Origin of the sequence: Streptomyces sp. SLBN-8D4, from assembly GCF_049739545.1 — a bacterium.
Classification (GTDB): domain Bacteria; phylum Actinomycetota; class Actinomycetes; order Streptomycetales; family Streptomycetaceae; genus Streptomyces; species Streptomyces canus_C.
Genome location: NZ_JBMGQC010000001.1, coordinates 9515238 through 9742442, shown reverse-complemented (window position 1 = coordinate 9742442; position 227205 = coordinate 9515238). Strand labels below are relative to the sequence as shown.

General features: G+C 70.4%; 211 protein-coding genes and 11 pseudogenes (2 of these 222 running past the window's edge). 118 read left to right on the top strand and 104 right to left on the bottom strand.

Going from position 1 to position 227205, the window contains the following annotated elements:
- Positions 1-9, top strand: partial view of a tartrate dehydrogenase gene (locus RKD20_RS44275; protein ID WP_424882685.1) — the 3' portion only. 1050 nt of this gene lie to the left of the window's left edge; 9 of the gene's 1059 nt are visible here — the last part of the coding sequence; its start codon lies off the left edge, out of view; it ends in the stop codon at positions 7-9.
- 156 nt (positions 10-165) lie between these two features.
- Here RKD20_RS44275 and RKD20_RS44270 read toward each other — a convergent pair whose 3' ends face one another.
- Entirely contained in the window at positions 166-1788 is a 1623-nt protein-coding gene (locus tag RKD20_RS44270; protein ID WP_424882684.1) for a PucR family transcriptional regulator, read from the bottom strand.
- Positions 1789-2064: 276 nt separating this feature from the next.
- On the opposite strand from RKD20_RS44270, the gene solA reads away from it, so the two are divergent.
- The 8 genes from solA to RKD20_RS44230 all read left to right on the top strand — a co-directional run bounded on the left by solA (position 2065) and on the right by RKD20_RS44230 (position 10802).
- Positions 2065-3201, top strand: coding sequence for an N-methyl-L-tryptophan oxidase (solA, locus tag RKD20_RS44265; RefSeq protein ID WP_424882683.1), 1137 nt, complete (start codon positions 2065-2067; stop codon positions 3199-3201).
- A 117-nt stretch (positions 3202-3318) separates the two neighbouring features.
- Positions 3319-3999 (top strand): haloacid dehalogenase type II, encoded by a 681-nt coding sequence (locus tag RKD20_RS44260; RefSeq protein ID WP_424882682.1) that lies wholly within the window; start codon positions 3319-3321, stop codon positions 3997-3999.
- Between the two features lie 107 nt (positions 4000-4106).
- Positions 4107-5126 (top strand): ABC transporter substrate-binding protein, encoded by a 1020-nt coding sequence (locus RKD20_RS44255; RefSeq protein WP_424882681.1) that lies wholly within the window; start codon positions 4107-4109, stop codon positions 5124-5126.
- A 46-nt stretch (positions 5127-5172) separates the two neighbouring features.
- On the top strand, positions 5173-6090 hold the full coding sequence (locus RKD20_RS44250) for an amino acid ABC transporter permease (protein WP_424882680.1): 918 nt from the start codon (positions 5173-5175) through the stop codon (positions 6088-6090).
- On the top strand, positions 6087-6854 hold the full coding sequence (locus RKD20_RS44245) for an amino acid ABC transporter ATP-binding protein (RefSeq protein WP_424882679.1): 768 nt from the start codon (positions 6087-6089) through the stop codon (positions 6852-6854). The genes RKD20_RS44250 and RKD20_RS44245 overlap by 4 nt, the downstream gene beginning before the upstream one ends.
- 189 nt (positions 6855-7043) lie before the next feature.
- Complete coding sequence (locus RKD20_RS44240) at positions 7044-8324, top strand: NAD(P)/FAD-dependent oxidoreductase (protein ID WP_424882678.1); 1281 nt, start codon at positions 7044-7046, stop codon at positions 8322-8324.
- Positions 8325-8365: 41 nt separating this feature from the next.
- Positions 8366-9817 (top strand): NAD-dependent succinate-semialdehyde dehydrogenase, encoded by a 1452-nt coding sequence (locus RKD20_RS44235; protein ID WP_424882677.1) that lies wholly within the window; start codon positions 8366-8368, stop codon positions 9815-9817.
- Position 9818: 1 nt separating this feature from the next.
- A complete protein-coding gene (locus RKD20_RS44230) occupies positions 9819-10802 on the top strand; it encodes a D-2-hydroxyacid dehydrogenase (protein ID WP_424882676.1) in 984 nt (327 codons plus the stop codon).
- Between the two features lie 88 nt (positions 10803-10890).
- Here RKD20_RS44230 and RKD20_RS44225 read toward each other — a convergent pair whose 3' ends face one another.
- Positions 10891-11244 (bottom strand): cupin domain-containing protein, encoded by a 354-nt coding sequence (locus RKD20_RS44225; RefSeq protein WP_424882675.1) that lies wholly within the window; start codon positions 11242-11244, stop codon positions 10891-10893.
- Between the two features lie 309 nt (positions 11245-11553).
- Between RKD20_RS44225 and RKD20_RS44220 the strand changes: the two genes are divergently transcribed.
- The 3 genes from RKD20_RS44220 (at position 11554) to ligA (ending at position 15747) form a co-directional block, all read left to right on the top strand.
- Positions 11554-12336, top strand: coding sequence for an MEDS domain-containing protein (locus RKD20_RS44220; protein ID WP_424882674.1), 783 nt, complete (start codon positions 11554-11556; stop codon positions 12334-12336).
- Positions 12333-13304, top strand: a complete 972-nt coding sequence (locus RKD20_RS44215) for an anti-sigma factor RsbA family regulatory protein (RefSeq protein ID WP_424882673.1) — start codon at positions 12333-12335, stop codon at positions 13302-13304. Before RKD20_RS44220 ends, RKD20_RS44215 begins: the two co-directional genes overlap by 4 nt.
- A 343-nt stretch (positions 13305-13647) precedes the next feature.
- Positions 13648-15747 carry an NAD-dependent DNA ligase LigA gene (gene ligA / locus RKD20_RS44210; RefSeq protein ID WP_424882672.1) on the top strand — a complete coding sequence of 700 codons (2100 nt, stop codon included), beginning with the start codon at positions 13648-13650 and terminating at the stop codon, positions 15745-15747.
- 586 nt (positions 15748-16333) lie between these two features.
- On the opposite strand, the gene RKD20_RS44205 is transcribed toward ligA, so the two are convergent.
- The 4 genes from RKD20_RS44205 to RKD20_RS44190 are packed head-to-tail and all read right to left on the bottom strand — an operon-like array spanning position 16334 to position 21054.
- Entirely contained in the window at positions 16334-17722 is a 1389-nt protein-coding gene (locus RKD20_RS44205) for an acyl-CoA reductase (RefSeq protein ID WP_424882671.1), read from the bottom strand.
- Positions 17722-19062, bottom strand: coding sequence for a hypothetical protein (locus tag RKD20_RS44200; protein ID WP_424882670.1), 1341 nt, complete (start codon positions 19060-19062; stop codon positions 17722-17724). The genes RKD20_RS44205 and RKD20_RS44200 overlap by 1 nt, the downstream gene beginning before the upstream one ends.
- A gap of 10 nt (positions 19063-19072) precedes the next feature.
- Positions 19073-19798, bottom strand: coding sequence for an ABC transporter ATP-binding protein (locus RKD20_RS44195; protein ID WP_424882669.1), 726 nt, complete (start codon positions 19796-19798; stop codon positions 19073-19075).
- Between the two features lie 11 nt (positions 19799-19809).
- Positions 19810-21054: an ABC transporter substrate-binding protein gene (locus tag RKD20_RS44190; protein WP_424882668.1), complete on the bottom strand. Its 1245-nt coding sequence runs from the start codon at positions 21052-21054 to the stop codon at positions 19810-19812.
- Between the two features lie 129 nt (positions 21055-21183).
- Between RKD20_RS44190 and RKD20_RS44185 the strand changes: the two genes are divergently transcribed.
- The gene (locus RKD20_RS44185; protein ID WP_424882667.1) at positions 21184-23880 is read left to right on the top strand and encodes an ABC transporter permease subunit; all 2697 of its coding nucleotides are present in this window, start codon (positions 21184-21186) and stop codon (positions 23878-23880) included.
- A 75-nt stretch (positions 23881-23955) separates the two neighbouring features.
- On the opposite strand, the gene RKD20_RS44180 is transcribed toward RKD20_RS44185, so the two are convergent.
- The 5 genes from RKD20_RS44180 to fabG are packed head-to-tail and all read right to left on the bottom strand — an operon-like array spanning position 23956 to position 29432.
- On the bottom strand, positions 23956-24750 hold the full coding sequence (locus RKD20_RS44180) for an SDR family NAD(P)-dependent oxidoreductase (protein ID WP_424882666.1): 795 nt from the start codon (positions 24748-24750) through the stop codon (positions 23956-23958).
- Between the two features lie 15 nt (positions 24751-24765).
- Complete coding sequence (locus tag RKD20_RS44175; protein ID WP_424882665.1) at positions 24766-25974, bottom strand: acetyl-CoA acetyltransferase; 1209 nt, start codon at positions 25972-25974, stop codon at positions 24766-24768.
- Positions 25974-27410: an OB-fold domain-containing protein gene (locus RKD20_RS44170; RefSeq protein ID WP_424882664.1), complete on the bottom strand. Its 1437-nt coding sequence runs from the start codon at positions 27408-27410 to the stop codon at positions 25974-25976. The genes RKD20_RS44175 and RKD20_RS44170 overlap by 1 nt, the downstream gene beginning before the upstream one ends.
- A gap of 1 nt (position 27411) precedes the next feature.
- Positions 27412-28662, bottom strand: a complete 1251-nt coding sequence (locus RKD20_RS44165; protein ID WP_424882663.1) for an acetyl-CoA C-acetyltransferase — start codon at positions 28660-28662, stop codon at positions 27412-27414.
- A gap of 23 nt (positions 28663-28685) precedes the next feature.
- Positions 28686-29432, bottom strand: a complete 747-nt coding sequence (fabG, locus tag RKD20_RS44160) for a 3-oxoacyl-ACP reductase FabG (RefSeq protein ID WP_424882662.1) — start codon at positions 29430-29432, stop codon at positions 28686-28688.
- A gap of 113 nt (positions 29433-29545) precedes the next feature.
- On the opposite strand from fabG, the gene RKD20_RS44155 reads away from it, so the two are divergent.
- From RKD20_RS44155 to RKD20_RS44145, 3 genes are all read left to right on the top strand, one after another.
- Positions 29546-30772: an acyl-CoA dehydrogenase family protein gene (locus tag RKD20_RS44155; protein ID WP_424882661.1), complete on the top strand. Its 1227-nt coding sequence runs from the start codon at positions 29546-29548 to the stop codon at positions 30770-30772.
- An 819-nt stretch (positions 30773-31591) separates the two neighbouring features.
- Positions 31592-31840 (top strand): hypothetical protein, encoded by a 249-nt coding sequence (locus RKD20_RS44150; protein WP_424882660.1) that lies wholly within the window; start codon positions 31592-31594, stop codon positions 31838-31840.
- A gap of 9 nt (positions 31841-31849) precedes the next feature.
- On the top strand, positions 31850-33037 hold the full coding sequence (locus tag RKD20_RS44145; protein WP_424882659.1) for a flotillin family protein: 1188 nt from the start codon (positions 31850-31852) through the stop codon (positions 33035-33037).
- 112 nt (positions 33038-33149) lie between these two features.
- On the opposite strand, the gene RKD20_RS44140 is transcribed toward RKD20_RS44145, so the two are convergent.
- Both RKD20_RS44140 and RKD20_RS44135 read right to left on the bottom strand, forming a co-directional pair.
- Positions 33150-33740 carry a DUF2889 domain-containing protein gene (locus RKD20_RS44140; protein ID WP_424882658.1) on the bottom strand — a complete coding sequence of 197 codons (591 nt, stop codon included), beginning with the start codon at positions 33738-33740 and terminating at the stop codon, positions 33150-33152.
- Positions 33737-34576, bottom strand: a complete 840-nt coding sequence (locus tag RKD20_RS44135) for an enoyl-CoA hydratase-related protein (RefSeq protein ID WP_424882657.1) — start codon at positions 34574-34576, stop codon at positions 33737-33739. The genes RKD20_RS44140 and RKD20_RS44135 overlap by 4 nt, the downstream gene beginning before the upstream one ends.
- A gap of 188 nt (positions 34577-34764) precedes the next feature.
- Between RKD20_RS44135 and RKD20_RS44130 the strand changes: the two genes are divergently transcribed.
- Together RKD20_RS44130 and RKD20_RS44125 are read left to right on the top strand one after the other, a co-directional pair.
- Positions 34765-35568 carry a FadR/GntR family transcriptional regulator gene (locus RKD20_RS44130; protein WP_424882656.1) on the top strand — a complete coding sequence of 268 codons (804 nt, stop codon included), beginning with the start codon at positions 34765-34767 and terminating at the stop codon, positions 35566-35568.
- Between the two features lie 111 nt (positions 35569-35679).
- Positions 35680-36861: an amidohydrolase family protein gene (locus tag RKD20_RS44125; protein WP_424882655.1), complete on the top strand. Its 1182-nt coding sequence runs from the start codon at positions 35680-35682 to the stop codon at positions 36859-36861.
- 79 nt (positions 36862-36940) lie between these two features.
- Here RKD20_RS44125 and RKD20_RS44120 read toward each other — a convergent pair whose 3' ends face one another.
- The 3 genes from RKD20_RS44120 to RKD20_RS44110 form a co-directional block, all read right to left on the bottom strand.
- Complete coding sequence (locus RKD20_RS44120) at positions 36941-37474, bottom strand: hypothetical protein (RefSeq protein WP_424882654.1); 534 nt, start codon at positions 37472-37474, stop codon at positions 36941-36943.
- 586 nt (positions 37475-38060) lie between these two features.
- A complete protein-coding gene (locus RKD20_RS44115; RefSeq protein ID WP_424882653.1) occupies positions 38061-38261 on the bottom strand; it encodes a hypothetical protein in 201 nt (66 codons plus the stop codon).
- Positions 38262-38296: 35 nt separating this feature from the next.
- Positions 38297-38920, bottom strand: a complete 624-nt coding sequence (locus RKD20_RS44110) for a TetR/AcrR family transcriptional regulator (RefSeq protein ID WP_424882652.1) — start codon at positions 38918-38920, stop codon at positions 38297-38299.
- Positions 38921-39123: 203 nt separating this feature from the next.
- Between RKD20_RS44110 and RKD20_RS44105 the strand changes: the two genes are divergently transcribed.
- The 7 genes and pseudogenes from RKD20_RS44105 to RKD20_RS44075 all read left to right on the top strand — a co-directional run bounded on the left by RKD20_RS44105 (position 39124) and on the right by RKD20_RS44075 (position 47294).
- A complete protein-coding gene (locus RKD20_RS44105; RefSeq protein WP_424882651.1) occupies positions 39124-39939 on the top strand; it encodes an oxidoreductase in 816 nt (271 codons plus the stop codon).
- Positions 39940-39974: 35 nt separating this feature from the next.
- Positions 39975-41693, top strand: a complete 1719-nt coding sequence (locus RKD20_RS44100) for an FAD-dependent oxidoreductase (protein WP_424882650.1) — start codon at positions 39975-39977, stop codon at positions 41691-41693.
- Positions 41690-43174 (top strand): ATP-binding protein, encoded by a 1485-nt coding sequence (locus RKD20_RS44095; RefSeq protein WP_424882649.1) that lies wholly within the window; start codon positions 41690-41692, stop codon positions 43172-43174. Before RKD20_RS44100 ends, RKD20_RS44095 begins: the two co-directional genes overlap by 4 nt.
- Positions 43171-43521, top strand: a complete 351-nt coding sequence (locus RKD20_RS44090) for a UBP-type zinc finger domain-containing protein (RefSeq protein ID WP_424882648.1) — start codon at positions 43171-43173, stop codon at positions 43519-43521. The genes RKD20_RS44095 and RKD20_RS44090 overlap by 4 nt, the downstream gene beginning before the upstream one ends.
- Positions 43522-43890: 369 nt before the next feature.
- Entirely contained in the window at positions 43891-44265 is a 375-nt protein-coding gene (locus RKD20_RS44085) for a hypothetical protein (RefSeq protein WP_424882647.1), read from the top strand.
- Between the two features lie 282 nt (positions 44266-44547).
- Positions 44548-45567 (top strand): NAD(P)/FAD-dependent oxidoreductase, encoded by a 1020-nt coding sequence (locus RKD20_RS44080; protein ID WP_424883473.1) that lies wholly within the window; start codon positions 44548-44550, stop codon positions 45565-45567.
- A gap of 94 nt (positions 45568-45661) precedes the next feature.
- Positions 45662-47294 (top strand): annotated as a pseudogene (locus tag RKD20_RS44075) (MFS transporter).
- An 88-nt stretch (positions 47295-47382) separates the two neighbouring features.
- Here the strand turns inward: RKD20_RS44075 and RKD20_RS44070 are convergent.
- The 7 genes and pseudogenes from RKD20_RS44070 to RKD20_RS44040 form a co-directional block, all read right to left on the bottom strand.
- A pseudogene (locus RKD20_RS44070) lies at positions 47383-47487 on the bottom strand (IS5/IS1182 family transposase); the annotation flags it as partial.
- Between the two features lie 81 nt (positions 47488-47568).
- Positions 47569-48696, bottom strand: a complete 1128-nt coding sequence (locus tag RKD20_RS44065) for a serine hydrolase domain-containing protein (protein ID WP_424882646.1) — start codon at positions 48694-48696, stop codon at positions 47569-47571.
- Positions 48686-50179 (bottom strand): class I adenylate-forming enzyme family protein, encoded by a 1494-nt coding sequence (locus RKD20_RS44060; protein WP_424882645.1) that lies wholly within the window; start codon positions 50177-50179, stop codon positions 48686-48688. Before RKD20_RS44060 ends, RKD20_RS44065 begins: the two co-directional genes overlap by 11 nt.
- 4 nt (positions 50180-50183) lie before the next feature.
- Entirely contained in the window at positions 50184-50606 is a 423-nt protein-coding gene (locus tag RKD20_RS44055; protein WP_424882644.1) for a MaoC/PaaZ C-terminal domain-containing protein, read from the bottom strand.
- Positions 50603-51055: an FAS1-like dehydratase domain-containing protein gene (locus RKD20_RS44050; RefSeq protein WP_424882643.1), complete on the bottom strand. Its 453-nt coding sequence runs from the start codon at positions 51053-51055 to the stop codon at positions 50603-50605. The genes RKD20_RS44055 and RKD20_RS44050 overlap by 4 nt, the downstream gene beginning before the upstream one ends.
- Before the next feature lie 23 nt (positions 51056-51078).
- Positions 51079-51939, bottom strand: coding sequence for an enoyl-CoA hydratase-related protein (locus RKD20_RS44045; RefSeq protein WP_424882642.1), 861 nt, complete (start codon positions 51937-51939; stop codon positions 51079-51081).
- A 4-nt stretch (positions 51940-51943) separates the two neighbouring features.
- Positions 51944-52435: a PaaI family thioesterase gene (locus RKD20_RS44040; protein ID WP_424882641.1), complete on the bottom strand. Its 492-nt coding sequence runs from the start codon at positions 52433-52435 to the stop codon at positions 51944-51946.
- A 145-nt stretch (positions 52436-52580) separates the two neighbouring features.
- On the opposite strand from RKD20_RS44040, the gene RKD20_RS44035 reads away from it, so the two are divergent.
- The gene (locus RKD20_RS44035) at positions 52581-53792 is read left to right on the top strand and encodes a CaiB/BaiF CoA transferase family protein (protein WP_424882640.1); all 1212 of its coding nucleotides are present in this window, start codon (positions 52581-52583) and stop codon (positions 53790-53792) included.
- A 5-nt stretch (positions 53793-53797) separates the two neighbouring features.
- On the opposite strand, the gene RKD20_RS44030 is transcribed toward RKD20_RS44035, so the two are convergent.
- From RKD20_RS44030 to RKD20_RS44015, 4 genes are read right to left on the bottom strand one after another with little or no spacing between them, the layout of a single operon-like run.
- Positions 53798-54553, bottom strand: coding sequence for an SDR family NAD(P)-dependent oxidoreductase (locus RKD20_RS44030; RefSeq protein ID WP_424882639.1), 756 nt, complete (start codon positions 54551-54553; stop codon positions 53798-53800).
- Positions 54553-55065 carry a nuclear transport factor 2 family protein gene (locus tag RKD20_RS44025; RefSeq protein ID WP_424882638.1) on the bottom strand — a complete coding sequence of 171 codons (513 nt, stop codon included), beginning with the start codon at positions 55063-55065 and terminating at the stop codon, positions 54553-54555. The genes RKD20_RS44030 and RKD20_RS44025 overlap by 1 nt, the downstream gene beginning before the upstream one ends.
- The gene (locus RKD20_RS44020; protein ID WP_424882637.1) at positions 55062-56276 is read right to left on the bottom strand and encodes an acyl-CoA dehydrogenase family protein; all 1215 of its coding nucleotides are present in this window, start codon (positions 56274-56276) and stop codon (positions 55062-55064) included. Before RKD20_RS44020 ends, RKD20_RS44025 begins: the two co-directional genes overlap by 4 nt.
- A 21-nt stretch (positions 56277-56297) precedes the next feature.
- Positions 56298-57422: an acyl-CoA dehydrogenase family protein gene (locus RKD20_RS44015; protein ID WP_424882636.1), complete on the bottom strand. Its 1125-nt coding sequence runs from the start codon at positions 57420-57422 to the stop codon at positions 56298-56300.
- Positions 57423-57531: 109 nt separating this feature from the next.
- On the opposite strand from RKD20_RS44015, the gene RKD20_RS44010 reads away from it, so the two are divergent.
- Both RKD20_RS44010 and RKD20_RS44005 read left to right on the top strand, forming a co-directional pair.
- Positions 57532-58353, top strand: coding sequence for an enoyl-CoA hydratase/isomerase family protein (locus RKD20_RS44010; protein WP_424882635.1), 822 nt, complete (start codon positions 57532-57534; stop codon positions 58351-58353).
- Between the two features lie 27 nt (positions 58354-58380).
- Positions 58381-58881 (top strand): MaoC family dehydratase, encoded by a 501-nt coding sequence (locus RKD20_RS44005; RefSeq protein ID WP_424882634.1) that lies wholly within the window; start codon positions 58381-58383, stop codon positions 58879-58881.
- Positions 58882-58935: 54 nt separating this feature from the next.
- Here RKD20_RS44005 and RKD20_RS44000 read toward each other — a convergent pair whose 3' ends face one another.
- From RKD20_RS44000 to RKD20_RS43985, 4 genes are all read right to left on the bottom strand, one after another.
- On the bottom strand, positions 58936-60351 hold the full coding sequence (locus tag RKD20_RS44000; RefSeq protein ID WP_424882633.1) for a family 1 glycosylhydrolase: 1416 nt from the start codon (positions 60349-60351) through the stop codon (positions 58936-58938).
- A gap of 114 nt (positions 60352-60465) precedes the next feature.
- Positions 60466-60909 (bottom strand): GMC oxidoreductase, encoded by a 444-nt coding sequence (locus RKD20_RS43995; protein WP_424883472.1) that lies wholly within the window; start codon positions 60907-60909, stop codon positions 60466-60468.
- A 64-nt stretch (positions 60910-60973) separates the two neighbouring features.
- Positions 60974-62191 carry an RNA-guided endonuclease InsQ/TnpB family protein gene (locus RKD20_RS43990; protein ID WP_424882632.1) on the bottom strand — a complete coding sequence of 406 codons (1218 nt, stop codon included), beginning with the start codon at positions 62189-62191 and terminating at the stop codon, positions 60974-60976.
- Positions 62192-62368: 177 nt separating this feature from the next.
- The gene (locus RKD20_RS43985; RefSeq protein ID WP_424882631.1) at positions 62369-63262 is read right to left on the bottom strand and encodes a crotonase/enoyl-CoA hydratase family protein; all 894 of its coding nucleotides are present in this window, start codon (positions 63260-63262) and stop codon (positions 62369-62371) included.
- 100 nt (positions 63263-63362) lie between these two features.
- Here RKD20_RS43985 and RKD20_RS43980 point away from each other — a divergent pair, with 100 nt between their 5' ends.
- Genes RKD20_RS43980 through RKD20_RS43970 form a run of 3 tightly spaced genes read left to right on the top strand, consistent with a single transcriptional unit; the run spans position 63363 to position 66330 of the window.
- Positions 63363-64148, top strand: a complete 786-nt coding sequence (locus RKD20_RS43980) for an enoyl-CoA hydratase/isomerase family protein (protein ID WP_424882630.1) — start codon at positions 63363-63365, stop codon at positions 64146-64148.
- 20 nt (positions 64149-64168) lie between these two features.
- Entirely contained in the window at positions 64169-65311 is a 1143-nt protein-coding gene (locus RKD20_RS43975; RefSeq protein WP_424882629.1) for an acyl-CoA dehydrogenase family protein, read from the top strand.
- Complete coding sequence (locus RKD20_RS43970; RefSeq protein WP_424882628.1) at positions 65308-66330, top strand: TIGR03617 family F420-dependent LLM class oxidoreductase; 1023 nt, start codon at positions 65308-65310, stop codon at positions 66328-66330. Before RKD20_RS43975 ends, RKD20_RS43970 begins: the two co-directional genes overlap by 4 nt.
- Before the next feature lie 7 nt (positions 66331-66337).
- Here RKD20_RS43970 and RKD20_RS43965 read toward each other — a convergent pair whose 3' ends face one another.
- The 10 genes from RKD20_RS43965 to RKD20_RS43920 form a co-directional block, all read right to left on the bottom strand.
- Positions 66338-67129: a FadR/GntR family transcriptional regulator gene (locus tag RKD20_RS43965; protein WP_424882627.1), complete on the bottom strand. Its 792-nt coding sequence runs from the start codon at positions 67127-67129 to the stop codon at positions 66338-66340.
- 85 nt (positions 67130-67214) lie between these two features.
- Entirely contained in the window at positions 67215-67811 is a 597-nt protein-coding gene (locus RKD20_RS43960; RefSeq protein WP_424882626.1) for a GTP-binding protein, read from the bottom strand.
- Complete coding sequence (locus RKD20_RS43955) at positions 67792-68160, bottom strand: DUF742 domain-containing protein (RefSeq protein WP_424883471.1); 369 nt, start codon at positions 68158-68160, stop codon at positions 67792-67794. The genes RKD20_RS43960 and RKD20_RS43955 overlap by 20 nt, the downstream gene beginning before the upstream one ends.
- Before the next feature lie 17 nt (positions 68161-68177).
- Complete coding sequence (locus tag RKD20_RS43950) at positions 68178-68606, bottom strand: roadblock/LC7 domain-containing protein (protein WP_371570538.1); 429 nt, start codon at positions 68604-68606, stop codon at positions 68178-68180.
- A gap of 8 nt (positions 68607-68614) precedes the next feature.
- A complete protein-coding gene (locus RKD20_RS43945) occupies positions 68615-70981 on the bottom strand; it encodes a nitrate- and nitrite sensing domain-containing protein (RefSeq protein WP_424882625.1) in 2367 nt (788 codons plus the stop codon).
- A 248-nt stretch (positions 70982-71229) separates the two neighbouring features.
- Positions 71230-71625 carry a Zn-ribbon domain-containing OB-fold protein gene (locus RKD20_RS43940; protein WP_424882624.1) on the bottom strand — a complete coding sequence of 132 codons (396 nt, stop codon included), beginning with the start codon at positions 71623-71625 and terminating at the stop codon, positions 71230-71232.
- Positions 71622-72773: a thiolase family protein gene (locus tag RKD20_RS43935; protein WP_424882623.1), complete on the bottom strand. Its 1152-nt coding sequence runs from the start codon at positions 72771-72773 to the stop codon at positions 71622-71624. The genes RKD20_RS43940 and RKD20_RS43935 overlap by 4 nt, the downstream gene beginning before the upstream one ends.
- Before the next feature lie 4 nt (positions 72774-72777).
- Positions 72778-74334: an AMP-binding protein gene (locus tag RKD20_RS43930; protein ID WP_424882622.1), complete on the bottom strand. Its 1557-nt coding sequence runs from the start codon at positions 74332-74334 to the stop codon at positions 72778-72780.
- Between the two features lie 69 nt (positions 74335-74403).
- The gene (locus RKD20_RS43925; RefSeq protein ID WP_424882621.1) at positions 74404-75894 is read right to left on the bottom strand and encodes an aldehyde dehydrogenase family protein; all 1491 of its coding nucleotides are present in this window, start codon (positions 75892-75894) and stop codon (positions 74404-74406) included.
- 101 nt (positions 75895-75995) lie between these two features.
- On the bottom strand, positions 75996-77138 hold the full coding sequence (locus tag RKD20_RS43920; RefSeq protein ID WP_424882620.1) for an acyl-CoA dehydrogenase family protein: 1143 nt from the start codon (positions 77136-77138) through the stop codon (positions 75996-75998).
- An 85-nt stretch (positions 77139-77223) separates the two neighbouring features.
- Here RKD20_RS43920 and RKD20_RS43915 point away from each other — a divergent pair, with 85 nt between their 5' ends.
- Genes RKD20_RS43915 through RKD20_RS43890 form a run of 6 tightly spaced genes read left to right on the top strand, consistent with a single transcriptional unit; the run spans position 77224 to position 82583 of the window.
- A complete protein-coding gene (locus tag RKD20_RS43915; protein WP_424882619.1) occupies positions 77224-77979 on the top strand; it encodes an SDR family NAD(P)-dependent oxidoreductase in 756 nt (251 codons plus the stop codon).
- 1 nt (position 77980) lies between these two features.
- Positions 77981-78760, top strand: a complete 780-nt coding sequence (locus RKD20_RS43910) for an enoyl-CoA hydratase/isomerase family protein (protein WP_424882618.1) — start codon at positions 77981-77983, stop codon at positions 78758-78760.
- Positions 78761-78778: 18 nt separating this feature from the next.
- A complete protein-coding gene (locus RKD20_RS43905) occupies positions 78779-79951 on the top strand; it encodes a CaiB/BaiF CoA transferase family protein (RefSeq protein WP_424882617.1) in 1173 nt (390 codons plus the stop codon).
- 23 nt (positions 79952-79974) lie between these two features.
- Positions 79975-80886 (top strand): SDR family NAD(P)-dependent oxidoreductase, encoded by a 912-nt coding sequence (locus RKD20_RS43900; RefSeq protein WP_424882616.1) that lies wholly within the window; start codon positions 79975-79977, stop codon positions 80884-80886.
- Positions 80883-81395, top strand: coding sequence for a DoxX family protein (locus tag RKD20_RS43895; RefSeq protein ID WP_424882615.1), 513 nt, complete (start codon positions 80883-80885; stop codon positions 81393-81395). The genes RKD20_RS43900 and RKD20_RS43895 overlap by 4 nt, the downstream gene beginning before the upstream one ends.
- Before the next feature lie 30 nt (positions 81396-81425).
- Positions 81426-82583: an acyl-CoA dehydrogenase family protein gene (locus tag RKD20_RS43890; protein ID WP_424882614.1), complete on the top strand. Its 1158-nt coding sequence runs from the start codon at positions 81426-81428 to the stop codon at positions 82581-82583.
- A gap of 56 nt (positions 82584-82639) precedes the next feature.
- Here the strand turns inward: RKD20_RS43890 and RKD20_RS43885 are convergent, their stop codons facing one another.
- From RKD20_RS43885 to RKD20_RS43855, 7 genes are read right to left on the bottom strand one after another with little or no spacing between them, the layout of a single operon-like run.
- Positions 82640-83764, bottom strand: a complete 1125-nt coding sequence (locus RKD20_RS43885; protein ID WP_424882613.1) for an acyl-CoA dehydrogenase family protein — start codon at positions 83762-83764, stop codon at positions 82640-82642.
- Positions 83761-85008 (bottom strand): acyl-CoA dehydrogenase family protein, encoded by a 1248-nt coding sequence (locus tag RKD20_RS43880; protein ID WP_424882612.1) that lies wholly within the window; start codon positions 85006-85008, stop codon positions 83761-83763. The genes RKD20_RS43885 and RKD20_RS43880 overlap by 4 nt, the downstream gene beginning before the upstream one ends.
- A 16-nt stretch (positions 85009-85024) precedes the next feature.
- Positions 85025-86173, bottom strand: coding sequence for a thiolase family protein (locus RKD20_RS43875; protein WP_424882611.1), 1149 nt, complete (start codon positions 86171-86173; stop codon positions 85025-85027).
- On the bottom strand, positions 86170-86646 hold the full coding sequence (locus tag RKD20_RS43870; protein ID WP_424882610.1) for a Zn-ribbon domain-containing OB-fold protein: 477 nt from the start codon (positions 86644-86646) through the stop codon (positions 86170-86172). Before RKD20_RS43870 ends, RKD20_RS43875 begins: the two co-directional genes overlap by 4 nt.
- A 1-nt stretch (position 86647) precedes the next feature.
- The gene (locus tag RKD20_RS43865) at positions 86648-87559 is read right to left on the bottom strand and encodes an SDR family oxidoreductase (RefSeq protein ID WP_424882609.1); all 912 of its coding nucleotides are present in this window, start codon (positions 87557-87559) and stop codon (positions 86648-86650) included.
- 23 nt (positions 87560-87582) lie between these two features.
- Complete coding sequence (locus RKD20_RS43860; RefSeq protein WP_424882608.1) at positions 87583-88293, bottom strand: hypothetical protein; 711 nt, start codon at positions 88291-88293, stop codon at positions 87583-87585.
- The gene (locus RKD20_RS43855) at positions 88293-89615 is read right to left on the bottom strand and encodes a phenylacetate--CoA ligase family protein (protein WP_424882607.1); all 1323 of its coding nucleotides are present in this window, start codon (positions 89613-89615) and stop codon (positions 88293-88295) included. Before RKD20_RS43855 ends, RKD20_RS43860 begins: the two co-directional genes overlap by 1 nt.
- A gap of 161 nt (positions 89616-89776) precedes the next feature.
- Here RKD20_RS43855 and RKD20_RS43850 point away from each other — a divergent pair, with 161 nt between their 5' ends.
- From RKD20_RS43850 to RKD20_RS43825, 6 genes are all read left to right on the top strand, one after another.
- Positions 89777-90538, top strand: a complete 762-nt coding sequence (locus RKD20_RS43850) for an electron transfer flavoprotein subunit beta/FixA family protein (RefSeq protein ID WP_424883470.1) — start codon at positions 89777-89779, stop codon at positions 90536-90538.
- A gap of 40 nt (positions 90539-90578) precedes the next feature.
- On the top strand, positions 90579-91541 hold the full coding sequence (locus RKD20_RS43845) for an electron transfer flavoprotein subunit alpha/FixB family protein (RefSeq protein ID WP_424882606.1): 963 nt from the start codon (positions 90579-90581) through the stop codon (positions 91539-91541).
- 98 nt (positions 91542-91639) lie between these two features.
- Positions 91640-92719 carry an amidohydrolase family protein gene (locus RKD20_RS43840; RefSeq protein ID WP_424882605.1) on the top strand — a complete coding sequence of 360 codons (1080 nt, stop codon included), beginning with the start codon at positions 91640-91642 and terminating at the stop codon, positions 92717-92719.
- 23 nt (positions 92720-92742) lie between these two features.
- Positions 92743-95202 (top strand): GNAT family N-acetyltransferase, encoded by a 2460-nt coding sequence (locus RKD20_RS43835; protein ID WP_424882604.1) that lies wholly within the window; start codon positions 92743-92745, stop codon positions 95200-95202.
- Positions 95199-96173, top strand: coding sequence for an LLM class flavin-dependent oxidoreductase (locus RKD20_RS43830; RefSeq protein WP_424882603.1), 975 nt, complete (start codon positions 95199-95201; stop codon positions 96171-96173). Before RKD20_RS43835 ends, RKD20_RS43830 begins: the two co-directional genes overlap by 4 nt.
- Positions 96174-96421: 248 nt before the next feature.
- Positions 96422-96769, top strand: a complete 348-nt coding sequence (locus tag RKD20_RS43825) for a PaaI family thioesterase (RefSeq protein ID WP_424882602.1) — start codon at positions 96422-96424, stop codon at positions 96767-96769.
- A 21-nt stretch (positions 96770-96790) separates the two neighbouring features.
- Here RKD20_RS43825 and RKD20_RS43820 read toward each other — a convergent pair whose 3' ends face one another.
- Both RKD20_RS43820 and RKD20_RS43815 read right to left on the bottom strand, forming a co-directional pair.
- The gene (locus tag RKD20_RS43820) at positions 96791-97942 is read right to left on the bottom strand and encodes an acyl-CoA dehydrogenase family protein (protein WP_359420419.1); all 1152 of its coding nucleotides are present in this window, start codon (positions 97940-97942) and stop codon (positions 96791-96793) included.
- A gap of 141 nt (positions 97943-98083) precedes the next feature.
- The gene (locus RKD20_RS43815; RefSeq protein WP_424882601.1) at positions 98084-98569 is read right to left on the bottom strand and encodes a MarR family transcriptional regulator; all 486 of its coding nucleotides are present in this window, start codon (positions 98567-98569) and stop codon (positions 98084-98086) included.
- A gap of 82 nt (positions 98570-98651) precedes the next feature.
- Between RKD20_RS43815 and RKD20_RS43810 the strand changes: the two genes are divergently transcribed.
- The 4 genes from RKD20_RS43810 to RKD20_RS43795 all read left to right on the top strand — a co-directional run bounded on the left by RKD20_RS43810 (position 98652) and on the right by RKD20_RS43795 (position 101990).
- On the top strand, positions 98652-99443 hold the full coding sequence (locus tag RKD20_RS43810) for an NAD(P)H-binding protein (RefSeq protein ID WP_424882600.1): 792 nt from the start codon (positions 98652-98654) through the stop codon (positions 99441-99443).
- A 29-nt stretch (positions 99444-99472) separates the two neighbouring features.
- The gene (locus RKD20_RS43805) at positions 99473-100036 is read left to right on the top strand and encodes an anthrone oxygenase family protein (RefSeq protein ID WP_424882599.1); all 564 of its coding nucleotides are present in this window, start codon (positions 99473-99475) and stop codon (positions 100034-100036) included.
- A 5-nt stretch (positions 100037-100041) separates the two neighbouring features.
- The gene (locus RKD20_RS43800) at positions 100042-100899 is read left to right on the top strand and encodes an alpha/beta fold hydrolase (RefSeq protein ID WP_424882598.1); all 858 of its coding nucleotides are present in this window, start codon (positions 100042-100044) and stop codon (positions 100897-100899) included.
- Between the two features lie 212 nt (positions 100900-101111).
- Positions 101112-101990 (top strand): GNAT family N-acetyltransferase, encoded by an 879-nt coding sequence (locus RKD20_RS43795; protein ID WP_424882597.1) that lies wholly within the window; start codon positions 101112-101114, stop codon positions 101988-101990.
- Positions 101991-102118: 128 nt separating this feature from the next.
- Here the strand turns inward: RKD20_RS43795 and RKD20_RS43790 are convergent, their stop codons facing one another.
- On the bottom strand, positions 102119-104260 hold the full coding sequence (locus RKD20_RS43790; RefSeq protein WP_424882596.1) for a discoidin domain-containing protein: 2142 nt from the start codon (positions 104258-104260) through the stop codon (positions 102119-102121).
- 291 nt (positions 104261-104551) lie between these two features.
- Here RKD20_RS43790 and RKD20_RS43785 point away from each other — a divergent pair, with 291 nt between their 5' ends.
- The gene (locus tag RKD20_RS43785; RefSeq protein WP_424882595.1) at positions 104552-105910 is read left to right on the top strand and encodes a beta-1,3-glucanase family protein; all 1359 of its coding nucleotides are present in this window, start codon (positions 104552-104554) and stop codon (positions 105908-105910) included.
- 584 nt (positions 105911-106494) lie between these two features.
- Here RKD20_RS43785 and RKD20_RS43780 read toward each other — a convergent pair.
- The 6 genes and pseudogenes from RKD20_RS43780 to RKD20_RS43755 form a co-directional block, all read right to left on the bottom strand.
- The gene (locus RKD20_RS43780; protein ID WP_424882594.1) at positions 106495-108246 is read right to left on the bottom strand and encodes a caspase family protein; all 1752 of its coding nucleotides are present in this window, start codon (positions 108244-108246) and stop codon (positions 106495-106497) included.
- Entirely contained in the window at positions 108239-108553 is a 315-nt protein-coding gene (locus tag RKD20_RS43775) for a hypothetical protein (RefSeq protein ID WP_424882593.1), read from the bottom strand. Before RKD20_RS43775 ends, RKD20_RS43780 begins: the two co-directional genes overlap by 8 nt.
- Before the next feature lie 680 nt (positions 108554-109233).
- Positions 109234-109503, bottom strand: coding sequence for an ArsR/SmtB family transcription factor (locus tag RKD20_RS43770; protein ID WP_424883469.1), 270 nt, complete (start codon positions 109501-109503; stop codon positions 109234-109236).
- A gap of 77 nt (positions 109504-109580) precedes the next feature.
- Positions 109581-110819 (bottom strand): methyltransferase, encoded by a 1239-nt coding sequence (locus RKD20_RS43765; protein ID WP_424882592.1) that lies wholly within the window; start codon positions 110817-110819, stop codon positions 109581-109583.
- A 415-nt stretch (positions 110820-111234) separates the two neighbouring features.
- Positions 111235-112238, bottom strand: a pseudogene (locus RKD20_RS43760) (IS5 family transposase).
- Positions 112239-112537: 299 nt separating this feature from the next.
- On the bottom strand, positions 112538-113428 hold the full coding sequence (locus tag RKD20_RS43755; RefSeq protein ID WP_424882591.1) for a phosphotransferase: 891 nt from the start codon (positions 113426-113428) through the stop codon (positions 112538-112540).
- 244 nt (positions 113429-113672) lie between these two features.
- Here RKD20_RS43755 and RKD20_RS43750 point away from each other — a divergent pair, with 244 nt between their 5' ends.
- From RKD20_RS43750 to RKD20_RS43735, 4 genes are all read left to right on the top strand, one after another.
- Positions 113673-114104, top strand: a complete 432-nt coding sequence (locus RKD20_RS43750; RefSeq protein ID WP_424882590.1) for an ATP-binding protein — start codon at positions 113673-113675, stop codon at positions 114102-114104.
- Positions 114105-114145: 41 nt separating this feature from the next.
- Positions 114146-114544 (top strand): hypothetical protein, encoded by a 399-nt coding sequence (locus RKD20_RS43745; RefSeq protein WP_424882589.1) that lies wholly within the window; start codon positions 114146-114148, stop codon positions 114542-114544.
- Between the two features lie 303 nt (positions 114545-114847).
- Positions 114848-115609: a class I SAM-dependent methyltransferase gene (locus RKD20_RS43740; RefSeq protein ID WP_424883468.1), complete on the top strand. Its 762-nt coding sequence runs from the start codon at positions 114848-114850 to the stop codon at positions 115607-115609.
- 612 nt (positions 115610-116221) lie between these two features.
- A complete protein-coding gene (locus RKD20_RS43735; protein ID WP_020120489.1) occupies positions 116222-116500 on the top strand; it encodes a GlsB/YeaQ/YmgE family stress response membrane protein in 279 nt (92 codons plus the stop codon).
- A 985-nt stretch (positions 116501-117485) separates the two neighbouring features.
- Here RKD20_RS43735 and RKD20_RS43730 read toward each other — a convergent pair.
- Positions 117486-118019: an AAA family ATPase gene (locus RKD20_RS43730; protein ID WP_424883467.1), complete on the bottom strand. Its 534-nt coding sequence runs from the start codon at positions 118017-118019 to the stop codon at positions 117486-117488.
- 706 nt (positions 118020-118725) lie between these two features.
- On the opposite strand from RKD20_RS43730, the gene RKD20_RS43725 reads away from it, so the two are divergent.
- The 8 genes from RKD20_RS43725 to RKD20_RS43690 all read left to right on the top strand — a co-directional run bounded on the left by RKD20_RS43725 (position 118726) and on the right by RKD20_RS43690 (position 130348).
- Positions 118726-119529 carry an alpha/beta hydrolase gene (locus RKD20_RS43725; protein ID WP_424882588.1) on the top strand — a complete coding sequence of 268 codons (804 nt, stop codon included), beginning with the start codon at positions 118726-118728 and terminating at the stop codon, positions 119527-119529.
- Between the two features lie 2 nt (positions 119530-119531).
- Positions 119532-120362 carry an SDR family NAD(P)-dependent oxidoreductase gene (locus RKD20_RS43720; protein ID WP_424882587.1) on the top strand — a complete coding sequence of 277 codons (831 nt, stop codon included), beginning with the start codon at positions 119532-119534 and terminating at the stop codon, positions 120360-120362.
- 66 nt (positions 120363-120428) lie between these two features.
- Complete coding sequence (locus RKD20_RS43715) at positions 120429-121418, top strand: alpha/beta fold hydrolase (protein ID WP_424882586.1); 990 nt, start codon at positions 120429-120431, stop codon at positions 121416-121418.
- Positions 121419-121432: 14 nt separating this feature from the next.
- Positions 121433-121912 carry a cupin domain-containing protein gene (locus RKD20_RS43710; RefSeq protein WP_424882585.1) on the top strand — a complete coding sequence of 160 codons (480 nt, stop codon included), beginning with the start codon at positions 121433-121435 and terminating at the stop codon, positions 121910-121912.
- A gap of 43 nt (positions 121913-121955) precedes the next feature.
- Positions 121956-122831, top strand: a complete 876-nt coding sequence (locus RKD20_RS43705; protein ID WP_424882584.1) for an alpha/beta fold hydrolase — start codon at positions 121956-121958, stop codon at positions 122829-122831.
- 32 nt (positions 122832-122863) lie between these two features.
- Positions 122864-123697 carry an alpha/beta fold hydrolase gene (locus tag RKD20_RS43700; protein ID WP_424882583.1) on the top strand — a complete coding sequence of 278 codons (834 nt, stop codon included), beginning with the start codon at positions 122864-122866 and terminating at the stop codon, positions 123695-123697.
- 1023 nt (positions 123698-124720) lie between these two features.
- Positions 124721-127444 carry an ATP-binding protein gene (locus tag RKD20_RS43695; RefSeq protein WP_424882582.1) on the top strand — a complete coding sequence of 908 codons (2724 nt, stop codon included), beginning with the start codon at positions 124721-124723 and terminating at the stop codon, positions 127442-127444.
- Positions 127445-127525: 81 nt separating this feature from the next.
- Positions 127526-130348, top strand: coding sequence for an ATP-binding protein (locus tag RKD20_RS43690; RefSeq protein WP_424882581.1), 2823 nt, complete (start codon positions 127526-127528; stop codon positions 130346-130348).
- 21 nt (positions 130349-130369) lie between these two features.
- Here RKD20_RS43690 and RKD20_RS43685 read toward each other — a convergent pair whose 3' ends face one another.
- Complete coding sequence (locus tag RKD20_RS43685; RefSeq protein ID WP_424882580.1) at positions 130370-131062, bottom strand: TetR/AcrR family transcriptional regulator; 693 nt, start codon at positions 131060-131062, stop codon at positions 130370-130372.
- Between the two features lie 53 nt (positions 131063-131115).
- On the opposite strand from RKD20_RS43685, the gene RKD20_RS43680 reads away from it, so the two are divergent.
- The 3 genes and pseudogenes from RKD20_RS43680 to RKD20_RS43670 all read left to right on the top strand — a co-directional run.
- Positions 131116-132240, top strand: a complete 1125-nt coding sequence (locus RKD20_RS43680; protein ID WP_424882579.1) for an FAD-dependent oxidoreductase — start codon at positions 131116-131118, stop codon at positions 132238-132240.
- Between the two features lie 28 nt (positions 132241-132268).
- Positions 132269-132688 (top strand): annotated as a pseudogene (locus tag RKD20_RS43675) (hypothetical protein); the annotation flags it as partial.
- 104 nt (positions 132689-132792) lie between these two features.
- Positions 132793-132876: pseudogene (locus tag RKD20_RS43670) on the top strand (transposase); the annotation flags it as partial.
- A gap of 66 nt (positions 132877-132942) precedes the next feature.
- Here RKD20_RS43670 and RKD20_RS43665 read toward each other — a convergent pair.
- On the bottom strand, positions 132943-133539 hold the full coding sequence (locus RKD20_RS43665; protein ID WP_424882578.1) for an NADPH-dependent F420 reductase: 597 nt from the start codon (positions 133537-133539) through the stop codon (positions 132943-132945).
- A 40-nt stretch (positions 133540-133579) separates the two neighbouring features.
- Positions 133580-134413 (bottom strand): inositol monophosphatase family protein, encoded by an 834-nt coding sequence (locus RKD20_RS43660; RefSeq protein WP_424882577.1) that lies wholly within the window; start codon positions 134411-134413, stop codon positions 133580-133582.
- A gap of 133 nt (positions 134414-134546) precedes the next feature.
- Between RKD20_RS43660 and RKD20_RS43655 the strand changes: the two genes are divergently transcribed.
- A complete protein-coding gene (locus RKD20_RS43655) occupies positions 134547-135446 on the top strand; it encodes a LysR family transcriptional regulator (protein ID WP_424882576.1) in 900 nt (299 codons plus the stop codon).
- Between the two features lie 63 nt (positions 135447-135509).
- On the opposite strand, the gene RKD20_RS43650 is transcribed toward RKD20_RS43655, so the two are convergent.
- Together RKD20_RS43650 and RKD20_RS43645 are read right to left on the bottom strand one after the other, a co-directional pair.
- Complete coding sequence (locus RKD20_RS43650; protein ID WP_424883466.1) at positions 135510-136325, bottom strand: class I SAM-dependent methyltransferase; 816 nt, start codon at positions 136323-136325, stop codon at positions 135510-135512.
- A gap of 207 nt (positions 136326-136532) precedes the next feature.
- Positions 136533-137420 carry an SDR family NAD(P)-dependent oxidoreductase gene (locus RKD20_RS43645; RefSeq protein WP_424882575.1) on the bottom strand — a complete coding sequence of 296 codons (888 nt, stop codon included), beginning with the start codon at positions 137418-137420 and terminating at the stop codon, positions 136533-136535.
- A gap of 71 nt (positions 137421-137491) precedes the next feature.
- Between RKD20_RS43645 and RKD20_RS43640 the strand changes: the two genes are divergently transcribed.
- The gene (locus RKD20_RS43640) at positions 137492-138433 is read left to right on the top strand and encodes a LysR family transcriptional regulator (RefSeq protein WP_424882574.1); all 942 of its coding nucleotides are present in this window, start codon (positions 137492-137494) and stop codon (positions 138431-138433) included.
- Positions 138434-138555: 122 nt separating this feature from the next.
- Here RKD20_RS43640 and RKD20_RS43635 read toward each other — a convergent pair whose 3' ends face one another.
- Positions 138556-138975 carry a VOC family protein gene (locus RKD20_RS43635; protein WP_424882573.1) on the bottom strand — a complete coding sequence of 140 codons (420 nt, stop codon included), beginning with the start codon at positions 138973-138975 and terminating at the stop codon, positions 138556-138558.
- 55 nt (positions 138976-139030) lie between these two features.
- Between RKD20_RS43635 and RKD20_RS43630 the strand changes: the two genes are divergently transcribed.
- Positions 139031-139639 (top strand): TetR/AcrR family transcriptional regulator, encoded by a 609-nt coding sequence (locus RKD20_RS43630; protein ID WP_424882572.1) that lies wholly within the window; start codon positions 139031-139033, stop codon positions 139637-139639.
- Between the two features lie 23 nt (positions 139640-139662).
- Here the strand turns inward: RKD20_RS43630 and RKD20_RS43625 are convergent, their stop codons facing one another.
- From RKD20_RS43625 to RKD20_RS43615, 3 genes are read right to left on the bottom strand one after another with little or no spacing between them, the layout of a single operon-like run.
- On the bottom strand, positions 139663-140685 hold the full coding sequence (locus RKD20_RS43625) for an SDR family oxidoreductase (protein WP_424882571.1): 1023 nt from the start codon (positions 140683-140685) through the stop codon (positions 139663-139665).
- A 10-nt stretch (positions 140686-140695) separates the two neighbouring features.
- Positions 140696-141406, bottom strand: a complete 711-nt coding sequence (locus tag RKD20_RS43620) for a DUF998 domain-containing protein (RefSeq protein WP_424882570.1) — start codon at positions 141404-141406, stop codon at positions 140696-140698.
- A gap of 5 nt (positions 141407-141411) precedes the next feature.
- Complete coding sequence (locus tag RKD20_RS43615; protein ID WP_424882569.1) at positions 141412-142461, bottom strand: aldo/keto reductase; 1050 nt, start codon at positions 142459-142461, stop codon at positions 141412-141414.
- A gap of 75 nt (positions 142462-142536) precedes the next feature.
- Here RKD20_RS43615 and RKD20_RS43610 point away from each other — a divergent pair, with 75 nt between their 5' ends.
- The 9 genes and pseudogenes from RKD20_RS43610 to RKD20_RS43570 all read left to right on the top strand — a co-directional run bounded on the left by RKD20_RS43610 (position 142537) and on the right by RKD20_RS43570 (position 151092).
- Positions 142537-143073, top strand: a complete 537-nt coding sequence (locus RKD20_RS43610; RefSeq protein ID WP_424882568.1) for a TetR/AcrR family transcriptional regulator — start codon at positions 142537-142539, stop codon at positions 143071-143073.
- A 594-nt stretch (positions 143074-143667) separates the two neighbouring features.
- Complete coding sequence (locus RKD20_RS43605; protein WP_424882567.1) at positions 143668-144729, top strand: YihY/virulence factor BrkB family protein; 1062 nt, start codon at positions 143668-143670, stop codon at positions 144727-144729.
- 112 nt (positions 144730-144841) lie between these two features.
- Positions 144842-145261 (top strand): phage holin family protein, encoded by a 420-nt coding sequence (locus RKD20_RS43600; RefSeq protein ID WP_359420500.1) that lies wholly within the window; start codon positions 144842-144844, stop codon positions 145259-145261.
- A complete protein-coding gene (locus RKD20_RS43595; RefSeq protein WP_424882566.1) occupies positions 145258-145728 on the top strand; it encodes a DUF3618 domain-containing protein in 471 nt (156 codons plus the stop codon). Before RKD20_RS43600 ends, RKD20_RS43595 begins: the two co-directional genes overlap by 4 nt.
- Positions 145725-146008 (top strand): annotated as a pseudogene (locus tag RKD20_RS43590) (DUF4235 domain-containing protein). The gene RKD20_RS43595 and the pseudogene RKD20_RS43590 overlap by 4 nt, the downstream one beginning before the upstream one ends.
- Before the next feature lie 53 nt (positions 146009-146061).
- Entirely contained in the window at positions 146062-146667 is a 606-nt protein-coding gene (locus RKD20_RS43585; protein WP_424882565.1) for a dihydrofolate reductase family protein, read from the top strand.
- An 84-nt stretch (positions 146668-146751) separates the two neighbouring features.
- Complete coding sequence (locus tag RKD20_RS43580; protein ID WP_424882564.1) at positions 146752-147132, top strand: YrdB family protein; 381 nt, start codon at positions 146752-146754, stop codon at positions 147130-147132.
- Positions 147133-147245: 113 nt separating this feature from the next.
- Positions 147246-149594 (top strand): alpha-L-fucosidase, encoded by a 2349-nt coding sequence (locus RKD20_RS43575; RefSeq protein WP_424882563.1) that lies wholly within the window; start codon positions 147246-147248, stop codon positions 149592-149594.
- Between the two features lie 169 nt (positions 149595-149763).
- On the top strand, positions 149764-151092 hold the full coding sequence (locus tag RKD20_RS43570) for a serine hydrolase domain-containing protein (RefSeq protein ID WP_424882562.1): 1329 nt from the start codon (positions 149764-149766) through the stop codon (positions 151090-151092).
- On the opposite strand, the gene RKD20_RS43565 is transcribed toward RKD20_RS43570, so the two are convergent.
- Complete coding sequence (locus tag RKD20_RS43565) at positions 150978-151892, bottom strand: helix-turn-helix transcriptional regulator (RefSeq protein WP_424882561.1); 915 nt, start codon at positions 151890-151892, stop codon at positions 150978-150980. The two genes, RKD20_RS43570 and RKD20_RS43565, sit on opposite strands and share 115 nt — an antisense overlap.
- A gap of 136 nt (positions 151893-152028) precedes the next feature.
- On the opposite strand from RKD20_RS43565, the gene RKD20_RS43560 reads away from it, so the two are divergent.
- Positions 152029-153276: an MFS transporter gene (locus RKD20_RS43560; protein WP_424882560.1), complete on the top strand. Its 1248-nt coding sequence runs from the start codon at positions 152029-152031 to the stop codon at positions 153274-153276.
- Between the two features lie 155 nt (positions 153277-153431).
- Positions 153432-154454: a zinc-dependent alcohol dehydrogenase family protein gene (locus tag RKD20_RS43555; RefSeq protein ID WP_424882559.1), complete on the top strand. Its 1023-nt coding sequence runs from the start codon at positions 153432-153434 to the stop codon at positions 154452-154454.
- Here the strand turns inward: RKD20_RS43555 and RKD20_RS43550 are convergent.
- On the bottom strand, positions 154444-155451 hold the full coding sequence (locus RKD20_RS43550) for a helix-turn-helix domain-containing protein (RefSeq protein WP_424882558.1): 1008 nt from the start codon (positions 155449-155451) through the stop codon (positions 154444-154446). The two genes, RKD20_RS43555 and RKD20_RS43550, sit on opposite strands and share 11 nt — an antisense overlap.
- Positions 155448-156269, bottom strand: a complete 822-nt coding sequence (locus tag RKD20_RS43545) for a peptidoglycan-binding protein (protein ID WP_424882557.1) — start codon at positions 156267-156269, stop codon at positions 155448-155450. The genes RKD20_RS43550 and RKD20_RS43545 overlap by 4 nt, the downstream gene beginning before the upstream one ends.
- A gap of 275 nt (positions 156270-156544) precedes the next feature.
- On the opposite strand from RKD20_RS43545, the gene RKD20_RS43540 reads away from it, so the two are divergent.
- Both RKD20_RS43540 and RKD20_RS43535 read left to right on the top strand, forming a co-directional pair.
- Positions 156545-156991 (top strand): peptidoglycan-binding domain-containing protein, encoded by a 447-nt coding sequence (locus RKD20_RS43540; RefSeq protein WP_424882556.1) that lies wholly within the window; start codon positions 156545-156547, stop codon positions 156989-156991.
- 155 nt (positions 156992-157146) lie between these two features.
- Complete coding sequence (locus tag RKD20_RS43535; protein WP_424882555.1) at positions 157147-158793, top strand: peptidoglycan-binding protein; 1647 nt, start codon at positions 157147-157149, stop codon at positions 158791-158793.
- A 102-nt stretch (positions 158794-158895) separates the two neighbouring features.
- Here RKD20_RS43535 and RKD20_RS43530 read toward each other — a convergent pair.
- From RKD20_RS43530 to RKD20_RS43520, 3 genes and pseudogenes are all read right to left on the bottom strand, one after another.
- Positions 158896-159250, bottom strand: a pseudogene (locus RKD20_RS43530) (alpha/beta hydrolase); the annotation flags it as partial.
- A 207-nt stretch (positions 159251-159457) separates the two neighbouring features.
- On the bottom strand, positions 159458-160129 hold the full coding sequence (locus tag RKD20_RS43525) for a class I SAM-dependent methyltransferase (RefSeq protein ID WP_424882554.1): 672 nt from the start codon (positions 160127-160129) through the stop codon (positions 159458-159460).
- 124 nt (positions 160130-160253) lie between these two features.
- Complete coding sequence (locus RKD20_RS43520; RefSeq protein WP_424882553.1) at positions 160254-161432, bottom strand: cytochrome P450 family protein; 1179 nt, start codon at positions 161430-161432, stop codon at positions 160254-160256.
- A 197-nt stretch (positions 161433-161629) separates the two neighbouring features.
- On the opposite strand from RKD20_RS43520, the gene RKD20_RS43515 reads away from it, so the two are divergent.
- Positions 161630-162238 (top strand): hypothetical protein, encoded by a 609-nt coding sequence (locus RKD20_RS43515; protein ID WP_424882552.1) that lies wholly within the window; start codon positions 161630-161632, stop codon positions 162236-162238.
- Positions 162239-162389: 151 nt separating this feature from the next.
- On the opposite strand, the pseudogene RKD20_RS43510 reads toward RKD20_RS43515, so the two are convergent.
- A pseudogene (locus RKD20_RS43510) lies at positions 162390-162832 on the bottom strand (GNAT family N-acetyltransferase); the annotation flags it as partial.
- Between the two features lie 103 nt (positions 162833-162935).
- On the opposite strand from RKD20_RS43510, the gene RKD20_RS43505 reads away from it, so the two are divergent.
- Positions 162936-163472 (top strand): hypothetical protein, encoded by a 537-nt coding sequence (locus tag RKD20_RS43505; RefSeq protein ID WP_424882551.1) that lies wholly within the window; start codon positions 162936-162938, stop codon positions 163470-163472.
- Between the two features lie 278 nt (positions 163473-163750).
- Here the strand turns inward: RKD20_RS43505 and RKD20_RS43500 are convergent, their stop codons facing one another.
- Positions 163751-164965, bottom strand: coding sequence for an amidohydrolase family protein (locus RKD20_RS43500; protein WP_424882550.1), 1215 nt, complete (start codon positions 164963-164965; stop codon positions 163751-163753).
- A 103-nt stretch (positions 164966-165068) separates the two neighbouring features.
- On the opposite strand from RKD20_RS43500, the gene RKD20_RS43495 reads away from it, so the two are divergent.
- From RKD20_RS43495 to RKD20_RS43475, 5 genes are all read left to right on the top strand, one after another.
- On the top strand, positions 165069-165536 hold the full coding sequence (locus RKD20_RS43495; RefSeq protein WP_424882549.1) for a MarR family winged helix-turn-helix transcriptional regulator: 468 nt from the start codon (positions 165069-165071) through the stop codon (positions 165534-165536).
- 449 nt (positions 165537-165985) lie between these two features.
- Positions 165986-166744: an alpha/beta fold hydrolase gene (locus tag RKD20_RS43490; RefSeq protein WP_424882548.1), complete on the top strand. Its 759-nt coding sequence runs from the start codon at positions 165986-165988 to the stop codon at positions 166742-166744.
- Positions 166745-166789: 45 nt separating this feature from the next.
- Entirely contained in the window at positions 166790-167386 is a 597-nt protein-coding gene (locus RKD20_RS43485) for a DinB family protein (protein WP_424882547.1), read from the top strand.
- Positions 167387-167546: 160 nt separating this feature from the next.
- A complete protein-coding gene (locus RKD20_RS43480; RefSeq protein WP_424882546.1) occupies positions 167547-167759 on the top strand; it encodes a hypothetical protein in 213 nt (70 codons plus the stop codon).
- Complete coding sequence (locus tag RKD20_RS43475; RefSeq protein WP_424883465.1) at positions 167747-168685, top strand: hypothetical protein; 939 nt, start codon at positions 167747-167749, stop codon at positions 168683-168685. Before RKD20_RS43480 ends, RKD20_RS43475 begins: the two co-directional genes overlap by 13 nt.
- 209 nt (positions 168686-168894) lie before the next feature.
- Here RKD20_RS43475 and RKD20_RS43470 read toward each other — a convergent pair whose 3' ends face one another.
- Together RKD20_RS43470 and RKD20_RS43465 are read right to left on the bottom strand one after the other, a co-directional pair.
- Complete coding sequence (locus tag RKD20_RS43470; protein WP_424882545.1) at positions 168895-169320, bottom strand: DUF4267 domain-containing protein; 426 nt, start codon at positions 169318-169320, stop codon at positions 168895-168897.
- A 131-nt stretch (positions 169321-169451) separates the two neighbouring features.
- On the bottom strand, positions 169452-169898 hold the full coding sequence (locus tag RKD20_RS43465; protein ID WP_424882544.1) for an anthrone oxygenase family protein: 447 nt from the start codon (positions 169896-169898) through the stop codon (positions 169452-169454).
- Between the two features lie 90 nt (positions 169899-169988).
- Between RKD20_RS43465 and RKD20_RS43460 the strand changes: the two genes are divergently transcribed.
- Positions 169989-170567, top strand: coding sequence for a TetR/AcrR family transcriptional regulator (locus RKD20_RS43460; RefSeq protein WP_424882543.1), 579 nt, complete (start codon positions 169989-169991; stop codon positions 170565-170567).
- Between the two features lie 212 nt (positions 170568-170779).
- Here the strand turns inward: RKD20_RS43460 and RKD20_RS43455 are convergent, their stop codons facing one another.
- On the bottom strand, positions 170780-171217 hold the full coding sequence (locus RKD20_RS43455; RefSeq protein WP_424882542.1) for a hypothetical protein: 438 nt from the start codon (positions 171215-171217) through the stop codon (positions 170780-170782).
- 85 nt (positions 171218-171302) lie between these two features.
- On the opposite strand from RKD20_RS43455, the gene RKD20_RS43450 reads away from it, so the two are divergent.
- Complete coding sequence (locus RKD20_RS43450) at positions 171303-171983, top strand: helix-turn-helix transcriptional regulator (protein ID WP_424883464.1); 681 nt, start codon at positions 171303-171305, stop codon at positions 171981-171983.
- A 31-nt stretch (positions 171984-172014) separates the two neighbouring features.
- On the opposite strand, the gene secD is transcribed toward RKD20_RS43450, so the two are convergent.
- The 4 genes from secD to RKD20_RS43430 form a co-directional block, all read right to left on the bottom strand.
- A complete protein-coding gene (gene secD / locus RKD20_RS43445; RefSeq protein WP_424882541.1) occupies positions 172015-174222 on the bottom strand; it encodes a protein translocase subunit SecD in 2208 nt (735 codons plus the stop codon).
- A gap of 110 nt (positions 174223-174332) precedes the next feature.
- Positions 174333-174737: a hypothetical protein gene (locus RKD20_RS43440; RefSeq protein ID WP_424882540.1), complete on the bottom strand. Its 405-nt coding sequence runs from the start codon at positions 174735-174737 to the stop codon at positions 174333-174335.
- Between the two features lie 46 nt (positions 174738-174783).
- The gene (locus RKD20_RS43435) at positions 174784-175449 is read right to left on the bottom strand and encodes a response regulator (protein ID WP_424882539.1); all 666 of its coding nucleotides are present in this window, start codon (positions 175447-175449) and stop codon (positions 174784-174786) included.
- Positions 175446-176396: a HAMP domain-containing sensor histidine kinase gene (locus RKD20_RS43430; protein WP_424883463.1), complete on the bottom strand. Its 951-nt coding sequence runs from the start codon at positions 176394-176396 to the stop codon at positions 175446-175448. The genes RKD20_RS43435 and RKD20_RS43430 overlap by 4 nt, the downstream gene beginning before the upstream one ends.
- Before the next feature lie 336 nt (positions 176397-176732).
- Between RKD20_RS43430 and RKD20_RS43425 the strand changes: the two genes are divergently transcribed.
- From RKD20_RS43425 to RKD20_RS43410, 4 genes are read left to right on the top strand one after another with little or no spacing between them, the layout of a single operon-like run.
- A complete protein-coding gene (locus RKD20_RS43425; RefSeq protein ID WP_424882538.1) occupies positions 176733-177059 on the top strand; it encodes a TraR/DksA family transcriptional regulator in 327 nt (108 codons plus the stop codon).
- A 46-nt stretch (positions 177060-177105) separates the two neighbouring features.
- Positions 177106-177480: a TraR/DksA family transcriptional regulator gene (locus tag RKD20_RS43420; RefSeq protein ID WP_424882537.1), complete on the top strand. Its 375-nt coding sequence runs from the start codon at positions 177106-177108 to the stop codon at positions 177478-177480.
- Positions 177477-178292: a hypothetical protein gene (locus RKD20_RS43415; protein WP_424882536.1), complete on the top strand. Its 816-nt coding sequence runs from the start codon at positions 177477-177479 to the stop codon at positions 178290-178292. Before RKD20_RS43420 ends, RKD20_RS43415 begins: the two co-directional genes overlap by 4 nt.
- A gap of 46 nt (positions 178293-178338) precedes the next feature.
- On the top strand, positions 178339-178959 hold the full coding sequence (locus RKD20_RS43410; protein ID WP_424882535.1) for an Rv1733c family protein: 621 nt from the start codon (positions 178339-178341) through the stop codon (positions 178957-178959).
- Positions 178960-179712: 753 nt separating this feature from the next.
- On the opposite strand, the gene RKD20_RS43405 is transcribed toward RKD20_RS43410, so the two are convergent.
- Positions 179713-180450 (bottom strand): SDR family oxidoreductase, encoded by a 738-nt coding sequence (locus RKD20_RS43405; RefSeq protein WP_424882534.1) that lies wholly within the window; start codon positions 180448-180450, stop codon positions 179713-179715.
- Between the two features lie 92 nt (positions 180451-180542).
- On the opposite strand from RKD20_RS43405, the gene RKD20_RS43400 reads away from it, so the two are divergent.
- Positions 180543-181382: a LysR family transcriptional regulator gene (locus RKD20_RS43400; protein WP_424882533.1), complete on the top strand. Its 840-nt coding sequence runs from the start codon at positions 180543-180545 to the stop codon at positions 181380-181382.
- Positions 181383-181449: 67 nt separating this feature from the next.
- Here the strand turns inward: RKD20_RS43400 and RKD20_RS43395 are convergent, their stop codons facing one another.
- Positions 181450-181887, bottom strand: coding sequence for a glutaredoxin domain-containing protein (locus tag RKD20_RS43395; RefSeq protein ID WP_424882532.1), 438 nt, complete (start codon positions 181885-181887; stop codon positions 181450-181452).
- A gap of 296 nt (positions 181888-182183) precedes the next feature.
- Here RKD20_RS43395 and rox point away from each other — a divergent pair, with 296 nt between their 5' ends.
- From rox to RKD20_RS43380, 3 genes are all read left to right on the top strand, one after another.
- A complete protein-coding gene (gene rox / locus RKD20_RS43390; protein ID WP_424882531.1) occupies positions 182184-183677 on the top strand; it encodes a rifampin monooxygenase in 1494 nt (497 codons plus the stop codon).
- Positions 183678-183892: 215 nt separating this feature from the next.
- The gene (locus RKD20_RS43385) at positions 183893-184477 is read left to right on the top strand and encodes a hypothetical protein (protein ID WP_424882530.1); all 585 of its coding nucleotides are present in this window, start codon (positions 183893-183895) and stop codon (positions 184475-184477) included.
- A 109-nt stretch (positions 184478-184586) separates the two neighbouring features.
- Entirely contained in the window at positions 184587-185216 is a 630-nt protein-coding gene (locus tag RKD20_RS43380) for a TetR/AcrR family transcriptional regulator (RefSeq protein WP_424882529.1), read from the top strand.
- 70 nt (positions 185217-185286) lie between these two features.
- Here RKD20_RS43380 and RKD20_RS43375 read toward each other — a convergent pair whose 3' ends face one another.
- Positions 185287-185526 (bottom strand): hypothetical protein, encoded by a 240-nt coding sequence (locus RKD20_RS43375; RefSeq protein ID WP_424882528.1) that lies wholly within the window; start codon positions 185524-185526, stop codon positions 185287-185289.
- A gap of 13 nt (positions 185527-185539) precedes the next feature.
- Between RKD20_RS43375 and RKD20_RS43370 the strand changes: the two genes are divergently transcribed.
- Together RKD20_RS43370 and RKD20_RS43365 are read left to right on the top strand one after the other, a co-directional pair.
- Positions 185540-185683 (top strand): hypothetical protein, encoded by a 144-nt coding sequence (locus RKD20_RS43370; RefSeq protein WP_424883462.1) that lies wholly within the window; start codon positions 185540-185542, stop codon positions 185681-185683.
- An 87-nt stretch (positions 185684-185770) separates the two neighbouring features.
- Positions 185771-186456 (top strand): annotated as a pseudogene (locus RKD20_RS43365) (SDR family NAD(P)-dependent oxidoreductase).
- 87 nt (positions 186457-186543) lie between these two features.
- Here the strand turns inward: RKD20_RS43365 and RKD20_RS43360 are convergent.
- The 3 genes from RKD20_RS43360 to RKD20_RS43350 form a co-directional block, all read right to left on the bottom strand.
- Entirely contained in the window at positions 186544-187155 is a 612-nt protein-coding gene (locus tag RKD20_RS43360; protein WP_424882527.1) for a dihydrofolate reductase family protein, read from the bottom strand.
- A gap of 73 nt (positions 187156-187228) precedes the next feature.
- A complete protein-coding gene (locus tag RKD20_RS43355; RefSeq protein ID WP_424882526.1) occupies positions 187229-188071 on the bottom strand; it encodes a helix-turn-helix domain-containing protein in 843 nt (280 codons plus the stop codon).
- Positions 188072-188141: 70 nt separating this feature from the next.
- Positions 188142-188513: a winged helix-turn-helix transcriptional regulator gene (locus tag RKD20_RS43350; RefSeq protein ID WP_424882525.1), complete on the bottom strand. Its 372-nt coding sequence runs from the start codon at positions 188511-188513 to the stop codon at positions 188142-188144.
- An 83-nt stretch (positions 188514-188596) separates the two neighbouring features.
- Here RKD20_RS43350 and RKD20_RS43345 point away from each other — a divergent pair.
- A pseudogene (locus tag RKD20_RS43345) lies at positions 188597-189506 on the top strand (NAD(P)-dependent oxidoreductase).
- A 101-nt stretch (positions 189507-189607) separates the two neighbouring features.
- Here the strand turns inward: RKD20_RS43345 and RKD20_RS43340 are convergent.
- A complete protein-coding gene (locus RKD20_RS43340) occupies positions 189608-190267 on the bottom strand; it encodes a response regulator transcription factor (protein WP_424882524.1) in 660 nt (219 codons plus the stop codon).
- Positions 190264-191466 (bottom strand): sensor histidine kinase, encoded by a 1203-nt coding sequence (locus RKD20_RS43335; protein ID WP_424882523.1) that lies wholly within the window; start codon positions 191464-191466, stop codon positions 190264-190266. Before RKD20_RS43335 ends, RKD20_RS43340 begins: the two co-directional genes overlap by 4 nt.
- A gap of 205 nt (positions 191467-191671) precedes the next feature.
- Between RKD20_RS43335 and RKD20_RS43330 the strand changes: the two genes are divergently transcribed.
- The 4 genes from RKD20_RS43330 to RKD20_RS43315 all read left to right on the top strand — a co-directional run bounded on the left by RKD20_RS43330 (position 191672) and on the right by RKD20_RS43315 (position 195365).
- Positions 191672-192271: a DUF308 domain-containing protein gene (locus RKD20_RS43330; RefSeq protein WP_424882522.1), complete on the top strand. Its 600-nt coding sequence runs from the start codon at positions 191672-191674 to the stop codon at positions 192269-192271.
- A 426-nt stretch (positions 192272-192697) separates the two neighbouring features.
- A complete protein-coding gene (locus RKD20_RS43325) occupies positions 192698-193141 on the top strand; it encodes a DUF485 domain-containing protein (RefSeq protein ID WP_424882521.1) in 444 nt (147 codons plus the stop codon).
- On the top strand, positions 193138-194769 hold the full coding sequence (locus tag RKD20_RS43320) for a cation acetate symporter (protein WP_424882520.1): 1632 nt from the start codon (positions 193138-193140) through the stop codon (positions 194767-194769). Before RKD20_RS43325 ends, RKD20_RS43320 begins: the two co-directional genes overlap by 4 nt.
- Before the next feature lie 95 nt (positions 194770-194864).
- Positions 194865-195365, top strand: a complete 501-nt coding sequence (locus tag RKD20_RS43315; RefSeq protein WP_424882519.1) for a pyridoxamine 5'-phosphate oxidase family protein — start codon at positions 194865-194867, stop codon at positions 195363-195365.
- A gap of 38 nt (positions 195366-195403) precedes the next feature.
- Here RKD20_RS43315 and RKD20_RS43310 read toward each other — a convergent pair whose 3' ends face one another.
- Positions 195404-199477, bottom strand: a complete 4074-nt coding sequence (locus RKD20_RS43310; RefSeq protein ID WP_424883461.1) for a beta-galactosidase — start codon at positions 199475-199477, stop codon at positions 195404-195406.
- A gap of 576 nt (positions 199478-200053) precedes the next feature.
- Positions 200054-201238, bottom strand: coding sequence for an ROK family protein (locus RKD20_RS43305; RefSeq protein ID WP_424882518.1), 1185 nt, complete (start codon positions 201236-201238; stop codon positions 200054-200056).
- Between the two features lie 137 nt (positions 201239-201375).
- On the opposite strand from RKD20_RS43305, the gene RKD20_RS43300 reads away from it, so the two are divergent.
- On the top strand, positions 201376-202830 hold the full coding sequence (locus RKD20_RS43300) for an APC family permease (RefSeq protein WP_424882517.1): 1455 nt from the start codon (positions 201376-201378) through the stop codon (positions 202828-202830).
- Positions 202831-202904: 74 nt separating this feature from the next.
- Here the strand turns inward: RKD20_RS43300 and RKD20_RS43295 are convergent, their stop codons facing one another.
- The 5 genes from RKD20_RS43295 to RKD20_RS43275 all read right to left on the bottom strand — a co-directional run bounded on the left by RKD20_RS43295 (position 202905) and on the right by RKD20_RS43275 (position 210114).
- The gene (locus RKD20_RS43295; protein ID WP_424882516.1) at positions 202905-204674 is read right to left on the bottom strand and encodes an RICIN domain-containing protein; all 1770 of its coding nucleotides are present in this window, start codon (positions 204672-204674) and stop codon (positions 202905-202907) included.
- 177 nt (positions 204675-204851) lie between these two features.
- Positions 204852-205673 carry a carbohydrate ABC transporter permease gene (locus RKD20_RS43290; RefSeq protein WP_424882515.1) on the bottom strand — a complete coding sequence of 274 codons (822 nt, stop codon included), beginning with the start codon at positions 205671-205673 and terminating at the stop codon, positions 204852-204854.
- Entirely contained in the window at positions 205670-206653 is a 984-nt protein-coding gene (locus RKD20_RS43285) for a carbohydrate ABC transporter permease (RefSeq protein WP_424882514.1), read from the bottom strand. Before RKD20_RS43285 ends, RKD20_RS43290 begins: the two co-directional genes overlap by 4 nt.
- A 118-nt stretch (positions 206654-206771) precedes the next feature.
- Positions 206772-208025, bottom strand: coding sequence for a sugar ABC transporter substrate-binding protein (locus tag RKD20_RS43280; RefSeq protein WP_424882513.1), 1254 nt, complete (start codon positions 208023-208025; stop codon positions 206772-206774).
- A 103-nt stretch (positions 208026-208128) separates the two neighbouring features.
- The gene (locus RKD20_RS43275) at positions 208129-210114 is read right to left on the bottom strand and encodes a glycoside hydrolase family 127 protein (RefSeq protein ID WP_424882512.1); all 1986 of its coding nucleotides are present in this window, start codon (positions 210112-210114) and stop codon (positions 208129-208131) included.
- A 262-nt stretch (positions 210115-210376) separates the two neighbouring features.
- Here RKD20_RS43275 and RKD20_RS43270 point away from each other — a divergent pair, with 262 nt between their 5' ends.
- Positions 210377-211396, top strand: coding sequence for a LacI family DNA-binding transcriptional regulator (locus RKD20_RS43270; RefSeq protein ID WP_424882511.1), 1020 nt, complete (start codon positions 210377-210379; stop codon positions 211394-211396).
- Positions 211397-211539: 143 nt separating this feature from the next.
- On the opposite strand, the gene RKD20_RS43265 is transcribed toward RKD20_RS43270, so the two are convergent.
- Positions 211540-212400: an oxygenase MpaB family protein gene (locus tag RKD20_RS43265; RefSeq protein WP_424882510.1), complete on the bottom strand. Its 861-nt coding sequence runs from the start codon at positions 212398-212400 to the stop codon at positions 211540-211542.
- A gap of 194 nt (positions 212401-212594) precedes the next feature.
- A complete protein-coding gene (locus tag RKD20_RS43260; RefSeq protein ID WP_424882509.1) occupies positions 212595-212744 on the bottom strand; it encodes a hypothetical protein in 150 nt (49 codons plus the stop codon).
- A gap of 934 nt (positions 212745-213678) precedes the next feature.
- Between RKD20_RS43260 and RKD20_RS43255 the strand changes: the two genes are divergently transcribed.
- On the top strand, positions 213679-214152 hold the full coding sequence (locus RKD20_RS43255; RefSeq protein WP_424883460.1) for a hypothetical protein: 474 nt from the start codon (positions 213679-213681) through the stop codon (positions 214150-214152).
- An 80-nt stretch (positions 214153-214232) separates the two neighbouring features.
- Here RKD20_RS43255 and RKD20_RS43250 read toward each other — a convergent pair whose 3' ends face one another.
- The gene (locus RKD20_RS43250) at positions 214233-214997 is read right to left on the bottom strand and encodes an alpha/beta fold hydrolase (RefSeq protein ID WP_424882508.1); all 765 of its coding nucleotides are present in this window, start codon (positions 214995-214997) and stop codon (positions 214233-214235) included.
- A gap of 62 nt (positions 214998-215059) precedes the next feature.
- On the opposite strand from RKD20_RS43250, the gene RKD20_RS43245 reads away from it, so the two are divergent.
- The 5 genes from RKD20_RS43245 to RKD20_RS43225 all read left to right on the top strand — a co-directional run bounded on the left by RKD20_RS43245 (position 215060) and on the right by RKD20_RS43225 (position 218205).
- Positions 215060-215479, top strand: a complete 420-nt coding sequence (locus tag RKD20_RS43245) for a MarR family winged helix-turn-helix transcriptional regulator (protein WP_424882507.1) — start codon at positions 215060-215062, stop codon at positions 215477-215479.
- A gap of 84 nt (positions 215480-215563) precedes the next feature.
- Positions 215564-216055, top strand: coding sequence for a DUF2975 domain-containing protein (locus RKD20_RS43240; protein WP_424882506.1), 492 nt, complete (start codon positions 215564-215566; stop codon positions 216053-216055).
- Entirely contained in the window at positions 216055-216321 is a 267-nt protein-coding gene (locus RKD20_RS43235) for a helix-turn-helix domain-containing protein (RefSeq protein WP_424882505.1), read from the top strand. The genes RKD20_RS43240 and RKD20_RS43235 overlap by 1 nt, the downstream gene beginning before the upstream one ends.
- A 71-nt stretch (positions 216322-216392) precedes the next feature.
- A complete protein-coding gene (add, locus tag RKD20_RS43230; protein WP_424882504.1) occupies positions 216393-217403 on the top strand; it encodes an adenosine deaminase in 1011 nt (336 codons plus the stop codon).
- 223 nt (positions 217404-217626) lie between these two features.
- Positions 217627-218205, top strand: a complete 579-nt coding sequence (locus RKD20_RS43225) for a hypothetical protein (RefSeq protein WP_424882503.1) — start codon at positions 217627-217629, stop codon at positions 218203-218205.
- A 106-nt stretch (positions 218206-218311) separates the two neighbouring features.
- Here RKD20_RS43225 and RKD20_RS43220 read toward each other — a convergent pair whose 3' ends face one another.
- Positions 218312-219082, bottom strand: a complete 771-nt coding sequence (locus tag RKD20_RS43220; RefSeq protein WP_424883459.1) for a polysaccharide deacetylase family protein — start codon at positions 219080-219082, stop codon at positions 218312-218314.
- A 323-nt stretch (positions 219083-219405) separates the two neighbouring features.
- On the opposite strand from RKD20_RS43220, the pseudogene RKD20_RS43215 reads away from it, so the two are divergent.
- The 3 genes and pseudogenes from RKD20_RS43215 (at position 219406) to RKD20_RS43205 (ending at position 221233) form a co-directional block, all read left to right on the top strand.
- Positions 219406-220075: pseudogene (locus RKD20_RS43215) on the top strand (DUF4097 family beta strand repeat-containing protein).
- Positions 220076-220086: 11 nt separating this feature from the next.
- Positions 220087-220662, top strand: a complete 576-nt coding sequence (locus RKD20_RS43210; RefSeq protein WP_424882502.1) for a hypothetical protein — start codon at positions 220087-220089, stop codon at positions 220660-220662.
- 52 nt (positions 220663-220714) lie between these two features.
- Positions 220715-221233 (top strand): GIY-YIG nuclease family protein, encoded by a 519-nt coding sequence (locus RKD20_RS43205; protein WP_424882501.1) that lies wholly within the window; start codon positions 220715-220717, stop codon positions 221231-221233.
- A gap of 33 nt (positions 221234-221266) precedes the next feature.
- Here RKD20_RS43205 and RKD20_RS43200 read toward each other — a convergent pair whose 3' ends face one another.
- A complete protein-coding gene (locus RKD20_RS43200; RefSeq protein WP_424882500.1) occupies positions 221267-221701 on the bottom strand; it encodes a VOC family protein in 435 nt (144 codons plus the stop codon).
- Positions 221702-221856: 155 nt separating this feature from the next.
- On the opposite strand from RKD20_RS43200, the gene RKD20_RS43195 reads away from it, so the two are divergent.
- Positions 221857-223257 carry an erythromycin esterase family protein gene (locus RKD20_RS43195; RefSeq protein ID WP_424882499.1) on the top strand — a complete coding sequence of 467 codons (1401 nt, stop codon included), beginning with the start codon at positions 221857-221859 and terminating at the stop codon, positions 223255-223257.
- 225 nt (positions 223258-223482) lie between these two features.
- Here RKD20_RS43195 and RKD20_RS43190 read toward each other — a convergent pair whose 3' ends face one another.
- On the bottom strand, positions 223483-224412 hold the full coding sequence (locus RKD20_RS43190) for a LysR family transcriptional regulator (protein WP_424882498.1): 930 nt from the start codon (positions 224410-224412) through the stop codon (positions 223483-223485).
- A 71-nt stretch (positions 224413-224483) separates the two neighbouring features.
- Between RKD20_RS43190 and RKD20_RS43185 the strand changes: the two genes are divergently transcribed.
- From RKD20_RS43185 to RKD20_RS43175, 3 genes are read left to right on the top strand one after another with little or no spacing between them, the layout of a single operon-like run.
- Complete coding sequence (locus RKD20_RS43185) at positions 224484-225338, top strand: alpha/beta fold hydrolase (RefSeq protein WP_424882497.1); 855 nt, start codon at positions 224484-224486, stop codon at positions 225336-225338.
- Positions 225335-226045, top strand: coding sequence for an LLM class flavin-dependent oxidoreductase (locus RKD20_RS43180; RefSeq protein ID WP_424882496.1), 711 nt, complete (start codon positions 225335-225337; stop codon positions 226043-226045). The genes RKD20_RS43185 and RKD20_RS43180 overlap by 4 nt, the downstream gene beginning before the upstream one ends.
- A 12-nt stretch (positions 226046-226057) precedes the next feature.
- Positions 226058-226828, top strand: a complete 771-nt coding sequence (locus tag RKD20_RS43175) for a class I SAM-dependent methyltransferase (protein WP_424882495.1) — start codon at positions 226058-226060, stop codon at positions 226826-226828.
- A 32-nt stretch (positions 226829-226860) separates the two neighbouring features.
- Here RKD20_RS43175 and RKD20_RS43170 read toward each other — a convergent pair whose 3' ends face one another.
- On the bottom strand, positions 226861-227205 hold the 3' portion of the coding sequence (locus tag RKD20_RS43170; RefSeq protein WP_424882494.1) for an ATP-binding protein. It continues 297 nt past the right edge of the window; only the last 345 of its 642 coding nucleotides appear in the window; its start codon lies off the right edge, out of view; its stop codon occupies positions 226861-226863.

Below are 227205 nucleotides of genomic sequence, written 5' to 3'. Positions count from 1 at the left end.
CTCCTCTGAGCCAATGTTCTTCCGCGGTGGGCGGCAGGGCCGACGCGCCGCCCACCGGTCTACTACCGCGCGCCCTCCGCCCTTGCGTGAGCCGCCCGGGTGCACGAGCCGTCTCCCCGGACACCGGTCGCCGCAGGGCGACGCGGGTTGCGGTCTGCGTTCTTTTCACACGCCGGGAACAGCTGCTTCTCCCGCATCCAGAACCAGCACCGCGACATGCAGGGACGTGCGCTCCAGACCTGATTCCAGGTCGCAGCCGAGGAGCCGCTCGATGGTGTGCAGACGCTGGTAGTACGCCTGCCGGGACATGCCGGCGCGTTTCGCCGCGACCGACTTGTTCCCGGCCGCCGCCAGATAGGCGCGCAGTGCCTGGAGCAGATCGCCGTTGTTGCGGTCGTCGTGCTCGATGAGGCGGGTCAGCTGTCGTTCCGCGTACCGCTGAAGACGGGTGTCCTCCCGAAGGACGCCCAGCAACTCCGGCAGCCTGACGTCGGCGGGGACGTAGAACCACCGCTCCGGGGAGGCCGGTGTGATGGCCTCGGCCGTCTGCTCCGCCTCCTGCCACGACCGGGCGATCCCGCCGAGGTCGGTCACCCCGGGGCCGACGGCGACGACGGCCCGCGGTCCGAGCTCTTCCCGGGTCAGGCGGCCGATCTGCTCGGCGACCGGCTGCCAGGCGCTCGCCTGTGCCAGAGCCATGAGTACGCCGATGCGGCCAGGGGCAGTCTCGCCGACCAGGGCGCGGACACCGGTGTGCGTCAGCGCCTTCGCGATGCGTTCGTCGAGGTGCTCCCCCTCGGTGCCGGTGTACGGGTGGCGGATGACCACGGCGAAGAGGCGGTGCCCAAGGGTGGGCAGTCCCAGTGCCTCGGCGCGGGCGCGGGCGTCCGCGGGGGAGCGGAAACGCCGTTCGTACAGGTCCCGCAGTACGGAGCGGTGGGCTCGGCGCTCCCACCATGCCTGCCCCGCCAGACGCGCCATGGTCAGCGCGACCGCCGCACGCTCCAGCACCAGGACATGTTCCGGGTCGGGCTCGGCACTCAGCCGGTCCTCCAGCAGGACCAGTCGCCCCCACGGGCCGTGGTGGTCCTGCACCGGCGCGATCAGCCACCCCTCCGGGCCGCTGGGCGTGAGCCTCTCCGGCGTCGGGGCGGCCCGCGAACGCCGCGACCAGGCCGACACCACCGGCTCGTACGGCCGCCCGAGCAGCTCGCACATCAGGACCCGGTGGGTGAGATCCTCCAGCACCACGGGGGCTCCGGTGAGCTCCGCGGTGGTGTGCACCAGTTCCTCGGGGTCCGCGCCCCGCAGCGTCAGGGCCGTGAAGATGTCCTGGATGTCCCGCCCGCGGCGCAGCAGGGCGCCCTGGGCATCGAGGATGAGCGCGTGCACCGTCTGCGTGACGTCGATGAACCGGACGCCACGGGCCAGCTCGACCAGCGGTACATCACGAGCACGGCACGCCGCCACCAGCTCCTGGGGCACCTTCTGGTACCGGTACCCGAGCTCCACGATCAGGCCGGCCGCGCCGACATCCGAGAGCTGGTCGACGTAGCCGCGCAGCTCGGAGGCGTCCTCTGGATGCGGCACGCCGGTCGTCAGGATCAGCTCGCCGCCCTCCAGGAAGTCCGCGGGGTTGAGGAGCTCGGTGACGTGCACCCATCGCACCGGGCTGTCCAGCCGTGCCTCGCCTGCCAGCACACGAGGCATGCCCTCGGCGAGCACGGGCAGGCCCAGTACCTCCCCAAGGGTAGGGAAGTGCCCGTTTGCATGGTGTCTGGGCGGCATAGGGGGTCTTTCATCCGAGGGAATCGGGCTCACCTTCGCACCGGCCACTCATCGTGACAAGAGGCGGGCCGTCATTTGGGCAGTCCGGTCGTCCGCAGTGACAGACCGTCTCGAGAAGGCCTTGAAGCGGAACACAGTGTGGGTTGACCTGCGGGTTCCGCGGGGCGGAAAGTGAACGCCATCCCCAGCAGGATCCGAACTGCAAAGGTCCGCGCGGTATCCGCAGCGTGCTGGGGCGACTTCCACCCAGACCACACCATCGAGCGGAGCGATCTCATGCGCATTCCGAAGCGCGTCGCCGTGATCGGTGCCGGCAGCATGGGCAGCCAGGCCATGTGGCGACTGGCCGCCCGCGGAGCCGAGGTCATCGGCTACGACCGTTACGCACCGGGTCACGACCGAGGCGCGGCCGGGGGCGAGAGCCGGATCTACCGAGCCGCCCACCTCGGCGAGCCCGCGTACATTCCGCTGCTGCGGCTGGCGGACCGGATGTGGGAGCAGCTCCAGGCGGAGACGGGCCGGTCGCTGAGACGCCGCAGCGGCAGCCTCGTGATGGGAGAGACCGCCTCTCCGTCCATATGCCTCCTCCTGTCCACCAGCGCCGCCCATGGGCTGGATCACGAGGTCCTGGACCGGAGGGAACTCGGCCGCCGCTACCCGCAGCACCGGCTCCCGGACGGACACACCGCCGTCCTCGACCGGCTGGGCGCCGTCATCAGGCCGGAGGCGTCGATCCAGGCCGCCGCCGCCCGCGCCGAACAGCTGGGCGCCCGGCTGCACCGCTACACCACGGTGCGCGAGGTCGTCCCCGCGCCGGGCGGCGGGGTGCAGATCGTCACCGACCTGGGCACGGACCACGTGGACGCCGCCGTGGTGACCGTGGGCCCCTGGATCAACACCCTGCTCCCGGACCTCCCCCGGACCGTCGACGTCCGCCGGGTGGTCTGCTCCTGGCACCTGCCCACCCGCCACGACTGGTTCGCGGGCGGTGCCCCTTCCTTCGTGCGCGCCGCACCCCACGACTGCTTCGGGATCCCGTCGCCCGACGGCATCTCCGTCAAGCTCGGTCTCTCCTTCAAATACCACGCGCCGGTGCCCGAGCCCGATCGGCTCGACCGTACCGTCCGCCCCGAAGAACTCGGTGTCTTCCGCGAGCTCATCGGTGAACTCATGCCCGACCTGAACCCCGACCCCATCAGGACGTCGGCCTACATGGAGGGCTACACGGAGTCCGGAAACCCGCTCGTCGGTCATCTCCCCGGCGAGGACGACATCATCGTCATGGCCGGGTTCTCCGGCAGCGGTTTCAAGTTCTCGCCCGCGATGGGAGAGATCGCCGCCGACCTGGCGCTCGACGGCACCACGGAGCACCCTGTCGACTTCCTTGCTCCGGCAGGAGTCGGCGCCGCCTGATCCCCGGCGGTTGCCGACGTCATCACCCCCACTTCTGACGTTTCTGTCGTAAGCATGTCCAAAAAGGGCCGCGCCGGCCCTGACCGGTTCCCCGACGCAAGAAAGTGGAGTACTTCCATGCCCATTCCCTCGTTCCAGTTCCGCCCGAAGTACGTCTCGTTCGACTGCTACGGGACGTTGATCGAGTGGCCGATGACCCCCATCACGCGTGAACTCGTCGGCGACCAGATCCCCGCCGAGCAGTGGGACCAGTTCGTCAAGGAGTTCCGCGGCTACCGCTACGACTCGGTCCTCGACAAGTACTACCCCTACGAGCAGACGCTGCAGGCCGCCTTCGAGCGGGTCTGCCGCAAGTGGGGCGTCAAGGCGGCCCCGGACGCGGGCAAGCGGCTCGCCGACGGTGTGCGCAGCTGGGGCCCGCACGCCGACGTGCCGGAGCCGCTGAAGAAGATGGGTGAGCACTACAAGCTGGTGATCCTGTCCAACGCCGACGACTCCTTCCTCGCGGAAAGCGTGCCGCGGCTGGGCGCCGACTTCCACGCCGTCTTCACCGCGGAGCAGGCCGGCTACTACAAGCCCCGCTACGCCGCGTTCGAGTACATGCTCGACCAGCTCGACGCGTCCCCCGAGGACTTCGTGCACGTCTCCTCGCACACCCGCTACGACCTGATGCCGATGCACGACATGGGCTTCCGCAACCTCGTCCTGCTGGACCGCGGCTGCGACCCGGTCACCCACGGCTACGACTACGTGACCGTCAAGTCCCTGGACGAGCTCAACCAGATGCTCGGCATCTGACGCGTGACGCGCACCCGCTGACCCGCCCCCCCCCCCCCCCGTCCGATCCGCACGTCGTCCCCGCATCACGGATTCCCCGTATCCCCGTATCCCCAGGAGGCACCGCCATGGAAACCAACCGGACAGGCCGCAGAAACGTATTCCGCACCGCAGGCGCCGTGGCCGCGTCGATGCAGGTCAACAGACACCTGAGCATCCCGATCGCCACCACCGCCCTGGCCCTCGCGCTCGCCGCGTGCGGGGCGACCGGCACGGCACAGAACGCGGCGGCGAAAGGCACGACGCAGGGCGGGGGAGCCGGCGCGTCCGCCGAGCACACCGACGACATCTCGGTGGGCGTGAAGCCGGACCAGAACGCGGTGAAACTGCTGCCCGCGGCGGTCAAGGCCAAGGGCACGCTCTCGGTGGCCATGGACCTGTCGTACCCGCCCACCACGTTCATGGCATCGGACAACAAGACCCCGATCGGTTTCAACCCGGACATGGCCCGGCTGATCGCCGCCAAGCTCGGCCTGAAACTCCAGATCAACAACGTCAAGTTCGACACCATCATCACCGGACTGCAGGCCGACCGGTACGACTTCACCGCCTCCACCATGGGTGCCACCAGCGACCGGCTGAAGGTGCTCGACATGATCGACTACGTCAACTCCGGGACCGGAGTGTCCGTCCCCTGGGGCAACCCGCAGAAGCTGGGCACCCACACGCTGTGCGGGCACCGCGTCGCCGTCCCCTCCGGCAGCACCGCGGAGCTCCAGTGGCTGCCCCAGCTGTCCAAGCAGGACTGTACGAGCAAGGGCAAGCCGGCCATCAAGTCGGTGTCCCTGCCCAGCGTGAACGATGCTCTGACCCAGCTGGTCTCCAAGCGGATCGACGCGGTGATGTACGACTTCATCTCGCTCGAGTGGGCGGCCGCGCAGCAGCCCAAGACGTTCGACGTCCTCAAGCCCCTGGTGGCCACCAAGCCCGCGACCGTCGCGCTGAAGAAGGACTCGCCGCTGACCCCCGCGGTGAAGGCTGCCATCCAGTCGATCATCGACGACCCCAAGTACACCCAGGCGCTGGGCCGCTGGGGTCTCAAGGACCTCGGGATCAAGACCGCGGCCATGGCCGTCCCGCAGGACTGAGACGCCGATGGACGTGATCGAGACCACGACGACCAGGAGCCGACCGGTGTCACCACTGCTGGCCGAAGAAAAGAAGCGGATCACGCCGAAACGACCGCGCGACTACGTCGCCTGGGCCGTCGCGATCGCGATCGTCGCCGGTCTGGTGTGGACCGCGGTGACGAACGAGAACTATCGCTGGCCGGTGGTGTTCAGCTACTTCACCACTGAGACCATCCTCAACGGCCTGCTGATCACGCTCCTCCTGACCGTGGCGAGCATGGCTCTGGGCACGCTGCTCGGGCTGGTGCTGGCGGTGATGCGCATGTCGCACCAGCGGCCCGTCTCCGGGCTCGCACAGCTCTACATCACCTTCTTCCGCGGCACCCCGGTGCTCGTGCAGCTGGTCTTCTGGTTCAACATCGCGGCGCTGTACCCGCACCTCTCGGTCGGCATCCCGTTCACCGACATCTCCACACCGGTGAACGTGAACGCGATCATGACGCCGATGACCGCGGCCGTCGTGGGGCTGACGCTCAACCAGGCCGCCTACATGTCCGAGATCATCCGCGGCGGGTTCGCCTCGGTCAGTCGCGGACAGCACGAGGCGGCGGAGTCCCTGGGCATGTCGGGGTTCACCAAGCTCCGGCATGTGATCATCCCGCAGACCATGCCGGCGGTCATCCCGGCCACCGGCAACCAGGTGATCGGCATGCTCAAGGAGACCTCGCTGGTGAGCGTGCTCGGCGTCGCCGACCTGCTGAACAGCGCACAGTCGATCTACGCCCGCAACTACCAGACGATTCCGCTGCTGATCGTGGCCAGCCTCTGGTACCTGATCATGACGCTGGTGCTGAGCGTGCCGCAGTCCATGATCGAGCGCCGTTTCTCCCGCTCGACCCGGGCGCGGCTGACCCCGGCCGCGGCCCCGGCCGAGCTGGGGGCGGGCCGGCCCGTTCCCACCACGAGGGAGTCCCTGCTGTGAACGCCGACGGAACGATCGTCGCACGCAAGCTGTGCAAGAGCTTCGGACGTCACCAGGTCCTGCGTGACATCGACCTGACCGTCGCGGCCGGGGAGATCTCCTGCATCATCGGGCCGAGCGGATCGGGCAAATCGACACTGCTGCGGTGCGTCAACGGGCTGGAGACCGTCGACCGCGGAGTCCTGAAGGTCAACGGGGAGGACTTCGGCTACGTCGAGAAGGACGACGCCTACCACGCCGTGCGCCCGAAGCGGCTGGCCGAGCAGCGCGCCCGCATCGGCATGGTCTTCCAGCAGTTCAACCTGTTCCCCAACATGACCGCCGAGAGCAATGTCATGGCCGGACCGGTGCTGGTGCAGAAGAAGAACCGCGCCTCCTGCCGGGAGCAGGCACAGGAGCTGCTGGCCAAGGTCGGCCTCAAGGGCTGTGGCCACAAGTACCCCGCCCAGCTCTCCGGCGGCCAGCAGCAACGCGTGGCCATCGCCCGCGCGCTGGCCATGGAACCCACCATCATGCTGTTCGACGAACCCACCAGCGCGCTGGACCCCGAGCGCGTGGGTGAAGTGCTCGCCGTCATGCGCGACCTCGCCGGCAACGGAATGACCATGCTGCTCGTCACCCACGAGATGGGCTTCGCCCGCGAGGTCGCCGACGAAGTGCTCTTCATGGACGAAGGCATCGCAGTCGAGCGCGGCGACGCCCGCGAAGTCCTGGCCAACCCACGCGAGAAACGAACCCAGGCCTTCCTCGAAAGGGTGCTGTAGAAGCGGCCAGGACACCTGGAAGCGGCTCCGGCAACCAGTCCGGAGAAGACGTCGGCCGACTCGTCCTCCAACTCGGCGGCCAACGGGGCGGTCAGAACGTCCTGCCCGTAGAACCCCTTACCGGCCCTTCCGCCGGCCCGGGCCGCGCCCGGCCGCCCCCACTTCGAAACTCCCCGCTAAGGACCCGACATGAAGACGATTCCCTACTGGATAGACACCGCCGGGTCGTTTCCCGACCGATCCGGCAAGCCGCTGGCCGAGGACACCGACCTGGTGGTCGTCGGCGCCGGCCTGACGGGTCTGTCCACCGCCCTGCACTCCGCCCGCAAGGGCGCCCGCGTCACCCTCGTCGAAAAGGGCCAGATCGGCTCCGGGGCCTCCGCCCGCAACGGCGGCATGGCCAACCTGGGGTTCACCATCGGTGTGGGCCAGGCCGTCCGCCGGTACGGGCTCGAAGGGGCCCGTGAGATCTACAACTCCTACGGCGAGGCCGTGGACACCGTCGAGCGGCTCGTGAACGAGGAGTCCATCGACTGCGAGTTCCGCCGCGTCGGCCGCCTGGGTGTCGCGTCCCGCCCCGCCCACTTCGAGAGCAAGAAGGCCCAACAGCGCGACCTGGCCAAGTACTTCGGACACGAGACCACTCTGATCGGCAAGGCCGAGCTGCGTTCCGAGATCGGATCCGACGCCTACCACGGAGGCCTGCTCGACCCGTTCAGCGCGGCCCTGCACGTCGGCCGCTTCGTGCGCGGTATGGCCGAGGCGTGCGAGCGCGCCGGTGTCGAGATCCACGAGCGCAACGCGGCCATCGGCATACGGCGTACCGCCGCCGGCCGGTTCGAGGTCGATACCGAGCACGGTGTGATCCGTACCGGGCAGGTCATGATGGCCACCGACGCCTACACCGACAAGAACTTCCCGTGGCTGCGCCGACAGCAGGTCTGCGTGGGCAGCTTCATCATCGTCACGGAGCCGCTCGGTGAGGAGCTCGCCCGGGACATAATCCCCAAGGCCCGCCTCATCGTCGACTCCAACAAGGTCTGTCACTACTTCCGACTCACCCCGGACAACCGGCTGCTGTTCGGCGGCCGCGCCCGATTCGCACCGTCCGACCCCACCTCCGACAAGAAGAGCGGGGCCGTCCTGTTCCGTGAGATGTGCGGGATCTTCCCCCAGCTCTCCCGGACCAGGATCGAGTACGTGTGGGGCGGCTCCGTCGGCTTCGCCATGGACCGCATCGTGCACGCCGGGCAGACCGAGGACGGCGTCCACTACTCCATGGGATACGCCGGCCACGGCGTGCAGATGGCCACCCACATGGGGCACGTCATGGCCGAGGTGATGGACGGCCACCCCGAGGTCAACCCCGTCCGCGACATCGCGCCGCCCCGCATCCCCCTCTACAACGGCACCGCCTGGTTCCTGCCCTTCGCGGGCGCCTACTACAAGACGCTCGACCGCATCCGCTGACTGGTCGGCAGACTCTCTACACCTACAAGGAGACACCCATCATGACTGTCGTCCGTGATGTTCCCAAGCAGCTGTTCATCGACGGCGATTGGCAGGACGCGGAGTCCGGCCGGACCCTGTGCGTCGACAACCCCGCCACCGGCGAGGAACTATGCCAGATCGCCGACGCCTCACCCGCCGACGGCCGTCGTGCGGTCGAGGCGGCGGTCGCCGCGCAGGCCGCCTGGGCTGCCACCCCGCCTCGCGTGCGCAGTGAGATCCTGCGCCGCGCCTACGACATCATCATCGCGCGCACCGAGGACCTCGCGCTGCTGATAACCCTGGAGATGGGCAAGCCACTGGCCGAGGCGCGTGCCGAGGTCGCCTACGGCGCGGAGTTCTTCCGCTGGTTCTCCGAGGAAGCCGTCCGCATCGACGGCGGCATGATGACCGCCCCCGACGGCAGGAACCGACTGCTGGTCACCCGTCAGCCCGTCGGCCCCTGCCTCCTCATCACTCCCTGGAACTTCCCCCTGGCCATGGGCACTCGCAAGATCGGCCCCGCCATCGCCGCCGGCTGCACCATCGTCCTCAAACCCGCCCCCCAGACCCCCCTGACCAGCCTCGCACTGGCGGAGATCCTCACCGAAGCGGGCCTGCCGGCCGGTGTGCTGAACATCGTCACCACCACCGACGCCGCCGGCGTCGTCGAACCCCTCCTGCGCGGTGGGAAGATCCGCAAGCTCTCCTTCACCGGCTCCACCCAGGTCGGGCGGATCCTGCTGGCCCAGTGCGCCGACACTGTCATCCGCACCTCCATGGAACTGGGCGGCAACGCCCCCCTCATCGTCTTCGACGACGCCGACCTCGACACCGCCGTCGAGGGCACCATGGTCGCCAAGATGCGCAACATGGGCGAGTCCTGCTGCGCGGCCAACCGCATCCTCGTCCACACGTCCGTCGCCGACGAGTTCGCCCAGCGCCTCACCGCCCGCATGGCCGCCCTCACCGTCGGGCCCGGCACCGAACCCGGCACCGACGTCGGCCCCCTCATCGACCTCGCCGGCCGCAGCAAGGCGCACGACCTGGTGCGGGACGCCGTCAAGCGCGGTGCCACCGCCCTGACCGGCGGTGAACTCCCCGAGGGACCGGGCTGCTTCTACCCGCCCACCGTCCTCACCGGCATCGCCCCCGACGCCGCGATCATCGACAACGAGATCTTCGGCCCCGTCGCCGCGATCCGTGCCTTCGAGACGGAGGACGAGGCCGTCGCCGCCGCCAACGACACCGAATTCGGTCTCGCCGCCTACCTGTTCACCCAGAACCTCGACCGCGCCCTGCGGGTCGCCGAACGCCTCGAAAGCGGCATGATCGGCATCAACACCGGACTGGTCTCCAACCCCGCCGCGCCCTTCGGCGGTGTCAAGCAGTCCGGCCTGGGCCGCGAAGGCGGACTCGTCGGCATCGACGAGTTCCTGGAGTACAAGTACATGGCCGTCCCCGTCGGAGCCTGACATGCGCGAGCGACTCGTCGTCCTCTACCGCGGCAACCGGCCCCCCGCAGCCGCACGCATCGAAAGCTTCGCGGACACCGTCTACGCCACGGAGGAGGAACTGCCCTACCTCCTCCCCGGCGCCGACGTCCTCATGGCCTGGGTGACCATCACCCCGGCCATCCGGGAGGCGTGGCCCGATGATCCGCGGAAGGCGCCCCGCTGGGTCCACGCGTCCTCCGCGGGCGTGGACTCCTTCCTGTTCCCCGCCCTGGTGGACGATCCGCACCTTGTCCTGACCAACGCCCGCGGGGTCTACGAGCAGCCGACCGCCGAGTACGTGCTGGGCCTGATCCTCGCCCTCGCCAAGGACTTCCCCGGTACGTGGGAGCACCAGCGGCGCCGCGAGTGGCGTCCGCGCCCCAGCGACGGCATCACCGGACGCACTGTGCTGGTCTGGGGGACGGGGCCGATCGGCCGGGCCATCGCCCGGATGCTGCGCGCCGTCGGGATGCGGGTGAGCGGTGCGGGACGCAAGTCCCGCACGGACGACCCGGACTTCGGCACGGTTCACGGCGCGGCGACCCTGCGCTCCGCACTGACAGAAGCGGACTATGTCGTCCTGGCCGCCCCGCTCACCCAGGGCACCCGGGGAATGGTCGACGCCCCCGTGCTTGCCGCGATGAAGCCGGGGGCGCGGCTGATCAACGTAGGCCGGGGCGGACTCGTCGACGAGGAGGCGCTGGTCGACCATCTCGCCGCCGGACGGCTCGCCGGCGCAGCCCTGGACGTGTTCGCCCAGGAGCCCCTGCCTGCCGAATCCCCTCTGTGGAACATGCCCGGCGTGATGATCTCCCCCCATACGGCGGGCGAGACCACCAGCGAACGGGAGGCGCTCATCGAGGTGTTCCTCGACAACTTCGCCCGCCGCATCGAGGGCCGGCCGCTGCGCAACGTGGTGAACAAGCGGCGCGGATACGTGGTCGACGACACGCACCCCGCATGAGGGCAGGGAGCCCGCGGCCCGGCCGGTAATTCCTACCGGCCGGGCCGCGGGCTCCCTGCCCTTCCCTCTGACCTGCGGCGAGCTGAGCCTACGAAACGGTCAGGTAGACCTTGCGCACGGTTTCAATGGTCTTCCAGACGCCGACGAAGCCCGGCTTCATGACAAAACTGTCCCCTGCCTTGTAGACCACCGGCTCGCCGCCCTCCGGTGTGATTTCTATGACGCCGGAAAGGAGGTGGCAGAACTCGAAGAGCTCGCCCTTGATCGAACGAGTCTCGCCGGGTGTGGCCTCCCAGACACCCGTTTTGATCGTTTCCCCGCGAGCGGTGTCCTGGGCCCAGGTCTTGTACGTGGGGTCGCCGGAAATAAGGCGCTCCGGCAGCGGGCCGGACTCCTGGGGTGCGAAGGACGGGTCGGGATCGATGGTCTTCAGGAGCGACATGCTGTGCCTTTCGTGGATGTGACAACGACGAATCAGGAGCGGACGTCCATCGACTATGTCCGCCCCACCCCGCACAGAGACACATGTGATCTGTCCGTTGAGAGCACGACATCCGGACGCTGTGTCAGGCAGGGGGTCAGAAGCAGAGGGGCCTTGCCCCAAGGCCCCTCTTCAGGCTGGACCTGTCCCACTCGCACGCCCCCTCGGGCCTGCGGTGCAGATGCCCGCGCGTCCCGTGCCGAGGCTGCCCGCCCCGACACTGAGAGGAGCAAGTCAGTAGGGTGAGCGCACCAAAGCGAGGGAGGATCGGTGAGAGCGGCGCGCACCCTGGCCACACTCGACGAGGCCGGCACCGGTGATCACGTCTGCCAGCTGATGGGGCCGGCGGACGACGTCATGGACCGCAGCCGGGCCTTCGTGGCGGACGGGGCCCTGTTCGGGGACAAGGTGATGATCGTCGGCCCGGCCATGGAGACGGCGGGCCGGCTCGCCCAGACTGTGCTCGACCCGGCCCGGCTGGACGGCCCCCTGATCGCCGCGGTGCGCCGCGAAGCGGAGACCGCCGGACGGGAGGGGTACCGGTCGTTGCGCGTGCTGCACCACGTGACCCCCGGCGTCTGGCCCGAGGGCCCTGAGGAGCTGCTGCGCAGTGAACTGGATCTGGAGGAGTTCGCCGCCGACAGCGGCGCCCTGGTGGTCTGCGCCTACCGCGGTGCCGAGTGGGGCGCTTCTGCACTGGAGGAAATCAGGTGTGTGCACCCCCACCACCTGGGCAGCCGTCCGGCATCGCCCGCATTCCAGGTCTACCGGACGGGAAAGGAAGGCTGGACGGTGAACGGGGTCATCGACGCCGAAGGCGCAGACGCTTTCGGTGCGGTTCTGTGCACGCTGCTCGCACAGACCGCGACCGTGCGCCTGCTCTGCCACGGCCTGGAATTCTTCGACGCGGCCGCGATGGGCACCCTGGCCGATGCCTCCCGGCATCTTCCCGATCGCAAAGTCGTCCTGGAAGGCACGAACGAAACGGTCCGGCTGGCGTGGGAGCTGTCCGGCTACGCCGTCCCTTCGATTCCGGTGGTGGTGGCGCCATGACCCTCCCTTCGCATTCCGACACTCCCCCGTCGGCGCAGGCCGGGTACCGGCACGAGCTGTATCCGTACGCGGGCCGCGACGAGTTCCTGCAGGGCACCGTCGGCTTCATCCAGGAAGCCCTTGACGACGGTGAGGCGGTCGTGGTGGCCGTCCCCGAGGCCAAGGCGTCCCTGCTGCGCTCCGAGGTGCCCGAAGACGGCACCGTCCGCTACGTCGACACCAGCGCTGTGGCGCACTACCCGGGCCGGCTGATCGGAGCCTGGCAGGACTGGATCAAGGAGCATGCCGCCGGGGGGCGCCCCGTGCGCGGGATCGGCGAGTCCCCCTGGGACGAAGTAAGCAGCCCGGCGCAGGCGGAACAGCTGCGCTATCACGAGTGGCTGCTGAACAAGGCCTTCGCGGACGGCCCCGCCTGGTGGCTGCTGTGCCCCTACGACACCGCCGGTGACAAGGCCGGTGACAAGGCCGCCCTGGAGCAGCTGAGCCGCTGCCATCCCCAGATCCGCTCGGGCGGGCGCAGCACACCGTGCCCGGGCTACGACCCGCAGGCTCCGTTCGACTTCGTTCAGCTGAGCCGCCCGTGCGACCCCTACGAGGAATTCATCTACGCCAGCGGCGACCTGCCCGCCCTGCGGGAGAAGATCTCGGCCTGCGCCGAACAGCTCGGGCTCCCCGACCGCCGACTGCGCGAGCTGCACCTGGCCGCCACCGAGATCGCCACCAACAGCATCCGCCACGGCGGCGGACACGGCACGCTGCGCACCTGGAGCGAGGACCAGCGGCTCGTGTGCGAGTTCCGCGACGCCGGCTACATCGCAGACCCCCTGGTGGGACGGCACAGGCCGACCAGCACCCAGACCGGCGGGCGGGGCCTGTGGCTCGCCCACCAACTCTGCGACCTCGTCGAAATCCGCTCCACCCCCGACACCGGCACCACGGTCCGCCTCCACACCTGTCTCACCGGCTGACCAGGACAGGTTCGTCGGCGACGCTGTGTCCGAAGCCGGCGGTGAAGTCGGTCGCGGTCTGCCCGGGGTCTGCGGCACGGCCAAGCGCGAGGCATCCCGTGCACGGACGCGCACCGACCTCACCCACGTCCTCAACCTGCTGCGCGACGGCGTACGCCGCGATCGCGTACTGTCCGACGCCGGCCGGGACGGAGTCGTGATGGCATCAACTGGAGCGGGCCGCGCTTGGTCGGCGGGCAGGTCCCGTGAGGCGCCCATGGATCGGCCACACCGCCCGGGTCCGGCTGCTCCCCCAGAGGCGTCGACGGGAGGCATTGTCAGTGGTGCCCGTCAGGATGGCGGCATGACGACACCCGCTGCGCAGATCGTGGATGCCGCTGCCTACGCCCAGGCGGTCGAGGGCGCGGTCCAGGCCGCCACCGCCTACTACGAGGGCGGCGCCTCTCCCCTGGATGACGACGCCTACGACCGGCTGGTGCGCGGCATCGCCGCATGGGAGGCCGCACATCCGGACCAGGTGCTGCCGCACTCCCCCACGGGCAAGGTCGCCGGCGGCGCGGTCGAGGGCGATGTGCCGCACACGGTGGCGATGCTGAGTCTGGACAACGTGTTCTCGCCGGAGGAGTTCACGGCCTGGACCGACTCGCTGGCCCGCAGGGTGGGCCACGACCTCACCCGGTTCAGTGTCGAGCCGAAGCTCGACGGGCTCGCCGTCGCGGCCCGATACACCCGCGGCCGGCTGACGCGGCTGATCACCCGCGGCGACGGACTCGCCGGGGAGGACGTCTCGCACGCGATCGGCACCCTCGAAGGGCTGCCGGAGAAGCTGGACCAGCCGGTCACGGTGGAGGTGCGCGGCGAAGTTCTCATGACGACGGCCCAGTTCGAGCACGCCAACGAGGTGCGCACCGCGCACGGCGGGCAGCCCTTCGCCAATCCGCGCGGCGCGTCCGCGGGCACACTGCGGGCCAAGGACCGCGCGTACACGGTGGCGATGACGTTCTTCGGCTATGGCCTGCTGCCCCTGGCCGACACCGGCGCCGAGCTCGCCGAGCGGCTGCACGGACTCGCGCACAGCGAGCTGATGGTCCTGGCCGCTCGACTGGGGGTGCACACTCCTGCCGCCACCGCGGTCCCCGGGACCGTCGCCAGGTCCGTGGAGGAGGTCTTGGAAAGGGTGCGGGAGATCGCCGCGCTACGCGCCGAGCTGCCCTTCGGGATCGACGGCATCGTCATCAAGGCCGACCTGGCCGCCGACCAGCAGGCCGCGGGATCCGGGTCGCGTGCGCCCCGCTGGGCGATCGCTTACAAGCTTCCCGCCGTGGAGAAGATCACCCGCCTGGTCGAGGTGGAGTGGAACGTGGGCCGCACCGGGATCATCGCGCCTCGCGGCGTCCTGGAGCCGGTGGAGATCGAGGGCGCCACCATCACCTACGCCACGTTGCACAACCCGGCCGACATCACCCGCCGCGACCTGCGCCTGGGCGACCATGTCATGGTCCATCGCGCCGGCGACGTCATCCCGCGCATCGAGGCACCGGTCGCCCACCTGCGCACCGGCGACGAGCGGCCGATCGTGTTCCCCGAGGTGTGCCCACGGTGCGGCTCCGCCATCGACACCACCCAGGAGCGCTGGCGGTGCGAGCAGGGACGTAACTGCCATCTGGTCGCCTCCCTGTCCTACGCCGCGGGCCGCGACCAGCTCGACATCGAGGGCCTGGGCGCCACCCGCATCGTGCAGCTCGTCGAGGCCGGCCTGGTGGCCGATCTCGCCGACCTTTTCACCCTCACCCGCGACCAACTCCTGGCGCTGGAGCGGATGGGCGCGACCAGCACCGACAACCTGCTCGCCGCGATCACCGCGGCCAAGGACCGTCCGCTGTCGCGGGTGCTGTGCGCGCTCGGAGTCCGCGGCACCGGACGTTCCATGTCCCGCCGCATCGCCCGCCATTTCGCCACCATGGACAACGTCCGCTCCGCCGACGCCGAAACCATGCAGCAGGTCGAGGGCATCGGCCCCGAGAAGGCCCCTTCGATCGTCGCCGAACTCACGGAACTCGCCCCGCTCATCGACAAACTCACGGCGGCAGGGGTGAACATGACCGAACCCGGCGCGACCCCGCCGCCGCCCGCGGCCGGCGACACCGCTGCCGCTGCCGCTGCCGCTGCCGGCGGCACGGACGTGGCGGCCGGGCCGCTGGCCGGGATGACGGTTGTGGTCACCGGCGCGATGACCGGCGCACTGGAGAAACTCAGCCGCAACCAGATGAACGAACTGATCGAACGCGCCGGCGGCCGCTCCTCCTCCAGCGTCTCCAGGAAGACCACCCTGGTCGTGGCCGGGGAGGGCGCGGGATCCAAGCGCGCCAAGGCCGAAGACCTCGGCATCCGTCTGGCCACCCCGGAGGAATTCGCCGCCCTGGTCGCCGACTTCGCGAACTGACCACTACGACGGGTGTGCCGCAGCTCACCGCGACGAGGACAGTGAGCGGGAACACCGCACCACGGTGGACCGTTCATGTGTATGTGGCTGGTGGAGGGGACAGTGTCCCCGGGCCTCACCTTCCGCCCATGGGGACGATCGTCCGGCTGAAGCCCCATGGAGCACCCCGCCGAGAGGCGACCGCCCTCCGCACGCCACCGCCCTACGGCCCCGGCTGGTCTCCCCCGTCCAGCCGGGGCCTTCACGCGCCGGCCGCCGGCCTGGGCGGCCGGCAGTCATCCCTGGTGCTGCGAGACCGACTTGACGGGACGGCGGCCGCAGGGTGCGACGAGCGACGGGCGGCAGTGGCCGATTCACAGACCCGGGGCACGACTCGCGCTGCGCCCGCACCTCGGGACGACCCCGACGAAGCTTCTTCTCGCCGAGTCCAGCGCCTTGTGCCACCCAGCATCGAGACGGCGCGCTGGGGCTCCTGGGTCAGGAGACGATGCCCTCCCGGTCCGCGCCGGTGTCCGCGGTCCTCCGGGTGGCCGGTCACTCCGTCCGGGCGTAACACGGGGAGACGAGCCCGCCGCAGGCGGAGTCGTCACTCGTCGTTCACCCACCGCATGAGCCGTTGCAGCGGGTAGAAGCCGTCGTGCGAGAGACCTGGTGGCATGCCGCCCGCCCGGCCGAGGGAGACCACGCGTTGCACGCCGGCGCAGGCGAGGGCGTCGCGCAGTTCCGCCTTGCGGGTGTCGGGGTACACGCCGACCGTCTGGGTGGCGACCCCGGCATGGGTGACCGCCTCGGACAGTGCGCCGACCGGGACGACGTTGACGATCTTCCCGTCGGGGTGGAAGTCCACAGGCTCCGGTGAGCGGATGACCAGGCCCTGGCCGTCGTAGCCGCCCCACACCCGGTACTCGGGCTCCATGGACCGCAGGACGTCGATCTCCTCGCGCAGTTCCGCGGCGACCCGTGGGCCGCCGGCCGAGCTGAACTCCCTTGCCACGCCCAGGTGTTCGCACAGCAGGGCGGCGTAGCGGTCGGCGTCGGCCCAGGAGCCCTCGACGAACTGGAAGCGGCTGGCCACGCAGGCCTGCTGATTGAAGAAGGTGGCGTCGGCGGCGCCCGCGTCGGCCGCCCGGGCCAGGCTCTCCTCGGACGCGAAGGCCTCGCGGCCGATCATCGAGATGGAGGTCTTGGGGTCGAAGGAGACGAGCTCGAAGCCCGGGCCGACGTACTTCAGCGCGCTGCGGATGGTGGACTCGCCGCCCCAGGCGACCAGCTTGTCGAAGAACTGCGGGCGGAACAGCACGCTCTCTACGGCCTCGTCTCCGCCGCGCCAGTACACGGCGGAGAACGACCGCACCACCGGGTGCCCGGGGGCGACCGCGGCCATGGTGCGCAGGATCGCGGTCGCGGTGAACAGGTCGTTCGAGGGCAGCTTCAGGAGGTTGACGCCCTTGGTGAGCGCGCCGCGCACGACGGACATCGCCGCGACCCCGGGTGCGTTGCCCGCGATGATGTGCACCAGGCGGGGCGGGAACGCGCGGGTGGCCGCGATCCGGTCGTCGGGCAGGCGTATCTCGCGCCAGCCGTCGAGGACGTCCGCACCGCCGAGTTCGTGGTCGATCTGGGCGTACAGGCCGGGGCGTCGGAAGCTGCGCCACAGCACGGCGTAGGCGCGCTCCAGCACCTCCGCGGGCAGCGGGCTGACCGGGACCATCCGCTCCAGGGCTTCGGCGAGCAGGCCTGCGCGGTCCGCCTTGAGCGCCTCGCCGGTCTCCACCAGCAGGTCGACGATCTCCGCGACCGGCACGTGGAAGGCGGGGCCGGGTTCGGTCCGGGGCCACACGAGGCGGTCCAGGTCGAGGGCCGGTGCGGTGAACCGGCCGAGGTCGACGGGCGTGCTCCGGTCGGCCTCGCCCCGGACCACGTGGACGACGGTCACGGGGGCGGCCGCGGTGCCGTCGAGTGTCGTACGGCTCATCAGTGGATCATCCCTCGCACGTAGGAGTCGAGTGTCGCGGCGCAGGTGATCTTGTCGTCGCCGCCGAGGTCGCCGTAGCGCCGGATGTCGGGCAGGACCGCCGGTCCCGGGCGGCCGCAGGCGCACGGCGAGAAGTCCACGAACACCCGGTCGCCGCTGATCAGCCCGCCCCAGCGGCCTTCGAGGGAGACGTCGAGGAAGGCGAACCGTCCCTCGACGACTCCGTGTTCGGGATTGAGGAGCTTTTCGCCGGGCTCGTCGAGCACCAGGGGGATCACCCAGGGCGGCACGTGGTAGTTGCCCTGCTCGCAGGCGAGGCAGGAGCCCTGGAGTTCGGTCATGCCGTAGCTGCGTACGCGGCGGACGCCGTCGTAGAAAGCCGTGAGTTGCTGCTGGTAGTCGTCGGGCAGGGCGCGGCCCTTGTTGCCGCCGCCGCTGAGCACCAGCGTGTCCGGGTGCAGGCTGCCGTCGGCCACGCCGCGGGCGCGCAGGGCCTGGATGAGGGTGAACTGCTGGTTGTTCATGCCGGCGACCAGCAGCGGTTCGTCGCGGTGCGCTGCGATGTCGTCGACGATCTCGGCCATGGCCGCGCCCAGTTCCCGCTCGCGGGACTCGGAGACGGTTTCGAAGGAGCTGATCTCCTGCGGGGTCGCGGCGCCCTCGGCGATCCGGCGGCGCAGCAGGGCGCTGCTCATCAGCTCGGACACCCGCATCGGGTCCTCGGTGAGCAGCCGGGTCTCGCCGGGCTGCGCGAAGACCTCGGCGTGCCAGCGGAAGCCGTCGATGGAGCGCATCGGGCCGCTCGCGGGGGCGAGCAGATAGCCGCGGCGGGTGGGTTTCGCCGGGAGGGGGTCGGGCCAGCAGGTGAGGTGCTCCAGGATGTCGTGCAGGAAACTCAGGTCACTGGCGTCGCAGTTGAGGAAGGAGACCTTCCCGGAGGTGCCGCTGGTGATGTAGGGGCGGTGGCCGGCGGCGGTGATGCGGTCGGTCCACTCGTCGATGTCGAGGACGCCGTCCATGTCGACGTCGCCGGGTTCGACCGCGGACACGGTGGTGTACCAGCGCAGGAGCCGGTCCCAGCGGCCCGCGGTGATGAGGGAGACGGGGTAGGACTTGTAGCTGGTGTGCGAGAAGAGCAGCGGCACGAGGTCGTCGAGACCGGTCACCTCCTCCACGCCGGTCTCCGCCGCCCGGGTGCGCAGCAGCGGAACCCGCTCGCGGTGGGCGGTGAAGGTCTCCCGGGCGGCCTCCAGCTGCAACTCCCTCAGTTCGTCGGCGGGTTGGTCGAAGGTGTCGCCGGAAAGGACGAGGGATCGGATCTGCTCGCGTGCGCCTGGCACTGCGTTCACCTCAATCAGTTGCGTACGTGGTCTTTTCCGCTGTGGCTTGCGCGAGGTACGACGACTCGATCGCGTCGAGGTTGCCGCGCAGTTCTGCCGGGGTGCCGGTCATGGTGACGCGGCCGCGATGCAGGACGTACACGCGGTCGGCGACGTCCAGCACCTTGCGCACGTGCTGTTCGACCAGCAGTGCGCCGAGGCCGCGGTCGGCCGCCTCGCGCACCGCGCGCAGGAGGCGGTCGACCACCAATGGAGCGAGGCCGAGGGAGAGTTCGTCCGCGAGGAGCAGCTTGGGCGCGCGGCACAGGGCGCGGGCCAGCGACAGCATCTGCTGCTCGCCGCCGGACAGCATGCCCGCGCCGGTGCCGAGGCGCTTTTCGAGCTCGGGGAAGAGTTCCAGCGCCTGTTGGGACCTCACCCGTCCGACCCGCAGGTTGTCCGCGGTGTCGAGCCGGGTGAAGACCGCCCGCTCACCGACGTACGCCAGGCCCTGGCGGGCGCGGCGGTGCAGCGGTGTCCGTCCGGGTTCGCCCAGCCATCGCACCTCGCCGCCCATCGGAGCCAGGCTTCCGGAGAGCGCCCGCAGGGTGGTGGTCTTGCCCGCGCCGTTGGGGCCGAGCAGGGCGACGACCTCGCCGGGGCGGACCTCCAGGTCGAGGTCGCGGACGACGGGCCGGCTGCCGTATCCGGCGGACAGGGAGCGTGCTTCGATCAGGGGTGCGTCGGTGTCCGGCACGGGCCTGCTCCTCAGCTGGACGGCAGGGCCGTCAGGACCTTGCGGACGTCGACGAAGGTCGATCCGGGCTTGGCCCATTCGATCTTCCCGTCGCGGATGGTCAGTTCGGTGGCGGTGGTGTTGTGGATGCGGTCGAGGCCCTTGATCGGCAGGGCCGTTGACGCCTTCCAGCTGAGCGGCGGGGTCAGTCCGCCGGTGCTGATGCCGGAGCTGGTGTCGAGCTCCTGCACGAGCGCCTTCGCGGTGATCGCGGGGAGCTTCTTGGCGGCCTCGGTGAAGACCTTGAAGGCCACCCAGGTCGTCTCGTTGGCGCCGTTGGAGGTGTCGACGTCCTTGTCGCCCTTGGTGGCCGCGAGGAAGTCCTTCCAGGCGGCGTCGGAGGTCGGCGGGAAGTAGCCGGTGATCGCGGCGCCCTCCAGCGGGCCGCCGGCTCCACCGGTGCTCTCGGCGAGCTGCGGGGTCAGGTTGCCGACGACGCTGCCGAGCTTCGTCTTGGCGCCCGACTGCACGTACGACTTCACGAACAGGCCCGAGGCGGTGCCCATGATGACGCTCACGCAGTCGCTTCCCTTGGTCGCGGCGGCGACCTGCGGGGCGAGGTCGGTGGCGGTGAGCGGCACCTTGATGTCCTTGGGTGCCGCACCTCCGGCGGAGAGTGCGCCGACGGTGAGGAACTGCGAGACGACGGCGGCGGCGGCCACGTCGTAGCGCACGCCGGAGATCTTCTTGCAGCCGTTCTGCACCAGTTGCCGGCCGTGGGCCGCGAACACCACCGGGGTGCCGCCGTTGACGGGGAACGACAGCGGGTTGGAGAACTCGGCCGCCGAGACGCCGGTGCCGCCGAGGTAAGGGATGCCGGCCTTCTGCAGGATGGGCATGTAGCGATCACCGGCGAGGCTGTAGGAGCCCACCACCGCGACCACCTTCTCGGCGACCGCCTGCTGGGCGCACTTCTCGGCCTCGTCGGGGTTGTTCTTCTCGTTGCAGGTGAGCACCTTCAGCGGGGCGCCCTTGATCCCGCCGTTGGCGTTGATCCACTTCTCGTAGGCCTGGGCGGTGAGCCGGACTCCGGGCTGGGCGCTGCCCTGGGTCTCCTCCGGCGTCCAGACCATCACCTTGACCGGTGAGCCCTTCAGGGCGGAGGTCTCCTCCTTCGAACTGCCGGCCGCCTCTCCCCCGCAGCCGGCGGCGAGCAGGGCTCCGGTCATCGCGAGGGCGCCCGCTGCGGCGGTTCTGCGTCGGCGTGAGTGGTTCATGGTTCCTCCGCTGTGCTCGTCGTCGAGATGCCGAACAGCATGGGGTGCGTTTTGTGGTTAGTGAAGTACTCTCGGCATAATTATTTAAATGAATGTGCTGTCTCGCTCCTGCCCTCGGGAGGTTCCTCGATGGACGACGTACTGCGTTTCGCCCTGCTCGGCCTCGGTCTCGGCGCCCTCTACGCGCTCACCGCGCACGGCATCGTGCTGGTCTACCGGGGCTCCGGCGTCCTGAACTTCGCGCACGGCGCGATCGGCATGGCCGGGGCCTACGTCCAGTGGGAGCTCGCCACCCAGCACGGCGTGCCGTACTGGCCCGCCACCGCGTGCGGTGTGCTCACCTCCGCGGTCCTGGGCGTGCTCACCCACCTGCTGGTGCTCCGCCCGCTGCGCAAAGCGTCCTCGCTGGCCCGCCTGGTCGGCACCCTCGCGGTCTTCATCGTGCTCACCGCGATCGCCGTCAAGCGCTACGGCGACAGCCTGGAGCTGGTGCCGGGCAAGCTGCCCACCAAGCTGCTGACGATCGCCGGGGCGACGGTCTCCGAGGACCGTGTGTGGCTGATCGGCGTCGCGGTCGTCGTGACCGTGCTCCTCCACCTCCTCTACAAGCGCACCCTGTTCGGTCTGGGCACCAGCGCGGTCGCGGAGAACGAGGGCGTGGCCGCCTCGCTCGGCTGGTCCCCGGACCTGATCGCCACCGGCAACTGGGCGCTGGGATCGGCGCTCGCGGGGCTGACGGGCATCCTGATCGTGCCGGTCATCGGCCTGTCGGTGACCGGGCTGACCACCCTCCTGCTCAGCGCCCTGGCCGCCGCCCTGGTCGGCAGGTTCTCCTCGTTCCCCGTCACACTGGCGGGCGGCCTGGTCATCGGCGTCGTGCAGTCCGAACTGACCCGCTTCGGCTCCGACGTCACCGGGCTCGCCGCCTCGGTCCCCTTCCTCTTCATCGCCCTGGTCCTGGTCGCCCGCGGCCGGGCGCTGCCGCTGCGCGGCACATTCCTGGACCGGCTGCCCGGTCTGGGCACCGGGAAGGTCCGCCCCCTGCCCTTGACGCTCGCCGTCGTGACCGGGCTGGCGCTGGTCAGCCTGGCGACACCGCTGTGGGCCGACGCGATCACCACCACCCTGGTGCTGTCGCTGATCATCCTGTCGATCGTCGTCGTCACCGGATACGCGGGACAGGTCTCCCTCGCGGCCTACGCACTGGCCGGGACCGGCGCCTTCCTCGCCGGACACGCGGCGGCCGACTGGGGATGGCCGTTCGAACTCGCCCTGCTGGCCGGGGTGTTGGGGACCGTGCCGATCGGCCTGCTGTTCGCGCTCCCCGCCGTCCGCACCCGCGGCGTCAATCTCGCGATCATCACCCTCGGCCTCGGCACCACCCTGGAGGCGATGGTCTTCCAGAACACCGACCTGTCGACGACCCCCGGCAGCGACGGCATCGCGGTGGGCAAGCAGACGCTCTTCGGGATCAGCATCTCCGGCGTCGACCATCCGCAGCGGTACGCCGCCGTGGTGCTCGTGCTGTTCGTCGCCGCCACGCTCGTCGTCGCCAACGTGCGGCGCAGCCGGACCGGCCGCCGGCTGATCGCCGTACGGGCGAACGAGCGGGCCGCCGCCGCCCTCGGCATCGACGTCCGCGCCGCCAAGCTCTACGCCTTCGGACTGTCCGCGGCCATCGCCGCGCTCGCCGGAGTGCTCACCGGCTTCCGCTCGACCTCGGTCGTCCTGTCCGACTTCGCGAGCTTCGGCTCCATCACCGCGCTCGGCCTCGCGGTCATCGGCGGGGTCGGTTTCCTCGTCGGTCCGCTGTTCGGCGCGACCTTCGCCGCGGGCACGGTGGGGGCCCGGTTCGGGGACCTCGTGCTGCCCGGGCTGAGCGCGTGGATGCCGTTGATCGGCGGGATCATCCTGGTGCTGACGCTGGTGGGCAACCAGGACGGCATCGGCAAGGGCCTCGGCACACGGGCGGCGGGGAGCCGACTCAAGCTGCCCCCGAAGCGCCCTGCGACCGTCCCCAAGGACGAGCCGCCGGCCGCCCCGACCGTGCCCCGTGCCGCCCCGCTCCCCCTCCAGGTACGGGACCTCACCGTCCGCTACGGCGGTGTCGTCGCCGTCGACGGGCTCTCCCTGGATGTCGGACCGGGCCAGGTCGTGGGGCTCATCGGTCCCAACGGCGCCGGCAAGACCTCCGCCATCGACGCGGTCACCGGCTTCACCCGGGCAGCGTCGGGCAGTGTCCGGCTCGGGGACCGGGACGCGACCCGGCTGCCGGTCCACCGGCGGGCCGCCGCCGGTCTGAGCCGGTCCTTCCAGTCCCTGGAGCTGTTCGAGGACATGACCGTCCTGGACAACCTGTACGCGGCCTGCGACCGGCCCGGCCGGTGGGCATACCTCACGGATCTCGTCCGGCCCGGCAGCCGCCCGCTGCCTGCCCATGTACTCGTCGCGGTACGGGAGTTCGGTCTCCAGGACAGCCTGGACCGGCCGGTGGACGACCTGTCGTACGGAGAGCGCCGGCTGCTGGCCATCGCCCGCGCCGTTGCGGCCTCGCCGTCCGTGCTGCTCCTCGACGAACCGGCGGCGGGCCTCTCGGACGACGAGACCGGGGAACTGGCCCATCTGGTACGGCGGCTCGCTAAGGACTGGGGCATGGGGGTGCTGCTCGTCGAGCACGACGTCGACATGGTGATGAGCGTCTGCGACCAGGTCGTGGTCCTGGACTTCGGCCGCCGGATCTGTGCCGGCACACCGGAGGAGGTCCGGCGCGATCCGGCGGTGCGGGCGGCTTACCTGGGCGACCTGGAGCCGGAGACGCTGGTCTGAGCGCCCCGTCCCGGGCAACACCGAGAACCGGAGGCGCTGATCTCAGCGCCTCCGGTGGCAGTAGCAGGAGCCGTGTCAGGCGTCGCGCAGATCCGCGACGTACGGCTGATGGGACAGCAGGCCGCCGTCCACGCGAAGAGTGTGCCCGGTGATGAAGACCGACTCGTCGGAGGCGAGGAAGACGACCGCCGACGCGACGTCCTCCGGGCGTCCCAAGCGCGGCGTGAGGTGATGGCGCAGCATCGCCTCCCGGATCGCCCCGTGCGCCGAACCGGAGCTGGCCGGTGTGACGATGAAGCCGGGCGCGATGGCGTTGCAGCGCACGCCCTGCTTGCCGTACTGGGTGGCGACATACTGCGTGAGGTTGATGAGGGCGGCCTTGGAGGCGCCGTACGCCGGGTTGCGCAGGTCGCCCGAAAGCCCGGCCCCTGACGAGGTGTTGATGATGGAACCGCCGCCCCGCGCGATCATGTGGGGGACGGCGGCCTGGACGGCGACCATGGTCCCGCGCAGGTTGATGCGCATCGTGTCGTCCCAGACCGCCGGATCGGCCTCGACTACGGCGAGGTCCTGACGGGCGGCCAGGTGGGTGGCCGCCGCGTTGTTGTGCAGGACGTCGAGACCGCCGTACGTCTCGACCGCGGCTGCCACCATGGCTCGTACGCTCTCGGTGTCGCCGAGGTCGACCGGGACGGCAGTCGCGGAGCCGCCGGCAGTGCGGATCTCCTCCGTCACCGCCTTGGCGCCGTCGAGGTTCAGGTCGGCGACCACCGTATGCGCGCCCTCGGCCGCCAGGCGGCGTGCGGTGGCCGCGCCGATGCCGGACGCGGCCCCGGTGACTACCGCGATCTTGTCCTGGAGTCGCGTCATCGCGAACCGCCCGTTCTACTCGGTGAGTTGACTGCCGACGACCGAAACGAACGAGACGCACTCGCCGGGTCCGCCGCCGAGGTTGTGGGTCAGGGCGAGCGAGCGCCCTTCGGCCACGGACTTCACCGTCCGCTCGGCCGGTGCCTCGCCGCGCAGTTGGAGCCAGGCCTCGAACATCATGCGCAGTCCTGAGGCGCCGATGGGGTGGCCGAAGGCCTTCAGGCCGCCGTCCGGGTTGACCGGCAGCGAGCCGTCCAGGTCGAACGCCCCGCTGGTGACGTCCTTCCATCCCTGACCGCGCTCGGAGAAGCCCAGGTCCTCCATCAGCACCAACTCAGTTGGCGTGAAGCAGTCGTGGACCTCGGCGAGGGCGAGCTCGGCGCGCGGGTCGGTGATGCCCGCCTGCCGGTAGGCCTCCTGTGCGGAGGCGACGACCTCGGGGAAGGTCGTGAAGTCGTACTCGGGGTCGAGGAGCCCGTCCGCCGGACCCGCGACGAAGGACAGCGCCTTCACGAAGATCGGCCTGTCGGTGTACTTGTAGGCGTCCTCGGCGCGCACCACGATCGCCGCCGCCGAACCGTCCGAGACGCCCGAGCAGTCGAACACGCCCAGCATGCCCGCGACGATCGGGGCCGACCGGATGCGCTCCAGCGGCACCTCCTTGCGGAACTGCGCGCGCGGGTTGCGGGCCCCGTTGACGTGGTTCTTCCAGGCGATGCGGGTGATGACGTCCTTCATCTCCTCCCCCGCCAGGCCGTACTTTGCGGCGTAGGCCGGGGCCAGGAGGGAGAAGTTGGCCGGGGCGGTGATCTCCCCGCGGCTGTCGTCGCCCGCGCCCGGAATGGCCGTACCGGACAGTCCGGACATGCCGGAGTCCTTGAGCTTCTCCACGCCTACGGCCATCGCCACGTCGTACGCCCCAGAAGCGACGGCATAGCAGGCGTTGCGCAGGGCCTCGGAGCCGGTCGCGCACATGTTCTCGACGCGGGTGACCGGCTTGTGGGGCAGGTGGAGCGCCCGGCTCAGGGTCAGCCCGGACACGCCGGACGCCTGGGTGCCGAACCAGTACGCGTCGATGTCGTCGAGGGTGATGCCGGCCGAGGCGACGGCCTCGCCGACGGCGTCGATCAGCAGGTCGTCCGCCGAGCGGGTCCAGTGCTCGCCGAAGGGCGTGCAGCCCATGCCGACGATCGCGACCCGGTCGCGTATTCCGTGCGAGCCCATCAGTGTGTCCCCTCGGTCTCGCCCGTGCGCACCGGCCGGGCCTTCCAGAAGTAGTTGTGGACGCCGGACGCCGTGACCGTGCGCCGGAACGTCATCTCGACCCGGGCGCCGATGGCGGCGTCGGCCTCGGTGGCGTCGGTCAGCTGGCAGCGGAACCGGCCGCCGCCGTCGTAGTCGACGACCACGACGAGCATCGGCGGACTCGGCGTGGCCGCAAGGCGGTCGACGGTGAACGTGGCGACCGTGCCGCACACGTCCGCCATCGGCTCGTCGGTCATGGCGTCGACGCTCCGGCAGGAGGTGCACACCCGGTCCGGCGGCAGATGCCGGGTGGCGCACTTCTCGCAACGGGAGGCCACGAAGCCGTACTTCCAGCCGGTGCGGCGGTGTGCGGGCGGTGCGTACGGCGGCTCCGGGTCCGGCCGGCGGGGCGGTTCGCGGTCGAGGAGGCCGCGCCAGGACAGGTAGGTGGCGTACGGCATCGGGGCGCTGCCCGCGGCGATCTGGGCGGCGACCGGGCGGGCGGCGCGGTGGGCCGGGAGCGCGTCGGTGGCGCGCAGCAGGAGGACTCCGGCGCCGTCGCCGAGCACGACGAGGGCGATGGTCTCGCCGGGCCGGGCCCGGTCGAGGACGTCGGCGAGGAGCAGTCCGGGCTGGGCGGTGCCGGCGTTGCCGATCGCCCCGGTGAGGTCCGGGGCCACCGCCTCGGGACGGACACCGGCGGTGCGCCGTACCGCCGCGCACGCGCGCGCGTGCAGACCGGCGACCACGAAGTGGTCGATCGCGCCGATGTCGACCGCCGCGTGGTCGAGTGCCGCGGTGAGGGCCTTGTCCGCGAGGGACACGTAGATCTCCTCGGCGAAGCGCTCCTCCCAGACCCGGGAGACGGGCGCGCCGGGCAGCCGCCAGCGGTCGAGGAGTTCGTCGCTGACCGTGTCGTGGGCGAGCAACTCCGCGATGACGGGGGCCCCGTTGCGGTGTCCGCCGAAGACGAACGCCGCCGCGCCGTCGCCGCCCGCGACCTCGTCGGTACCGCCGGGCAGGCCGATACGCAGGTCCGACAGGACCGCCAGGGTCGGCACCGGGGACCGGGCGGCGGTGACCAGGGCGCCGAGGCCGGAGCGCACGGAGCCGGCCATGTCGGCGGCGAGCACGTGCGGGTCGAGGCCGAGTGCGGCGTGCACAGCGGTGGCGTTGGTCTTGTCGAGGTAGGCGGGGGCGGCGGTGGCGAGGAAGAGCTGGCTGACGCGGGCCCGCAGACCGTCGCGGGCCAGGGCGCCGCGGGCCGCCTCGACGGCCATGGACGTGGTGTCCTCGTCGTAGCCCGCGACCGCGCGGGTTCCCTTGCCTCCCTTGCCTCCCAGGGCGGCTGCGACATCCGTCCTCGCGAGGCGGTGGTACGGCACGTAGGCGCCGTACGCGATCAGTCCGGCCATGTCAGCGTCCTCCATGAACGTGGGTTGCGTGGGTCGGCCGTTCGAACACCGCGGCCAGACCCTGGCCCCCGCCCAGGCACATGGTCTCCAGGCCGTAGCGGGCCTGGCGGCGGTCGAGTTCGCGCAGCAGGGTGGCGAGGATGCGGCCGCCGGTGGCACCGACGGGGTGGCCCAGCGAGATGCCGGAGCCGTTGACGTTGAACCGTTCGAAGTCGGTCTCGGTCAGGCCCCATTCACGGGTGCAGGCCAGTACCTGGGCGGCGAAGGCCTCGTTGAGTTCGATCAGGTCGATGTCGGCGAGCTTCAGTCCGGCTCGCTCCAGGGCCCGGGCGGTGGCGGGTACCGGGCCGATGCCCATCGTCTCGGGTGGTACGCCGACGACGGCCCAGGAGACCAGGCGGCCGAGCGGGCGCAGTCCGAGTTCGGCGGCGCGCTCGGGGTGGGTCACGACACAGAGCGCGGCGCCGTCGTTCTGGCCGCTGGCGTTGCCCGCGGTGACGGTGGCCTCCGGGTCCTGGCGGCCGAGCACGGGACGCAGCGTCGCGAGCTTCTCCAACGAGGAGTCGGGGCGCGGGTGTTCGTCGGTGTCGACGACCGTCACGCCCTTCCGGGACCGTACGGCGACGGGCACGATCTCGTCGGCGAACCGGCCCTCCCGCTGGGCCGCGACGGCCTTCTCGTGGGAGCGCAGGGCGAGGTGGTCCTGTTCCTCGCGCGGGATGGCGTACTCGCGCCGAAGGTTCTCGGCGGTCTCCAACATGCCCCCGGGGACGGGGTGGTTGACCCCTCCTGACGTGACGCGCCCGCGCGCCAGCCGGTCGTGCAGGGTGGTGCCGGCCCCGCGCACGCCCCAGCGCACACCGGTCGTGTAGAACTCGGCCTGGCTCATGGACTCGACGCCCCCGGCCAGCACGAGGTCGCTCGCACCGGTCTGCACCTGCATCGCCGCGGTGATGATCGCCTGCAGTCCGGAGCCGCAGCGGCGGTCGATCTGCAGTCCCGGCACCGCCACGGGCAGACCGGCGTCCAGGGCCGCCACGCGGCCGATGGCCGGGGCCTCGCCGTTGGGGTAGCACTGGCCCAGCAGCACGTCGTCCACGGCTGCGGGCGGTATGCCGGTGCGTTCCAATACGGCGCGTACGACCGTGGCGGCGAGTTCGGCCGCCGTCACGTCGCGGAGGGCGCCGCCGTAGCCGCCGACAGGGGTACGCACGGGTTCGCAGATCACCGCGTCACGCAGGAGGGCGGGCATCAGCAGTTGCCTTTCATGAGGGGTCACATGTACCGGCCGCCGGTGACCTCGACCACGGCCCCGGTGACGTAGCTCGCCAGGTCGGAGGCGAGGAACAGGACGACCTGGGCCACCTCGGCGGGCTCTCCGGCACGTCCCATCGGGATCTCCGCGAGCTTCGCGTCCCAGGCGGCCTCGGGCATCGCCTCGGTCATGGCGGTACGGATCAGGCCGGGCTGGACGGCGTTGACGCGGATGCCCGCTTTCGCGAGTTCCTTGGCGGAGGCCTTGGTGAGGCCGACGAGTCCCGCCTTGGCCGCGCTGTAGTTGGTCTGGCCGAAGTTGCCGACCTTGCCGGCGATGGAGGAGATGTTGACGATGCTGCCGCCCCGACCGTGCGCGCGCATCGCCTCCGCGGCGTACCGGGTGCCGTTCCAGGCACCGGTCAGATGCACGTCGACGACGGCGCGGAAGTCGGCGAGAGCCATCTTGCGCAGGGTCGCGTCCCGGGTGATCCCGGCGTTGTTGACCATCACGTCGACCGGTCCGAAGCTGTCGGCGCAGTGGGCGACGAGGGCGGCGACCTCGTCCTCGTCGGTGACGTCACAGCGCAGTGAGGTGGCGGCCACACCGTTCTCGGCCAGGCGTTCGGCGGCTTCCGCCGCCGCGTCCTCGTTGATGTCACCGAGGACGACGCGCGCCCCCTCGGCGCCGAGGACGCCGGCGATCTCGAAGCCGATGCCCTGTGCGCCGCCGGTGATCACCGCGTTCCGGCCGTCCAGCAGTCCCATGTCAGCCCGCCCTGGCTCGACGCTATTCCTCTTAAATAGATAACCTATTATGCTGAAACAATCAATACAGCGACCGAGCTGTGCGCACGGGACCGGACGAGGAGAGTACGCAGGTGGACATCAGCTATCCCCCCGAGACCGAGGCGTTCCGCACCGAGGTCAGGGCGTTCCTCGCCGAGACACTGCCGCCGGACTGGAACGGGATCGGCGCCCTCGACGAGGAGGCGGCCTGGGCCTTCGCCCGCAACTGGCGCCGACTGCTGGCCGAGCGCCGCTACCTCTCCCTGACCTGGCCCGAGGAGTACGGCGGCCGGGGCCTGACCAAGCTCCACCAGGTGGTGCTGATGGAGGAACTGGCGCTGGCCGGTGTGCCGTTCGGACTGCCGCAGGACACCTTCGGGGTGAAGATGCTGGCCAACACGCTGCTGCGCTGGGGCACGGACGAGCAGAAGGCCCACTTCCTCCCCCGCATCCTCAGTGGCGAGGACACCTGGTGCCAGGGGTACTCGGAGCCGGACGCGGGCTCGGACCTCGCCTCCCTGCGGACGCGTGCGGTGCGCGACGGCGAGGAGTGGGTGATCGACGGCCAGAAGGTGTGGACCTCCGGCGCCCATCACAGCGACTGGATCTTCGTCCTGGCCCGCACGAACCCGGATGCCGCCAAGCACCGCGGCATCTCCCTCCTGCTCGTCCCCCTCGACCAGCCCGGCGTCGAGGTGCGGCCGTTCCGCATGATGAGCGGGCAGCTGCATTTCAACGAGGTCTTCTTCCAGGGCGCCCGCACGCGCGCGGATCTGGTCGTCGGCGGCGTCGACAACGGCTGGACCGTCGCCCAGAGCCTGCTCGGCGTGGAGCGCGGGGAAGAGGCGGCGACCAACCCGATCCTCTTCAAGGCGGAGGTGGAACGCCTCGTCGAGCTGGCGCGGCTGTACGGCAAGGACCAGGACCCCGTGATCCGGCAGCGCATCGCCTGGTGCTGGTCCAAGGTCGAGATCATGCGCTATCTCGGCTACCGGATCCTCACCGGCTGGCTCAAGGGCGCCGAGCCCGGGCCCGAGTCGTCCATCGCGAAGCTGTACTGGAGCGAGTACCACACCAAGGTCACCGATCTGGCGATGGACATCATGGGCCTGCACGGCCAGGTGCCGGTCGGCCGCCCGCCCCTGCGCACCTACCGCACCGACGACCCCGGCGCCGCGAACTCCTCGGCGTCCTGGTCGACGACCTACCTCATCGCCCGCTCCGGCACCCTCTACGCGGGGACCTCCCAGGTGCAGCGGAACATCCTCGCGGAGAAGGTGCTGGGCCTGCCACGGGAGCCGAGGGCGGCGGCGGGTTAGCCCGCGGTCGGGGGCTGTGCCGGCTGCTGCGGCGGGCCACGTCGCGGGCGGGGCAGGCGGGCCTCGTGGGCCGCGTCGCAGGCGGGGCGGGCGAGGCCTGATGGGGCGCTTCGCGGGCGGGGTGAGCGGCGTCTGGTGGGCCAGGTCGCGGGCCGGACGAGCGGAGCCTGATGGGCCAGGTCACGGGCGGGTCGAACGGCGGCTGGTGGGCCAGGTCGCGGGCGGGACGATCGAAGCCTGATGGGGCGCATCGCAGACCGGCCGAACGGCGACTGGTGGGCCAGTGTTGCGGGCCGGACGAGCGAAGCCTGATGGGCCAGGTCACGGGCGGGACGAGCGAAGCCTCATGGACCGCGTCGCAGCCGGGACGTGCGGCGCCCGCTGGGCCAGGTCGGAGCCGGGGCATGCCACGTCCGCTGGGCTACCTCACAAGCGGGACATGTGGCGCCCGCAGGGGCACCTCACAGACGGGACATGCCCCGTCTGCTGGGCCTCCTCGCAGACGGGGCAACCGACACCCGGTCGGCCACCTCACGGACGCGACAACCGACACCCGGTCGGCCACCTCACAGACGCGACAACCGACACCCGGTCGGCCACCTCACAGACGCGACAACCGACACCCGGTCGGCCACCTCACAGACGCGACAACCGACACCCGGTCGGCCACCTCACAGACGCGACAACCGACACCCGGAGGGCCATCTCCCCGGCGGCGCAAGTGGAGTCCGGCGGGCCGGATCGTCATGCCCGTTGGGCCCCCGGCCGCAGTGGGTCTATCGTCGGGATCCTGGGGCCAGACGATGAAGGGCGGCCGGAATGCCGCAGGACGAGGCCGTGATCGGCTGCACGGGGAAGCTGCTCATCGGAACCCGCGGTTCCGCGGGCCCCGGCGAGATCCTCGTGCGGGTCAGGGGCGGCTCGGAGACCTTCCTCGCCTGGTCCGAGGATCCCCTGCCCACCGGAGCGACCGTGCTCGTGATCGAGTCGCGTGGAGGCCGCACGGTCGGCGTCATCGAGTGGGCGGATCCATTGGACGCGCTCGGCGATCCCGCCGGCGCCGGCTGAGGAGTAATGATGTTCGGATACCGCGTTCCCGCTCCCGACGAGGCGATGTTGATCTCGGGCGGACGGCGGGGACTGGGGGGCGCGCCGTTCCGAGTGGTGACAGGGCACGGCAAGTTCGTGCTCCCGATCTTCCGCAAGACCCGGTTCCTCACCCTGTCGATGTGCGAGTCCGAGGTCACCGAGACCTGTGTGACCAGGCAGGGCATCGCGCTGCACGTCCGCGCGGTCATCGCCTTCAAGGTCGGCAACGACCACGAGAGCATCATCAACGCCGGCCAGCGGTTCCTCTCCGACCAGGACCAGATGTCGGTGCTGACCGGCCGGATCTTCGCCGGTCACCTGCGGGCCATCATCGGCTCGATGACGGTCGAGGAGATCGTCACCGAGCGGCAGAAGCTCGCGGCGGAGGTCCTGGACACCTCGAAGACCGAGATGGCGAAGATCGGCCTGATCGTGGACTCGCTGCAGATCCAGTCGATCGACGACGGCGACACCGGCTACATCGACGCGATGTCCGCGCCGCACAAGGCGGCCATCCAGCGGCAGGCGCAGATCGCCCAGGCCCAGGCCACCCAGGCCTCGGTCGAGGCGGAGCAGGTGGCGGCCCGCAACCAGGCCGAGTACGCCCGTCAGACCGCCGTGGTCAAGGCGGAGTACTCGGCCGAGGTGGACCGTGCCCAGGCGCGGGCCGCGCAGGCCGGGCCGCTGGCGCAGGCCCACGCCCAGCAGGAGGTTCTCGACGCACAGACCGAACTGGCCCTGCGGCAGGCGAAACTGCGCCAGCAGCAGCTGGTGGCCGAGATCGTGAAGCCCGCCGAGGCCGAGGCCGAACGGATCAGGGTGCTCGCCGCCGCCGAGGCGCAGCGCATGAAGATCCAGGCGGAGGCGGCGGCCTCCTACGACCGGGTCGCGCTCGACCGGATGCTCATCGACCAGCTCCCGCAGATCGTGAAGGAAGCCGCGGGCGGTCTCGCAGGCGCCAACGTCAACGTCCTCAACGGCGCCGACGGGCTCGGCGAGATCGCCGCCGGTCTGGTGTCGCAGGGCCTGACGATCCTCGACTCGGTCCGGCAGAACCTGGGCGGCCCGGACTCCTCCGACGACCGCCGTCGACCGGAGAGCAGCGACAACGGTCTGCTCCAGCTGCACTCACGCAAGGACGACAAGGCGGACGACGGCCCGGTCAACGTCGACTGACGGTTCCCCTCCCGGGGTCAGGGCGATGAGGCGGGGCGTGTCGACCGGTACGCCTCATCGCCCCCACCTCCCGCTCGGACCAGGCTTCCCCGAGCGCGAACCTCGCCCGCATTCAGGCGCCGGACACCCCCGGTCCCCGTTGCTCGAAAGCCCTGAGCGGCGGCACCGGACGCGGCCCGGTCCCCGGGACCCAGCCCATGTCCAGCTTGCGCAGTCCCACGCCGTCCGGCGCCCAGATGTGGCAGCTGTTCAGCACGCCCGCCGTGGAGCGCGGGCCCTGGGACTGCTCACCGGCGTACCGCAGGCCCGCGTTCGCCGAGATGGCGGCCTGCACCACCGCGGGGCCCAGGGCGCGGGCCAGCTCGTACAGGTGCGAGCAGCCGGACACCCCGCGGAACCGCTCCTGGATGGCCCGGTTGTATCCGGCGGCGACGCTGAGCCCGACCAGCCCGTCGAACACCGGGGTGATCAACGGGCACTCGGCGTGCGGGAAGGTCCGCATGTCCGCGTCGGCGTGCACGACGACCATGTCCGCCAGGCGCACGCGCACGGCGAGCGCCATCCGGTGGACGACGCCGGCCGACGGCTCCGCCCAGGGGCGCACGTCGCTCAGTTCCGCCTCGACCGAGATCTCGTCGCGGCCCTCCGCGTACGCGGTGACGGTGATCGTGCGGCGGTGCAGCGGGAGTTCGGACCGGGTCACGACGACGCCTCCTGAGGAAGCGCCGGGGCCACGGCCGGGGTCTCCCCCAGCCCCGCGAACTCCGGCGGCCGGCGCTCGATGAAGCTGCGCACGCCCTCGCGGTAGTCCGGGGCGCGTTTCGCCGTGGCCAGCAGGGCGGCAGCGTGATCGCGGCTTTCGGTGAAGGTCCTCGCCTGGTCGTCGGCGAGCTGTCGCTTGATGAGGGACATCGCGTACGGGCTGGCCGAGCGGGCCAGTTCACTCGCGTAGGCGAGCGCCGCCGGGAGCAGGCCCTGGGGTTCCACCAGGCGGTTGACCAGGCCCATGGCCAGGGCCTCCGTCCCGTTGATCCGGCGCGAGGACAGCAGCAGGTCGGCGGCGTTGCCGTAGCCGACCAGCCGGGGCAGGATCCAGGACACGCCGTCCTCGGCCACCAGCCCGCGGGCGCTGAAGGCGGCCGCGAATTTGGCGTGCGGCACGGCGAACCGGACATCGCACATCAGTGCCTGGTTGAACCCGATGCCGGCGCAGGCGCCGTTGACGGCCGCCACCACGGGCTTCGGGAAGGACATGGGGCGGGTGCGCGCGGGCAGCCGGTCGGTCGGCCAGGGACGGGCGCCCGACGAGGCGGCGTCCAGGACACTCATGTCCATGCCCGGGCAGAAGCTGCGTCCGGCGCCGGTGAGCACCACGGCCCGCACGCGTGGATCGTGTTCCGCCCGGTCGAACAGTTCGTTGTAGAGCAGCTCCATCTCCAGCGTCCAGGCGTTGTGCCGCTCGGGCCGGTTCAAGGTCAGCAGCATGACCCCGTCGTCGGTGAGATCGGTGAGGATCTCCGGGGCCGGGTTCTCGGTCATCGAGGTCACTCCCGCGGTATCCGTCGGCTGGACCGGACTGGATCGGCTTTATAGCTAGATGAATCATCTATATACCCAAGGACCGCCGGGGCGCCAGATCAGGTCGTGCACGGAGACGATCACCGAGGGCTTGACCTGGTACCCTCGATGCACTAAGACGATTCATTTAGCTATACGAGGAGCCCACCGTGGCCGAGGCAGCCCGCACCGCAGAAACGGCGACCGTGCCGGTCCCCGCCCGCAGTCGCGTCGGACGTCAGGTGCGGGTGCCGAAGACCGCCGAGCTGGTCGCCGCCCACCTGCGTCGCCAGATCGTACGGGGCGAGCTGAAGCCCGGCGACGCGCTGCCGCCGGAGTCGGGCCTGATGGAGCAGTTCGGCATCTCGCGGCCCACGCTGCGCGAGGCGTTCCGGGTGCTGGAGTCGGAGTCCCTGATCACGGTGCGCCGCGGCGCCCACGGCGGCGCCCGGGTGAGCGCTCCGGACTCGGACGTCGCCGCTCGCTTCGCCGGCCTGATCCTCGAGTACCGCGGCGCCACGCTGGGCGACATCTACCGCGCCGCGGCCCTCATCGAGCCGCCCTGCGCCCGCCAGCTCGCCACCAAGCACACGGACGACGACATCAAGCGGCTGCGTGACGCGGTGGCGGCCGAGAAGGCCGTCCTCGACGACCCGCTCGCCCTGGTCGACGCGCAGGACGCCTTCCACGCTCTGCTGGTCGAACTCACCGGCAACCAGACCCTGATCCTGCTGTGCGGCATGCTGCGCAACATCATCGACCGGGCCAACGCCTCGTACACGGCGGGCGCGGCCGACGCCGAAGCCCAGAAGACGCAGGCCCTCAAGGGGCACCGGGCGCATGTGCGGATGGTCGGCCTGATCGAGTCCGGCAAGGCGGACGAGGCCGAGAAGCTGTGGCAGCGGCACATCTCCAGCGCGGACGACGTCGTGAACTCCGCGGGACCCAAGACGGTGCTCGAACTCCTCGACTGACCGGCTCCACCCCCGCGGCGGACCCGCCTCCGTTCACCCCTTGCGCTCTCTAATCAGTTAGATAATTATAGAAGGCGTACTGAATAGTTCCTGGGGCCCGGAGGCGACGCCATGGCCGAACAGCGCAAGCCCATCTTCGACTGCGACCAGCACATGTACGAGGAGCGGGACTCCTTCACCCGCTACCTTCCGAAGGAGTTCCTCGGTGCGGCCGTCGCCCCGGTGACCCTGCCGGACGGGCGGGAGGTGATCCTCGCCGGGGACCGCATCGTCGTATGCCTGGAACCGGAGTTCGGGCAGGTCTACCGGCCCGGTTCGCTCAAGGAGATGCTCAAGGCGATGGCCTCGGGCAATCCCGAGGAGACGTACCAGTTCGAGCCGATGCACGAGTCGTACCAGAACCGCGAGGCCCGGCTGCGGGTCATGGACGAGCAGGGTCTGGACCAGACGATCATCTACCCGGGCGGCTGGGCGCTGGTCGCCGAGGAGTACGTGAAGGGCGTGGAGCCGCTCTACGCCAACTACCACTCCTTCAACCGGTACATGAACGAGGTCTGGGGCTTCAACCACCAGGGCCGCATCTACGCCCCCGCGCTGCTGTCGCTACGCGATCTGCCCAGCGCCGTCAAGGAGTTGGAGTACGTCCTCGACCAGGGCGCCCGCTTCATCCTGCTGCCCACCGGCCCCGTGTACGGCCGCTCGCCCGGCGACCCGTACTTCGACCCGTTCTGGAAGCTGGTCAACGAGGCCAAGGCGAGCGTCTGCTACCACATCAGCGAGTTCTACTACAACTCGCAGGTGGCACCCTCCTGGGGCTACGACCCGAATCCCATCCACTTCCGGATGTCGGCCTGGCAGTGGCAGAACACCTACGGCCAGCGCCCCGTCGAGGAGACGCTGTCCGCGCTGATCTTCGACAACCTCTTCGGCCGGTTCCCCGACATCAACGTCCTGGTGTCCGAGTTCGGCTCCGAGTGGGTGCCGCACTTCGTGCGCCACATGGACAAGAGCCGTGGCATGGGCCGCAACGGCCCCTGGATCGGCGGGCAGTTGGACGAACGCCCCAGCCAGGTCTTCCGCAAGCACGTCCGCGTGGTGCCCTATCCGGAGGACGACATCGTGAACGTCGTCAAGCGCCTCGGCTACCACGAGTCCATCGTGATGGGCTCCGACTTCCCGCACGCGGAGGGCCTGGCCAATCCGGCCGACTTCCGCAAGCTCATCGCGGAACTCGACGAGTCGGCGCAGGACGACATCATGTTCAACAACGCCCAGCAGCTGATCAGCCGCTGAGCGACACGGTCAAGCAGAGAGCCCGGTACCGGAATTCGGTACCGGGCTCAGATCCGTCCAGGTTCCGCCCGGCGGATCTTCACTGATTGAGCAGGTCCTCCCGCCGGCCTTCCGCACCGGGCTCGGACTCACCCTTGGTATAGGTCGATGTGCTTGCCGCCGGGGTCCCGCACGGTGGACGACCGCGGCTTCCACGGCCTGCCGACCGGTGCTTCGATCTCCACAGCACCGGCGGCGAGCTCACGTGCGTGCGTGGCGTCGATGCCCTCGACACCCAGGCCGAATTTCGCCGGCCCCCTTGCCACGGGTGCGACTCGGGGTTGGCGTCGTCGCACACGTCGCGGTAGAACGCGATCGATTTCGGCGGGTCGTCGGCCACGATCGTGACCTGGCTGATAGCGGCTCTGCCTTGCAGGCGGTCACGGTGCTCGGCAAGCACAGCTGCGACGGTGTGTTCGCGAACCGCGCGCATGGCATCGACGGGAACCTGGAGACGCCGCAACGTCGCGTACGGACGCGCCTCATCAACCTGGTCAGGCCCGTACCGTCGGTATCCGGTGCCGGGGTCGACGTAGGCGGGTCTCAGCAGCCCGACATCGTCGTAGGGGACCATTGTGCAAGTCGCGGGTCGCCCGAGAGTCAACCAAGCAGCCACTGCACATCAACGAGTCCGGCAGACAACGCTCTCACGCGACGAGCGTGAGCGTAGCGGGCCGGCCAGGCGAGTCCTTCTGCAGGTGCCGGCGTCGCCGTCGTCGCGGGCGTCATGGAGGGTCTTGCGTTTCAGTGATGCGTGGAAACTCTCGCAGGCCGCGGTGTCGGCGCTGGTGCCAACGGCGCCCATCGACCGGGTCACCCCGAGGTGGTCGCAGAGTTCAGCGAGGGCCTTCGAGCCGTATTCGACGCCGGGTCGCGGCGCCGTCGATGCTGCCGAGGGTCGCAGCCGCCATCTGCAGTGCGTCGGCAACCAGGCTGCTGCGCATGCGGTCGGCGATGGATCAGCCGACGACCTTGCGGATGAAGCAGTCCAGTACGGTCGCGAGGTGGAGGAACTCCCCGTTCCGGTCACGACGCCGCCCGCTTCCCCAGCCTGCTATTACAGACGCACGGCGGCTGAGCCGGTCCTCCAGGGGGCGCCACGCCGGCCGGGCGCGGGTCAGGAGGACTGCCCGGCCGCGGCGATCCGCATGCCCACCGGTTCACCGCCATAGCGACTCCAGGGTGCTGCCCGACCCATTCCGGGTCGGCCGCACGCTGATCTGGACGGCACTCTCGACGATCTCCAGGTCCAGCAGGCACGGGCCGGGCGCGTACTTGCGGGTGTGGGTGACCACCCACCCCGCATACCTCCGGAAACCTACGGGCCGTGCCTCCGCGGCGTCGAAGCGGGCCGACCGCATCAGATGCCTGTACAACGAGGCCGGCCGTGCCCTTCTCAGGTGCGGCGCGGGCGAGGCAGCAAGGCGAACGCGCTCTCCGCAATCGAGGCCAGGCGCTCGGGACTGTGGCCGTACGCGCCGACGACATCGCTCCCGCGGATGATGGTCAGCAGAAGGTACGCGAGGTCGTCGGGATCCGCGTCGGCATCGATGTCGCCGTTGCGCTGCGCCGCTCGCACACACTCGGCCACCGCCGCCCGGACCACGGAGAAGCAGTCGTTGGCCAGGCGTTTCACCTCGGCGTCGGAGGCGCCGATCTCCAAGGCCATCTTGGCGGCGAAGCAGGCCGCCCCCGCCCGGTCGGAGGCGGGGGGTACGTCCGCGGCGAGTGGTACCCCGTGGACGGCGCGGAGCAAGTACTGGTGCAGTCGTTCCAGGGCGCCCTCGTCCGGTCCGGCGAGCATCTTGCGCGGACCCTGCGCCAGCCGGGCGAAGTAGCCGGCCATCGTCTCCAGCAGCACGCCGTGCTTGCCGTCGAACGCGCCGTAGAGACTGCCGCGGCCCAGGCCGGTGGCGGCGCTGATGTCGTCGACGCTCGTGCCGTTGTAGCCCGAGGTGCGGAACTGTCGCTCGGCGGCATGGAGGACGTGGTCGCGGTCGAAGCTTCGTGGTCTCGCCATACAAAGACCGTAAAGCCGACCCACCCTTCTTGACAACTCAGTACAGAACTGCCTAGGTTTCGGACTGTTCAGTAAATAACCATCCTGAGCTCGCCGGACAGCTTGGTCCGGACGTGCAGGACCGGTGCGGACAGTATCGACCTCAGCACAGGCGACCCCACACAGCGCCCGGCGAAGTCATGACCACAACCGAAGGAACCACCATGCAGACAGCTCCCCGAGTGGCCCTCGTGACGGGCGCCTCCTCCGGGATCGGGCGGGCGGCGGCGCTCGCCCTGGTGGGCGCCGGCTTCGCGGTGGTCGGCACGAGCCGCAACGCGGCGAACGCCGAGCCGCTCGCCGGGGTGACGTTCCTCGATCTCGACGTGGCAAGCGACAAGTCGGTCCGCGCCCTCGTCGGAGAGGTGATCGATCGGTTCGGTCGGATCGACGTCCTGGTCAACAACGCGGGCGTGGGCGCGGTCGGTGCCGGCGAGGAGAGCTCGATCCACCAGGCCACGGAGGTCTTCGATATCAACGTCTTCGGCCTGATGCGGATGACGAACGCAGTCCTGCCCCACATGCGTGCCCAGGGCAGTGGCCGCGTGGTCAACGTCTCCTCGGTGCTCGGTCTGATCCCGGCCCCCTTCATGGCCGTCTACGCCGCCACCAAGCATGCGGTCGAGGGCTACTCCGAGTCCGTCGATCACGAGCTTCGCGAGTACGGCGTCCGGATGCTGCTGGTCGAGCCGGCCTACACCAGCACGAGTTTCGAGGCGAGCAGCATGGCACCCGACTCGCCCCTGCCGGTCTACGCCGCACAGCGGGAGGTTTCCCGAGAGGTGCTGGCCACGGCCGTGCGCAACGCCGACGGCCCGGACGTCGTCGCGAAGGTGATCGTCGCGGCGGCAACCGATTCCAGGCCCAAGCTCCGGTACACCGCCGGCCCGATGGCCAAACGCGTGAGCGTCCTGCGCCGAATCGTGCCCTCGCGCGCCTTCGACAGACAGATCCGCAAGCTCAACCGACTGGCCGGCTGACCCCGCAGTACGGGGCGGCGCCCGAGGAGACGCACATGTCCGAACCAGAGACACCGAATCCAGCATCAGCATCTCCCGTCCGATCGCTCTTGGACGCTGCGCGGACCGTCATCCTGACCGTGGACGACGATCCCGGGGTGTCCCGGGCCGTCGCCCGTGACCTGCGGCGGCGCTACGGCGCCTCGTACCGGATCGTGCGCGCGGAGTCCGGTGAGTCCGCGCTGGAGGCGCTGCGGGAGCTGAAGCTGCGCGGTGATCTGGTCGCGGTGATCCTGGCCGACTACCGGATGCCGCAGATGAACGGCATCGAGTTTCTGGAGCAGGCCCTGGACGTGTATCCGGGCGCCCGCCGGGTGCTGCTGACGGCGTACGCGGACTCGAACGCGGCGATCGACGCGATCAACGTCGTCGATCTCGACCACTATCTGCTCAAGCCGTGGGATCCGCCGGAGGAGAAGCTCTACCCGGTGCTCGACGACCTGTTGGAGGCGTGGCGGTGCAGTGACTTCCGGCCGGTGCCGAGCATCAAGGTCGTCGGTCACCGGTGGTCGGCGCGCTCGTCGGACGTCCGGGAGTTCCTGGCCCGCAACCAGGTGCCGTACCGCTGGTACTCCACCGAGGAGCCCGAGGGGCAGCGGCTGCTCGCGGCCGCGGAGCAGGACGGGCAGCGGCTGCCGGTGGTGATCACGGCGGACGGTACGGCGCTCGTCGAGCCGGATGTGCCCGAACTGGCCGCGCATGTGGGGCTGGCGACGACACCCACGGCCGACTTCTACGACCTGGTCGTCATCGGCGGCGGCCCGGCGGGGCTGGGCGCGGCCGTGTACGGGGCCTCGGAGGGGCTGCGTACGGTGCTGGTGGAGCGGTCGGCGACCGGCGGGCAGGCGGGGCAGAGTTCGCGGATCGAGAACTATCTGGGCTTCCCGGACGGGGTGTCCGGCGGTCAGCTCACCGACCGGGCGCGACGCCAGGCCACGAAGTTCGGCGCCGAGATCCTCTCCGCGCGGGAGGTGACCGGTCTGGAGAGCAGCGGGGCGGCGCGGCTGGTGCGGTTCGCGGACGGGTCGCAGATCGCGGCGCACAGCGTGATCCTGGCGACCGGTGTGTCGTACCGGCAGCTGGAGGCGCCGGGTGCCGACGAGTTGTCGGGCCGCGGGGTGTTCTACGGGTCGGCGCTCACCGAGGCCGCAGCCTGCCAGGGGCACGACGTGTACATCGTCGGCGGCGCCAACTCGGCGGGCCAGGCGGCGATGTACCTGTCCAGAGGCGCTAAGTCGGTGACCCTGCTGGTGCGCGGAGCGGACCTCACCGCGTCGATGTCGCACTATCTGATCCAGCAGATCGCCGAGTCGCCGAACATCTTCGTCCGGGCCCACACGGTCGTCGAGGCCGCGCACGGCGACGGCCACCTGGAGCAGCTGACGTTGCGCGACATGACGAGCGGTCGGACCGAACTGGTCGACGCGCAGTGGCTGTTCGTGTTCATCGGCGCGACCCCGCTGACCGACTGGCTGGAGGGCACGGTGTTGCGGGACGAGCGCGGGTTCATCCTCGCCGGGCCCGATCTGACCGCCGACGGGCGGCCACCGGCCAACTGGGAGCTGGAACGGCCGCCGTACCACCTGGAGACCAACATCCCCGGCGTGTTCGTCGCCGGGGACGCGCGCGCGGAGTCCGCCAAGCGGGTCGCGTCCGCCGTCGGAGAGGGAGCCATGGCCGTGATGCTCGTACACCGGTATCGGGAGCAGTCATGAGCGGGCGGCTGATGCCGTGCAGCGCGGCGGAGATCAGCTCGCTGTTCCTGTTCGAGAAGCTCAGCGCCGAGCAGATCGGCAGGCTGTGCAGCGAGGGCCGGGTCGAACTGTTCGACCCCGGGCCGGTGTTCGCCGAAGGTGACCCGGCGGCCTGCTTCTACGTGATGATCGAGGGCACGGTCGTCATGTCGCGCCGGGTGGGCGGCGACGACGTCGAGGTGAGCCGCACGTCCCAGCCAGGGGTGTACGCGGGGGCCGTGCGGGCGTACGTCGGGGACGGGAAACCGCAGCGGTACATGAACTCGGTGCGGGTGTCGGAGCCGACGCGGTTCTTCGTCCTGCCCGCCGAATCGTTCGCGAACTTCATGCACGAGTGGTTTCCGATGGCGATCCATCTCCTGGAGGGGCTCTTCCTCGGGGCGCAGACCTTTCAGCGGGCCGTCGGGCAGCGCGAACGGCTGCTCGCGCTGGGCTCGTTGTCCGCAGGTCTCACCCACGAGCTCAACAACCCGGCCGCGGCGGCCGTACGGGCCACCGCGTCGCTCAGGGAGCGGGCCGCGCACATGCGCCACAAGCTCAGCGCCATCGCCTCGGGCCCTTACCACGGCGACGCCCTGAAGGCCCTGGTCGACCTCCAGGAGCGTACGGCCGAGCGGGTCGCCAAGGCGCAGGCGCTGAGCCCGCTCGAAGCGTCCGACCGGGAGGACGAACTCGCCGACTGGCTGGACGACCACGGCGTCCGGAACGGCTGGCAGATCGCGCCGACCTTCGTGCAAGGCGGTCTCGACGTCGACTGGCTGGAGCAGATCGCGACGGCCGTCGACGAGCAGGAAATCCTGCAGAGTGCCATCGAGTGCCTCACCTACACGGTCGAGACCGAGCTGTTGATGTCAGAGATCGAGGACTCCACCACCCGCATCTCGCACCTCGTCGACGCCGCCAAGCAGTACTCGCAGCTGGACCGCGCCCCCTACCAGGTCGCCGATGTCCACGAACTCCTCGACAGCACGCTGCTGATGCTGTCAGGCAAGATCGGTCCCCAGGTCAAGGTCGTGAAGGAGTACGACCGTTCGGTGCCGAGGATTCCGGCCTACCCGGCCGAACTGAACCAGGTGTGGACCAACCTGATCGACAACGCCGTCTTCGCCATCAAGAGCGCGGGCGGCGAAGGGACGTTGACCGTACGGACGGCCCTCGAACACGACCGGCTGCTGGTGGAGTTCCGCGACACGGGCCCGGGAGTGCCGGCCGAGATCCGCGGCCGGATCTTCGACCCGTTCTTCACCACCAAGCCGGTGGGCGAGGGCACGGGGCTCGGGCTCGACATCTCCTGGCGGATCGTCGTCAACAAACACCACGGTGACCTGAAAGTCGAGTCCGTACCCGGCGACACCCGCTTCCAGGTACTGCTCCCCCTCACCGCCACCGACCCCGAACCCGAGCCCGATACCGTCCCCGACCCGGCCCAGGAGCGGTCATGACCAAGGACACCGGATTCGACCCCAGCGTCCCGCCCAGCGGGGCCGGCTGCGTCGAGTGCGACGCCGACGGCGGCTGGTGGTTCCATCTGCGGCGCTGCGCCCAGTGCGGTCACATCGGCTGCTGCGACGGCTCACCCGCCAAGCACGCCACCGGCCACTTCCGGGACACCGGCCATCCGGTGATCCACAGTTACGAGCCGGGCGAGGGCCGGTTCTGGAACTTCGAGACGTCCGAGCTGTACGACTCCGGTCCGGCCCTTGCTCCCCCGGACGCCCACCCCGCCGAACAGCCCACGCCGGGCTGCTGGTCATGGCCGAGCCGTGCGACCGCACCTCTTTACACCTGATCAACTTCACAAACCAGCGAAATAAGGAGAATGCCCGTATTGCGGCATCCCCCTCACCTGAATGGACAGAACCATGGAACGCAATGAGTCTCCCTGGGGACGTCTATCGTCGGCATCCCCGGCCGTGCTGCAGCGCCTGCTGCGCGCAGCCTTGCCATCCGAGCGCCTGAACGTCGGGGCCGAGGTGACCTCCGTCGACCAATCCGTCCCCAGCCGGGTACGAATTCCGGTCGGGAACGGCGTCCTCGAAGCAGATCTGGTCGTGGCGGCCGACAGAGTGGGCAGCAGGCTGCACAGCGACTGTTACCCGATCACGCCGGCCCCGTCTACAGCGGATCGACGGTCCTGCGTGGCATCACCAAGCACCTGATGCCGTTGCGCACCAAGGGCGCCGAGTTCGGCCATATCGGCTTCACCGACGGCCGGGCCGATGGCATACGGCGCAGGGGCCGGCTGCGCTCAGAGACCGCGAAGATCCTCGGTGTCCGGAACCCGGCCCTCAGGCCGCTCACCCACGCCGCGGGGGGCCTGGACAGCCCCGACGGCCTCGCTACCGACGCACGCCTGCGCCTGCGCCTGCGCCTGCGCCTGCGCCTGCGCCTGCGCCGAAGGCCTGCCTTGGCACTGCCGACCAAACCCGTGATCACCCAGAAGCCCAAACTGGACATTCCAGGCATCATCACGGCGAGCGAGGGTCGACCTGCCGTACTTGACAACTCAGTACAGAACAGTCTAGGTTTCTGACTGTTCAGTACACAACGGTCCTGAGCTCACCGGACAGGCTGCGTGCACGCCTTCAACGGCCGGCAGGGCACGGTCTGATCCTGGCGATCCTGGCGACGGCGAATTTCATCGCCGGACTGGATCTCCACATCACGAACGTCCCAGGCAAACCGGGGCCGGACTCTCCACAACAGCCCGCGACGCCGCCGACCACTTCCTGGCTTCCTGAACAGCTGCCCCCTGCACCCACCCAGAACTCGAAGGGTTGACCGAACCATGACTGACAAGGAAAAGCAGGAGGCCCTGGCTGTGACCACTCCTCCGTACGCGAGCGACGCACTGGCCGAGGGAACCGTCGACGCGGTGGTGATCGGCGGAGGCGCCGCGGGACTGAACGGTGCACTGATCCTCGCCCGCTCCCGCCGCTCGGTCGTCGTGATCGACAGCGGCTCCCCGCGCAACGCGCCCGCGGAGGCCGTGCACGGCCTCATCGCCCTGGACGGCACCCCGCCGTCCGAGATCCTTCGACGGGGCCGGGAGCAGGTGCGCCAGTACGGCGGACGCGTCGTCCACGGCAAGGTGGTCTCGGCCGAGCCTGCCGCCCCGTCGGCGGACGGGGACCTGCGGTTCACCGTCGCCCTGGCCGACGGCCGCCGCATCACTGCCCGCCGCATCCTCGTGGCCACCGGCCTCACGGATGTGCTGCCCGAGGCGCCCGGGCTCGCCGAGCACTGGGGACACAGTGTGGTGCACTGCCCGTACTGCCACGGCTGGGAGGTGCGCGACGAGCCCATCGGCATCCTCGCCACCGGCCCGGCCTCCGTCGGCCACGCGTATCTGTTCCGTCAGCTGACCGAGGACCTGACCTACTTCACCCACGGCACCGACCTGGACGAGGACAGCCGCGCCCGCTTCGCCGCCCGCGGCATCCGCGTGATCGACACCCCGGTCACCGAGGTCGTCAGTGACGAGGACGGTGCCCTCGCCGGGGTTCGCCTGGCCGACGGGCAGGTCGTGGCCCGCCGCGTCCTCGCGGTCGCCGCGCCGATGCAGGCCCGTACCCAGGGCCTGGAAGGTCTGGGCCTGCCGGTGCGGGACGTGCCGAACATGGGCCGCGCTTTCGCCTCCGGTACGGCCGGCGCCACCGAGGTGCCGGGTGTGTGGGTGGCCGGCAACGTCACCGATCTGGTCGCCCAGGTCGGGGCCTCCGCAGCGGCCGGCGCACTGGCCGGCGCCGACATCAACAAGATGCTGGCCATCGCGGACGCCGACGCGGCCCTCCAGGGGATCACCGAGGGAAGCCCGCAAGGGGCCACAGGATGATCTTGAAGCCCGGAGATCTCAGCCCGTCACCCGCTCGCCTCACGGGCAGTCAAGTGATTCCGCTCGTCCGCCGCGTCCCCCTCTGGAGCTTCTGATGTCCTTCCTTGCGAACACCCCGGTGGAGAAAATGGCCGGGCCTTACGCGCGGCGCTGGTGGGCGCTGCTCGTGCTGTGTCTGAGCCTGCTGATCACGGTGATGGCGAACACGTCGCTGATCGTCGCCGCGCCCGACATGACCACCGACCTGGGCCTGAGCAGCAGTGATCTGCAGTGGGTCGTCGACAGCTACACCGTTCCGTACGCGGCGCTGATGCTGGTGCTGGGCGCGATCGGCGACAAGTACAGCCGGCGCGGCGCGCTGGTGCTGGGTCTGCTGATCTTCGCCGGCGGTTCGGTGATGGGGAGCCTGGTCGACGAGACCTCGCTGGTCATCGTGGCCCGCGCGATCATGGGTGTCGGTGCCGCGGTCGTGATGCCGGCCACGCTGTCCCTGGTGGTCGCGACCTTCCCCCGCAGCGAGCGGGCCAAGGCCATCACCGCCTGGGCCGCGACCTCCGGGGTGGCGGTAGCCGTCGGCCCGCTGGTCTCCGGCTGGCTGCTGGAGGACCACGCCTGGGGTTCGACCTTCCTGATCAACGTGCCGATCGCCCTCCTCGCCGTGGTCGGCGCGCTTGCCCTGGTACCGCCGTCCAAGGCGGAGGGCAGGGGCCGGATCGACTACGTCGGTGGTCTGCTGTCGATCGTGACCATCGGCTCCCTGATCTACGCCGCCATCGAGGGCCCGCACGCCGGCTGGGGCGTCGGCCCCGTCACTGCCGCCGTGGTCGCCGGTGTCGGTCTGGTCGCCTTCGTCGCCTGGGAGCTGCGGCACCCGCACCCGATGCTGGACGTCCGGAAGTTCGCGCTGCGGCCCTTCACCGGCTCGATGCTCACGGTGATGTTCTTCTTCTTCGGTATGTTCGCCGTGCTCTACTACGCGACGCAGTTCATGCAGTTCGTCCTCGGTTACGACGCCCTGGACACAGGCCTACGGCTGCTGCCGCTGGGCGGAGCGGTGTTCCTCGGGTCCGCGGTGACCGGGGTGCTCGCCCCGAAGCTGGGGGTGAGGGTGATGGCCGTGACCGGCTTGACCATCGGCACGGCGGGCATGTTCCTGCTCACCCAGATCGACAAGGGGTCGACGTACGGGGACTTCCTGGTGCCGCTGATGATGCTGGGCCTCGCGCTCGGACTGGCCATCTCCCCGGCCACCGACACGATCATGGGCTCCTTCCCCGAGTCCGAGCTGGGCGTCGGCGGTGGTGTCAACGACACCGCGCTCGAGCTGGGGGGGGGCGCTGGGCATCGCGGTGCTGGGCTCGCTGCTGGGCACGGCCTACCGGGACGAGCTGACCGACCTGGTGGGCAACCGGCTCCCGGCGCAGGCGATGGAGACCGCCAAGGACTCGGTCGGCGCCGGCCTGGCCGTCGCGGAGCGGGTCGCGCAGGATCCCTCCGCCGGGCCCCAGCAGGCCCAGGCCGCCGTGGACGCCGTCCACCAGGCCTTCGCCCACGGCGTCGCCCAGGCCAGCCTCATCGGCGGGATCATCATGGCCGCCGGAACCCTGATCGTCCTCGCGGTCCTGCCGGGCCGACGCGGGTTCACGAGGAAGAACACCGAGCCGGAGGCCGGAACTGCGGCGAGCGAGGCGCCGACTGTGCGGGAACACACCGGGTCCACCCGCTAGATCGCCGGCGGGGCGTCCACTGGATCGCCGGGGACGCTCCGCCGGAGCGACGGGCGACAGCCCGGCGGCGCGAGACGTGCAGGGCGCGGGCGACGGCTTGCCCTGCTTGCACGATCCGCTCCCAGGTGCGGACCGCCGGCCAGCACCTGTTCCGCTCGTAGACCGTCTTCCAGCTACCGAACCGGGCCGGCAGATGCAGCTTCAGGCCTGCTCACTCCGCGTTCGTCAGATCGCCTCTTCCCATGACTGAGAACACGGCGACCAGGACGAGAACCTAGTCCGTGAGGTCCGCCGCGAGATTCGCGATGTTGGTGAGCAGTGCCGTGCCGCGCCGGGAGTGGTCGTAGCCGGCGAGGGGGTAGCCGTTGCTCAGGCAGGCGAAGGACAGACCGGTCTCCGGGTCCATGAAGCCGAGTTGGTAGGCGGCTCCGGCGCTGCCGAAGAGGGCGGCCGAACCGGTGGACGGCAGGTTGCTGCCCGCGTCCGGGCCGGCCACGGTGACGAACAGGCCCATGCTGGTACGGCGGTTGGAGCCGCCCCCGTAGATCTGCTCCCCGTGCGGGTGGTCCGTCAGCCGGATCCGGGTGCCCTCCGCCACGGCCTCCGGCTTCCACAGTCCCGAATGTTCCAGCGCCTGGAAGTACAGGGCGACGTCGGCGGCCGTGGCGACCAGCGCGTGGCTGGGCTCCCCGGCCGCCAGCACCCGCGGGTCGGAGAGGTACCACGGACCCCAGGGGTCGGGCTCCTGCTCGTCGCTCGTACGGTCGGTGGCGGTCATCGGGGCCACGGTGGCCGGCTGCCGGTCCACCGGTACGCCGAGTTCGAGCGAGGACAGGCCGAGCGGTACGGCGATCCGGTCGCGCAGGTAGTCGGCGAAGGCGAGGCCCGTACGCCGTTCCACGATCTCGGCGACCAGCCAGGCCGCCGAGGTGAGGTGGAACTGGAAGCGGCTGCCCGGCGGACAGTCGAGCCGCCAGCGGCCGAAGGCGGCGAGGCGCTGCTCGCGGTCGAGCATCTTCGGGTACCCGAGCGGTGCGAAGGGGAAGCCGGCGGTGTGGGTGAGCACCTGCTCGACCGTCACCTCCTCCTTCCCGTTGGGCGCGAACTCCGGGATGATCGCGGCGACTTGCTCGGCCACGTCCAGCAGGCCGTCGCCGATCAGCTTCCAGACCGCGCCCGCGACGATCGACCGCCCGACGGACTGCAGGACGTATCGCGTGGACGGTTCGGCCTCCCCCCAGGTCTCGAAGGCGACCAGTCTTCCGCCCCGCGCCACGGCGACCTGGGCGGACGGCAACCGTCCGTGCTCGACCTCCAGGCGGATCCGGCGCAGGAGCACGTCCAGCCGGTGCGGGTCGACGCCGAGGGCTTCCGGGGCGACGACCGAGTGGTCAAGCGTCACGTGGTTCTCCTTCGAGCGCGGTGGGTTCCCCTTCGAGCGCGGTGGGTTCCCGAAGGCTTCGGCGTACGACCTTGCCGTTCGCGTTGCGCGGCAGGTCGTCCACGAACCACCAGCGGACGGGGACCTTGAACCCGGACAGCCGGGCGCGGGTGTGGTGGGTGAGTGCCGCGGGCTGCGGTGGGGCGTCGGGATCGGCGGGGACGACGAAGGCGACGACGGTCTGACCGAGGCGCTCGTCCGGAACGCCGGTGACCGCGACGTCCGCCACCGCGGGGTGCGCGGACAGGACCGTCTCCACCTCCAGCGGGTGGACGTTCTCGCCACCACGGATGATCATGTCGGTGCGTCGGCCGAGCAGGTAGAGATACCCGTCCTCCGCCACGCGGCCCAGGTCGCCGCTGTGCAGCCAGCCCTCGGCGTCGATCCTGAAGAGGTGGTCGGCGCGGGCGTGGATCTCTCCGACGCCGTCCGGGCCGGGGTCGTGGACCCTGATCTCGACACCGGGTGCGGGCCGCCCCACCGACCGCAGCAGCTCGGTGCGCCCGGCCACCGCCTCCCGGTGGTCCTCCGGGGTGAGCACGCTGATCGGCGAGCCCTCGGTCTGGCCGAACATGTTGAGCATGCGGACGCCGGGCATCGCCTCGTACGTCCGCCGCAGCGTGCCGGGGCGGACGGGCGCACCGCCGTACTGGAGGGTCCGCAGCGTCTCGTGGCGGGCCTGTCCGGCCGCAAGCAGGGTCTCCAGCATCGCGGGGACCATGCTGGTGTGCGTGGTGCCGAGCTCCCGCAGCAGGCCCCAGCCCTCGACGGTGAAGCGGGGCAGGCCGGTGATCAGGGCGCCGGCGGCGAGGGCGACGGCGATGTTGCCGAGGCCCGCGATGTGGTGGAAGGGCGCGCTGCCGCCGTAGAAGCTGTCGGGGTCGAGCCCGCACAGCCGCCCGTTCACGCGGCCCCGGGCGGCCAGGCGCCGTTGGCTCATGGGGACGGGCTTGGGCAGGCCCGTCGTTCCGGAGGTGTGCAGGACGGCTGCGAGGTCGTCGGGTCCGGCCGCCAACCGCCGTGTACCGGGCGGGAGTTCGGGAACGACGACCATCCGTCGGCCGGACAGGTCGGCGACCTGCCTGCCGAGGTCGGCGAACTCGGGCTGCGCCAGTAGCACTTGAGCCCGCGTTTCCTTGACCACGGCGGCGATCTCGTACGCCGTCATGCGGACGCCGAGCGGGGCGAGCGGGTGGCCGGATCCGGCGCCGCCGATCACCAGCGCGAGGGCGTCGGCGGAGGTGGCGACCAGCGCGGGCACCGGTTCGCCGGGCTCCAGACCGAGGGTGTCCAGCCAGTCGGCCGCGCCGGCCGCACGGTCGAGGAGTTCGCGTCCGGTCCAGGTCAGGTCGCCGAACCGGACGGCGGGGCGGGCGTGGTCGTAGGCGCGGCTCACCATGGCGGTCCAGGTGGCCGCCTGCATCCCTTCCTGCGCGGCGGCCACCGGGTCAGGGCTCCAGGCGGGCCGCCGCGGTGCCGGTGACCACCTCGGCGCCGTCCTGGTTGACGGTGCGCAGGGTGAAGCGGGCGACCGGGCCCGTCGGCGTGTCCTCGATCGACTCGACGGTGACCGTGGCGGTGAGGGTGTCGCCGGGCCAGACCTGGGCCTTGAAGCGCACGCCGTAGCGCAGCAGTGCCTCGGTGCCGACCCAGTCGGTCAGGACCCGGCCGGTCATGCCCATCGTCAGCATGCCGTGGGCGAAGACGCCGGGATAGCCGGCGGCCTCGACGGCGAACCGCTCGTCGGTGTGCAGGGGGTTGAAGTCGCCGGAGGCGCCCGCGTACTGCACGATCCGGGTGCGCTTGAGGTCGTCGACGAGGACGCTCTCGCGCGTCTCGCCGACCTTGATGTCGTCCGGGCTCAGGCTCATCGGGCGTCCTTCGGGGTCGCCGGGCCCTCGGGGACGACGGCCACGGTCACGGCACTGACGACCGGCTCGCCGTCTGCGTCCCGGTACTCGGTGATGCGCTCACTGAAGAGCAGGCGGCCGGTGCGGCCCTGCTTCTCCCAGCTGCGGCCGGTGCTGTTGTGCGCGTAGAGGGTCTCGCCGGCGCGCACCGGACGGTGGTACTCGAAGTGCTGCTCGGCGTGGAGCCCGCCACCGCCCTCGGCCATGACGCCGGCGTCACGCCCCGACCCGAACCACTCCTCGTCCGGCTTGGGACGCAGGTGGTACTCGGGGTCGTAGTGGGCGCTCGCCATGGTGAAGGTGGGCGGTGCGAGCGCCGACTCGCCCTGGTAGGCGGGGTTCTCGTCACCGATGGCGCGGGCGAACATCATGATGTGCCCGGCCTCGACGGGGAAGGGTTGCCCTGTCATCTGCGTGTGCTCCTCGCATCGGTTCAGTACGGCAGAAACGCGTCGCGCGTGGCCTCATCCGGGTCGAAGTCGGGGGGCAGGCCCTCGAACTTGGGCTCCCGCTTCTCCACGAAGCTCGACACGCCCTCGCGGAAGTCGGGCGAGCCCGCGAAGAACTCCATAGCGGAGTAGGAGCGGGCGAGGGCGTCGGTGAAGGTGCGGTCCAGGTCGCCGTACACCTGGTGCCGCAGGACGGCCATGGCCCGCGGCGAGCAGTTCCGGGCGATGTCCCGGGCGTAGGCGCGGGCGGCGTCGAGCAGGTCCTCGGGTTCCACGACGCGGCTGACCAGGCCGAGGCTCTTCGCCTCGTCGGCGTCGAGGACGCGGCCGGACAGCAGCAGGTCGAGCGCGTTCTCCAGACCGATGACGCGCGGCAGCACGTACGGCAGGTTGTACTCGCCGGCCAGGCCGCGGCGGGTGAACGCGGTGGTGAAGCGTGCCCCTCGGGCGGCGAAGCGGACGTCGCAGATGAGCGCCTGGACCAGGCCGATGCCCGCGCAGGCGCCGTTGACGGCGGCGATCAGCGGCTTCGGCATGTTCCGCCTGCTGTACATGGGGACGCGGGCCTGGAGGTTGAGGGACTCCCCCGGCTGCGAGTTCCGCTCCAGGCGCTGCATGTCCATCCCCGGGCAGAAGGCCCTGCCCGCACCGGTGATGATCACCACTCTGACGGCGGGGTCCTGTGCGGCCCGGTCGAGGAGCGCGAAGAAGCGGCGCTCCATCGGCAGGCTCCACGCGTTCTTGCGCTCGGGCCGGTTGAGGGTGACGGTGGCGACGCCGTCCTCGTCCACCTCGTACAGGACCAGGTCCAGGTCCTCGGGGGCCACCACGGTTTCCTCGGGCATCACGTCACTCCTCGTCCAGCGGTTCGATCGGGTCGCCGACGCCGGGCCGTTCCCCGGAGATGGTCACCACCACCTGACCGCGGGCGCAGAGGCGTCCGTCGGCCCTGACGTCGACGTCGGCGAAGTGCACCCGGCCGCCCCGCCGCACACAGCGCGCGTACGCGACCGCCTCACGGCCGCGGGCCGGTGCGAGGTACTGCACCGACATCGACACGGTGCTGAGCCGGCTGCCCTTGGTGAAGTCGTGTCCGGCGATCACGGCTCCGGCGCCGGCGGTGTCGATGAGCGCGGAGATGACGCCGCCGTGGAAGACGTCCTCGTGGGCCGAGAGGGACTCGGCGTAGGGGAGCACGATCTCGACCTCGTCCGCGTCCCAGCGCGTGACCCGGATCCGGCAGCGCCGGTTGAAGGCGACCCCGCGCTCCCAGCGGGCCCGGAACCAGGCCCGGCGTTCGCGCTGTTCCTGATCGGTGAGGGTCCTCGCCGCGACGGTCATCAGCCCGCCCTCCGGTCCCGGCCTGACGGCCGATCCATATAGTTACATGAATTGAATAGATGAGGCAATCGCGCGAGCCGCAGCTCGGCGCTAGATGTATTATTTATATAACTGATTCGCCGTCCGTGAACAGAGGGAGACCCAGATGCCGTCGACCGCCTTGGCCGGGATCCGCGTGCTCGATCTGTCCCGCATCCTCGCCGCGCCGCTGGCCACCCAGATGCTGGCCGATCTGGGCGCCGAGGTGATCAAGGTCGAGCGGCCCGGATCGGGGGACGACTCCCGGTCGTACGGCCCTCCCTTCGCCCCCGGGCCCGAGGGCGACCGGACCGACACCGCCGCCTTCTACCTCTCCTGCAACCGGAACAAGCGGTCGGTCACCGTCAACCACGCCTCCCCCGAGGGACAGGAACTGATCCGCGCCCTCGCCGCGCGGTCGGACGTACTGGTCGAGAACTTCCGGACGGGCACGCTGGCGAAGTACGGCCTGGACCACGAGAGCCTGCGCGCGCTCAACCCGCGCCTCGTCTACCTCTCGGTCACCGGCTTCGGCCAGACCGGCCCGTACGCCGACCGCCCCGGCTACGACGGCATCTTCCAGGCCATGTCCGGGATGATGAGCGTCTCCGGGCACCCCGAGGAGCCGATGAAGGTCGGCGTCAGCATGATCGACATCCTGACGGGGCTGTACGCCTCCACGGCCGTCCTCGCGGCCCTGCGCCACCGGGACCTCACCGGCGAGGGCCAGTTCATCGACCTGTCCCTGCTGGACTGCGGCCTGGCCTCGCTGTCCCACTTCGCGATGAACTACCTGGTCTCCGGCGAGGTTCCGCAGCGGCGCGGCAACGGCGGGTACGGCGGGATCCCCTCGCAGGCCTTCCCCTGCAAGGACAAGCCGATCTTCCTGGTCGCGGGCAACGACAAGCAGTTCGCCGCGTTCTGCGCCGCGGCCGACCGCACCGACCTCCTCCAGGACGAACGGTTCGCCACGACCCCCGCCCGGATCGCCCACCGTGAGGAGATCCTGCCGGTGCTGGCGGCGATCCTGCGCACCCGCACCCGGGACGAGTGGCTGACCGTACTCGACGCACACGACGTCCCCGCGGGCCCGTACAACGAGATGCCCGAGGTCTTCGCCGACCCGCAGATACAGCACCGGGGCATGCTGATCGAGGTCGAGGACCCGGCCTCCGGGCCCCTGCCGATGCTCGCCAACCCCATCCGGTTCACGGCAACCCCGGTCGAGGGGTACGCCCCGCCGCCGGCGCTGGGTGAGCACACCGACGAAGTACTCACCGCTCTCGCGGGGGTGACGGAGAGTCAGCTGGCTGCGCTGCGGGGCCGGGGTGTCGTCTAGCGGCGTCAGCCGATCAGGGTCCGGCCGCCCTCCAGCATCAGCGTCGCGCCGGTCAGATATGCCATGTCGTCGCTGACCAGCGCGGCCACCGCCCGGCCGATGTCGGCCTCCGGGTCCCCGAGCCGGCCCAACGGGATCTGCCGGGCGAGCTCGTCCGCCTTGTCCGGGTGCGCGGCCAGGTAGTCCTCCGCCGCCGGGCTGAGCGCGGCCGGACAGATGACGTTCACCCGGATCCCGTACGCGCCCCACTCCCGCGCGGCGACCCGGCTCAGGCCGCGGATCGCCTCCTTGGCCATCGCGTACGCCGCGAAGGTCGCCTCGCCCTGCACGGCGGCCGAGGAACCGAGGTTCACCACGCTGCCACGGCTCTCCTTGAGGTGGGGCAGGGCGGCCCGCATCGCGTGGAAGGCGGCCAACGGTCCGCTGCGGTAGGTGAGTTCGACATCCTCGTACGACGTCTCCGCCAGCCGGCGCTGCACCGAGGACTGCGCATTGTTGACGAGCACGTCGAGACCGCCGAACTCCCGTACCGTCCCGGCCACCATGCGGTCGACGTCGTCCCGCTCCCCCACGTCCCCGACCACGGTGAACGCCCGTCCCCCACGCTCGGTTATCTCCCAGGCCGTGTCCTTCAGCTTGGCCTCGATGCGGCCGGTGATCACCACGGCCGCCCCTTCGGCCGCCAGCGCGAGCGCGATGCCGCGCCCCACGCCCTGCCCGCCGCCGGTGACCAGCGCCGTCTTCCCTGACAAACGTGCCATCACGTCTCCTTCCAGAAGGCCGACCAGGCGGGGAAGGCCTCGGGCAGCGCCGGCTCCCCGGCACCCTCCCAGCCCTTGAATCCCACGGCCTGGGGGCGCTCGGTCACGTCCGCCGCGTACCAGTGCCGCTCGCGGCGCCGGGAGAAGTACCACTCGCCGTCCACGCGCGCGTAGTCGTCCCAGTAGCAGATCGCCATCACGATCCACCGCTCCCCCACCTCGTGCTCGGCCCGGCAGTACACCGCGCCGGTCGCCGTGTCGCGGCCGGTGAACTCGACGCGGTGGCCGCAGATCTGGTGGACCGACCGGTGGAAGCCGCGCACCTGGGGTTCGATGTGCCGCCGTAGGACATCCCGCCCGCGGCCGTGGCGCCCCATGTCCACGTCGGGCCGGAAGCAGCCGACCCAGGCGTCCAGGTCGCGGCCGTCCACGGCGAGCGCGTAGCGGATGGGCAGCTGCTGGATGGCGAGCTGCGACTCGATGCGGTCGAGACGGTCCTCGACCGGCGTCACGGGCGCGGCTCCTTGGGCAGACCGAGGACCTGCTCCCCGATGATGTTGCGCTGGATCTCGCTCGACCCGCCGTAGATCGTCTCGGCGAGAGAGAGCAGGAAGGAGCGCTGGCGGCGGTCCAGGGCGTAGTCCTCGCCGACGATCTGTCCGGCGGGTCCCGCCAATTCCGTGGCCAGCTGGCCGAGTTGCTGATGGCGGGTGGAGGCGTACAGCTTCGCGGTGGTGGCCTGTGCTCCCGGCGTGCGGCCGGCGGTCAGTTCGGCGATGGTGCGCAGGTTGGTGGTGCGCATGATGCGTACGGAGATCCAGGCGTCGACGATACGGCGGCGCAGCATCGGGTCGTCGAGCGCGCCCCGCTCCCGGGCCAGGTCGATCAGCGCCTCGGCCTCCCGCTCGAAGGTGAGCTGCTGGGGCAGGAGCGTGGTGCCGCGTTCGATGCCGAGCGTGGCCATCGCGGTGCGCCAGCCCTGACCGACCTCGCCGACGACCATGTCGGCGCCCGTACGGGCGTCGGAGAGGAAGACCTCCGCGAACTCGTCCTGCCCGGCGAGGTTGCGGATGGGGCGGATCTCCACGCCGGGCTGGTCCGTGGGCACCAGCAGCAGGCTCAGGCCCTTGTGCCGCACGGACCGCGGATCGGTGCGGGTGAGGACGTAGAGCCAGTCGGCGTGCACACCGAACGAGGTCCACACCTTCTGTCCGCTGACCACCCACTCTCCCCCACTCTCGGCTCCGCTCGAGCGGGAGGTGCCCCCATCGTCCAGTTCCGCCCGGGTGCGCACGGACGCCAGGTCGGAACCGGCGCCCGGCTCGCTGAATCCCTGACCCCACAGCTCCTCGACGGCGAGGATCGGCGGCAGGAAACGCTTCTTCTGCGCCGCGCTGCCCATCTTGAGGAGCATCGGGCCGAGCAGGTCGAGGGCGTTGACGGTGGCCCGGTACGGGGCGTTCACGCGGGCGTACTCGTACTCGAAGACGATCTCTTCCAACAGTCCTAGCCCGCGTCCGCCGTACTCCTGGGGCCAGCCGACGCCCAGCCAGCCTCCGGCGGACAGTTCACGGTCCCAGGCGAGGCGTACGTCCCAGGCCGCTCCGTCGGTGGGGCCGCCCACGCCCCGGTGCTCGGCGAACTCCCCCACGAGGTGGTCCGCCAGCCAGTCCCGCACCTCGTCGCGGAAGTCGCGTACGGCGGGCCCGAAGTCCAGCTCCATGTCTGCTTTCTCCCTTGGGTCTCAGATGCCGAGCCGGGTGGCGAGCAGTTCCCGGTGGTACGACGGTGTGCCGAGCAGCACTTCGGAGCTCTTGGCCCGCTTGAAGTACAGGTGCGCGGGGTGCTCCCAGGTGAAGCCGATACCGCCGTGGACCTGGATGTTGTCGGCGGCGACCTTGGTGAACGCCTCCGAGCAGAAGGCCTGGGCGAGGGCGGCGGCGATCGCGATCTCCGCCTCGTCGCCCGCGTCCAGCGCCCACAGTCCGCCGTACGCGGCCGAGCGGGCGGACTCGATCTCCATGAGCATGTCGGCGCACTTGTGCTTGATTCCCTGGAACGAGCCGATGGGCCGGCCGTACTGCTCGCGGATCTTGGCGTACTCGACGGCGGCGTCCAGGGCGGCCGCGGCTCCTCCGACCTGTTCGGCGGACAGGAGTACGGCCGCGGTGGCGAGGGTGCGCTCCAGGGCGGGCCACGCCGTGCCCTCGGGGCCCAGGAGGCGGGCGGGGGTGTCCGTGAACTCGATCCGGGCCTGTTTGCGGGTCTGGTCGAGGGTGGGGACGGGGGTGCGGGTGAGGCCTGGTGCGTCGGCGGTCTCGACGGCCAGGAGGCTGATGCCACCGGGCGTGCGGGCGGCGACCAGGAGCAGGTCGGCGAGGTGTCCGTCGGGGACGTATGTCTTCACGCCGGTCAGTCGCCAGCTGCCTGTGCCGTCGTGGGCGGCGGTGAGCCCGATGCCCTGCTCGTCCCAGCGGCCACTGTCCTCGGTGAGCGCCAGTGTGGCCACCGTCTCGCCGGACGCGATGCCCGGCAGGAGGTCGTGCCGCGCCTGTTCGTCGGCGCAGCGCAGCAGGGCCTCGGCGGCCAGGGCCACGGTGGCGAAGTACGGCCCGCCGAGCAATGCGCGGCCCGCCTCCTCGAAGACGATGCCCAGGTCGACGTAGCCGAAGCCCGAGCCGCCGTACTCCTCCGGGACGGCGAGGCCCTGGAGGCCGAGTTCGCCGGCCATCCGCCGCCAGACGACGGGGTCGTGACCCTGAGGGTCGGCGGCCAGGCGGCGCACGGTCGCCTCGTCGGAGTGCTTGGCGAGGAACGAGCGGACGACCTTGCGCAGTTCGTCCTGTTCCTCGCTGTAGGTGAGATCCATGCCGAACTTCCCGTCCTCCGTGCAACGTCACGTGCGGCCTGCTTGCCGCCCACCCCTCAATACAGTTAGATAATTATAGTATCCACACTGAATACACCAGGAGCGCGACGTGACCGATCCCTACGCCCCGTTCACGAGCCTGACCTTCGAGCGGCCCGCGCCCGGCGTGCTGCGGATCGTGCTCGACGCCCCGAACCTCAACGCCGTGGATCCGCGGATGCACGGCGAACTCGCCGACATCTGGTCCGTCGTGGACCGGGACGAGGAGACCCGCGCGGTGCTCGTCCAGGGGGCGGGCCGGGCGTTCTCGGCGGGCGGGACCTTCGACTCCATCGAGGCCATGACCGAGGACTACGCGGTGCGCGCCCGGGTGATGCGGGAGGCGCGGGACATGGTCTACGGCGTGCTCAACTGCTCCAAGCCGGTGGTCTCCGCGATCCACGGCCCGGCGGTCGGGGCGGGTCTGGTCATCGGCATGCTGGCGGACATCTCCGTCGCCGCCCGCACGGCGAAGATCGTCGACGGGCACACGCGGCTCGGTGTCGCGGCCGGTGACCATGCCGCCATCTGCTGGCCGTTGCTGTGCGGCATGGCCAAGGCCAAGTACTACCTCCTCACCTGCGAGACGCTCACCGGCGAGGAGGCCGAGCGGATCGGGCTGGTGTCGAAGTGCGTGGACGACGCCGACGTGCACACCGAGGCCCTGCGGGTGGCGACCGCCCTGGCGGCCGGACCGGCCAGCGCCATCAGCTGGACCAAACGGTCCCTCAACCACTGGTACCGCACCGCCCAGCCGATCTTCGAGGCCTCGCTGGGGCTGGAGTTCTTCGGGTTCGGCGGCCACGAGGTCGTCGAGGGACTCGCCGCGCACCGCGAGAAGCGGGCCGCGGACTTCGAGGGCGTGGGCGGCAAGCACCCGCTGGACCTGTGACCACCGTACGAGAGGAACCGATCGATCATGGCACCGCAGCAGACCAGCACCGAGGTCCCCCTTCTGGTCAAGGGGCTGACCTACGAGGAGATGCCGGTCGGGCAGGTCTTCCGGACCGCCCGCCGCACCATCACGGAGACCGATCTGGTCAACTTCGTCACCTGGGGCGGCTTCACCGAGCCCCTCTTCTGGGACGCCTCGCACGCCGCGGACGGCGGCTACACGGGGCGACTCGTCCCGGGAGGACTGACCTACTGCATCGCCGAAGGCCTCGTCCTCCAGACGAACGTGCTGCACGGCACGGGCCTCGCCTTCCTGCACATGGAACTCACCGTGCAGGGTCCGGTCTACGTCGGCGACACCGTGTACGCCGTCGTGGAAACCACCGGCTCCCGGCCCTCCAGCAAGCACGGCCGGGGCGTGGTGACGAGTCGGATCACGGTGCGCAACCAGCGGGACGAGGACGTCCTCGTCTACACGCCGGTGCGGCTGATCCGCGGCAGGGACTACGAGGCTCCGGCCTCCTGAGCCCGAGGCGGTGACTGGCTGCATCGCCTCCGGCGTCCTGACCCCGCGGCCGGGCTACGAGGTCGCGCCGTCCTTGGCCCGGGGCGGAGCCGGCACCAGACTCAGGCCGGCGGGCCGCCCCGCTTCCGGTACGGCGGCGTCGGCGAAGGCGCCGTGGTGCAGCCAGTCGGAGGGGATCGAGGGACGGGGCGGGGCCTCGTGGTCCGGGACCGCCATCGCGTACAGGCGGGTGTAGCGGAACTTGGCCTCCAGGTTGTCCAGGACCGACCAGTACTCGTAGCCGCACACCCGCACGCCGGCCGCGGTGAGTCCGGCCAGCCAGGAGAGCCGGGCGCGCAGCAGGGCCCGGCGCCGGTCGTCGTCGCTGTGTCCCGTGGCGTCGACGAGGTCCAGGTCGCCCATGCCGTTGTCGATGACGGACAGCGGCGGCAGCACGTCGCCGTAGAGCTCGTAGAGGCCGGCGACGGCGTCGGCGAGTCCCTCGGGGATGATCGGCCAGCCGTAGGCGGTGGTCTCCACGTCGTCGAACGGGACGATCGCGAAGCCCAGGCCCACGAGCAGGCGGTTCACCTCGTTGAGGGCGCTCTGGCAGGTTCTCGTGGGCAGCACGCGGGGCAGGTTCTCCGGCGCGGTGACGCGGAACGGCGTGTGCCAGGACAGGCCCAGCAGGTCCTGCTCGGTGGTGATGGTCTCCAGGTCGCCGGGGCGCACGCAGCCGGTGTCCTCGACCGGTGAGTCGCCGTCCTCGGTCACCATGTGCTCGCCGAGCAGCAGAGGGTCGAGGAAGAGTCGGTTGGTCCAGCTCTCCAGGCGTTCCAGGGCGAGACGGTCGTAGGGGTCGTCGGTGGCCGGGTAGCCGCCCACGAGGGTGACCGTGGTGCCGATCCGGCCTCGCGCGCCGGTGGCCCTCAGGGCCTGGGTGGCGAGCCCGTTGGCCAGCAGGATGTGGTGGACCGCGGGCAGTCCGGCCCGGCCCGCGCCCCGGCTCGGGGGGTACATTCCGGCCACGTGGTCGGCGAGCGTGGGGCCCGCGAGATCGGTGGAGGTGATCCAGCGTTCCACCCGGTCGCCGAAACGGCGGCCCAGCTCGGCCGCGTACGCGGCGAAGCGCTCGGCGGTGTCGCGGGCGAGCCAGCCGCCGGCCGCGTCCAGCCACGGCGGCAGTGAGCGGTCGAGCAGGGTGAGGGCGGGGCGGCTGCCGTGCGCGAGCAGCGCGTCGAGCGCGCGGTCACAGCGGTCCAGGGCGTCCCGGTCCCAGCTGCCGGGGCCGTCGGGCTGGAGCTGCGGCCATCCGGCGACCATGCGGTGGGTGTCCGCGACGACACCGGTCAGCTGCTTGAGGTCGTCGGTCCACTGCCGGAAGTGCCCGCCGCGTTCCGGCAGGGGCGGCAAGGGTGCCGCGATGGTGTCCGCCGTGGCGACCCCCCAGTCGACACGGCGAAGGGATTCATGCAGGAAACCATCGCTCATGGTTACCGTCCAGGCGGTGAATGGTTTAGCGCATTCAACTGAATGTCCGCCGACCGGACGTTAACAGGTCAAACAAACTACGACAATGTTTCGGCCAGATCTCCCGATACGGGATCAGACCGCACCCAGGATGAGGTCGGCCGCCCGCCAGGCCATGGCCATGATCGGTGCGTTCAGATTGCCGGACACCATGGTCGGCATGACCGAGCAGTCGACGACCCGCAGACCCTCGATGCCGCGTACCCGCAGTCGGCCGTCGACGACGTCGTCCTCGTCCGGGCCCATGGCGCAGGTGCCGATGGCGTGGTAGCCGCAGCGCCCCTGGTCGAGACCGGCGTCGATGACGTCCTGGTCGTCGCGGACGCCGGGGCCCGGGAGCGTCTCGGCCGTGATCCGGCCGGCAATCGGCTCGGTCTCGAAGAGTTCCCGCATGCGCCGGAAGAGGGCGGTCCCCACCGTGCGGTCGTGGTCGGAGCCGTAGTAGTTCGGCGTGATGGTGACAGGGGCGTCGGGGGCGGCAGAGGTGATGTGCGGGCCGCCCTCGGCGGTGGGGCGCAGGATTTGACTTGCTTCTCACCGTGAAGGGCGAGGATTCTGGCCTTCTCCACCGGTTGCTGTGCCGCTATGCGGCACGGTTTCCGGTCGGGATTCCGTGGCCTCCTGTTTCTTCGCGCTGTGCCGGGATTGCTCCTGGTCTTACCGGCGCTCCGCAGGCTGATACCGCCAGTCCGGCGGCCTGTTTGATATTGATCGCGGCGTTGGTGTCCCGGCCATGGACGGTGCCGCAGGCGCTACAGGTCCATTCCCGCACGTTCAGGGGTTTGGGTCCGTCCACGGTGCCGCAGGTGGAGCAGGTCTGGGAGGTCGGTGTGAACCGGCCGATCGTGACCAGGGTGCGGCCGTACCGCTCTGCCTTGTAGGCCAGCATGCTGATGAACGAGGACCATCCGGCGTCGCGTACCGACTTGGCCAGCCTGGTGCGGGCCAGTCCCGCCACCGACAGGTCCTCCACGGCGATCCCTTGGTTCTCGGAGATCAGCCGCGTGGAGAGTTGGATGGGGGTCCCCCCGCGCGAGCGCAGCCGAGCGTGGGGGAGGAACTCGCGGCGTGCGTCAACAACGTTGGCGTGGGCGCGGGCGACCTTCAGGCGGGCCTTGGCGCGATTCTTCGAGCCCTTCTGCTTGCGGGACAACTCCTGCTGGGCCTTCTTCAGCTTCTTCTCCGCACGCCGCAAAAAGCGCGGGGAGTCGATCTTCGTGCCGTCGGAGAGGACAGCAAAGTGAGTCAGGCCGAGGTCGATGCCGATGATCCGGTCGGTCTGCGGCATCCGCGTCGCGTCGGTTGCGGGGTCGGTGTCGATGACGAAGGAGGCGAAGAATCTGCCGGCAGCGTCTTTGATGACGGTGACGGAGCTGGGGGTGGTGGGCAGCGTGCGGGACCATTTCACTTTCACCGCGCCGATCTTCGGGAAGTTCAGACGGCCGCTGCCGGTGATGTGCCAGCGGGCGTTGGCGGTGAATCGGACCGACTGCCGGGCGTCCTTGCGGGACTTGCAACGGGGCGGGCCCGCCCTGGGGCCTTTGCGGGTGCCCTTGAGCGAGGCGAAGAAGTTGCGGTACGCGCTCTCCGCGTCCCGCAGGGACTGCTGGAGCACCACCGCGGAGACCTCACCCAGCCAGGACCGTTCCGCTGTCCGCTTGGCCTCGGTGATCAGGCGCGCGGACAGCTGACCCGCCGTCGGGAACGGCTTGCCGGCCTTACGGGCGCACCCGAACGCCTTCGCCAGCGCCCTCTGCTGGCCGGTGTCCGGGTACAGACGGAAGCTGTACCGGAGCTGCATGACCGTCACCTAGATGCGTGGGTTATGGGTGAGATGCAGGAGATCAGAACTGGTCGGCACTGTGTTTTCGGGATGCATGTGCACTGGTCTTCGTGACCAAGTTCCGGCACAAGGTGTCCACCGATGTTCACTTGAGGCGGATAGACCCCGCGCCCACCACGATGCAGTCGAACGTCGTCACCCCTGGCCCTCCGATGCCGGTGCCTGCTCCTCCAGGGGGCGGAACTCCTCCTCCTGCCACCAGGGATACAGGGGTGGCATGTCCTTGCTGACCCGGCCCGGGAACGCGGGCGGCCGCTTGGCGAGGAACGACTGGACGCCCTCCACCGGGTCCGGGCCGCCGCCGATCTGGCTCATGACCCGGGAGTCGAGCCGGTGGGCGGCCATCGGATGGGGTTCGCCCAGCATCCGCCACATCATCTGGCGGGACAGGGCGACGGAGATCGCGGAGGTGTTGTCGGCGATCTCCCGGGCGAGTGCGTACGCCGCCGGCAGCAGCTCCTCCGGCGGGTGCACGGAGCGGACCAGCCCGGCCGCGAGTGCCTCGTCCGGGCCGAAGACACGGCCCGTGGCCACCCATTCCATGGCCCGCTGCATGCCGACGGCCCGGGGCAGGAACCAGCTCGCCGCCGATTCCGGCACGATGCCGCGCCGGGCGAAGACGAAGCCGAACTTCGCCGAGGTCGACGCCAGGCGGATGTCCATGGGCAGGGTCATGCTGGCCCCGACGCCCGCGGCCGGGCCGTTGATCGCCGCGATCACCGGCTTGGTGCTGGAGAAGATCCGCAGGGCGACCCGGCCGCCGGTGTCCCGGTGCCAGGCGCCCGCCTTGCGGTGGTCGAAGGAGGAGCCGCCGGAGCTGACGTCGGCGCCCGCACAGAAGCCGCGCCCGGCACCGGTCACCACGATCACCCGGATCTCGTCGTCGGCGTCGGCCGCGTCCAGGACGTCGAGCAGGTCGGCCATCATCTGGGGGTTGAAGGCGTTGAGCTTCTCGGGCCGGTCGAGGGTGACGGTGAGGATCCGGTCCGCCACCTCGGCCCGCACGGTCTCGTACTCCTGTTGCGGCATACGCGTCCTCCGTCACTCCGGCGAGCCGTTTCCAGAAAGCTTAATTAGTTATAGCATTCAACTCTACTGACTCGTTCGATGATGACTGATGGCGGTGGAGATGACGGACCTCTTGGTGACGGCCGTCGGGCCGGTCCGGCTCGTCGAGCTGAACCGACCGGACCAGCTCAACGCGATGAGCGAGGAGCTGCACGCGGGACTCGCGTCGCTGTGGGACTCGCTCGCCGAGGACCCGGAGGCCCGGGTGGTCGTCCTCACCGGGCGCGGCCGGGCGTTCAGCGCCGGGGGCAACTTCGACATCATGACCCGGGTCCAGCGCGACCGCGCCTTCCGGGAGCGGAACGTCGACGAGGCCCGGCGGATCATCACCGGGATGGTGCGCTGTCCGCTGCCGGTGATCGCGGCGGTCAACGGGCCGGCGGTGGGCCTGGGATGCAGCCTGGCCCTGCTGAGCGACCTCGTCCTCATGGCCGACGACGCCTATGTCGCGGACCCGCATGTACAGGTCGGACTGGTGGCGGGCGACGGCGGTGCACTCGTCCTCCCTCTGCTCGTCGGACTGACCCGCGCGAAGGAACTGCTGTTCCTCGGCGACCGGGTGAGCGCCGAGGAGGCGGTCCGGCTGGGCATCGCCAACCGGGCCGTGCCCAAGGACAAGCTCCTGGACGAGGCAATGGACCTCGCCGGGCGGCTGGCCGCGCTGCCCGCGCAGGCGCTGCGCGAGACCAAGCTCGCGGTGAACCTGCACCTGGAGCAGGCGCTCGCCACCGTGCTCGAACCCGCCCTGCTCGCCGAGCAGGAGACCATGCACTCGCCGGACCACATCGCCGTCGTCGAGAAGATCATCGCGTCCCGCGCCCGTCGCCGGACCGCCGGAGAGGGCTGAGACCCGGAGAGGGCTGAGACATGGACTTCGCGTTCAGCGAGGAGCAGGAGGAACTGGGGCGCACCGTAAGGGCGTTCCTGGCCGACACCTCGCCCGAGACCGAGACGCGTCGCCTGATGGAGACACCCGAGGGCTTCGACCGGGCGCTGTGGCTCCGGATGGGGACGGAGCTCGGGCTGCAGGGCCTCGCGGTCCCCGAGGAGTACGGCGGTGCCGGGTGCGGGCCGGTCGAAGTGGGCGTGGTGATGGAGGAGATGGGCCGCGCGTTGGTGTGTGCGCCGTTCCTGTCCTCGGCCGTGCTGGCGACGGCCATGCTGCTGCGCTGCGCCGACGAGGACGCCCGCAAGCGCCTGTTGCCGGGCCTGGCCTCCGGTGAGCTCGTCGGGACACTCGCCCTGACCGAGGACTCCGCCCGCTGCGACGCGGCGGGAGTTCGACTCACCGCCCGTGAGAGCAACGGGAGTTGGCTGCTGACCGGGCACAAGATGTTCGTCCTGGACGGTGCCACCGCCGATGTCGTCCTCACCGTCGCCCGCACCGGCGACGGCATCGGGGTGTTCTGCGTGGAGGGCGACGCGGCCGGCCTGACCCGTGCCCCGCTGCCCACGATGGACCCGACCCGTCGCCAGGCCCGCCTCGACTACCAGGACGTACCGGCGACCCGGCTGCGTACCCACAGCGACGGCTGGGACCTGGTCTCGGAGGTGCTCGACCGGGCCGCGGTGGCGCTGGCCGCCGAGCAGGTCGGGGTGGCCTCCCGCGCGCTCGACATGGCGGTGGAGTACGCCAAGGTGCGCCATCAGTTCGGGCGGCCCATCGGTTCCTTCCAGGCCGTCAAGCACCTGCTGGCCGACGTCCTGCTGGAGGTGGAGTCGGCGCGCGCCGCCGCCCACTACGCCCTGCTCGCGTCGGAGAACGATGATCCGGAGCTGCCCGCCGTGGCAAGCCTGGCCAAGGCGTTCTGTTCCGACGCGTGCGTACAGGCGACGCAGGAGAACATCCAGGTGCACGGCGGCATCGGCTTCACCTGGGAGCACCCGGCCCACCTGTATCTGAAGCGCGCCAAGACGTCACAGCTGCTGTTCGGTGATCCGGCGTACCACCGGGAGCTGCTCGCACGGCGCATCGGCATGGAAACGGAAAAGGACAAGGGAGTGGCATGAAGGTCGACGGCAAGCTCAACGTGTGGAGCACCACGGAGGTCGTGGAGGAGGCCCGGCACCACGAGAAGGCCGGCTACGACGGCCTGTGGGCGTCGGAGTCCAAGCACGACCCCTTCCTGCCGCTGGTGCTGGCGGCCGAACACACCGACCGCCTTGAGGTCGGCACGGCCATCGCGGTCGCCTTCGCCCGCTCCCCCATGCAGCTCGCGTACACCGCGCACGACCTGCAGACCTACGCCGGCGGACGGTTCTCGCTCGGTCTCGGCAGCCAGATCAAGCCGCACATCGAGCGGCGCTTCGACATGCCCTGGAGCCGGCCCGCGGCCCGCATGCGGGAGTACGTGAGCGCGCTGCACGCGATCTGGGCCGCCTGGAACGAGGGTAAGAAGCTGAACTTCCGCGGCGACTTCTACTCGCACACCCTGATGTCGCCCTTCTTCTCGCCCCCGCCCGCCCCCGGCGGCGCGCCCAAGGTGTTCGTGGCCGCGGTCGGCCAGGCGATGACCAAAGTGGCGGGCGAGGTCGCCGACGGGCTCCTCGCGCACGGCTTCACCACCGAGCGGTACCTGCGGGAGGTGACCCTGCCGACCGTGGAGGCGGGTCTGGCCGCGTCCGGCCGTACGCGGGCCGACTTCGCCGTCTCCCATCTGCTGCTGACCGCGACCGGCCGCACCGAGGAGGAGATGACCCGCGCGATCGACGGCACCCGCGCCCAGATCGCCTTCTACGGCAGCACACCCGCCTACCGCGGAGTGCTGGAGCTGCACGGCTGGGGCGAACTCGGCGACGAGCTGCACGCGTTGTCGACGTCCCGGCGGGAGGACAAGTGGGAGGCGATGAGCGGCCTCGTCGACGACGAGGTACTGCACACCTTCGCGGTCGTGGCGGAACCGGAGCGGGTCGCGGGCGAGATCCGGCGCCGGTACGGGGCGCTGGTCGACCGGGTGTCCTTCTACACGGCGTACGAGATCGACGCCGAGGTGTGGGAGCCCATCGTCGAGGAGCTCCACAGCACGTGACGTCGCGTCAGCCGAGCAGGTCCAGGACGGTGGTCATGGACCTGTTCTGCAGCAGGTAGTCCTCGGCCTCCTGGAGGTGGAGGCGCCACAGCTCCTCGGCGGCCTCGGCCCGGCGCTGGGCGACCAGTTCGACGAGCGCGCCGTGCGCGCGGAAGCCCCGGCGGTTGGCCCGTACGTTCTCGGGGCTGCCCGCGTCCAGGTCGACGTGGGACCAGTTCGCCTGGTCGATGATGTGCCGGACCATGCCGTTGAGGACGCTCAGCGTCTCGTTGCCCGCCAGTTCGACGACCAGGGCGTGGAACTCCATGTGGGCGCGGATGAAGGCCGACGGCTCGTCCATCAGCGCCTCGGCCTCGGCGACGGCGGCCCGCAGCCGCTCCAGGTCCTCGTCCGTGCGCCCCTCGGCCAGCAGTCCGGCGCACGGTGCCTCGATGACCGTACGGGCGTCGTAGACGTCCTTGAGGGTCGTGCCGCGGTATTCGAGGACCACGCCGGCATACCGGGCCGCGACCGTGCCTTCGGGAATCTGCACCCGTGCCCCGCCCCGGGCGCCCCGGCGCACGCTGATCAGCGACTCCGACTCCAGCACCCGGAACGCCTCGCGCAGTGTCGGCCGGGACACGGCGAACTCCGCCATCAGCGCCGACTCGGCCGGCAGCGCCTCGCCCTCGGCCAGCTCCCCGCGCACGATCTTGCGGCGCAGCTGTGCCGCCACCAGCTCGGCCATCTTGGGGACGCGGACCTTGACACCGTTCACGCCCCCACCGCCACCGCCCTGCCGCCCCTTCGTACTCGTCACCGGGCCCACCTCCGTCCGACCCACAGGTGCGGGACAGGGCCCGAGCACCGGGTAGACGGTTCACTCTACTAGATAACTGATTGAACTAGGTTACCGAGTTCGCGGCAATAAGATGTTCGGCCAGCGCGAGGAGCAGGTCGCGGCCGACCGATCGCTGCCGCATGTCGCCCATCACCAAGGGGACTTCCGGGTCGAGGTCGAGTGCTTCGCGGATCTCCCGCTCGCTGCGTTCCTGGCGGCCGTGGAAGCAGTTGACGCCGATCACGAACGGGATGCCGCGGCTCTCGAAGAAGTCGATGGACGCGAAGCTGGACTCCAGCCGCCGGGTGTCGGCGATGACCACCGCACCGAGCGCGCCGTGCACGAGGTCGTTCCACATGAACCAGAAGCGCTCCTGGCCAGGTGTCCCGAAGAGATAGACCACCAGCCGGGGGTTGACCATGATGCGGCCGAAGTCCATCGCCACCGTGGTGGTGGCCTTCCGCTCGACGCCCTCTACGTCGTCGACGCCCACGCTCGCGACGGTCAGGTACTCCTCGGTGCGCAGCGGTGCCACCTCGCTCACCGCCCCGACCAGGGTCGTCTTGCCCACACCGAAGCCGCCGGCCACAAGGATCTTGACCGCCGCGGGGGCCGAGCCGTCGTAGGCCCGGCCCGCGGGGTCAGAGTCTGCGAAGGCCATCCCTCACCGCCCGAAGAAGCGTCATGTCCATGGTGTTCCCTACTGCTACAGCGATCGGCGGGCGGGTTGTCGCCCTGCCCAGCGCGACCAGGTCGTCGATGAGGATCTTCGTCACCGCCACGGGCAGGTCCAGTTCCGCGGCGATCTCCGCGACGGCCGCGGGTGCACGGCACTGCTGGAGGATCGAGCGGTGCTCGGGTTCCAGGCCTCGCAGACCGGCCCGGCCCGGTGCCGGTTCGACGGTCGTCACGAGGGTGATCAGAGTGAGGTCGTCACGCGTGGGTGCCGTCCGGCCGTGGGTGATCGTGTAAGGCCTGACCGACAGCTCTTCAGCGTCCCCGTCTTCCAGGCCGTCCATCCAGTGGCTCACTCACGTACACCGCGCTCGTCGGCGGGCGCCCCGAAGCGCGTCTCGGTGCTCATGCGCTGTCCCACCTGCTGCATCAGCGTGTGCATGGCCACGGTCATCAACTCGGCGTCCACTTCCTGGGATGCCACGACGGCCAGATGGGTGCCGCGGCCCGCGGCGGAGATGAACAGCCACAGGTCGGTCAGCTCGACGATGACCTGGTGCACCGAACCACCACCGAACAGCTGCCCGACCCCGCGGGCCAGGCTCTGCTGGCCGGTGGCGATGGCGGCCAGGCGCTCGGCGTCGCCGCGGGCGATGGTGCGGGACTGGCTGACCACCAGCCCGTCGTCGGACAGCACAATGGCGTGGTGCGTGCCGGGAACCTGTTCGACCAGGCCGTCCAGCAACCAGTCGAGGTCCGGATGGGTGGCGGTCGTTCGCATTGTCATGGTCAGTCTTCCGTCGGGATCCGTCTACGCTGCGGCAGCACGTCGAGGGGTTCGTGGTCGGTCGGGGGAACGTCGCGCCGGACCATCCGGGACTGGCGCTGGAAGGCACCGATCGTCGCGCCGGAACGGGTGGGTGCGGGCCGCCGGACCGACGTCTGCTCGTCGGTCGGCTGGGCAACCGGACCGGCGCTCGGGTCCCGCAGTTCGTCGGCGAGACTGGCCAGGCGTACCCGTTTGGGCAGCGGTTGCACGTCCGGCGCGGCATCCACGCGCAGGGTGCCGTTGCCCTGAGGCGCGCCGGCCGTCTGCGGCACCGGGTGGGGACGCGGCGGCCGGGTCCACACATCACTCGGGGGAACCGCGGCTGCGGGCGGGCCGACACGGCTGGTCACCAGCGTGTCCACGTCCGGGGCCGTCCTGTGCTCCACACCGGGCACGTCCGCGACGGCCGCCTCGGGAGGCGGCGGCCAGGCGGCGGCTGCTTCGGGTGTCGGCCCGGTCCGCCCGGGAGCCTCGACGACGAGTTCGTCGGGGATGAGGACGACGACCCGGGTGCCGCCGAACGAGGAGGGCCGCAGTTCCACCTGGATGTCGAGGGCACGCGCCAGCCGGGCCACCACATAGAGGCCGAGCCTGACGTCGTCCGCCCGGGACATGACGTCCATGCGGGGCGGCTCGGTCATCAGCCGGTTGGCCGCGTCGTACTGCTCGGGGTCCATGCCCACGCCGCGGTCCTCGATCTCCACCGCGAGACCGCGTCCCACCCGGGCGGCGTACACCTCCACGGGCGTCGGTGGCCTGGAGAAGCCCACCGCGTTCTCCATGAGTTCGGCCAGCACGTGGATCACCAGGCCGACGGCGCGCTCGGCCAGCCACACCCGGTCCTCGACGTCGATCTGGATCCGCCGGTAGTCCTGCACCTCGCTCTGCGCGGAGCGCAGCACATCCAGCAGCAGGACGGGCTTGCGCCAGCGTCGCTGCGGCTGGCCGCCTCCGAGGATCACCAGGTTCTCCTCGTAGCGCCGCAGCCTGGCCGTCAGATGGTCGAGGTCGAACAGGCCTTCCAGGACCTCGGGATCCTCGTGCCGGCGCTCCAGCTCACTGAGCTTCTTCATCTGCAGGCCGATCAGCAGCTGGGTACGCCGGGCGATGCGCTGGAGCAGCTTCTCGAAGCCGCGGAACTGCGAGACCTGAGCCATCGTCGTGTCCAGCGCGCTGTGGCGGGCCAGGTTCAACGCCTGGCCCAGTTGGCCGAGTTCGTCGTCGCCGTGCTGGATCGCGGGGAGTTCGGCGTCCAGGTCGACGACGTCTCCGCTGCGCAGGCGCTCGACCACGGCAGGCATGCGGGTCTGCAGGTCCAGGGCGGCGACGCGCAGCGCGGAGATCCGGCGGCGCAGCGTCCGGGTGAGGAGCGCGCTGATCAGGACGACCACGAGCACCGCCACCGCGCCCATCACGCTGGTGACGATCAACCGCCGCACCATCGCGTTCAGTTCCTTCTCGGTGGCGGCCGTCAGGGTCACGGAGTAGGCGGTGTTGAGCTGCTGGAGCTGGGCGGCGACCGGCCCGACGCTGTCGCTCCACGTCGTGCCCAGGTCCTTGGAGAACTTGTCGGCGTCGGCCCCGGAGCCGGTGCCGGTGCCGGTGCCGGACAGGACCTTCTGCTCAGCCGTGGTCTTCTGCTTCCACGCGCCGCCCGCCATCAACTTCCGGTAGAGCGCCGCCTGGTCGTCCGGTACGAGAGGCACGACCTTGCTGACGTAGAGGAAGTGCTGGGAGCCGATCCATCCGGCGAGCTGCCCGCGTTCCGTCGCGGAGAGCCGTCCGGTCACCGAGCCGCGGGTGAAGAGCGCGTTCTCCCGCGAGATCATCTCCATGCCCCAGACCGAGTCGATGGCCGGCCGCGCGAGGTAGTCGATATTGGGCAGACCGACATGGCTCAGGGTGGTGAACAGGGTCAACTGGCCCGAGATGAGGCTCGTATAGCGGTCGAACGTCTGCTGCTGCGAGGCGCTCCGCTGGTCCACCCCCGCCCGGTAGTCGGCCAGCTTCCGCAGGTTCCTGCCCACCTGGACGACGTTGGCGCGGATGTCGTCCGGGGCGCTCCAGCCGCTGTCGGGCAGTTCCTGGACGGTCGTGACGTCGCTGTCGGTGCGGGCGCGCTGCGCGCGCAACGCCTTCTGGTAGCCCTTGGGATCGGCCAACTCCGCGCCGCTGAGCCGCCGTTCCTCCTGGAGGTCGAAGAAGGCCGCCATGATCGGACGTGCCGCCGCGTTGGAGGCCGCGTTGCGGTCCTTCTGTGTCTGCCAGTCCGTGTAGAGCTGCGCGGAACTCGCCAGCCACAGGGCCACCAGGGTCACACTGGGCACCAGAGCCAGGATGAGCAGGACCGTTCGGAGTGATGGCTGTCGCCGGGCTCCGGTGCCTCCGCTGTCCCTTGGCCCTTGTCTCTTCGACGCACGCGCGTGCACTGCCACTGAGGTCCCCAGCGATGCTCCAAGTGACAGGCCGCTCCGATGGGCCCGCACGATGACGCGCCGATGCTATCCCTGGATACCGCTATCTAAATACACTTAGAGCACTAAACTTTCACCATCATCGGTTTCAACCGATGCGGTCAGGGCTCCGGTACGAAACAGGGAAGCGTGATCTCGTCCGTGAGGGGCCGGAAGTCGACGCGCACGCGCATGCCGATGGCCACGGCGTCCGGATCGCCGGCGTCGACGTGGGAGAGCAGGGTGGCGCCGTCGTCGAGGTCGATCACGGCGAGCGCGAAGGGTGTGTCGAAGCCGGGGCCGGGTGCGCGGTGCACCACGGTCACCGAGTAGACGGTCCCCCGGCCCGTGCTCACCACGTAATGCCAGTCCGGGGCCAGGCACCCGGGGCAGGCGGGCTCGGGGACGAAGAAGCGCAGGTCACAGCTGGGGCAGTAGGGGACGACCAGGTCGCCGCGTCGGGCCGCCTCCCAGAACGGTCCGGACAGTTCGGTGGGGACGGGTACGGGCCGGTTCATCGCGCTCTCCCCAGCAGGCTCATCTCGTAGTGCTGCGCGCCGGACCCGGCGTTCCCGACGACCGCGAGCTCGGCGCCCTCCACCTGGTGCACGGCGGTGCCGCGCAACTGCCGTACCGCCTCGACGACTTTGAGCGTCATCTGCTGCGTCCCGTTCCAGGCGTACGACAGGCAGCCCCCGTCGGGATTGACGGGATGCTTGCCGCCCACGGCGATGGCACCGCTGGCCGCCAGTGGCCCGCCCTCACCCTCCCCGCACAGACCGAGTGCCTCCAGCTGCCTGATGATCTCGAAGGAGTTGGGGTCGTACAGGGAGAAGACGTCCACGTCGTGCGGGCCGACGCCGGCCATGGCGTAGGCGCGGGTCGCCGCGTCCCGGCCGAGTTGGCCGACCTCCCGGTGCAGCGCCGGGTTGGCGTACGCGGCCTGGTGGTACTCCATGCCGCCGCCGAGGACGGCGACGGCCGGGTGCGGCAGGTCGCGGGCCCGTTCGGCGGTGGTGACCACGAGTGCGGCGCCGCCCTCGCCGACGATGCAGCAGTCCAGCAGGTGGAAGGGCGTGGCCACCGTCCGGGAGGCGAGGACGTCGTCGGCGGTGTACGGGCCGCGGCCGTACATCATCGCCTCCGGGTTGGTGGTGCCGTTGTTGCGGATGGTGGCGGCGACCTCGGCGAGCTGGCGGGAGGTCGTGCCGTACTCGTGCATGTGGCGGGCCGCCACCAGCGCGAACTGGGCGACGACATAGCTGCCCCACACGTCGGCGAACTCCAGGGGCACCCCGGCTCCCACGGGACCGGCTCCGCGCGAGACCAGCTTGCAGCCGCCGACGACGACAGTGTCCGCGTATCCGGCGCTGATGGCGGCGGCCGCCTTCAGCAGGCCTCGTGAGCCGGCGTTGTCGAGCATCGAGTCGCTGGTCCAGCGCAGGTCCCGGCCGAGCATCCGCGCCCAGGAGCTGCCCTCGCCGGGCACGCCCCCGGGACCGGGCCAGTCGACCTGGGCGCCGTCGACGTCGGCCGGGGTCAGTCCGGCGTCCGCGATCGCGCCGCGCACCGCTTCGAGGGCGAGGTCCATGGCGTCGCGGTCGGGCAGTGTGAGCGCCTGTTCGGTGGCGTGCACGCCGACGACCACGGGTTGGCGGCCGTTCACGACGTCACCGTCCCGCGCCCAGCGTGTCGCCGCCGGGATAACCGCCCCCGCCGAAGCGCTCGTCGAGCACCTCGTAGTCCTTGGCGTAGTCCTTCGTGCGCGGCAGGGCCTCGACGAACTCGACCGTCTTCGGCTTCTTGTACGAGGCGATGCGCGCCCGGCAGTGCTCGATGACGTCCGCCGCGGTGACCGGCTCGGCTCCCGGCCGGAGCACCACGACGGCCTTGACGTCCTGCGCCCAGCGCTCGTTGGGCACGCCGATCACGGCCGCCTCCTTGACCGCGGGGTGGGACTCGATGCAGTTCTCCACCTCGGCCGGGAAGATGTTCTCCGCGGCCGACTTGAGCATGCGGGTCGTCGTCCCGAGGAAGCTGATCGTGCCGTCGGGCTCGCGCCGGCCGAGGTCGGTGGTGTGCCACCAGCCGAAGCGGAAGCGTTCCTCGTTGATCTCGGGCCGGTTCCAGTAGCCGAGGTGCACGAGGTCACCGCGGACACAGATCTCGCCGGCCTCGCCGACCGCGCACTCCCGGCCGGTGCCGTCCAGGATGCGTACGGCGGTGAAGGGGCCGGGACGTCCCGCGTTGCCGGTGCCCGCGTCGCCGTAGGCGCCGGTCACCGCGAAGCCGGTCACCTCGGTCTGCCCGTAACCGCGGCCCATGCCACCGCCGTTGCGGGTGAAGCGGCTCTGATCGGTGGGGACGGTGCCCTCCCAGAGCTGCGCGGCGACGCTCGCGCGCAGGTGGGAGAGGTCGTGGCCGGCCTCACGGTTGAGGGCGACGAGCTGCGCGATGGTCGGGGGCATCAGGTAGGCGTGGGTGCACTGCTCCGCCGCCAGCAGCGGGAGCAGTTCCTCGGCGACCACGCGGCGCACGACCACGTTCTTGCCGCCGTGGACGAAGGCCGGGACGCCCCAGAACTGGTAGTTGCCGATGTGGAACATCGGACCGGCGCCGAGGAAGGACGCCTCCGTGCCGATGTCCCCCATCCAGGCGGCGCTCGCGCCCATGGAGAGCAGGTTGCGGTGCGAGAGCATCGAGCCGGACTGCCTGCCGGAGATCGCCGCGGTGTAGATGACCAGCAGGGCCGCGTCGGGGTCGACCTCGGCGACGGGGTCCTCCGGCGACCCGGAGGCAAGGAAGGACTCGTAGGAGTCGGCGCCCTCGGCGTCGTGGCGCAGCCACAACGCCCGGTGATCGCTGCCGAGTTCGGCCCGCGCCTTGGCGACCGTGTCACCGATCTCCTCGTCCTGCCAGACGACGACCTTGGGGTCGAAGTCCTCGACGGCGAACGCCATCTCGGGGGCTGCCCAGCGCCAGTAGCCGGGGCAGACCATGGCGCCGATCTTCGCGGCGGCGCCGAGCAGCTCCCAGATCCGGAAGGAGTTCTGGCCCAGCCACAGGATGCGGTCGCCGGAGCCGACGCCCGCGTCCGTGAGGGCATCTGCGAGTCGGTTGGTGCGTTCGTCCAACTGGGGCCAGGTCAGCCGGACGTCGCCGTCGACGAGGGCGACTTTGTCGGGGAAGGACCGTCGGTGCTCACGGATGATGTCGCCGAACGTCATGCGGCGGGCGCGGGGGTCTGGGGGTTGTCCCCCGGAATAACTCAGCACGTGCTTGCTCCCCATGGTTGGTCAGGCGCGGCCGATGCCGACGCCCTTCACGTTGATGAACTCGTCCAGACCGGCCTTGCCGCCTTCCCGCCCGAACCCGCTCATGCCGACGCCGCCGAACGGGGTGGCGGGCGAAGTGATCGGATTCGGGCCGGGGTTGACATAGACCGTCCCGGCCTTCAGGCGCGGCACCAGGCGGTTGACGCGCGCGATGTCACGGGACTGGATGTAGGCGGACAGGCCGTACTCGCTGTCGTTGGCCAGGGCGACGGCCTGGTCCTCGGTGTCGAACGGGGTGATGGCCAGGACCGGACCGAAGACCTCCTGCTGGGCGAGGTCGCTGCGGTTGTCGACGTCCGCGAAGACGGTCGGGGTCACGAAGTAACCGTCGGATTCGATGCGTTCGCCGCCGTACACGAGTCGGCCGGCACCGTCCTCCACCGCCTTGTCGACCATGCCCTGGACGCGGTCGCGGGCAGCCTCGTTGATGAGGGGTCCGATGTACGTCGTGGGGTCGAGCGGGTCGCCCACGGGCAGGTGGGCGATCACTCCGGTGACCCGGGCGATGACCTCGTCGTAGATCGGGCGCTCCACCAGGAGCCGGGTGGGCAGTGCGCAGCCCTGTCCCGTGTTGCTCATGGCGAAGGCGGCGCAGTACGGGACGACGGTGTCCAGGTCGGTGTCGGCGAAGAGCAGGTTGGCGGACTTGCCGCCGAGCTCGAAGACGACCGGCTTGAGACTGACAGCCGCGTCGGCCATGATGCGGCGCGCGGTGGCCGGACCGCCGGTGAAGGAGATCTTGTCGACGCCGGGGTGGGTGACCAGGGCCGATCCGGCGTCGCCGAGCCCGGTGACGACGTTGATGACGCCGTCGGGGATGCCGGCCTCGCGGGCCAGGTCGGCGAAGAGCAGCGCCGAGAACGGTGTGGACTCGGCCGGTTTGATGACCACGGTGTTGCCGGCGGCGAGCGACGGGGGGACCTTCATCGCCAGCGACAGGGCGGGCGAGTTCCAGGTGATGATGTGGCCGATGACGCCGTACGGCTCGGCGATGGTGTACTCGACGTTCTCGTGCGGGCTGTAGGCCGCGCCGACCATGCCCTCGATCTTGTCGGCCCAGCCCGCGTAATACTCGGTCCACTCGGCGACGTGCGGTCCGACGTTCTCCGCCCAGCCGCCGATGCACACGCCGTTCTCCAGCGGGCAGATCGCCGCGAAGTCGGGGATGTGGTCGCGCAGCAGCCCGGCGAAGCGGGTGAGCGGCCGGCGGCGCTCGGCGGGGCGCATGGTGCCCCACACCTCGAAGGCCTGGCGGGCGGCCGCGACCGCCTGGTCCACCTCGGTGGGCCCGGCCAGCGGGACGTAGGCCTGGATGAGGCCGGTGGCCGGGTTGCGGTGCTCGTAGAGACCGCCGCTGGTGTCGGTGACGTCCTTGCCGCCGATGACCAGACGCGGCTGCGGCAGGTCGCGCTCCGCTCTCTCCTGGTGCAGCTCCACATCGACCGTGACCACGGGTACCTCCTAGAGACCGCGCAACACTGCGCACATCCAGGCTAAATAGCTAACCTATTAAGCCAAGCTAGTCAATAAGTTCAGGACCTCCGGGTCGCTGCCTACAGACCCAGCGACCGCCCGATGATCTCCAGCATGATCTCCGAGGTCCCGCCGAAGACCCGCTGGACCCGGGTGTCGCGCCAGATGCGCGCGATCTCGTACTCGTTGACGTAGCCGTAGCCGCCGAACAACTGCATGCAGCGGTCGATGACCTCCCAGCCGGTCTCGGAGGTCCAGTACTTGGCGGCGGCGGCCTCCTCGGCCGTCAGCTCGCCCTGGATCAGGGCCATGATGCAGCCGTCCACGTACACCCGGGCGGCGTTCAACTTGGCCCTGATGCCGGCGAGCGCGAACCGGTTGGCCTGGAACTCCCCGATGGGCTGCCCGAAGGCGGTGCGGGTCTTGGCGTAGTCCAGCGCCAGCACGTAGGCCCGCTCGGCGGCCGCCAGCGAGGAGACGGCGATGGCCAGCCGTTCGGTGGGAAGGTTGCCCATCATGTGGTAGAAACCGCGGCCCTCCTGCCCGATGAGGTTCTCGGCCGGGACGCGGACCTCGTGGAAGAAGAGCTCGGCGGTGTCCTGGGCCTTCATGCCGACCTTGTCGAGTTTGCGTCCCCGCTCGAAGCCCTCGGTGCCGCGCTCGACGACGATCAGGCTGATGCCCTTGTGGCCGGCCTCCGGGTCGGTCTTGCAGGCGACGATCACCAGATCCGCCAGGATGCCGTTGGTGATGAAGGTCTTGGAGCCGTCGATCACCCACTCGTCGCCGTCCCGGCGGGCGGTGGTGCGGATGCCCTTGAGGTCGGACCCGGCGGACGGCTCCGACAGTGCGAGCGCGCAGATCGTCTCGCCGCTGGTGACGCCGGGCAGCCAGCGGGCCTTCTGCTCAGGCGTGGTGAGGTTCATCAGATAGGGCGGGAGGACGTCGTTCTGCAGCCCGAGTCCGATGCCGACCGAGCTGGTGGCCGCCATCTCCTCGGCCATGATGGCGTTGTAGCGGAAGTCCCGGATGCCCTGGCCGCCGTACTCCTCGGGGAACTGCCAGCCGATGAGTCCGGCCTTGCCCGCCGCCGCCCAGGCGGCCCGGCTCGCCTGGCCTTCGCGCTCCCACTGCTCGGCGTACGGGGCGCATTCGCGCAGGTAGAAGGTGCGGGCGGTGTCGCGGAACAGCTCGTGTTCCTCGGTGAAGATCGTTCGGCGCATGCTCGACTCCACTCAGGCATCTCGCTTATTTAGCTGAAGTAGTTATACGATAGCGCTGTATCGGGACCTGGGCGAGGGAGGGCGCGTGAGCGAACGGGACAAGGTGGCACTCGTCACCGGAGCGGGGCGCGGGATCGGCGAGGCGATCGCCGACCGGCTCGCCGCCCAGGGAGCCGCGGTCGCCGTCTGCGACCTGGACGCGGAGGCCGCCGCCAAGGTCGCGGGCCGGCTCGTCGAGCGGTACGGAGTGCGGGCGACGGGAGTCGGCACGGACATCTCCGACAGCGCTGCCGTGCACGCGGCCGTGGAGCGGGTGAGCGTCGAGCTCGGTCCGGTGGACGTCCTGGTCAACAACGCGGCCGTCGACGTCATCGGTCGCTTCGTCGACAGCACCGAGGACACCTGGAACCGCATCATCGACGTCAATCTGCGCGGCACGATCACGATGACGAGGGCCGTACTGGACTCGATGATCGAGAGCGGGGGCGGCCGGATCGTGCACATCGCCTCGGACGCCGGCCGCGTCGGCTCGTCCGGCGAGGTGGTGTACTCCGCGACGAAGGGCGGGGTCATCGCCTTCGGCAAGGCGCTGGCCCGCGAGGTCGCCCGGCACGGCATCACCGTGAACAGCGTCTGCCCGGGTCCGACCGACACGGCACTGCTGGGACAGGTCGCCGACTACAGCCAGAAGATGTACGACGCGACCGTGCGGGCCATCCCGCTGCGCCGCGTCGCCCGGCCCGACGAGATCGCCGGTGTGGTGGCCTTCCTCGCGTCCGACGACGCCGCCTACATGACCGGGCAGACGCTCTCGGTCAGCGGCGGACTGACGATGGTCTGAGGTGAGCACTGTGCTGCGTACCGAACTCCGCGACAGAATCGCCGTGTTGACGCTCGACCGGCCGGGGCAGCTCAACGCCCTCGGCTCCGCGACCGCCGACCGGCTGAAACAGACTCTCGCCGACCTCCGCGACAACGACGACGTGCGCGCCCTGGTCATCACCGGTGCGGGACGGGCCTTCTCGGCGGGTGCCGACCTCGGTGAGATCGAGTCGTTCACGGCACCCGGGCAGTTCCGTGCCTTCGTGGGGCGCCTGACCGAGGCGTTCGCGCTCCTTGAGGACTTCCCCAAGCCGTCGGTCGCGGCCGTCCACGGGTTCGCCTTCGGCGGCGGCCTGGAGCTGGCGCTCGCCTGCGACCTGCGGGTGGCCGAGCGCGGCACCCGCCTTGGCCTGCCGGAGATGAGACTCGGCGTACTGCCGGGCGCGGGCGGCACCCAGCGGCTGCCCCGCCTAGTGCCGCCGGCGATCGCCAAGCAGATGATTCTCACCGGCGAGCCGATCGACGCCGAGCGGGCTCACGCGCTCGGGCTCGTCAACGAACTCGCCGAGCCCGGCGGTGCGCTCAAGACCGCCGAAGCCCTGGCCGCGAAGCTGACCGCCGGGGCCCCGCTGGCGCTCGCGGCGGGAAAACGGCTGATCGACTACGGGCTCGGCATGGACCTGGAGGCGGCGATCGCGTACGAGCGCGAAACCGTCGCGGTGCTGTTCAGCACCGAGGACCGGGCCGAGGGACTCAAGGCCTTTCGGGAACGCCGACCGGGCGACTTCCGCGGCGTGTAGCGGGCGTACAAGCGCCCGATGATCTGGAGGTGGGCCGTGCGGCCGCTGGAGGGCATTGCCGTAGTAGAGCTGGGCATGTGGGTGGCGGCACCGGCTGCGGCCACCATGCTCGCCGACTGGGGCGCGGACGTGGTGAAGGTGGAGGCGCCGACCGGCGACCCCAACCGCTACACGCTCAAGCACGTCGGGCAGGACATCGACAGCGCTCCCCCGTTCGAGACCGACAACCGCGGCAAGCGCGGAATCGTCCTCGACCTGCGCTCGCAGGACGGCAAGGACGTACTGGAGCGGCTGCTGGAGCGGGCCGACGTGTTCGTCACCAACCTGCGCCCGGGCGCTCTGGAGAGGCTGGGCCTGGCGCCGGACGACCTGAGGGAACGTCATCCTCAGCTGGTCGTCGGCACGTTGACGGGCTACGGCTGGACAGGCGCCGAGCGCGACCGCGCCGGGTACGACGTCTCCGCGTTCTGGGCCCGCCCCGGCATCGCCGCCATGCTCAACCCGGCCGGGGAGCCGCCGCCCGGCATCCGGCCCGGCCTCGGCGACCGTACGGCCGCGGCCAACCTGGTCGCCGGCGTGCTGGCCGCGCTCCTGCGACGCGAACGCACCGGCGAGGGCGGGGTGGTGGACGTGTCGCTGCTGCGGTCCGGCACCTACGCCAACGGAAACGACCTCGCCCTGCAGAACTTCTTCGGCAAGCGCGGCCGTACCCGCCACCGCACCGAGCACGAGTCGCCCCTCTACAACTCCTACCGGGCCGCCGACGACCGCTGGTTCTGGCTGGTCGGCCTGGAGGGCAACCGGCACTGGCCCGGCGTCGTCAAGGCCCTCGGCCGTGAGGACCTGGAGACGGACGAGCGGTTCGCCACCGGCAAGGCCCGGCGCGGCCATGTACGCGAGCTGATCGCCGTGTTCGACGAGGAGTTCGCCAAGCGGCCCCTTGACGAGTGGGCCGAGCGCTTCGACGCCGAGGGCGTGTGGTGGGCGCCCGTGCAGACCCTGGCGGAGGTGGCGGCCGATCCGCAGGCGGAGGCGGTCGGGGCGTTCGTCGAACAGCCCGGCATGGGTGACGCGCCGCCGCTGCGGACGGTGGCCACACCCGTCGCCTTCTGGGGCGTCGACGAGAAGCCGCGCGGCGGCGCGCCGACGCTCGGTGAGCACACCGACGAAGTGCTCCGTGAACTCAACTGAACTCATCTATCTGGAGGTACGGCGTGGGCATCCTCGACGACAAGGTCGCCATCGTCACCGGCGGCGGCAGAGGCCTTGGCCGGGCGCACTGTCTGGCGCTCGCCGAGGCCGGCGCGACCGTGGTGGTGAACGACCTCGGCTCGGGCATACACGGCGAGCAGACCGGTGACTCCCCCGCCGACGAGGTCGTCGCCGAGATCACCAAGCTCGGCGGCCGGGCGATCGCCAACCACTCGTCGGTGACGGACTGGGCGGCGACCGAGACCATGGTCGCGGACACCGTCGCGGAGTTCGGCCGCCTCGACATCGTCGTGAACAACGCGGGGATCGTGCGCGACCGCATGCTGTTCTCGATGACCGAGGCCGAGTTCGACACCGTCATCGCAGTGCATCTGAAGGGCACCTTCGCGCTCACCCGGCACGCGTGTGCGTACTGGCGCGAGGCGTCCAAGCGAGGCGAGCAGGTGACAGGCCGCGTGATCAACACGACCTCGGGAACCGGCCTGTTCGGCAACCAGGGCCAGTCCAACTACGGGGCCGCGAAGGCCGGAATAGCCGGACTCACCGTCCTCACGGCTCTGGAGATGCGCAAGTACGGTGTCACCGCGAACGCCATCTCGCCGATCGCGGCGACGCGGATGACGGACGGACTGGCGGTCGGCGAGTCCCTCCAGGCCACCGAGGGCTTTGACCCGCGCGATCCCGCCAACGCCTCCGGGGTCGTCGTCTACCTGGCCTCCGACAGCGCGGCCTGGCTGACCGGCCAGGTCCTGCGCATCGAGGGCAACCGCCTCAACCGCCTGCAGGGCTGGACCGTCGCCGCCGTCCACCCCAGCCGGTCAGGACAGGCCCTCACCTACGACGAACTCGTCGACGCCGTACCGCAGTTGTACGGCGCCGTGCCTGTCGGCCGAGCGACGGGCGTCGGACAGTGAAGGGCCACGACGCCGCCGCCCTCGTGCTGCGCGCGACCCTCGGCCCGATGCTCTTCGCCCACGGCTGGAACAAGGTCGCCGGACCGGGCGGGCTCCAGGGCACCACGGGCTGGTTCGAGGCGCTGGGCCTCCAGCCGGCCGAGGTGCACGCCCGCATGGCCGCCGGCACCGAGATGGCGGCCGGGGTGGGCATCACGCTCGGCGCCGCCAACCCGCTCCCCGCCGCGGCGGCCGTCGGCCTGATGACCGTGGCCGCGCGCACCGACCACCGCGGCAAGGGGTTCTTCGTCTTCAAGGGCGGCTGGGAGTACTCCGGTGTCGTGGGCGGCGCGGCCGTCGCACTGGCGGCGCTGGGCAACGGCCGGTACTCGCTCGACGGCGTGCTGCGCCGCCAACGGGCCGGAACCCGGCACGCGTTGCTCGCGGCCGGAGTCGGCACGGCGAGCGCGGCGGCACTGCTGGCGCTGTGCTACCGGCCCGAGAAGAAACCTGACGAGACAGATCGATGAGACCGATGAGGGCAACAAGGGAGAGTCGACATGGACGCGGCTGACTTCAGCGCGGTGCTGTCCGAGGTCCGGCGTTTCGTCCGGGACCGCGTCGTGCCGCTCGAGGCGGAGATCGACGAGACGGATGAAATGCCCGCGGACATCCGCGAGGCGGCCAAGAAGATGGGTCTGTTCGGCTTCGCGCTGCCCGAGGAGTACGGCGGCCTGGGTCTGTCGATGCTCGAAGAGGCCCAGTTGATGTTCGAGCTGGGCTACACGACCCCGTCACTGCGTTCGATGTTCGGCACCAACAACGGCATCGCGGGTCATGTCCTCATGGTCGGCGGTACGGAGGAACAGAAGGCGCACTGGCTGCCGAGGATCGCCTCGGGTGACGTCCTGGCGTCGTTCGCGCTCACCGAGCCCGAGGCGGGTTCCGATCCCTCGACGCTCACCACGAGGGCGCATCTGGAGGGCGACGAGTGGGTGATCAACGGCGCCAAGCGCTACATCACCAACGCCCCGCTCGCCGACGTCTTCATGGTCTTCGCCCGCACCGACCCCGACGCCCCGCGCACCCGCGGCATCTCCACCTTCCTGGTCCCGGCCGGCACCCCGGGCCTCACCGTGGCTCCCAAGGACCACAAGATGGGCCAGTTCGGTGCCTGGACCGCGGACGTGTTCTTCGACGACGTCCGCGTGCCGGCCTCCGCGCTCGTCGGCGGCGAGGACGGCCTGAACCGGGGCTTCGGCACCGCGATGGGCTGTATCGCGCACGGACGGGTCCACATCTCCGCGCTGATGGTCGGCATGGCCGAGCGTCTGGTCGACGAGTCGGTCGCCTACGCGAGCGCCCGCAAGCAGTCCGGGAAGCTCATCGGCTCCTTCCAGCTCGTCCAGGGTCTGATCGCCGACTCGCAGACCGACTACTACGCCGGACGCGCCACCGTCCTGGAGGCCGCCCGCGCCTTCGACGCCGGCACGGACACCAAGATCGGGCCGTCCTGCACGAAGTACTTCGCCAGCGAGATGGTGTGGCGGGTCGCGGACCGCGCCGTGCAGATCCACGGCGGCGCGGGCTACATGCGCGGAGTCGCCGTCGAGCGCTTCTACCGCGACGCCCGGCTGTTCCGTATCTACGAGGGCACCAGCCAGATCCAGCAGGTCATCATCGCGAAGGCGCTACTGGGCGAGGCGGCGCGCGGCTGAGCGCCACATGGGTGAGGGCCCCGGGTGACCCGGGGCCCTCACCCATGTGGCGTCTGTCAGATCCCGAGCCGGTCCAGCAACCGCTCGTGGTACACCGCTGGGCCCCCGAACAGCAGCTGCGAGGACTTGGCGCGCCGGAAGTACAGGTGGGCGGGATGCTCCCAGGTGAAGCCGATGCCGCCGTGGACCTGGATGTTCTCCATGGCGGCGAGCGTGTACGCCCGTGAGCAGCAGGCGTGTGCCACGGCCGCGGCGACCGGGAAGTCCGGGGAGTCCGGGGAGTCCTCGTCGGCCAGCCGCGCCGCCTCCCGGGAGGACGCCTCAGCCAGTTCCACCTGGACGAGCATGTCGGCGCACTTGTGCTTGACCGCCTGGAAGGAGCCGATCGGCCGGCCGAACTGATGACGGACGCGGGCGTAGTCCGCGCTCGTCTCCAGACACCGCCGTGCCCCGCCCGCCTGCTCGGCGGCCAGCCCGACCGAGGCGATGTCGAGGACCTTGGCCATGACGCGCCCGCCCGCCCCCTGCGCCCCGACGAGCGTCGCGGGCACGGCTTCCAGGGTCAGCCGGGCCATCGCCCGGGTGGCGTCCAGGGTTTCCATCGGTTCCGCCGTGAGTCCCGTGGCTTCCCGCTGCACCGCGAAGAGCGTCGGGCCGGCCACGGTGCGGGCGACGACGAGGATCAGGTCGGCCGTCGTACCGTCGATGACGAAGCACTTGCGGCCGCGTACCGTCCAGCCGCCGTCGCCGTCCGGCACGGCACGCGCGGAGACCATGGCGGGGTCCCAGGAGCCGTGTTCCTCGGCGACGGCGAGGGTGGCCGTGGTGCGTCCGGAGGCGATGCCGGGAAGGAAGCGTGCGCAGGCCTCCTTGTCTCCCGAGGCCAGCAGGGCCTGGGCGGCCAGGAGCACGGTGGCGAAGAAGGGCGCGCAGAACAGCGCGCGGCCCATCTCCTCCAGGACGACGCCGAGTTCGACGAGGCCGAAGCCGTCGCCGCCGTACTCCTCGGGGATCGCCAGCCCGGGCAGGCGGAGCTGGTCGGCCGCCTGGGACCACACCGCCGGGTCGAAGCGCGGCTCGCTCTCCATGAGCTTGCGCACGGCCTCCTCCGGCGACTTGGAGTCCAGGAACTCCCGTACGGACGCCCGCAGTTCCCGCAGTTCGCTCTCGTCGGCGGTCACGGCCGCACCTCCTTGGCAGCGGCGGTCACCGGTTCCTTGGGCAGGCCCAGGACCCGTTCCGCGAGGATGTTCTTCATGATCTCCTCGGTGCCGCCGAGGATGCGCAACGCCGGGGTGGCGAGGAGGAGTTCGGTCCAGGCGTAGGTGCCCCACTGGCCGGTGTCGGCGATCGCGCGCGGGCCGAGGGCGTCCGCGACGAAGTGGGCGGCCCGGGTGAGGTTCTGGCCGTACATCAGCTTGGACACGGACATCTCGGGGCCCGGCGCGACCCCGCCGCGCAGCTTGCGCAGGGCCCGCGCGTTGAGGTGTTCGGTGGCCATGACGTCCACGAGGAGTTCGGCGAGGCGGGCGCGCAGGGCGCGGTCGTCCCACGTCCAGGTGGCGCGCATCAGCGCGGAGAGCCGGTCCGGGGACAAGGCGGCGGCGACCGGCCCTGCGCCCTCGCTGCCGACGGTCGCGCGTTCGTTCATCAGGGTGGTCAGGGCGACGGTCCAGCCGCCGTCGACCTCGCCGAGCCGGTGGTCGTCGGGGATGCGTACGTCGGTGAGGAAGACCTCGTTGAAGTCCGCGCCGCCGGTCATCTGCCGCAGCGGCCGGACCTCGACCCCGGGGGCGTCCATGGGGACGAGGAACGCCGTGATGCCGCGGTGCTTGGGCGCGTCCGGGTTCGTCCGGGTCAGGGCGAGGCCGATCTGGCTGTGCTGGGCGACCGAGGTCCACACCTTCTGCCCGTTCAGTACCCAGTCCTCGCCCTCGCGGACGGCCCGGGTCGCCACGCTCGCCAGGTCGGATCCGGCGCCGGGTTCGCTGAACAGCTGGCAGGCGATGGCGTCCCCGCGGTACATCGCCGGCAGCCAGCGGTCCTTGATGTGGGGCTGGGCGTGGGCCAGGATCGTCGGCCCGATCATGCCCAGGCCGATCACACTGAGCACACCGGTGTCGGCGACGTCGTACTCCGACTCGACGGCGTCGTAGAGCAGGTCGTGCACGGGGGTCAGGCCCCGGCCGCCGTACTCCACCGGTCCGGTGATCCAGCCGAAGCCGTTCTCGTAGCGGATCCGCTGCCACTCCCGGGCCCGTTGCACGAACTCCCGCTCCTCGTCGGGCGGGAGGCTGCTGAAGTACGCCATCGAGTCGTCGCCCTCGCCCCAGGTGAAGGCGGTGCGGTCGGGGGCCTTCGCCACGTGCGCGTCGAGGAAGCGGCGCGCCCCGGCGGCGAAGTCCCGCATGTCGTCGGATTCCATCGCGTTCGCTCCGCTGTCAGGTCGAGAGGATCGTCACCGCCGACGCGCCGGGCGCGCCGTACAGGTGGGTGTAGCCGACACGCGGTGTGCCGGGGATCTGGCGGGTGCCCGCCGTACCGCGCAGCTGAAGGACGATCTCGTGGACCTGGCGCAGTCCGGACGCGCCGATCGGTTCCCCGTTGCCGAGCAGTCCGCCGTCGGTGTTGACCGGGAGCCGGCCGCCGATCTCGGTGGCGCCCTCGGCGATGAGGCGTTCCTGCTCTCCGTCCTTGCAGAGGCCGTTCTCCGCCATGTGGATGATCTCCGATCCGGCGTCGGTGTCCTGGAGCTGGGCCACGTCGACGTCCTCGGGGCCGATGCCCGCGCGTTCGTACGCGTCCCGTGAGGCGTCCACGCTGGGGCTGTCAACGGGCTCCCCGACCGGGAACGACGGGCTCTGCACCTCGAACGCGCCGAGTCTGCGGCTGCGCAGGGCGGTGGAGCGGACCCGTACCGGCTTCCCCGTGTACTTGTGGGCCTGGTCGGCCCGGCACATCACGATCGCTGCCGCGCCCTCGTTCGGGCCGCAGTACATGAACTGGCGCAGGGGGTAGTTGAGGACCGGGGAGGCGAGGACCTCCTCAGGCGACAGGGGCGTGCGGCGCCAGGCCTTCTCGTTCCCGGCCGCGTTGCGGAAGTTCTTGGAGGCCACGCGGGCGAGCGTCTCGTGGGAGATGCCGTGCTCGTGCATATAGCGGTTGATCTTCATGCCGAAGAAGTGGGTGGTGAGGAAGAGCCCGGTCTGCCCGTACCAGGAGGGGATGCCGGCCACGGACGGATCGGCGGCGAACGCGCCGCGCGGGTGCTTGTCCAGGCCGATGGCGATGGTCAGGTCGTGCTCGCCGGTCTCGATGGCGCGGGCGGCCAGCGCCACCGCCGTACCGGCCGTCGCGCAGCCGTTGAAGACACCGCGCAGGGGTACGCCGGTCAGGCCGAGCCGGCCGACGATGGCGTCCGGGTTGGCGACCTCGTAGCTGCCGATGTAACCGCCCTGGATCTGCGGCCAGTTCACGCCCGCGTCGGTCAGTGCCAGCCGTACGGCGTCCGCGCCCATGTCCAGCGCGGGCTTGCCGGGGAAGCGGCCGAAGGGGTGCAGGCCCACCCCGATGATGACGGCCTCGGTCATGACGCCTCCTCCTCGATCTCCGTGGATTCCCCGGTCTCCGTGGATTCCTCGACCGGGGCGAACGCGAAGGTCATGACCTCCGTGCCGTCGTCCTGCACCGTGTAGGGCACCAGCGTCAGCCGCATGTCCTGTCCGATCCGCAGCTTGTCGGGGTCGGGTTCGGTCAGTCGCGCCTCGACCAGCAGCTCGCCGGGGAGCTCGACGTATCCGACGGAGTACGGCTCGAAGGCCTCGGGGCCGTCGTACGGCGGGGACGGCGGGCGGAAGTCCTGGGTGGTGTACGTCCACAGCGTGCCGCGGTCCGCCAGGAGCCGTTCCTTCGACTCCTCGCTCGCACACCGGACACAGGTCGCGGCGGCCGGGAAGCTCACCAGGCCGCACACCCTGCACTCGGAACCGATGAGCCGGAGGGGCGCGGCGGCGGGCGGCCAGGTGAACAGGCCCTCGGCGACGGGGCGTTGTGTCGTCGTCATCTCAGGCTCCGTTCCGGTTGCCCAGGACGTCGGCGTTCGGAGCCGCCTTGGCCACCAGGTTCGGGACGACGGAGGACAGCTCCTCCGGCGTCCAGCGGGCGTCGGCACTCGCGGTGGGGCCGTTGACCCAGCCCTCCAGGACCGTGATGCGGTTGCCGACGACGCCGAACACCCGGCCGGTGACCTCGCGCGAGGCGGCCGCGCCCAGCCACACCACCAGCGGCGAGATGGCCTCGGGGGTGAGGTCCTGGCTCTCGGCGGCCTGCTTCATCATCTCGATGTCGTCGGTCAGCCGGGTCAGCGCGGTGGGCGCGATGGCGTTCACCGTCACGCCGTAGCGGGCGAGTTCGGCGGCGGCGATGAGGGTGAGGCTGGCGATGCCGGCCTTCGCCGAGCCGTAGTTGGACTGGCCGGGGTTGCCGAAGATGCCGGACGGGGAGGTCGTGTTGATCACCCGGGCGTCGTTGTCCTGACCGGACTTGGCGCGCTCGCGCCAGTACGCGGCCGCGTGGTGCAGGGTGGCGAAGCTGCCCTTGAGGTGGACGGCGATCACACTGTCCCAGTCCCGCTCGGTCATCGACACGATCATCCGGTCGCGCAGGATGCCGGCGTTGTTGACCAGTACGTCAAGGCCGCCGTATGTGTCCACGGCCTGCTGGACGAGCCGGCCGGCGCCCTCCCAGGTGGAGATGTCGTCCGTGTTGGCCACCGCCTCGCCGCCGGCCGCGACGATCTCGTCGACCACGCTCTGCGCGGGCCCGGCTGAGGCGCCCGCGCCGTCCCGTCCGCCGCCCAGGTCGTTGACGACGACCTTCGCCCCGTGCGCGGCGAACGCCAGGGCGTGCGCCCGGCCGATCCCGTTGCCGGCGCCGGTGACGACCGCGATCCGGCCTTCGACCACTCCTTCAGACATGCTCAATTCCTCCATCGGAAAGGTCAGTTGGCCTCGGCGAGCAGGACTCGCGGGTTGTCGCTGCCGCAGCCGCACCGGCCCACGACGACGCGTCCGGTGATGCCGAGCGGTGTCTCGGGCAGGGACGAGGTGCGCCCCTCCCCCGCGGCCACGGTCAGCTGTCCGTCCCGCTCGCCGAACCGCCATTCGGCGGCGTTGACATGGGCGCCGCTGCGTTCGGGGCACTCCAGCGCGAGTGCAGGTCCCACCGCCGAGATCACGGAGGCGGTCACCCCCACGGCACGCAGGAGGGGTACGGCGGCGGGCCGGGCCAGGACGACGGGCGTGGACCGGAACATCTCGCCGATGTCGGCTGTGCCGGCGAGCCCCTCCAGGGTTTCCGCCGACAGGCCGATCACCGCGTGCGGTGTCAGTTCGCGGTGGAAGACGGCGGTGCGGCGGTGGTCCCAGCCCATCGCCTCGGCGATGCCGTACGGCACCTTCAGCGTGCGCAGGGCGCCGATCACCGCGCGGCCCCAGAAGCCCTCGAAGCCGGAGGCGGTCAGCAGGGCCCGCTGCCCGGCCGCGAGACCGTGCTCCCGCAGCCGTGCGGTGACCCACTCCGTGTCGCGGGCGAGTTCCGCCCAGGTCAGCTCCAGGTCCCGCATGCCGTCGGCGGTGGGGAAGCGCAGGAGGTAGGCGAGTTCGGGGCGGTCGAGCGTCCTGGCACGGGCCAGGGTGTCGGCGCGGGCCATCAGGTCTTCACCACCCGGGGGAATTTGGCGACGCTGGTCATGGTCTTCAACAGGTCCTCCTCGGTGCGCATGTCGAGCACCGGCTTGACTCCGGTCCGCGTGCGCACGGCCTCGCTCAGGCGTCCGGCCAGGGCGTCGACGTCGCCGGTGAGATGGGGGTCGTAGCCGACGCGCAGCCGCAGTTCGTCGACCTCGCGCCGGTCCCGGACGATCTGGAAGACGCCCGCGACGGTCTCCGGCTGGTCCTCCACCGCCTGCCACACGTCCCGCAGGACGACGGAGCGTCCCTGCACCACCGTCTCGTCGCCGCGCCGCCCGGCCACCCACATGCGGGCGTGGGTGCGGCCGCAGCCGCAGGTGTCGCGGGAGAGGCGGACGAGGTCCTCGCTGCGGTAACGGATCAGCGGCGCGGCCCGGTTGTCCAGGTCGGTGGCGACCAGTTCGCCGAGGTCGCTCGCGGGGACGTCGCGCCAGCCGTGCTCGTCGACCTCGACGCACTCGGCGAAGACGGTGTCCTCCCAGAGGTGGAAGCCGTCGTGCTCGCGGCACTCCCACGCGGTGCCGGTGTCGGCGGCGCTGGTGTACTCGTAGACGTCGATGCCCCAGTCGTCGCGGATCCGCTCGCGCATCTTCCGGCTGAGGGGCTGGCCGGCGCAGGAGGCGCCCTTGAGAGAGGAGAAGGCCTCCCTCAGGTCGGTCTTCTCGGCCAGGTGCTCCAGCTCCACCATCTGCGGATACATCATCTGCAGATAGGCGGGTCGGTAGGTGCGCAGGGCCTCGACGACCTCGGGCATGTTGCCCATCCAGGTGTCGACCTCGATGACCACCGCGCCCAGCGCCTGGAAGCCGGCGTCCATGAAGTTGCGGAAGGTGCCGGGCGGGCTCAGGACCCGGTCGCCGGGCCTCAGGCCCAGCTCCCACAGGTCCCGTACCTGTGCGGTCACCAGGGGCGGGGCGTCCTGCCAGATCTCGGCGAAGAACTCCGGGTCACCGGTGGTTCCGGAACTGGAGGAGACCGAGGTCAGCTCCTCGACCGGGACGCAGAGCAGGCCGGCGAAGGCGTCGCCGGTGCGGCTCCGGTAGGCGCGGATCATGTCCTTGGTGATGAACGGGATGCGCGCCCGGAAGTCCTCCAGGGACCGGATGTCGCGCGGGTGGACCCCGTGCTCGTCCCACAGCTCGCGGTAGAAGGCCGAGTTGGCGTAGGCGTACTCGACGAGCTCCAGGAGCTGTTTCTCCTGCCACGCGCGCAGTTCCTCGCGCGGCATGGTCTCCACCTGGGGCTCGAAGTACCTGTCAGCGGTGTCCCTGTCACCGACCATGGCGCCTCCTCGCGGCTCAGTGCCCAGATCTTCCAGCTATCAGCGCAATCAGTCAACCAATTCGACGGATTGAACGCGGGACTCGCGCTCCGTCGATCTATATAGTTAACTATTAGAACTCATTCAACCACAGGAGGGCTGCCGTGAAGATCGTTGTCTGCGTGAAGCACGTGCCCGACGCCACGGCGGACCGCACCTTCACCGAGGACGGCACCACCGACCGGGCGTCGGTCGACTCGCTGCTGTCCGAACTCGACGAGTACGCCGTCGAGCAGGCGCTGCGCCTGGCCGAATCGGACCCCGACACCGAGATCGGCTATCTCACCGTCGGACCCGACGACGCGCGCGACGCCCTGCGCAAGGCCCTGGCCATGGGCGGTGACGCGGCGATCCATGTCAGCGACGAGGACATCGAGGGCAGCGACGCGTTCGGTACGTCACTGGTGCTGGCCAAAGCAATCGAGCGGCACGGATTCGACCTCGTGCTGTGCGGTATGGCCTCGACGGACGGCACCATGGGCGTGCTGCCCGCGCTGCTGGCCGAGCGGCTCGGCGTCCCGGCCGTCACCCACCTCGAAGACCTGGCGATCGAGGACGGAACCGTGACCGGGCGCCGCGAGAGCGACGGCGCCACCGTACGGATCCAGGGCGCCCTGCCCGCCGTCGTCTCGGTGACCGACCGCTCCGGGGACGCCCGCTACCCCTCCTTCAAGGGGATCATGGCCGCCAAGAAGAAGCCGGTCGAGACCCTCGGCCTCGCCGACCTCGGCATCGAGGCCGCACAGGTCGGCCCGGCCGGAGCGCGGTCGGCCGTGGACACCGCGACCCGGCGCCCGCCGCGCACCAAGGGCGAGATCGTCGCCGACGAGGGGACCGGCGGCATCGGACTGGCCGCGTTCCTCACCACCAAGAAGTTCATCTGACCGCGCCCCGCCCTCAAATACCTGAAGGAGTTGCATCACCGTGGCCGAGATCCTCGTCCTCGTCGACCACGTCGACGGTGCCGTACGAAAGCCGACCCTCGAACTGCTCACCCTGGCCCGCCGCCTGGGCGAACCCTCGGCCGTCTTCCTGGGGCCGGGCGCGGACCGCGCGACCGAGGTTCTCGGCCGGTACGGCGCCCAGAAGATCCATGTCGTGGACGCCCCCGAGGTCGACGAGTACCTCGTCACCCCGGCCGTGGACGCCCTCACACAGCTCGCCGAGCGCACCGGCCCGGCCGCGATCCTGCTGCCGTCCGGGCCGGACGGCAAGGAGATCGCCGCGAGGGTCGCGCTGCGGCTCGGCTCCGGACTCATCACCGACGCCGTCGATATCACCGCGGGACCCGACGGGCCGGTCACCGGACAGTCGGCCTTCGCCGCGACGTACCAGGTCACCGCACACATCACCCAGGGCGTGCCGGTGATCACGGTCAAGCCGAACGCAGCCGCCCCCGAGGCCGCCCCCGCCGAACCCGTCATCGAGAAGCAGGACGTCACCTTCGGGCCGCCCTCGCAGACCGTACGGGTCCTGTCCCGCACACCGCGGGAGCGCGGCGACCGGCCCGAGCTGACGGAGGCCGACATCGTGGTCTCCGGCGGTCGCGGGGTGCACGGCGCGGAGAACTTCGCTCTCATCGAACGGGTCGCCGACGCGCTCGGTGCGGCCGTCGGGGCGTCCCGCGCGGCCGTGGACGCCGGCTGGTATCCGCACAGCCACCAGGTCGGCCAGACAGGCACCCAGGTCTCCCCGCAGCTCTACCTCGCCGCCGGCATCTCCGGCGCGATCCAGCACCGGGCGGGCATGCAGACGTCCAAGACCATCGTCGCCGTCAACAAGGACGCCGACGCACCGATCTTCGAGCTCGCCGACCACGGCGTGGTCGGGGACCTGTTCGCGGTGCTGCCGCAACTGGTGGACGAGATCGAGCGGCGCCGGAGCTGATCTTTCACGGCCCGGCCTTCCCTTCAGCGACCCATACATCTAAAATCGCTAACTGATTGCATCCATTGATGCGTGCAGCCCTGACCCGAAGGAGTGTCATGACGAAGATCTGGGTCAACTCCGGGGACTCCCATGTGATGGAGCCCGCCGACGTGTGGACCGCGCGGTTGTCCGCGCGGCTGGGCGCGCGGGCGCCACGCAGTGAGCGCGGCGAGAAGTACGAGATGCTCTACATCGACGGCGAGCGCATCGACCGCCAGCTCGGCGACTTCATGGACGCGATGCGCCCGCCGGGCGCCTGGGACCTGAAGGTCCGGCTCAAGGACCTCGACCAGGAGGGCGTCTGGAGCCAACTGGCCTTCCCCTCCATGGGGTTCTGGCTCGTGTCGATCAACGACCGGGAGCTCGCCCGGGAGACGGTACGGGCCTGGAACGACTGGGCCCACGAGGAGATCCTCAGCAAGAACAAGCGCGTCATCACCACCGCCTGCGTCTCGACGGCCGACATCGACGACGCGGTCGCCGAGGTGGAGCGGGTGGCAGAGCTGGGCTTCAAGGCGATCTTCCTGCCGTGTTCGACACGACCCGGCGAGGAATACGCCCTGGACCGCTGGGAGCCGTTGTGGACCGCGGTCGAGCGGGCGGGGCTGGTGCTCGGCTTCCACATCGGCACCGGCGCGCAGAACGTCGTCTTCCGCGGACCCGGCGGCGCGGTCGTCAACTACATGGAGACCACCTACCCGGGCATGCGCGTCGTGTCCCACATGGTCGCGGGCGGCGCGCTGGACCGTCACCCCGACCTGAGGATCCTCATCGCGGAGGGCGGCGCGGGCTGGGTGCCGGCCATCGGTGACCGGATGGACGAGGCCTACCGCCAGCACGGCATGTTCGTCCGGCCGAAGCTGAGCCGGCTGCCCAGCGAGATCATCAGGCAGCAGGTGTACGCCTCCTTCCAGCACGACAAGAGCTCGGTGGAGATCGTCGAGTCGACGGGCTACCGCAACGTGATGTGGGGCGACGACTACCCCCACCTGGAAGGCACCTACGGCCACACCCAGTCCACGCTGCACGATCTGTTCGAGGGCGTGTCCGACGACATCCGCGACCGCGTCACGCGCGGCACCTTCAACGAGCTGTTCGGTCTGCCGGACCCGACTCCCCAGGAGGCGGCCGTCTGAGCGGCGCCGACGGAACCAATTCGGTGACCACTCCCCCGTACCCCTCGGACCCCCCGCACCCCTCGTACCCCGAAGACCTGGAACGGCCCGGACTCGTCAGGACCGGGCGGTCGACCTTCGTCCGGCCCATCCGGCCGGAGGACGCCGACCGCCTGGTCGCCTTCGTCGGCACCCTGTCCCGGGCCACCCTGGCCTACCGCTCCCTCGGTCCGGTGGTCCGCGCCCGCGACGACGTCATCCGGCGCGGCGCCCACGTGGACTACCTCAACGAGCTGGCGCTCGTCGCCCTCGCCGGTGACGAGATCGCCGGTCTGGTGCGCTACGTCCGCGACCCGGAGGAACCGGAACACGCCGAGGTCACGTTCACCATCCGGGACGACCACCAGAGCGAGGGGTTCGGCAGGCTGCTCCTGGAGCACATCGCCGCCGCCGCGCGGGCACGGGGCATCCGGGTGCTGGAGGCCGACGTCCTCGCCGACAACGCCAGGATGATCAACGTCTTCCTCGGCTCCGGCTACCGGACCCAGACCGGTCCGCCCGGCCAGATCATCCATTTCGAGATCGCCGTCGATCCGCAGGCCCAGGCCGTGGCGCGGGCCGAGCGCCGCGAGCAGACGGCCGTACGGCGCTCGCTCAAACCCCTGCTCGAACCGCGCTCGGTCGCCGTCATCGGCGCCAACCGCGACCCGCTGACGATCGGCCACGAGATAGTAGCCAACCTGCTGCGGGGCGGCTTCGCCGGCAGCGTCCTCCCCGTCAATCCACGGGCCGAGGAGATCGCCGGGGCGCGGGCGTACGCAAGCGTCCTGGACCTGCCCGAGGCGCCGGACCTGGCGCTGGTTGCCGTACGGGCCGAGGCCGTGCCCGGTGTCGTACGGGAGTGCGCGGAGGTCGGGGTCAAGGCGGTGGTCGTCGTCTCGACGGGCTTCGGGGAGACCGGGGCCGAAGGACGGGCCGGCGAGCTGGAGTTGGCGCGTTTCGCCCGCGCCTCCGGAATGCGGCTGGTCGGCCCGAACTGCATGGGCGTGGTCAACACGACCCCCGCGGCGCGCCTGGCCGCGACCTTCTCACCCGCCCTGCCGACGCCCGGCCGGGTGGCGATGTCCAGCCAGTCCGGGCCGCTCGGGCTCGCCGTGCTCGACTACGCCCGGCGGCTGCGGCTCGGCTTCTCCGGCTTCGTGTCGGTGGGCCACGCCGTCGACGTCTCCACCGACGAACTGCTCCAGTGGTGGGAGGAGGACCCGGGGACCTCGGTGATCCTGCTGCACGTCGAGACCTTCGGCGATCCACGCCGGTTCGCCCGCGTCGCCCGCCGGGTCGCACCGCGCAAACCCATCGTCGCGGTCCATCCGGGCCACGCGGACTCGGCCGTGAGCTCACTGTTCGCGCAGTCCGGTGTGATCCGCACCCGCAGCCTCCAAGAGCTGTTCGACGTCGCCCTGTTGCTCGCCCACCAGCCTCCCCCGCCGGGCAACCGGGTCGCCGTGATCACCAACGCGGGGGGCCCGGCGGCTCTGACGGTCGGCGCGTGCGCGGCGAGCGGTCTGTGCGTGCCCGCGCTCGGTGAGCGCACCCGGCAGGCGCTCCGTCCGGCCCTCGCGCCCCACGCCGACGTCTCCAACCCGGTCGACCTGACGCCCACCGCCACCGCCGCCCACTACCGGCAGGCGCTGGACGCCGCCCTGGCGGACGACGGGATCGACGCGGCCGTCGTCCTGTTCATGCCGCCGCTCGCGGACAAGCCCGACGAGGTGGCGTCGGCGATCCTCGACGCTGCAGCGGCCCGGCCCGACAAACCCGTACTGGCCAGCTTCCTGGGCGGTGCGGGCGTCGCCGACCTTCTGCACCGCGGCGACCTGGTGGTACCGACGTACACCTTCCCGGAGGCCGCTGCCACCTCGCTCGGACACGCGGCGGCCTACCAGACCTGGCGCAGCACCCCCGCGGGCGTCGTGCCCGACCTCGCCGGAATCGACGCCGAGCGGGCCCGGTCGCTGATCACCTCCTGTGCCCCCGGGCCGGTCCCCGCGGCGGTCGCCGCCGAGCTGCTCGCCTCGTACGGGATCGCCGTACGCGGCGGCGACCCGGGCCCCGGACCGGACGCTGGACCGGACGCGTTCCTCACCGTCCGCGCCGACCCGGTCTTCGGCCCGGTGGTCGCCTTCGGCCTCACCGGGGACTACGCCGACCTCATGGCGGACGTCGCCCACCGTGTCACCCCCCTCAGCGACCGCGACGCCCGCGAGATGGTCCGCTCGCTGCGGGCCGCCCCGCTGCTGAACGGCCGGACCGGGGGCCCGGGGGTGGACCTCGCGGCCTTGGAGGAGACCGTCCTGCGGATCTCGGCGATGGTCGAGGACCACCCCGAGATCGAGGCGCTGGAACTCCGTCCGGTGCGGCTCCTGTCACCCGGGGACGGCGTGGCCGTCGCGCACGCGACGATCCGGCTGGCCGACAACACAGCAGCAGGAGGTTCCTCGTGAAGGTGGGCATCTACTTCGACCTGCGCAACCCACCGCCGTGGCGGCAGAGTTGGTCGCGGGTGTACGGGTTCGCCCTGGAGATGTGCGAGGAGGCGGACCGGCTCGGCCTCGACTCGGTCTGGTTCTCCGAACACCACGGCTTCGAGGACGGCTACCTCCCCCAGCCGCTCACCATGGCCGCGGCTGCCGCCGCGCGCACCCGGCTGATCCGCCTGGGCACCGCGGTCATCCCCGCACCACTGCACGCGGCCCCCGAGATCGCCGAACAGGCCGCGCTCGTGGACATCATCAGCGACGGCCGCCTGGACCTCGGGCTCGGCACCGGCTACCGGGTGCCCGAGTACCGGCTGTACGGCGCCGACCTCGCCAAGCGCTACACCACGACCGATCAGCGGGTACGGGAGATCCGCGGCCTGTGGGGCGAATCCCTGGTCACCCCGGGCCCGGTGCAGGACCCGCTGCCGATCTGGCTCGGCTACCAGGGCCCGCAGGGCGCCCGCCGGGCCGGACGGCTCGGCACGGGGCTGCTGTCGCTCAACCCGGCGCTGCTGACGCCGTACCGCGAAGGGCTCGCCGAGAGCGGGCACGACGTGGCGGCCGGCCGTATGCAGGGCTCGTTCACCACGTTCGTCACCGAGGACCCCGACGGTGACTGGCCGGTGGTGCGCAGGCACCTGGCGTACCAGTGGGACAGCTACCGCCGCTACATGGTGGAGGGCACCGACCAGCCGCCGCCCCGCCCCATCGACCCCGAGAAGTGGCGGGAGACGGGGCTGAGCGCGACCGGGGTCGGTCAGTTCTTGTACGGCACTCCGCAGGACATCGCCGATGCCATCAGGGCGTACGTGTCAGGGTTGCCGGTGGAGGGCGTGTTCCTGTGGGCCTCGCTGGCCGGGATGCCCGAGGAGATGGTGGCCCGGCAGGTTCAGCTCATCGCGGGGAAGCTGCGTCCGCTGCTTGCGGATGTCTGACACCCAGTCGCCTGACATTCCGACGCCCGACAAGAGGAGTCACCCCATGTCCACGACGCCACCGACCGGGCCCTGGGCGGGGGCCGACTTCCAGGAGCCGCCCCGGACTCCCGGCGGGGTGGCCCTGTGCGGGGCGTGCCGCGCCGCCGGTTCCTGCCGACTGGGAGTGGAGCGCGAGCGGCTCGACGAGGACGGGTCGGCGCGGTTCGAGCTGTCCTGCCCGCGGGACCAGGAGGGCGCGGCCCGATGTGGCGCACGGCGGCTGGACCGCGGCCGTACTCGACGACTGCCTCGGCCATCTGCCGCTGCTGCACCGGGTGTTGAGCGTGACGGCGGAACTGACCGTGAGCTTCGTGAAACCGGTGCCGGTGGAGCGACCGCTGGAAGTCCGGGCCTGGGTGGAGAAGCGGGAGGGCAGGCGCTGGTACATCGCCGGCGAGATGGTGCTGCTGCCGACACGGGCCGTGCTGGCCCGGGTCTCCGGGATCTGGGTGACCCGGGACCGGGGCCACTTCGCACGGCACCAGGAGTGGCTGGCCGGCCAGGACGGCGAGGCCAGTAGGAACAGCCGGCAGGCCGGGGAAACGGGGCCCTGAGCCAGGTCGGGGCGGCGGGGCTCAGTACGACCTGAGCCCCATGCTGCGGGCTATGCCGTTGCGCTGGATCTGACTCGTGCCCCCGGAGATCGTGGCCACGATCGACTCCCGGTACCGGAAGCTCATCACGCTCTCCGTCGAGAAGCCGTGCCCCGCACAGACCTGCATCCCGAGCCGGGCGGCCGCCACGTACGTCTCCGAGCCCTTGAGCTTCGCCATCGACCCTTCCCGTGTGCAGGGCTTGCCCTGGGCGAGCAGCCAGGCCGCCCGGTAGGCGAGCAGCCGGGCGGAGTCGATCTCGGTCTGCAGGTCCGCCATGGCGTGCGCGAGGGCCTGGAAGTTGCCGATCGGCCGGCCGAAGGCGTGCCGGTTGCGGGCGTAGTCGAGCATCTCGTCGAGCGTGGCCTGCGCGGCGCCCAGATAGCCGCCGCTGATGATCACCTTCTCCAGCTCGATGTTGGAGAGCATCACCTTCCAGCCCTCGTCGCGCGGGCCGACGAGGTTCTCCTTCGGCACCAGGGCGTCGTTGAAGAAGACCTCGTTGGTGCCCAGGATGTGCCGGGCCAGTGTCGGCGTCCGGCGCACCTCGACGCCCTCGGTCGCGGGGTCGACGAGCAGCAGGCTGATGCCGCCGTGCTTGGGCTCGCGGGGCCCGGTCCGCACGTACGTGGCGATGGTCGTGTCCGGCAGGCCGCCACCCGTGCACCAGGCCTTCTGACCGCGGACGAGGAAGTCGTCCCCGTGGTCCTCGGCGGTGGTCCGCAGCGCCGCGGCGTCGGACCCGCTGTCCGGCTCGCTGAGGCCGACGGCGAGGCGGTGGCGGCCCGTCATCACCTGCTCGCGGATGAAGTCGCGCTGCGCCTCGCTGCCCCAGCGGAACACCGTGATGCCGGGGATGAGCACGCCGATGTAGCACATGGCCACGTCGAAGCTGGCCCGCCCGAGCTCCTCGGCGATGAGGATGAGCTCCAGCGGTCCGCCACCGTCACCGCCCTCGTCCTCGGCGAACGGGAGCGAGAACCACCCCAGCTCGGCCATCCCGCGAAACAGCTCGGGCGGTACGACGCCCTCCTCGTCCCACTGCTTGGCCTTCTCGGCCGGGCACACGTCGGCGACGAACTGCCGAGCCGTCGCACGCAACAGGTCCTGCTCATCGGTCAGCCCGAAGTCCACGGCCACTCCTCGCCAGCACTAGCCTATTCATCTATCTAATTGTTCTATGTTAGCGGATAGAGGGCAGTGGCAGTACTGCCTCACCACGCCGGTTGCGACACGGCGAGGCACCACCCGGCCGGGTGAGGACAGGCGAGGGCGTCAGTTGCCGGCCAGCTCCTCGGCCGCGTTGCGCCCGGCGTCGGCCGTACGGCGGAGGAAGTCGGCGAGCCGTTCGAGGTCGGCGTCGTCGTAGTCGGCGCAGATCCGCTCCACCGAGGAGTTCATCCCGGCGAAGAGCTCCAGCAGTTCGGCGTTGCGGTCGCGCAGGGCTCGGACCAGGAAGGCCCGGCGGTCCGCCGGGTCGCGGTCGCGGGCCACCCAGCCGGCACGTTCGAGCCGGTCGAGAACCCCCGTCGTCGTGGCGGCGTGCAGCCCGGCCCGTCGGGCCAGCGCGGTCGGGCTCAGCGGACCGTGGGTGTTGATGAGGTCGAGGCAGTCGAGGTCGATGTCCTTGAGTCCGAGGCGCGCGCCGACCCGGCGGTTGAGCAGGGTCAGCTCGGCGCCCAGCTCGCGCAGCCCCTGCTTGACCTCGACCGCGGCCCGCCGTCGACGGCGGGCCGCATCCCCAGATGGTACGGGAACCATAATGTACGCCCCTCAAACTAATATGCTACGGTTCTCGTATATTACGGCACTCGAACGAGTCGCCGGGTCAGGGGGCATCGTCATGTTCTTGGTGATCGGAGCGACCGCGAGCGTCGGACGGGAAACGGTCCGCCTCTTGCTCCAGGCCGGTGAGAAGGTGGTGGCGGTCACCCGCGATCCAGCCGCCGTTCTGCCCGATGGCGCGCAGGTTGCGACCGGGGATCCGTCCCGGCCTGACACCCTCACAACAGTGCCGGACGGCGTGGATGCCGTCCTGCTCAGCCCGCGCGCGTCCGCCTCGACCGTGGAGCACCCGGCCGACCACCGGCGGTTCGCCGACGAGTTCAGGGCGGTGGAGGAAGCGGTCAGGCGCTCAGGTCTGCGGTGGACGCTCCTGCGATGCGCCGACTTCGCCGCCAACGCTCCGGCCTGGGCTCCGCAGATCCGCGCGACCGGCGTCGTGCGGGGCGCCTACGGCGACGCGGTGACCTCGCCGATCCATCAGCGCGACATCGCGGAGATGGCCGTACGGGCACTCACCGACCGCGAGCACGCCGTGCACGCGGGCCGCACCTGCCTGCTCACCGGCCCACAGTCACCCGACCAGCGGGACAAGGTCCGTGTCATCGGCGAAGCCATCGGCCGGGAGCTGTCCTTCCAGGAACTCGCCCCCGCACAGGTCCCCCAGGCCATGCCGGCCCAGGGCCTCGCCGAGGACATCCCCGACCGGCTCCTCGGCTCCCTGGCCGACTACGCGAACAAGCCGGGCCCGTCCACGGACACCGTGGAGCGGCTCCTGGGCCGCCCGGCACTCCCCTTCGCCGCCTGGGCCGCCGAGAACAGCGCCGCCTTCGTGTCCTCGGTCCGCTCATGAGCCCGTGGCGTCGGCGAGGAGCGACGACCGTGCCGAACAGCCCGGTTGCCAAGATGGCGCGAGGAGCCGGGCTGTTGTTCACGGGCGTCTTCACGGGCTTCCTCGTCGCCGTACTCGTCCTCGAACTGTCCCTGCGGGGCTTCGACCGTCACGTCTACACCCAGGTCCGTCAGGTCGAACTCGATTCGCTGGACAAGCTTGCGGTCGTCACGCTCCTGCCTGCACTGATCACCACGGCATTGCTCGTCGCCTCCACGTTCAGGCGGGGCGGACGCACCTCCTGGTGGATGCTGACGGCGCTCACGCTGCTGGTCGGGATCCTCGCCCTGACCCTCGTGATCAATATGCCCATCAACGCCGACCAGCTCGACTGGAGTGTGCAGGCGCCGCCCGCGGACTGGGCCTCCGTACGTGATCGCTGGCAGATCGCCCACGGTGCGCGGACCGGCGCGGCCGTACTCGCGTTCGGAGCTCTGATCGCCGACGCGACGAGAGCGTCACGCGCTCCCCATCAGGGGACACCGGCTGCACCGCCCCACGAACTCCCGGCCGCACCAGAGGACTCCCCACAGCACCGACGGACAGGAAGGTGATCGACATGACGGAGATCGACCTGTCCTCCGGGACAGTCGCATACGAGGACACCGGCGGCGACGGCCCTACGGTCGTGCTCCTGCACGGATGGATGATGGACGCCTCGCTGTGGGACGGGCCGATCGCCGACCTGTCCGCCGACCACCGGTGCGTGGCACCGACCCTGCCGTTCGGCGCGCACCGTCGCCCGATGTCCGCCGACGCCGACCTGTCACTGCCCGGCATCGCACGGCTGGTCACGGAGTTCCTCGACCGCCTCGATCTCCACGACGTCACGCTCGTCGGCAACGACACCGGCGGAGCACTCGTCCAACTGCTCATGTGCGAAGGGGCCGCACGTGTGGGACGGGCCGTCCTCGTCTCGTGCGACGCGTTCGACAACTTCCCGCCGGGCCTGACAGGCAGGACGCTCGCGCTCGCCGGAAGGCTCCCGCCCCGCATGTTCGGACTGTTCATGCAGCAGATGAGGCTGCGGCCGCTCCGGCGCCTGCCGTTCGCCTTCGGGTGGCTGACCCTGCGCGGAGACGCCGCCACCGCCCGGTGGACGAAGCCGGTCATGAAACAGCCCGAGATTCGCTACGACGCCGTACGAACGCTTCGAGCCGCGGCGGCGGACGCCAAAGTCCTGCTCACCGCAGCCGAACGCCTGCCGGGCTTCGAGCGTCCCGCCCTCGTGGTCTGGGCAAGCGGAGACCGGGTGATGCCACCCGAGCACGGCCGCCGCCTCGCCGAACTCCTCCCGAACGCACGACTAATGGACGTCACAGACAGCTACACCCTCATCCCCCTGGACCAGCCGACAGAACTCGCGCGACACATCCGCGAGTTCACCCACGCCTCAGCCCCTCGGAGGGGCAGCTAGTCGCAACGCCGACAGCGCCCCACCTCGCCGAAGGAACACGGCCCACCCCCGCCCCACCTCCCGGAACCGTAGGACTCTCAACCGCCGGAGTCGAACAGGACGACCTGCTCGTAGAGGGTCCAGGGGGCCCGTTTCCGCACCGCCTCTTCGTTAACCCACCAGGAGTTGAGCTCGCGTACTGACCATTGCCACCGCCTCACGACGGAGACACCTTGTCCCTTCGCATCACCCCACTGACCGACCCCGCTCACGGGCCGCACGGCCGGCGTCTTGCCTGGTTGGCATCGGACGCGGATTCCATCCCTGCCGGGACGGCCTTTCTGCGCCTGCTCGACGGCGGACAAGAGCACCTGGCCGAGCTCGACCTCCGTGTTCATCCCGCCGAGCGCCGCAAGGGCGTCGGCTCCCGGCTCCTCAGCACCGCCGTGGCCACCGCAAGGGACAACGCCCGACGCTGCGTTGTCGCGCAGGCAGAAGCCGGATCGCCCGGCGACCACTTCCTGGCAGCGCGCGGTTTCCGGAAGGTCCTCACCTTGAGGTTCAGCCGCTTGCCGCTGGCTGACGTGCATACCACCGTCCTCGCCCAGATCATCGAGCGTCCGCATCCCGGCTACCGGCTGATGTCATGGCGGGGAACCGTCCCCGCCGACCTCGCCCAGACGTTCGCCGCCTCACGCCGTGCCATGGACGACATGCCCATGGACGACACCGACTGCGGCACCGTGACCTGGGACGTGGACCGCGTGCGGGCCGCGGCGAAGGCCGTCGAACAGCGCGGCGACCACCTGCACACCGTCGTCGCCCTCGACGCCTCCAACGGCTCGATCGCCGGGTTCACCGAACTCGTGATCCCCGGGAACGGCGCAGGTGACGGCCAGCACTACGGCACCGGTGTGCTGCCCGAGCACCGTGGACACGGCCTCGGCCGATGGATGAAGGCCGAGTCGATCCGACAGGCTCATAGGGACTATCCGGACCTCGGTGGCCTTCTGACCGACACCGCCGACAGCAACACGCACATGAGACAGATCAACGACGGTCTCGGCTACACACCCACGCACACGACACACCGGCATCAGCTCGACCTTTAGCAGAGGCGGACGGGCCGGACCGGGGCATCACCCCGCCCGGCCCGTCCGCGCTTTCGACACACGGCCCAGTAGCCGGCGGACCAGTTCGTCCGGTCCGCCGCCACCGCCGTTCAGCGCTGCCGCGTCGGTTACGGGAACTGCGTGACTTTGGAGGGCACCGTGTCGGTGCCGGACGTAGGCGCACCCGTGTCGTTGACGACGTGGGCGTACTGGCCCTTGCCGCCCAGCGAGATCACCAGCAGATCATGCATCTTGACACCCTGTCTGACGGGCACCTGGAAGCCGTGGTGCTGCACGATGGAGGGGTCCGAGGTGTAGTTGCAGTAGCTGCCCAGCCCCCACGTCTCGTGCTGCGTCACGGTGTCGGCGACCTTGTAGGCCGCGTAGCCGACGATGCCGTCATGGGTGATGGCGGCCGCGTTCGGGGCGTCGTAGGCCTTCTCGTTCTGGAAGAAGATCGTGCGGCCCCGTTCGCCGCTCCACAGTACGTCGTACTTGTTGAAGTGTTCCACGAACAGCCCGGTGGCCAGGACGTCGTCGCCGTTGACCTTCAGCCCGTAGTCGGCGCGGTTGGTGTCCCAGCCGACACCGTCGCCGTGGTCGGCGCGCCACAGCCAGGTGTGGTCGATGACCACGTCGTCGCTGTTGACGACGACGGAGTTGGTCGCGAGCCCCGGGCCCGCCCCGCCGATCCGGACGAAGACGTCCTGCATGGTGGTGGGGTCGGCCGAGTGGTCGGCGGAGGCACCGGGCTCGCCGATCCGCAGCAGCGTGTCGGAGTTGGCGCGACCGGCGTCGATGAGGAACCCGGCGAGCCGTACGCCGTCGACGTCGGCCACGTGCATGGCGTCGACGCCGTTGTCCGGCACGAGCGTGGCCAGGCCGAGTCCGAGCACCACCGTGTCGGACCGCCGCACGTCGATGGTCTGGTCGAGGTGGTAGACCCCCGGGGTGAACAGCAGGTTGAGGCCCTGGGCCAGCGCCTGGTTGATGGTGGCGGCGGTGGCGCCCGGCTTGACGACGTAGAACCGGTCCAGCGGGAGCGAGGTGCCGGCGTTCGCCGGCCAGGACACTCCGCGCGCGTTGGCGCGCTTGGCGGGCACGAACACCTTGTAGGTGCTGCCGTCGAGGTAGAGGAAGGGCTTCTCGCGAGAGACGGGCGTCGTGTCGAGGGTGGTGTACGGGCCCGAGTCGAAGTTGGTCGCCGGCGCGCCCTGCACCCCGGTGAACGTCATGTTCCACACGCCGTTGGTCCAGCCGCCGACGGAGCTGTCGCGGGTGTACCACTGCTGCTGGGAGTACGGGCCGACGGTGCCGTCGATCCTGGAGTCGGCGATGTAGCCGCCGGAGGCCCAACCGTAGCCGTTGGGCGCCAGGTTGAGGCCGCCCTGGATGTGCATGCGGCGGAAGGGCGCGGCCTGGGCCACGGCCCAGCGGTCGGTGCCGTTGGACGGCCTGATGGCGAGGTTTTCCGCCGAGCGCCAGAAGTTCTGGGTGGCGTTGCCGTTGAACCAGCCCGCGTCGACGGTGACGTCGCCGTTGATCTGGGTGTCGTCGGGGTTCAGTCCGAGGCCTGAGATCGAGGTGTAGAAGCCGAGTTGGGCGTTGATGCCGTTGTAGGTGCCTGGCTTGAGCAGGAACTGGTAGCGCCCCGAGCCGAACTGCGCCTTCTCCTGCTGGGCGAAGACCTGATCGAACTTCTGCTGGAGGTCGGGGGTGGAGGGGTCCACGACGATCACGTTCGGGCCGAGGTCACCGCCGCCCTGGATCGGGCCGCTGCCGCCGCCCGTGGTGCCGAAGACCTGGAACTCCCATGCGGAGTAGCCCCATTGGGTGGCGCGGTGGATGCCCAGGAGCCGTACGTACCGGCCCTGGCCGGAGACGTCGAGGGTGTCGGTTCCGCCGTCTCCACCGGTGACCGAGCGCAGGTCGGTCCAGGTGCTGCCGTCGCTCGAGGACTGGATCTTGTAGTCCTTGCCGTAGGCGGCTTCCCAGTTGATGACGACTTGGCTGATGGAGGCGGTGGCCCCGAGGTCGACCTGCAGCCATTGGTCGTCGGTGAATGCCGAGGACCAGCGGGTGACGGTGTCGCCGTCCACGGCCGCGCTCGCGGGAGTGCCGGCGTTCTCGGTGCTGGAGGACGTCGCCGCCCTGCCCTGGGACAGGTTGGTGTCGGCGCTCGCGGCCGCGGCCGCCGGGAGTCGGGTGGTGGGCAGGGTGATCAGTGCTGCCGTGGCGGCAAGCGCGACACCCAGGGATCTGAGTCTCATGAAGATTCCTGCGGGTGCGTCGGGGAAGAGTGGGGAGCGCCTACGGCAGGGAGCCTGGGGACATGGTGAGTTCGCCGTGACAGCGCTTAGTTCACGTCTTGATTTAACTAATGAGTTACAAGCTTCGGCAAGCCTTCGGAAGTTGAAATCTTTCCGGGCCTACTCCCGCCGGATCCCTTGACATCTTGATGTCATGCCCTCAACACTCCTCCGCGAGAGAGCGCTCTCACGTCTGCTGTTGCTGCTGTTGCCCCATCCCCCCGCACGCCGCACCGGCTTGAGGAGACTCCCATGCAGAGGATCGTCAGCGCCCCCACCAGCAGTCCCCCCCCAGTCGGCGCCGCACGCACACGCGCGGCGCTCGGCCTCGTCGTCGCACTGATCGCCACCCTCTTCACCGTCCTGTCACCTACACCCGCGCGCGCCGCTGACCAGCTGTTGTCCCAGGGCAGACCGGCCACCGCCTCGTCGACCGAGAACGCGGGCACCCCCGCGAGCGCTGCCGTGGACGGCAACACCGGAACCCGCTGGTCCTCCGCCTTCTCCGACCCGCAATGGATAAGGGTCGACCTCGGATCCGTCCAGCAGCTCAGCCGCGTCAGCCTCAACTGGGAGGCCGCCTACGCGACCGCCTTCCAGCTCCAGACCTCCACCGACGCCACCAACTGGACCACCGTCCACTCGACCACCACCGCGACCGGCGGCACCCAGAACATCACCGTCTCCGGCAGCGGCCGCTACGTCCGCCTCTACGGCACCGCGCGCGGCACCCCGTACGGCTACTCCCTGTGGGAGTTCCAGGTCTACGGCCCCGGCGGCACCACTCCCCCGGACGACTTCTGGGGCAGCACCACCGACATCCCCCCGGCGAGCAACGCCGTCGAGGTGAAGATCCTCAACCGCACCAACGGCAAGTACCCCGACAGCCAGGTGTACTGGAGCTTCAACGGTCAAACGCACTCCATCGCCGAGCAGCCCTACCTCGACATGCCCGCCAACTCCGCCGGCCGCATGTACTTCTACCTCGGCTCACCCAACAGCCCCTACTACGACTTCATCGAGTTCACCGTCGGCAACAAGGTCTTCAACGGCAACACCACCCGGGTCGACGCCTTCGGCCTGAAACTGGCCATGCGCCTGCACACCAAGGACGGCTACGACGCCGAGGTCGGCGAGAACCGGCAGACCTTCGCCGAGGACCGCGCCACCACCTTCCAGCGCTTCACCGACGCCGTACCGGACCAGTTCAAGGTGCTGGCCCGGACCCAGGCCCCGTACCGGATCATCGCGCCCGGGAGCGATCCGAGCTTCCGCGCGGGCGGCGCCAACGCCACCTACTTCACCTCCTACGCCCAGTCCGTGGGCGTGAACGCGGCCACCTCCGACATCTTCGGCTGCGCCGCCTCCCTGGCGGGCAACCCCGACATGTGCGCCGCCCTCAACCGCCACGTCGCCACCCTGCCGGCCTCCCAGCAGTCCGACCCGGCGCAGTTCTACAAGGCGGCACCGGCGAACTACTACGCCAAGTTCTGGCACGACAACGCGATCAACCATCTCGCCTACGGCTTCCCCTACGACGACGTGGCCGGCCAGTCCTCCTTCATCTCCCACGCCGACCCGCAGTGGCTCCTGGTCGCGGTCGGCTGGTAGACGACCGGACGTCTGGACTCCACTGAACACAACTGGTCGCCGTGCAGCACCCATGCGGCTGGAACAGCTGGGCAGCCCATGTGCTGCTGCCGGTTGGATCCGCTTCAGAGGTCTGGGCCCCTCTGAAGCGGTGTCCGTTTCTCGATGGGACGAATACGGAAGAGCCCATGGCCGGCTCTGCTCGGCGGCGCTGCGAGCACCGCCCGGCAAGAGCCGGTCCGCCAGTCCGCCGGTCCATGGCACTGTCCGGCGGAGCGACGATGCCGACGCGGGCTGCAGCCGGATGGTCTCTTGGCTCCCCGTCATCGACCGCCGCTGCCGCACCTCTCTGCGGGCCCCTGCTTGCGTTCAGTTGGAGGAGCACGAAGGGCAACAGTTGCTCACCCCCTGGCCATCGACAGCGCACACCCACTGCCCGACCTCGCCGATGGGGACCCGGTGTCGGCAAACCAGCCAGATCGGAAGGCTGGAGCCGGACGGTGCCAAGCCATGGGTCATCGCCCGGCCCAGGCCCCGACGGTGGAGACGGACGGCCCGCCATGGGCCCTCCTCACACCATCCCCGGCCTTCCCGAACGGGAGCCCCTAGGGGCGGCCGGTCACGGCGATGAGGGCCGGCGCCGAGACGGCTTTGGCGCGACCACTCGGCCACAGGAGGCCGTCGGGTGTGCGCACGACCACCCATTGGCCGGGGGCGGGGAGGCCGATGACCTCGACGGAGGTCGGGGACTTCGTACCGAAGGGCGGGTCGCCCCTTTGGACGCATGGAGCGTAGAAGGAGTGGGGGAACGTCAGGCTGAGGTCCTCGGACCACAGCACGATGCTCGGGCGCAGGTGGACGGTCACCGGTCCGTGGTCGTCCTCGCCCGTGATCGGTGGTGGGTGATGGACCTTCAGCAGCATCCGGGTGACCGGTAGGGACGGGAGCTGGAGCAACCGGTGCAGGTGGAAGAAGATCCGGCTCGAATGCGCGGAAGCGACCAGGACGGACAGGCTGACGACGGCCAGGATCGTCAGGGCCACTCCCTCGCTGACCAGCCACCAGCTGCGCCCCCGCGCGGTCAGCACCAGGCGCACGATCAGGCTCACGGACACCGTGCCGGCGAGCAGTGATCCCAGCGCAACCCAGACCTCTCGCGCCAGCCTGCGGTACACCGCGTCACGCGACTTCAGGACGGCGTGGGTGCCCTCGGTCCTGGCGGGCCGGCTCGCGGTGGGCCAGTTCCCGGCGGTCCGCGCCTGCTCGAAGACGGCAAGTTGCCGCGCCGACCAGGTCACCGACCCCGCCTCTTCGGGCAGGGCGAACCGAACGTCCCCGTCCACCGTCGCCGTGGCGACCGGCCGGTCCCGCACCCGCCGTACCTCGAACCGCCCCTCGGTGAACCACCGGCCCCGGACCTCGTCCCCGCCCCCGGCCGCTACCAGTTCGTCCCGGTGGACGGTCAGAGTTCCGGCCGGCTCGGTCAACAGGACGTGCAGCACTCCGCTGAAGTGACTCTCGACCAGGGGGCGTTCCGTCACACCGCGCGCGTTCGTGAACAGTGGTCGCAGGTCCGGCGGGCCAGGGAAGGCGGCCGGCTCCGGCATCCCCTCGACCGAGCCCACCCCCGACCCCGGCCGCACCCGCCGTGCCAGCGCCACATGCCCCGCCCGCCCCTCCGACTTCATCTCCGGACGCTGACCCGACCCACGCATACGGTCGTCCACGTACCGATAGACGTCCTCGACCGTCACGTACCCGCCCTCGCCCGACGCTCCGTGCCGCAACCCCGCCACCAACGCGGCGGTGAACGGGCTCGGTAGGCCGTCGTCTACCGCATCCGCCGCCGTCTCCAGCAGCCCGCACCCGGTCATGACGAACCGGCCCCGGCCGGCGAACCGGGCCGCCGCCTCGCCTCCCTTGGCCGTGGCCGCCCGTCCGCTGAAGCAGCAGTCGAGGACGACGACGATCGCGCGAGCCGCGCAGTCGTCCAGCAACTCGTTGACGTACGACTGCCGGACCGCGCGGGTGCGCAGCCAGTCGAGGGTGGTGTCGTGGGTGCACAGGTGCAGGCGGTTGTGCAGGTCGAGCCGGCCGTGGCCACTGTAGTAAAGAAGCAACTGCTCGCGTGCCGTGGCCCGGTGGAAGAAGGTGAACAGCGCCTCCTGGACCTGCTGGGCCGTCCCGTCGAGTACCGAGGTCACCTCCCACGGCAGGCCGGCCTCGGGGTCGGTGAGCGCGGCGCGTAGCGCCGAGAGGTCGTTCGCCGGACCGCGCAGCCGTGCCAGTGCCGGTTCGTCGGGGAATTCGGCGTTGCCGATCAGCAGGGCGCGGTACGCAACGGGGGCTTCAGCCAACGGAGTTGCCCTCCGGGTCCGGTTCGCCCTCCCCCGGTCCCGCCCCGGAGCCTGTCGCCGCACGCAGCCCGTGCTCCAGCGCGACCTGCAACGTGGCGTTGTCCGCCGTGGAGGCCGTGGCCGTGAACTCGCCCTTCCGGCCGTCCACTTCCCAGGCAAGGTGCACCGTGCGGTCCCGGTCCCTCACGAGCCAGGCCTTCACCACCGCCACGACACCGGCGACCGCGGCCGGTGTGAGCAGGACGGCCATGTCCGGCAGCCAGCCGCCCTTCGTGCCGGGCCGGACCGTGGTTGGCTGCCCGGTCACCAGCCGAGTCTCCCGCCCCAAGTCATCCTGCAGCAGCCGTACTTGGGACAGCCATCTGTCGTCATCGGCATCGAAACGCTCACTGCTCGCCGTGACCGACACCCGCAGTTCCTCCACGCGCCCACCACCCCCATCGGGAGCTTACTAGGGGCCGTCTTGGGGATCGCCCGGGCGGCGTCATGCGACCTGAGCATTGTGTGACCAGGAACCACCTTGAGGTGTGGCATGACCGCGTGCTGCCATGCCCGTAGAGCCGGCGCCAGCCCGGATCCTGCCGGTCGGCACGGTTCTTGACCTTGAGTCCGTGCAGGCGGCGGGTCGGGAAGTACAGGCTGCGAAACGCTCCCGGCGTGCACTTGGCCTGTTCGGTGCAGCGGCCGCACTGGCGGGCGTCGAACCGGACCGTCACTGAGGTCGGCTTCTGCAACCGGAAGGTCCTTCCAGTGCCGCTGACCTGCCCGTTGGGGCAGGTGACCTCGCGCCGGTCGAAGTCGATGATGAGCCCGGTCGGCGTCGTCCACGCCGGCCACGGGGGTGTGGCCGTCGTGGACCAGATGCTTGCCGGGCAGCAGCCGCAGCCTCCGGAGGCGGGAGCGGATGTTGACAGCGAGCTTTTACGGACGGGTCCGGGAGGTCGATGCCAGGTCGCCGCGCCCCGAACCCACGAGCCTTACCTATCGTCACCCTTTGTGCTGGTCCGCGGTCACGACAGCCTCGATCGGGCCGGGAAACCGACGGTCCAGGTCCTTCTTGCGGAGGCGCATGTAGAGCCTGTTCCCGGCGTCGCGCTGATGGACCAGGCCGGCCTCACGAAGCACCCGCCAGTGATGGGTGCGGCTCGACTTGCTGACCGGCAGGTCGAAGGAAGCGCAGAGCCGCTCCTCATCCGGCCGCGCGGCGAGTTCGGCAATGACCCGACGCCGGTTTTCGTCGGCAAGCGCCAGAAGAATCGGCCCGACTTGCCATCTCGGCGCCGAAGCCTGTCACGGCGTATCCGCTTGTTGCTCCGAAGGCTCCCGCTTGCCGATCACTCGCCTTTCATCACCCTCTGACCGCCTGAGGTGCCCTCGCCGAACTTTCCGTGACGACTTTCCGTGAAGAATTCCTGGATCTCTCGGTACGGTCTGGCTGCGAGTCGCCAAAGAGACGTGATCTCGCGTGATCGTGCGGCATGGAGCGGATCGCTGGGGTCATGGGCCCGGGGGTGACGTGGTCTGGCGTCAAGTCGCCCCGCTACTTCAAGCCCCGCTCCGTCGAAGAGATCAAGCAGGTCATCACGCGTACGCAGCCCCAGATGCTCCGCGAGGTCCGACAGGATGAGCCACCCTTCCCCACCGGCTACAAGATGGCCGGGCAACCGCCGTAGGAATTCACGCAGCACTCGACTGCCCGGGTCGTAGACAGCCGACTCCAGCGCGGAGGTCGGCTTCGCGGGCAGCCACGGAGGATTGCACACAGCGAGTGCGGCACGGCGTCGCGCTGGAAACAGGTCGGACTGCGTGACCCGCACCTGCCCCGACAGCCCCAACCGCTCGACGTTTTCGTGCGCACAGGTCAGAGCCCGCGCATTGAGATCAGTGGCGACGACATCGGTCACGCCACGACGAGCCAGCACAGCGGCCAACACTCCGGTCCCGGTCCCGATGTCGAAGGCAACCGGCCGCACAGAGCAGACGTCAGGAATGGGCGCCTGCGCGACCAGGTCGACATATTCACCCCGTACAGGAGAGAAAACGCCGTAGTGGGGATGGATGCGCGCCCCGCCCAAAGCCGGGACCGCGACGCCTTTGCGCCGCCATTCGTGAGATCCCATCATGCCCAGAAGAGCAGCGAGAGAACACACGAAGGGGCGATCGAGCGGGCATCCCGCCTCCGCACACGCTGCACGGATGTCGGGCGAACGGCGCAGCGACAGTACGGCGCCCTCGTCCACCGCGACCAGGAGGCTGCCGAGCACCTTGGCCCGGAGGGCCTGTGCCTGACGGTATTGGTTGAAGGCGATCGCGGGATCCACCACGGAACGCCGCCGTCGGCGATCGACCCTCCTCTTCATGGAGGCCAGCAGCTGACGCGCGTTGTGGTAGTCCCCGCGCCACAGCATCGCCGTGCCTTCGGCCGCCATACGGTAGGCAGCATCCGCTGTGGTCCGGTCGTCGACGAGGGTGATGCCCCGCGGCGGGGCAGCGGCGTTCTCGGAGTGCCATAAGGCGGTGCGAACGCGGCCTTCCGCGTCGGTCCAGGTGACCTGCTGTTCGATGTCAGTCATCGAGATGTGTTTCCATCCTCTTTTTTGACGACCCGTCAAACGAGGGTTGCCGTGATCGATCCGGCGATCACAGCGGCGGCTGCCTTGAGCAGCGCTCCGTCGAGCCATGAGAACTGCGGGGTGTGGTCATTGACGTGGGGAGCACCCACGTGAGATTGGGCTGACGCCATGTGTGAGAGAACTTCTGCGAAGACATCCCTTGTGGGGAGTGCGCGTACACCCGGGAAGAGGCAACCGGCAGGAGCCGGGCCTCGCGCCACGGGAAAGAGGAATCTCCGCCTACGCTGCCGTCTCGGCGAGCACACGTGAGGAACCGCGTGTCAGAGCCGAGCAGCAACTACGGAGAAATGTCACGCCCGCCTTCATCGAGGAAGGCGGTGAGGCTCGATGGCCTAGGGTCTGTGTGGCGTTGTGATCAGCCAGTTGCCTTCAGCAGGTCGTTGATCCAGATCATTGAGGCGCGGAGGTGGAGGCCGGCGAGGTAACTCTCGGGCGACTTGTCGTATCGAGTGGCGATGCCCCGCCAGGCCTTCAGCTTGTTGATGAGCCGCTCGACCGTGTTCCGCTCCTTGTAAAGATCACTGTCGTGGCACGTGGGGCGGCCGCCCCGGTGGCCCTTCTTCTTCCGGTTGGCGGCCTGGTCCTTCTTCTCCGGAATGACTGCTTTGATGCCGCGTTTGCGCAGGTAAGAGCGGTTGGCGCGGGACGAGTAGGCCTTGTCCGCGGCGACAGCGCCGGGCCGGGTTCGAGGCCGGCCCACAGGCAGACGGACCCGAATCTTCTGCAACACGGGGACGAACTGCGGGCTGTCGCCGGCCTGTCCTGCGGTCAGCACGAGGGACAGCGGACGGCACCTGCGGTCCGCGGCGAGATGAATCTTGCTCGTCAGTCCGCCACGGGATCTGCCGAGCAGGGCCTGGTTCAGCCGGAACTTGCGCCGCCGCCGGATACGCCGTCGCTCTTCCTGCTCGGGGTCGTCCCCGCCGTCCTGCCCGTTCTGTCCCGGCGGGCCGCCCCTTTTTGCCGGGCCCGCTCCTGTTCGGCGGCGGCTTCCTCAAGGGCGTCCATGACGTCCTTGCCGAGGTGCATCCCGGCGGCGTCCTGGTGGGCGCGGGCCGTAGTGGAGTCCACGCTGACCAGGGATAAGTCCGTCTGTCCCCGGCGAGCGGCCTCGGCGATCATGCCCTCCAGAAGAGCGGAGAAGACCCCGGCGTCCCGCCAGACGCGAAAGCGCCCGTAGACCGTCGGCCACGGTCCGAACTCGGAGGGCATCTCGCGCCACTGGGCGCTGGAGCGGAACCGCCAGATCACCCCCTCGAACTGCTCCCGCAGCCGCTCGGGGTACGGGCCGTACTCGCCTATCGGCAGGTACGGCTCGATGAACTCCCACTGCTCGTTGGTGAGTTGCGTACGTGTCACATCCAGCGTCCTACCAGGCCCCACCCCCGCACGGGACCAGAACCCGAGAATGATCACGACCTCACACAGGCCCTAGCGGACGTAAAACGCATGTGCAGGAGCAACCACGCCCGCAACGTATCACGGTCACTGCTCACCGGGCAGGCCGTCTCTCTCCAGGGAGGCTGCCCTGTTCAGCGTCGTGCGGTGGATCGTGGCCGGTATCAGCTGGTCTCAGCGCGGTGGTTGAGCCGCCACGGTCGAGCACGCTGTCGGCGGTCGGCACGGCCCGGCCCGGCCGCTGAGCAACGCAGCGCGCATCAAGCGCCCTTCAGAACACGCTCAAGTGCCGCCCGGCCAACAGGTCCCCAGTGCGGCTTGCCACCGGGCAGACCCCGATCGCCGTTCTGCCCCATCAGCATCAGGAAGAGGCTCTTCATGGCGGCCAACCCGCGGGCGCGTCGGATCGCCGCCTCGTCTGCGTGCGCATACATGTCGAAGAACCGTGAAGCCGTGCCCGCCGGGAGCAGCACCCATGCGGCGGCGAGGTCCCACGCCGGATCGCCGGCGAACATGTCGCCGAAGTCGACGATGCCCGAAAGGGTTCCGTCCGAGACGACGACGTTCGCGGGGTGAAGGTCGCCGTGCACCCACACCCGCGGACCTTCCCATGCCTGGGCCGCAACGGCGTCGCCCCAGACGGCCCGGACGTCGGCAGCGATGCCGTCAAGGGCCACGGCCTGGAGGAAGTTCTCGAAGCCGTCGGTACAGTTCCTGGGATGGGCACCGCGGTCCGCAGCGATCGGCGCCTCGGCGGGCGCCTCCACGTGGAGCGCTCGGAGGAAGCCTGCCAGCGTGTCGGCCGCGTGGTCGCCGTGGATGATCGAGCCGTGGTCCAGCGGCTCACCGGGGACCCAGGTCATCACGGTCCAGTGCTTGGGGAAGCGCTCGGTCGGTTCGCCGAACCGCACCGGGACCGGCACCGGGAGCGGCAGGCGCGGGGCCAGCAGGGGGAGCCACCGCCGCTCCTTGAGCTGGAGTTCCGGCGTGGGGTCCATGCGTTGCATGCGCACGGCCAACTCGTCCCCGAGGCGCCACATTTGGTTGCCCCAGCCGCCGACCACCTCACGGATGGCGAGCCCCGCAAGGTCTGGATGTTGCCCCTGCAGCAAATCTCGGACCAAGTCCGCGGTGATCTCGGTGTCGCTCATGTGAAGTCACAGTACTGAGGAGGCAGGCGGACGGATTCCCGCTCTTCGGAACAGCCGGGCGTGATTCCTTCGACATCGTCACTCGGGTCTCAGAGGCCTGCCCTGCCCCACCTGGCCTTCCGGGCCCTGGGTGAGCGCGATACGTACGTCGGGGCGGAAGGGCGTCGTCATGCCTGTTGACCCGGGGTCCGGGTACACGGTGCGTGCACACGACGTTTGGTTGGCAAGGAGAGGAAGTCGGACAGTGGCGGTGAAGGCGATGGGGTGGGCGCACTCGTTCCCCATGTCCGAAGGAGTGCGCGTCGGCCGGGAGTGGACACGCAGGCGTCTTGAGTCCCTGCCTTGGACCGCTGCCGAACCGGACACGGTTGACGCCGTCGTGCTGGCGGTGTCCGAGCTGATCACCAATGCGCACATCCACGCGCACAGCGACGCACACCTGGTCCTCACCTGGGACGGTGACTGTCTGCAGGTGAGCGTCCACGACGAGGACCCGTCGATGCCGCGGCAGCGCGAACCGGAGCCGGGCGCGGTCTCCGGCCGCGGGGTGGCCATCGTGAGCAAGCTCGCCGATGAGTGGGGGATGAGGTGCCAACGGCACGGCAAGACGGTGACGGCATGCTTCCGCCCGGCCGACCCCGCTGCCGCCACCGGCCCTGCGGACAGCCCCAGTTGAGTTCTGCTCACCGGTGAAGCCCCCTGTGGAGGACAGGCGTCATGCATCTGGCACGAGGATCGAGTGACGACCCGTACGCCTGGTTCTGGGCCCTTGGGGCTCTCGCACTGTACGCACTGATCAGCTATGGGCTGACGTACCGGGCCCGTGTCCGGCGTGGATCCGTACATCCAGTTCGTGACGCCGTGCACGATCTCAAGGACCGAGAGGAACCACAGCCGCCCAAGCAGCGCTTCATCAGCCGCGCGCTCATGCTGTGCGGCGCGGGACTCACCGTTCTGGCCTCCGCCCTGACCAGCGGCCCCGTACGGATCGTGGCGGTCGGGCTCACGGCCGGTGTGGCGGTGGTGGCGTGGGCGTACTACGACTACCGTACGGAGAGGCGCGTTCCGCGCAGCGATGAGGCGGCGTCGGGGCGCACTGGGACGGGCAAGCCCTGACTCGTGAGGCGTGGGCAGACCAGCCTGGCGCCAGCAGGCAGCAGGCAGCAGGCAGCAGGCAGCAGGCAGCAGGACCATGTCGACCACTGACGTGCTCAACGACAAGCCGCACACGGCGGTTGACGCTGCACCGATGCCGACTGCGACGCAGCCGCTGTCCAAGCTGGTACGACGGCCGGGAGCACCGCCGCGGTGCCGGCTCCAAACGCCTGCACGGCGGCGCGGCGGGGAGGAGGGTTCCCGACGCGGCGATACCGTCATGAGGTGACAGGAAGCAATGCCGACCGGCGGTGGTCCGAGTCCATGCCGGACGCCTATGAGCAGTACCTTGTGCCGGTGATCTTCCGGCCCTTCGCCGAGGATCTGGCCGCAAGGGCGGCGGCACTCGCGCCTGGGCGTGTCCTCGAACTGGCCGCAGGTACTGGCGTGTTGACGTCGTGTCTGCTCGCAACGGCATCCTCGGTCGAGGTGACGGCCACGGACCTGAACGAGGCCATGGTCACTCTCGGGTCGACCCGGGCCCCGGGTGCGGTGTGGCGGCAGGCGGACGCGCAGCGGCTACCGTTCCCGGACGGAGGCTTCGACCTGGTGGTCTGCCAGTTCGGTGTGATGTTCTTTCCCGACCGGGTCGAGGCCTTCAGCGAGATCCACCGGGTGCTGGCGCCGGACGGCCGGTTCCTGTTCAACACCTGGGGCCCGCTCGAAACGCACACTTTCGAAGTCGCACTACAAGCCGGGCTGGAGCGGGCCTTTCCCGTCGACCCGCCGCGGTTCTTCCCGACGGTTCCGCACGGATATTCCGACCCCGCTGTCGTGGCCGCCGATCTGTCGGCCGCCGGGTTCGCCGTCGAGGACGAGAGGGAGTTGACGTTTCAGGGCCGGGCCGCGTCGACCGCCGACCTTGCCACCGGGTACCTCACCGGGACACCGGTGCGCGCGGCCGTTGAGGAGCGCGGCGACGGGCCGGCCGTCCGGGCCACCGTCATCGAGGAGATGACGGCCCGTCTGGGCCCGGGACCGGTCACCGCGCCGATGACGGCATACGTGTTCCTCGCCGCGGCCTGAAGGCAGAACGTACGAGGCGTACGCCTACGCCGTATCCGTAATGCCGTTCAGTCGGCCTGCCGTGCCCGGAAGGCCGACTACGGGGCCCAGCGCCGTCGTACGAGACGATCGGCCCAGGAAGCCGTAGGCACTTTCCCGGGTGGATACGCTGCGTCCGTAGCCCCGCCCGCGCAATTCCGGCACCTTGCTGCGACCTGGGCGGCGAAGCGCTCGGCCCCCGTGGCCCGCGGATCGCCCCAGTCGACCCCAGCGTTGAATGTGAGCAGGACGACATCCCGAATCACGTGACTCCTCCGGGGCGCGATGGCGCGTTTGCACAGGTGAAGCAGGGGCCCAGAATCCGGTCAGCCAGAATGGGCTTGGCTTTGGCGCCTGTCCCTTGGGCCACCAGCCGATCGTGAGGGCGACACGCGCGGAGGACCCGTGGGGACCTCCAGTGCCGGTGTCGGCGCGTCGATGATCTCGCTCAGCGGTTGCCGGGGCGGCGCCCCGATCAGCTCGGGGTGCGCCTGAGGGGTCCGTCCGCCTCGCATCGGCCGGCCTTATTCCAGGTTTATCTTTCCCGTTCGTGCGCATCCGGGTGGGGACGGTATTTCTGAACGAGGAGGAAACGTGGGCATCATCGCCTGGATTCTGATCGGCCTGCTGGCCGGCGCCATCGCCAAGCTTCTGCTGCCCGGCAAGGACCCGGGTGGCATCATCATCACCATGCTGATCGGCATCGTTGGCGGCCTGCTCGGCGGCTGGCTCGGCAAGGTGATCTTCGGTGTCGACTCGATCGACGGTTTCTTCGACCTGTCGACCTGGATAGCCGCCATCGTCGGCTCCCTCATCCTGCTCGTGCTGTACCGGGTGGTCACCGGCAACCGGCGGTCGCACCGCCACGCCTGATGCAACGATCTCGGCCGGCCTGCCATTGAACGGTAGGCCGGCCGAGGCGTGTCATCGCCGCCGACAGTACGGGGGCTGGTGGCCGTGGGTCAGGGCGGCGGCGCTGCCGTCGGTCCGCTTGCGTGCCAGTTCCGAAGGCCGAGGCGCTCGCCGAGCACGGGCATACGACGTGATGGCGCACCTCGCCAAGCCGTACTGGACGTGTAGCCCCCGCTTCCGGGCGGTCCCGCGACCGAGAAAGGCCGTCGGCGAGGGGCCACCCCAAGCGTCTGCGTGCACCGGCATCGAGACCGCCGGAGGATCGGCCGGGCGAGGGAACCATCGCACGCCTACCCGACAGTAGCGGCGGCCGTCCAGCGCGGTCTGCAGTTACACCACCCGCGGCCAGTCGTACGGACGGCTTCGCTCCCCTGGGTGCCTGGAATGAGGCGCTCCCTCAGCACCCCGCAGGTAGGCGCTCTCCCGCAGCTGCGGCGCAAGCGTGCCGACCGAACGGGCAGTCCACGCCCGGCGCCGCACGGCTGTTGGCGATCCTGGAGGAGCGGAGCTGGAGGGACTGGACCCGTATCGAGCGAGTGCCTGCCGACAGACTCGGCGCTGAGCTGCCGCCATCTTGAAGACGGGTCGCCGCGCTGCTGTGGCGTCGTTGAGCGGGGTCGTGCCGGCGCGGTGGGTGGCAGTCTGCCGTACCCTACGTCCGGCAGAGCGGTTTCGGGGCTGCTCCGCTCGTCACCAGTGCTGCAGCGGATCACCGTGCGTCGTACGGGACTTAGCTGGTCGATGTCGTCCTTGCCGACCAGCGACAACGCCTCGTCGCCCAGACGCAGCGCCAACTGGGGCTGTGCCCAAGCCCCTTGGTCCGCCCCTCGCCTACCCGCCGCTCTCACCCGGCTCTGTCTCGCAGACACACCGATCCCCGACGAGCTGCGCACAACGCTCGCCACCCGGGCCGCGCCAACCCTCCCGACCTACTGACTGGTTCCGGTCAGCGGTCCACAGCGGGCAGGTGCGCCAGGCCCGTGTCGAGCATGATGCGGTCGACGGTCTCGCGAAGGACGCTGTCGGCGCCGATGACCTTCTCGATTCCGCCGGGCAGCAGATCGCGCGGCCGGTACCAGTCGCGCAGCTGCGTCTCGCTGACGTCGTGGGCGATCGGCTTGGTGGCGTGTCGCGCGAGGGTTTCGCCCAACGGTACGTCCAGGTAGTAGGCGTGGGTCGGGCCGCGGTGGTCGGCGCGCAACTCGGTGAGCATGTCGCCGTAGTGGTCGGCGTAGAGGAGGCCTTCGACGACGACGTGGAAGCCGGTCTCCAAGGCGTAGCGGGCGGTCAGGTCGATCAGGCCGATGTTCGCGGCGCCGGGCCGGTCCCGTTCGCGGAGCACGATGCGGCGGAGGTTGTCCTGGCCGACGACGGCCAGGCCGCGGCCGAAACGTTCGCGCAGGCCCGCGGCCACGGACGACTTCCCCGAGGCGCTGTTGCCGCGCAGCAACACCAGCCGGGTTTCTTCGGTACCCACCATCACGTCGGTCACGTTATCGGCGGTTGGTGACAGCGTCGTGGCGTTCAGGAACGGATACACCCGACAGGTGACGTTCTCCCTCATGTACGCGAGGAGTTCCTGCATCCGCGGCGAGAAGAGCACCCGCTGGGGCGGCCGGCCGATGTCGGCGGTGGCACTACCAACCGACCCGGCGCTGTCAAGGAGCCGGCGGCCTCCGCCAGGACACAGGCGAGTTCGCTGGGGCAGGTGGCCATCGGCCAGTGGCCCGAGTCGATGTCCGCGTACACGTATTACTCCCCTGGTGCCCCCTCAGGGACTGGAATCGCGGCGGACGCGAGGCGGTCGCGGAACTGTTGGTCCTCTTTCGCGAAGTAGCGGGTCGCGCGTCGGCGGCCGGCCAGACGAGGCCAGGCCAGGCCAGGCCAGGGTCGACGCTGCGGAGTGCCCTACGGGAGGGTGAGCGGCACGGGCCTCGGATCTGATTGTTGAGGCTACGGGCGAGCTCGACATCCGCGCAGGCGGTCGCACCCCCCACGCCCGTACGTGGACGATCCGAGAGCCGGCACCCGCTCCGCGATCGACCCCGTGGACCCGGCTCCGTACTTCGGTATCCGCGTCCGGCCCTGAAGCACTGGACTGGGGTGCAACCCCGGTGCGAGCGCACCGGGGTCCGCGGTTATGTGTGCACGCCGGGTCGGCACACTCGTACGAGAAGGGCCCCACCATGACCGCTCCGCTTCCCGTGATCTTCATCCACGGACTCTGGTTGCACAGCACCTCGTGGCAGCCGTGGATCGACCTGTTCCGCGACGAGGGCTGCGACCCGTCCGCGCCCGGGTGGCCCGGCGACCCGGACACCGTCGAGGAAGCACGCCAGAACCCGGAGAGCATCGCCGGTCACGGCATCGACGACGTCGTCGAGCACTACGCGGCCCTGATCGCGGACCTGCCCGTGCGGCCCATCGTGATCGGCCACTCCTTCGGCGGGATGATCGCGCAGAAGCTGCTCGGCCAGGACCGTGCCGCCGCCGCGGTCGCCATCGACGCCGCACAGATCAAGGGCGTTCTGCCCCTGCCGCTGTCCGCACTGAGGGCGACGTTCCCGGTCTTCAAGAACCCGGCCAACAAGCACCGCTCGGTCTCGCTGACCGCGGAGCAGTTCCGGTTCGCGTTCGGCAACGCGCTCTCGGAGGAGGAATCGACGGCCCTGTACGAACGGTGGACCATCCCCGCGCCGGGCAAGCCGCTGTACGAGGCCGCCTCCGCCAACTTCAACCCGCACTCGCCGGCGAAGGTCGACACGCAGAACAGCGGACGCGGTCCGCTGCTGCTGATCTCCGGCGGCAAGGACCACACGGTGCCCGAGGCCGTCACCCGGGCCACCCTCAAGCAGTACCGGCATTCCGAGGCCGTGACCGACATCCTCAACTTCCCCGACCGCGGGCACTCCCTGACGATCGACGACGGCTGGCGCGAGGTCGCGGACACCGTCCTCGGCTGGCTGCGCAAGCAGAACCCGGAGGGCTAACGATGAGCTCCCCCACTTCCCCTGCCACCGGAGCGTCCGGTGCCGACGCGCACCTGGCCGGACGCACCGTCGTCGTCACCGGCGCCGGGCGCGGCATCGGGCTGGCCGTCGTCGAGGCCTTCCTCGCGGCCGGCTCCCACGTCGTCGCCGGGTCGAGGGAACGCACCGAAGCCCTCGACCAGCTCGTGAAGCAGGGCGCCGAACTCACCGTCGTGGAGCTCGACCTCGCGACGCCCGACGGTCCGAACGCGCTGGTCGCCGAGGCCGTCGCGGTCCATGGCGGTCTCGACGTCCTCGTGAACAACGTCGGGGCGGTACGGCCGCGGGTGGACGGCTTCCTGGGCGTGACGGACGAGGACTGGGACTGGACGTTCACGGTCAACTTCATGGCCGCCGTCCGTACGACCCGGGCCGCCCTGCCGCACCTGCTCGCCACCGGCGCGGGACGTGTCGTCACCGTCTCCTCCGTCAACGCCCGGCTGCCGGACCCGCTGGTCATCGACTACGGCGCGGCGAAGGCAGCGCTGACCAACTTCTGCAAGGCCCTGTCCAAGGAGGTGGGGCCACACGGCGTGCGGGTCAACACCGTCAGCCCCGGCCCGGTGGAGACGGCGCTGTGGCAGGGTGCCGGCGGCGTCGCCGCCACCGTCGGCGAGTCCCTCGGCGTCGACCCCCGCGAGGTGGCCCGCGGCGCGGCGGACCAGTCGGCGACCGGCCGCTTCACCCGGCCGTCCGAGGTCGCCGATCTCGTGGTCTACCTCGCCGGTCCGTCGGCGGCGAACATCACCGGCGCCGACTTCGTCATCGACGGCGGCCTTGTCGAATCCCTCTGACCCACCGCCACGACGCGGCCGGCGCCGCTCCCGCCGCGTTTCCCGGCGCACCCTTTGGAGAGATCAGTGAGATTCCGCCTGCCCGGATCCCGCCGCCTGGTGGCCGCGGTCTTCGCGCTGGCCGTCGGCCTCGGGGCGATCACCGTCACGGCCGCGGCCTCCGACAAGCCGGCGCCCTCGTCCGGTGAGGAGATGCCCGCCGGCTTCAGCGAACACAAGACCCGAGTCGCCGGAATCGGCATCAACTATGTGATCGGCGGCCACGGTCCGACCCTGGTCCTGATCCACGGCTACCCGCAGACCTGGTACGAGTGGCACGGCATCATGCCCGCGCTCGCCGAGCACTACACCGTCATCGCACCCGACCTGCCCGGCGCGGGCCGCAGCGACGCCCCGGCATCCGGCTACGACAAGAAGACGATGGCCGCCAAGCTGCACGCGCTCCTGGTGTCGCTCGGCAAGGAGCACGACGTGAATGTCGTCGGCCACGACATCGGCACGATGGTGGCCTACTCGTACGCCGCGCAGTACCCGCACAGCGTCAGGAAACTGGTGCTCAGCGAGGCTCCGATCCCCGACCCCGGCATCTACAAGTTCCCGGCGCTGACGGCGCAGGGTCCCGGGGTGTGGAACTTCGGCTTCTTCTCCTTGCGGACCGGGCTCCCGGAGAGCCTGGTCCAGGGACGTGAGCTGACCTGGGCCACTGGCTTCATGCGGGGCATCGCCGTGCGCAAGGACGCCCTGACCCCGGACGACCTGGAGGTCTTCGCCTCCTACCTGCGCGACGACGCACGCCTGAAAGCGAGCTTCGCCTGGTTCCGGACGTTTCCGCAGGACATCGCCGACAACGCGCGGCTCCGGAAGAAACCCCTGACCATGCCCGTCCTCGCGATCGGCGCCGACGGCAGCCTCGGTTCGTCGGTCGCCAAGCAGGTACGCCGCTACGCCACCCACGTCACCCCCGCCGTAGTCCCCGACTCCGGCCACTGGATCTACGAGGAGCAGCCAAAAGTGACGACCGACCTGCTGCTGCACTTCCTGGGCGGCCCACGATGACATCAGGAGCGGAGATGACCCGGTTCTTCCCCACCTTCGGCCCGGCGGCCGAGCGCGAACCCTTCTGGTTCCTCGGCGGCCAGGCCAGGATCCTGCTTCCCGGCGCCGCGACCGACAACCGGCTCAGCCTGATGGAGTTCGCCGACCCGGCCGGCCACGCGCCCCCGCACCACGTCCACGAGGACGAGGAGGAGGTGTGGTTCGTCCTCGACGGCGAGGTGACGTTCTTCGTCGGCGACCAGCGCCACGACCTGGTGCCCGGACAGGTCGCGTACGGGCCGCGCGGCGTTCCGCACAGCTATCTGGTGCGCTCGCCCCAGGGGGCGCGGATGGCGGTGCTGTACAGCCCGGCCTTCATCGAGGAGTACTTCAGGGCCAACGGCGTCCCGGTGGCCGAGGCCAGGGACCTGCCACCGGAGTTCGATCTCGCGGCCGTCGTCGCGTCCGCCGAGGCCTTCCACCTGCGCGTCACCGGACCGCCACCGTCCCTGTGAGTCAGAACGCCCGGAAGAAGCAGGAGAGATGAGGAGACCAGGCATGACAGACACCGGAGGATCCGACCGGCTCCGCGGGGCCGGGCAACCCCGCAGGAAGGTGATGCTTTCGGCACTGGCGATCGGGACCCTGCTCGCGGTCCCGGCGCTGTCCGCCGCCACGCCCGCCGACTCAGCGTCCACCGCGCACACCGCGACCACGACGGCCGCACCGAGCGCACCAAGGCCCACCGTGGTCCTGGTCCATGGTGCGTTCGCGGACTCGTCGAGCTGGGACGCGGTGACATCGCGGCTTGAGCGCCGGGGTTACCCCGTGATCGGCGTCGCGAACCCGCTCCGTGGCCTGGCCGGCGACTCGGCCTACGTGTCCAGCGTCCTGGACACCATTCCCGGGCCGGTCATCCTGGTCGGCCATTCCTACGGCGGTGCCGTCATCACCGACGCCGCGGTGGGCCACCCCAACGTCAAGGCCCTGGTGTACGTCGCCGCGTTCGCTCCCGACCAGGGCGAGTCCGCCCTGGCGATCCTCGGAAAATACCCGGGCAGCCAACTCCCGCCGGTGCTGACGGTCCGACCGTTCCCGGGCGGTCAGGACGCCTACGTCAACCCCGCGGATTTCAGGCAGGTCTTCGCCGCCGACGTGGCGGCCGGCAAGACCCGGCTGATGGCGGCCGGGCAACGGCCGTTGGCGCTGGCCGCGTTCGCGGAACCCAACGGCACGCCGGCATGGAAGACCATTCCCTCCTGGTTCCTGGTGGCGGGCGCGGACCGCGCCATCCCACCGGCTGCCGAGCAGGCCATGGCCCTCCGTGCGGGTTCTCGCACCGAGGTGATCCGCGGTGCCTCGCACGCGGTCCTCGTCTCACATCCCGACGCCACCGCGCACATCATCGAGTCCGCCGCCCACGCCACCTCCTGACCCCGCATCAAGAGAACCGAAGGGAAACCGCCATGCCCTACATCACCGTCGGCCAGGAGAACTCCGCCGACATCGAGCTGTACTACGAGGACCACGGGAGCGGGCAGCCCGTCGTGCTGATCCACGGCTACCCGCTGGACGGCCATTCCTGGGAGAAGCAACTCCCGGCCCTGCTCGACGCCGGCCACCGGGTCATCACCTACGACCGGCGCGGCTTCGGCCGGTCGTCGCAGCCCACCACCGGTTATGACTACGACACCTTCTCCGCAGATCTCGACTCCCTGCTGACCGAACTGGACCTCGCCGACGCGGTACTCGTCGGGTTCTCCATGGGCACGGGGGAAGTCGGCCGTTACCTGGGGACGTACGGTTCGCAGCGTGTCGCCAAGGCCGCCTTCCTGGCCTCACTCGAACCCTTCCTCCTCAAGACCGACGACAACCCGGACGGCGTCGACCGGTCGGTCTTCGACGGCATCCTGGACGCGGTCACGAAGGACCGCTACGCCTACTTCACCGGCTTCTACGAGGCGTTCTACAACCTCGACGAGACACTCGGCGCCCGGATCAGCGAAGAGGTGGTGCGGGCCGGCTGGAACGTGGCAGCGGGCGCCTCGGCGTACGCCTCGGTGGCCTGCGTGCCCACCTGGATCACCGACTTCCGCGCCGACGTCGCCAAGATCGACGTACCGACGCTGATCCTGCACGGCACGGCCGACCGGATCCTCCCGATCGACGCCACCGGGCGGCCCTTCCACGCGCTGCTGCCCTCGGCCGAGTACGTCGAGGTCGAGGCCGCCCCGCACGGTCTGCTGTGGACACACGCCGAGGAGGTCAACACCGCGCTGCTGGCCTTCCTGAGCAAGTAGCCCGGGGCCCCGGCTGCTCATCGCTGCCCGCAGCCGGCTCCCTCTCGCTCGTCCGACCTCCGGGTCCTGCTTGCCGGTCCCCGTCCGATGCGAACAGCACCCGCACGCGGAAGGAGCGAACTTCCCGTCACCCTCCTGGCCCGCTCTCCACTCGCTCGGCGATGTGCCGCTCCGGCATCCGTCCGGGCTGGCGGCGCTGGATCCAACGGGCGGCGGTGATGGACTCGTTCTCGAAGAGCTTGTGCAGGTAGCGGATCGAGATGCCGTGTTCGCGGGCTATGGAGCGCGAGAGAGCTCAGGGTCCGCGAGGCGACGGTCGATGAATGCCTTGATACGGAGCTGGAGGGCGGGGCTTCCGCCGGGGCGCCCGGGTATCGCGGCCCAGTCGCTCGGCGAGGAGCGTTCCGGCGAGGCCCACCGTACCGGCCGCCAGCAGTTCGCCGGCGCAGGACCGCCTGGCCCAGCCGTCGTCTTGGCACAGCGCAGTCGCGGTGACACGCTGAAGATCTCCCTCGGCGTGCGCTCGACTTGCCCACGATCACAGTCGACGATGGGCGCCTGCTGATCGCCCCACTGAAGGGCTCGTCCTCGGGGAGAGTGATCCGCAGCGGGACGACGGTACGGCCCGATACGTGCAGCACCGGTGCACCTCGGGCAAAGGCGGCCGCCGCCCGGCTTCCTGCAGAAGAGTCGCGCATGTCGTCGTGCGCCGCATCGCAAGGCCTCGTTGGGCCAGGGCTGTGACCGCCCCGCGACGGCCCCGCGGACTGCGGTGGCTCCCGGCGCCTGGGCGACGCCGACCATGCCGTCGAGCTCAGGCGGCCGGAGTCCGTGCACCGCTTGCTCGACCACGCACAGACCAAGACATCGTCACCTCGGCAGCACTCCACCCACGTCTGGCTGCGCGACTGCTTCGACGAAGAGTCGGGCGGTCATCCCGGCTCCGTAGAATCACTGACGGGGCTCGCCGAAGGCTCGCCGTGCACGACCGGGCCCCGCAGGCCCGAGCCTCCGGTCGAAGGGATGGACGTGAACCTCATCGGCCGGGAAACGCAGCTCGGGTTGCTGCGTGGCGTCCTGTCCGACGTGGGCAGTCGCGGAGCGGCGGTCCTGGTCCGCGGTGCACCGGGCATCGGAAAGACCTCGTTGCTCGCCGCGACCGGAGCACTGGCCGGGTCCCTCGGATTCCGGGTGCTCCACGCTGTGGGTGTCGAGGCCGAGCGCAATCTCCCCTTCGGCGGTCTCCAACAGCTGCTGCGACCGCTCGGTCCCACGCAGGGGGGAGGCGGCGGGCCGCACCGGATCGTCCTGGCGGCCGCGCTCGGCCATGCCGAGGCCGAGGTGCCCGATGTCTTCATGGTGGGCCTCGCCGTGCTCGACCTCATAGCCGACGTAGCCGCGACAGCCCCGGTCCTGATCCTCGTTGACGACGTGCAGTGGCTCGACGACGCCACGGTCAGCGTCCTGGCCTTCATGGCGCGCCGGGTCGGCTCGGAGCCGGTCGTCCTCATCGGCGCCGCGCGGGACGGCTACCGGTCGCGGCTCAACCCCGACGAACTCACAACGGTCGCGCTGGAACCGCTGTCCGACGACGACGCCGCGATGCTCCTGGCCGACCGGGCCCCCGACCTGCGGCCTGCCGCGCGCCGCAGACTCCTCGCGGCGGCGGCCGGGAACCCCCTGGGCCTGACCGAGTTGTCCCGCACTCTCGGCAGGGCGGCCGACCCGGACGAGACGTTTCTGCCGCTCACGGAACGTCTGGAGCGCGCGTTCACCGACCGGGTGGCGACACTGCCGGCATCCACGCGGGCCGTCCTGCGGGTGGCGGCCCTCGACGACGGTTCGTCGCTCACCGAGATCTTCGCTGCCGCGCGGCTCCTGGCCGGTGAGGCCGTGGGGATCGCCCAACTCGAACCGGCGCTGCGTGCTCGGCTGGTCTCGGTCGCCGGGATCGAACTGCGCTTCGGGCATCCGCTGATGCGCTCGGCGATCCAGCAGACGATGCCCGCGGCCGAGCGGCAGGCCGCGCACGGCGCCCTCGCTGCGGTGCTCGACACCCACCCCGACCGTCAGGCGCGGCATCGGGCCGCGGCGACCTCGACCGCGGACGAGACGCTCGCCCAGGCGCTGGAGGACGCCGCGCTGCGTGCCGCCCGCTGTGGAGCCGTCGCGGAGGCGGTCACGGCCCTCGAACACGCGGCGGCCCTCAGCGGCGATCCCGCCGGCCGTACCGAACGCCTGCTGCGCGCCGCCGACTATGCCGTCGAGCTCGGGCGACCGGAGTCCGTGCACCGCCTGCTCGACCACGCCCAGACCACGACCTTGTCACCGAGGCAGCATGCCACTGTCGTCTGGCTGCGCGGCCGCTTCGACGAAGGGCTGGGCGGCCATCCCGGCTCCGTGGAATCGCTGACGACGCTCGCCGAGAGCGTCGCCGCCGACGACCGCGCCCTGGCCCTGCGGATCCTGTGGAGTGCCGCGCAGTTGTGCTTCTGGTCCGAGCCCGGCCCGGAGGCACGACGCCGGGTTCTGGACGCGGTCGAGCACATGGTGCCGGCCGACCTCGACCCCTGGCGCCTGGCCATCTGTGCCTACGCGGCGCCGGTCGAGCGGGGCGCGTTCGTCCTGAACGGGATCCGGGGCATGACGCCGAACGACGGCGACGACGGCCGCGCCTACCGGATGCTGAGCACCGCCGCGCTGCTGGCCGGCGGATTCGACGCCGCGCGCGCCTTCGCCGCGTCCGGAAGCATCGGCCTGCGGGCTCAGGGCCGACTGGGCCTGCTGGCGCGCACCGCCGGCGCACAGGCCTGGTCCGACATCGTCGTCGGCGATCTCGGCGCGGCCATATCGGCCACGGAGGAGTCGCGCCGTCTGGCCCGCGAGACGGCCCAGACGATGATGTACGCCCTGATGACCGCCATCGGCGCGAAGCTCGCGGCGCTGCGCGGGGAGCTCGACGACGCTCTGCGGCTCGCCGAGGAGGCCGAGGAGATCGGCCTGCCCGCGGGAGCGCGTCCCGTACTGGCGATCGCGCTGATCGCCCGCGGGACAGCAGCCCTGGCCGCAGGACGGTTCGAGGAGGCGCTGGGCCACTTCCGGCGGGTGCACGATCCCGCCGACCCCGCGTTCCAGGTCGCGCTGCGCCTGACGGCGGTCGGTGACCTCGTCGACGCGGCGATCCACTGCGGGCGGGCGGAAAGCGTCGTACCGATCGTGGCGGAGCTCGAGGACATCGCCGCCGTGACCCCGGCACCGGTGCTGCACGCCGAACTGCGCCTGGCTCGCGCGCTCCTGCTCGACGACGATGCCGCGGGCGAGGAGTTGTTCGACGCGGCATTGCGGGCCGACCTGGCCGCTTGGCCCCTGATCAGGGCCCGGACCCACCTGGCCTTCGGGGAGTGGCTACGACGTCGGCGCCGGTCCGTGGAGTCACGGGACCACCTTCGTGTCGCACGAGACATGCTCGACGCGCTCGGCGCGATCCCGTGGGGCGAGAAGGCCCGCCGTGAACTGCGCGCGGCCGGCGAGACCAGTCGCCGCCGTGATCCGGACGCTCGCGACCAGCTGACTCCGCACGAACTGCAGATAGTGCAGCTGGCCGCCGAAGGGCTGACCAACCGGGAGATCGGCCAGCGGCTCTACCTGTCGCACCGGACCGTCAGCTCCCACCTGCACCGGATCTTCCCCAAACTCGGTGTCGTCTCCCGTGCCGAGCTGCGGACGGTGGTCAGCGACCTGCGCTGAGCACCGTCATGTGACGCTCGCTGAGCCGGTGGCGCCGCGCCTAGCGTCGGAACCGGGCGGAGCATCGCGAAGGGGGCTCTCATGGTGTGGTCCGGGTTTCACCGAGCGGCGCGGCCACCGATGATCGGCCGGTACGCGGAGCGTGAGGCGATCGGAAGGCTGCTCGCATCGGTCCGTGACGGCTTCAGCGCGGTCCTGGTGCTGACGGGCGACGCGGGAGTCGGCAAATCCCGGCTTCTGGAGTACGCCGCCCAGTCCGCCCAGGACCTGGCAGTGGTCAGGCTGGTCGGCGTCGAGGCCGAGACACGACTGGGCTACGGCGCCCTGCACCGGCTCCTGCGGCCCTACCTCGGCCGGCTGTCCGCCCTGCCGCAGCGCCAGCGTGAGGCCCTGAACGCCGCGTTCGGGCTGACCGATGCCTCGCCGTCCGACCGCCATCTGGTCGGACTGGCCGCGCTGAGCCTGCTCTCGGACGCCGCCACGGCGGCGCCGATGCTGTGCCTGGTCGACGACGTGCAGTGGCTGGACCGAGAGTCGGCCGAGACCTTGGCATTCGTGGGGCGCCGCCTGTACGCGGACTGCCTCGGGCTGCTGTTCGCCGGGCGTGACGGTACCGGCGACCACGACGTCTTCGGCGCCCTGCCCGCACTCCGGCTTGAGGGGCTCGCGCATGCGGAGGCCCGGGCCCTGCTGACCGACGGCGTCACCGGACACCTGGACCGGACGGTCGCCGAGCGACTTGTCACCGGCACCGCGGGCAACCCGCTCGCACTCCTGGAACTCGCGGTGAACCTGGGTTCGGAACAGCTGGCCGGGGTCGCGCCACTGCCCGAACCTCTGCCGTTGAACCGGCAGTTGGAAGAACACTTCCGGCAGTCGGCGGCACGGCTGCCCGCCGGCACCCAGACCCTGCTGCTGCTCATGGCCATGACGCCGACGGACGACCAGGCGACGCTGTGGCGGGCCGCCGGCGCCCTGGGGCTGTCCGTCCGGTCGGCCACCCCCGCGGTCGCCGCCGGGATACTGAACCGCGGGATCATCACCGAATTCCGCCACCCGCTGATCCGGTCGGCCGTCCACTCGGCCGCGTCCCCCGAGGAGCGACGCCGGGTCCAGGCGGCGCTCGCCGCAACAAGCGCCCCCGAGCGCCGGGCCTGGCATCTGGCCGAGGCGACCCACGGCCCGGACGACAGCGTGGCCGCGGAGCTCGAAGCCGCCTCCGAACGGGCCCAGACACGTGGCGGATACTCCGAACAGGCCCTGGTCCTCACCCGGGCGGCGGAGATGACCACGCGTGCGGGCAAACGGGCCGAGCGGTATCTCGACGCGGCGGCGGCACACCTCACGTCCGGGAATCTGCCGGCCGTCCAACCCCTGCTCGAACTCGCCACTCCCGACCTGACCGGGCCGGTCGCCCGGGCCCGCGCGACATCTCTGCGGGCATCCGTCGAGATGTTCTACGCCCGCCCCCGCGAGGTGCCCGCCATGCTGCTGGACGCGGTGGCCGGTCTGGGCTCCACCGATCCCGTGGCGAGCTGGGACCTGCTGCGCGAGGCGACGTACGCCGCGATTGTCGGCGGCCGGATGATCACGGGGACGACTACCCGCGAGGTCGCCAAGGCCACCGCGGACGCCTGGCGCGAGCCGGCGTTGCCGGCCTGGAGCCCCGATCCGCTGATGGCGGCACTGGCGCGCTCGGTCGCCTACGGCTACGCCGCCGGAGCCCCGGCCCTGGCCGCTGCCCTGGCCCGGTTGCGCACCGCCGACGAGCTCCAGGATCACCATGCGTTCAGCGTCATGATCAGCGCCGCGGGCGACGAGTTGTGGGACATTGAAGCCAAGCGGGAGATCCTGGAGAAGCTGGTGACGGTGGACCGCCGTCGCGGAGCTCTTCACGGGCTCAGCATGGCGTTGCTCGCCCTCTCCACTGTGGAGATCTGGGACGGCCGGTTCGCCGCCGCCGAGAGCTGTTACATCGAGGCGTACGACTACATGACCGCGACCGGATTCAGCGAGTCAGGAGACTTCCACAAGGCCCTGCTGTACGCCTGGACCGGTCGGGAAGTCGAGTTGCGGGCCGCGGTCGCGACGATGCGCGCCTATTCCGAGCACCTGGGGATCGGAATGACGTACCGGTGGATCGGCCTGGCCCTGAGCATCTTCGAGATCGGTCGCGGGCGGTATCGGGAGGCGCTGGACGCCCTGCTCGCGGTGTTCACCGACCACCCGCTGATCCTGGGCGACATCAATCTCGCCGGAATGGTCGAGGCCGGGCTGCGGGCCGGCGACCGGACGGCCGCCGCCATGGCCATGGAGCGCATGGAGGAGCGCGCACCGCTGGCCGGAACCCCGTGGGCGCTGGGGCTTCTCGCCCGCTGCCGGGCCCTCATGACCGACGACGACACAGCCGAGCAGCTGTACCAGGAATCCATCTCGCAGCTCGAGAAGGTCCCGGTGGCCGTGGAGCTGGCATGGTCCCGCCTTCTGTTCGGCGAGTGGCTCCGCCGCCGCAGGCGTCGTGCCGACGCCAGGGTCCAACTGCGATCCGCGTACGAGTCCTTCGAGTCCTGGGGAGCCGCACCTTTCGCCGAGCGGGCGCGGGTGGAGCTGCTGGCCACCGGAGAGACGGCACGCAAACGAACCGTCGACACCCAGTTCGACCTCACCCCGCAGGAACATCATGTGGCGACACGGGCGGCGTCAGGGCTGACCAACGCGGAGATCGCCACCCAGTTGTTCGTCACCACCTCGACCATCGAGTTCCACCTGAGCAGGGTCTTCCGCAAACTCGGCATCACGTCACGCAAGCAGATCGGGCGCAAGCTGGGGGCACCGATGCCGGCGATTGACAGCGGGGAGTCGGTCGGCGTGTCCGGTACCGGTGAGTGGCGCGCCCACGACTGACGGTCGGACCGGAGCAAGGCGTCACGCAGGCGGACGGGTGAGTCCGGCGGCCACGGCGTCGAGGACCCAGTCCAGACCGGTCACGAAGGATGTCTCGGCGTCCACGTCCGTGCCGTCGTGGACCGCCTTGGCGAGCGCCGGGAAGCGGCCCGTGTCCAACATCTTCGTCACGTGCGGGCCGGAGGCGCGCTGCCAGTCGCGCTTGGACAGGCCTGTGGCGCGCTCGGCCCGGAGGTTCGCGATCTCGCGCCTGATCGCGCCGGTGCAGTAGGCACTGACGGTCTCCACCGCGCGCATGACGGTGTCGATGTCGGCGAGGCCGTCGAGGGCGGCCAGTTTGGCCTCGGTCACGGCGAGGCCGTTCGGGCCCAGGGCCGGCCGGCCGCCGAGCAGGTCGGCCAGCCATTGGTGCCGGAGAGCGGCCTGCCGGGTGCGGAGGGCGAGGCTGCGCAGTGCCTCCCGCCAGTCGCCGGGCCGCTCCTCGGGGAGGATCTCGGCCTGGACCTCGTCCACCATGAGGTCGAACAGCTCCTCCTTGGTGGAGATGTAGCCGTACAGCCGCATCGGGCCGGCGTTCAGCCGGGCGGCGACCTTGCGCAACGACACCGCCTCCAGCCCGCCCTCGTCGGCCAGTGCGATGGCGGCGGCGACGATCCGCGCCCGGTCGAGGGGCACGGGGCGAGTCGGTGGCTCCGGCCTGTCCCACACAGTCATGGTCACACCGTACTGTTGCGATACATCGTCACGGAACAATACAGTGTATCGACATGAGACATCGCATCGCAGTGGTCGGGAGCGGCCCCGGCGGCCTCACCCTCGCCCGCGTCCTGCACCGCCACGATCACCCCGTCACCGTCACCGTCCTCGAACGCGACCCCGGCCCCGACGCCCGCCCCCCGGGCGGCACGCTGGACCTGCACGAAGGACTCGGCCAGCGCGCGCTGGACAAGGCGGGACTGCTGGCGGAGTTCGAGGCGCTGTCTCGTCCCGAGGGCCAGGCCATGCGCATCCTGGACACGGACGGGACCGTCCTGCGCGACTGGCGACCGCGTCCGGATGACCGGGCCAATCCCGAGATCGACCGCAGGCAACTCCGTGACCTGCTGCTGGCCCCTCTCGACGTCCAGTGGGGCCGGAGCGTGACACGGGTGGTGCCGGGGCAACAGGACGGCGCACAGGTCCACTTCGCGGACGGGCGACAGGAGACGTTCGACCTGGTGGTCGGCGCGGACGGCGCCTGGTCACGGACCCGCCCGGCGGTCTCGCCGGTGGCGCCGCACTACACGGGCGTCACCTCGGTCGAGACCTCCCTCGACGACGTCGACACCCGCCACCCGGACCTCGCCCGGTTGATCGGCGACGGCTCCGTGTCCGTGTACGGCGCGAACCGCTCCCTCGTCGCCCAGCGCAACAGCGGCGGCCACGTCAAGGTGTACGCCAAGTTCCGCGCGCCGCTCGACTGGCATGCGCACCTGGACCTGGCCGACGTCGAGGCCGTGCGAGCGAACCTGCTGGCCCTGTTCGACGGCTGGGCCCCTCCGCTCCTCGACCTCCTCCGCCGCGGCACCGCCTTCATCCACCGCCCCCTCTTCGCCCTTCCCGTGTCCCACACCTGGACCCACGTCCCCGGGGTGACGCTCCTGGGCGACGCCGCCCATCTGATGCCCCCACTGGGGGCGGGCGCGAACCTCGCGATGCTGGAAGGCGCCGAACTCGCCGAGTCCATCGCCACCGCTCCCGGAGATCCGGACGAGGTCGTCCGCGCCTTCGAGGAGCGGATGTGGGCACGGGCCGGCCGGTGGGCGAAGATCACGACAGCCGGACTGGAACGCCTCGTCAGCCCCGACCCCGCCGAAGCCATCGCCCAGTTCGACCAGGTCCAGCCATCCTGACGGCCAAGCGCGGGGAACGCGGACGGGGATGTTGACGGCCTCTGCGAGCCGATCGCCTGGAGCGGGGTTGCTGGGGAGCTGTCGTTCAAGGCGTGGAAGGCGCGCACGGCTCGCCGTAGCGCAGACCCCGGTACGCGAAGACCCCCGAGACGTTGAAGCGCTGCGCGCGAGCGGACGTGAGGTCCGTGCTGTGATGCGCGAGGCCAGTGCTCGGGGGGCGCGGATCGCGCACTTTCCGGAAGGCGCGATCTGCTTTCCCAGCAAGCACGTCATGTCCGTCGACGGCCCGTGCGCGGTCGGCCCGGCGGACTGGAGCCGGTGCCAATGGCCGGTCCTGCAAGCGGAGTTGGCTGCGATCGCCGAGTTGGCCGGCAGGTTGCGGTTGTGGACGGTGATCGCGTCGGTGCACCGTCTCACCGACCCGAACCGTCCGCACAACAGCCTCTACGTCATCTCCGACCGCGGCGAGGTCGTCACGCGGCAGGGCGCCCGGCTGTGGTTCGGGGACGAAGCCGGCCAAGGTCTGAGGGCGGCCAAGGGCCGCACCCGAGGCTCGACCGTGGTCCCGCGAAAGGCCGTCGCAAGGGTTTCACCGAGGCCGGCTACGTCCGCCTGCTGGAGGCCGCGCACCAGCGGCACTCCCGAGCTCAACCCCGTCGAAGGCGTGTGGTCGCACGGCCATGGCGGAGTTGTGCCGGGCTTTCAGCGGGTGATCGAGACGGCGAAGGGTGCGAAGCCGCTGGACCGGATCACGTGGGGTACGAACAGGATCGCGGCCTCGGCGGCCCGCGCGGTCTCGATCCCGCCGAGGTCCGTGATCCACTCCTGCTGCCAGCTGAGGTCGCCGAGAAGCCCGCGTACGACCTGCTTGGCCTCCGCGTCCTCGCCGGAGAGGAAGACGGTCGGTGTCTGAGTGAGGGCGGTGGGCGCGGTCATCACCGTGTAGAGCATCGTGTTGAGCGTCTTGACGACCCGGGTATCGGGGAGAGCTTCTTGAAGTTGCTCCGCGAGGCTCGAGCCGGGGTAGAGCAGCTCGGCGGGCAGTCCGTCCGGTCCGTCGACGGTGGCATTGGAGACGTCCACGAGAATCTTGTCCCGCAGTTCCTCGCGCAGCGCGCTGAGCCGTTCCAGTGAGCCGGCGCCCGGGGTGGCGTTGATGACGATCCGCGCTGTCCGGGCGGCGTCGGCGGCAGAACCCGGTGAGCGGTCCGCCACGGTCACCTCGTGTCCGGCCCGGGTGAGGGCCAGGGCGAGGCTGCCGCCGACGCGGCCGTTTCCGAGAACTGCGATCACGGTCATGCTGATGTGGTCCTTCCGGTGTTCGTGAAACTGGTGGGAGTCAGCGGGAGAGCGTGGTGACGGCGTCGGTGTGCACGCCGGGCGCGGCGGCCAGGAAGCTCTCGCTCTCCGGGGTCCAGGGGCGGCCCTCGGCGTCGGATATCCACCCGCCGGCCTCGGCGACGAGCAGCGCCCCGGGAAGCAGGTCCGCGCGGGCCCCGGCGAACTGCCAGAAGGCGTCGATCCGGCCGGCCGCCACGTTCAGCAGGTGCAGGGTGGCGGGCACGGATGTGCGTACCACGAGGGCGTCGAAGAGCATCGCGGTGATGGAGGAGCCGATGCGCCGCACGACCGTCTCGTCCTCGTCCGGCCGGGCCTGGCTCGTCGCCACGAGGCTCAGGCCGAGGTCCGTGGTCGGGGACACGTGCAGCGGGCGGCCGTCGAGGTGGGCGCCGGCACCGGCGAGTGCGGTGTAGGTCTCACCCGTCAACGGCACGTGCACCGCGGTGAGCACCGGCTGGTTGTCGCGCACGAGAGTGGCGGTCACCGCCCAATCCGGCAGGGCGTGCAGGTGGTTGACGTTGCCTTCGGCCGGATCCAGGACCCACCATTCACCGGGAGGCAGGGCCCCGCCCGCGAGTTCGTCCTCCACCAGACGGGCGTCCGGACGCAGGAGGGCGAGGCGCGGGCGCAGGATGTCGAGGGCCGCGTCGTCGTTGGCGGCGAGCGCACGCATCAGCTCTTCGCGGGTCTCGTAGCGGACCACGTCGCCGAACCGCTCCCGCAGCACCGCACCCGCATCGCGCACGGCTGTCGCGGTCTGCGCGAGCAGGTCGGCGTCGGACGTGGAGTCGGCGGTGGCGGCGATGCCGGTGGTCTGAATCGACTCGGGCATGGCGGTGCTCCCAACTGAGAGGGGTGATGAGGCAGTTCGGGCGAGAACCGTGTTCTTCCGCGCCCACATCTCGAAGGTAGAAGCGCCCATCATTAACTGCAAGTGCATGTAAAGCACGGCTAGGATGACTCTCATGCAATTGGACTTGAACCTGCTCGCCGCGCTCGATGCGCTCCTGGAGGAAGGCAGCGTGGCCGGGGCTGCTGCGCGGCTGCACGTCACCGCCCCCGCGATGAGTCGAAGCCTCGGCCGGATCCGGCGCACGACGGGGGATCAGATCCTGGTGCGTACCGGGCGCACGATGACCCCGACGCCGTACGCGATCGCCGTCCGGGAACAGGTTCACGAGCTGCTGCAGCAGGTCCAGGGCGTCCTGGCACCGAGCCGCGAACTCGACCTCACGACGCTCGAGCGCACCTTCACACTCCGCTGGCACGACTCACTCGTCGCCCTCGGCGGCCCCACGCTTCTCGCGGCCGTACGCGAGCAGGCGCCGGGCGTGCGCTTGCGCTTCATCGCGGAGTCGAGCATCGACACCCCCGAACTGCGTCGCGGCGAGATCGACCTGGAGGCGAACGCGAACCGCCCGACCGCACCCGACCTTCGCGCCGATCGGGTGGCTGAGACCCCGCACGTCATCGTCGTGCGACGCGGGCACCCGCTCACCCGGGTCGAGGCCGTCACCGCCGCGCGATACGCCGCGGCCGAACACATCTCGGTCTCGCGGCGCGGAAAGCTCAGCAACGCCCTCGACGACGCTCTCGCGCGGCTCGGCCTCACCCGACGGGTGGTGGCGGCCGCGCCCACCGACGGGGCCGCGTTCGAGTTCGTGCGCGGCTCCGACCTCCTCGTCACAGCCCCCGAGGCGACGACGCGTTCAGCGGCCACGGCTCTCGGTCTGGCCCTTCTCCCCCTGCCGTTCGAACTGCCGCCGGCCGCGGTGTACCTGTCATGGCATCAGCGCTATGACACCGACCCCGCACATGTCTGGCTACGCGATCTGGCACGGACCGCGTTGGCGGCCCCGCCGTGACCCACACCTCCCCTGGGGATCAGTCATCTTCGGCATCGATCATGCGGGGGGCCGCAAGGCGCCCTACCGGCGTACCGCCGAGATCAGTCCGCCGGGCCGCTCCTCACGCTGCGGCGGGGTGCTGATCGGGCGGCCGTAGGCGGCAGCGCACTCGCGCAGGGTGCGGCTGTGGGCCTCCCAGCCGTGTCCCGCCAGCCAGGCGACCGGATCGTCGGGCATCTCCGAAATCCACATGGACGCCGCCGATCCCGGCACCGCGTCGGCGCCGAAGCGCTCAATGACGCCGCGCGAGCCCAACGTCAGACCCATCCGACTGCCTGCCGCCGACTGCGTACTGATGTGGGTCAGCAGTAGCTCCACCGCATCCTCGGGCAGATAGATCAGCAGTCCTTCGGCGATCCACGCGGTCGGCTCGGCCGGGTCGTGCCCTGCGGCGGCCAGCGCGCTTGGCCAGTCCTCACGCAGATCGACCGCGACGGTGATCCGTTCGCAGCGCGCGACGGCCCGTTCCTGGCGCAGTACCGCGGCCTTGAAGTCCAGTGGGGCGGCGGTGTCCACCTCGAAGAGCCGGGTGCCCTCGGGCCAGTCCATCCGGAAGGCCCGGCTGTCCATGCCGGCGCCGAGCAGCACGACCTGCCGGACCCCGGACGCGCAGGCGTCCCGCAACAGGTCGTCGAGGAACTTCGTCCTGATGACGATGGAGAACGACACGGCGAGCCGGCGGCGTCGCGCGCCCTCGTCGTCGGGCAGCGGCGGCGAGGAGGGCCACAGGCCGCCGGCGGCGGCGAAGGCCCGTGCCAGTGGGTCGCGGAACAGCGCGTTCTCCCGCTCGGTCTCCAGCGCCCGGACCCTGGCCACCCCCACCGACGTGGCCCACACTCCCGACGGCTGCACCCGCTCCTGCTCATCAGTCACCACGCCAGCCTAGATGGTCGGTTCCAGGTGGCCTGATGAGCGGAGCGCTGGTGCTCTGACCGGAAGGGATGCAACGCCTGATCAACTGAAGACCCCCGGCTGCTGGGCCGGTTCAGCCTGTCAGTGAACTGCTTGCTGTGTGCTCAAGTGTGGCGTGACGGCTCCGTGCGTTCAGGGCGTGAGGATCCCGTCCTGCTCCACCGGAGGTGTGCCGTCGTGCCAGTCCAGGGCCTTGCCGAAACGGATCAACTCGCCGTACAGGCCGGGATCGGCGCCTTCGGTGAAGACCAGGTCGAGCAGGGCCGCGGCGGCCTGGGCCGGTGACTGCGCCTGGCTGTAGTCGCTGAACCAGGGGCGCGAGGTGGCGGTGTCGACCATGCCGGGGCACACGGACGCGACCAGCGTGCCGGTCGCGAGGTCGCGCTCGCGGCGTTCGGCGGCGACGGCACGGACGGCGGCGACCTGGGCCACCTTCGAGGGCACGTTCAGCCAGACCGGCCAACCCGCCTCCTGTGCGGTCCTGTTGTGGATGGCGCCGCGCCAGGACTCGACGGCGTACTCGACCTGGTCGAGGCTCGCGCCGTCGAACAGGTGGCGCAGCCGCGGGTCGAGATGGCCGAGGGTGCCCAGGCTGCTGGCCACGACGAGCAGCCGGCCGCCCGGGCGAAGGACGGGGCCGAAGGAGCGCAGGATCGCGTGCGTGGCGGTGTTCGAGACGTCGATGAACTCGTCGGCCCGCTCGGCCTGTGACTCTTCGGGTCGTACGCGGGCGACGGCGTTGGAGATGACGACATCGACTCCTCCGTGCCTGGCGTGGAGGTCCTCGGCGAGGCGGGTGATGGCGTCGGTGTCGGTGACGTCCAGAACCCGGCCCTCGACGCGGGCGCGGGTAGCGGGCAGCCGGCCGACCTCGCCGGCGGCGTCGCTCACGCGGCGGTGGCTGCGGCCGGTGAGCAGTACCAGGTCGTCCGGGCTCATGCGGGCGGCCAGCCCTTCGACCAGGGCGCGACCGAGTCCTTGGTTGGCGCCCGTGACGAGGGCGATTCGGGATGCGTTCACGCATGCCACGCTAGGAACCCCTCGTCCATGAGTCCAACGAAAGTTCGGCACGGGTAGCATGCGTAAACGTCATGAACTTCTCGGATGTGTCACTCACCGCGCTGCGCGTCTTCCGCGCCGTCGCCGAACAGGGAACCTTCACCGCGGCCGCCGCGTCGCTGGGTTACACCCAGTCCGCGGTCTCCCGGCAGATCGCCTCGATCGAACGGGCCGCGGGCGCCGAGCTGCTGGAGCGCCGGCGCGACGGCGTACGGCTCACCGCGGCCGGGCGGGTCGTCCTGCGCCGCGCGACGACCGTGGTCGACGAGATCGACTCGACGGCCCGCGAACTGTCCGGCCTGCCCGGTCAGGCAGGCACGGTCCGCCTGGGGTGGTTCCCCAGCGCCGGCGCCGTTCTGGTGCCCCGCACTCTGGCCGCACTGCACCGCACGGACCCGGACCTGCACGTCGTCGGCCGGGAGGGCAGCACCCCTGCGCTGGTACGCGCCCTGCGGGCCGGCAGCCTGGACCTCGCCCTGCTCGCCTCGGCCCCGCCCTTCCGGCCGCCGGACGCCGAATCGCCCCCACTCGTGCTGCAGACACTCACCGAACGCGTCCTCTGCCTGGCGGTGCCCGCCACCCACCCCCTGGCCCGCGGCGACTACATCGACGTGGCCGACCTGCGCGGGCAGCGCTGGATCGCCGGTTCCTCCTCGGGAGAGGACAAGCTCATGGGCGTATGGCCGGGCCTGGACGAGCGGCCCGAGATCGCCCACACCGCCCGCGACTGGCTCGCCAAGCTCCACCTGGTCGCCGCCGGGTGCGGACTGACCACCGTGCCCGCCGTGCTCGCCTCCGCCGCACCACCGGGCGTCCGCGTCCTGCCCGTCCGCGGCGGCCCCCAGGAACAACGGCGCCTCCTCCTGGCCCGCCTCCCCCACCCGCCGAGCACTCAGAGCGTCCGCGTGGCAGCCGCCCTCCGCACGACCGCCCTCGCCGCAGACACGCCCCTTCCGGGCGCACCTCCCTCGTGATGAGGAAGCGCGCACGTACGGCGGCGCCCGCACAGGTGCTCAACGGCCGCTTCCCGCACGGACGGAGGGCGGCCCGCGAGTGATACGTACGACCTCTCCGCGCCGCCGACGGGGATCGACAGTCAGTCCCCCGCCGTCTCGATCAGTTCCAGGAGATTGCCTTCCGGGTCGGCGATGTACGCGTACCGCATGCCTTCGGACACGCCGGGCGCAGGGGCCGACACCGGGGCCGCCCCGCACTCGACGGTCAGGCGCGCGAACGCGGCGTCGAGATCCTCGACCTGAAGAGCGAGGTGGGTGAAGGTCTGCGCGGCGGTGGCGGCGAACGGATCGGCGGGCGAGACGGGACTCGAACCGGAACGCTCGACGAACTCCACCCGCAGGCCCGCCGTATCGCTCAGAACGACGGTACGCACGCCCGCCTCGGGCATCTCCAGGCGCTCCACGACCTGGGTCAGCGCGAAGGCGTCGCCGTACCAAGCCTCCTGAGCGGCCAGGTCGCCGACCGACAGGCTGACGTGGTGGAAACGGACAGGGGTCATGACAGCTCCCATGGTTAATACCTTTCACCTGGTAAGTGGTGTTAACCTTAGCTCCATGAGCCCTCCCGTCAAGCGGCGTCCCACCGGCCACCACCATGGGGACCTGCGCAACGCCCTGTTGCTGGCAGCCCTTGAGCTGGTCGGCGAACGAGGCCCGCACGGCTTCACCCTCGCCGAGGCCAGCCGCCGGGCCGGAGTGAGCGTCGCGGCGCCGTACAAGCACTTCACCGACCGGGAGACGCTGTTGGCCGAGCTCGCCACGCAGGGCTACCGCGAGCAGCGGGACCGGTTCGCCATAGCCGTGGCCGCCGACGAGGATCCGGTGGAACAACTCGCGTCCTTCGCGTCCGCCTACGTCCGTTTCGCCGCCGAGAAACCGGCCCTGTTCGACATCACCTTCAACGCGGGCCTCGACAAGTCCCGGTTCCCGGATCTGGCCACCGCCGGCGACGAGGTGGCCCGCCTCCTGCTGCCGGTGGCCGGCCGGCTGGCCCCGGACCAGGAGCCCGCGTTCGACCTGCTGCTCCGCGTGGCCGCCGCCGCTCACGGCCTTGCCGTATTCCTACGCCAGGGACTGTTCGGAGTGGGCAGCGGAGCCCTCGTCGACACGGAGGAGAAGGCCGCCCGCACGGCCCGGGACATCGCACGGCAGCACAACGCCTGATCCACTAGCCGTTCACGAACTGATCATTTCCCGAAACCGTGGGCGAGAAGGCTCTCCGCGGTGTCCTGGATGGTGTCCTCGACGGGACGTGCCCGCCATCCGAGGAGCCGCTCGGCCTTGGCGCTCGTGGCGTCGAGGTCCCGGCCCAGCTGATGCCTCAGCAGTCGCAGTTCCGGGTTCGCGACGCCCAGCGCGCGTGCGACCCACACGGGCAGTTCACGGGTCGGGGCCTTCGCGGCGTGTTCACCCAGGCGGTCACGCAGGATGCGCGCGATCTCGATGACACGCATGCTGTGCCCGGCGATCGCGAGGAAACGTTCGCCGGCGGCTGCCGGATCGGTCATCGCACGCAGGTGCAGATCCGCGACGTCCCGGACGTCGACGAAGCCCATGCCGAACGGAGGGCATGCGGGCACCCGCCCTTCGAGCATTCGGCGCACGAGACGCAGGGACGGCGGGTCGTCGGGGCCGAGCAGTGGCCCGAGGACCCCTACGGGATGAACCGCCGCCAGCTCCAGAGTGCCGCCTTCTTCTTTGACGAACTGCCAGGCGGCGCGCTCGGCGAGCGTCTTGGACCGCTGGTAGGGCGGGATGTCGGCGTCGACGTCGGTCCAGTCCTCCTCGGTGAACGGGGTCGAGCGCGGCGGATGCCCTATGCCTACGGCGCCGAAGGCGCTCGTCAGGACGACCCGACGCACGCCGGCGTCCCGGGCGGCGCGCAGCACCCGCAGTACGCCCTCCTGCGCCGGGACTACCAACTCGTCGGCGTCGGCCGGGGTGCGGCGCAGCGTCGGCGAGGCGACGTGAAGGACGTGGTCACAGCCGGCGACGGCGTCCTCCCAGCCCTCGGGGTGTTCGAGGTCGGCGCGTACGACCGTGAGACGGTCGTCGTCGAACGTCGTCGCCGCATGGAGCCAGGCGCGCAGTTCCGGCTCGCGCTGTGGGTTGCGGACGGTGGTGCGGACGGTGTGCCCGGCGTCGAGCAGGGCCCGCACGCACCAGCTCCCGACGAATCCTGTCCCTCCGGTGACCAGTACGCGTGTCATGCGTGTCTCCTCAGCTCGCGAGTCGTGTGTCGAGAGGCGTCAGCGGGTGCTTCGTATGCCGCGGTCGGGCAGCGGCCACGCTGCTTCCGAGGAGGGCGTGGCCGATCATGATGGGGTAGATCACGGCCCGCTCGAACATGCCCACGTTCCACATCCAGCCGGTGAGCACGTCCGCCATGAAGAGGGGAAACGCGAGCAGTCCGGCGGTGCCGAGCGCGACACTCGCGAGGGACCGGCCCCTGCTGAGACCGATGCGGGCTCCGCCGGCTCCAACGACGATCGCCATGAGATTCCCGGCGAGCATGACGCCCTGCGCGCCGAGGGTGTGAAACGCGATCAGGCCGTTGTCGACGTTCGCGTCGGAGCCCTGGAAGACGCCGACGAGCGAGACCCCGGTACCGGCGAGGACGGCGAGCATCACGATGACGGTCGGACGGACACCCTGGCGCGGATCGAACACGAGAAAGGCGCCGACGATCAGGAGGATGCCGTAGATCACCCAACCGGTGTCCATGACGGCGCCGAGCGGGGAGTTGGCGACCTGGCCGAACGCGGTCTGCGGCGGGCCGGTCAGGCCGAGGTGGCTGACCCAGTTGTACAGGGGCGAGTACGGCGGGTCCTGCCATGCGGCGGCGGTGACGAACTCGGCGGTCCAGGACACGAGCGGACCCAGGAGGATGAGAAGGGCTCCGGCGCGGGCAGCAGCACCGGAACGGACCATGGGCTTCATGCCAGAGCCATGCCGGGGACGCGCTGCCGGATGGCCTCCATCTCGGCCTCGTCGGAGACGCCCTGCCAGTCGTATCGGGGGGTGTACGGCGACTCCAGGGCACGCACCTCGTCAGCAGCGAGCTCGATGTCGAGGGAGGCCACGGCTTCGTCGATCTGCCGGATCGAGCCGGCGCCAACCAGTGGTGCGGTGACGACCGGCTGACGGCGCAGCCAGGCGAGCGCGATCTGCGCGCGGCTCGCGCCGTGGGCGTCCGCGACCTGGCCGACGGCATCGATGATCGCGTGGTTGGACCCCTCTTCCGCGGGCGAGTACAGCAGGTCCGCATAGGCTCCGTCGGTCTCGGAGCGCGCCGTCGAGCGGGCGTCGTCCCAGCCCCGGGCGAGGCGGCCGCGGGCCAGCGGCGACCAGATGATCGTGCCGACACCCTCGTCCAGGCACAGCGGGATCATCTCCCGCTCCTCCTCACGGGCGAGCAGGTTGTAGTGGTTCTGCATGGACACGAACCGTGCCCAGCCGTTCTGCTTCTGCAGGTTGAGCGCCTTCGCGAACTCCCAGGCGTGCATGGACGAGGCGCCGAGATAGCGGACCTTGCCTGCCTTCACGAGGTCGCTGAGCGCCTCCAGCGTCTCCTCCCACGGAGTGGCGTGGTCGTTGCGGTGGATCTGGTAGAGGTCGATGTAGTCGGTGCCCAGGCGGCGCAGCGAATGGTCGACCTCGGTCATGACCGCCTTGCGCGACAGGCCCCGTCCGTTCGGTCCCAGCCGCATCGGATGGCGGAGCTTCGTGGCGATCACCACGGCGTCCCGGTCGGCGAAGTCCTTGAGTGCACGGCCGAGGATCTCCTCGCTGGAACCGTTCGAGTACATGTTGGCGGTGTCGAAGAAGTTGATGCCCGCGTCCAGGGCGTGCTTGATCAGCGGGCGCGCCTCCCGCTCGCCCTTCGACCAGACGGGGTGGCCCCGGTCGGGCTCGCCGTAGGTCATCGCGCCGATGGCGATCGGGGACACGTCGAGGCCGGTCGTGCCGAGCTTGATGTATTGCATGACGCTCCTTAGAGTATGCGGAGAGCTCTCCACATAACGTAGTGGAGAACTCTCCGCTTAGCAAGGTGAGGTCCCGTGGTCCGTTCAGACGCCCTTGAGAACAGAGCGCGCATCCTCGCTGCCGCCCGCGAAGCGCTCACAGCGGACGGCAGCACGTCGATGAACCAGATCGCCCAGCGCGCAGGGGTCGGCGCCGGCACGCTGTACCGCAACTTCCCCACGCGCGAGGCGCTGGTCCTGGCCGTCTACCAGGACGAGGTCACCCGTATCGTCGGCACCGCGCCGGAGCTGCTGGCGAAGATGCCGCCCCTGGAAGCGCTTCGCCACTGGACGACCGACCTCGTCGAGGCCATGCGCAGAAAGCACGGCCTCGGGGACGCCCTCAGCCCGGGTGCGCACCAGGCGATCAGCGAGCAGAGCTACGGCCCCGTCGTCGCCGCCATCACCGAACTCCTCGACGCCGGCAAGAAGGACGGAAGCATCCGCGTGGACGCCGATCCCAGTGACTTCCTCCAACTCACCGGCGCACTCTGGCGCGCCGCGTCCACCCCGCAGGACCGCGCGCCCCACATGCTCGCGCTCATCCTCGACGGCCTCCGCACGCACCGGTAGACGCCGAAGCAGCGCACGTTGGCCACGACGATCTGCAACTCCTGGTCACCGATGCGCTGTTGGTTCGGTTTCAGGGGTTCGGGGGTTCGGGGGTTCGGGGGTTCGGGGGTCAGTGGTGGCAGGTGGCCATGAAGACGTCCGTACGGTCGAGGCGCCACCGCGCTTGGGAGCGATCGCCGATCTGACGCCGGTGCGTGACCAGGAGCGGCCGACGTGGCTGGCACTGGGCGAGGACGGGACGATCAGCCGCTGGGACGTGAGAACCGGCGATCACGAGGCAGTCGGGACCACAACCGTTACGGCAGAACCCGACCACGAACCATAAAACGACCGCGAGCTTCGCTGACGCAGAGTCTCGGGCGCTGCGTCGCGATCCGCCGCACGGACGGGAACCGACTGGATGTGTCGTCGACCGCGCCATGCGATGGCACCCGGCAGTTCCTGCAGCGCGGTGACGGCGTGGTCCGTCCATGGACTGCGTAACGGCTGTCCCGAAACATGCGTGAACATCTATAAAGGCGAGGAAAGCCAACAAAAAACGATTTGTTTGTAAATGCCCGGTATAGGTCCCGCGGGTCCGGCAACCCGCACGGCATGGTAAGGACATTGAAACGGCATGGAAGGCACGGCGGGCACAGCGTGGCCGACCGCGAGGTCGAGGCTGGTCGGGGGACGGGTGCCGGACCGGATGAGCAGGTGGAGCGGCAGTCACCGGACACCCCGACTGACCTGCCCAAAAGCTCCTGGGGGATGGTACTGAAGGGCACGCTGAAGGAGTTCAGGAGAGATGAGCTGACCGATCGGGCCGCAGCGCTGACCTACTACGGAATCCTGGCACTGTTCCCGGCCCTGCTGGCGCTGACCTCGCTGCTCGGGATCGCCGGCCATTCGGCGACGCAGAAGGTGCTGGACAACATCCAGAAACTCGCCCCGGGCGCCGCGCGCGACGTGCTCACCAGCGCGGTGAAGCAGATGCAGGGCAACGCCGGGATCGGCTCGGTCATGGCGATCGTGGGCCTGGTTCTCGCGGTGTGGTCGGCCTCCGGCTATGTCGCCGCGTTCATCCGCAGCGCCAACGCGGTCTACGACGTCCCCGAGGGCCGTCCGGTGTGGAAGGTGCTGCCGGTCCGGGTCGGTGTGACCGTGGTGCTCCTGGTCCTGGCCGTGATCAGCGCGCTGATCGTCGTCTTCACCGGCAGCCTGGCACGCCAGGTCGGTACCACGCTGGGCGTCGGGGACACGTTCCTGACGGTGTGGTCGATCGCCAAGTGGCCGGTGCTCGTGCTCCTGGTCACCACCATGATCGCGATCCTTTACTGGGCGACACCGAACGCGAAGGTCCGCGGCTTCCGCTGGATCACACCGGGCAGTTTGCTGGCTCTGGTGATCTGGATGATCGTCTCCGCCGGCTTCGCGCTGTACGTGGCGAACTTCGCCTCGTACAACAAGACCTACGGCACGTTCGCCGGCGTGATCATCTTCCTGGTGTGGCTGTGGATCACGAACCTGGCGATCCTGCTCGGCCTGGAGTTCGACGCCGAGATGCACCGCCAGCGCGTCGTCGCGGGCGGCCATCCAGCCGAACAGGAGCCGTATGTCCAGCCACGCGACACCCGCAAGTGGGACGAGGAGGACCGCCGACGCCTTGCGTCATGAGCGGTCGAGATCGCGGCCGCGGCCCTCGTCGGGCGGCGGCCCGACGCCTCCACAGCGACCTCGTACGTCACAGGATCTACCGGACGCCGACGAAGGACAGGTGAGAGCACCCATGACAGCTGAAGGCTCCCAGCGCACCGGCGGCGCAGCGCAGGAACCGGTCGGCGACCTGGTCCAGCGCGCCTCCCAGCAGTTGTCGCAGCTGGTCCGCGAGGAAATGCGCCTGGCACAGGCGGAGATGACCCAGAAGGGCAAGCGGTTCGGCAAGGGCGGCGGCCTGTTCGGCGGCGCCGGCCTGATGGGTGTCCTCACCCTGCAGGCACTGGTGGCGACCGGGATCGCCGCGCTCTCGCTCGTCCTGGACGTGTGGGCGGCGGCGCTGATCGTCACCGCCGCCCTGGCCGTCGTCACCGCGCTGATGGCGCTGCTCGGCAAGCAGCAGATCGGCAAGGCATCCCCGCCGGCGCCCGAACAGACCATGGACAGCGTCAAGGCCGATGTGGCCGAGATCAAGGAGAAGGCACAGCGATGACCCCGGACAAGCCGCACAGCGGCGATGAGGCGGCACCCTCCCCGGAGGAACTGCGGGAACAGGTGGAATCGACCCGCCAGGAGCTCGGCGAGACCGTCGAGGCGCTCGCGGCCAGGACCGACGTGAAGACGCGGGCCCAGGAGAAGACGACCGCCGTCAAACAGCAGGTCGCGCAGAGGACGACACAGGTCAGGACCCAGTTGCGGGACAAGGCGACGCACGCGGCACACATGGTGCAGGACAGGACGCCGGAGCCGGTGCGGGCGAAAGCCGCCGCCGCTTCGGGGCAGGTCCGCGAGAAGGCAGTACATGCCGGTCAGCTGGCCCGGGAGAAGGCTCCGGAGCCCGTACGCGAGAAGGCCGGCCAGGGCATGCAGGCGGCACGGGCCAACCGCATCCCGCTGCTCGCCGCGGCCGGCGCGCTCGTCGCGGTGCTGTCCATACGCCGGCTCAGGCGGCACCGATGAAAGCGTCCGAACTCGCCTACAGCCGGTCGGCATGGCCATGGGCCCCGTCAGCGGCGTGGTGGCCGGCTCGGTGTTCAAACAGGTCTGGAAGAAACTCGGACATGACGAGGACGCCACCGACGCCACCGACGCCACCGACGCCACCGACGAGCAGCGCACCTGGCGCGAGGTCCTGACCGCAGCCGTCCCGCAGGGAGCGATCTTCGCCGGGATCAAGGCCGCCGTGGACCGGGGCGGCGCCACCGCCACCCGCCGGCTGACCGGTACGTGGCCCGGCTGACCGATGAGTTTTCGGTGATCGTGGCGTCTGTCCCTCGACGAAGGGAGCGCACCATGCGCAAGATCATCGTTTGTACGTTCCTGACACTGGACGGTGTCATGCAGGCGCCGGGCGGTCCCGACGAGGACACCGAGAGCGGATTCGAGTACGGCGGCTGGCAGAAGCCGGTGACCGACGACGAGGTCGGCGCGGCCATCGCCGACTGGTACGAGCCCTCCGACGCGATGCTGCTCGGCCGCAAGACGTACGACATCTTCGCTTCGTACTGGCCGACCGCCGATCCCGACAACCCGTTCACCGCTCGGATGAACAGCATGCACAAGTACGTGGCGTCCCGGACCCTGACGTCCGTCGAGTGGCAGAACTCCACTCTGCTGGAGGGCGAAGTCGTCGATGCCGTACGCGCACTGAAAACGACCGACGGAGGCGACATCAACGTCGTCGGCAGCGGTGACCTCGCCCAGACCCTCATGCGGCACAGCCTCGTCGACGAATACCGGCTGACCATCCATCCGGTGATCATCGGCACCGGCAAGCGGCTATTCGCCGACGGCGCGATCCCCACCGCGCTGGAGCCGGTCAGCGTCTCGACGACCAAAAGCGGCACCATCGTCGGCGTCTACCGGCCCAACGGCAAGCCCGGGTACGACAGTTACTAGCCGGGCTGTTTGATCGGTTTCTTGAACGCGTGTGCGGCAGGATGTGGTGGTCAGGCACGAGCCACGACGGAAGGAAGAGCGCCCATGTCGTCCGCGTACGGCTTTCGCCCCTGGGCTCTCGGCGTGCGGTTCGTATTGGAGTTGGTGGCCCTGGCGTGCTTCGGCTTCTGGGCATGGGTCACCGCGCCCGCACCCCTGCGGTACGTCTCCGTGATCGCCGTGCCCGTGGTCGTGGCGGTGCTCTGGGGGGCGTTCGCCACTCCGGATGATGCGTCCCGGTCCGGGAAAACGGTGATCGCGACCCCTGGCCCGGTGCGGTTCCTGCTGGAGTTGGCCGTGTTCTTCGGTGGTGCGGCGGCCTTGTACGCGGCGGGAGCCCACACTTCCGCCGTACTGCTCGGTGCCGCGCTGGTCGTGTACCACCTTCTGTCCTGGGACCGGGTCCTGTGGCTGCTCAGGCATTGAGCAGCCACACCGCAGCCATCCGACCTCTAATCCAACTCTCTTCCACGCGCCCCCCATTGACACCCCTCAACACCTCCTCAATCATCGAGACATCCGATGATTGAGGAGCCGTCATGAGTACGTATCCAAGACGTCAGGTCCTCGGCGTCACGGCGGGTGTCACTGCCTCGGCCGCGCTCTCCCTCATCCCCGCGACCGACGCCCAGGCTGCCCAGGAAGTCGAACAGCACAAGGGGACATGGGCGGCCGTGCCCGCTCCGGTTCCCGTCCCGCTCGACAGCCTCTACGACAACGACGGCATCGACACCGCCTCCGCGCGAGGCGGCGACTTCGACGGCTCCGGCTACACGTTCCCCGGCGAGGAGCTCCCGGCCGGCCGGGTGGAGGTGGACGGCGTTCCCTTCGTCCTTCCGTCCTCGGCCGCGGGCGCGAAGAACAACGTCGTCGCGCTCGGGCAGCGCATCGACGTGCCCAAGGGCCACTACATGTCGGCCCACTTCCTCACTTCGGGGAGTTACGGCAACGCCTCGGGCAAGGCGACCGTGCACTACGCGGACGGCTCGACCACGACGGCGGGGCTCACCGGAGCCGACTGGTACGCGGCGGGCGGTTCGCTGTCGGCGCCGTATCGCTACGGTCCTGACGGCGCGAAGGACGAACACAGCGTCGGCATCGGCACCTCGGATGTGTGGGTCGATCCGCAGCGCGAGGCGGTCGCCATCACCTTGCCGGTCACCGCCGCACCCGAGCCGAACCAGACCTCGCTGCACGTGTTCGCACTCTCCCTCCAGCCGGTCGCCCAGGGTCGCGCGCTGGTCCTGCGCGACGTCCACTCCACGAACTCGCTCCTGGCATCCACCGGCGCCCAGAGCGTCGAGGCCACCGTCGTCAACGCGGGCACCGCAGCCGTGTTGGCCGGCGACGACGTGTCGGTTCGGGTCGCGGTACCGGGTGCCCGGACCGTGGAGCCCGCCGTCGTGCGCCGCCTCGACCCCGGCGAGCAGGCTCGCGTCCGTATCGGCATCCGCAACCGCACGGGGACGGCACCCGGCACGTCCCAGGACGGCGTGGTGACGGTCACCGGCCGTGGCGCCACGGCCGCCACGCGGCGCAGCCGGCTGTCCCTCGGCGTCGCCGACTACCAGCCGACCGAGACCTCCCTCTCCGGTCATCAGGCGCCGTACTGGTTCCACAGCGCCAAGTTCGGCATCTTCATCCACTGGGGTGTGTACTCGGTGCCCGCCTGGTCGCCGGTCGGCAAGCAGTACGCCGAGTGGTACTGGAACCACATGCAGGATCCGGCGAACGCCGTCCACGACTACCACCGGCGGACGTACGGCGAGAACTTCGCGTACGACGACTTCATCCCCCTGTTCAGGGCGGAGAGGTTCGACCCGCGCGCCTGGGTCGAACTGTTCCGGGACGCCGGTGCCCAGTACCACGTGCTGACCTCCAAGCACCACGAGGGATTCGCCCTGTGGGACACCAAGGTCTCCGACCGCAACGCCGTGAAGATGGGCCCGAAGCGGGACCTGGTCAAGGAGCTGTTCGAGGCGTCCCGGCGCTACACGCCCGAGCTCCACCGCGGCCTCTACTTCTCGATGCCCGAGTGGTTCAACCCGGACCAGCCCTGGATGGGCCACGCCCCGCGCAACCCGTACACCCTCGATCCCGTGCCCTACACCGGATACAGCGCGGGCAAGGACTTCGTGAAGGACTACCAGGCCGCTCAGATGCTGGAGCTGATCCACGGATACGACCCGGAGCTCATCTGGTGCGACATCGGCGGCGCCAACGACAGCGTGCACGTGCTCGCCGAGTACTTCAACCACGCCAAGAACCGGGCCCGTCCCATCGACGTCACCGTCAACAACCGCTCGGGCATCTCCTTCCACGACTTCACGACGCCCGAGTACACGACGTACGACAACACCGTGATCGCCAAGTGGGAGTCCAGCCGCGGCCTTGACCCCTTCAGCTACGGCTACAACCAGGCCACGCCCGACGGCTCCTACATGACGACGGAACAGGTCGTGCACAGCCTGGTGGACATCGTCTCCAAGAACGGCAACTTCCTGCTGGACATCGGCCCGCGCGCCGACGGCACCATCCCGGAGATCATGCAGACGCGGCTGCGGGAGACGGGCCGGTGGCTGCGGACGAACGGCGAGGCCGTCTACGACACGACGTACTGGTCGAAGACGGCGGAACTGGGTGAGGACCTCCGCTTCACCGTCCGCCCGAACCGGGCCTTCTACATCCACTCCCTGGCCCGGCCGGGCTCACGGCTCACCGTCGAGGCGCCGGTACCGATCCGCGGCGGGGACACGGTGACGATGCTGGGCCACGACCGGCCGCTGAGCTGGAGCGTTCGCAACGGAGCGCTGGCGATCGACGTTCCCGCGGCAGCCCGCAAGGCAGGACAGCACGTGTGGGTCTTCAAGGTGAAGTGGAGCTCCTGACCCGACGGCACCCGGTGTGCCGGAGCTGGGGGACGCGGTCCTGCGGCGGAACTCGTTGCGGGACCCCTTGCGCGAACTCGCGTCGTCCGGGACGGGTCAGGGTGTGATGGGGGATCACTTGGGGCGGGCCCCGATGCCCGAGGGCGGGTCCGCTGACAGGGTGGCGGGCATGACCTCAACGCGCATGTCACGCAGGTCCTTTGTGAACGTCGCCGTGTCGGGGGCGGCCACGCTGGCCGCCACCGCCGTACTGCCCGTGCAGCGGGCGACCGCGTTGTCCGCGCCGCTCCCGCCACTGGACCCCACCGCCCTGCGGGCGGCCATCGACGATCTGGAGCACCCGCCCTCGACCGCGGCCCAGCTGTGTGTCGGCGGCACGTCCGGCTCCTGGCGAGGCACCTCCGGGGTGGCCGACATCAGAACGCGGCGTCCGGTGACGGCGGACGACAGGGTCCGGATCGGCAGCGTCACGAAGGTCTTCGTCGCCGCGGTGGTGCTTCAACTGGTGGCGGAGCGGCGGATCAGCCTGGGTGCGCCGGTGGGGCGCGTCCTGCCGGGGCTGCTGCCGGACCGGTTCGCGGCTGTCACCTTGGCGCACCTGTTGAACCACACCAGCGGGTTGCCCGACCACGTGGGCATCCCGGACCCGCGCACCGCGGAGGAGGTGTTCCGCCACCGCTTCGACCACTGGACGCCTCAGGAGTGGGTGGCGACGGCGACCCACGGACCGCTGAAGTTCGCCCCGGGCACCCGGCAGGAGTACCGCGGCATCAACTACGCACTGGCCGCACTGATCATCGAAGAGGTGACGGGCCGCTCGTACCCCCAGGCCGTCGCGGCCCGCATCCTGCGTCCGCTGGGCCTGGCGCGCACGGTCGTGCCGGGCGACGACCCGCACATCCACGGCCGGCACGTGCACGGTTATCTGACGATGGCCGACGGCAGCCTGCGGGACATCACCACGTACGACCAGTCGTCCAGCCGGGGCGAGGGCGACATGATCTCCACCGCGAGCGATCTCGAGCACCTGCTGGCCGCGCTGTTCTCCGGCGCGTTGCTCCCGCACGAGCTGCTGGAGCTGATGTTCACCCTGCCGCCCGACGACGTGCGGATGCTGGACGGCTCTCCGGCGCGCTACAGCACCGGACTGCAGCAGGCCACCGTCAACGGCGTCACCTTCTGGGGCAAGACCGGGGAGACGTACGGCTACAAGAACGCCGCGTTCTCCACTCGTGACCAGGAACGCCGCTTCGTACTCGCGTACCACCCGACGACCGCCCGCGACGGCGCGGAGAGCCAGATGATCGCCCGGGTCGCGGATCTGCTCACCCGCAACCCGAGCGCGGATGTACCGACACCGCAATTCCGCGTGCGGCGGACCGCTCAAGTCGCACGGCCCTCGCGCTGCCGAGTGGGCGGGTCGGACTCGCGGGTGGCCGCCCAGGAGGCGAGCAGGCGCAGGCCGTCTTCGGAGGGCGAGCCGGGTTCGGCGGTGTAGATGGTCAGGGAGTGCGCCTCGCGGGCGGACATGGGCAGGTCGAGGGGCTGGTAGGTGAGTTCCAGTTCCCCGGCCTCCGGATGGTGGAAGCGTTTGACGCCGCCGTGGTGGATGCGCACGTTGTGGGCGGCCCACCGGGTGCGGAACTCGGGACTGACGGTGGACAGTTCACCGATGAGTTCACGCAGGTCCTTGTCGTCGGGGTAGCGGCCGGCCTCCGCGCGCAGCAGTGCCGCGGTGACGCCGGCTGCGCTGTCCCAGTCGGCGACGAAATCGCGGGAGTCGTCGTCGAGGAACCAGAACCGGGCGAAATTGGGGCGGCCCCGCACGCCGACGGTCGGGCTGGCGAATATGGGCGCGAACAGGGCGCGGGCGAGCGGGTTCGCGGCCACGATGTCGAGGCGGCCGTTGCTGACGAAGGCCGCGGACAGGTTCATGGAGTCGAGCAGCCACTGGACGCGCGGCGGGACGTCGACGGCCTTGCGGCGCCGCCGGGAGGCCGGGCTCGGCTGGGCGGCCTTGGCGAGGTCGAACAGGTAGGTGCGTTCGTCGTCGTCCAGCTGAAGGGTGCGGGCGACCGCGTCGAGGACGTCCTCGGACACGCCGCTGATGTGGCCCTTCTCCAGCCGGGTGTACCACTCGGTGCTCACCCCCGCCAGGACCGCGACCTCCTCGCGGCGCAACCCCGGGACCCGGCGCCGACCGCTGGTGGGCAGCCCGACCTGCTCCGGGGTGAGCTGGGCGCGGCGGCGGGCCAGGAAGTCACGGATGTCGGCGCGGTTGTCGGAGCGGCGTTCCATGCCCTTGACGCTACGGCCACGTCGCCACTGGTGGGGGGTCGAGCTTGTACCCCCCATAAACCCAGCCTCCCGCGCGGGCGGCCGGAGCGGTTTCGTGGAGTGCGCACCCCGATTCCGAACCCTGCGGAGACCACGCATGACCCTGCGAGGAGGAACCCTCGACGCCCCCACCGACCTGTCGATCGGTGACCACGAGCAGCCGCCTGCCCGGCTGCCGCCGGTCGTGTACGTACTCGCCCTGGGCACGTTCCTGATGGGCACGACCGAGTTCGTGGTCGCGGGCCTGCTGCCCGAGATCGCGACTGATGTACACGTCGGCGTGGCCCGGGCCGGGCTGCTGATCACTGTGTTCGCCGTCGGGATGGTCGTCGGCGCGCCGCTGATGGCGATGCTGACCCTGCGGCTGCCCCGGCGATGGACGCTGGTCCTCGCCCTGGCCGTGTTCGCTGTCGGCCACGCCGTCGTGGCCCTCGCTTCCAGCTTCACCGTGCTGCTGGCGGCGCGTTTCCTGACGGCGCTGGCGACCGGCGCGTTCTGGGCGGTGGCCAACGTGGTGGCCGCCCGCGCGGTCGGTCCCGCCGCGAGCTCCCGCGCGCTGGGTGTCGTGGGCTCCGGCGCGATGCTCGCCAACGTCGTCGGCGTGCCGCTCGGCGCCTTCGCCGGACAGCTCATGGGCTGGCGGGGACCGTTCTGGGCGCTCGCCGCCCTGGCCGTGGCCGTCATGGCACTGATCGCCCGGCACGTCCCGCACGACGGGCCCGCCCAGGAGGCGGTCTCCGTCCGGTCCGAACTGTCCGCGCTGCGGTCCGGGCGCCTGTGGCTGGCCCTGGCGGCCTGCGCGACCACCACGGGCGGCGTGCTGTCGACGTACTCCTACGTCTCGCCGCTGCTCACCGACCGGGCGGGCCTGGCCTCGGCCCTGGTGCCACTGGTCCTGGTCGGCTTCGGGGCCGGCGCCCTGGCCGGCTTCCTGGTGGGCGGCCGGCTCGGCGACCGCCGCCCGTACGCGACGACGATCACGGCCGCCGGGGCCACGACGGTCCTGCTGCTGACGATCTGCCTGCTGGCCGGCCATGCCGTGCCGACGATCACGCTGGTCGCCCTGCTGGGCCTGTTCGGGCTCGGCGCGAACCCCGTGCTCATCGCCCTGGCCGTCCGCTTCGCCGGCCGCGCCCCCACGCTGGGCTCCGCGCTGACCGTGTCGGCGTTCAACCTCGGCACCGCCGCCGGTTCCTGGGCGGCGGGACACGCCCTCGAATCGTCGCTGGGGGCAACAGGGCCGGCGGCGGTCGGCACCGTCATCGCCGGGCTGACCCTGATCCCCACCATCGCCATCGCGCTCACCCGGCGTCGTACGGCCGTCGTCCGCCCGGGCCACCGGTAGGCGGCGCGCCCCGAGCCGGTTACGCCCTTCCGGCGGGCTCGGCGGCGCCGCACCCGCAAACCGAGGAAACCGCGGCGATCCCGTGTCTTCCTGAACCAGTGACCGGCACCCCGTGGCGCCGGAACAAACAAGCAAACAAGCAAGGAGCAACCACCATGCGTGGAGTAGTGATGCACACCGCCGGTGACGTCCGCGTGGAGGAGCGCGACGACCCGAAGATCATCGAGCCGACCGACGCCGTCGTGAAGCTGACCGCGACCTGTATCTGCGGCTCCGACCTGTGGCCGTACCGCGGGGTCGAGCCCGCCGACCACACGCTCATGGGGCATGAGTACGTGGGCGTGGTCGAGGAGGTCGGCTCCGCGGTGCGAACCGTCAGGCCCGGGGACTTCGTGGTCGGGTCGTTCGTCATCTCCGACAACACCTGTGAGATCTGCCGGGCGGGCTTCCAGTCCAAGTGCGTGCACGCCGAGTTCGTCCACGCGGGGATCGGCACCCAGGCCGAGAAGGCCCGTATCCCGCTGGCCGACGGCACCCTGGTCGCCACCCCGGGGCAGCCGGACCCCGAGCTGATCCCCGCTCTGCTGGCCGCCTCCGACGTGCTCGGCACCGGCTGGTACGCCGCCGTCGCCGCCGAGGTCGGGCCCGGCAAGACCGTCGCGGTCGTCGGCGACGGCGCGGTCGGACTCATGGCCGTGCTCGCCGCCAGGCAGCTCGGTGCCGAGCGGATCATCGCCATGTCGCGCCACCCGGAGCGGCAGAGGCTGGCCCGCTACTACGGCGCCACCGACATCGTCGAGGAGCGCGGCGACGAGGGCGTCGCGAAGATCAAGGACCTGACGAACGGGCTCGGCGCGCACTCGGTCGTCGAGGCGGTCGGCACCCAGGAGTCGTTCATGCAGGCCGTCGGCGCCACCCGTGGCGGCGGGCACCTGGGCTACGTGGGCGTGAACCACGACGTCAGCATCCCCGGGATCGAGCTGTTCTTCGCCGGAATCCACACCCTCGGCGGCCCGGCCCCCGTGCGCCGCTTCCTGCCCGACCTGATCCAGCTCATCTGGGACCGCGAGATCGACCCCGGCAAGGTCTTCGACCTCACCCTGCCCCTCGACCAGGCCCCCGAGGGCTACAAGGCGATGGACGAGCGCCGCGCCACCAAGGTCCTCCTCACGCTCTGACGGGTTCCGGGAGAGCGCTCTGCCTCTGTCGGCGTGGCAGGACGGGACCGGAGACGGCCTCGTCCGTGGAGCGGGCTTTGAAGCACTCCTTCACGCCGCCGACCGCAGGGCTGAAGCAGGCCTGCAAGGGGGTTCCGGGGCTGACCACGCTCATGAGGGTGTGGACGTAGGTGTCGGCCTCGTGGCGGGTGGTGACCTGGGCGCTGTGGAGGGAAGCGTGCCGGTCTCCCACCCGCATCTCGACGCGGTCCTTCATGACGGCGCCCCACATCCGGGCCCAACTCGTCCCGCATTCCTGGCTGTAGCGGATCTGGATCCAGGCACCGGTGGCGGTCTCGTGTTCGGCGAGGGTCAGCGGTTGGGCACCGCATCGCATCGCGATCGGGTCCTTGTCCTGACAGGTCGCGTGTCGGCAGAGCGTCCCACTGGCCACGGAGGGCGTGGTGGGGGTGGGTGCCGCCTCCTCGCGGTGCGTCGAGGGAAGGTGAGTGAGCACGAGCGCCCCCAGGACGACGGCACAGGCCGACAGAAAGGCGGTGACGATGTTCGTCGCGCGCCGGTGGCCGGTCGGGAGGGTGCGCGGGTGGTCGGCGCCGACCGGGACCGTCTCGCTCGGGCCGGTGGCAGGCGGGAGTGTGCGGGTCTGAGCCGTCTGGCCGGTGGCGGCGTCGAGTCGGAGAGGGGCGGCCACTGCTGCCGGTGTGTCCGTCCCGGTGGCCGTGCCCTGTCGTACCGGCCCGCTGCCTTCCGTCCGGTCCGTGCGGGCGATGTCCAGGAGTGCCAGCGCATGGTCGGCGGGTTGATCGGCGAGACGGCACAGCTCCTTGACCGCGCTGCGCGGGGGCAGGCTCTTGCCGTTGAGGTAGCGCTCCCAGGACGACTTGCTGTAGGTGGTCGCGTTCGCGAGCTGCGCGAGGCTCAGTCCGGTGCGCTGCCGCAACTGCTGGAGTACTGCGGCGAGTCGCACGCCCGGCGGTGAGGGTGCGCCGGATGTCATCCCCGCAACGCCTTCCACGAGCGCGGCCCCACGATGCCGTCGGCGGTAAGGCCCGCGCGATCCTGGAACGTCTTGACCGCCCGCAGCGTCAGCGGGCCGAACATGCCGTCGATCCCGCCGGGTGAGATGCCTGCCCGGCGCAGCAGACACTGCGCCTCCGCGACGTCGGCGCCGGTGGCACCGTAGCCGATCTCGGTGGTGCGGCCCTTGTTGATGCCCGCCGACCAGCGCCCGTCGACCCGTGCGATGTGGCAGGTGTAGGAGGGCGGCGGGGAGGCCGCGGTGGTACGGGGCGAAGCGGTGACGGCTGCCTTACCGGCGTCGTCGTCAAGGCGGAGCACGAGCAGCAGCACCGCCGAGAGGGCTACGGCGAGGGCGGCGATGCCCGCGGTGAGAGCGATGTGCGGGAAGCGGCCGGGGGCCGGTTCGGGGGCCCGGGGTGGTGTGGGTGCGGCTGGTACGGCGAGCGGCCGGGCCGTCGGATGGGCCGGTGGCTCCTGTTCCCTTCCGCGCTGCTCGTCCTGCTGCCGTACGGCGGGTCTTGCGCGGCGGCCGTCCCGGGAGTCGGCGGCGATCTCGTGCAGCGCGAGCAGGGGGACGGGGTCGGTGCCGGTGATCCGGGCCAGTGCCTCCACGGCCTCCCGCGGTGGCAGCGAGGTGCCGCCCAGGTAGCGCTCCCACGACTTGGCGCTGTAGCCGGTCTTGGCCGCGAGCTGTCGCATCGTCAGCTCGCTGTGGTCCTTCAGTCGCCGTAAACGGGTCACCAACTGTCGTGCGCTGGGGTCGAGTTCCGCGGGCAGCGTCTTGGAGCGCGGCATGTTTCCCCCAAAGCGGTCATCAGCATGGTCGTGTCGTGAACAGCGGCCCCCACCGCTTCTGCGCATTCTGCATGAGCACGCCACATCTGTCACAGGTGTCCCGCATCACCGTCCCGCCGCTTGCTGTCTCCGCAGGTCAGCGGGGTGGTCGTCCCGTAAGGCCGTCACTTGGGCCGCAGCCGTGGCCGCCGTGCCCGGGCGCCCGGCACCTTTGATCCCGCCACCTGGCCCGCTCGGCGTGACAGGTGCAGACCCCACAGACGAAAGAGGAACGCATGCGACCGAACGCTCTGGGCAGGACCATCGCCGGTGTCATCGCCGTCGTCGGCCTCACCGCCGGCAGTGTGGCGACCGCGGGCACCAGCTTCGCGGCGACCGCGAGCACCACGCAGACGGCAGCCGCCGCCCAGCCCGCCGCCGTGGCCGCGACGCAGAACTTCGGTCTGACCACGGCCGAGGCCAAGAACGTCCAGAACTTCCTCGCCGAGTACTGGGGCTACACGGGCGGCATCGACGGTCAGCTGGGCACCAACAGCTGGAAGGCCTTCCAGCGCTGCCTCGCGACGTACTGGGGCTACACGGGCGACATCGACGGGGACCCGGGCCCCAACACGATCAAGGCGCTGCAGCGTCTGCTGAAGGACGGCTACGGCTACACGGGCGCCATCGACGGCATCGCCGGTTCGGGCACCCGGGCGGCGTTCAAGCGCTTCGCCGCCTGACCGGTACGACCCCGCTCGACCGGTACGACGTGCCGTTCGGACTGATCGTCGAGTGACCTACCGCGGCCCGTCCTTGCCCGGCAAGGACGGGCCGCGGCTGTGTGTCCCTCCCTACCACGCCCCACGCTCGTCTCTAGAAGGAGAACCTCGCAGCCATGGGAAGACTCGCGTTCCTCGTTCGCGCCGAAGACCAACATCCACCGCTGCGGGCCGCGGGCCGGACCGGACCGGGCTGGCGGATCCGCATCGGGACGTTCGCCGCCACGGCGGCGATGGTCTCGGCCGGCATCGTGCTCGGCGCCGGCCCGGCGTCGGCGGCGCCGGCCCCGATCAAGCTGACGTCCGCGTCCTGCCCCAACGAGATCGTGCAGGGCCAGTCGAGCGGATGCGTCACGGAGTTGCAGAGGCTGCTCAACACACACGGCGCCGGTCTGGCGGTGGACGGTCAGTTCGGGTCGGCCACGCTCTACGCCGTCCGTGAGTACCAGGCCGCCACCGCGATCGCCGTGGACGGACGGGTGGGCCCCGCGACCAAGAGCAAGCTGTACGCGACCGGTGGCTCGGCGCCCGCCCCCGTCAACCTCAACTCCTCCTCCTGCCCAGCCAACCTCGTCCAGGGTGCCAAGGGCGGATGCGTCACCGAGCTCCAGCGGCTGCTCATCCACCACGGCTATGTGGTCGACGTGGACGGCGACTTCGGCGGCGGGACCGCGAGTGCCGTCCGCAGCTTCCAGTCGGCTCACGGCCTCACCGTCGACGGGCAGGTCGGCACGAACACCAAGCGGGCGCTGTACGACACCGACGAGTCGCCGTCGACGGGCCTGGACCTGAGGTCGGCGTCCTGCCCGGCGAACATCGTGGAGGGCCAGAGCGGCGGTTGCGTCGCCACGCTGCAGTCCCTGCTGAACGGCAAGGGGCACAGCCTCGACGTCGACGGCAGCTTCGGCCCGCAGACCCTGGCGGCCGTGAAGGCGTTCCAGTCCGCGAGCGGCCTCTCCGCCGACGGCGAGGTCGGTCCGAACACCAAGGCCGCCCTGTACTCGAACATCGGCGGTGGCGGCGGCAACGGCGCGCCCGCGCCGGTCAACCTGACCTCCGCCTCCTGCCCGAACGAGGTCGTACAGGGCCAACGCAGCGGCTGCGTCACCGAGTTGCAGAGCCTGCTCAACCACCACGGTGCCGATCTCGCCGTCGACGGCGACTTCGGTCCGCTCACCGACAGTGCCGTCAGGGACTTCCAGTCCGAGAAGGGTCTCGCGGTCGACGGCCATGTGGGGCCGAACACGAAGGCCGCCCTGTACGGCGCGGTCACCCCGCCGTCCTCGCCCGCGCCCGGCGGCGGTTACGCCAAGATCCTCGACGTGGCGGGGGCCGAGGCCGGCACGGTCGAGGGCAGCGCCCGCGCGAACAGCTACGGTTCGGCCGTGGGCCTCTCGCTCTCCACCAGCAACTACGCCTGGTGCGCGACCTTCGTGAGCTGGGTGGCCAAGCAGACCGGAGCCAGCTCCTACCGCAACACCTATGTCTCGGGCTGGGTCAAGCAGGCGCGGGCCGGCAACTACCACCTCTCCGTGACGACCAACCCGCAGCCGGGTGACATCGTGGCCTTCGACTGGGACGGCGGAAGCGACTTCACCGGCGGCCACGAGCACATAGGCATCGTGCGGACGGTGTCCGGGGGATCGTCCTTCACCACCGTCGAGGGCAACACGAGCAACCCGAACGGCGGCGGCGACGGCGTCTACGTCAAGTCCCGCTCCACGAACAGCGGTTACGACGTCGTCTTCATCCGGGTCCGCTGAGGCGGATTCGCTGGTCCCCGGCCCCGGGAACATCACGGTCAGGACAGGGCCGCACGGACGCATACGAGGGAGTGCGTCCGCGCGGCTCTCCGCAGGGGGCCGTCAGCTCGTCGCGCGCACCGCTTCGCGGATCAGGTCCGGGACCGCCTTGGGCCGGGAGACGGCCTCGGCGTGCGAGGCACCTTCCGGCCCGACGACGGCCGCCTTCAGCGCCGAGGACTGCTTGGTCTTCCAGGCGGCCGCGGCGGTCTCCTCGAACGCTGCGGCCGCCCGCCGCGAGGACCTTGGTGACGTCCGCGGGCACGTCGGCGGCGAACACCGAGGGGAAGGCGGCCTCGGCGCGGGTGACCTCGACGACCGGGTCACCACCCCGTACCGGGTGCCTCCACTCCTTGAGGTTGCCGACCAGCGGCAAGAGCGGGAAGCGGCCCAGCCGTTCGCCGAGGCTCTCGCCCTCCGGGGGCACCGGCGCGGTGTCCCGCGTCGGCCGCTTCCCTCACTGCCATGAGCCGTTCGCGGTCCGCCGCGTCGAACGACATGCGTGCCGCCCCCGGTTGGTTGAGGGTTCTGGCTCCTCCCCCGGCAGCACACCAGGACATACCGCGCCCACCACCGGCGTCACTCACTCGATCAGTGACCGCGCCGCAGGCCCCCAGTTGGGTGTTCAGCGCACCGCGCGGCGGGCCAGCAGGACCGAGTCCTCGGCCTCGACCGGCCCGGTGTCCCGCTTCAGCGTGCGAGTGCGCTGCTCCACGACGACGGGCTCGAAGTCGTCCGGCAGGCCGGGGAGGAGTTCCGCGGCCAGGAACATGGCCTTGCGGTGGCTCTCGGAGAGGTGTGTGAACTCGTGGGACGGCGCATGTCCGACCACCAGGAGCAACCCACCGGGGGCGACGGCCGCGGCGAGGCGACGGGTCACTTCGACCATGCCGCCGTCCGGCGCGTGCAGATAGTGGCTGGTGACCAGGTCGTACGAGCGGTCGCCGGCATCGAAAGCCCTGGCGTCCACCTGCCACCAGTCGACGCGGTCGGCCACACCGGCCTGCTCGGCGTGGCGGGCGGCACGGGCCAGGCCCTCGGCCGAGAAGTCGGCGCCGGTCACGTGCCAGCCCTGCCCGGCCAGCCAGACGACGTCGCCGCCCTCGCCGCAGCCGACGTCCAGCGCGGTGCCAGGGGTCAGTTCACCGGCGGCGGCGACGAGCTGCGGATTGGGTTCGCCGCTCCAGAACCGCTCCTGACCCGCGTACCGCTCGTCCCAGGCCGCCGGCTCGAACATCTCGGCGGCCGCCGGTCCGTCGTGCTCGCCGCTTCGGCCGTGCTCGTGGTGTCCTGACACCGGATGCCTCCCGTTGCTCGTGATGCGCTACCGCGCCGCCCCCTCTGGGAACGTTGTCGATGGTGCTCGGGCCTGCGCCGATCCGCCCGAAAAGTTGCCGGACCGGCAAATATCCACCGCCCGTCTACACCGTGACAGGAAGCTCCGCCAGCCCGCGAACGAGACGAGTGCGCCGCCATTCCAGTCGATCAGACGGTACGGCCAGACGGATGCCGGGGAACCGGGTCAGTACCGCTCGCAGCGCGATCTCCGCCTCGGCCTTGGCCAGGGGCGCGCCGACACAGCGGTGGATGCCGTGGCCGAAGCCGAGATGCCCCGCGGCGTCTCGGTCCGGATCGAGCAGGTCCGGCGACGGGAACCGCACGGGATCGCGGTTGGCTGCGCCAAGAGCGACCAGCACCGGGGTCCCGGGCGGAATGTCGACACCGCCGAGCGCGACCGCCTCCGTCGTGAAACGGAAAGTGGCTGTACTGACGGGGGAATCGAACCGCAGCAACTCGTCCAGCGCGGCCGGGACGTCGTCCGGATTCCTCCGAAGGCGGTCCAACGCGGCAGGCCGCTGCAACAGTGCCAGGACCGCGTTGCCGAGGAAGTTGGTCGTGGTCTCATGCCCGGCCACGAGCAGCAGCACCGCCAGGGAGACCAGCTCCTCCTCGCTCAGACGCTCTGCTCCGTCGCGAGCCGAGATGAGCCGGTCGAGGAGACTGTCACCGGGGTCCAGGCGCTTGGCGGCGACGAGGCCCGTCATGTAGTCGGCCATGGAATGCGAGGCCGCGTCGATGACATCGGGCCTGCCTGCCGCGAACAGTTCTCCCGACCAGCGCTGGACGTCGGGCCGATCTTCCTGCGGGACTCCGAGCAGCTGACAGATCACGATGACCGGCAGCGGCACCGCCAGGCCTGCCACGAAGTCGAACCTCTCGCCGACCGGCCATCGGTCCAGCAGTTCCTCGGTGACCCGCGCGATGAACGGACGCAGCCGCGCAACGGCCCCGGCTGTGAACGCCTTGGTCACCAGTTTGCGCAGCCGGGTGTGCCGGGGCGGGTCGGTGGCCAGCATGGTGTGCGCCACCGCGGGGTGCAGACGACGCCCAGACTCCTTGCCCGCGAAGAAGGCCGCCGTGTCCTTCGAGAGCCGAGGGTCGCAAAGGGCTTCCCTGGCCTCCGCGTAGCCGGTTACCAGGTAGCCGGGGCGCCCGGCCGACTCCGTGGGCATGGACTGCACAGGGCATCTGGACCGCATGGCCGCAAGGGTGGGGTAGGGGTCCTGCAGGAAACGGGGGTCCTGAGTCGGGTCGGTCATGCTTTCAGACTCCAACGGACGCCGGCTCACCGTCATCGACGACACGCCCAACACGGGGCGCGTAAGCGTCAGTTGCCTGGAGGAGCCCCTGCGAGCCGGCATGGAGATCATTGGCCGACCTCCGGGCGGGCCGACGCCGCCCTCCGCGATGTCGTAATCGGCGGTGTCGGCGGCTGTGGCCGTGACATCGTGGCCGAGTGGTGCGTGGACAAGAAGAAGAGGAGTGGCTGGCGACTCAGCGTCCGTCACGGGTGCGCGAGGTCCAGGCCGGTCGCCTGGCCTGGACCGAGATCGACCTGATCGACCTCGGGGGCGGGTTCGCGCGTCCGTTGCGTGACGGGTTGGAAGCCTTCGGTGCCCAGGTCAACTATCTGCGCGTCGGTCAGCCTCGCCATCTGGTGGCCGCGCTGGACGGCACCAGGCCGATCGCCCCCTATGTGATCTTGTCCTGCCACGGCGACGAGGGCCGCATCCTGATGGAAGACGTCGCCGAGGAGCTGGCCGGATTCCAGCCGTTCAACGGTGACGTCGGGCCGGACCGTGTACGCGAACACTTCCATCTGCCAGGCAGCGTCACTCTCGTCACCGGATGCGACACGGGGGATCCCGCGCTCGCCGACGCCTTCCTCGACGCCGGTGCCGGCATCTATGTCGCCCCTCGGGGCGCCCCGTTCGGCTATGCGAGCATGTTCGCCCCGTTGTTCTTCTTCTACGAGCTCACAGAACTGCGCACTCCCTTGGCGGCCGTCGAACGCCTGCGCGCGCACGACGACGAACTCGCCATGTGGGAGCTCCATCAACGCTGACCGGCATGCCTCTCGCACCCGGCTCACGTCTCCTTCGACCGCCCCGGCACTCCGAGGGGAGGCGAGTCCGGCGGTGACGGCGTCGAGGTCCTGGCGGAGGAGGCCGGCCAATGCGGGGGCGGGCCCTGTCGCCCGCCGGAGTCCCGTCCTTCCATTCGTGGGCGAGCATCGCGTAGATGTACTCACTGCCCCAACGCTCTCCGTCGAGGTCGTTGTCGATCAGATGAGCCTCGCGGCGCATGCCCAGGCGCTCACACACCCGCACGGACCCGGTGTTGAGATCATCCAGCCGGGCAAAGACGCGATGGGCACGCAACCGGCCGAAGGCCAACGAGAGCAGAGCGCGCGGCTTCGGCGGCGTAGCCCTGTCCGGCGTACCGCGGGTTGCAGATCCAGCCGATCTCGGCCTGCCGGGCGGCAGCACTGCTGAGGGTGAGAACCACTTCGCCTACGACAGCCGGCTCGTCCGGCCCGGCAGACGGCCAGCAGGAGTACATCGACGTCCGCCTTCGAACTGGTCCCGCCCGCACGTACGGCGACGGACTCGGCGCGGGCCTCACGGGTGAGCGGTGGGCGATAGAGGTACCGCGCGACTCCCCCCGTGCAACTGCCTTGGCTGGCCAGACTATTTGATCCCTCTTCGATCCAGCAGCCAGAAATAGCGCAACAGTTCGTAGCAAAGTGATTCAATGACTCCATGGTGAGGGACGGGGCATCACTGGGTCCGCTGGAGCTGCACGAAGGACGTTGGGTCGTCGGGGACGCCACGCGAGTGGGCACTCACTGGGTGGACTTGCGACCGGACGGGTTCTACCAGCACGAGCCGGCTTCCGAGGGCCGACTGTTCCCCTGGTCCAGGATCATGACCGGCATCTGGATCACCTGGGGCAAGCACTCCTGGAACTCGGTGAGCAGGGGCAGGTACACCCTCAAGGGCATGGTCGCCGGGCGCAGCGGTGGCTGGATGCACATGACGCTGCGCCACCCGTACGAGGACCATCAACTGCGCTTCGACCAGCACGCGCGCCCGTACAGGGCCGTGGACGTCCTGCGGCTGGAGTATCTCCTGCGGCACCTCGTCGACGAGGAAAAGCCGCATCTCCTCGGCGACCCGGAATGGCTGGGCGATGCCGTGGCACACCTGGCCGGCGGAAAGAACCGCTGGCTCACCAGCCGTGCGCTGCGGCGGACGGCAGCGGAGGCTGTCACGGTGGCCGGCCCGGCCGGCCGCTGACAGTCCGCCGGCGCCTGCGGCACTTCCCGGGACGTCCGACCGCGACCATCCGCTCGCAGGCCTCGGCAGTCTCGCGGGGCTCGCCGCTCTCGCCGACTCCGGCGGAGCAGTCCGCTCGCTCCGCCTGATGGCCGGACTCCCCCAGGAGGGGCTGGAATTGGCGAGTCCCACCCCCTGCACTCCCCCAGCCGAACGCCACGAACGGGAGACCGGCCCCACCGGCTCGACCGCGAGACCGCCCCTGACCCGTCGTGACACCCATGGGGAAGTACGTGCGGTCATGCCGCCAGGCGGGTGCCGCGGCGCCAGACGGCGCGGGTGTTGAGGGTGTCGCTGATGTTGCTGGTCGGGTCACCCTCGACCAGCAGAAGGTCGGCACGGAGCCCCTCGGCGATGCGGCCCCGGTCACTGAGGCGGAAGCGGCGGGCCGTCGTCGCCGTGGCCGCGCGCAGGGCCCGTGCGGGCGTGAGACCGGCCGCCACGAGGTATTGCAGCTCGTGGTGCAGGCTCGCTCCGTGTGCCAGACCCCCGAAGAACGTCTCGGGCATGGAGGCGTCGGTGCCGGCCAGCACGTCGACGCCGGCGGCGTCCAGAGCGCGCACGGTGTCGTACACGTCGTCGAGCTTGCCCTGCGGGTAACGGTCGTAGCTGGACCGCAGGGTTCGTTCCCATGCACTGTCGAGCCGTGCGGAAACCCGGGGGTCGTCGGCGAGATCGCTTCCGGTGATTCCCATCATCGAGGCATTGAGGCTGATACAGGGAATGACGAACATGCCCGCGTCCCTGATGAGGGCGATGATCTCGGCGGTGTGCGGCTGGTCCATGAACACGTGGGTGAGGCCGTCGATGCCGGCTTCGGCTGCCGTCCTGGTGGCCTCCACTGTCAGCGCGTGGGCCACGGTCAGGGCACCGTACTTCTTGGCTTCGGCCACACCGGCGGCCACGGTGGCCCGGTCAAGTGAGGGCAGCCCGGGGTGCCCCTCCACACTGCCGTCGTCGATCATGAACTTGATGAAGTCGGAGCCCCTGGCGAGGAGTTGGGGCACAAAGGCGGCCGCTTCCTCGGGCGTGCTGGAGAACGGCATCAAGGGCATCACCGGCGGGAGATCCCACTTCGGCCGGAAGCCTTCGGGCATCAGCTCGCTCGGGTGACCACCGGGCGGTGTGATGGCGAAGCCGGAAGAGCGCACGTCAGCCAGGGTGTCGTCCTCGGTGATGGCCCCCCGGTTCTCCCGGGTGTTCATCCCCTGCATCTCCAGTTCGGTCGTCACCCCGAACCGCAGGGCGAGTGCCAGGGAACCCGGAGCGGAGTGAACGTGGGCGTCGATGAGCCCCGGCAGCAGGGTGGCGCCGCTGCCGTCCACGATCTCGCTGTCACGAGGAGCCTCGCCACCCACGCGAGCGATCCTCCCGCCGTCGATGACCACGGTCCGCACGCCTACCGACTTCTCTCCGTCGAAGATCTGCGCATTGGTGATCGCGGTGAGCGCCATAGCAGTCCGCCTCGTTTCGTCGCTCGTCCAAGATTTACATACCCTAAGCTATATACATATCCAGAGGTATGCAAATGGCTGGGCTGGGCCTAGACTCAGTCGCATGAGCAGCCCGTCCTTCTCCGAGCAGCCTTCCGACGACGCGGCGTTGGACCAGATCGGCCCCGCGCTGTCACGTCTGCGACGACGCGCACCGGCATCGAGCAAGGACCTCTCCCGCAACCTCGTACTCAATGTGATCGCTGATGCACCGGGCGAGACGACTGTCGGCGGCCTCGCTGCCGAGATGGGTGTGGCCCAGCCGGTGGCCAGCCGGACCGTCGCCGCCTGCATCGAGGACGGGCTGCTGCGGCGGACGGCGTCCCAGATCGACGGTCGCCGCACCGTGCTCGAACTCACCGAGCACGGTGAGGCCGAACGCAGCCGCTTCGCCGCTGAACAGCGCAAGGCGTTTCAGGAGATCACCGCTGCCTGGTCGCCGGAGGAGCGGATCCAGTTCGCACGCCTCTTGGCCCGATATGGAGCTGACGCCACCGCATGGTCCAGGAAACAGGCCTCGAGCCGCGACTGAACGAGCGGTGCCGCGCTTCTGCGTGAGCGAGGAGTTCGGGCGGTGGATCCAGGTCTGCCCTGGCATGACTCGACTCATCGCTGCCGTCTCGGCCTCGCCCGACGGCCGCCTCGCCGGACCCGACCCCAGCCGGGACAACGATCGCACCCGCGCCGCGCCCTCGGGCACCTCGTCGACCCCGTGGACCCAGCGTTCGTCACAGCCGCGCACCAGCGGGCCAAGGCGACGGCGTCGGAGAGCGGCAGGGAATTCGACCTCATCCTCGCGGGCCGCGTGTGCCACGGTCGGCTCGGCGACGTAAGCCTGACCGGCCGACGCTCCGACGGCGCGTCATGGACGTCGGAACGCGCTACTGGTCACCGGCGGAGCGCCGTACACGCTCGTGCAGCGAAGCGTGCTCTCGGCATCGACCGCGACGCATCCGGCCTACGACCTCGTGCGGTCATCCGATGACGACGATGCTCTCCTGGCCCGACGCACTGTGCGAGCGCCTCGCCGCCGGAGGGCGCCGGGTGGTGCGCTACGACCTGCGCGACAGCGGGGAATCGACGACCACGGATCCCATGGCGCCCGCCTACACCCTGCGCGACCTGGCCACCGACGCGGCGACCCTTGCTGACGCGCTCGGCGGGGAGCCGGCGCACCTTGCGGGGATCGGGGTCGGCGGGATGGTCGCCCAGGTGGCCGTACTCGACCATCCGCACGCGTTCTCGGCGCTCACCCTGGTCGGCACCCGCGCGGTTGCCCCCGGCCCGGTCGACGAGGACCTCCCCGACCATGACCAGGCGACGATGGGGCGGCTGTTCGCGCGTGCGATGCCAAATTGGACCGATCGTGAGGCGGTCGCGGCCTTCGTCACCGCCGGTGCGGAGACCCTCGGCGACGACCCCGTCGCCGCGCACGCCACGGCTGCGCGCATCTGGGACCGCACGCCCGGCACCGCTCCCCCGGTCCAGATGGCCAACCAGATGGGCGTGGTGTTCGCCAGGCTCGACTGCAAGCCCCGCTGGCGCGAGCGCCTGCCCGAGATCGCGGTCCCCACGCTCGTCGTGCATGGCCGCCGCAACCGGTTCTTCCCCTTGGGCAACGGCGAAGCGCTCGCGCGCAACATCCCCGGAGCACGGCTGCTCGTCCTGGAGGAGGCCGCCACGGCGATTCCCGATGCGGCGGTCGGCGAGGTCACCGAGGCGATGCTCAGTCTCACATGACCGAGGCCACTCCCCGGTGTCAGTGCCGGCTGGAAGACTGCCCGCATGATCGAACCGAACCCGAAAGCGGACCTGTTTCGATACCTGCAAGAAGCCCGTGATGCCCTGGTCTGGAAGCTCGACGGGCTCTCGGAGTACGACATCCGGCGCCCACTGACTCCCACGGGAACGAATCTGCTGGGGCTGGTCAAACATGTCGCCGGCGTGGAGCTGGGGTACTTCGGCGACACGTTCGGGCGGCCGTTCTTCGACGAGCAACCGCCGGCCTGGTGGTACACGCAGGACGCGGAAGCCAACGCGGACATGTGGGCCACGGCAGACGAGTCACGCGAAGACATCGTCGGGCTGTACCGCCTGGCGTGGCAGCACTCCGACAGCACGATCGCGATGCTGCCGCTGGACGCGGTCGGCCGCGTGCCGTGGTGGCCGGAGGAACGTCGCGAGGCGACACTGCACCACATCCTGGTACGCGTGATCTCCGATACGCAGCGGCACGCAGGCCACGCGGACATCGTGCGGGAACTCATCGACGGATCCGTCGGGTGTTCGCAGAACAAGGGCGACTTGCCGCCAGGTGATCAGGCCTGGTGGGCGAGCTATCGGAGCCGGCTGGAGGGCGTGGCCCGGGAAGCCGGCGACTGATCCTGGCCGTGGCGACGTAGACGGTCCGGTGCCGTACGGCGACGGAGGTGGGGTTCGAGAGCCCGTCCTTTCGGTCAGGATGACGGAGGGCTTCTCCGACACACCTCCGCAGGTGTCCGACCGGGATGCGGGATCACTCGTCGCGGGCGACGCTGGTGCCGTGTCCGAGCGTCGAGCGATCGTCCACCCGCCGTCTGAGACCGGCGGCCGTCCGGTGCGCATCGCGGACCGGAGCTACGGCACCGCGCACACCCCCTACGACCGGACGCTGCTTGCGCAGAACGCCGGTTGGCCCCGCTGGGACGAACGGGATGTCGCCGACTCGGACCTGGACGAACGCCACGAAGGTGGGCCGGAGTGGTGGCCGCCGTGAGCAGGCGCAAGGGCGTGAAGACCGGCGCGGAACGCGACGTGGAAGCGGTTCTCGACGACCTCTACACCACGCCCCCCGCCGACTTCGTCGCCCGCCGTGAGGAGTTGGCCGCCGCGGCCAAAGCGGCCGACCACGTCGACGATGCCCGACGGATCCACGCGGCCCGCCGCCCCACCCTGGCGGCCTGGGCCGCGAACCTCCTGCTGCGTTCCCAGCCGCAGGAGAGCCGGCAGTTCCTGGAGCTGGGGCAGGCTTTGCGCGAGGCATACCGCACCCTGGACGCCGTAGGGATCAACGAGCTGTCCGAGCAACGGCGGCGCATCGTGGCCGCCTTGTCCGGGCAGGCGGCGCAGCTTGCTCAGGAGGCCGGGCACCGACTGTCGGACCAGGTCCGGCAGGACGTCGAATCCACCTTGCGCGCCGTGCTCACTGATCAGGATGCGGCCGACCAGTGGGCAGGCGGCCGCCTGGAGGGCGCTCTCACCCCGCCGTCGGACTTTCCCGGCACCGCCCCGCCGACCGGCGCCGCGCACAAGCCACGCCGGGAGACGACTCCGCAGCCGTCGGCGCGAACGCGGGCGAAGAACGAACTCGCCGAGCGGCGCCGACAAAGGGAGGAGCGGCTCGATCACGCCCGGACAGCGGCCGAAGAGGCCGCGCAGCGATTGCGGGACGCCCGGACGGAAGAAGCCGAGGCTGAAGCGGCACGGCAGCTCGCACGCGACGGGCACGACCAGGCCCGGAAGCTGGTGTCCGCCGCCGAGCAGCAACTGCACCAGGCACAGCAGGAACTCCAGCGAGCCGATCGCGAACAGCGGGAGGCTGAGGAACGCAGCCACACAGCCGCTGACGCACACGCGCGGGCCCGACAGGAAGCGCGCGAAGCCGAGCGGGAGGTGAAGCGCCTGACCTCGCGCAAGAGATAGGTCTCGGCGGAAGCGCGCGGGTTCGCTCTGGTTGACGGGATCTGGTGTCCCGAGCGTTCGCCGAGCCGCACGCGATCGGCTAGCCCGGCGGCCGGCGCGGGTTCGGCATACCGTCATCGCTCATGTGCGCCCGCTGCCAGATCTCCTTCCACCACCAGCACGCGCCGAGGTGGCCCGGCCGGAGCCCGGGCCACCTCCGGCCGATGGGATCAGGCGGGCTGCGGGGCGGGCGTCGCCGGAGCGGACGCGACCTCGCGGGTCTCGCGCATCATCAGCAGGCCGTTGACCACCATCAGCGTCGCGGTCACGCCGTGGACGCCGAACGCGGTGGTCACTGAGCCGTGATGGGCCAGCACTGTGGTCATGTCGCCGTAGGCGGCGAGGGCCTCCACCAGTAACACCCAGCTCAGCGCCCGGCGGTGGCCCGTCACCAGCAGGATGCCCAGGACCAGGGCCAGGACGACGTCGCGGATTCCCTTGATGATCAGGAAGCCGCCGCCGTCGCCGGACGGCCAGCTCGGCAGGCCGAAGGTCGGCGCCGTCGTCTCCGGGCTCAGGATGAACTCCGCTCCGAACCAGAGGATGAAGAGAATGAAGGCGGCGGTCAGGACGGTGTTGATCTTCTTCAGTACCATGGTTCGTCTCCTCGCGAGTCTTCGTGAGCTTGATAGGGCTTGGTGAGCCGGTATGACTCCCACTCAGGGGATATGCGGCGACCGGAACTTTTTGGCCGTTCGGGACCGACCGGGCGGCTGAGCCCCTGGGCTCAGGCGAGGGCGGCGACCAGCAGGGCGAAGGCGGCGATGATGACGGCGACGCGGACGTAGTGGAAGCGCTGCCAGCGGTTCAGCTGCTGCTTCCAGTCGGCGGGCCGGTTGTCAGGGGTCCACGTCCTGTTCCGGTTGTTGATCGGAACGAGCAGCAGAACCGACATGACCACGCTGAGGATCAGCAGCGCGCCGGCCGTGACGACGAGGGCGGTGCCGTGGTGGTGCCACCCGGCGACAGCCCAGATGCCGACAAGGACGAGCGAGCCGATGTACCAGACCGGCATCACGGCGCCGAGCATCCGCCCCCCGTGGGCATGGCCGAGTTGGCCGCTGTCCTCCGGGAGCGCGTCGAGTATCCGGTTCATGACGAAGGCGACGGAGAACTCCACCCCCACCATCACGCCGACGACCACGGTGGTGATGACCTCAAGTGCGTTGAACATGACGATCCTCTCGGAATCTAGTGCCGCTAGCCGATGAGGCAACGCTAGTACTACTGCCGCTCTCTTGTCTAGCAGTGCTAGGATCGAATCATGTCGGTACAGGAACGCAAGCAGCGGGAACGGGCGGAGCGCGAACGCCTCATCGTGGCGACGGCCCGTGAACTCGCTGAGCAGCAGGGTTGGGACGCCGTCACCACACGGCGGCTCGCCGAACGCATCGAGTACAGCCAGCCCGTTCTCTACAGCCATTTCCGCGGCAAGCGCGAGATCATCGGCGCCGTCGCCCTCCAGGGCGCCACGGAGATGGCCGTCGCGGTGCGGACCGCGACCGCCGCCGTGGACAGCCCGCGCGAGCGGGTCGCCGCCCTCGCGCGCGCCTATCTCGACTTCGCCGAACGCAACCCGGCGGTCTACGACGCCATCTTCCAGCTCGACGGCGGGCTGGCCTACGCCCAGGAGGACACCCCGGCACCTCTCAAGGACGCCTTCGCCGCGCTGCTGGAGTGCCTCGGCGAGGTCGCCGGGGACGGTGTCGACCCGGGGCTGTTCACCGAGACGTTCTGGGCGTGCCTGCACGGGTTGACCACCCTGACCCGGGCGGGACGGCTGCCACCGCAGGAGACCGAGCCGAGGGTGAGGCTGCTGGTGGACCGGCTCGCCATGCTCTGACACACCGGCCGGCCTTCCGCCCCCGTCGCCCTCGCCGAGGCGGACGGTCGCCGAGCCAGTCCGGTGGGCGCCGGTCCTCCCTGCGCGTGCGGGGTGCGGAACTGTGTCAGCTCACGCAGTTGTGGCCCACGCGGTACGACGACCCTAACCGGGGCGGCGGGCAGCCCCGTGAGAGCCCGCCCGCCGACTCCTTCACCATGGGCCGCGCCCGTTCAGCGCTGCCGCTTGCCGTGGTAGCGCTCTGCGAGGCGGGCGAGTGCGACGGCGGCGAGCAGGAGGCCGAAGTCGCGCAACGCGATGTCGTAGTAGTCGGGGATGGTCAGCAGGTTGACGATGATGCCGGCCAGCCAGCCGGCCACCAGCCAGGCGCCGAAGCGGGGCGCGAAAGCCACTGCGATTCCGGCGACGACTTCGATCACGCCCACGGCGTACATGGCCGCCTGAGCGCTGCCGGGAACGAGGTCGTTGATCCAGGGCGCGAGGTACGCGGGCCAGTCCACCAGCAGGTTGGTGAACTTGTCCAGCCCGAACAGGATCGGCGCCACGGTGAACGCCGTCCGCAGGATCACGAACGCCTGGTAGCCGGGGTCTGCGAGCTGCGCACGCCGTGGGGCGGCGGTGGGCGGGGTGCTTGCGGTTGCGGAGGACATGACGACCTCTCCTTCTAGTGACAACTTTCGTTATTTATAGAAGCGCCCATCTCTTCTTTAGTCAATGGCCGTGGGTTTTACACTGGTGTTCGTGGACGCCCCGAAGGAAGTACGCGACCCCGATGTCTCCGCCATCGCCGCCTTGGACGAGCCGACCCGTAGGAGGCTGTACGAGCATGTGGTGCGCCAGCCCGGCCCCGTCAGCCGCGACGACGCGGCCGCCGCACTCGGCCTGGCCCGGCAGACCGTGGCGTTCCATCTCGACCGGCTCGCCGACGAGTCCCTGCTCGACGTGGTCTACGAACGGCGCAGCGGGCGGACGGGGCCGGGGGCCGGCAGACCGGCCAAGCTGTACCGGCGTTCGGGCAAGCAGATCGCGGTCAGCCTGCCGGACCGGCGCTACGAACTCGCCGGGCGGCTCCTGGCCCAGGCAGTGGAGGAATCCGCGGCAACCGGCGCGCCGGTGCGGGAGGTGCTGCACCGCAGGGCCGAAGAACTCGGCGCGCGGCTGGAAGAGCCGGAGAGCGTAAGCCTTTTCGGACTGCTGGAGCGGTACGGCTTCGAGCCGCGGCACGAGGAGACAGGCACCATCGTGCTGGGCAACTGTCCCTTTCACGTCCTGGCGCGTGAGCACACCGAGACGGTGTGCGGCATGAATCTGCACCTCCTCCGTGGTGTCCTGCACGGGTTGGGCGAGCGCGCGTACACGGCCTGTCTGTCACCCTCCCCTGGCCGATGCTGCGTCCGGCTGGAGCCCGTCGCCTGATCGCCTCACGTCACAGCACCGGCACCGGCACCTACGTACGACGCTTGTGCAGCTCGATGGCCAGTGGGGTGGCCGTGAACATCGAGGAGTACGTGCCCACCGCACAGCCGATGAGGAGAGCGAGGGCGAAGTCGGCCAGGGAGTCGCCGCCGAGGACGGCCAGTGCGGTGAGGATGAACGCGGCGCCCATTCCGGTGTTGACGGTTCGGGGCAGGGTCTGCAGGAGAGCCTGGTTGGCGACGCGGGCGAAGGCCCCCGTGTTCGCGCGGCGGCCCAGTTCCCTTATCCGGTCGAAGACGACCACGGAGTCGTTGACGGAGTAGCCGATGACGGTCAGCAGCGCAGCCAGGAACACACCGTCGACGGGCTTGCCCAGCCAGGCGAAGACGCCGATGAGGATCACGACGTCGTGAGCGAGTGCGGCGACCGCCGAGGTTCCCAGCAGCCGGCGGAAACGTGCCGTGAGGTAGACGAGCTGGGCGCCGAGGGCGACGACGAGGGCGATGAGGCCGCCGTGGCGCAGCTCCTTGCCGAGGCTGGGGCCGATCGCCTCGTCGCGGATCTTCTCGGTCCCGGGCGCCAGGTCGGTGACAGCGGCGGTGATGGCCGCCGCTTGGTCGTTGCTCAGGTGAGGGGTACGGACGGTGAGCTGGTGTGCGCCGGAGGTCTGGACGACGGCCCGGGGGAATCCGGCGTCGGCGAGCGCGCTGCGGGCCCGGTCGGCGTCGACGGGGGTGGCCGTGGCATAGGCGATGTGGCGGCCACCGGTGAACTCGACGCCGAGGTCCAGGCCGCGCACGGCGATACCGGAGGCGGCCAGGACGAGAGCGGCGGCCGAGGCGGCCAGCCACCGGCGCGGGTGCCGCATCAGGTTCGGGCTGGTGCGGCCGAGGCGCTCGCGGACGGCGCCGGAGTGGGCGATGCCGGTCAGGCGGGGGCGGCGCCGCAGACCGGGGCGACCGACAGCGTGTTCGGCGAGGGCCCGGGTGATGACCAGGGCGCTCAGCATGGAGGCGAGGACGCCGATCCCCAGCGTGACGCCGAAGCCGCGGACCGGGCCGGAGGCGAGGAAGAACAGCAGGCCTGCGGCGATGAGGGTGGTGATGTTGGAGTCGGCGATGGCGCTGAAGGCCCCGCGGAATCCGGAGGTCAGGGATGATCGCGGGGTGGGGCGGTGACCGCAGGCGTACTCCTCGCGGGCGCGTTCGAAGACGAGCACGTTGGCGTCGACCGCCATGCCGATGGCCAGCACGAAGCCGGCGAGGCCGGGCAGGGTGAGGGTGGCGCCGAGGGCCGCGAGGGCCGCGTAGGAGATAAGGCCGTAGCAGGCCAGAGCCACGGTGGCCAGGGCGCCCAGAAGCCGGTAGACGGCGATGATGAACAGCGCGGTCACCGCCGTGCCGATGGTGGCGGCCCAGGCGCTGGCCTTGATGGCTTCGGCTCCCAACGTCTGGCCGACCGTGCGCTGCTCGACGGTCTCGACCGGCACCGGAAGAGCGCCGCCGTTGATGAGCAGGGCCAGTTCTTTGGCTTCGCGGTCGTCGAAGGTGCCGGTGATCTGGGTGGAGCCCCCGTTGATGCCGGATCGGCAGGCGACGGACGGGTCGACCTGCGGCGAGGAGATGACCTTGTCGTCCAGGACGATGGCGACGCGGCGGCCCGGGTCTCCGACCGCGTGGCAGGCGGCCTCGCCCGTCAGACGAGCCCACCCCGTTTCGCCTGATCCCCTGAAGTCGACGGTGACGTGCCATCCCGCGCCGCCCTGCTGGTCGAAGCGGGCGGCTGCCTTCTCGACGTCCTTGCCGGTCAGCGCGGCCGCCCGAAGGCGCAGCAGTTGGCCGGACTCGTCGGCCATGACTTGCTCACGGGGCCGCTTGGGCAGCGGATTCGGCCTGTCGTCGGCGGTGGCTGCCGTACCGAGTACCTGGTGGAAGGTGAGCTGAGCGGTGCGGCCGAGCACGTCGGCCGCCTTCCTGGGGTCCTGCACGCCGGGCAGTTCGACGATGATCCGGTCGCTGCCGGAGCGGGCGATGGTGGGTTCGGTGACACCGAGCGCGTCGATGCGGCCGCGCAGCACCTCCACGGTGCGGTCCGTGGCCTCACCGTCGGTGTCGGCAGTGGGGCGGGTTTCCAGCACGACCTGGGTGCCGCCCCGCAGATCGAGTCCGAGGTGGACGGGCACCGTGAGGGCGACGTACAGGGACAGGGCAACGGCAATCAGGGCGATCACGCCTCTCATGCGCGTGGATCGGGTCACCGCGGATCGGGTCACAACGGGCCTCCGGCAGGCACACCGCGGCCGGCACAGGGGCTGCGGTCGAGAAAGGAACGAGAGGGAAGGGACAGGGCTCAGATGCCGGAAGGCGAGGGGGGTGCACGTACCCCATGCCGGTGTGCCGGATGGTCGGATACGGGGGTGGCCTCCACCGCGACCGGGAGCCGCGCGGGCCCGAGCGAACCGATCTCCGGGCGCGGCGACGCGCCCTGGGCGGAGACCGGTGGTGCATGGCGCTCGCCGGTGACATCCCCATGGCTCCGCCGGCCCCGCACCGCGGCAGTGGAAACAGCGGAGTCCACGCCCTCCGCGTGGGACTCGCCGTGCGCTGCCCGGGCCTCGGCCGCGAGCACCGCGCCGCCGATCGCACGGGGTTGCTCATCGCCCAGGGCGGCCGGGCCGAGCAGCGTGACGACGACGGCGAGCAGGACGGCCAGGGCAGCCGAACCCCGGCCGCTCATGCGGGACACGGCGACCATCCCCTCCCTCTTTCCTGTCGGTGGCAGCGTGTCGGCGACGGCGCGCTCAGGGTTCGACCAGGCCTGCGCGGATCGCATAGCGAGTGAGCTCCAGCCGGTCCCGCAGACCGAGCTTGCGCAGCAGGTTCTCCCGGTGCCGGTGGACGGTCTTGATGCTGATGAAGAGCAACTCGGCGATCTCCTTGGAGGAGTGACCCTCGGCCACGAGTTTGAGGACCTCCTCCTCGCGCGCGGTCAGCACCTGCTCGGGCGGCTCCTCGCCGTTGCGGACCCGGTCGAGGTAGCTGCGTATCAGCGCGCTGACGGCGCCCGGGTACAGGAAGGGTTCGTCACGCATCGCGGCCCGGCAGGCCGCCACGAGGTCGCGGTCGGCCACGGACTTCAGCACGTAGCCGCTGGCTCCGGCCTTCAGCGCCTGGAAGAAGTACTGCTCGTTGTCGTGCATCGTCAGCATCAGTACGCGCACCCCGGGCTTCAGCGCGACGAGCTCGCGGGTGGCCTGCAGTCCCGTCATCCGGGGCATGGCGATGTCCATCACCGCGAGGTCGACCTCGTGGGTGCGGGCCAGTTCGATGGCCTCCGCCCCGTCCCCGGCCTCGGCGACGACCTCGAGGTCCGGCTCCCGGTCGAGGATGAGCCGCACGCCGCGGCGTACCAGCGCGTGGTCGTCGGCGAGAAGGATACGGATCAGGGATGTGTCGGGCGTGGTCATGGCTGCTTCCTGAGGGGCACGACAAGCCGGACCGCCGTACCGGCCTGCGGGTGGGAGGTGAAATCCAGCGTGGCTCCGATCAGCAGGGCCCGCTCGCGCATTCCGCGGATCCCCGCCCCCTCGCGGGCGGTTTCGGTACCGCGGCCGTCGTCGGCGACGGTCAGCACCACCGTCTCACCGGTGTGGCGCAGGCTCACCTCGACCTGGCCGGCCTCGGCATGGCGGGCGGCGTTGGTCAGGGCTTCCTGGGCCACGCGGTACAGCACCAGTTCGGTCTGCTGGTCCAGCACGGGCAGGCCGGTGTCCAAGCGGCGCACCACCCGCAGTCCCACATGGGTGGCGAACTCGCTGGTCAGCGAGGTCAGGGCGCTGACCAGCCCGAGGTCCTCCAGCACGCCCGGCCGCAGCCGACGTACCAGACGGCGCACCTCGTCCAGACTCCCCCGGGTGATCTCCTGCACCTGCCTCAGCTCACCGCGCAACGGCTCGTCCGCCTCGTCGGCCGCCCGCTCCAGTGACAGCAGGATCGCGGTCATGCTCTGGCCCACCTCGTCGTGCAGTTCCTGGGCGATACGGCGTCTTTCCGCTTCCTGCGCGAACAGGGCGCGGGCGCTGCTGGAGGCTCGTTCGTGCTCGAGGCGCTCCAGCATGGCGTTGAAGGTGCGGATCAGTTCGGCGGTCTCACCGCGGCCCCCTTCCGGCAGCCGGTGACCCGGGCGCAGCAGATCGACGGTGGTCATCAGCCGGGTGAGCCGGTCGAGCGGGGCCAGGCCGATCCGCAGCAGGGCCGCGTTGGCGACCAGCATGACGACCAGACCCGCCAGCAGGATGACCGCCTCGGTCAGCACCACCGGCACGGAGACGGTGACCGGGGCCCACAGCAGCAGCGCGGTGGCGCTTCCCAGCACGACCGCGTTGAGCGCGAAGATCCGCCAGAACAGGGACACCGGGTTGCGCCTTTCCATGTGGGACGCGGCTGTGCGTCTGCTGACGGTCACCGCGCACCCCGAGCGTGAGCTGCGTTCTCCGGCTCAGACCGGCCTGCTGTCCAGCCTGCCCCCTGCCTGTTCCGTCGTCGATGGGCTCCAATGCCCATTTCCCGGACCTGCCCCACCCACGCCGCGATGGGCCCTGGGCCATGCCGTAGATGGGTATCGCGCCCGATGGGCTTTACGGACCGTTGCGGCCACGGTGGAGACATGGACCGGCCGCCGAGACCGACCCCGCCCCCGTCCCAGACGGCCTCCCGCCCTCCCCACCTCTCACCGGAAGAAGGAACCGCCATGTCGCTCGATACGCCCCAGGCCGAAACCCGTCGTGAGCGGCTGACGGCGCACGAGGCCCTCCAGCGCCTCGAAGAGGAACGTGCCTCCCGTCTCACTCAGCTACGGGCCATCGACGAAGCCCGGCCGAACGCGGAGGAACAGGTGATGTCCACGCAGAAAGACACCATCCGGCGCGTCCTCACCGAGGTCGAGGCCGCCTTCGCGCGCGTCAAGGACGGCACCTACGGCATCTGTCGCACCTGCTCCAGGCCGATCCCCGTCGAGCGCCTGGAAATCCTGCCCTACACGCCGTACTGCGTTCCCTGCCAGCGCGACGCCGCCTGACAAGCGCCCCTTCGACCTCTCTCAACCGCCCTGCCCAGGGGGTGACTTGGTGAACCATCGGACCATCGACGACCACAACACAACCCTGTCGATCGAGGACTTCGCCGTACTGCGCGAGAACCTGCACGAGCAACGCCTGTTCCGCCGGGAACAACTCCACCAGCTCTCGGCCGCCGTCACATCCCGCGCCGGCACCCCGAGCGCCCGACCGGCGGCCTCCCAACTCGAGGTGCGCGACAAGCTCGCCGCCTCCGCCCGCCTGGTCCTGACCGACGTGGAAGCCGCCCTCGGACGCATGGACCAGGGCCGGTACGGCACCTGCCACCTGTGCCGCGGACCCATCGCCCGCGAACTGCTCATGATCGTGCCGCAAGCCCGCTACTGCGCACGATGCCGACAGGTCAGGGAGGCCGGCCGATGACCACCCCGTCCCACCGTGTCGTGGCGGCCGCCCGGCACCGTTCGTGGCCCTGGTGCCGACGGTGCTCCGGCATCGCCCTCGACCTGGGCAGCGCCCGCACCCGTGCCTGGACGTCCGGGCGGCGAACGATCCTGGACGTGCCCACGGTCACCCTGCCGGGGGACAGCGCCACCTGCCCCATTCAGCGCGGCGCGATCATCGACACCCCCGGCACGGCCCGGATGCTCGACCGGCTGCTCGGCCACCGCCCGCCCCGTGCCGGCCGCCCTCTGGTCATCCTGACCACTCCCGTACTGGGCGGCATCGCCTTTCGGGCCGAAGCCCGCACGGCGGTCGAGGCCCTGCGCCCGCGCACCGTACTGACCGTCCCCACCGCGCGTGCCGTGGCCGTGGCCGCCGGCGCCGACCTGGGCCGCCCCCTGCTCGTCGTGGACATCGGCGCCCACCTCACCGAGGTCACGCTCCTCGTCGACGGCGCGGTGACCGACGCCCGCTGCACTGCTCTTGGCACCAGCGACCTGGACAGCCTCACCCCACCCGCGCGGATCACCGACGCAGTCGTCGCCCTGGTGACCGGCATGCTGGACCAGGACCACACCTCCCAGACGCTCGACGCCCTCCGGCGGGGCCCGCTGCTCGCCGGCGGAGGTGCTCTACGGCCCGACATCACCGGCCGCCTAACCGCCCGGCTGCAGGCTCCCCTCCACCCCGTCCGCGCCCCGCACACCGCAGCCGTCCGCGGCGCCGCGAGACTCCTTCAAGCTGCCCACGCCCACCCCTCGGCCGTCACCGACGCCGCGCACCACCGCTAGCCGTCGCCCGGTCCCGCCCACGCCCGCACACGGAAGGAGAGACACGGTGGCCCGCGCAGTACCCCCGGCAGACCCTCCCGACGAGCTCCCCCGCGTCCTGTTGTGGCGATGGCGGCGCAACCCCCTGCGCCGTCGCACGGATCTCGCGCAGGCGTGGATCGCCGTCGGTCTCTTCCTCGCCGTCCTGGCCGCCACTCCATCCGCCACGTTCCTGGTGGGCGACACCGCGTACCGCCACTACAAGGAAACCGCCCGGCACCAGAGCGCCACCCGGCACGACACCTCCGCCGTTCTGGTGCGCGACGCTCCTCGTCATCCGGAACCGGGATCGGACGAGGCGAAGAAGGCGCTGTACCCGGTGACCGTCCGCTTCACCGATCCGCATGGCCGCAGTCGCACGGCAACGACGGACGCCGTCCCCGGTCTGGCCGCCGGCAGCGTCATCCGCGTCTGGGTCGACGCCGAAGGAAAGATCGCCGACGCGCCCCTGACCAGCCGACAGGTCCGTGACGGCGCCATCGGCTGCGCCGTCCTTGCCGCCATGGCCGTCCCCCTCCTGGGCACAGCCGCATACGCCTACGCCCGCCGCAGGCTGGAGCGCCACAACCTCGCCCAGTGGGACTCCGCGTGGGCCCGCGTCGCCCCTCGGTGGACGGCCTCACACTGACAGGCCGAATCAGCAGCGTGGGCCGGTGTCGGCGAAGCGACCATCGATCCGGCTCACCGCGCGCTCCATCGCCACGGTCGCATCAACGCTCAACCCAGCGGGCCGAGTTCACCGCGCTGCTCCGGGTGAGGGTCTGTCCGAAGCACACGGACCAGGAGTGCGCTCCGACCCCCGAATTCCCGCACGACCAGTTGCCCAGGCCGCTGGAGGAGGTGCGCAGGTCCATGAACGCCGCCGCACTGTAGAGACTGGATCGGTCGTCGCGCACGATCACTGCCGCCTGCACGCTGCCCCCGCCCGACGACCTGATCGCACAGACCTGCGCGTGCACAGCTTCGGCGACCTCATGGGAGCCGGCGCAACGCCACGTGCTGGTGCTGGAAGTGATCGGATTTGTGTTGCCGTAGGCATGCCATGTGCCGCCCGCAGCCGCTGCGGGGCCCGCGCTTGCCAGACTCACCTCGAGAACGGCAGTGGTGGCGACGGCTGTCGCTGCGCCCGTTCGTGCAACTCGCATGCTGATCCCTCCCTCACACGACCCGTGGTCATGACAAGCAGGCCACGTTTCGGCCGGGTCGGTCCCTGACGTGGCGGTGGTTCGTGGTCGTCCTCGGCCCTTGTGATGGCGTTCGCCCCGCAAACTCGGCCTTCGTCGTAGGAGGTGGCGGGGTGGCGGGGTGGCCGGATCTTCGAGCCGAGCGGCCTGCCGGGGGCCGGCCCGATTTCGGCACACGGGCCGGACACATCAGAACATCACCAGGGCACGACTCCCGTGGAGTCGAACAGCTGACCGGTGGGGCCGTCGTCGGGCAGGGTCGCCAGTCGCAGGGCGATTGCCGCGCCCTGCTCAGGGGTCTCAGTACCGCTGAACCCGTTGAGGTCGGTGGCCACGTAGCCGGGGCAGGCGTTGTTGATCAAGATGTTGGTACCGCTCAGCTCCTTGGCGTACTGGATGGTGACGGCGTTGAGGAAGGTCTTCGTCGGCGCGTAGGCCCCGCTGATCCCTCCGAGGTCGACGCCTGGCGTGGTCTGCAGTGCCAGCGAGCCGACATGGCTGGACTGGTTGACGATCCGCGGGTGCGCCGAGCGGCGCAGCAGCGGCAGCATCGCGTTGGTGACCCGGATGACACCGATGACGTTGGTCTCCACCAGCCGCCGCACGGTCTCCAGGTCGATGGTCGAAGGCTCCTCCGGCCAGCCGCCCGCGACGCCGGCGTTGTTGACCAACACGTCAAGGCGTCCCGACCGCTCCTCGATCAACCGCGCGGCGCCGGTCACGCTCTCTTCGTCGGTCACGTCCAAGGGCACGCCGAACGCGTCGGCGCCTGCCGCGCGCAACTTCGCCACGGCATCCGTCCCGCGCTGCTCGTCCCGGGCGCCGACACCGACGCTCCAGCCCAACGCGCCCAGCCCGACCGCGATCTCGTACCCGATGCCCTTGTTCGCGCCCGTGACCAGCGCAATTGTCTTCTCAGTCATGACACCGAGCATGGCTGCGCCTCGGCCAGGCACCAACACCATCTCGGTAGTGCAGCGATACCCGGGCGGTATCGATCGGACCGCCTCACCGTTACCGTGCATGCATGGAGATACGCGAGCTGCGGTACTTCGTCGCCGTCGCCGAGGAGCTGCACTTCGGCAAGGCCGCCCAGCGTCTGGAGATAGCGCAGCCGCCCCTGTCGCGCGCCATCGCCCGGCTCGAACGACAGCTCGCGGTCACGCTGCTGGAGCGCACCAGCCGGAGCGTCACGCTGACCGAGGCAGGGGCCGTCCTGCTGTCCGAGGCACGCTCGATCCTCAGCGCGGTGGCCGCAGCCGAGCGGCGTACCCAGCAGGCCGCGCGAAGCCGCCCCCGCCTCGTCCTCGCCGTCAAATCCGGCACCGTGGGCGAGTTGCTGGCCAAACTGCTCGATGCGTACCGCGCGGAGCCCGGCGCAGCCACCGTTGATCTGCTGCTCTGCGAAGCGCATCAGCAACAGGAACTGCTGCAGAACGGGCAAGCCGATGTGGCCCTGCTGCACCTGCCCTTCGATTCGGCGGCCGGACTCGACACCGAAGAGCTGTACACCGAGGGACAGGTGGCGATCCTGCCCGCCTCTCACCGCCTCGCCGGCCGCTCCCGGATCCGGATGGCCGAGGTCGCGGCGGTGCCGGAACTCCCGATGGCGCGCTGGCCGGACCGCGGCGGCAACTACCCGGAGGGACCAGGCCCGGAGGTACGGAACCTGACACAGCTCTTCCAGTTGATCGCGCTCGGCCTCACCACCGTGATCATCCCCGAGTCCGCCGGCACGGACCTGCGCCCGGACCTCGCCGCCGTGCCCGTGTCGGATGCCCCGCCCGTGACCACCGTGATCGCTTGGCCGTCGCAGAGCCGACTTCGCGCAGCCGCGGACCTGATCCGGGTGGCAACACGTCTTTGAGTGACCGTTCTGCATCCTCTACATCGTCTGTCGCACGGTCCATGGACGTATCTCACCGAGCGTGGCGTCACGCGGAACTGCCGAGTTGCTCGCGCACCCACGCAGGATCGGGGTTGGTGTGCGCTTCGCCCGCGACGACGACGGTCGGCACGGTCTCGTTGCCGTCGTTGGCCGCCCTCACCACTGCGGCCGCGGCCGGGTCGCGCCATATGTCGACCCAGTGTGCCTGCCGGGCCCTACGACCCAGCCGGACGCGCAGTCGAAGGCAGTACTGGCACCCAGGCCGCCAGAAGACTACCGGCCGGCCGTCGACGGCACTGCGACGCTGTGCCTCGACCGCGCCGATCGACTTCGGGAAGATCAGAGGCGAGTTCACGCCTGCGAGCAGCACGAAGACCAGCATGATCGCTGTGGCTGCGCCGGGGGCCCCGCTGACGATCCGCCCAGCCGCGAGGGCTGAGCCGCAGAGCACCAGCAGCATCGGCAGGATCCAGGCGCGCATCATGAGGACGAGGCTATCGATGAGTCGGCATGGGCCTCGAATCGGGCAGCCCGTGCACCGCCGCGTCGACGGCCGGGTGCGTTCGGAGTCGTCCGGCGCGCGGCGGAAAGCAGCGGAAAAGCAGTGGACGCGGTGGTGACCAGCCTTGTAGCTTGCGATTGCCCGTGACCCCGCCCGAGGAGGTGAGACCCATGAACGCAGTAGCGATGTGGGTGCTCCCCCTTGCCGTCACGGCCGGCGATTGACGTAGGTGTCGCCGGGAGCGCCTCGACAACAGGCACTCCTGAAAGGCAACACCTATGGACTCTCCGCAGTTCACCGCCCGGCCGTCGTCGGATTCCTGCGCCGATCGCGCGCCCCTTGGGCTCGACTTCGACGTGATCATTGCCGGGAGCGGACCGACCGGTGCGATGCTGGCCGCCGAACTCCGGCTGCACGACGTGCGGGTACTCGTCCTGGAGAAGGAAACCGAGCCCGTCTCGTTCGTCCGTATCGTCGGTCTGCACATGCGCAGTCTCGAACTGCTGGCAATGCGCGGTCTGCTGGATCGCGTGCGCGCACACGGAAGGCAGCGTCCGGCCGGCGGGTTCTTCGCCGCCATCAACAAACCCGTGCCCCAGGGCCTTGATTCGGCGCACCCCTATCTGCTGGGCATCCCGCAGCCTGTCCTCGTCGACCTGCTCGAAGACCATGCGATCCAACAGGGTGCGCAGATCCGCCGCGGGCGCGCGGTCACCGGATTCGAGCAGGACGACGAGGGGGTGACCGTCGAGCTGGCCGGCGGCGAGCAGCTGCGTTCGCGGTACCTCGTCGGCTGTGACGGCGGGCGCAGTACGGTGCGCAAAGTGCTCGGTGTCGGCTTCCCCGGAGAGCCCTCACGGACCGAGACGCTGATGGGCGAGATGCAAGTGGGTGCGCCGCAGGAGGAGGTCATAGCCAAGACGGCCGAACTCCGCGAGACCCACCACCGGTTCTGGCTCCGGCCCTTCGGCGGCGGGGTCTACAGCGTCGTCGTCCCCGCCGCGGGAGTCAGCGATCGCGCGAAGCCGCCCACCCTCGAGGATTTCAGACAACAGCTGCACGCCGTCGCCGGAACCGATTTCGGCGTGCACTCCCCGCGCTGGTTGTCCCGCTTCGGGGATGCCACGAGACTGGCCGAGCGCTACCGGGCCGGGCGGGTGCTGCTGGCCGGCGACGCGGCACACATCCATCCGCCCGTCGGCGGGCAGGGCCTGAACCTCGGCGTTCAGGACGCCTTCAACCTCGGCTGGAAACTGGCCGCACAGATCCGGGGCTGGGCTCCCGAATCCCTGCTGGACACCTACCAGGCCGAACGTCGTCCGGTCGCCGAGGACGTGCTGGACAACACCCGCGCGCAGATGGAACTCCTGTCCACCGAACCGGGTCCGCGGGCCGTGCGCAGGCTGCTCACCGAGCTGATGGACTTCGACGAGGTGAACCGTCATCTGATCGAGAAGATCACCGCCATCAGCGTCCGCTACGACTTCGGTGAGGGCCCCGACCTGCTCGGCCGCCGCCTGCGCGACATCGACCTGAAGCAGGGACGCCTCTACGATCTGCTGCATCGCGGCCGTGGCCTGCTGCTGGACCGCACCGAACGCCTCACCGTCGGCGCCTGGTCGGACCGGGTCGATCACCTCACCGATCCCACCGCGGCCCTGGATGTTCCCTGCGTCCTGCTGCGCCCCGACGGCCACGTCGCGTGGATCGGCGACGATCAGCGGGACCTCGACAGCCACCTCGCCCGTTGGTTCGGCAGGCCCGCCGACTGACGGACGCGGAGCGAGCCACCGGTCGCGCGGCCGTTGGCCGTGCCGAGCGTCAGTCCGGCCCCCGGAGCGGTTCTGCGCCCGGGGGCCGTGCAGGCGACGGCCGGGCCGCCAAGCCCCGTACACATGGTCCCTGGGAAGTCCAACCACCGGGCGCCAGTTCGGTCACACTGGACGCACTCGGTCCAGAGGGAATCGTGGCGGGGGAAGGAAGACCGTTGCCGGAATCCGACCTGTTCGCACGGGAAGCCCTCGTCGTGGCGCAGCCGAAGCGTTCACGGTGGCGCAGGTACACCGGTCCCGCGTTGGCCGTGTCGACCGTGGAGGGGACGGTGCTCGCCCATGTCACGCACAGCGACGACACGCGTTCTCTTCTCACGAAGGCGTCCGGCGAGTGCGTCGTACGTATCGAGAAGAGCTCCAGGTTCGGGCAGTTCGGACCGGTGCGGTTCCGTTTCGTCGACGCCACGGACCACGAGGCCGGCACCGTCGATGCCCGTGGACCCGTCAAGACCGGGCAACTGAGCCTGCGGACGGCGCACGGACGCGCGCTGCTCCTCACGCGTCGGGGTCTGCTGTCCACCGAGTGGCAGCTCACGGAGAGCGATCCGCACCGGAGCCCGGCACCGGAGGTTCTCGGCCGGGTCACGGTGAGCACTGTCGACGGGTGGCTCGGGTTGCAGCAGTACGTCGTCGTGCCAGACCCACGCCTGGACACGTCGGAACGGCGGACCGTCGTCGCCTCGGTCATCTGTCTGCACCTGCTCCGCCGGCCTCCGGACAGCAGCAGCGCGCCCGCATGAGCCTGAGCCGCACGCACCCGATCTGACATCATGGGCGAAACGGAACCCGGTTCCATAAGCCGTACGGAACCCGGACCCGCTGTGCCGTCGCAGAGAGAGGGGCCTCAGGGTGAGCGACAGCCGCCAGGGCACGGAGCAGGCCACCGCGCCCCAGCGCAAGGACGTCCGGCGCAACAAGCAGATCCTGCTGGACGCGGCCGCCGCCGTCTTCGTCACCTCGGGCGTGGAAGCGCCGGTGCGGGACATCGCCGCCAGGGCGGGCGTCGGGATCGGCACGATCTACCGCCACTTCCCCACCCGGGCGGACCTGATCGTCGCGGTCTTCCGCCACCAGGTCGAGACCTGCGTCGAGGCCGGCCCCGCCCTGCTGGCGAGCTGCCCGACGGCGTACGAGGCGCTGGAACGGTGGATCGACCTGTTCGTCGACTTCCTGGTGACCAAACACGGTCTCGCCGCCGCCCTGCAGCACGACAACGCCGGCTTCGAGACCCTGCACGCCTACTTCATCGACCACCTCGTACCCGTGTGCACGCAGCTCCTCGACGCCGCCGCGGCCGCCGGTGAGATCCGCTCCGGCATCGGAGGGCTCCAGCTGATGCGTGGCGTGGGCAATCTCTGCGTCGGAGCGGAGAACGATCCCAGCTACGACCCGCGCGCCCTGGTCGCGCTCCTCGTCGCAGGACTGCGCCGGCCGCACCGGTCCGGGGCGGAATCCGGGGCGGCCGACGGCGAGCCGTGAGCGGCCCGCGCACCCCGTACCGCTCACGAACCGGCCCCGCCGCACCCCCCGATAGGCGCGCCTGCCGGTCTCAGACGAGGGGCCAGTTGCGCAGCGCTGCGTCGGCAAGATGCTGGAGTTCGTCGCGGCCGACACCGCTCGCGGCCTGTACGGCGATGCCGTAGGCGAAGGTGGTGACGTAGCGGGCCAGCAGACCCGGATCGGTCCCCGCACGCAGATCGCCGTCCTCGACGGCTCGCCGGAACCGATCCCGCTGGGAACTCGGGGAACTGCTCTTCGACGGTGACCGGTTGGCCGCGCGTCTGGTCAACACCGGTACCCCGGTGAAGGAATGGCTCGGCGTGTCCCCCACCGGCGCGTCTTTCGAGATCGTCGAGTACGCGATCTATCAGGTCCGCGACGGGCGGTTCGTCCATATGACCGCCCTGCACGACGCCGGCGAACTTCGCAGGCAACTGACCAGCTGAGACCGCGACTTCAGCACCGGCACCCCGGACTGCAGTCCGGACACATCACCGACGGCCCCTGGGGCCACATGACTCGCGAGGACAGACATGCCCATCACACTGATCACCGGGGCCAACAAGGGCATCGGCTACGAGACAGCCGGACAGTTGCTGGCCATGGGCCACACCGTCTACATCGGCGCGCGTGACGCCGAGCGAGGCGAGAAGGCCGCGGCGGAGCTCGGCGCACGGTTCGTGCAGCTCGACGTGACCGACGACGCCTCGGTGAGCAGCGCGCTGGCGACGATCGACGCGGCCGAGGGCCGGCTCGACGTCCTGGTGAACAACGCGGGGATCCTGGGCAACGGCGTCACCGACGGCCCTACCGCTCTCCGGGCCTTCGACACCAACGCCGTGGGGATCGTGCGCGTCACAGAGGCGGCGCTCCCCCTGCTGCGCAAGTCGTCGAACCCCACCGTGGTCACCGTTTCCAGCAGCGCCGGGTCCTTCTGGGCGGTGACCAACCCGGACCGGCCTGAGTTCAACCTGCCCTGACGCTCTACTCCGCGTCCAAGTCCGCGGCCACCATGCTCACGGTGCAGTACGCCAAATCCCAGCCGGGCATCAAGTTCAACGCGGTCGAGCCCGGCACCACCGCGACCGACCTCACGGCGGCCTTCGGCATCGGCAGGCCGCCGGAGGAGAGCGCCAAGGTCGTCGTACGCCTGGCGACCCTCGACGCGGACGGTCCGACGGGAACGTTCCAGGACGAGAACGGGGTAGTGCCCTGGTGACCAGGTGAACCGGCCGGAGGCGGCCACGCGGGTTGCCTCCGGGGACGGGCCCGGATGTCTGGAAGGCTGACAGCCGCCGTGGCCCCTTCAGCGGCGCACGTTGAACCTCAGGTGCAGCACCCTGTCGCCCTGGATGACCACATGCGGATCCTCCAGCAGATGCTGCCCCTTGATGCCGCCGAAGTAGCGCCTGCCCGACCCGAACACCACCGGAACCACGTCCATCGCCACCTCGTCCACGAGACCGGCCGCGAGGATCTGGGCACCCGCGTCGCCGGCATTCACCGCGACGATCCGCTCCCCGGCGAGTTCCTGGGCCTTGTCGACAGCGGCGACCACGCCGTCGACGAAATGGTAGGACGCCTCGGGGTGCCACCCCTGGGGCTTGGGCCGATGGGACACCACGACCACGTGATCACCAGCGGGCGGCTTGCCCTCCCAGCCGTTGACCTGGTCAAACAGGTTGCGGCCCATCACGATCGTGCCGATGGACTCCCACATCGCGCGGACGTAGTCCGCCGACGCGGCAGAGACCTTGATGCCGCTTCCCGTGCCGGAATGGTCGTACTCCTCGTCCCCGCCTACGACGATCGGAACGTCCCCGCTGAAGTACCAGTCGTGAAGGGGCCCGACCTCGCCCTTCTCATCGGCGATGAAGCCGTCCACCGACACCACACTGTGCATGATCACCGCGCCCACGGGCCCTCCTCGGAATCTCTGTGCGAGGTCCCTGCCATCCTCTCCCGCCGAGAGGACCCGGGCATGTAAGAAATCAATCAGCCGGCATCGGACCGTAGTCCTGCGGACCTCCCCGGTCGAGGGGGAACCGACGCCACAGGGCCAGGTACTCCGTCGGCGTGTGGCCGGTGAAATCCTTGAACTCCCTACTGAAGTGGGCATGGTCAAAGTAGCCCGCCGCTTGGGCGAGTTCCGACCAGTCGACCGGGCGCAGCGCGTCCACGGACACGATCAGCCGCGCAAAACGGTAGATCCGCGCCATCCGCTTGGGTGTGACACCCACATGAGCCTTGAACAGGTTGGTCAGGTGATTGCCACTCACCCCGGCGGCATCGGCCAGCGCACCCACCGGAATCGTGCCGTGCGAGGTCTCCAGGCGCCCGCCCGTGTGCTGGACCAGGTCGAGGCCGCGCGCCGGAGCCTCGGCAAGGCGCGACCGTAGCTCCGCTTCCACCACCCGCAACGTCTCCGCGGCCGACGCGACATCGCCGACCTGGTTGCGGATCCGGTCCACGGAGCGTTGCCAGACGGCATCGACCGGCGCCCACCGGTTACGCAGCTCGGCCGCCGGCATGTCGACGAACGGCGACATCCCCCAGGGCTTGAAGTGCACCCCCACGAGCCGCACACGCGCCGGGTACTCGAAGAGGAAGCGCCTGGTCCACACACCCATGAACCACCCGTCGGAGAACAACGCCGGTGGCACCGAACGGTCGGAGTCCCACAGCCGGACAGGCTCGCCTAGGTGAAGGAACAGGTGTGCCGACGGCATCGGCGGCACGTTCATCAGCCGGTGGCGCGGGGCCCCGGTCAGGCAGTACACGTCGTCGATGAACCCGTCGAGCGGCGGAGCGGGCACCCGGCCGACGTATTCCATGGCCCCAGTGTGGACGCCCGAACGTTCCGTTCGCGAGGGCGGTGTCACCGCCACTGCCAAGGATCGTCCTCTAGCCGTGTGGGGTCTCGCCCACGCCGGCCATCTCGGAGTCTTCGCGGCGTAGCCGTTCAGTCCCCCAGGCGCCGAGCGGCCCGAGCGCCTGGTTGAGCGTGTGCCCGTGCTCGGTGAGGGAGTACTCCACGCGTGGCGGCACCTCGGCGTACACCTTCCGGTGCACGAGACCGTCCTCCTCCATCTCCCGCAGGTGCTGCGTCAGCATCTTCTCGCTCACCCCCGATAACCCGCGACGAAGCTCGGCGAAGCGACGTATGCCATGGGCGTGGAGTTCCCACAGGATCAGTCCCTTCCACTTGCCGCTCACCACGTCGAGCGCGGCGTCGATGCCACAGATGTAAGGCCCGCGTCTCGGCGCCTTGGCCATCACTGAACCCCTTACTGAAAGGTAAGTACCGCAGAAAATAGTGGGTACTTCCGACAGTAGTGGCGGTCTCCGAGCATGGAGGGGTGAACGAACAACAGAACTCCCCCACCAGCCGGAGCGGCGCCGTCACCGTGATCGGGCTGGGTCCGATGGGCCAGGCGATGACCCACGCCCTCCTCACCGCAGGCCACCCGGTCAGCGTCTGGAACCGCACCCCCGGCCGTGCCGACGGTGTCGTCTCCGACGGAGCCACCCTCGCGTCGACGCCCGGCGAGGCGGTCGAGGTGAGTGACCTCGTGATCCTCAGCCTCACCGACTACCAGGCGATGTACGACATCCTCGGCGGCGCCACCGCATCGCTCGCCGGCCGCACCCTGGTCAACCTGAGTTCCGACACCCCCGACCGCACGCGCGAGGCGGCGACCTGGGCAGCGGGCCACGGCGCCGCCTTCCTCACCGGAGGTGTCATGGTTCCCGCGCCGATGGTCGGAACCGAGGCAGCCTACGTCTACTACAGCGGCCGCGACCAGGTGATGGAGAGACACCGCGGGGTGTTGGCACCGCTCGGCACACCCAAGTACCTGGGCGATGACCCCGGCCTCGCCCAGCTGATGTACCAGGCCCAACTCACGGTGTTCCTCACCACCTTGTCGGCGCTGATGCACGCCACCGCGATGCTGGGCACCGCAGGACTGAAGGCATCGGAGGCGCTGCCCGAGTTGCTCCTCACCGCCGACTCGATCGGCGACATGCTGAGGGCCGGGGAGAAGACTCCAGGCGCCGCGCTCGATGCCGGGGAGCATCCCGGCACCCTCAGCACCGTCACCATGATGGGCGCGACCGCCGACCACATCGTCGAGACCAGCGAGTCCCTCGGTCTCGACCTCGCGCTCCCACGCGGCCGTACAGGCCCACTACCGGCACGCCGTCGAGAACGGGCACGGCAGCGATCACTGGACCCGCATCATCGACAGCATCCGGGGACCGCGCTGACCCGTCGCGGAGGCGGTGCGGCAGCGCCGGGCCGCTCCTGCGTGAGCTGCACGCCGCGCTCGCGAGGGCCGTCGAGCACCAGGGACCGACCGCTCGGAGGCTCAGGGGTACAGCCCCGCTCGGAACGTGAACGAGACGAGTTGCGCTCGATCGCGTGCGCCGACCTTCGTCATGGCCCGCACCGCGTGCGTCTTCACGGTGAACGGCGACACCGACATCCGGGCCGCGATCTCGTCGTTGCCTAGACCGCTCGCCACGAGCACGACCACGTCCCGCTCCCTGGGGGTCAGCGCGTCGAAGCGTCGCAGCAGTTCCCGGTCGATCACCGGCGGTGGACTGTCGGTCATGTGACCGATGAGCGCGGCCGTCGCGGCGGCCGACAGGGCGCCTCCACCGCCGACGACCTCGACGATCCCGGCGACCAGCTCGGCAGGGCTCACCGTCTTGCTCAGGAAGCCGTTGGCGCCCGCGCGCAGGGCGGCGAGCACGATGTCGTCCTGGTCGAACGTGGTCAGCACGATCACCCGCGTCTCCTCGGGTGGGTGCTCCGCGCGGATCCGGCGGGTGGCTTCGACGCCGTCGATGCCGGGCATCCTGATGTCCATCAGGATCAGGTCGACGGGGTGGTCCCGGAGGAAGGGGACGACCTGGAGGCCGTCGGAGAGTTCCCCCGCGACCACGAGACCCGGATCGAGCCGGAGCATCGCCCGGATTCCGGCCCTGATGTCGTCCTGGTCGTCGACGATCAGAATGCGCGTCATCGGACGACGGCTCCCAGCAGGCTGAACTCCGCGTGGACCCGGAACCGCCCGTCGTCACTGTCGATCGTCAGGCGCCCGTTGGAGGACTCGACGCGTTCGCGCATCCCCACGAGTCCCAGTCCGCCGCCCAGGTCGGAGCCGCGGGAGGAGTGGGCGACGCGGTTCTCCACGGTGACGCTGATCCTGCCGTCGCGCTCGCGCACCTCCACCGTCGCCGTTCCTTCTCCATGCCGGTAGGCGTTCGTGAGTGCCTCCTGAACGACCCGGTAGACCGTCACGCCGACGCTGGGCTCCACGAAACCGGCGGGGACGTCGACGGACGCGCGGATGTCGAGGCCGATGCTCTCGAACGAGGCGACCAGTCCTTCCAGACCGCTGAGCGCCGGGATCGGCCGGAGCGCCTCGTCGTCGAAGACGTCGTCCCCGAGGCGGAGGAGCGCGAGGATGCGCTGCGTTTCGACGACGACGGTACGGGCGCTGGACCTGGCGGAGACGAGGGCCTGCCGGGAGGACTCGGCGTCGTCGGGCAGTCCGATCTCCGCGGCCCCGAGGTGCATGCTCAGCATGGCGACCTGGTGGCCGATGACGTCCTGGAGGTCGCGGGCGATACGGAGCCGCTCTTCGGTCACTCGTCGGGTGGCCTCGATCTCACGGGTGGCGATGGCGCTTTCCGCCCGTTCCTCCAGGGTCCACCAGTGGTCTCGGTGGATGCGCAGCGCGGCCCCGCTCGCGCCTCCCGCCATGGCCGAGAAGACGGCGGCGGCTCCCACGACCGCGCCGCCGCGGAATCCTCCCAAGGTCATGAAGGCTCCCAGGAAGAAGGCCGCCACGACACCGGTCGCAACCAGTGGCTGTTTTCCCCTGAACGTGACGGAGAACAGGACGAGCACCGCCATCATCCACACCGACAGGGGGTCGTGGCCCACCGCTGTGACGGCGAAGGACGCCGCGCTCGCCACGACCAGTCCGGCCCACGGCTGCCACCAGGACAGGGCGACACCGCTGCCGGCGAGGAGCACGGAGAGGGCCGTGGGCCAGTCCGACCCCCTCAGGATCACGGCCACGATCTGACCGGTGAAGACCAGCGCGGCCACTGCGTAGGCGGCCCGGTGCAGCACCTCGGGGCGGCGGACCCACAGGGGTGCCACGGGTCCGTCCTGACTGTCGTGCGCCTTGGCCATGCGCTGATTCTCGTTCACGTGTGCAGCGGGCGCGTACTTCGAACGAAGTAGACGACGAAGCCGCCTCGGCCGCCGGGAACGGCGGTACTCCTGCCGTCGAGGTGCGGGGCACAAGCGGATCGCGGAACTACTTCGTTCGAAGTACGCGGCGGCGTCCCGGGCCGCTGAGACTCGCTCGTCGAGGCGCCCGCCTCACACCGTCACGATCACAACGGGACACCCGATGACACACACCACCGTCACTTCGCCGGCTTCGACCACGACCACGACGACGTCCTCCGGGCTCCGATCTCTCCACCTGATCCGAGTCGTCTTCTCCCTGGTCTGGGTGGCGCTGGTCCTCACGACGTCCGCCTCCCTGGTGTCGGCGGACAGGCCCACAGCGATCGCGGGCCTGCTGCTAGTCGTCTACCCCCTGTGGGATGTCGTCGCCACGCTCCTCGAACGTCGCCTGACCGGCCCCGGCTCCACGCACCGTGTCAGTGCCGTCAACATGGCTCTCGGCCTCGCCACCACGGCGGGGATGATCATCGCGGTCTTCTCCGTCATCAGGACGGCCCTCCTCGTCTTCGGTGTCTGGGCGCTGCTGTCCGGAGCGGTCCAGCTCGTGACGGCGATCCGACGCCGGCGCACCGTCGGCGCCCAGTGGCCCATGATCATCAGCGGTGCTCAGTCCGTCCTCGCCGGTGTCACCATCGCCGCCGGCTCGGCCTCGGAGACGAGCGGCCTGTCCACCGTCGCCGGGTACTCGGCCTTCGGTGCCTTCTGGTTCCTGGTCTCCGTCATCGCCCTGAACAACCGCAGCCGACGCGCGGCGCGTTGACCCAAAGGGCGCCTGATCGTGCACCGGGGCACGTGTGGGCGGCGCGATATCCGCCAGGCATATGACAGCAGTACCACCCCCTCGATGGACGGCTCGCCACTGCCGCATTCGGCGTACTGCTGGTCATCCCATCGCCCGCTCCGCTTCCGTCGGAGCGGGCCAGGCCGACTGGCACTGGTGTACGACGTACGGACGGCCGGTTCCGGAGGGAAGGGGCCACAGGAGACGCCTGTCATCCCTTCCGTCACACCCTCACCATGGGCACCCGTCGAGGCGGCCCTGCGCTCGGGCCCTGCGCAGGAAAGTTCAACAGAACACCCATCCACCGCCCGGACACCCGCATAACGTGCGGTGACCCGAACCGCCTCCGCCTCCCCCACTTCCTGCGGTCCGTGACGCCGGGCCCACCGCGCTAGGAGCTTTGGGATGTCCTACGACCGCTCGGAATTATCCCTGCCGCACCGGCACAACGGACGGGTCCCCTCCCCCACCGCACACCGGCCGCCGCCCCTCGCGCCGGCCAGAGAGCGCCCGGGCAGCGGGGCCCGTCCGCGTTCGTGGTCCAGCTACCACCGCGCCCTGCGTGTCCTGCGCCGCGCCTGCCGGTGGCAGCGGCGCGTGGCCACCTTCGTCGCCCTCGGCTACTTCGCCGTCTTCCTCACCCTCACCGTCCGGGCCCCCGCCTTCATGGCCCGCCCGGCCCTCGGCGGGCTCCCCACCGGTCTGCTGCTCGCCGTCGTACAGATCCCCGTCACCTGGCTGGCCGTCCTGCTGTTCGAGTACTCGGCACGGCGGTTCGTCGATCCCCTTGCCCGCCGGGTCAGTCAGTACGCACGCCCGGCCGGCGGCGACGGGCGGTCACAGGCATGACCGACCTCGGCGGCTCCGCGCAGTCCTGGTCCCTGGTCGCCTTCTGCAGCGTCGTCACCCTCACGCTCCTGCTGTGCGTACTGACCGGCCCCGACCGCGACGACCTGGAGGAGTTCTACACCGGCTACCGAACCCTCTCCCCGCTGCGCAACGGCCTCGCGGTCGCCGGTGACTACATCTCCGCCGCGACCGTGCTCACCATCGGCGGGGTCATCGCGCTGTGCGGCTACGACGGCGTCGTCCTGGCCCTGAGCACGCTGCTGTCCCTGCTCCTGCTGATGTTCCTGCTCGCCGAACCCCTGCACAACACCGGCCGGTTCACCATGGGCGACGCGCTGAGCCGACGTGTCCCCGGACGGGCCGTGCGCATCACCGCATGCGTGGTGACCCTGCTGTCGCTGATCCCGATGATGATCGTGCAACTGGCGGGCGTGGGACAGCTGCTGGCCTTCATCCTGGGCTTCTCCGACGGTGCCATGCAGACCGGCTGCATCGTCGGCGCGGGCATCCTGATGATCAGCTACGCCGCCCTCGGCGGGATGAGGGGGACCGCGCTGATCCAGATCATCAAGACGGTGATGCTCCTCGGGTCCGGTCTCGTGGTGGCCGTACTCGTCCTCGCCTCCTTCGGCTGGCACCCGGGAGCGATGCTCGACACCGCGGCGCAGCGCAGCGGCACCGGCCGGGCGTTCCTCCAGTACGGCCTGCAGTTCTCGGACGGACCGCACCCCGCACTGGACATGATCAGCACTCAGGTCGCCATCGTGCTCGGCGGTGCCTGCCTGCCGCACGTCACCATGCGGATGTACACCGCGGGCAACGCCCGCCAGGTACGGCGCACGATGTCCTGGGCCGTGTCCTCGGTGGCCCTTTTCATGCTGGTGATCACCGTCGTCAGCCTCGGCGCCACGGCACTGGTCGGCCGCGAACGGATCACGGCCGCCGACCCGCACGGCAGCACCGCCTATCTGCTGGGTGCGCGCGCCGTGTTCGGCTCCGATGTCTCCCGCACCGAGGGCCTGGTGTTCAGCACCGTGACGACGGCGATCTTCCTGACCCTCCTGGCGTCCGTCGCCGGAATGACGCTCGCCTGCGCCAACTCGCTGGCGCACGACGTCTCCGCCTCCCGGAACAAGGGCATGCCGGCGCTGCGGGAGATGACCCTCGCCCGGACCTGCGCGCTGGTCGTCGGCATCCCCGTGGTGCTGCTGGCCGCCCTCGCCCAGCACCGCAGCCTCCAGCCCCTGGCCACGCTCTCCTTCTGCATGGGCGCCTCCGCCATCGCGCCCGCGCTGGTGTACTCGCTGTTCTGGCGGCGCTTCGGCAAGGCCGGTCTGCTCGGCACGCTCATCGGCGGCTCGGCCGCGGTCCTGGTCCTGATGTCCGGCACCCGGCTCGTCTCCGGGTCACCGACGTCGGCCTTCCCGGAGGCCGATCTGAACTGGTTCCCCTTCACCACGACCGCCCTGGTGTCCGTGCCGGTGGGCTTCGCCTGCGGCTGGCTGGGCACGGTCCTGAGCGGACGCCGCAGCGCCCGCCGCGCACGCGAACGGTACGCCGGCATCGAGCAACTGATCCTCGCCGGACCCCCGCGACGCCGCCCGAGCTGGAGCCCGGACGGACCGTAGAGGGAACCTTGGAGAACTCGTCTTGTGCCGGGTGTCGAGAACGTGGCACTGGCTCCGTCCCAGGTGCATCAGTCACCACTTCGGGAGGGACGACCGTGCAACCGAACGAGATCACCGAGGTTCTGAACCGGCCGATCAGTCAGGAGCTGCTGGCGCGCGACCTGACCCGCCTGGCCTACGTCGCCAAGGACGGCACACCCCGCAACGTCCCGATCGCGTTCGCCTGGAACGGCTCGGAGATCGTCATGTGCACCTCGAAGAACGCCCCGAAGCTCGCGTCCCTGCACGAGAACCCGGCGGTCGCCCTGACGATCGACACCGAAGTGCACCCGCCCAGGATCCTGCTCGTCCGGGGCCGGGTCGAGCTGGACTACGTCGACGGCATCCCGGACGAGTACCTCCAGCCGACCAGCAGCTACGAGATGACCCCCGAGCAACGGGTCGAGTGGGAGGCGGAGGTGCGTTCGCTCTATCACGACGGCATGGTCCGGATCGTCGTGACCCCGACCTGGGCGAAGCTCATCGACTTCGAGACGACGCTGCCGAGCGCGGTCGAGGAACTGGCCCGGCAGCGGGAGGAACGGAAACAGGCCTGAGCGGCGAGCGATCGCGTACCCGCTCGCCGCCACGGCCGTCAGCCGCACGTCAGTGTCGGCACCGCCCAGTCGCCGTGGTCGTTGCCGTTGCCGTCACCGGCGTCGCCGACCTTGAGGTCGACCACCTGGGCGCCGCTGACGTCGACGTCGACGGACACGGCGGCCTGTCTGCCGCGCATCGTCGGTGTGGTCACCAGGGTCTTGCCGTCGGCGATCACGGAGAACGTGACCGTGCCCGCACCCCCTGTCTCGTCGTCCACCCCTACCTGTGCCGTCAGGCGTGAGCACTTGCCGCCGAGGTAGAGCTGGACGTCACTGAGCGCGTTGGTGCCAAGCCCCTTGGCGTAGTTCACACCGCTGATGGTGATCGCCCGGCCGTCCCCGGCCGCCTGCTCGCCGACGCTGCTGTCGCGCTCCACGGGGCCCCACCCGTTGGTGGAGGACAGGAACGGCAGGTCGCTCACCGCGCTCTTCCCGGCCGGTGGAGCCGCCGGTATCCCGCCGACGATGCGCTCGTCGGTGCCGGTGGCCTGCCGTCCGTGCTGTACGTAGAGCACCGTGGTGGTGAGTGCCGAGGCTGACGGCAGGTCCCCCGCCGGTGGCTGGACCTTCCAGGTGAAGGCGGCCGTACCGCCCGGCTTCAGGCTCTTGAGGGACAGCGGGCTCGTGGCGCTCACGCTCCAGCCGTCGGGGGCGGAGAGCGAGGCCGTCAGCCGGGACGCGGACGTCTCGCCCTTCGGCACCCGCACGGTCGTCCGGGCCGTGAAGGCATCCCCCGGCTGAGCCGTGTCCGGCACCTCCAGGGCGACCTCCGCTCCCGGACGCCTGGGCATCGCGTACTTCCGGGAGTCGTAGCGTGGGCTGTCGTTCTGCGCGACGCGCAGGGAGGAGGCGTAGCTGCCGTAGTCGGTGAGGGAGACCTTGCCGAGGCCGCCGGTGCTGCCGTCCAGGTTCCACACGGCGACGGCGATGCTGTTGCGGCCGTTCGGGTTCAGGATTCCGTCGGGGACCGGGAACGTGTGCTGCGGGCCGAGGTAGTTGACGTAGTTGCCGACCTGCCAGCCGTTCACGAAGACCGTCGCCCGGTACTTGCGTGCCGGGTCGTCGGTGAACGTCAGGCCGAGTGAGGTGTCCTGGCCCTTCGGCAGGTCCAGCCTGGCATCGGTCCGGTACCAGGAGACCCCGGGGCGGGTGTCGGTCGTCGGCAGGGACACCCGGTTCCACTTGGCGTCGGGGTAGCCCGGCAGGGACCAGCCCGCCCGCTCGCCGTACAGGCCGCCGGTCGAGAGCGGGCCGCGCACCGTGTCCTGGAGGTCCTCGCCGCCGCGTACGCCCTGGAGGCGCCAGGTGAGGGAGGTCAGCGGGGCTCCGACGAGGGAGGCGCTGGTCAGGCCGCGGGCGGTCTTGTTGCCGTTGGTGGAGTTGTAGTCCTCCTCGTGTCCCATGTTCACGGTGAGCACGGAGAGGACGTTGTCACCCTGCGATGTGACCGACCCGGCCGGGAAGGTGAAGTCGGCACTGCCGGTGGTGGAACTGCCGAGGAAGGTGCCGTTGAGCCAGGCGGAGAATGCCTGTGCGCCGCCGCCGGAGTCGGAGACCAGGTGGATGCCGGTCTCCTTGCCGGTGGCGTGGAAGCGGCCGCGGTACCAGGTGTTGCCGGTGTGGAAGCCGTAGTCGTCCGCGTAGAGCACCGGCAGCTTGTTGATTCCCGAGACGCTGTTGGTGGTCGTCCTGTCGGCCACCTGCCAGCCGGTGTCGTCGAAGCCGGGGGCCGCTTCGGGGGATTCCTCGGCCTGCTTCCAGTTCGTCAGGGCCGGAAGGTGCACCGCGGCGGCCACCGGGATCGTGCCGGTGCGGCTTCCCGTGTCGGTGGCCCGGGTCTTCACCGGGCTGCCGTTCCAGGTGACATGGTCGGCGGAGGCGAACACCTCGATGTTCTTGTCGTCGGCGTTGTCCCCGGTGAGCGCCACGGTACGGCCGCCGTCCCGGCTGGTTGCCGTCCGCAGCAGGTGTGTGCCGCGTACCAGCACCGAGCCGGTCGCGGTGTCCTGACGCCAGAAGGTCTTCGCCGTGGCCTTGTCGCCCACGAGCAGCAGCAGCGGGCGCTGTCCGGCGCCGCTGACGCTGATCCGGACGAGGCCCTTGTGGGTGTAGTTCAGCCGCAGGTCACCGGTGGCCGGGTCCCAGGTGGTCGTGGCGGTGCCGCCGCTGGTGGTCACCGTGGGCTTCGAGGAGTAGCGCAGGACGGTTTCACCGTCGCTGCCCTGGTCGCCGTAGAGCACGGCGACGTCCCGGTCACCGATGGTCGCGCCGGTCATGATCTCGGAGGTCGAGTACTGCAACTTCGCTTCCCCGAGGCGGTAGTTCGCCACGATCACATGGGAGTCGCGTCCGTCGAGCGTGATCGCGGTGCCCGGCTGCTGGGGCACGACCGGGTAGGTCGGCTCCGTGGCGGCGGTACCGGTCGGCACGTCGATGGCGTCGACGGCCACGTAGTTGTCGGTGGACCCCGAGCTGTGGTTGCCGGCGACGACGATCTTCAGCGTGTGCGCCCCGGGAGCCAGACCGGTCTTCTGGAAGACCACCGCCTGGCTCTCGCCGCCGGAGTCGTCGACGGTCGCCACCTTGGTGCCGTCGAGGTAGACGTCGGCGATGCCGTGGTTGTTCGTCTTCGAGCCGATCCAGCGGATCGCGGTGCCGTCGAAGGGGACGGTGAGCGAGTCACCGGCCTTGTTGGAGAACGACTCGGTGTGCTTGTAGTCGCCGCCGGTGTAGCTCGTGTCGGCCACGTGCGACCACGAACCGGCGTACTGGAGCGCGGAGTCGGGGTCGTCCCAGGTGTAGCTGGTGTCTCCGGCCGGCCGGGCGTTGAAGTCCAGGGAGATGTGCGCCTTGTCGACCGCCGTCGACGTGGAGTTCCCGTGCCGCAGCACGTGGAACTGCGTCTTGGTGTCGGGGTTCATCCGGGCCGTGTCGACGACCGCCGAGTCGTCCGGCGGTGTGGTCCTGATCGCGTCGGTCTTGGTCAGCGGGGCCACCGACTGGGTGAAGTACCCGATCAGCTTGTCCTCGTCGTACTTCGGATCGAGCTGCCGGGTCTCCCGGATCGCGGCTCCGTAGTCGTACGACGTGTAGTTCTGGGGCATGCTCAGCCAGCCCCAGTTGGTGCCGCCGTACGTCATGTAGAAGCTCTGCGCCGTCGCGCCGACCGCGATGTTCTGCTTGTAGAACACGTTGGCGAACTGGTCGTTGATCAGCTCGGCGCACTTGTCGTAGCCCGGGCCGCCCCAGGGGTCGAAGGCGCCGCCCTGGAACTCCGGGGAGTACAGCGGCTTGCCTGCCGGGTGGTCGTAGCTGATGTCGGGGACGCCGTTCCACTTCGAGGGGTTCGAGCAGTCGAAGCCCTGCGGGTAGGAGTCCGGGCCGTCCACGTCCAGGGCGCCGGCACCGGAGTTGAAGGTGCCGTTGTTGTTCCCGGTCAGCGGCACGGTGATGCCGTCGGCGCGGGCCTTGTCCTCCAGGTGCTGCATGTAGGAGCGGGCGGCCGCGGAGCCGTTGTAGTACTCGTTCTCGACCTGGTAGGCGATGACCGACCCGGTGCCGTTGGTGAGTTGGTGCCGAGCGATGATTTTGTCAATCTGCGTCAGCCACTCGTCGGCGTACTTGAGGAACCGCGGGTCGTCACTGCGGTTGTTGTCGGCCTTGGTGGTCAGCCAGCCGGGCAGACCACCGCTGTCGACCTCCGCGTTGATGTACGGCGCGGGGCGCGCGATGACGTAGAGCCCGGCCTCCTCGGCCATGTCGAGGAGCCTGTCGACGTCACGCACCCCGCTGAAGTCGTACACGCCGGGCTTGGGCGAGTGGTATCCCCAGTCGAAGTACAGGGAGGTGGAGTTGAAGCCCGCGGCCTTCATCTTCTGGAAGATGTCCCGCCACAGGTCCGGGCTCGGGAGCCGGAAGTAGTGGAACTCGCCGGACCAGAGGTAGGTGCGCTTGCCGTCGACGAGGAACGAATAGCCGTCGAGAGTCACCGTGTGCGCCTGCGCGTCGACGGCCGGAGCGGCGGCGAGCGCCGACCCGCTTGCCTCGCGCGCCGCGGCGGGCGCGGTCATCCCCACGGCCAGAGCGATGGTCGCGGCCGTCGCGAGGACCGCCCTCCACCATCCACGGCGACCGGGTCTCGCGGTCTCTGCTTCGGTCCGATTGCCTCGCACTGCGGCCTCCCTCTGGCCTGAGCGATCAGCATCAAACAGACTCAGGCAAAGTCGAACAGTAGGGGGGCCGTCGGCTCAGCACAATGGGGCGGCAGAACTCGGATGGGGCGGCGGGGGCGGCTGAGCGGCGGGGCTGCCCGACGGAGGCCTGGCGGCGATGACCGAGGGCTCGAACGTCGCCCCCGGTAGGCAGGTCGCACCAGGCAAACCGCCACCCCGGTAAGGGTGTTGACGAGCACGGCGACGACCTGGCAGGCATCGGCGGCCGTCTGCCGTACCTACCCGAGTCGTGCGACCAACAGCCCCACCCCCACAACTCTCCACAACCAGTCGAACGATGACTCGCCGGAGCGAACCCACCCCGCCCGGACATCCGTTACCGCCTCGGCCGTTCACCCCCCGCCGCCCGCCCCGCACAGATGCCCGCAGGCGCGATACGGTCGCCCCGATCACCATGGCCCGCGCCCGGACCGCTCAGGACACGGCCGACCGTCGCTCGAACACCACTTCCCGGGCGGTCCCGAGCGCCGTCGCGACCGCGCCGAGGAGGACCGCGTCCTCGCCCAGCCGACTGGGGGCGAGCTTCGGACGCAGCGGGGTCAGGGCCCTGAGGTTGTCGCGCACCGGCTTCAGCAGAAGGTCCACGCTGTGCCCGACTCCGCCGCCCAGGACCACGAGATCGGGGTCCAACACCGCCGCCGCCACGGCCACCGTGTGGGCGATGCGCTCGCCCTCCAGCCGGACCGCCCGCACCGCGGCGTCGTCCCCCTGCCGGGCCGCGTCGAAGACGGCCTTCGCGGTGAGCTGTCCCCGCATGCCGAACCGGCGCGCCGCCTCCACCACCGCCACGCCCGACACCGCGTCCTCCAGCCGCTCCGGCTTCTGCTGCCCCGGCCACGGCAGGAACCCGATCTCGCCGGCGAGACCGTGCGCACCCGTGAACAAGCGGCCCTCGCTCACCACGCCCATGCCCAGGCCGGTGCCGATGAGGATGTACGCGAACAGCCGGCTGCCCGCCCCGACGCCGTACGTGTACTCGCCGAGGGCGGCGAGATTGGCGTCGTTGTGCACCTCCAGCGGGACGCCCAGCTCCTCGCGCATCCGGTCGAAGAGCCCGGCACGCCCCCAGCCCGGCAGGTGCATCGCGTAGCGCACCCGGCGGTGCTCCTCGTCGTACACCCCGGGCGTGCCCACCACCGCGTGCACCACCTCCTCGGGCGCCACGCCCGAGTCGGCGACCACCCGCCGGGCCGTGGACACCACCAGGTCGGCCATCGCCGCCGAGCTGCGGGCCTGGTTGCGCACGTCGGAGCGGGCGACGACGGTGCCGTCCAGGTCGGCCACGGCGACCCGCAGCCAGCTGCGGCCGACGTCGACGCCGAGGACGTGACCGGCCGCCGGGTCGGGCGCGTACAGCACCGCCGTCCGACCGCGCTCGGGTACGTGGGTGCCCACCTCGCGGACCAGTCCGGCCGACTCCAGGGCGGCGAGGGCGCTGGAGACGGTCGGCTTCGACAGGCCCGTCCCGCGGGCGAGCTGCGCCCGGGACGCGGGGCCTTCCGCGCGCAGCCGCTCCAGCAGCAGGCGCTCGTTGGTGCTGCGCAACCGCTGCCGGTTCCAGGGCTGCTCCTGCTGCTCCACGACGTCGCCGGCGGCCATCGCACCATTCTCACGCACGGCGGGCCCCCTCTTGACGCATCTAGTAAGTCTCCTTAACTTTATCGGCCAACAGACACCGGATACCGGCCCGCACGCCGCATCTCACTCCCTCGCGCCTCACCACTCCAGGAGCCCTCATGTCCGGTAGCCCGCCGCCCAGCGGTGGTTTCGTCCGCCGCGTCGGCCTGTTCCAGGCCACGGCCATCAACATGAGCCAGATGTGCGGCATCGGCCCGTTCGTCACCATCCCGCTGATGGTCGCCGCGTTCGGCGGACCGCAGGCGGTGCTCGGATTCGTCGCGGGCGCGATCCTCGCACTGGCCGACGGGCTGGTGTGGGCCGAACTGGGCGCGGCGATGCCCGGCTCCGGCGGCAGTTACGTCTATCTGCGCCAGGCCTTCCAGTACCGCACCGGCCGCCTGATGCCGTTCCTGTTCGTCTGGACGGCGATGCTCTTCATCCCGCTGATCATGTCGACGGGCGTGGTCGGCTTCGTCCAGTACCTGGGCTATCTCGCCCCCGACCTGGGACAGACCTCGGGCGACCTGGTCGGCCTCGGCGTCATCGTCCTGGTCGTGGTGCTGCTGTGGCGGGGCATCGAGCACATCGCGCGCATCACCGCCGTGATGTGGGCGGTCATGATCGTCTCGGTGCTGCTGGTCATCCTGGCCGCGGCGACCGACTTCAGCGCCCATCTCGCCTTCACCTACCCGGCGCACGCTTTCGACCTGGGCAGCAACACGTTCTGGATCGGCTTCGCGGGCGGCCTGACCATCGGCATCTACGACTACCTCGGCTACAACACCACGGCCTACATGGGCGCCGAGATCAAGGACCCGGGCCGCACTCTGCCCCGCTCGATCATCTTCTCCATCCTCGGCATCATGACGATCTACCTGCTGTTGCAGATCGGGACGCTGGGCGTGATCGACTGGCACCGGATGACGGACGCCAAGGACATCGCCTCCACCTCGGTGGCCTCGGCGGTGCTGGAGGAGACCTGGGGCAAGGGCGCCGCCGACACCGTCACCGTCCTCATCCTGATCACGGCCTTCGCGTCGGTCTTCACCGGCCTGCTCGGCGGCTCGCGCGTGCCCTACGACGCGGCGCGCGACCGGGTCTTCTTCCGCCCCTACGCCCGACTGCACCCCAAGCACCGCTTCCCGACCCTCGGCCTCGCGACGATGGGCGTGATCACCGCGATCGGGTTCCTGATCGGCCGCCACACCGACCTGGCGACCCTGATCCAGCTCCTCACGACCGTGATGGTCATCGTCCAGGCACTGGCCCAGATCGTGGCGCTGAGCGTGCTGCGCAGGCGCCGGCCGACGCTGAAGCGGCCGTACCGGATGTGGCTCTACCCGGTGCCGAGCGTCATCGCCTTCGTCGGCTGGTGCGTGATCTACGGCTACGCGGACAAGAACTCGCCGGGCCGCCACCCCATCGAGTGGTCGCTGGCGTGGCTGGCCCTCGGCTGCGTGGCGTACGTCCTGTGGGCACGCTTCGAGAAGGTGTGGCCCTTCGGCCCGAAGGAGATCACGGAGGACTACCCGACGCAGGAGACGACACAAGCGGAGCCTGCGGGCACGTGAACGCGGGCACCCGCCCCGTGACCGCTTCGGCCCCGCGCCGGCCGGATCGTCGGCCTGCGCGGGGCCTGCGAGTGTCAGCGGGCGGTCAGCCTCCACAGGTGGTCGGAGGTGCCGTTGTCGGTCCACTGCAGGACCTGCGCGCCGGAGGACGTACTCATCTGGTCCACCCCGAGCAGGCGTCCGCTGTTGTAGTTGGCGATCTTGTAATAGCCGTCCCGGGCCGGGATGACCTGCCAGAGATGGTCGGCGGTGCCGTTGTCGCCCCAGATCAGGGCGGTGCCGCCGTCCGCGGTGCCCGCGTTGGTGATGCCGAGCAGCAGCCCGCTCTTCTGGTTGACGATCTTGTAGAGGCCCGAACCGGCGGACACGAGGGTCCAGTTCTGGTCAGTACCCGTGGTCGACGTGGCCTGGACGACCGAAGTGCCCTGGGCGGTGCCCGCGTTCAGGGTGTCCAGCGCGAGTCCGCTGTTCCTGTTGGTGATCTGGTAGCGCCCGGCCAGCGAGGTGTTGGTTCCGCTCGGGGTGATCACCAGGTGGTAGCCGTCGGTGGCGTTCATCGTGACCGGCACGGTGACGGAGCCGTTGCTGACGCTGTAGTCGGCGTCGGAGATGGTGACCGGGCCGGAGGAGGCCGTGGTGCGGCCGGTGCCGGGGCTGTACTCCAGCTTCACGTGGACGGTGCTGCCGAAGGCGGACAGGGAGTTCAGGCCGTTGACCGTCACGGCACAGGAGCCGGCACAGCCGCCGGCGAGGACGCTGATCTGGTTGCCCGAGCCGTTGCGCGAGGCGAGGCCGTCGATGCCGGTCTGGGCGGGGGGCGTGGTGGTCAGCATGGAGCCGGACATGTCGCCGTACCACTTGTACGTCCAGTACGAGCCGTTGGGCGATCCGCCGGTGTCGGTCAGCGTGTCGCCGAGGGTGCCGTAGTGGTTCCAGAAGGCGAGTTCCGCGTCCCGGACGCCGGTCCGCTCGAACTTGGCGGCGTAACCGATGAGGGCGCCGGAGTTGCCCATCTCGGAGGGTGTGCCGTACTCCTCGATGTCGATCGGCCGCGGGCTGATGCCGAGGCTCGACTCCAGCGCGCGGTACGCGGAGACGTGGGCGGCGATGTTCTGGCTGCCCTGGAGCTCGTGCCAGGCGATGACGTCCGGCACGGTGCCGGAGGCCTTCGCGTCGGTGAGGAAGGAGCTCATCGAGGACTGGTTCCACCCCGAGTAGCTCGGGCCCTGGATCGGCGTCGTGGCGTCCTTGGCGCGGACCTCCTTGAACGTGCGTGCCCAACCGGCGTTGAAGGCGCCCGCGTTGGTGGTGTCCCAGGTCCAGTCGGGTTCGTTCCACAGCGCGTAGGCGCTGATGTTGGTTGCGCCGGAGGCCTTCACGGAGGCCACCTGCTTGTCGACGGCGGACAGCCAGTCGCTCCAGCTCACCCACTTGTAGGGGAAGTTCGGGTACCAGTCCGGCATCCGTACGACGACCTTGGCGCCCGCGCGGGCCGCCTTCGCCGCCACCACGAGGGAGTCACCCGCGGGAGCGGGCTCCCCGTTGGGCAGCTGGCTGCCGCCGGGTGCCATCTGGATGAAGGTGTTCGGCTTCAGCGCGGTGACCAGGCTGTCGGCCGGTGTGCTGTTGTCGGCGAGGCCGTAGAGGCTGCCGGTGCCGACGTGGGTGACGGACCGCAGGGTCTGCGCGGCGTTGACCACCAGGGTGGTGGAGGAGGTGGGGACGGCGTGGGCGGATCCGCCCGCCAGGACGACGGCGCCGGCGGCGAGGGCGGTGGCCAGCGCGGCGGCGGTGGTACGGCCGAGCGGGACTCTGTGGCGGTGACGGGAGCTCAGGTACGACATCAGCGGCTCTCCTGAGGACGGACTGGAGGGGGACATACCGGTGGCGCGGTGCGCCGGGGGGCGGTTCGGGACCGTCGGACAAGTGGGGCGGGGACGACAACCCCCGTGACGGGTGGCGGGGCAGGGCGGGGCTCGGCTCCGCCCGGCCGGTGGGCCGGGAGCGGCGGGCAATGTGTGTCAGTCCTTGACCGCGCCCGCGGTCACACCGGCGGCCACATAGCGCTGGGCGAGGACGAGCAGCACCGCGGCCGGCAGCGACGCGACGACGGCGGTGGCCATGATCGCGTTCCATTCCTGGTTGTTGTTGCCGATGTAGTGGTAGATGCCGAGGGTGATCGGGCGCAGGTCACCGCCGCCGTCGAGGGTGTTGGCGAAGACGAAGTCGGACCAGGCCCACAGGAAGCTGAACAGCGAGACCGTGACGAGCGCGTTGCGGCTGACCGGGAGCACGACGGACCGGAAGGTGCGGAAGGTTCCGGCCCCGTCGATGCGGGCCGCGGCGATCAGCTCACCGGGGATGCCCGACATGAACGCCGTGAAGATCATGACGCCGAACGGCACCGCGATGGTGGAGTCGGCGATGATCAGGCCCCACCAGGAGTTCAGCAGCCCGAGGTCGAGGAAGATGCCGTAGAAACCCATCGCCATGACGATGCCGGGGATCATCTGGGCGACCAGCAGGGCGAGGCCGAGGAAACCCCCGCCCGGGGGACGGAGTTTGGCCAGCGCGAACCCGGCGGGGGCGGCGAGCACCAGGGTGAGGGCGACCGTGCCGACGCCGATGAGCAGGCTGGTGCCGAGGTAGGGCATCTGGTCGTTCAGGACGGCGCGGTAGCCCTCGAAGGTGGGGTGCAGGGGCAGCAGGTCGGGCGGGCTCTTGCGCATGTCCTGCTGCGGGGTCAGGGACACGTTCAGCATCCAGTAGACCGGGAACAGCATCACGGCGGTCAGCAGGAGGCCGATGACGGTGTAACGGCGCTTTCCCGTAGGGGACTTCATGCTTCCTGCCTCCTCTGGACACGGATGTAGAGCAGTCCGAAGACGAGGGCGATGAGGATGAGGATGTTGCCGACGGCGGCCCCGGGACCGAACTTCGGGAGCAGGGAGCCGAAGCCGAGCTGGTAGGACCAGGTCGCCAGGGTGGAGGAGGCATCGCTGGGGCCGCCCTTGGTCATGATCCAGATCAGGTCGAAGACCTTGAGGGTGTAGACGAGACCCAGCAGCAGCGTGATCGCGGAGACCGGGCGCAGCAGTGGGAAGGTGATCCGCCGGAACTGCTGCCAGGCACCCGCCCCGTCCAGGGAGGCCGCCTCGTAGAGCTCACCGGGGATGTTCTGCAACCCGCTGTAGAGGATGACCAGGTTGAAGGGGATGCCGATCCAGATGTTGGCGATGATGACCGAGGTCAGGGCCCAGTGCGGGGAGTTGAGCCAGTCGACCGGTGCCACGCCCACCGTGTGGAGGGCGTAGTTGAGGACGCCGGACTCGCTGTTGAGCATCCACGACCAGGTCGACGCCGACACGATCAGCGGCAGCAGCCAGGGGATCAGGAACAGCGCCCTGAGGGTGGCGGCCAGCCGGAAGTGCCGGTTGAAGAAGACCGCGAGGGCGAGCCCGGCGGCGTACTGGAACACGATCGACACAAAGGTGAAGATCATGGTGTGGCGCATCGCCGGACCGAAGGTGGGATCCTCCAGGACGGTCCTGAGGTTGTCCAGCCCGGAGAACGGCGCGTCGCCCGCGACGAACGACCGGACAGTGTAGTCGCGCAGGCTCAGGTCGAGGTTGCGGTACAGGGGATAGACGTAGAACGCGGCCAAGTAGAGGGCCAGCGGTGCGAGGAACGCCAGTGCGGTCAGCCGGCTCCGGCGGCGGCGGTGGCGCCGTAGGGCCGGACCGTCCGCCGGGGCGGCGGTGCCGGCTTCCCGGGGCCTGGCCGGGGACCGCGGGGCGCGGCGGTCGACGCGGGCGATGGTCATGCGGACTCCTGGAGGGGGTGGCCCGCCCGGGACCGGCGGCGGTGCCCGGGCGGTTGCGAGTGCCGTGCGGCGGACGGGGGCGGGTCCCCCGGAAGGTGCCGCGAGGGGCGTCGAGCGGTCAGCTCCCGCCCTTGTCCGCGGCCTTCTGCGCGGTGTCGAGAGCGGCCTGCGGGCTCTGGCCACCGGACAGGGCGCTCTGCACGGCGGTCCACATCGGCTGCGAGATCGTGGGGTACTTGGTGCCCAGACCGCCGCTCGTGCGACCCCGTGCCGCGGCCACCGCGTCGACCCACGGCTTCAGTTCGGGGTTCGCCTTGACCTGCTCGGTCTGCACCGCCGCGGTGGGGGCGACGTAGGCCAGGGTGGTGTCCGTGGCCAGCAGGTTGGCGGAGCTGGTCAGGCAGGTGACGATCTTCTTGGTGGCGTCGTACCGTCCGCTGTCCTTCTGGACCGGGACGGTGACGAACTCGCCGCCGGTCGGCACCGGCGCCGCTCCCCCGCTCTGGCCGGGGATGCTGATCACGCCGTACTCGAAGCCCGCCTTGTCGGCGTTGCCGAGCTGCCAGGTGCCGTTCTCGCCGAACGCGTAGTCGCCGGTGGCGAACTCCTGCCAGCTGGTGGTCTGGGTGTTCTGCAGGACGTCCTTGGGAGCCAGTCCGTCGTCCACCCACCCCTTCCACAGGGACAGCGCGGCCACGCCCTTCGCCGAATCGAGCTCGGTCAGGTCACCGCCGGCGCCCCAGAACCACGGCAGGAACTGGAAGCTGCCCTCTTCCGTGTTGATCGCGGAGAAGGTGATGCCCTTCTTGCCGGCCGCCTTGACCTTCTTCAGGGCGGCCGTGAGGGAGTTCCAGTCCTTGACCGAGGCCGGGTCGACGCCCGCGGCGGTGAGGACCTTCTTGTTGTAGTAGAGCGCGAGGGTGTTGGCGCCGATCGGAACACCGTAGGAGGCGCCGTCGATCTCGCCCGCGCCGAGGATGTTCTTCTGGATCGGCTTGGTGTCAAGGCCGAGATCGCTGGTCTTGTTGAGGATGCCCGCCTCCACCAGCGTGGAGACGACCGGGTTGTCCACCAGCATCACGTCGGGGGCGTTCCCCTGCTGGGCGGCGAGCAGGGCCTTGTTGCCCAGGTCGGTGGTGTCCATGGCGGTGCGCTTGACCTTGACCCCGGCGTCGGTGCCGCACTTGCTGACGAGCTTGCCCCACGCCGACGAGCCGTCGAACTGCGGGTACGGGTCCCAGAAGGTGTACGTCCCGCCGGCGCCGCCGGTCCCGGAGGCGGAGGAGTCGGAACCGCCTCCGCAGGCGGCCACGGAGGTGAGCGCGCCGACGGTGGCGACGGCGCATATCAGGGTGCGACGGGTGTTTCTCACGGCGACCTCGTTGTCTTGGGACGGCTCATCGGGAGGGGCGGGGGCGCGGGGGGATGTGGGGCGTGCGGAAAGCCCCTGGAGGGCCTTCGGGTGTCGGTCGGGCTCAGTGGGTGGGCAGCCAGACCCGCATGCTGCCGTCCTGGCGGTTGGCCCACGCGTAGTAGGGGACGGCGGTGAGTTCGACCTGAGCGGGCTCCGTCGCGGGGGCCTGGGCGTCGGCGGGGGCATACGGCCACCAGCCGGTCTCGGCACGGGGGCGGCGGTGTCCGGCGGCCGTCACGGTGGTCACGCCGCCCAGCAGGTCGGTGCGGTGCGTGTCGGCGAGCGGGCCGCCGGGGTCCAGGACGATGTCGTCGAGGCCGCCACCGGGGTGGTCGACCCCCTCCAGGCAGTACACGAGCGGCCCGCGCTCGATGGCGACACAGCCGCGTACGGCGTCCACCCGGGGGTCGGCGGCGGTGAGCCGGGGGGCCAGCGAGAGTTCGAGGACGACCCGGTCGCCCGGGGCCCAGGTCCGCTCCAGGCGCAGCCAGCCGTCGGTGACGGGCGCGTCCGTCTCGTCGTACGCCGTGTCCGCGCACCGGACCCGGTAGGTGCCGCACCACTGGGGGATGCGCAGCGAGAGGGTCCAGGGCCGGTCGGCCGGGGTCTCCTCGACCGTGAGGGCGATCGTGCCCTGCCAGGGGTAGTCGGTCTCGGCGCTCACCGCGACCGGGGTGCCGTCGAGGTCGCCGGCGTAGCGGCCGGTGACGTACTGGTGGATCTGCAAACCGCCGCCGTCACTGGAGGCGAGGTAGTGCTCCAGGGAGGCCAGCAGCCGCATCGCGTTCGGAGGGCAGCAGGCACAGCGGAACCAGCGGGTGCGGCGGGCCGACTGGTCGCCGCCGGGGTCGGTGTGGCCGTCGCGGACCTGGAGCGGGTTGACGTACAGCCAGCGCTCGCCGTCCAGCGACACCCCGGCCAGGAAGCCGTTGAACAGGGTGCGTTCGATCAGGTCGGAGTAGCGGGTCTCGCCGGTGAGCAGGGCCATGCGCCAGCTCCACTGGATCGAGGCGATGGCGGCACAGGTCTCGCAGTAGGCACGCTCGTTGGGCAGCTCGTACGGGTCGCCGAAGTCCTCCTCGTCGTGGTGGGCGCCGAGGCCCCCCGTGAGGTGGGTCTTGGCGGCGGTCATCGCGGCCCACAGCCGCTCCGTGGCGGCGCGCAGTTCCGCGTCCCCGTTCTCCGTCGCCAGATCGGTCGCGGCCGCCAGCAGGTACAACTGGCGTACGGCGTGCCCCTCGACGTCGGTCGCCTCGCGCAGCGGGACACGGTCCTGGCAGTAAGCCTCGCCGCCCAGCAGTCCGTGGCCGAAGCGGTCGACGAAGTAGCCGGCGAGATCCAGGTACCGGCGCTCCCCCGTCTCCCGGTACAGCTCGACCAGGGCGGTCTCGACCTCGGGGTGACCGTCTACGCCGTCGAGCGGCTTGCCGCTCCCGGGCGGGCCGAAGACCGAGTCGATGTGATCGGCGAACTTCACCGCCACGTCGAGCAGTTCACGGCGTCCGGTGGCCCTGTGGTGGGCGACGGCGGCCTGGATGAGGTGGCCCGCGCAGTACAGCTCGTGGCTCCAGCGCAGGTTTTGGTAGCGCTCGCCGCCCTTGAGGAGCTGGAACCAGGTGTTCAGGTAGCCGTCGGGCTGCTGGGCGACGGCGACGAGGGAGACGATCCGCTCGACCTCGGCCGCGAGCGGGCCGTCCTCTTCGGGAGCCCGCCGGGCCAGCTGCCAGGACGCGGCCTCCAGCCACTTGTAGACGTCGGAGTCCACGAACGGGTAGCCGCCCTGGAACTCGCCCTGCGCGAGCCCTGCCACCACCCGCAGGTTGTTCAGGTTTCCCGCGGACTCCAGCAGTTCGGGGCCCTGAGGGATGGACGTCTGCCCGTTCACCCGACGCCGGGTGCTCCAGAAGCCGCCCCGCACCTCGACGGCGGCGGGGGCGAGCGCGGCCTTGGCGTCCTGGCCAGGACGGACCGGGCCCACGGGAGCGCCCGGTTGTCCGGACGGGGCCGGGGACTCGGAGGAGGGCACGGCGGAACGAGGGTCGGGCATGACTCTCCGAACAGTTGGATGGGGAGCGGGCCGGGGATCGCGGTGCGCTTTCGGTGCCACGGTGTCCGCTGCGTCGGGCAGGCGGTGGCCCGCCTCGCGAACCCGCTTGGGAAAACGTTTTCCTGCCGGAAAAGTAGAGAGTTGGTGCGCACGAGTCAAGAGGTACGACCGAGTATCTCTTTGTTCCCTGGCAGGACTGGCCCGTGCTCGGGAAGGGTGCCAGAATGCACAGCGCCGACCCCCTCCAGGAAAAGGATTGCGCGTGACCGCTGTTCCGGGTTCCCCCTCCGCCGGCCGGGCAAAGCTCGCCGATGTGGCCAGGCTGGCCGGCGTCAGCGTCGGAACGGCCTCGAAGGCACTCACCGGCAACGGCAGGATGCGGCCCGAGACGCGGCAACGGGTCCTGGCCGCCGTGGAGGAGCTCGACTTCCGCCCCAACCAGCACGCGCAGAGCCTGCACACGGGCCGCAGCTGGACCGTCGGACTGATGACGACCGACGGCATCGGCCGCTTCAGCACCCCCGTCCTCCTCGGTGCCGAGGACGCGCTCGGCGCCGGGAAGATCTCGGTGCTGCTGTGCGACACCCGCGGGGACGCCATCCGCGAGCAGCATCACCTGCGCAACCTCATGGACCGGCGGGTGGACGGCATCATCGTCACCGGCCGCCGCACCGACCCGAGGCCGCCCCTGAAGGGCATCGAGCCGATCCCGACGGTCTACGCACTCTCGCCCTCCACGGACCCGGACGACATATCCGTGATCTCGGACGACCGCAGCGGAGCACAGCTTGCCGTCGAGCATCTGCTGGCGACCGGACGCACCCGGATCGCACACGTCACCGGCCCGGCACACCACGCGGCCGCCCAGGACCGCGCCCGCCACACCGTCGAGCTGCTGAAGCAGTCCTCCCTCGAACTCGCCACCGGGCGCGTCCACTTCGGCGAGTGGAGCGAGGCGTGGGGGCGGCGCGCGGCAGAGGCGGTCCTGCGCATGGCCCCGGACACGGACGCCTTCTTCTGCGGCAACGACCAGATCGCCAGGGGCGTCGCCGACACCTTGCGCGAGAACGGGCTGGACGTGCCGGGCAAGGTCGCGATCGTGGGCTACGACAACTGGGACATCATGGCCCTGGCCTGCCGGCCCCCGCTCACCACGATCGACACGGACCTCTCCGAGGTCGGCCGCCAGGCCGCCCTGCGACTGCTCGAAGCCATCGGGGCCCGGCCGGAGCCCGGGCGGCACACGGTCCCCTGCCGTCTTGTGGTGCGCGAGTCGTCCTGACGGGCTTGAGAAACCCTTTTTCTCGCACAGAGCGCGGTCGGCGCCGACTGATCGACGCCGGCTGATCGACGCCGGCTGATCGGCGCCGGCTGATCGGCGCTGGATGGTCGGCGCTTAGTACCGCCGTCGGCCGCCTCCGGGCATCACTCCGCCGTCCGGGAACGCGCCCCCGACGTCATGGCCCAGCGGATGGTGTGCGTCAGCAGGAGACCCGAGGGCTGGACGGCGAGACCCTCCACGACAGGGATCCGAGGCAGCCGCAGCACGCTCCGCGCCCACGACGGAAGCAGGGCGACCGCGTTTGCCGCCAGGACGCCGTAGAAGGGCCGCACGGCAATCGGCACGGGTGGGTGCAGCAGCAGGAACCGGGCGGCGGCCCAGGCGGCGGGGGTGGCCCGCAGTTCCGGCCGGTACGAGTCCAGACACCTGGCCAGGGCCTGGCGATCGCGGGGCGGATCGACCACCCCCAGTGCCTCGGCCACGCGCGCGGTGTCGGCCACGTAGGCGTCGTACCCCGCCGCGTCGAGGGGCCGGGCCCCGTAGCGCTCGTGCGCGCGCAGGAAGCTGTCGGTCTCCGACGCGTGGACCCAGGCCAGCAGGTGTGGGTCCGAGGCGTGGTACGCGAGTCCTTCGGCCGTCCTCCCCCGCACCCGCTCGTGAATACTCCGCACCCGCGCGACGGCGTCCTCGGCGTCGGAAGCGGTGCCGTAGGTCGTGACGGCCAGGAAGGTGCTGGTGCGCTGCAACCGTCCCCAGGGATCACCGCGAAACCCGGAGTGCGCGGACACCGCGGCCATGGCGAGCGGATGCAGGGACTGCAGGAGGAGAGCGCTCAGCCCGCCGATGAACATCGACGCGTCACCGTGAACGGTGCGGATGGGACGCTCGGGACCGAACCACCGGGGGCCTGGCGTGTCGTGGATGCGGGCACGCTTGGCGGGCCCGTCCGGACCGGCGACTCGCCGGAACACGGCCCTGCCCAGCCGATCACGAAGGTCGGTCATCTGCGACGCGCCTCCTTCCCCGGTCCGGGTGCGCACGTCTGGTCACCCTTCTTCGTCGGCGGCCGTGCGGACGGATGCAAGGAACCGTCCGCATGTTCCCTACGGCCGCCACCGAGCGGCCCGCACAGCGCTCGCGGGGACTGCATGGACCGCTCGGACCGCTCGGAAACCTGGAGGCCTCACCTCTGCCCGATTCAGCGGCTCCGTCCCCGGAGCTTGCCGAGCAGCTGGCGCGCCTGCTCCCGGCGTCGCGGGTCGGCCGAGGCACGGCGCACCTGCTCGGCGGCCCGTCGTCCCTGCGGGCTCCTGCTGAACCGCTTGATCTTCTCCAACATGCCAGGCATGAGGGTCCTCCCCAGAACGTCGACGACAACTCCGTACGGCACGGTCTTCGTACAGACGCGGTTACCCAGGGCACGCGGTCCCACCCCTGAGAGGCGGGATGTCAGGTGTCGTGTGCACCGGTTTCGCTTCCTTCGGGCGTCGGCACGGTCGCCTGTCGCGGGGACGTGGACCTCTGCCGTACTGGCGGCCCTTCCGGGCAGTACTCACCGTATGAAACCCCCACCGCGTTTCCCGTTGGCCGCGACAACCCTTGACGCACCGGACGCCCAGACGGAACCGCTCTTCGAACGCCCGCAGTGGCCGTCCCGCGGGTCCGGGCAGCGGATGATGATGCATCTGGACTTCGAGGTGAACGACCTGTCATCGGCTGTCGATCACGCCCTTGCTGCCTCTTCGTGCGTACGGGACCGACGGGCTGATCTGTGCCCAGTGGGGTCGTGTCGGTGGACGCCGCGAGCGCGGGCGGGCCCAGAGTCATCCCCTTGTCCGCGACTCCGGGACTCGGCTCGGATCAGCTCCCCCGCCTTGGCCAGTGCGGCAAACCTCCGGGGCACGTAACTCTCGTCTCCAGCTGGTGAGTTCCGGTTCCGTGGCCGCGAACCGGTCCTGCTCCAGAGCCGCCCCGGGTGGCGGGCAGCAGCCGATGATCGCGTCCCCACTCGGTGTCGGCCGTGGCCGCGCGGATCCCGCCGCCCGGCCGCCCCTGCGCGTGGCGGTTCCCCGCTGCCTGGCCTCCTGCGGGGTGGCGAAGGAGAAGCCGCGGTTCGTCATGCAGGTACGCCGAGCGCCGACCGGTGGGCCGGCTGGGCAAGGGCCCGCAGCACGGCGTTGGGCCTCGCCTCGCCGCCCGCCCGACGGCCGTAGCGAACAAGGCACTTGGCCATGAGCACAGTGGGCATGGCATGTCAGTGGCGCCAAGTAGCCTCGGGCGGCATGGGAATTCAGGTAGAGGTCGTGGTGGATTACCCGGTCGAAGACGAGATGGAGAGGGTGCTCGGACTGGCCGCAGCGGTCGACGAACCCGTCACGGTCACGTTCATATGGGAGAGGCGTGACGAGGCGGAGCGCGCCGTGCTGGTGCCCGCGGCCACACTCGCGCTCTGGGAGCATTGGGCTCCCGCCGCCTACCGGACGAGTGACGCTGGACAGGGGAACCGGGTGGAAACAGCGGAGCCGGATCTGGCCCACCCGGAGGAATTCGGCCCGTTCACGCTCTTTCGCCGTCGCGTGGGTGGGCGCACTGCCGTCGCTCGCGGCGGCGTGGTGGTCGCCGAGCTCTTGGACCCCGACGAGGCGCACTGGCTCCAGGAGCAGGCCCGCAATGTCCGTCAAGGCTTCATGGATCCGAAGCAGAAGGCGGCGTTCGAGGAGTTCCTGGCCCGGCAGGAGTCCCTCGAACAGCAGTGACCCACAGACTCACGCTTCGGTGACAGAGGTGCGGGCCCGGACTGGATTGCTCACTGCTGACGCGACGTGCTGCTCGGCCCTCACAGGTGCGCGTCGATGAGTGCGAAGGTGGCGTCCGGCTGCTCGATCTGCGGAAGGTGACCGGCCTGGGGGATGACCTCGAACCGGCCGTTGCCGAACGCCTCGGCGTACGCGGCGCCGTACGCGGGAGTGACGACACGGTCGCTCTCACCCCAGAGCAGGAGCGTGGGCACCTGAATCCGTCCCAGCCGGGACAGCAGCGTGGGGTTGTGCATGTAGGGGTCGCCGGCAAGGACGCGCATGGTGGCCATGTTGGCCTGTCTGCGCGCGAGTTCCTCGGCAGGAATGTCGGCCGGATCGAGGTAGTAGCGCTCCGGGTCGTGCCAGGAGTGCTCCGCGACACCGCGGGCGTCCAGGGCGAAGAAGTCGGTGATCGGTTCGGTCTCGACCTGTACGCCTACGGCGTCGATCAGGACAAGGCCGGTGATGCTTCCGGCACTGTCGCGCAGGGCCATTTCGGCGGCCACCCAGCCTCCGAGGGAGGAGCCGACGACGAGAACGTCACTGAGTCGGCGTTCGCGCAGAAAGTTCAGGTAGACGAGGGCGAGGTCGTCCACGCCGGTGAGCCCTGCGGGGCGGTGGGTGCCGTCCCAGCCGGGGTGCACCGGCGTGATCGTGTGTGCGGTGCGGGAGAGGTGCTGGGCGAGACCGGCGACGGTGGCGGGACCTCCGCCGCCGTGCAGGATCAGGACGGGCCTGCCCGCTCCGGCCTCGGACAGGGTGAGGGACAGGTCGGGGTACATGGCTGACGTGTTGGTGGACATGCGCCCCACTGTAACTAAACATCTTTATATAAGCTAGCTTGGTCATGGCGTAGACTCCTCGCATGCACGGTGAGCTGCAAGAACTCGGCAGAGCGGTCAAGCAGGCCCAGTACCGACAGCACAGGGCCCTCGACAGCGCCCTCCAAGCCATCGGCACGACACTGGCCCAGTGGGATGCCCTGCGCGCCGTCAGCCGCTCCCCCGGAGCATCCGCCCGCGAGCTGGCCGCGGCGACCTTCCAGACCGAGCAGGCCTTCGGAACGCTCGCCGGCCGCCTCACCGCCCAGGACCTCGTGGAACGCCGACCAGGACACGGCCGACGCATCGAACACCACCTCACGGCCGCCGGCGAGCAGGTCCTGGCGGCCGGCCACAAGGTGGCCGACAGGGTGCTCGCCGACTGCTTCTCCGCCCTGCCCGACGCGGACCGTGCCACCCTGCTCGACCTGCTGCGGCGCCTCAACACGGCACGGGAGACCTGACGAGAGACCTCCCGGCCCGCGAGCCCTTGCTCAACCTATCGTTATTCGATAGATTTCCATCGCAACTCGATGGAAGGGTGGGTCATGGGAAGGCTGGCTGTCGGTGCGCTGCGTGCCGTACTCCTGGTGGTGCTCGTCGGCACCGTGCTCGTACAGGCGTTGATGGTGTGGACGCTGATCGGCGGGAAGGACCCGGAGGACGGGTCGCTCCCGCTCACCGCCCTGCGGGTGATCACGATCCTGGGCATGGTGTCGGTCCAGGTCGCGGTGGTGTGCGTCGGTCGCCTGGTGACGATGGTGCGACGCGGAACCGTGTTCTCCCACGCCGCCTTCCGGTACGTGGACGGCGTGATCGGCGCGATCGTGGCGGCCGCCCTCGTGTGGTTCGCGGTCACCATCGTCAACGCGCCGGGCCAGCGGGACGATCCCGGCGTCACCGTCATCATGGGCGGCGTCGGCGTGGCCATCCTGGGGGTCGCGCTCATCGTGTACGTGCTGCGGATGCTGCTCGCCCAGGCCGTCGCGCGCGATGCCGAGGCCTCGCAGCTTCAGGCCGAACTGGCCGAGGTGATCTGATGCCGATCGCCGTCGACATCGACGTGATGCTGGCCAAGCGGAAGATGTCCGTGGGCGAACTCGCGGACCGCGTCGGGATCACGCCCGCCAACCTGGCGGTCCTCAAGAACGGCCGCGCCAAGGCGGTACGTTTCGCGACGCTCGCCGCACTCTGCGAGGTACTCGAATGCCAGCCGGGCGACCTGCTGCGCTGGGAGGCCGAGAACACCGCGGACGCCGACGTGTCCGACAACGGACGGGAAACGCCTGTCGGCACCGGCGCGTGACGCGGCACACGGACCGCGCGGGCGTCGATCGCCGATCATCCGCTTCCCCGTCCGGCCGTAGGGTGACGCACATGCGTAACCTGGCCCACCTGCCGAAGGCCCATCTTCATCTCCACCTCGAAGGTGCGATGCGTCCCGCCACGTTCAGGGAACTCCGGGACGAGGAAGGCCAACAGCAGTCCCCGCCAGATGGGTTCACGTCCTTCGAGGACTTCACGTCCCTGTATCGCGCCGCCGCGCGACTGGTGCGCGAGGGCCCGCGCCAGAACCTGCTGCGGCTGGTGCGCGAGGTGGTCGAGGACGCCGCCGCAGACGGGGCGGTCTGGGTCGAGCCGCACGTCAACCCTTTGACCTACGTGGACGATCCGGTCGCCGCGCTCGACCTGCTGGACGTGGTGATCGACGAGGGGCGCAGCGCCGCCGCCCGGCTGGGGATCGGGTTCGGCGTTCTGATGTTCGCCCGGCGCAACGGGGATCCCGCGCAGGCTGTCGAGGCGGCCCGCCTCGCGGCCCTTCGAGCGGACGACGGCGTGGTCTCCTTCGGTCTGGCCGGCGACGAGGCCCACTATCCCCCCGGGCCGTTCGCCGAGGCATTCGCCATCGCCCGTGAAGCCGGGCTGATTTCCGCTCCGCACGCCGGTGAACTCGCCGGTCCGGCCAGTGTGCGCTCCGCACTGGATGTGCTCGGAGCGCGACGAATCGCCCACGGCGTACGAGCCGTTGAGGACCCGGCCCTCCTCGCCCGCCTGGCGGCGGAAGGTGTTGTCCTGGACGTGTGTCCCACCTCCAACGTCGCCCTCGGCGTCGTGGAATCCCTGTCCGTCCACCCCCTCCCGCTTCTCCTGCGAGCCGGTGTGCGATGCACGCTGAACGCCGACGACCCGCTGCTGTTCGGCGCCGGCCTGCTGGACGAGTACGAAACCGCCCGCACGACCCTGGCGCTCACGGACGCCCAACTCGCCGAGATGGCCCACGTCTCGATCGAAGCCTCCGGCGCCCCGCGCGCAGTGGTGGAGGAGGCGGTCACACGCATCGACGACTGGCTGGGCAGCCCCGTCCGAGCAACAGCATGCCGGACATGACAGAGATGACAGCTCACCCTCTACGGGTCACTGCGGTCACCACTGCCGGGTGAGACCGGGGGCGCAGGCGGACGTACCTCTCCGGGCGCACGGCGATCATCGGTGTGCGCCGCGCGAGGGAGCGATACGTCAGCTTGGCGGGCGATGTGAGGCACCGTCAGCCCGCGGGACTCTGGGACAGCGCCCGCGGGGTACGGGCGTCGTCCCAGAGGAAGGACCAGCGATGAGCCGCAATGCGTCAGCCTCCACCCGCATCCGTGTCGCCGCAGGCGTCGCCGCCCTGATCACCGTCGCGTGCACCGCCTCCGCGACCGCCATCGACCGCTCGCCCGGAGCCGACTCCCCCGCCGAGCCGCGGGAAGCCGCGGCCCTGACGGGGTCCGCCAAGCTCTCCCGGACACTCGGAGACGACATCACCTTCACCTTTGACGCGCATCTCGCCGCCGAGCACCGGATGGACCCGGCCAAGGCCACCGGGACGTTCCGCTTCAGCCACTACCTCGACGGCGAGGGCGCCTGGGCCAAGGGGAGGATCGACTGCCTGGTGACCGGCGGGAAGGTCGCGGTCGCCACCGGTGTCATCACCGGCAGCGACCTGCCGGGAGCGAAGGGCAAGCGGGTGGGCTTCACCGTGCACGACGTGGGCCGGCGCGACCGGTTGGGCTACAGCTGGGCGTCCGTGGGCAACCCCGTGGAGACCAAGGACCTGCCCAAGTGCGTGAGTTCAGCGCCGTTCGAGCGTGTGAAGAACGGCACCGGCGACTTCCGGGTCCTGCCCTGGGAACCGGACTTCGTCGAGTAGGGCGCGGGCGCGTGCCGGGTGCCCTGCCGACAACCTTGCGGACTGCGGCTTACCGGCTTGCGGCTTGCGGCTTGCGGCTTGCGTTGAACGTCCCCGACCGTCGGGGTCAGCGCACCGGGAAGCCGAAGGAGTAGCCCTGCTCCTTGAGCCAGGGCAGGACCCGGCGCAGGGCCTCGACGGTCTGGGAACGGTCGCCGCCCGCGTCGTGGAAGAGAACGGTCGGGCCGCCCGGCAGTTCCCGTTCGACCGTGGCGACGATGGCGTCCGTACCCGGCCGCTCGAAGTCCTTGGAGTCCACGTTCCAGCCCAGCGGACGCATGCCCCGGGAAGCGGCGAGCTTTCGGCTGTAGGGGGTGAACGCGCCGCCGGGAGCCCGGTAGTACATCGGCCGTACGCCACCGGACGCCTGGGTGATCATGCGTTCGGCATCGAGGATCTGCTGCGACTGATAGGCCTCGGACTTCTTGTCCATGGTGGTGTCGTGGGACACCGAGTGGTCGCACAGCCGGTGCCCGGCGGCCACCACCTGCTTCACCAGGTCCGGGTGGGCCTGCGCCTGCGTCCCCACCATGCAGAACGTGGCCTTGACTCCGTACTCCCGCAGTACGTCCAGCACTTGGGGCGTCCATACGGGGTCGGGTCCGTCGTCGATCGTGATGTTGACGCCGTGGGCCCCCTTGTCGGAAGCGTGCACGATGGTCACCGCGACCGGCTTCACCGCACTGCCCGGCGCGGCCGGGGCGTTCGCCTTGGGCGACGTGCCGCCGACGGCGTCGGCCTGTGCGGTCCACACGGAGGCGCCGGCGGCGAGCAACGTCACCCCGAGCGCCGCCCCGAGCACCTTGCTGTTCCAGCCCCGCCCGCCGTGCCGTGCCATGTCCGCCCCGCTTTCACGCAGTTGCTCGTCGTTTCCCAGCCACTCAGTGACCACCCGACAAGACGAGCGACGGCGGCTGCGGGATGCGTCCGTTACCGATCAAGAACAATTCCGGGGAAGTTCGCGGACAACCGTTAGCGTTCACTTCTCACCTATTGCAACGAACGGGCAACTGACGTTGCGTTGCTTTCTGATTCGTTGCAATGAAATTGCAGGTTCTAGCTGCAGTGATGGGCATATTGCGCAACGAGTCTGTTGCTGGAATCGTGAATGCAACGTAGCTTTTCGTTCATCGGAAACAGCGACGAACGCAGGAGCACCTGATGCAGAAGTTCGACACCCCCGCCCCCGTCACCACCGTCATCGACCTCCCCGCCGGCCGCGTCCAGGTCATCGCCGCCGACCGCGCCGACACCACCGTCGAGATCCGGCCCGCCGACCCCGCCAGGAACCGCGACACCAAGGCCGCCGAGCAGATCGAGGCCACCCACGGCGACGACGGCGTCCTGCGGATCACCGCCCCGGCCGCCAAGAACCAGTACTTCGGGCCCTCCGGATCCGTCGAGATCACCATCCAGCTCCCCACCGGCTCACACGTCGAAGCCACAGCGGCCGCCACCGAGTTCCGGGCCGTCGGACGCCTCGGGGACCTCGTCCTCGAAGGCGCCCACGGCCCCGTCAAGATCGACGAGGCCGCGAGCATCCGCCTCACCGCCGCCGACAGCGACATCACCGTCGGACGCCTCACCGGACCCGCCGAGATCAGCACCCAGCGCGGCGACATCACCATCGACGAAGCCGCCACCGGCTCGCTCGTGCTGAGCACACAGAAAGGGCGACATCACCCTCGCCACCGCCGCCTCCGCCGCCCTGGACGCCGGCACCTCCCACGGCCGCGTCCACAACTCCCTCAAGAACACCGAGGGTTCCGACGCCGCCCTGACCATCCACGCCACCACCACCCACGGCGACATCACCGCCCGCAGCCTGTGAAAGGAACCCTGATGCCGTCGCCGCTCATACAGAAGCCCCAGACGGCAACCCCGGCCGCCCTGAACCCCGTCGTCTCCTTCCTACGGTTCGTCGTCCTGGGAGGCGGCGTCGGGGTTCTCTCCGGCCTCGCGGTGCCGCTGCTGGCCATGACCCTGCCCTGGGCCGTCACGAACGCGCTGGTCACCGCCGTCTCCACCCTGCTGTGCACCGAACTCCACGCCCGCTTCACCTTCGGCACCGGGCGCCGCGCCGGATGGCGGGAGCACTGGCAGTCCGCCGGCTCGGCGACCGCCGCCTACCTCGCCACCACCGCTGCCGTGTACGTCCTTCACCTGGTCCGGCCCGCCCCCGGCATCCTGAGCGAACAGATCGTCTACCTGAGCGCCTCCGCCCTCGCAGGGCTGGGCCGCTTCGCCCTCCTGCGCCTCTACGTCTTCGCCATCGCCGTAGAAGGCACCACCCTGAACACCTACGCATTGCGTGTGTCGACGGCTGGCGCGTCGGCACACGGGGGCGGTGTCACACCCGCGTGGGACCGTGGAGGTTTGGACGAACGGCGCGTGGTCGACGCCCGGCTGCCGGCCTGAAAGAACCGGCGATGCCGGCCACCGCGCTTCCTGAGCCGAGAAAGGCCGCGTCATGACCGACATCGACACGCAGTTCCTGCGCAGCCTGTTCGACGAGGAAGGCAGTCTGCACACCGCCGGCCGCACCGCCCTGTACCGGCTCCACGGCGTCGAAGGCCTGCTGTACGTCGGCATCTCCACGTGTCCGCTCACACGCATCCGCACCCACCTGCAGCAGCAGTCCTGGGGGCCCCACGTCATCGGCGTACAGATCGACTATCCCGACGACGCGCACGCGGCCGAACGCGAAGCCGTCCACACCGAACGGCCCCTGCACAACGTCGTCTTCAACGGGCAAGCCCCTCCCCCACCACCCGACCGGGCAGCCCGGCTCAGGGCCGAACTCGCCGCGCAGCAACGCCGACTGGAAGAACTCCAGGCCACCGTACCGCAGTCCGCCACCCACCTGCGCCTCGTCCTCCGCGGCATCACCGCGGCACAGACGAAGATCGCCAAGCTCACCAGGGGCGCCGAAGAGGCCGAGGCCGCACAGGACCCGTCCGGACGACGGGCCGGACGGGCCGGGCCGTAAGAGACAGAACGATCGGAGACATCACCGGCAGGCTCAGTCGAGACAGAACTCGTTGCCCTCGATGTCCCGCATCACGATGCACGACTCGTTGTCGTCATCGGCCGGCAGCAGTCGCTCGCGTACCGCGCCGAGCGCGACCAGGCGTGCGCATTCGGCCTCCAGCGTGGCCAGTCGCTCCTCACCCACGAGCCCGGTGGCCACCCGCACGTCGAGATGCACCCGGTTCTTGACGACCTTGCCCTCGGGGACGCGCTGAAAGAACAGCCGCGGGCCGACACCCGAGGGATCGACGCACGCGAACCATGCGCCCTGGTCCCCAGGAGGCAGGGAGCGGTCGAATTCCGCCCACGTGGTGAACCCCTCGGGCGGCGGCGGTACGACGTATCCCAGCACCTCGCACCAGAAGCGAGCGACGCGCTCGGGTTCCGCGCAGTCGAAGGTGACTTGGAACTTCTTGATCGTGGGCATCGGCGCACCCTAGCAGGGGCCCCGCCGGTCCTGAGAAGGACTGGACCCCGGACAGGCCGGCGCCCGGGTGGCGGACCTCGGTAGTGCCTGCGGTACCCGCAGGTGGGCAGCGTACGGGCTCGTGACACACCCTGTGCGCACGGAAATCTACAACCATGACGCGACACAAGGCAGTAGTCATCTCCTCGGTCCTCCTCTCCCTCGGCGCGTTGGCGGTCGCCACTCCGGCCGTCGGCGACACGCGGCAGGAGTCCGCCGCGGTCCAGGTCCCCGTCTCGGAGGCATCGGTCTCAGCGCAACCCGCGGAACCTGTCGTCGCTGCCGTCGAGCGCAGTGCTCACACGCTGAGCAGCACCGATCCCGAGGGCAGCCTTCGGGACCTCCGGGCGCTGGGCCCTATGGTCCGGCGCGCCGACGTGGTGGGGCTGGGCGAGGCCACCCATGGTTCGCGGGACTTCTTCCGCATGAAGCACCGGGTCTTCCGCTATCTGGTCGAGGAGAAGGGCTTTCGGTCCTTCGCCCTGGAGCTTCCCTGGAGCAGCGGGGTGCGGCTCAACGAGTACGTGCAGGACGGGAAGGGCGACCTGAAGGACATCGCGCACGAGGAGTTCCAGGGCTCGTACCGGATCTGGAACAACCAGGACTACCTCGACCTCATCGAGTGGATGCGCGCCTACAACCTTCGCCATCCGGACGACCCGGTGCAGTTCATGGGCGACGACATGGGTTACGCGGGGCCCGAGTCGTACGAGCGCGTGACCGACTATGTGGCGCGCAGGTACCCGCAGTTGCTGGGCCTCGTCACCGAGCTGTACCGCGGCCTGGCGCCGGCCACCGACGCCGGCACCTACGGCGAGGAGTACTTCAAGCTGCCGCTCGCCGAGCGCCGGGAGCGGGCGGAGCGGACCGGGAAGGTGTACGAGCTCCTGCGGAGGCAGCACCCCGCCGCCCGTAGCGACCACCGGGCCCACCTGTGGATGGTGCAGCACGCCAGGGCGATCCATCAGATGGCCAGGGGGATGGCCTTCGACTTCGACGACGAGGCCCAGGTGGCGGAGATGATGAAACTCCGTGACCAGGTCATGGCCGAGAACGTGGCGTGGTGGCACAGGCACACCGGCGACCGGGTCCTGCTGTCGGCCCACAACACCCACGTGTCCTACGACTCGTTCGACGCGCGGTATCCCAAGACCCAAGGTGCCTTCCTGCGCGATGCGTTGGGCGCGGACTACGTCAGCATCGGCTTCACCTTCTACAAGGGCGCCTTCAAGGCGTTCGGCACCGAGGACAACGTGATGCGCACCTACCGGGTGGGGGCCGCGAAGCCGGGCTCCAACGAGCACACCCTGGACCAGGCCCGCCAGGACGACTACTTCCTCGACCTGCGCACGGCTCCCGCTCCCGCGCGTGCCTGGCTGGACAAGGAGCGCGCCACCTGGAACATCGGGGCCGGGTGGCCCGACCCGGTGCGGTACACGACGGCCCTCGGCCGGGCGCACGACATCCTCATCCACCTGCACGACGTCGAAGCGGCCAGGTATCTGGGAACCCCCTGAGCGCACGGGGGTCCCTATGATCCGCGGGGGCGACCCCTGATCCGCGGACTCCCGCAGACCGCCCGGCCCGGCCGCCCTGGCTCGCCGCCCGGGTGGTGCGCTTTGCGAAACAGGATCCGCCGGGCGGAGGGGCTCGTTCCATACGTCGACGGCCCACTGCGCCTCGCCCCGGTGCGGCGCGGCGGGCGACGGCTCCTGGTCGCGATCGCCGCCAACCACCTTGCCTCAGGCAGTGGGTGGCGGCGGCGCCAGTGCGGCCGCGACCTCCACGGCGACCTCGACGGCACGGGCGGCGAGTGGGGAGTGGACGCGTCCGGCCTGCCAGTGCAGGTAGATCTCCCGGGGCGGCAGGGAGGGCCGTAGCTCGTGGATGCGGAGCCTGTCGTCGGAGGGGACGTCGGCACCGCGGACGGCGAGCCAGGGCAGCAGCGCCGAGCCCAGGCCGGCTCGCACCATCGACAACAGGGTGTCGTTGACGGCGCTGCGGAACACGATCTGCGGACGGGCGCCGCTCCGGGCGAGTGCCTGCTCCACCAGCGGCTGGTCGCAGGTCAGCGGCCAGGCCACCATCGGTGCGCCGTCGAGCCGGTCCAGCGACACCGGACCGTCGGGGAAGGTCCCGGCGCCCGCCACCAGCAGATACGGATCGTCGAGCAGCTTGCGGTGCTCGACGTCGCCGTCGATGCGGCCGTCGTAGAAGAGCAGGTCGAGGTCACCGATCCGGGGCTGCTCCGGCTCCTCCTCGGACAGCCTGATGTCGCAGCCGGGGTGCTCGGCGCGCAGTCGGCGTACGACCGACGGCAGGATCACGCTGGACACGCTCTGGAAGGTGCCGATGTCGATGCGGCCGTCGCCCGCCTGGAACCGGTGCACGGCGTTGGTCAGTGCCTCCGCCCTCGCCAGCAGGCCGCGGCCGTGGTCCAGGACCACGGAGCCCAGGGGGGTGAGCCGGACCCGCTTGGGGCCGCCCGGGCGATCGAACACCGGACCGCCGACGGCCCGCTCCAGCGCGGCGATCTGTTGGCTCACCGTCGACTGGGTGTACCCCAGACGGACGGCTGCCCGGCCGAACGAACCTTCCTCGACGACGGCGGCCATCGCCGCCAGGTGGCGCAACTCGACGGTGCTCACGCGTCCCAGCGTACTGAAGTACATCGCTATAAGCGATCGAGTCGATCGGGCTTCATCGCTTTTCACAATGGAGTCGTGCGCTCTAGCGTCAGGACATGACCTCACCTCACTCGCACGGCGAGCAACTCCTCGGCATCAACGGCGTCGAACTGTGCACCGAGACCTTCGGAGACCGCGCGGACCCGGCGATCGTGCTGGTCGCCGGGGCGGCCGCCTCGATGCTGTGGTGGGACGCCGACCTGTGTGAACAGCTCGCCGCCCGCGGCCGGTTCGTGGTCCGGTACGACCACCGGGACACCGGTCGCTCGACCTGTTGCCCGCCGGGACGACCGGCCTACACGTACCCGGATCTGGTCCTCGATGTGCTCGGTGTCCAGGACGCCTTGGGCATCGAGACGGCCCATGTGGTCTGTCAGTCGATGTTCGGCGGGGTCGGACTCGTCCTCGGCGTGGACCACCCCGACCGGGTCGCGTCGCTGACGTTCGTCTCGACCTCGACCGGTGCCGACGATCTGCCACCGCCTTCGAGTGACCTTGCCATGCCGGCCGAGCCGGACCTCTCCGACGAGGCCGCGGTCGTCGACTACGTGGTCGAGGGCGCGAGGGCGTACGCCGGTGGCTCGCCGTACTTCGACGAGACCGTGATCCGGGCATTGGTCGCTCGTGACGTGGCGCGCGCCAGGAACTACTCGTCGACCCTGGTCAACCACTTCGCCATCGAGCCCGAAGGGCCGACACGTGGTGGCTTCGGCGACATCGTGGCGCCGACGCTCGTGGTCCACGGCGACCGCGACCCGCTGTTGCCGCTGCCGCACGGCGAGGCGCTGCGTGACGCGATCCCGGGGGCGGAGCTGCTGGTCCTCAAGGGGGCCGGGCATGATCTGCCGCGTCCGGTGTGGGAGGACTTCGTGTCGGCGCTGGTGGGGCACACGGCCGTAGGTGGCTCGTGAACCGGCTGCGGTCGGCGCTCTGGCCGCCCCTCTTCGACGGCCTCGCCGACCCGCTCGCGGGCGTCCGCATCGCCGCCGACGCGGAGGAAGCGGGCTGGGACGGCTGCTTCGTGCGGGATCAGCTGTGCCGGCGGGAGCCGGTCCGGCAGGTCGCCGACCCGTGGATCGCGCCGGCGGCGAGCGCGACCGTGATCGAGCGGATCCGGCCCGGCCCGATGGTGACGGCGCTTCCCCGCCGGCGGCCGGCCGAGGTCGCGCGCGAGAGCGCGACACTCGATCGGCTCAGCGAGGGCCGTCTCACTCTCGCCGTGTGCCTCGGCGGCGACCGGTTCGCGGGCGAGCTGTCCAGGACCGGCGAGGAGCTCGACGCCCGGCGGCGCGGGCGGATGCTCGACCAGTCCTTGGGTGTCCTGGCCGCCGTCTGGTCCGGCGAGCCGGTACGCCACCGCGGCGAGCACTGCACCTTCGACGACATCGCGTTCGTGCAGCGACCGGGCGTGCCCGCGTGGGCCGCCGGAATGCCGGTCAACGCCAAGCCGATCCGCCGATCCGGAGCACGCAGACCAGCTCGCCGAGGTCGTCGGCTCGCTCACCGAACTGCGCCAGGGCCGGATGGCCTCGTACGACATCGCCATAGGGTTGCCCCTGAATGTCGACCCCGAACCGACACCGCGCGGAGGGTACTCCGCGACGGCCCCGCGGCTTGAGGAGGCCTTCCCGTGTTCGACTACGACTCCGAGCTCGGCCGGTATCACGAGCGACTGCTGGAAGCCCTGGGCGTCCGCCCCGGTGATCGTGTCCTGGACATCGGCTGCGGCACCGGCCGGACCACCCGGGACGCGGCCCGGGCGGCGTCGCCGGGCACCGCGCTCGGCATCGACGTCTCGGGGCCGATGCTGGCGCGGGCCCGCCGTGCGACGGCGGCGGAAGGACTCCGCCATGTCCACTTCGCGCAGGGCGACGCCGAGGACCACGCGTTCCCGCCGGAGTACTTCACCTTGGCCGTGAGTCGCTTCGGGACGATGTTCTTCTCCGACCCCGTCGCCGCGTTCGCCAACATCGGGCGGGCCCTGCGTCCCGGTGCGCGCTTCGTGCAGCTGGTCTGGCAGGCCGCCGAACGTCAGGAGTGGCACACCGCGATCCGGGCGGCGCTCTCTCGTGGCCCGGCGTCGTCGGCGTCCGCCCCGGCGGCCCCCGACCCCTTCACGCTGGCCGATCCGCAGATCACGACCGGCATCCTGACCGCGGCGGGGTTCACCGCGGTGGACGTCGTCGACGTACGCGAGCCCGTCCGTTACGGCCCGGACGCCGAGGGCGCGCTGGCCGCCGTACTCCAGCTGCGCATGGCGAAGGAATGGGTCACCGGTCTCGATGCCGCGAGCGCCGAGCGCGCCCTCGACCGGTTGCGCGCGGCTCTCGACGCGCACGACACCGGCGACGGCGTGTGGTTCGACTCCCGCGCCTGGCTGGTCGTCGCGCGCCGGAGTTGACCTTCGGGGCGGAACCGCCGCCTTGGCGTGCGCTACAGGGGTGGGCCGACCGATGAGCGGTGTGCGGTGACCGTGCTGTCGCCGCCGGATCGCGTGCTCCGTCGTCCCCGTGGGTCGACCGGGCCGTGGATGACGCCGTGCGGACCCTTACCGAGGGAGTCGGCGATCCCCCTTTCGTCGGGCCGTGTCCGGTCGACGGACTCCCCGCGGCCGGTGTCGTCACTCGCGACGAGCCGCAAATGAGCGGTGATCTGCTTGCCCCTGCCGCGCGGGGTGACGACGACTCTGTCACTGACCGAGTGCACCAGGTACAGACCGTGACCGCCGACACGGCGGCGGTCGGGCGGCTGGACCACCGGCACGTCGGGCGAGGTGTC

Bases quoted from the DNA above. Each gene is read 5' to 3' on its own strand.
- RKD20_RS44270 (WP_424882684.1), bottom strand. From the start codon at position 1,788: ATGCCGCCCAGACACCATGCAAACGGGCACTTCCCTACCCTTGGGGAG.
- solA (WP_424882683.1), top strand. From the start codon at position 2,065: ATGCGCATTCCGAAGCGCGTCGCCGTGATCGGTGCCGGCAGCATGGGC.
- RKD20_RS44260 (WP_424882682.1), top strand. From the start codon at position 3,319: ATGCCCATTCCCTCGTTCCAGTTCCGCCCGAAGTACGTCTCGTTCGAC.
- RKD20_RS44255 (WP_424882681.1), top strand. From the start codon at position 4,107: ATGGAAACCAACCGGACAGGCCGCAGAAACGTATTCCGCACCGCAGGC.
- RKD20_RS44240 (WP_424882678.1), top strand. From the start codon at position 7,044: ATGAAGACGATTCCCTACTGGATAGACACCGCCGGGTCGTTTCCCGAC.
- RKD20_RS44235 (WP_424882677.1), top strand. From the start codon at position 8,366: ATGACTGTCGTCCGTGATGTTCCCAAGCAGCTGTTCATCGACGGCGAT.
- RKD20_RS44230 (WP_424882676.1), top strand. From the start codon at position 9,819: ATGCGCGAGCGACTCGTCGTCCTCTACCGCGGCAACCGGCCCCCCGCA.
- RKD20_RS44225 (WP_424882675.1), bottom strand. From the start codon at position 11,244: ATGTCGCTCCTGAAGACCATCGATCCCGACCCGTCCTTCGCACCCCAG.
- RKD20_RS44215 (WP_424882673.1), top strand. From the start codon at position 12,333: ATGACCCTCCCTTCGCATTCCGACACTCCCCCGTCGGCGCAGGCCGGG.
- ligA (WP_424882672.1), top strand. From the start codon at position 13,648: ATGACGACACCCGCTGCGCAGATCGTGGATGCCGCTGCCTACGCCCAG.
- RKD20_RS44205 (WP_424882671.1), bottom strand. From the start codon at position 17,722: ATGAGCCGTACGACACTCGACGGCACCGCGGCCGCCCCCGTGACCGTC.
- RKD20_RS44190 (WP_424882668.1), bottom strand. From the start codon at position 21,054: ATGAACCACTCACGCCGACGCAGAACCGCCGCAGCGGGCGCCCTCGCG.
- RKD20_RS44185 (WP_424882667.1), top strand. From the start codon at position 21,184: ATGGACGACGTACTGCGTTTCGCCCTGCTCGGCCTCGGTCTCGGCGCC.
- RKD20_RS44180 (WP_424882666.1), bottom strand. From the start codon at position 24,750: ATGACGCGACTCCAGGACAAGATCGCGGTAGTCACCGGGGCCGCGTCC.
- RKD20_RS44175 (WP_424882665.1), bottom strand. From the start codon at position 25,974: ATGGGCTCGCACGGAATACGCGACCGGGTCGCGATCGTCGGCATGGGC.
- RKD20_RS44170 (WP_424882664.1), bottom strand. From the start codon at position 27,410: ATGGCCGGACTGATCGCGTACGGCGCCTACGTGCCGTACCACCGCCTC.
- RKD20_RS44165 (WP_424882663.1), bottom strand. From the start codon at position 28,662: ATGCCCGCCCTCCTGCGTGACGCGGTGATCTGCGAACCCGTGCGTACC.
- fabG (WP_424882662.1), bottom strand. From the start codon at position 29,432: ATGGGACTGCTGGACGGCCGGAACGCGGTGATCACCGGCGGCGCACAG.
- RKD20_RS44150 (WP_424882660.1), top strand. From the start codon at position 31,592: ATGCCGCAGGACGAGGCCGTGATCGGCTGCACGGGGAAGCTGCTCATC.
- RKD20_RS44145 (WP_424882659.1), top strand. From the start codon at position 31,850: ATGTTCGGATACCGCGTTCCCGCTCCCGACGAGGCGATGTTGATCTCG.
- RKD20_RS44135 (WP_424882657.1), bottom strand. From the start codon at position 34,576: ATGACCGAGAACCCGGCCCCGGAGATCCTCACCGATCTCACCGACGAC.
- RKD20_RS44125 (WP_424882655.1), top strand. From the start codon at position 35,680: ATGGCCGAACAGCGCAAGCCCATCTTCGACTGCGACCAGCACATGTAC.
- RKD20_RS44120 (WP_424882654.1), bottom strand. From the start codon at position 37,474: ATGGTCCCCTACGACGATGTCGGGCTGCTGAGACCCGCCTACGTCGAC.
- RKD20_RS44115 (WP_424882653.1), bottom strand. From the start codon at position 38,261: ATGCGGTCGGCCCGCTTCGACGCCGCGGAGGCACGGCCCGTAGGTTTC.
- RKD20_RS44110 (WP_424882652.1), bottom strand. From the start codon at position 38,920: ATGGCGAGACCACGAAGCTTCGACCGCGACCACGTCCTCCATGCCGCC.
- RKD20_RS44105 (WP_424882651.1), top strand. From the start codon at position 39,124: ATGCAGACAGCTCCCCGAGTGGCCCTCGTGACGGGCGCCTCCTCCGGG.
- RKD20_RS44100 (WP_424882650.1), top strand. From the start codon at position 39,975: ATGTCCGAACCAGAGACACCGAATCCAGCATCAGCATCTCCCGTCCGA.
- RKD20_RS44095 (WP_424882649.1), top strand. From the start codon at position 41,690: ATGAGCGGGCGGCTGATGCCGTGCAGCGCGGCGGAGATCAGCTCGCTG.
- RKD20_RS44090 (WP_424882648.1), top strand. From the start codon at position 43,171: ATGACCAAGGACACCGGATTCGACCCCAGCGTCCCGCCCAGCGGGGCC.
- RKD20_RS44085 (WP_424882647.1), top strand. From the start codon at position 43,891: ATGCCGTTGCGCACCAAGGGCGCCGAGTTCGGCCATATCGGCTTCACC.
- RKD20_RS44055 (WP_424882644.1), bottom strand. From the start codon at position 50,606: ATGAGCCTGAGCCCGGACGACATCAAGGTCGGCGAGACGCGCGAGAGC.
- RKD20_RS44050 (WP_424882643.1), bottom strand. From the start codon at position 51,055: ATGACAGGGCAACCCTTCCCCGTCGAGGCCGGGCACATCATGATGTTC.
- RKD20_RS44045 (WP_424882642.1), bottom strand. From the start codon at position 51,939: ATGCCCGAGGAAACCGTGGTGGCCCCCGAGGACCTGGACCTGGTCCTG.
- RKD20_RS44040 (WP_424882641.1), bottom strand. From the start codon at position 52,435: ATGACCGTCGCGGCGAGGACCCTCACCGATCAGGAACAGCGCGAACGC.
- RKD20_RS44035 (WP_424882640.1), top strand. From the start codon at position 52,581: ATGCCGTCGACCGCCTTGGCCGGGATCCGCGTGCTCGATCTGTCCCGC.
- RKD20_RS44030 (WP_424882639.1), bottom strand. From the start codon at position 54,553: ATGGCACGTTTGTCAGGGAAGACGGCGCTGGTCACCGGCGGCGGGCAG.
- RKD20_RS44020 (WP_424882637.1), bottom strand. From the start codon at position 56,276: ATGGAGCTGGACTTCGGGCCCGCCGTACGCGACTTCCGCGACGAGGTG.
- RKD20_RS44015 (WP_424882636.1), bottom strand. From the start codon at position 57,422: ATGGATCTCACCTACAGCGAGGAACAGGACGAACTGCGCAAGGTCGTC.
- RKD20_RS44005 (WP_424882634.1), top strand. From the start codon at position 58,381: ATGGCACCGCAGCAGACCAGCACCGAGGTCCCCCTTCTGGTCAAGGGG.
- RKD20_RS44000 (WP_424882633.1), bottom strand. From the start codon at position 60,351: ATGAGCGATGGTTTCCTGCATGAATCCCTTCGCCGTGTCGACTGGGGG.
- RKD20_RS43990 (WP_424882632.1), bottom strand. From the start codon at position 62,191: ATGCAGCTCCGGTACAGCTTCCGTCTGTACCCGGACACCGGCCAGCAG.
- RKD20_RS43985 (WP_424882631.1), bottom strand. From the start codon at position 63,262: ATGCCGCAACAGGAGTACGAGACCGTGCGGGCCGAGGTGGCGGACCGG.
- RKD20_RS43980 (WP_424882630.1), top strand. From the start codon at position 63,363: ATGACGGACCTCTTGGTGACGGCCGTCGGGCCGGTCCGGCTCGTCGAG.
- RKD20_RS43975 (WP_424882629.1), top strand. From the start codon at position 64,169: ATGGACTTCGCGTTCAGCGAGGAGCAGGAGGAACTGGGGCGCACCGTA.
- RKD20_RS43970 (WP_424882628.1), top strand. From the start codon at position 65,308: ATGAAGGTCGACGGCAAGCTCAACGTGTGGAGCACCACGGAGGTCGTG.
- RKD20_RS43960 (WP_424882626.1), bottom strand. From the start codon at position 67,811: ATGGCCTTCGCAGACTCTGACCCCGCGGGCCGGGCCTACGACGGCTCG.
- RKD20_RS43950 (WP_371570538.1), bottom strand. From the start codon at position 68,606: ATGCGAACGACCGCCACCCATCCGGACCTCGACTGGTTGCTGGACGGC.
- RKD20_RS43940 (WP_424882624.1), bottom strand. From the start codon at position 71,625: ATGAACCGGCCCGTACCCGTCCCCACCGAACTGTCCGGACCGTTCTGG.
- RKD20_RS43930 (WP_424882622.1), bottom strand. From the start codon at position 74,334: ATGACGTTCGGCGACATCATCCGTGAGCACCGACGGTCCTTCCCCGAC.
- RKD20_RS43920 (WP_424882620.1), bottom strand. From the start codon at position 77,138: ATGCGCCGAACGATCTTCACCGAGGAACACGAGCTGTTCCGCGACACC.
- RKD20_RS43905 (WP_424882617.1), top strand. From the start codon at position 78,779: ATGATCTGGAGGTGGGCCGTGCGGCCGCTGGAGGGCATTGCCGTAGTA.
- RKD20_RS43890 (WP_424882614.1), top strand. From the start codon at position 81,426: ATGGACGCGGCTGACTTCAGCGCGGTGCTGTCCGAGGTCCGGCGTTTC.
- RKD20_RS43880 (WP_424882612.1), bottom strand. From the start codon at position 85,008: ATGGAATCCGACGACATGCGGGACTTCGCCGCCGGGGCGCGCCGCTTC.
- RKD20_RS43875 (WP_424882611.1), bottom strand. From the start codon at position 86,173: ATGACCGAGGCCGTCATCATCGGGGTGGGCCTGCACCCCTTCGGCCGC.
- RKD20_RS43870 (WP_424882610.1), bottom strand. From the start codon at position 86,646: ATGACGACGACACAACGCCCCGTCGCCGAGGGCCTGTTCACCTGGCCG.
- RKD20_RS43865 (WP_424882609.1), bottom strand. From the start codon at position 87,559: ATGTCTGAAGGAGTGGTCGAAGGCCGGATCGCGGTCGTCACCGGCGCC.
- RKD20_RS43860 (WP_424882608.1), bottom strand. From the start codon at position 88,293: ATGGCCCGCGCCGACACCCTGGCCCGTGCCAGGACGCTCGACCGCCCC.
- RKD20_RS43855 (WP_424882607.1), bottom strand. From the start codon at position 89,615: ATGGTCGGTGACAGGGACACCGCTGACAGGTACTTCGAGCCCCAGGTG.
- RKD20_RS43840 (WP_424882605.1), top strand. From the start codon at position 91,640: ATGACGAAGATCTGGGTCAACTCCGGGGACTCCCATGTGATGGAGCCC.
- RKD20_RS43815 (WP_424882601.1), bottom strand. From the start codon at position 98,569: ATGGTTCCCGTACCATCTGGGGATGCGGCCCGCCGTCGACGGCGGGCC.
- RKD20_RS43810 (WP_424882600.1), top strand. From the start codon at position 98,652: ATGTTCTTGGTGATCGGAGCGACCGCGAGCGTCGGACGGGAAACGGTC.
- RKD20_RS43800 (WP_424882598.1), top strand. From the start codon at position 100,042: ATGACGGAGATCGACCTGTCCTCCGGGACAGTCGCATACGAGGACACC.
- RKD20_RS43790 (WP_424882596.1), bottom strand. From the start codon at position 104,260: ATGAGACTCAGATCCCTGGGTGTCGCGCTTGCCGCCACGGCAGCACTG.
- RKD20_RS43785 (WP_424882595.1), top strand. From the start codon at position 104,552: ATGCAGAGGATCGTCAGCGCCCCCACCAGCAGTCCCCCCCCAGTCGGC.
- RKD20_RS43765 (WP_424882592.1), bottom strand. From the start codon at position 110,819: ATGACTGACATCGAACAGCAGGTCACCTGGACCGACGCGGAAGGCCGC.
- RKD20_RS43755 (WP_424882591.1), bottom strand. From the start codon at position 113,428: ATGAGCGACACCGAGATCACCGCGGACTTGGTCCGAGATTTGCTGCAG.
- RKD20_RS43745 (WP_424882589.1), top strand. From the start codon at position 114,146: ATGCATCTGGCACGAGGATCGAGTGACGACCCGTACGCCTGGTTCTGG.
- RKD20_RS43740 (WP_424883468.1), top strand. From the start codon at position 114,848: ATGCCGGACGCCTATGAGCAGTACCTTGTGCCGGTGATCTTCCGGCCC.
- RKD20_RS43730 (WP_424883467.1), bottom strand. From the start codon at position 118,019: ATGGTGGGTACCGAAGAAACCCGGCTGGTGTTGCTGCGCGGCAACAGC.
- RKD20_RS43725 (WP_424882588.1), top strand. From the start codon at position 118,726: ATGACCGCTCCGCTTCCCGTGATCTTCATCCACGGACTCTGGTTGCAC.
- RKD20_RS43720 (WP_424882587.1), top strand. From the start codon at position 119,532: ATGAGCTCCCCCACTTCCCCTGCCACCGGAGCGTCCGGTGCCGACGCG.
- RKD20_RS43710 (WP_424882585.1), top strand. From the start codon at position 121,433: ATGACCCGGTTCTTCCCCACCTTCGGCCCGGCGGCCGAGCGCGAACCC.
- RKD20_RS43705 (WP_424882584.1), top strand. From the start codon at position 121,956: ATGACAGACACCGGAGGATCCGACCGGCTCCGCGGGGCCGGGCAACCC.
- RKD20_RS43700 (WP_424882583.1), top strand. From the start codon at position 122,864: ATGCCCTACATCACCGTCGGCCAGGAGAACTCCGCCGACATCGAGCTG.
- RKD20_RS43695 (WP_424882582.1), top strand. From the start codon at position 124,721: ATGGACGTGAACCTCATCGGCCGGGAAACGCAGCTCGGGTTGCTGCGT.
- RKD20_RS43690 (WP_424882581.1), top strand. From the start codon at position 127,526: ATGGTGTGGTCCGGGTTTCACCGAGCGGCGCGGCCACCGATGATCGGC.
- RKD20_RS43685 (WP_424882580.1), bottom strand. From the start codon at position 131,062: ATGACTGTGTGGGACAGGCCGGAGCCACCGACTCGCCCCGTGCCCCTC.
- RKD20_RS43680 (WP_424882579.1), top strand. From the start codon at position 131,116: ATGAGACATCGCATCGCAGTGGTCGGGAGCGGCCCCGGCGGCCTCACC.
- RKD20_RS43665 (WP_424882578.1), bottom strand. From the start codon at position 133,539: ATGACCGTGATCGCAGTTCTCGGAAACGGCCGCGTCGGCGGCAGCCTC.
- RKD20_RS43660 (WP_424882577.1), bottom strand. From the start codon at position 134,413: ATGCCCGAGTCGATTCAGACCACCGGCATCGCCGCCACCGCCGACTCC.
- RKD20_RS43655 (WP_424882576.1), top strand. From the start codon at position 134,547: ATGCAATTGGACTTGAACCTGCTCGCCGCGCTCGATGCGCTCCTGGAG.
- RKD20_RS43640 (WP_424882574.1), top strand. From the start codon at position 137,492: ATGAACTTCTCGGATGTGTCACTCACCGCGCTGCGCGTCTTCCGCGCC.
- RKD20_RS43635 (WP_424882573.1), bottom strand. From the start codon at position 138,975: ATGACCCCTGTCCGTTTCCACCACGTCAGCCTGTCGGTCGGCGACCTG.
- RKD20_RS43630 (WP_424882572.1), top strand. From the start codon at position 139,031: ATGAGCCCTCCCGTCAAGCGGCGTCCCACCGGCCACCACCATGGGGAC.
- RKD20_RS43625 (WP_424882571.1), bottom strand. From the start codon at position 140,685: ATGACACGCGTACTGGTCACCGGAGGGACAGGATTCGTCGGGAGCTGG.
- RKD20_RS43620 (WP_424882570.1), bottom strand. From the start codon at position 141,406: ATGGTCCGTTCCGGTGCTGCTGCCCGCGCCGGAGCCCTTCTCATCCTC.
- RKD20_RS43615 (WP_424882569.1), bottom strand. From the start codon at position 142,461: ATGCAATACATCAAGCTCGGCACGACCGGCCTCGACGTGTCCCCGATC.
- RKD20_RS43605 (WP_424882567.1), top strand. From the start codon at position 143,668: ATGGTAAGGACATTGAAACGGCATGGAAGGCACGGCGGGCACAGCGTG.
- RKD20_RS43600 (WP_359420500.1), top strand. From the start codon at position 144,842: ATGACAGCTGAAGGCTCCCAGCGCACCGGCGGCGCAGCGCAGGAACCG.
- RKD20_RS43595 (WP_424882566.1), top strand. From the start codon at position 145,258: ATGACCCCGGACAAGCCGCACAGCGGCGATGAGGCGGCACCCTCCCCG.
- RKD20_RS43585 (WP_424882565.1), top strand. From the start codon at position 146,062: ATGCGCAAGATCATCGTTTGTACGTTCCTGACACTGGACGGTGTCATG.
- RKD20_RS43580 (WP_424882564.1), top strand. From the start codon at position 146,752: ATGTCGTCCGCGTACGGCTTTCGCCCCTGGGCTCTCGGCGTGCGGTTC.
- RKD20_RS43575 (WP_424882563.1), top strand. From the start codon at position 147,246: ATGAGTACGTATCCAAGACGTCAGGTCCTCGGCGTCACGGCGGGTGTC.
- RKD20_RS43570 (WP_424882562.1), top strand. From the start codon at position 149,764: ATGACCTCAACGCGCATGTCACGCAGGTCCTTTGTGAACGTCGCCGTG.
- RKD20_RS43565 (WP_424882561.1), bottom strand. From the start codon at position 151,892: ATGGAACGCCGCTCCGACAACCGCGCCGACATCCGTGACTTCCTGGCC.
- RKD20_RS43560 (WP_424882560.1), top strand. From the start codon at position 152,029: ATGACCCTGCGAGGAGGAACCCTCGACGCCCCCACCGACCTGTCGATC.
- RKD20_RS43555 (WP_424882559.1), top strand. From the start codon at position 153,432: ATGCGTGGAGTAGTGATGCACACCGCCGGTGACGTCCGCGTGGAGGAG.
- RKD20_RS43550 (WP_424882558.1), bottom strand. From the start codon at position 155,451: ATGACATCCGGCGCACCCTCACCGCCGGGCGTGCGACTCGCCGCAGTA.
- RKD20_RS43545 (WP_424882557.1), bottom strand. From the start codon at position 156,269: ATGCCGCGCTCCAAGACGCTGCCCGCGGAACTCGACCCCAGCGCACGA.
- RKD20_RS43540 (WP_424882556.1), top strand. From the start codon at position 156,545: ATGCGACCGAACGCTCTGGGCAGGACCATCGCCGGTGTCATCGCCGTC.
- RKD20_RS43535 (WP_424882555.1), top strand. From the start codon at position 157,147: ATGGGAAGACTCGCGTTCCTCGTTCGCGCCGAAGACCAACATCCACCG.
- RKD20_RS43520 (WP_424882553.1), bottom strand. From the start codon at position 161,432: ATGACCGACCCGACTCAGGACCCCCGTTTCCTGCAGGACCCCTACCCC.
- RKD20_RS43505 (WP_424882551.1), top strand. From the start codon at position 162,936: ATGGTGAGGGACGGGGCATCACTGGGTCCGCTGGAGCTGCACGAAGGA.
- RKD20_RS43500 (WP_424882550.1), bottom strand. From the start codon at position 164,965: ATGGCGCTCACCGCGATCACCAATGCGCAGATCTTCGACGGAGAGAAG.
- RKD20_RS43495 (WP_424882549.1), top strand. From the start codon at position 165,069: ATGAGCAGCCCGTCCTTCTCCGAGCAGCCTTCCGACGACGCGGCGTTG.
- RKD20_RS43490 (WP_424882548.1), top strand. From the start codon at position 165,986: ATGACGACGATGCTCTCCTGGCCCGACGCACTGTGCGAGCGCCTCGCC.
- RKD20_RS43485 (WP_424882547.1), top strand. From the start codon at position 166,790: ATGATCGAACCGAACCCGAAAGCGGACCTGTTTCGATACCTGCAAGAA.
- RKD20_RS43470 (WP_424882545.1), bottom strand. From the start codon at position 169,320: ATGGTACTGAAGAAGATCAACACCGTCCTGACCGCCGCCTTCATTCTC.
- RKD20_RS43465 (WP_424882544.1), bottom strand. From the start codon at position 169,898: ATGTTCAACGCACTTGAGGTCATCACCACCGTGGTCGTCGGCGTGATG.
- RKD20_RS43460 (WP_424882543.1), top strand. From the start codon at position 169,989: ATGTCGGTACAGGAACGCAAGCAGCGGGAACGGGCGGAGCGCGAACGC.
- RKD20_RS43455 (WP_424882542.1), bottom strand. From the start codon at position 171,217: ATGTCCTCCGCAACCGCAAGCACCCCGCCCACCGCCGCCCCACGGCGT.
- secD (WP_424882541.1), bottom strand. From the start codon at position 174,222: ATGAGAGGCGTGATCGCCCTGATTGCCGTTGCCCTGTCCCTGTACGTC.
- RKD20_RS43440 (WP_424882540.1), bottom strand. From the start codon at position 174,737: ATGGTCGCCGTGTCCCGCATGAGCGGCCGGGGTTCGGCTGCCCTGGCC.
- RKD20_RS43435 (WP_424882539.1), bottom strand. From the start codon at position 175,449: ATGACCACGCCCGACACATCCCTGATCCGTATCCTTCTCGCCGACGAC.
- RKD20_RS43425 (WP_424882538.1), top strand. From the start codon at position 176,733: ATGTCGCTCGATACGCCCCAGGCCGAAACCCGTCGTGAGCGGCTGACG.
- RKD20_RS43415 (WP_424882536.1), top strand. From the start codon at position 177,477: ATGACCACCCCGTCCCACCGTGTCGTGGCGGCCGCCCGGCACCGTTCG.
- RKD20_RS43405 (WP_424882534.1), bottom strand. From the start codon at position 180,450: ATGCTCGGTGTCATGACTGAGAAGACAATTGCGCTGGTCACGGGCGCG.
- RKD20_RS43400 (WP_424882533.1), top strand. From the start codon at position 180,543: ATGGAGATACGCGAGCTGCGGTACTTCGTCGCCGTCGCCGAGGAGCTG.
- RKD20_RS43395 (WP_424882532.1), bottom strand. From the start codon at position 181,887: ATGATGCGCGCCTGGATCCTGCCGATGCTGCTGGTGCTCTGCGGCTCA.
- rox (WP_424882531.1), top strand. From the start codon at position 182,184: ATGGACTCTCCGCAGTTCACCGCCCGGCCGTCGTCGGATTCCTGCGCC.
- RKD20_RS43355 (WP_424882526.1), bottom strand. From the start codon at position 188,071: ATGGAATACGTCGGCCGGGTGCCCGCTCCGCCGCTCGACGGGTTCATC.
- RKD20_RS43350 (WP_424882525.1), bottom strand. From the start codon at position 188,513: ATGGCCAAGGCGCCGAGACGCGGGCCTTACATCTGTGGCATCGACGCC.
- RKD20_RS43340 (WP_424882524.1), bottom strand. From the start codon at position 190,267: ATGACGCGCATTCTGATCGTCGACGACCAGGACGACATCAGGGCCGGA.
- RKD20_RS43330 (WP_424882522.1), top strand. From the start codon at position 191,672: ATGACACACACCACCGTCACTTCGCCGGCTTCGACCACGACCACGACG.
- RKD20_RS43325 (WP_424882521.1), top strand. From the start codon at position 192,698: ATGTCCTACGACCGCTCGGAATTATCCCTGCCGCACCGGCACAACGGA.
- RKD20_RS43320 (WP_424882520.1), top strand. From the start codon at position 193,138: ATGACCGACCTCGGCGGCTCCGCGCAGTCCTGGTCCCTGGTCGCCTTC.
- RKD20_RS43310 (WP_424883461.1), bottom strand. From the start codon at position 199,477: ATGACCGCGCCCGCCGCGGCGCGCGAGGCAAGCGGGTCGGCGCTCGCC.
- RKD20_RS43305 (WP_424882518.1), bottom strand. From the start codon at position 201,238: ATGGCCGCCGGCGACGTCGTGGAGCAGCAGGAGCAGCCCTGGAACCGG.
- RKD20_RS43300 (WP_424882517.1), top strand. From the start codon at position 201,376: ATGTCCGGTAGCCCGCCGCCCAGCGGTGGTTTCGTCCGCCGCGTCGGC.
- RKD20_RS43295 (WP_424882516.1), bottom strand. From the start codon at position 204,674: ATGTCGTACCTGAGCTCCCGTCACCGCCACAGAGTCCCGCTCGGCCGT.
- RKD20_RS43290 (WP_424882515.1), bottom strand. From the start codon at position 205,673: ATGAAGTCCCCTACGGGAAAGCGCCGTTACACCGTCATCGGCCTCCTG.
- RKD20_RS43285 (WP_424882514.1), bottom strand. From the start codon at position 206,653: ATGACCATCGCCCGCGTCGACCGCCGCGCCCCGCGGTCCCCGGCCAGG.
- RKD20_RS43275 (WP_424882512.1), bottom strand. From the start codon at position 210,114: ATGCCCGACCCTCGTTCCGCCGTGCCCTCCTCCGAGTCCCCGGCCCCG.
- RKD20_RS43265 (WP_424882510.1), bottom strand. From the start codon at position 212,400: ATGACCGACCTTCGTGATCGGCTGGGCAGGGCCGTGTTCCGGCGAGTC.
- RKD20_RS43260 (WP_424882509.1), bottom strand. From the start codon at position 212,744: ATGCCTGGCATGTTGGAGAAGATCAAGCGGTTCAGCAGGAGCCCGCAG.
- RKD20_RS43255 (WP_424883460.1), top strand. From the start codon at position 213,679: ATGGGAATTCAGGTAGAGGTCGTGGTGGATTACCCGGTCGAAGACGAG.
- RKD20_RS43250 (WP_424882508.1), bottom strand. From the start codon at position 214,997: ATGTCCACCAACACGTCAGCCATGTACCCCGACCTGTCCCTCACCCTG.
- RKD20_RS43245 (WP_424882507.1), top strand. From the start codon at position 215,060: ATGCACGGTGAGCTGCAAGAACTCGGCAGAGCGGTCAAGCAGGCCCAG.
- RKD20_RS43240 (WP_424882506.1), top strand. From the start codon at position 215,564: ATGGGAAGGCTGGCTGTCGGTGCGCTGCGTGCCGTACTCCTGGTGGTG.
- RKD20_RS43235 (WP_424882505.1), top strand. From the start codon at position 216,055: ATGCCGATCGCCGTCGACATCGACGTGATGCTGGCCAAGCGGAAGATG.
- add (WP_424882504.1), top strand. From the start codon at position 216,393: ATGCGTAACCTGGCCCACCTGCCGAAGGCCCATCTTCATCTCCACCTC.
- RKD20_RS43225 (WP_424882503.1), top strand. From the start codon at position 217,627: ATGAGCCGCAATGCGTCAGCCTCCACCCGCATCCGTGTCGCCGCAGGC.
- RKD20_RS43220 (WP_424883459.1), bottom strand. From the start codon at position 219,082: ATGGCACGGCACGGCGGGCGGGGCTGGAACAGCAAGGTGCTCGGGGCG.
- RKD20_RS43210 (WP_424882502.1), top strand. From the start codon at position 220,087: ATGCCGTCGCCGCTCATACAGAAGCCCCAGACGGCAACCCCGGCCGCC.
- RKD20_RS43205 (WP_424882501.1), top strand. From the start codon at position 220,715: ATGACCGACATCGACACGCAGTTCCTGCGCAGCCTGTTCGACGAGGAA.
- RKD20_RS43200 (WP_424882500.1), bottom strand. From the start codon at position 221,701: ATGCCCACGATCAAGAAGTTCCAAGTCACCTTCGACTGCGCGGAACCC.
- RKD20_RS43195 (WP_424882499.1), top strand. From the start codon at position 221,857: ATGACGCGACACAAGGCAGTAGTCATCTCCTCGGTCCTCCTCTCCCTC.
- RKD20_RS43190 (WP_424882498.1), bottom strand. From the start codon at position 224,412: ATGTACTTCAGTACGCTGGGACGCGTGAGCACCGTCGAGTTGCGCCAC.
- RKD20_RS43185 (WP_424882497.1), top strand. From the start codon at position 224,484: ATGACCTCACCTCACTCGCACGGCGAGCAACTCCTCGGCATCAACGGC.